This window comes from Deinococcus puniceus (genome assembly GCF_001644565.1).
Lineage (GTDB): Bacteria > Deinococcota > Deinococci > Deinococcales > Deinococcaceae > Deinococcus > Deinococcus puniceus.
This window is the reverse complement of record NZ_CP011387.1, coordinates 230,918-461,603: the sequence shown is the minus strand read 5'-3', so window position 1 is coordinate 461,603 and position 230,686 is coordinate 230,918. Positions and strand designations below refer to the sequence as shown.

207 protein-coding genes, 6 tRNA genes, 3 pseudogenes and 1 riboswitch (2 of these 217 cut by a window edge) are annotated in these 230,686 nt (G+C 61.3%); of the genes and pseudogenes, 100 read left to right on the top strand and 116 right to left on the bottom strand.

Annotated features, from left to right (window positions below; all coding sequences use genetic code 11):
- The 4 genes from SU48_RS02135 to SU48_RS02120 form a co-directional block, all read left to right on the top strand.
- Positions 1-3,417: the 3' portion of a lectin-like domain-containing protein gene (locus tag SU48_RS02135; protein ID WP_064013810.1), read on the top strand. It extends 1,368 nt beyond the left edge of the window; 3,417 of the gene's 4,785 nt are visible here — the last part of the coding sequence; its start codon lies off the left edge, out of view; it ends in the stop codon at positions 3,415-3,417.
- Positions 3,418-4,079: 662 nt separating this feature from the next.
- Positions 4,080-8,384 carry a DUF7933 domain-containing protein gene (locus tag SU48_RS02130; RefSeq protein ID WP_082869620.1) on the top strand — a complete coding sequence of 1,435 codons (4,305 nt, stop codon included), beginning with the start codon at positions 4,080-4,082 and terminating at the stop codon, positions 8,382-8,384.
- Between the two features lie 105 nt (positions 8,385-8,489).
- The gene (locus tag SU48_RS02125) at positions 8,490-9,410 is read left to right on the top strand and encodes a DMT family transporter (RefSeq protein ID WP_064013808.1); all 921 of its coding nucleotides are present in this window, start codon (positions 8,490-8,492) and stop codon (positions 9,408-9,410) included.
- Complete coding sequence (locus SU48_RS02120) at positions 9,410-10,324, top strand: class I SAM-dependent methyltransferase (RefSeq protein ID WP_064013807.1); 915 nt, start codon at positions 9,410-9,412, stop codon at positions 10,322-10,324. Before SU48_RS02125 ends, SU48_RS02120 begins: the two co-directional genes overlap by 1 nt.
- Here the strand turns inward: SU48_RS02120 and nrdR are convergent.
- The 5 genes from nrdR to dnaB all read right to left on the bottom strand — a co-directional run bounded on the left by nrdR (position 10,321) and on the right by dnaB (position 15,496).
- Entirely contained in the window at positions 10,321-10,785 is a 465-nt protein-coding gene (gene nrdR / locus SU48_RS02115) for a transcriptional regulator NrdR (RefSeq protein WP_064013806.1), read from the bottom strand. The two genes, SU48_RS02120 and nrdR, sit on opposite strands and share 4 nt — an antisense overlap.
- Before the next feature lie 148 nt (positions 10,786-10,933).
- Complete coding sequence (locus tag SU48_RS02110) at positions 10,934-11,647, bottom strand: SDR family NAD(P)-dependent oxidoreductase (RefSeq protein ID WP_064013805.1); 714 nt, start codon at positions 11,645-11,647, stop codon at positions 10,934-10,936.
- A gap of 209 nt (positions 11,648-11,856) precedes the next feature.
- Positions 11,857-12,078: a hypothetical protein gene (locus tag SU48_RS13870; protein ID WP_082869619.1), complete on the bottom strand. Its 222-nt coding sequence runs from the start codon at positions 12,076-12,078 to the stop codon at positions 11,857-11,859.
- Positions 12,079-12,182: 104 nt separating this feature from the next.
- Positions 12,183-12,899, bottom strand: a complete 717-nt coding sequence (locus tag SU48_RS02105) for an NUDIX domain-containing protein (protein ID WP_064013804.1) — start codon at positions 12,897-12,899, stop codon at positions 12,183-12,185.
- Entirely contained in the window at positions 12,899-15,496 is a 2,598-nt protein-coding gene (gene dnaB, locus SU48_RS02100) for a replicative DNA helicase (protein WP_064013803.1), read from the bottom strand. The genes SU48_RS02105 and dnaB overlap by 1 nt, the downstream gene beginning before the upstream one ends.
- Positions 15,497-15,920: 424 nt before the next feature.
- Between dnaB and SU48_RS02095 the strand changes: the two genes are divergently transcribed.
- The 6 genes from SU48_RS02095 to SU48_RS02075 all read left to right on the top strand — a co-directional run bounded on the left by SU48_RS02095 (position 15,921) and on the right by SU48_RS02075 (position 19,771).
- Positions 15,921-16,304, top strand: a complete 384-nt coding sequence (locus SU48_RS02095; protein WP_064013802.1) for a prepilin-type N-terminal cleavage/methylation domain-containing protein — start codon at positions 15,921-15,923, stop codon at positions 16,302-16,304.
- 148 nt (positions 16,305-16,452) lie between these two features.
- Positions 16,453-16,842 carry a prepilin-type N-terminal cleavage/methylation domain-containing protein gene (locus SU48_RS13865; protein ID WP_082869618.1) on the top strand — a complete coding sequence of 130 codons (390 nt, stop codon included), beginning with the start codon at positions 16,453-16,455 and terminating at the stop codon, positions 16,840-16,842.
- 44 nt (positions 16,843-16,886) lie between these two features.
- Positions 16,887-17,453 (top strand): DUF1802 family protein, encoded by a 567-nt coding sequence (locus SU48_RS02090; protein WP_064013801.1) that lies wholly within the window; start codon positions 16,887-16,889, stop codon positions 17,451-17,453.
- Between the two features lie 8 nt (positions 17,454-17,461).
- Positions 17,462-18,235: a class I SAM-dependent DNA methyltransferase gene (locus SU48_RS02085; protein ID WP_064013800.1), complete on the top strand. Its 774-nt coding sequence runs from the start codon at positions 17,462-17,464 to the stop codon at positions 18,233-18,235.
- Complete coding sequence (locus SU48_RS02080; protein ID WP_064013799.1) at positions 18,232-19,200, top strand: NAD(P)H-dependent glycerol-3-phosphate dehydrogenase; 969 nt, start codon at positions 18,232-18,234, stop codon at positions 19,198-19,200. The genes SU48_RS02085 and SU48_RS02080 overlap by 4 nt, the downstream gene beginning before the upstream one ends.
- Positions 19,190-19,771: an HD domain-containing protein gene (locus tag SU48_RS02075; protein ID WP_231881659.1), complete on the top strand. Its 582-nt coding sequence runs from the start codon at positions 19,190-19,192 to the stop codon at positions 19,769-19,771. The genes SU48_RS02080 and SU48_RS02075 overlap by 11 nt, the downstream gene beginning before the upstream one ends.
- Positions 19,772-19,823: 52 nt before the next feature.
- On the opposite strand, the gene SU48_RS02070 is transcribed toward SU48_RS02075, so the two are convergent.
- The 14 genes from SU48_RS02070 to SU48_RS02005 form a co-directional block, all read right to left on the bottom strand.
- On the bottom strand, positions 19,824-20,501 hold the full coding sequence (locus SU48_RS02070; RefSeq protein WP_064013797.1) for a V-type ATP synthase subunit D: 678 nt from the start codon (positions 20,499-20,501) through the stop codon (positions 19,824-19,826).
- A gap of 104 nt (positions 20,502-20,605) precedes the next feature.
- On the bottom strand, positions 20,606-22,015 hold the full coding sequence (locus SU48_RS02065; RefSeq protein WP_064013796.1) for a V-type ATP synthase subunit B: 1,410 nt from the start codon (positions 22,013-22,015) through the stop codon (positions 20,606-20,608).
- Complete coding sequence (locus tag SU48_RS02060; protein WP_064013795.1) at positions 22,012-23,760, bottom strand: V-type ATP synthase subunit A; 1,749 nt, start codon at positions 23,758-23,760, stop codon at positions 22,012-22,014. The genes SU48_RS02065 and SU48_RS02060 overlap by 4 nt, the downstream gene beginning before the upstream one ends.
- 124 nt (positions 23,761-23,884) lie before the next feature.
- Positions 23,885-24,238, bottom strand: a complete 354-nt coding sequence (locus SU48_RS02055; RefSeq protein ID WP_064013794.1) for a V-type ATP synthase subunit F — start codon at positions 24,236-24,238, stop codon at positions 23,885-23,887.
- Positions 24,235-25,212 (bottom strand): V0D/AC39 family V-type ATPase subunit, encoded by a 978-nt coding sequence (locus SU48_RS02050; RefSeq protein ID WP_064013793.1) that lies wholly within the window; start codon positions 25,210-25,212, stop codon positions 24,235-24,237. The genes SU48_RS02055 and SU48_RS02050 overlap by 4 nt, the downstream gene beginning before the upstream one ends.
- Before the next feature lie 12 nt (positions 25,213-25,224).
- Positions 25,225-25,782: a V-type ATP synthase subunit E gene (locus tag SU48_RS02045; RefSeq protein ID WP_064013792.1), complete on the bottom strand. Its 558-nt coding sequence runs from the start codon at positions 25,780-25,782 to the stop codon at positions 25,225-25,227.
- A 1-nt stretch (position 25,783) separates the two neighbouring features.
- A complete protein-coding gene (locus SU48_RS02040; protein WP_064013791.1) occupies positions 25,784-26,086 on the bottom strand; it encodes a V-type ATP synthase subunit K in 303 nt (100 codons plus the stop codon).
- A gap of 17 nt (positions 26,087-26,103) precedes the next feature.
- Complete coding sequence (locus tag SU48_RS02035; RefSeq protein ID WP_082869617.1) at positions 26,104-28,179, bottom strand: V-type ATP synthase subunit I; 2,076 nt, start codon at positions 28,177-28,179, stop codon at positions 26,104-26,106.
- Positions 28,176-28,493 carry a V-type ATPase subunit subunit G family protein gene (locus tag SU48_RS02030; RefSeq protein WP_064013790.1) on the bottom strand — a complete coding sequence of 106 codons (318 nt, stop codon included), beginning with the start codon at positions 28,491-28,493 and terminating at the stop codon, positions 28,176-28,178. The genes SU48_RS02035 and SU48_RS02030 overlap by 4 nt, the downstream gene beginning before the upstream one ends.
- A gap of 376 nt (positions 28,494-28,869) precedes the next feature.
- Entirely contained in the window at positions 28,870-30,177 is a 1,308-nt protein-coding gene (locus SU48_RS02025) for an ammonium transporter (protein WP_064013789.1), read from the bottom strand.
- Positions 30,178-30,209: 32 nt separating this feature from the next.
- Positions 30,210-30,584 (bottom strand): P-II family nitrogen regulator, encoded by a 375-nt coding sequence (locus tag SU48_RS02020; protein ID WP_064015787.1) that lies wholly within the window; start codon positions 30,582-30,584, stop codon positions 30,210-30,212.
- 302 nt (positions 30,585-30,886) lie between these two features.
- On the bottom strand, positions 30,887-31,444 hold the full coding sequence (locus SU48_RS02015) for a DUF4126 domain-containing protein (RefSeq protein WP_064013788.1): 558 nt from the start codon (positions 31,442-31,444) through the stop codon (positions 30,887-30,889).
- A gap of 105 nt (positions 31,445-31,549) precedes the next feature.
- Complete coding sequence (gene pth / locus SU48_RS02010; protein ID WP_064013787.1) at positions 31,550-32,230, bottom strand: aminoacyl-tRNA hydrolase; 681 nt, start codon at positions 32,228-32,230, stop codon at positions 31,550-31,552.
- A gap of 1 nt (position 32,231) precedes the next feature.
- A complete protein-coding gene (locus SU48_RS02005) occupies positions 32,232-32,642 on the bottom strand; it encodes a hypothetical protein (RefSeq protein WP_064013786.1) in 411 nt (136 codons plus the stop codon).
- Positions 32,643-32,971: 329 nt separating this feature from the next.
- On the opposite strand from SU48_RS02005, the gene SU48_RS13860 reads away from it, so the two are divergent.
- The gene (locus tag SU48_RS13860; protein ID WP_197474671.1) at positions 32,972-33,982 is read left to right on the top strand and encodes an RCC1 domain-containing protein; all 1,011 of its coding nucleotides are present in this window, start codon (positions 32,972-32,974) and stop codon (positions 33,980-33,982) included.
- Positions 33,983-33,995: 13 nt separating this feature from the next.
- Here the strand turns inward: SU48_RS13860 and SU48_RS02000 are convergent, their stop codons facing one another.
- Entirely contained in the window at positions 33,996-34,496 is a 501-nt protein-coding gene (locus tag SU48_RS02000; RefSeq protein ID WP_064013785.1) for a DUF427 domain-containing protein, read from the bottom strand.
- A gap of 90 nt (positions 34,497-34,586) precedes the next feature.
- Between SU48_RS02000 and SU48_RS01995 the strand changes: the two genes are divergently transcribed.
- Complete coding sequence (locus SU48_RS01995) at positions 34,587-35,705, top strand: alpha-hydroxy acid oxidase (RefSeq protein ID WP_064013784.1); 1,119 nt, start codon at positions 34,587-34,589, stop codon at positions 35,703-35,705.
- Here the strand turns inward: SU48_RS01995 and SU48_RS01990 are convergent.
- The 21 genes from SU48_RS01990 to SU48_RS01885 form a co-directional block, all read right to left on the bottom strand.
- A complete protein-coding gene (locus SU48_RS01990) occupies positions 35,702-36,736 on the bottom strand; it encodes a DNA topoisomerase IB (RefSeq protein WP_064013783.1) in 1,035 nt (344 codons plus the stop codon). The genes SU48_RS01995 and SU48_RS01990 overlap by 4 nt on opposite strands.
- A 2-nt stretch (positions 36,737-36,738) precedes the next feature.
- Positions 36,739-37,476 carry a uracil-DNA glycosylase gene (locus SU48_RS01985; protein ID WP_082869615.1) on the bottom strand — a complete coding sequence of 246 codons (738 nt, stop codon included), beginning with the start codon at positions 37,474-37,476 and terminating at the stop codon, positions 36,739-36,741.
- Positions 37,477-37,629: 153 nt separating this feature from the next.
- Positions 37,630-40,494 (bottom strand): SdrD B-like domain-containing protein, encoded by a 2,865-nt coding sequence (locus tag SU48_RS01980; protein WP_064013782.1) that lies wholly within the window; start codon positions 40,492-40,494, stop codon positions 37,630-37,632.
- Between the two features lie 73 nt (positions 40,495-40,567).
- Positions 40,568-45,454 carry a TonB-dependent receptor gene (locus tag SU48_RS01975; protein ID WP_197474670.1) on the bottom strand — a complete coding sequence of 1,629 codons (4,887 nt, stop codon included), beginning with the start codon at positions 45,452-45,454 and terminating at the stop codon, positions 40,568-40,570.
- Positions 45,455-48,343, bottom strand: coding sequence for a DUF11 domain-containing protein (locus SU48_RS01970; protein WP_231881658.1), 2,889 nt, complete (start codon positions 48,341-48,343; stop codon positions 45,455-45,457). It abuts the gene before it with no gap.
- Positions 48,344-48,529: 186 nt separating this feature from the next.
- Positions 48,530-50,557, bottom strand: a complete 2,028-nt coding sequence (locus SU48_RS01965; protein WP_064013781.1) for a DUF11 domain-containing protein — start codon at positions 50,555-50,557, stop codon at positions 48,530-48,532.
- Between the two features lie 121 nt (positions 50,558-50,678).
- The gene (locus tag SU48_RS01960; protein ID WP_064013780.1) at positions 50,679-51,182 is read right to left on the bottom strand and encodes a hypothetical protein; all 504 of its coding nucleotides are present in this window, start codon (positions 51,180-51,182) and stop codon (positions 50,679-50,681) included.
- A gap of 68 nt (positions 51,183-51,250) precedes the next feature.
- Positions 51,251-51,334: riboswitch (cyclic di-GMP riboswitch) on the bottom strand.
- Between the two features lie 183 nt (positions 51,335-51,517).
- A complete protein-coding gene (gene carA, locus SU48_RS01955) occupies positions 51,518-52,702 on the bottom strand; it encodes a glutamine-hydrolyzing carbamoyl-phosphate synthase small subunit (protein WP_064013779.1) in 1,185 nt (394 codons plus the stop codon).
- Between the two features lie 266 nt (positions 52,703-52,968).
- Positions 52,969-54,711, bottom strand: a complete 1,743-nt coding sequence (locus tag SU48_RS01950; RefSeq protein ID WP_064013778.1) for a hypothetical protein — start codon at positions 54,709-54,711, stop codon at positions 52,969-52,971.
- A gap of 75 nt (positions 54,712-54,786) precedes the next feature.
- Complete coding sequence (locus SU48_RS01945) at positions 54,787-55,437, bottom strand: DNA alkylation repair protein (RefSeq protein ID WP_064013777.1); 651 nt, start codon at positions 55,435-55,437, stop codon at positions 54,787-54,789.
- On the bottom strand, positions 55,434-55,961 hold the full coding sequence (locus SU48_RS01940) for an N-acetyltransferase (protein ID WP_064013776.1): 528 nt from the start codon (positions 55,959-55,961) through the stop codon (positions 55,434-55,436). Before SU48_RS01940 ends, SU48_RS01945 begins: the two co-directional genes overlap by 4 nt.
- 97 nt (positions 55,962-56,058) lie before the next feature.
- Complete coding sequence (locus tag SU48_RS01935) at positions 56,059-56,529, bottom strand: GNAT family N-acetyltransferase (protein ID WP_064013775.1); 471 nt, start codon at positions 56,527-56,529, stop codon at positions 56,059-56,061.
- Between the two features lie 153 nt (positions 56,530-56,682).
- Positions 56,683-57,795, bottom strand: a complete 1,113-nt coding sequence (locus SU48_RS14435; protein WP_331710197.1) for a GNAT family N-acetyltransferase — start codon at positions 57,793-57,795, stop codon at positions 56,683-56,685.
- Positions 57,795-59,192 carry an argininosuccinate lyase gene (gene argH, locus SU48_RS01920; protein WP_064013774.1) on the bottom strand — a complete coding sequence of 466 codons (1,398 nt, stop codon included), beginning with the start codon at positions 59,190-59,192 and terminating at the stop codon, positions 57,795-57,797. The genes SU48_RS14435 and argH overlap by 1 nt, the downstream gene beginning before the upstream one ends.
- 400 nt (positions 59,193-59,592) lie before the next feature.
- The gene (locus SU48_RS01915; protein ID WP_064013773.1) at positions 59,593-60,060 is read right to left on the bottom strand and encodes a GNAT family N-acetyltransferase; all 468 of its coding nucleotides are present in this window, start codon (positions 60,058-60,060) and stop codon (positions 59,593-59,595) included.
- On the bottom strand, positions 60,057-60,527 hold the full coding sequence (locus tag SU48_RS01910; RefSeq protein WP_064013772.1) for a GNAT family N-acetyltransferase: 471 nt from the start codon (positions 60,525-60,527) through the stop codon (positions 60,057-60,059). Before SU48_RS01910 ends, SU48_RS01915 begins: the two co-directional genes overlap by 4 nt.
- Positions 60,524-60,961, bottom strand: coding sequence for a DinB family protein (locus SU48_RS01905; protein ID WP_064013771.1), 438 nt, complete (start codon positions 60,959-60,961; stop codon positions 60,524-60,526). The genes SU48_RS01910 and SU48_RS01905 overlap by 4 nt, the downstream gene beginning before the upstream one ends.
- A 4-nt stretch (positions 60,962-60,965) precedes the next feature.
- Complete coding sequence (locus SU48_RS01900) at positions 60,966-62,210, bottom strand: argininosuccinate synthase (RefSeq protein ID WP_064013770.1); 1,245 nt, start codon at positions 62,208-62,210, stop codon at positions 60,966-60,968.
- 289 nt (positions 62,211-62,499) lie between these two features.
- A complete protein-coding gene (locus tag SU48_RS01895) occupies positions 62,500-63,036 on the bottom strand; it encodes a hypothetical protein (RefSeq protein WP_064013769.1) in 537 nt (178 codons plus the stop codon).
- Positions 63,037-63,182: 146 nt separating this feature from the next.
- Positions 63,183-63,653 (bottom strand): hypothetical protein, encoded by a 471-nt coding sequence (locus SU48_RS01890; protein ID WP_064013768.1) that lies wholly within the window; start codon positions 63,651-63,653, stop codon positions 63,183-63,185.
- 91 nt (positions 63,654-63,744) lie between these two features.
- On the bottom strand, positions 63,745-64,875 hold the full coding sequence (locus SU48_RS01885) for a pyridoxal phosphate-dependent aminotransferase (protein ID WP_064013767.1): 1,131 nt from the start codon (positions 64,873-64,875) through the stop codon (positions 63,745-63,747).
- A 246-nt stretch (positions 64,876-65,121) separates the two neighbouring features.
- On the opposite strand from SU48_RS01885, the gene SU48_RS01880 reads away from it, so the two are divergent.
- Positions 65,122-65,736 (top strand): LysE/ArgO family amino acid transporter, encoded by a 615-nt coding sequence (locus tag SU48_RS01880; protein WP_064013766.1) that lies wholly within the window; start codon positions 65,122-65,124, stop codon positions 65,734-65,736.
- A 56-nt stretch (positions 65,737-65,792) separates the two neighbouring features.
- Here SU48_RS01880 and SU48_RS01875 read toward each other — a convergent pair whose 3' ends face one another.
- Positions 65,793-66,902, bottom strand: a complete 1,110-nt coding sequence (locus tag SU48_RS01875; RefSeq protein WP_082869611.1) for a GGDEF domain-containing protein — start codon at positions 66,900-66,902, stop codon at positions 65,793-65,795.
- Between the two features lie 260 nt (positions 66,903-67,162).
- Between SU48_RS01875 and carB the strand changes: the two genes are divergently transcribed.
- Together carB and SU48_RS01865 are read left to right on the top strand one after the other, a co-directional pair.
- Positions 67,163-70,234 carry a carbamoyl-phosphate synthase large subunit gene (carB, locus tag SU48_RS01870; protein ID WP_064013764.1) on the top strand — a complete coding sequence of 1,024 codons (3,072 nt, stop codon included), beginning with the start codon at positions 67,163-67,165 and terminating at the stop codon, positions 70,232-70,234.
- An 82-nt stretch (positions 70,235-70,316) separates the two neighbouring features.
- Positions 70,317-70,718 (top strand): excalibur calcium-binding domain-containing protein, encoded by a 402-nt coding sequence (locus SU48_RS01865; protein ID WP_064013763.1) that lies wholly within the window; start codon positions 70,317-70,319, stop codon positions 70,716-70,718.
- A gap of 102 nt (positions 70,719-70,820) precedes the next feature.
- On the opposite strand, the gene msrB is transcribed toward SU48_RS01865, so the two are convergent.
- Positions 70,821-71,285 carry a peptide-methionine (R)-S-oxide reductase MsrB gene (gene msrB, locus SU48_RS01860; protein ID WP_064013762.1) on the bottom strand — a complete coding sequence of 155 codons (465 nt, stop codon included), beginning with the start codon at positions 71,283-71,285 and terminating at the stop codon, positions 70,821-70,823.
- Positions 71,286-71,366: 81 nt separating this feature from the next.
- Here msrB and SU48_RS01855 point away from each other — a divergent pair, with 81 nt between their 5' ends.
- Positions 71,367-72,155, top strand: a complete 789-nt coding sequence (locus SU48_RS01855; RefSeq protein WP_064013761.1) for a DsbA family oxidoreductase — start codon at positions 71,367-71,369, stop codon at positions 72,153-72,155.
- Between the two features lie 462 nt (positions 72,156-72,617).
- Here SU48_RS01855 and ftsH read toward each other — a convergent pair whose 3' ends face one another.
- Positions 72,618-74,468, bottom strand: coding sequence for an ATP-dependent zinc metalloprotease FtsH (ftsH, locus tag SU48_RS01850; RefSeq protein WP_082869609.1), 1,851 nt, complete (start codon positions 74,466-74,468; stop codon positions 72,618-72,620).
- Between the two features lie 279 nt (positions 74,469-74,747).
- Between ftsH and dnaK the strand changes: the two genes are divergently transcribed.
- The 4 genes from dnaK (at position 74,748) to SU48_RS01830 (ending at position 79,044) form a co-directional block, all read left to right on the top strand.
- A complete protein-coding gene (dnaK, locus tag SU48_RS01845) occupies positions 74,748-76,637 on the top strand; it encodes a molecular chaperone DnaK (RefSeq protein WP_064013760.1) in 1,890 nt (629 codons plus the stop codon).
- Positions 76,638-76,902: 265 nt separating this feature from the next.
- Positions 76,903-77,562 (top strand): nucleotide exchange factor GrpE, encoded by a 660-nt coding sequence (locus tag SU48_RS01840; protein WP_064013759.1) that lies wholly within the window; start codon positions 76,903-76,905, stop codon positions 77,560-77,562.
- Between the two features lie 7 nt (positions 77,563-77,569).
- A complete protein-coding gene (locus SU48_RS01835) occupies positions 77,570-77,818 on the top strand; it encodes a VF530 family protein (protein WP_064013758.1) in 249 nt (82 codons plus the stop codon).
- 284 nt (positions 77,819-78,102) lie between these two features.
- Positions 78,103-79,044 (top strand): DnaJ C-terminal domain-containing protein, encoded by a 942-nt coding sequence (locus tag SU48_RS01830; RefSeq protein WP_064013757.1) that lies wholly within the window; start codon positions 78,103-78,105, stop codon positions 79,042-79,044.
- Positions 79,045-79,056: 12 nt separating this feature from the next.
- Here the strand turns inward: SU48_RS01830 and SU48_RS01825 are convergent, their stop codons facing one another.
- Both SU48_RS01825 and SU48_RS01820 read right to left on the bottom strand, forming a co-directional pair.
- Positions 79,057-79,716, bottom strand: a complete 660-nt coding sequence (locus tag SU48_RS01825; protein ID WP_157451050.1) for an IS630 family transposase — start codon at positions 79,714-79,716, stop codon at positions 79,057-79,059.
- Positions 79,620-80,132, bottom strand: coding sequence for a winged helix-turn-helix domain-containing protein (locus SU48_RS01820; protein ID WP_064013755.1), 513 nt, complete (start codon positions 80,130-80,132; stop codon positions 79,620-79,622). Before SU48_RS01820 ends, SU48_RS01825 begins: the two co-directional genes overlap by 97 nt.
- Positions 80,133-80,223: 91 nt before the next feature.
- Here SU48_RS01820 and SU48_RS01815 point away from each other — a divergent pair, with 91 nt between their 5' ends.
- The gene (locus SU48_RS01815) at positions 80,224-80,859 is read left to right on the top strand and encodes a LysE family translocator (RefSeq protein ID WP_064013754.1); all 636 of its coding nucleotides are present in this window, start codon (positions 80,224-80,226) and stop codon (positions 80,857-80,859) included.
- A 59-nt stretch (positions 80,860-80,918) separates the two neighbouring features.
- Here SU48_RS01815 and SU48_RS01810 read toward each other — a convergent pair whose 3' ends face one another.
- The 4 genes from SU48_RS01810 to fba form a co-directional block, all read right to left on the bottom strand.
- Entirely contained in the window at positions 80,919-81,341 is a 423-nt protein-coding gene (locus tag SU48_RS01810; RefSeq protein ID WP_064013753.1) for a CBS domain-containing protein, read from the bottom strand.
- A gap of 336 nt (positions 81,342-81,677) precedes the next feature.
- Positions 81,678-84,203: a S8 family serine peptidase gene (locus SU48_RS01805; RefSeq protein ID WP_064013752.1), complete on the bottom strand. Its 2,526-nt coding sequence runs from the start codon at positions 84,201-84,203 to the stop codon at positions 81,678-81,680.
- Between the two features lie 125 nt (positions 84,204-84,328).
- Complete coding sequence (locus tag SU48_RS01800; RefSeq protein ID WP_231881657.1) at positions 84,329-85,048, bottom strand: hypothetical protein; 720 nt, start codon at positions 85,046-85,048, stop codon at positions 84,329-84,331.
- 139 nt (positions 85,049-85,187) lie between these two features.
- Positions 85,188-86,105, bottom strand: a complete 918-nt coding sequence (gene fba / locus SU48_RS01795) for a class II fructose-1,6-bisphosphate aldolase (RefSeq protein ID WP_064013750.1) — start codon at positions 86,103-86,105, stop codon at positions 85,188-85,190.
- Between the two features lie 340 nt (positions 86,106-86,445).
- Between fba and SU48_RS01790 the strand changes: the two genes are divergently transcribed.
- Entirely contained in the window at positions 86,446-87,693 is a 1,248-nt protein-coding gene (locus tag SU48_RS01790) for an aminotransferase-like domain-containing protein (RefSeq protein WP_064013749.1), read from the top strand.
- A gap of 77 nt (positions 87,694-87,770) precedes the next feature.
- Here SU48_RS01790 and SU48_RS01785 read toward each other — a convergent pair whose 3' ends face one another.
- The 3 genes from SU48_RS01785 to purE form a co-directional block, all read right to left on the bottom strand.
- Complete coding sequence (locus SU48_RS01785) at positions 87,771-88,934, bottom strand: VanW family protein (RefSeq protein WP_064013748.1); 1,164 nt, start codon at positions 88,932-88,934, stop codon at positions 87,771-87,773.
- A gap of 85 nt (positions 88,935-89,019) precedes the next feature.
- Positions 89,020-90,156, bottom strand: coding sequence for a 5-(carboxyamino)imidazole ribonucleotide synthase (gene purK / locus SU48_RS01780; protein ID WP_064013747.1), 1,137 nt, complete (start codon positions 90,154-90,156; stop codon positions 89,020-89,022).
- 76 nt (positions 90,157-90,232) lie between these two features.
- Positions 90,233-90,718: a 5-(carboxyamino)imidazole ribonucleotide mutase gene (gene purE, locus SU48_RS01775; protein WP_064015782.1), complete on the bottom strand. Its 486-nt coding sequence runs from the start codon at positions 90,716-90,718 to the stop codon at positions 90,233-90,235.
- Between the two features lie 113 nt (positions 90,719-90,831).
- On the opposite strand from purE, the gene SU48_RS01770 reads away from it, so the two are divergent.
- The 3 genes from SU48_RS01770 (at position 90,832) to SU48_RS01760 (ending at position 94,230) form a co-directional block, all read left to right on the top strand.
- Complete coding sequence (locus SU48_RS01770) at positions 90,832-92,043, top strand: glutamate ligase domain-containing protein (protein WP_064013746.1); 1,212 nt, start codon at positions 90,832-90,834, stop codon at positions 92,041-92,043.
- A gap of 226 nt (positions 92,044-92,269) precedes the next feature.
- Positions 92,270-92,992, top strand: coding sequence for an endonuclease III (nth, locus tag SU48_RS01765; RefSeq protein ID WP_064015781.1), 723 nt, complete (start codon positions 92,270-92,272; stop codon positions 92,990-92,992).
- Positions 92,989-94,230: an MFS transporter gene (locus SU48_RS01760; protein WP_064013745.1), complete on the top strand. Its 1,242-nt coding sequence runs from the start codon at positions 92,989-92,991 to the stop codon at positions 94,228-94,230. The genes nth and SU48_RS01760 overlap by 4 nt, the downstream gene beginning before the upstream one ends.
- Before the next feature lie 168 nt (positions 94,231-94,398).
- On the opposite strand, the gene SU48_RS01755 is transcribed toward SU48_RS01760, so the two are convergent.
- Positions 94,399-95,253, bottom strand: coding sequence for an isoprenyl transferase (locus tag SU48_RS01755; protein ID WP_064013744.1), 855 nt, complete (start codon positions 95,251-95,253; stop codon positions 94,399-94,401).
- Positions 95,254-95,440: 187 nt separating this feature from the next.
- Complete coding sequence (locus tag SU48_RS01750; protein ID WP_064013743.1) at positions 95,441-95,758, bottom strand: hypothetical protein; 318 nt, start codon at positions 95,756-95,758, stop codon at positions 95,441-95,443.
- Positions 95,759-96,008: 250 nt separating this feature from the next.
- On the opposite strand from SU48_RS01750, the gene SU48_RS01745 reads away from it, so the two are divergent.
- From SU48_RS01745 to tmpR, 4 genes are all read left to right on the top strand, one after another.
- Positions 96,009-96,914 (top strand): DMT family transporter, encoded by a 906-nt coding sequence (locus SU48_RS01745; RefSeq protein WP_064013742.1) that lies wholly within the window; start codon positions 96,009-96,011, stop codon positions 96,912-96,914.
- Positions 96,911-98,422, top strand: a complete 1,512-nt coding sequence (locus SU48_RS01740; RefSeq protein WP_231881656.1) for an ABC transporter permease subunit — start codon at positions 96,911-96,913, stop codon at positions 98,420-98,422. Before SU48_RS01745 ends, SU48_RS01740 begins: the two co-directional genes overlap by 4 nt.
- 103 nt (positions 98,423-98,525) lie before the next feature.
- Entirely contained in the window at positions 98,526-98,936 is a 411-nt protein-coding gene (locus tag SU48_RS01735; RefSeq protein WP_064013741.1) for an NUDIX domain-containing protein, read from the top strand.
- Positions 98,933-99,664 carry a bifunctional dihydropteridine reductase/dihydrofolate reductase TmpR gene (gene tmpR, locus SU48_RS01730; protein ID WP_064013740.1) on the top strand — a complete coding sequence of 244 codons (732 nt, stop codon included), beginning with the start codon at positions 98,933-98,935 and terminating at the stop codon, positions 99,662-99,664. The genes SU48_RS01735 and tmpR overlap by 4 nt, the downstream gene beginning before the upstream one ends.
- A 20-nt stretch (positions 99,665-99,684) precedes the next feature.
- On the opposite strand, the gene SU48_RS13855 is transcribed toward tmpR, so the two are convergent.
- Positions 99,685-99,876: a hypothetical protein gene (locus SU48_RS13855; RefSeq protein WP_082869606.1), complete on the bottom strand. Its 192-nt coding sequence runs from the start codon at positions 99,874-99,876 to the stop codon at positions 99,685-99,687.
- A 227-nt stretch (positions 99,877-100,103) separates the two neighbouring features.
- Between SU48_RS13855 and dnaE the strand changes: the two genes are divergently transcribed.
- Together dnaE and SU48_RS01720 are read left to right on the top strand one after the other, a co-directional pair.
- Positions 100,104-104,114, top strand: a complete 4,011-nt coding sequence (dnaE, locus tag SU48_RS01725; RefSeq protein WP_064013739.1) for a DNA polymerase III subunit alpha — start codon at positions 100,104-100,106, stop codon at positions 104,112-104,114.
- Positions 104,111-104,608, top strand: coding sequence for a hypothetical protein (locus SU48_RS01720; RefSeq protein ID WP_157451048.1), 498 nt, complete (start codon positions 104,111-104,113; stop codon positions 104,606-104,608). The genes dnaE and SU48_RS01720 overlap by 4 nt, the downstream gene beginning before the upstream one ends.
- 2 nt (positions 104,609-104,610) lie before the next feature.
- Here the strand turns inward: SU48_RS01720 and SU48_RS14050 are convergent, their stop codons facing one another.
- The 4 genes from SU48_RS14050 to SU48_RS01705 all read right to left on the bottom strand — a co-directional run bounded on the left by SU48_RS14050 (position 104,611) and on the right by SU48_RS01705 (position 107,212).
- A complete protein-coding gene (locus SU48_RS14050; RefSeq protein WP_157451047.1) occupies positions 104,611-104,772 on the bottom strand; it encodes a hypothetical protein in 162 nt (53 codons plus the stop codon).
- Positions 104,773-104,808: 36 nt separating this feature from the next.
- Positions 104,809-105,888, bottom strand: a complete 1,080-nt coding sequence (locus SU48_RS01715; protein WP_064013737.1) for a type IV pilus twitching motility protein PilT — start codon at positions 105,886-105,888, stop codon at positions 104,809-104,811.
- A 107-nt stretch (positions 105,889-105,995) separates the two neighbouring features.
- A complete protein-coding gene (locus tag SU48_RS01710; RefSeq protein ID WP_064013736.1) occupies positions 105,996-106,586 on the bottom strand; it encodes a DinB family protein in 591 nt (196 codons plus the stop codon).
- Positions 106,587-106,624: 38 nt separating this feature from the next.
- Positions 106,625-107,212 (bottom strand): 5-formyltetrahydrofolate cyclo-ligase, encoded by a 588-nt coding sequence (locus SU48_RS01705; protein WP_064013735.1) that lies wholly within the window; start codon positions 107,210-107,212, stop codon positions 106,625-106,627.
- A 71-nt stretch (positions 107,213-107,283) separates the two neighbouring features.
- Here SU48_RS01705 and SU48_RS01700 point away from each other — a divergent pair, with 71 nt between their 5' ends.
- Entirely contained in the window at positions 107,284-108,015 is a 732-nt protein-coding gene (locus SU48_RS01700) for an HD domain-containing protein (RefSeq protein WP_064013734.1), read from the top strand.
- Between the two features lie 224 nt (positions 108,016-108,239).
- Here SU48_RS01700 and SU48_RS01695 read toward each other — a convergent pair whose 3' ends face one another.
- Positions 108,240-109,094, bottom strand: coding sequence for a hypothetical protein (locus SU48_RS01695; protein WP_064013733.1), 855 nt, complete (start codon positions 109,092-109,094; stop codon positions 108,240-108,242).
- Positions 109,095-109,197: 103 nt separating this feature from the next.
- Between SU48_RS01695 and SU48_RS14045 the strand changes: the two genes are divergently transcribed.
- From SU48_RS14045 to SU48_RS01685, 5 genes are all read left to right on the top strand, one after another.
- Positions 109,198-109,401, top strand: a complete 204-nt coding sequence (locus tag SU48_RS14045; protein WP_157451046.1) for a hypothetical protein — start codon at positions 109,198-109,200, stop codon at positions 109,399-109,401.
- A gap of 117 nt (positions 109,402-109,518) precedes the next feature.
- The gene (locus SU48_RS01690) at positions 109,519-111,855 is read left to right on the top strand and encodes a DNA-primase RepB domain-containing protein (protein ID WP_064013732.1); all 2,337 of its coding nucleotides are present in this window, start codon (positions 109,519-109,521) and stop codon (positions 111,853-111,855) included.
- 669 nt (positions 111,856-112,524) lie between these two features.
- Positions 112,525-113,637: an AAA family ATPase gene (locus SU48_RS13850; RefSeq protein ID WP_197474669.1), complete on the top strand. Its 1,113-nt coding sequence runs from the start codon at positions 112,525-112,527 to the stop codon at positions 113,635-113,637.
- On the top strand, positions 113,634-114,590 hold the full coding sequence (locus SU48_RS13845; protein ID WP_082869603.1) for a DUF4435 domain-containing protein: 957 nt from the start codon (positions 113,634-113,636) through the stop codon (positions 114,588-114,590). The genes SU48_RS13850 and SU48_RS13845 overlap by 4 nt, the downstream gene beginning before the upstream one ends.
- A gap of 644 nt (positions 114,591-115,234) precedes the next feature.
- On the top strand, positions 115,235-115,993 hold the full coding sequence (locus SU48_RS01685) for a hypothetical protein (protein ID WP_064013731.1): 759 nt from the start codon (positions 115,235-115,237) through the stop codon (positions 115,991-115,993).
- On the opposite strand, the gene SU48_RS01680 is transcribed toward SU48_RS01685, so the two are convergent.
- Positions 115,971-116,738 carry a hypothetical protein gene (locus SU48_RS01680; RefSeq protein ID WP_157451045.1) on the bottom strand — a complete coding sequence of 256 codons (768 nt, stop codon included), beginning with the start codon at positions 116,736-116,738 and terminating at the stop codon, positions 115,971-115,973. The genes SU48_RS01685 and SU48_RS01680 overlap by 23 nt on opposite strands.
- A gap of 147 nt (positions 116,739-116,885) precedes the next feature.
- Here SU48_RS01680 and SU48_RS01675 point away from each other — a divergent pair, with 147 nt between their 5' ends.
- The 3 genes from SU48_RS01675 (at position 116,886) to SU48_RS13840 (ending at position 119,247) form a co-directional block, all read left to right on the top strand.
- Positions 116,886-117,245, top strand: coding sequence for a hypothetical protein (locus tag SU48_RS01675; RefSeq protein WP_064013729.1), 360 nt, complete (start codon positions 116,886-116,888; stop codon positions 117,243-117,245).
- Positions 117,246-117,337: 92 nt separating this feature from the next.
- Complete coding sequence (locus SU48_RS01670) at positions 117,338-118,525, top strand: site-specific integrase (RefSeq protein ID WP_082869602.1); 1,188 nt, start codon at positions 117,338-117,340, stop codon at positions 118,523-118,525.
- 419 nt (positions 118,526-118,944) lie between these two features.
- On the top strand, positions 118,945-119,247 hold the full coding sequence (locus SU48_RS13840) for an HNH endonuclease (RefSeq protein WP_082869601.1): 303 nt from the start codon (positions 118,945-118,947) through the stop codon (positions 119,245-119,247).
- A 99-nt stretch (positions 119,248-119,346) separates the two neighbouring features.
- On the opposite strand, the gene SU48_RS01665 is transcribed toward SU48_RS13840, so the two are convergent.
- The 5 genes from SU48_RS01665 to SU48_RS01645 all read right to left on the bottom strand — a co-directional run bounded on the left by SU48_RS01665 (position 119,347) and on the right by SU48_RS01645 (position 124,684).
- On the bottom strand, positions 119,347-119,892 hold the full coding sequence (locus SU48_RS01665; RefSeq protein WP_064013727.1) for a GAD-like domain-containing protein: 546 nt from the start codon (positions 119,890-119,892) through the stop codon (positions 119,347-119,349).
- A 164-nt stretch (positions 119,893-120,056) separates the two neighbouring features.
- Complete coding sequence (locus tag SU48_RS14255) at positions 120,057-120,509, bottom strand: hypothetical protein (RefSeq protein ID WP_197474668.1); 453 nt, start codon at positions 120,507-120,509, stop codon at positions 120,057-120,059.
- Between the two features lie 53 nt (positions 120,510-120,562).
- A complete protein-coding gene (locus SU48_RS01655; protein WP_064013725.1) occupies positions 120,563-121,021 on the bottom strand; it encodes a hypothetical protein in 459 nt (152 codons plus the stop codon).
- 2 nt (positions 121,022-121,023) lie between these two features.
- Positions 121,024-124,329 carry an eCIS core domain-containing protein gene (locus tag SU48_RS01650; protein WP_064013724.1) on the bottom strand — a complete coding sequence of 1,102 codons (3,306 nt, stop codon included), beginning with the start codon at positions 124,327-124,329 and terminating at the stop codon, positions 121,024-121,026.
- Positions 124,330-124,459: 130 nt separating this feature from the next.
- Positions 124,460-124,684 carry a hypothetical protein gene (locus tag SU48_RS01645; RefSeq protein ID WP_064013723.1) on the bottom strand — a complete coding sequence of 75 codons (225 nt, stop codon included), beginning with the start codon at positions 124,682-124,684 and terminating at the stop codon, positions 124,460-124,462.
- A 246-nt stretch (positions 124,685-124,930) separates the two neighbouring features.
- Here SU48_RS01645 and SU48_RS01640 point away from each other — a divergent pair, with 246 nt between their 5' ends.
- A complete protein-coding gene (locus tag SU48_RS01640) occupies positions 124,931-125,470 on the top strand; it encodes a hypothetical protein (protein ID WP_197474667.1) in 540 nt (179 codons plus the stop codon).
- A gap of 442 nt (positions 125,471-125,912) precedes the next feature.
- Here SU48_RS01640 and SU48_RS01635 read toward each other — a convergent pair whose 3' ends face one another.
- The 6 genes from SU48_RS01635 to SU48_RS14035 form a co-directional block, all read right to left on the bottom strand.
- Complete coding sequence (locus SU48_RS01635) at positions 125,913-126,683, bottom strand: hypothetical protein (RefSeq protein WP_064013721.1); 771 nt, start codon at positions 126,681-126,683, stop codon at positions 125,913-125,915.
- A gap of 30 nt (positions 126,684-126,713) precedes the next feature.
- Entirely contained in the window at positions 126,714-127,127 is a 414-nt protein-coding gene (locus tag SU48_RS01630) for a hypothetical protein (RefSeq protein ID WP_064013720.1), read from the bottom strand.
- Positions 127,128-127,136: 9 nt separating this feature from the next.
- Positions 127,137-128,699: a restriction endonuclease subunit S gene (locus tag SU48_RS13835; protein ID WP_157451043.1), complete on the bottom strand. Its 1,563-nt coding sequence runs from the start codon at positions 128,697-128,699 to the stop codon at positions 127,137-127,139.
- A gap of 164 nt (positions 128,700-128,863) precedes the next feature.
- Complete coding sequence (locus tag SU48_RS01620; RefSeq protein WP_064013718.1) at positions 128,864-130,339, bottom strand: class I SAM-dependent DNA methyltransferase; 1,476 nt, start codon at positions 130,337-130,339, stop codon at positions 128,864-128,866.
- Between the two features lie 41 nt (positions 130,340-130,380).
- Positions 130,381-131,136: a hypothetical protein gene (locus SU48_RS01615; protein WP_157451042.1), complete on the bottom strand. Its 756-nt coding sequence runs from the start codon at positions 131,134-131,136 to the stop codon at positions 130,381-130,383.
- A gap of 51 nt (positions 131,137-131,187) precedes the next feature.
- Positions 131,188-131,328, bottom strand: a complete 141-nt coding sequence (locus SU48_RS14035) for a hypothetical protein (RefSeq protein WP_157451041.1) — start codon at positions 131,326-131,328, stop codon at positions 131,188-131,190.
- A 102-nt stretch (positions 131,329-131,430) separates the two neighbouring features.
- On the opposite strand from SU48_RS14035, the gene SU48_RS14030 reads away from it, so the two are divergent.
- Entirely contained in the window at positions 131,431-132,774 is a 1,344-nt protein-coding gene (locus tag SU48_RS14030; protein WP_157451040.1) for a hypothetical protein, read from the top strand.
- A gap of 51 nt (positions 132,775-132,825) precedes the next feature.
- Here the strand turns inward: SU48_RS14030 and hsdR are convergent, their stop codons facing one another.
- A complete protein-coding gene (gene hsdR / locus SU48_RS01600; RefSeq protein ID WP_197474666.1) occupies positions 132,826-135,996 on the bottom strand; it encodes a type I restriction-modification system endonuclease in 3,171 nt (1,056 codons plus the stop codon).
- Between the two features lie 354 nt (positions 135,997-136,350).
- Here hsdR and SU48_RS01595 point away from each other — a divergent pair, with 354 nt between their 5' ends.
- Complete coding sequence (locus SU48_RS01595) at positions 136,351-137,037, top strand: hypothetical protein (RefSeq protein ID WP_064013714.1); 687 nt, start codon at positions 136,351-136,353, stop codon at positions 137,035-137,037.
- Positions 137,038-137,088: 51 nt separating this feature from the next.
- On the opposite strand, the gene SU48_RS01590 is transcribed toward SU48_RS01595, so the two are convergent.
- From SU48_RS01590 to SU48_RS13825, 4 genes and pseudogenes are all read right to left on the bottom strand, one after another.
- The gene (locus SU48_RS01590; RefSeq protein ID WP_331710206.1) at positions 137,089-137,475 is read right to left on the bottom strand and encodes a transposase family protein; all 387 of its coding nucleotides are present in this window, start codon (positions 137,473-137,475) and stop codon (positions 137,089-137,091) included.
- An 8-nt stretch (positions 137,476-137,483) separates the two neighbouring features.
- Positions 137,484-137,927: a transposase family protein gene (locus SU48_RS01585; RefSeq protein WP_231881655.1), complete on the bottom strand. Its 444-nt coding sequence runs from the start codon at positions 137,925-137,927 to the stop codon at positions 137,484-137,486.
- Between the two features lie 115 nt (positions 137,928-138,042).
- Positions 138,043-138,833 (bottom strand): annotated as a pseudogene (locus tag SU48_RS13830) (IS982 family transposase).
- A 57-nt stretch (positions 138,834-138,890) separates the two neighbouring features.
- Positions 138,891-139,100 (bottom strand): helix-turn-helix domain-containing protein, encoded by a 210-nt coding sequence (locus tag SU48_RS13825; RefSeq protein WP_197474665.1) that lies wholly within the window; start codon positions 139,098-139,100, stop codon positions 138,891-138,893.
- A gap of 513 nt (positions 139,101-139,613) precedes the next feature.
- On the opposite strand from SU48_RS13825, the gene SU48_RS01570 reads away from it, so the two are divergent.
- The 5 genes and pseudogenes from SU48_RS01570 to SU48_RS14020 all read left to right on the top strand — a co-directional run bounded on the left by SU48_RS01570 (position 139,614) and on the right by SU48_RS14020 (position 143,982).
- A complete protein-coding gene (locus tag SU48_RS01570; protein WP_064013710.1) occupies positions 139,614-140,252 on the top strand; it encodes a hypothetical protein in 639 nt (212 codons plus the stop codon).
- 115 nt (positions 140,253-140,367) lie between these two features.
- A pseudogene (locus SU48_RS14450) lies at positions 140,368-141,699 on the top strand (IS701 family transposase).
- Between the two features lie 81 nt (positions 141,700-141,780).
- Positions 141,781-142,746 carry a leucine-rich repeat domain-containing protein gene (locus SU48_RS01555; protein ID WP_082869597.1) on the top strand — a complete coding sequence of 322 codons (966 nt, stop codon included), beginning with the start codon at positions 141,781-141,783 and terminating at the stop codon, positions 142,744-142,746.
- Positions 142,747-142,961: 215 nt separating this feature from the next.
- On the top strand, positions 142,962-143,366 hold the full coding sequence (locus tag SU48_RS01550; protein WP_064013707.1) for an Imm1 family immunity protein: 405 nt from the start codon (positions 142,962-142,964) through the stop codon (positions 143,364-143,366).
- A 139-nt stretch (positions 143,367-143,505) separates the two neighbouring features.
- Positions 143,506-143,982 carry a hypothetical protein gene (locus SU48_RS14020; RefSeq protein ID WP_157451038.1) on the top strand — a complete coding sequence of 159 codons (477 nt, stop codon included), beginning with the start codon at positions 143,506-143,508 and terminating at the stop codon, positions 143,980-143,982.
- On the opposite strand, the pseudogene SU48_RS13820 reads toward SU48_RS14020, so the two are convergent.
- The 4 genes and pseudogenes from SU48_RS13820 to xseB all read right to left on the bottom strand — a co-directional run bounded on the left by SU48_RS13820 (position 143,979) and on the right by xseB (position 146,510).
- Positions 143,979-144,779, bottom strand: a pseudogene (locus SU48_RS13820) (IS5 family transposase). The gene SU48_RS14020 and the pseudogene SU48_RS13820 overlap by 4 nt on opposite strands.
- 415 nt (positions 144,780-145,194) lie before the next feature.
- Positions 145,195-145,270: transfer RNA gene (locus SU48_RS01540), tRNA-Lys, on the bottom strand.
- A 237-nt stretch (positions 145,271-145,507) separates the two neighbouring features.
- The gene (locus SU48_RS01535) at positions 145,508-146,170 is read right to left on the bottom strand and encodes a lysophospholipid acyltransferase family protein (protein WP_064015776.1); all 663 of its coding nucleotides are present in this window, start codon (positions 146,168-146,170) and stop codon (positions 145,508-145,510) included.
- An 82-nt stretch (positions 146,171-146,252) separates the two neighbouring features.
- Complete coding sequence (gene xseB / locus SU48_RS01530) at positions 146,253-146,510, bottom strand: exodeoxyribonuclease VII small subunit (RefSeq protein WP_064013706.1); 258 nt, start codon at positions 146,508-146,510, stop codon at positions 146,253-146,255.
- A 40-nt stretch (positions 146,511-146,550) separates the two neighbouring features.
- Between xseB and SU48_RS01525 the strand changes: the two genes are divergently transcribed.
- Entirely contained in the window at positions 146,551-147,240 is a 690-nt protein-coding gene (locus SU48_RS01525) for a flavin reductase family protein (RefSeq protein WP_064013705.1), read from the top strand.
- A 244-nt stretch (positions 147,241-147,484) separates the two neighbouring features.
- Complete coding sequence (locus tag SU48_RS01520; RefSeq protein ID WP_064013704.1) at positions 147,485-148,423, top strand: pseudouridine-5'-phosphate glycosidase; 939 nt, start codon at positions 147,485-147,487, stop codon at positions 148,421-148,423.
- Between the two features lie 44 nt (positions 148,424-148,467).
- Here SU48_RS01520 and SU48_RS01515 read toward each other — a convergent pair whose 3' ends face one another.
- From SU48_RS01515 to SU48_RS01505, 3 genes are all read right to left on the bottom strand, one after another.
- Positions 148,468-149,472: a hypothetical protein gene (locus tag SU48_RS01515; RefSeq protein ID WP_064013703.1), complete on the bottom strand. Its 1,005-nt coding sequence runs from the start codon at positions 149,470-149,472 to the stop codon at positions 148,468-148,470.
- A 40-nt stretch (positions 149,473-149,512) separates the two neighbouring features.
- On the bottom strand, positions 149,513-150,295 hold the full coding sequence (locus tag SU48_RS01510) for an AIM24 family protein (RefSeq protein WP_231881654.1): 783 nt from the start codon (positions 150,293-150,295) through the stop codon (positions 149,513-149,515).
- Positions 150,296-150,387: 92 nt separating this feature from the next.
- Positions 150,388-150,464: transfer RNA gene (locus SU48_RS01505), tRNA-Pro, on the bottom strand.
- A 132-nt stretch (positions 150,465-150,596) separates the two neighbouring features.
- Here SU48_RS01505 and SU48_RS01500 point away from each other — a divergent pair.
- Positions 150,597-151,847, top strand: coding sequence for an aminopeptidase (locus SU48_RS01500; RefSeq protein WP_197474664.1), 1,251 nt, complete (start codon positions 150,597-150,599; stop codon positions 151,845-151,847).
- 90 nt (positions 151,848-151,937) lie between these two features.
- Here the strand turns inward: SU48_RS01500 and SU48_RS01495 are convergent, their stop codons facing one another.
- The 3 genes from SU48_RS01495 to SU48_RS01485 form a co-directional block, all read right to left on the bottom strand.
- The gene (locus SU48_RS01495; RefSeq protein WP_064013702.1) at positions 151,938-152,834 is read right to left on the bottom strand and encodes an ROK family protein; all 897 of its coding nucleotides are present in this window, start codon (positions 152,832-152,834) and stop codon (positions 151,938-151,940) included.
- 115 nt (positions 152,835-152,949) lie between these two features.
- Positions 152,950-153,246 carry a hypothetical protein gene (locus SU48_RS01490; RefSeq protein WP_064013701.1) on the bottom strand — a complete coding sequence of 99 codons (297 nt, stop codon included), beginning with the start codon at positions 153,244-153,246 and terminating at the stop codon, positions 152,950-152,952.
- The gene (locus SU48_RS01485) at positions 153,243-153,749 is read right to left on the bottom strand and encodes an acyl-CoA thioesterase (RefSeq protein ID WP_082869596.1); all 507 of its coding nucleotides are present in this window, start codon (positions 153,747-153,749) and stop codon (positions 153,243-153,245) included. Before SU48_RS01485 ends, SU48_RS01490 begins: the two co-directional genes overlap by 4 nt.
- Before the next feature lie 215 nt (positions 153,750-153,964).
- On the opposite strand from SU48_RS01485, the gene SU48_RS14340 reads away from it, so the two are divergent.
- On the top strand, positions 153,965-154,552 hold the full coding sequence (locus SU48_RS14340; RefSeq protein WP_231881653.1) for a hypothetical protein: 588 nt from the start codon (positions 153,965-153,967) through the stop codon (positions 154,550-154,552).
- Positions 154,553-154,679: 127 nt separating this feature from the next.
- Positions 154,680-155,000 (top strand): divalent-cation tolerance protein CutA, encoded by a 321-nt coding sequence (gene cutA / locus SU48_RS01475; protein ID WP_064013700.1) that lies wholly within the window; start codon positions 154,680-154,682, stop codon positions 154,998-155,000.
- A gap of 88 nt (positions 155,001-155,088) precedes the next feature.
- On the opposite strand, the gene SU48_RS01470 is transcribed toward cutA, so the two are convergent.
- Together SU48_RS01470 and SU48_RS01465 are read right to left on the bottom strand one after the other, a co-directional pair.
- A tRNA-Trp gene (locus SU48_RS01470) sits at positions 155,089-155,164 on the bottom strand.
- Positions 155,165-155,281: 117 nt separating this feature from the next.
- Positions 155,282-155,503: a hypothetical protein gene (locus SU48_RS01465; protein ID WP_064013699.1), complete on the bottom strand. Its 222-nt coding sequence runs from the start codon at positions 155,501-155,503 to the stop codon at positions 155,282-155,284.
- A 149-nt stretch (positions 155,504-155,652) separates the two neighbouring features.
- Between SU48_RS01465 and SU48_RS01460 the strand changes: the two genes are divergently transcribed.
- From SU48_RS01460 to ygfZ, 3 genes are all read left to right on the top strand, one after another.
- A complete protein-coding gene (locus tag SU48_RS01460; RefSeq protein WP_082869595.1) occupies positions 155,653-156,228 on the top strand; it encodes a precorrin-2 dehydrogenase/sirohydrochlorin ferrochelatase family protein in 576 nt (191 codons plus the stop codon).
- On the top strand, positions 156,225-157,343 hold the full coding sequence (gene hemA / locus SU48_RS01455) for a glutamyl-tRNA reductase (RefSeq protein ID WP_064013697.1): 1,119 nt from the start codon (positions 156,225-156,227) through the stop codon (positions 157,341-157,343). Before SU48_RS01460 ends, hemA begins: the two co-directional genes overlap by 4 nt.
- Before the next feature lie 214 nt (positions 157,344-157,557).
- Positions 157,558-158,439, top strand: coding sequence for a CAF17-like 4Fe-4S cluster assembly/insertion protein YgfZ (gene ygfZ / locus SU48_RS01450; RefSeq protein WP_064013696.1), 882 nt, complete (start codon positions 157,558-157,560; stop codon positions 158,437-158,439).
- Positions 158,440-158,957: 518 nt separating this feature from the next.
- Here ygfZ and SU48_RS01445 read toward each other — a convergent pair.
- The 3 genes from SU48_RS01445 to SU48_RS01435 form a co-directional block, all read right to left on the bottom strand.
- Positions 158,958-159,977, bottom strand: coding sequence for an ABC transporter permease (locus tag SU48_RS01445; protein WP_064013695.1), 1,020 nt, complete (start codon positions 159,975-159,977; stop codon positions 158,958-158,960).
- A 49-nt stretch (positions 159,978-160,026) separates the two neighbouring features.
- Positions 160,027-161,049: an ABC transporter permease gene (locus SU48_RS01440; protein ID WP_064013694.1), complete on the bottom strand. Its 1,023-nt coding sequence runs from the start codon at positions 161,047-161,049 to the stop codon at positions 160,027-160,029.
- A 144-nt stretch (positions 161,050-161,193) separates the two neighbouring features.
- Positions 161,194-162,912, bottom strand: coding sequence for an ABC transporter substrate-binding protein (locus tag SU48_RS01435; RefSeq protein ID WP_064013693.1), 1,719 nt, complete (start codon positions 162,910-162,912; stop codon positions 161,194-161,196).
- 277 nt (positions 162,913-163,189) lie between these two features.
- Between SU48_RS01435 and SU48_RS01430 the strand changes: the two genes are divergently transcribed.
- The 4 genes from SU48_RS01430 (at position 163,190) to SU48_RS01415 (ending at position 168,235) form a co-directional block, all read left to right on the top strand.
- On the top strand, positions 163,190-164,209 hold the full coding sequence (locus SU48_RS01430) for a D-alanine--D-alanine ligase family protein (RefSeq protein ID WP_064013692.1): 1,020 nt from the start codon (positions 163,190-163,192) through the stop codon (positions 164,207-164,209).
- Positions 164,210-164,337: 128 nt separating this feature from the next.
- Entirely contained in the window at positions 164,338-165,330 is a 993-nt protein-coding gene (locus tag SU48_RS01425; protein ID WP_064013691.1) for an extracellular solute-binding protein, read from the top strand.
- 158 nt (positions 165,331-165,488) lie between these two features.
- Positions 165,489-167,156 carry an ABC transporter permease gene (locus SU48_RS01420; protein ID WP_064013690.1) on the top strand — a complete coding sequence of 556 codons (1,668 nt, stop codon included), beginning with the start codon at positions 165,489-165,491 and terminating at the stop codon, positions 167,154-167,156.
- Positions 167,153-168,235 (top strand): ABC transporter ATP-binding protein, encoded by a 1,083-nt coding sequence (locus SU48_RS01415; RefSeq protein WP_064013689.1) that lies wholly within the window; start codon positions 167,153-167,155, stop codon positions 168,233-168,235. The genes SU48_RS01420 and SU48_RS01415 overlap by 4 nt, the downstream gene beginning before the upstream one ends.
- Before the next feature lie 62 nt (positions 168,236-168,297).
- Here the strand turns inward: SU48_RS01415 and SU48_RS01410 are convergent, their stop codons facing one another.
- Both SU48_RS01410 and odhB read right to left on the bottom strand, forming a co-directional pair.
- Positions 168,298-170,106 carry a C1 family peptidase gene (locus SU48_RS01410; protein ID WP_064013688.1) on the bottom strand — a complete coding sequence of 603 codons (1,809 nt, stop codon included), beginning with the start codon at positions 170,104-170,106 and terminating at the stop codon, positions 168,298-168,300.
- Positions 170,107-170,348: 242 nt separating this feature from the next.
- A complete protein-coding gene (gene odhB / locus SU48_RS01405) occupies positions 170,349-171,626 on the bottom strand; it encodes a 2-oxoglutarate dehydrogenase complex dihydrolipoyllysine-residue succinyltransferase (protein ID WP_064013687.1) in 1,278 nt (425 codons plus the stop codon).
- A gap of 242 nt (positions 171,627-171,868) precedes the next feature.
- Here odhB and SU48_RS01400 point away from each other — a divergent pair, with 242 nt between their 5' ends.
- Positions 171,869-172,603 carry a DUF7873 family protein gene (locus SU48_RS01400; protein ID WP_064013686.1) on the top strand — a complete coding sequence of 245 codons (735 nt, stop codon included), beginning with the start codon at positions 171,869-171,871 and terminating at the stop codon, positions 172,601-172,603.
- 618 nt (positions 172,604-173,221) lie between these two features.
- Here SU48_RS01400 and SU48_RS01395 read toward each other — a convergent pair.
- On the bottom strand, positions 173,222-176,065 hold the full coding sequence (locus tag SU48_RS01395; protein ID WP_064013685.1) for a 2-oxoglutarate dehydrogenase E1 component: 2,844 nt from the start codon (positions 176,063-176,065) through the stop codon (positions 173,222-173,224).
- A gap of 653 nt (positions 176,066-176,718) precedes the next feature.
- Here SU48_RS01395 and SU48_RS01390 point away from each other — a divergent pair.
- The 4 genes from SU48_RS01390 to SU48_RS01375 all read left to right on the top strand — a co-directional run bounded on the left by SU48_RS01390 (position 176,719) and on the right by SU48_RS01375 (position 182,117).
- A complete protein-coding gene (locus SU48_RS01390; protein WP_157451035.1) occupies positions 176,719-179,373 on the top strand; it encodes a putative bifunctional diguanylate cyclase/phosphodiesterase in 2,655 nt (884 codons plus the stop codon).
- Between the two features lie 168 nt (positions 179,374-179,541).
- The gene (locus SU48_RS01385) at positions 179,542-179,874 is read left to right on the top strand and encodes a hypothetical protein (RefSeq protein ID WP_082869594.1); all 333 of its coding nucleotides are present in this window, start codon (positions 179,542-179,544) and stop codon (positions 179,872-179,874) included.
- Between the two features lie 157 nt (positions 179,875-180,031).
- Positions 180,032-180,700, top strand: coding sequence for a response regulator transcription factor (locus tag SU48_RS01380; protein WP_019009140.1), 669 nt, complete (start codon positions 180,032-180,034; stop codon positions 180,698-180,700).
- 508 nt (positions 180,701-181,208) lie between these two features.
- Positions 181,209-182,117 (top strand): P1 family peptidase, encoded by a 909-nt coding sequence (locus SU48_RS01375; RefSeq protein WP_064013683.1) that lies wholly within the window; start codon positions 181,209-181,211, stop codon positions 182,115-182,117.
- Positions 182,118-182,122: 5 nt separating this feature from the next.
- Here the strand turns inward: SU48_RS01375 and SU48_RS01370 are convergent, their stop codons facing one another.
- Both SU48_RS01370 and SU48_RS01365 read right to left on the bottom strand, forming a co-directional pair.
- Entirely contained in the window at positions 182,123-182,761 is a 639-nt protein-coding gene (locus SU48_RS01370; protein WP_064013682.1) for a hypothetical protein, read from the bottom strand.
- A 61-nt stretch (positions 182,762-182,822) separates the two neighbouring features.
- Positions 182,823-183,527 (bottom strand): IclR family transcriptional regulator, encoded by a 705-nt coding sequence (locus SU48_RS01365; protein ID WP_064013681.1) that lies wholly within the window; start codon positions 183,525-183,527, stop codon positions 182,823-182,825.
- Positions 183,528-183,658: 131 nt separating this feature from the next.
- Here SU48_RS01365 and SU48_RS01360 point away from each other — a divergent pair, with 131 nt between their 5' ends.
- Complete coding sequence (locus SU48_RS01360; RefSeq protein ID WP_064013680.1) at positions 183,659-184,075, top strand: c-type cytochrome; 417 nt, start codon at positions 183,659-183,661, stop codon at positions 184,073-184,075.
- A gap of 122 nt (positions 184,076-184,197) precedes the next feature.
- On the opposite strand, the gene SU48_RS01355 is transcribed toward SU48_RS01360, so the two are convergent.
- Positions 184,198-184,863, bottom strand: coding sequence for an amino acid ABC transporter permease (locus SU48_RS01355; RefSeq protein WP_064013679.1), 666 nt, complete (start codon positions 184,861-184,863; stop codon positions 184,198-184,200).
- A 175-nt stretch (positions 184,864-185,038) separates the two neighbouring features.
- Positions 185,039-185,803, bottom strand: a complete 765-nt coding sequence (locus SU48_RS01350) for a transporter substrate-binding domain-containing protein (protein WP_064013678.1) — start codon at positions 185,801-185,803, stop codon at positions 185,039-185,041.
- Positions 185,804-186,024: 221 nt separating this feature from the next.
- Between SU48_RS01350 and SU48_RS01345 the strand changes: the two genes are divergently transcribed.
- Positions 186,025-186,240 carry a hypothetical protein gene (locus tag SU48_RS01345; protein ID WP_064013677.1) on the top strand — a complete coding sequence of 72 codons (216 nt, stop codon included), beginning with the start codon at positions 186,025-186,027 and terminating at the stop codon, positions 186,238-186,240.
- Positions 186,241-186,250: 10 nt separating this feature from the next.
- Positions 186,251-187,012, top strand: coding sequence for an endonuclease III domain-containing protein (locus SU48_RS01340; protein WP_064013676.1), 762 nt, complete (start codon positions 186,251-186,253; stop codon positions 187,010-187,012).
- Positions 187,013-187,157: 145 nt separating this feature from the next.
- On the opposite strand, the gene SU48_RS01335 is transcribed toward SU48_RS01340, so the two are convergent.
- Positions 187,158-189,059, bottom strand: a complete 1,902-nt coding sequence (locus tag SU48_RS01335; protein WP_064013675.1) for an N-acetylmuramoyl-L-alanine amidase family protein — start codon at positions 189,057-189,059, stop codon at positions 187,158-187,160.
- A gap of 318 nt (positions 189,060-189,377) precedes the next feature.
- Here SU48_RS01335 and SU48_RS01330 point away from each other — a divergent pair, with 318 nt between their 5' ends.
- A complete protein-coding gene (locus SU48_RS01330; RefSeq protein ID WP_157451034.1) occupies positions 189,378-189,638 on the top strand; it encodes a hypothetical protein in 261 nt (86 codons plus the stop codon).
- A 101-nt stretch (positions 189,639-189,739) separates the two neighbouring features.
- On the opposite strand, the gene SU48_RS01325 is transcribed toward SU48_RS01330, so the two are convergent.
- A complete protein-coding gene (locus SU48_RS01325) occupies positions 189,740-191,071 on the bottom strand; it encodes an NPCBM/NEW2 domain-containing protein (protein WP_064013673.1) in 1,332 nt (443 codons plus the stop codon).
- A 283-nt stretch (positions 191,072-191,354) separates the two neighbouring features.
- Here SU48_RS01325 and surE point away from each other — a divergent pair, with 283 nt between their 5' ends.
- On the top strand, positions 191,355-192,149 hold the full coding sequence (surE, locus tag SU48_RS01320; RefSeq protein ID WP_064013672.1) for a 5'/3'-nucleotidase SurE: 795 nt from the start codon (positions 191,355-191,357) through the stop codon (positions 192,147-192,149).
- Positions 192,150-192,221: 72 nt separating this feature from the next.
- Here surE and SU48_RS01315 read toward each other — a convergent pair whose 3' ends face one another.
- Complete coding sequence (locus SU48_RS01315) at positions 192,222-192,767, bottom strand: DinB family protein (protein WP_064013671.1); 546 nt, start codon at positions 192,765-192,767, stop codon at positions 192,222-192,224.
- Between the two features lie 308 nt (positions 192,768-193,075).
- Here SU48_RS01315 and rpoZ point away from each other — a divergent pair, with 308 nt between their 5' ends.
- Together rpoZ and SU48_RS01305 are read left to right on the top strand one after the other, a co-directional pair.
- Complete coding sequence (rpoZ, locus tag SU48_RS01310) at positions 193,076-193,375, top strand: DNA-directed RNA polymerase subunit omega (protein ID WP_019009125.1); 300 nt, start codon at positions 193,076-193,078, stop codon at positions 193,373-193,375.
- Between the two features lie 208 nt (positions 193,376-193,583).
- Positions 193,584-194,852, top strand: a complete 1,269-nt coding sequence (locus SU48_RS01305) for a cation:proton antiporter (RefSeq protein ID WP_064013670.1) — start codon at positions 193,584-193,586, stop codon at positions 194,850-194,852.
- Between the two features lie 80 nt (positions 194,853-194,932).
- Here the strand turns inward: SU48_RS01305 and SU48_RS01300 are convergent, their stop codons facing one another.
- The 4 genes from SU48_RS01300 to SU48_RS14250 all read right to left on the bottom strand — a co-directional run bounded on the left by SU48_RS01300 (position 194,933) and on the right by SU48_RS14250 (position 197,523).
- Positions 194,933-195,550: an LURP-one-related/scramblase family protein gene (locus SU48_RS01300; RefSeq protein WP_064013669.1), complete on the bottom strand. Its 618-nt coding sequence runs from the start codon at positions 195,548-195,550 to the stop codon at positions 194,933-194,935.
- 25 nt (positions 195,551-195,575) lie between these two features.
- Positions 195,576-196,523 (bottom strand): methionyl-tRNA formyltransferase, encoded by a 948-nt coding sequence (fmt, locus tag SU48_RS01295; protein ID WP_064013668.1) that lies wholly within the window; start codon positions 196,521-196,523, stop codon positions 195,576-195,578.
- Entirely contained in the window at positions 196,520-197,170 is a 651-nt protein-coding gene (gene def, locus SU48_RS01290) for a peptide deformylase (protein WP_064013667.1), read from the bottom strand. Before def ends, fmt begins: the two co-directional genes overlap by 4 nt.
- 215 nt (positions 197,171-197,385) lie before the next feature.
- Positions 197,386-197,523, bottom strand: coding sequence for a hypothetical protein (locus SU48_RS14250; RefSeq protein ID WP_197474663.1), 138 nt, complete (start codon positions 197,521-197,523; stop codon positions 197,386-197,388).
- Between SU48_RS14250 and SU48_RS14445 the strand changes: the two genes are divergently transcribed.
- From SU48_RS14445 to prmC, 11 genes are all read left to right on the top strand, one after another.
- Positions 197,465-197,743 carry a pentapeptide repeat-containing protein gene (locus SU48_RS14445; protein ID WP_407919264.1) on the top strand — a complete coding sequence of 93 codons (279 nt, stop codon included), beginning with the start codon at positions 197,465-197,467 and terminating at the stop codon, positions 197,741-197,743. The genes SU48_RS14250 and SU48_RS14445 overlap by 59 nt on opposite strands.
- A gap of 822 nt (positions 197,744-198,565) precedes the next feature.
- Positions 198,566-199,714, top strand: coding sequence for an AfsR/SARP family transcriptional regulator (locus SU48_RS14245; RefSeq protein ID WP_197474661.1), 1,149 nt, complete (start codon positions 198,566-198,568; stop codon positions 199,712-199,714).
- Between the two features lie 36 nt (positions 199,715-199,750).
- Entirely contained in the window at positions 199,751-200,374 is a 624-nt protein-coding gene (locus SU48_RS01275) for an NUDIX domain-containing protein (RefSeq protein WP_064013664.1), read from the top strand.
- A complete protein-coding gene (locus tag SU48_RS01270) occupies positions 200,371-201,006 on the top strand; it encodes an IMPACT family protein (RefSeq protein ID WP_082869796.1) in 636 nt (211 codons plus the stop codon). The genes SU48_RS01275 and SU48_RS01270 overlap by 4 nt, the downstream gene beginning before the upstream one ends.
- Positions 201,007-201,161: 155 nt before the next feature.
- Positions 201,162-201,653, top strand: a complete 492-nt coding sequence (gene ispF, locus SU48_RS01265) for a 2-C-methyl-D-erythritol 2,4-cyclodiphosphate synthase (protein ID WP_064013663.1) — start codon at positions 201,162-201,164, stop codon at positions 201,651-201,653.
- The gene (locus SU48_RS01260; protein WP_064013662.1) at positions 201,650-202,126 is read left to right on the top strand and encodes a tRNA (cytidine(34)-2'-O)-methyltransferase; all 477 of its coding nucleotides are present in this window, start codon (positions 201,650-201,652) and stop codon (positions 202,124-202,126) included. The genes ispF and SU48_RS01260 overlap by 4 nt, the downstream gene beginning before the upstream one ends.
- Positions 202,127-202,322: 196 nt before the next feature.
- Positions 202,323-203,588 carry an aminopeptidase gene (locus SU48_RS01255; protein ID WP_064013661.1) on the top strand — a complete coding sequence of 422 codons (1,266 nt, stop codon included), beginning with the start codon at positions 202,323-202,325 and terminating at the stop codon, positions 203,586-203,588.
- 110 nt (positions 203,589-203,698) lie between these two features.
- On the top strand, positions 203,699-204,280 hold the full coding sequence (locus tag SU48_RS01250; protein ID WP_064013660.1) for a peptidylprolyl isomerase: 582 nt from the start codon (positions 203,699-203,701) through the stop codon (positions 204,278-204,280).
- A 303-nt stretch (positions 204,281-204,583) separates the two neighbouring features.
- Entirely contained in the window at positions 204,584-205,087 is a 504-nt protein-coding gene (locus SU48_RS01245) for a low molecular weight protein-tyrosine-phosphatase (protein ID WP_064013659.1), read from the top strand.
- A 42-nt stretch (positions 205,088-205,129) separates the two neighbouring features.
- On the top strand, positions 205,130-205,720 hold the full coding sequence (locus SU48_RS01240; protein WP_064013658.1) for a Jag family protein: 591 nt from the start codon (positions 205,130-205,132) through the stop codon (positions 205,718-205,720).
- An 18-nt stretch (positions 205,721-205,738) separates the two neighbouring features.
- On the top strand, positions 205,739-206,578 hold the full coding sequence (gene prmC / locus SU48_RS01235; protein ID WP_064015769.1) for a peptide chain release factor N(5)-glutamine methyltransferase: 840 nt from the start codon (positions 205,739-205,741) through the stop codon (positions 206,576-206,578).
- Positions 206,579-206,627: 49 nt separating this feature from the next.
- Here the strand turns inward: prmC and SU48_RS01230 are convergent, their stop codons facing one another.
- Positions 206,628-207,584, bottom strand: coding sequence for a DUF1152 domain-containing protein (locus tag SU48_RS01230; protein ID WP_231881652.1), 957 nt, complete (start codon positions 207,582-207,584; stop codon positions 206,628-206,630).
- Positions 207,585-207,983: 399 nt separating this feature from the next.
- Between SU48_RS01230 and purC the strand changes: the two genes are divergently transcribed.
- The 8 genes from purC (at position 207,984) to SU48_RS01190 (ending at position 214,876) form a co-directional block, all read left to right on the top strand.
- A complete protein-coding gene (gene purC, locus SU48_RS01225; RefSeq protein ID WP_064013656.1) occupies positions 207,984-208,727 on the top strand; it encodes a phosphoribosylaminoimidazolesuccinocarboxamide synthase in 744 nt (247 codons plus the stop codon).
- 152 nt (positions 208,728-208,879) lie between these two features.
- The gene (gene purS / locus SU48_RS01220) at positions 208,880-209,188 is read left to right on the top strand and encodes a phosphoribosylformylglycinamidine synthase subunit PurS (protein ID WP_064013655.1); all 309 of its coding nucleotides are present in this window, start codon (positions 208,880-208,882) and stop codon (positions 209,186-209,188) included.
- Positions 209,189-209,321: 133 nt separating this feature from the next.
- The gene (gene purQ, locus SU48_RS01215) at positions 209,322-209,990 is read left to right on the top strand and encodes a phosphoribosylformylglycinamidine synthase subunit PurQ (protein WP_064013654.1); all 669 of its coding nucleotides are present in this window, start codon (positions 209,322-209,324) and stop codon (positions 209,988-209,990) included.
- Entirely contained in the window at positions 209,987-210,463 is a 477-nt protein-coding gene (locus tag SU48_RS01210; RefSeq protein WP_064013653.1) for a DinB family protein, read from the top strand. Before purQ ends, SU48_RS01210 begins: the two co-directional genes overlap by 4 nt.
- Positions 210,460-212,691 carry a phosphoribosylformylglycinamidine synthase subunit PurL gene (purL, locus tag SU48_RS01205; protein WP_064013652.1) on the top strand — a complete coding sequence of 744 codons (2,232 nt, stop codon included), beginning with the start codon at positions 210,460-210,462 and terminating at the stop codon, positions 212,689-212,691. Before SU48_RS01210 ends, purL begins: the two co-directional genes overlap by 4 nt.
- On the top strand, positions 212,691-214,148 hold the full coding sequence (gene purF / locus SU48_RS01200) for an amidophosphoribosyltransferase (protein WP_197474694.1): 1,458 nt from the start codon (positions 212,691-212,693) through the stop codon (positions 214,146-214,148). Before purL ends, purF begins: the two co-directional genes overlap by 1 nt.
- 57 nt (positions 214,149-214,205) lie before the next feature.
- A complete protein-coding gene (locus tag SU48_RS01195; protein WP_064013651.1) occupies positions 214,206-214,478 on the top strand; it encodes a BrnT family toxin in 273 nt (90 codons plus the stop codon).
- A 2-nt stretch (positions 214,479-214,480) separates the two neighbouring features.
- Positions 214,481-214,876 carry a hypothetical protein gene (locus tag SU48_RS01190; protein ID WP_064013650.1) on the top strand — a complete coding sequence of 132 codons (396 nt, stop codon included), beginning with the start codon at positions 214,481-214,483 and terminating at the stop codon, positions 214,874-214,876.
- Positions 214,877-214,881: 5 nt separating this feature from the next.
- On the opposite strand, the gene SU48_RS01185 is transcribed toward SU48_RS01190, so the two are convergent.
- The 4 genes from SU48_RS01185 to SU48_RS01170 form a co-directional block, all read right to left on the bottom strand.
- Positions 214,882-215,832, bottom strand: coding sequence for a universal stress protein (locus SU48_RS01185; RefSeq protein WP_064013649.1), 951 nt, complete (start codon positions 215,830-215,832; stop codon positions 214,882-214,884).
- Positions 215,829-217,307, bottom strand: a complete 1,479-nt coding sequence (locus SU48_RS01180; protein ID WP_064013648.1) for an APC family permease — start codon at positions 217,305-217,307, stop codon at positions 215,829-215,831. The genes SU48_RS01185 and SU48_RS01180 overlap by 4 nt, the downstream gene beginning before the upstream one ends.
- A 419-nt stretch (positions 217,308-217,726) precedes the next feature.
- Positions 217,727-217,969, bottom strand: a complete 243-nt coding sequence (locus SU48_RS01175; protein ID WP_064013647.1) for a hypothetical protein — start codon at positions 217,967-217,969, stop codon at positions 217,727-217,729.
- Between the two features lie 45 nt (positions 217,970-218,014).
- A complete protein-coding gene (locus SU48_RS01170; protein ID WP_064015767.1) occupies positions 218,015-218,260 on the bottom strand; it encodes a hypothetical protein in 246 nt (81 codons plus the stop codon).
- 203 nt (positions 218,261-218,463) lie between these two features.
- Between SU48_RS01170 and SU48_RS01165 the strand changes: the two genes are divergently transcribed.
- From SU48_RS01165 to SU48_RS01140, 6 genes are all read left to right on the top strand, one after another.
- Entirely contained in the window at positions 218,464-219,375 is a 912-nt protein-coding gene (locus tag SU48_RS01165) for an alpha/beta fold hydrolase (RefSeq protein ID WP_064013646.1), read from the top strand.
- Between the two features lie 536 nt (positions 219,376-219,911).
- A complete protein-coding gene (locus tag SU48_RS01160) occupies positions 219,912-220,517 on the top strand; it encodes a hypothetical protein (protein ID WP_064013645.1) in 606 nt (201 codons plus the stop codon).
- Between the two features lie 81 nt (positions 220,518-220,598).
- The gene (locus SU48_RS01155) at positions 220,599-221,372 is read left to right on the top strand and encodes a metallophosphoesterase (RefSeq protein WP_064013644.1); all 774 of its coding nucleotides are present in this window, start codon (positions 220,599-220,601) and stop codon (positions 221,370-221,372) included.
- A gap of 134 nt (positions 221,373-221,506) precedes the next feature.
- Positions 221,507-221,582 (top strand) — tRNA-Asp (locus tag SU48_RS01150).
- A gap of 23 nt (positions 221,583-221,605) precedes the next feature.
- Positions 221,606-221,681: transfer RNA gene (locus SU48_RS01145), tRNA-Phe, on the top strand.
- 347 nt (positions 221,682-222,028) lie between these two features.
- Positions 222,029-222,103, top strand: a tRNA-Thr gene (locus SU48_RS01140).
- Positions 222,104-222,202: 99 nt separating this feature from the next.
- On the opposite strand, the gene SU48_RS01135 is transcribed toward SU48_RS01140, so the two are convergent.
- Entirely contained in the window at positions 222,203-223,444 is a 1,242-nt protein-coding gene (locus SU48_RS01135) for a cytochrome P450 (RefSeq protein ID WP_064013643.1), read from the bottom strand.
- Positions 223,445-223,485: 41 nt separating this feature from the next.
- Here SU48_RS01135 and SU48_RS01130 point away from each other — a divergent pair, with 41 nt between their 5' ends.
- Positions 223,486-224,040: a UbiX family flavin prenyltransferase gene (locus tag SU48_RS01130; RefSeq protein ID WP_064013642.1), complete on the top strand. Its 555-nt coding sequence runs from the start codon at positions 223,486-223,488 to the stop codon at positions 224,038-224,040.
- Positions 224,028-224,732: a 2-C-methyl-D-erythritol 4-phosphate cytidylyltransferase gene (gene ispD, locus SU48_RS01125; protein WP_064013641.1), complete on the top strand. Its 705-nt coding sequence runs from the start codon at positions 224,028-224,030 to the stop codon at positions 224,730-224,732. The genes SU48_RS01130 and ispD overlap by 13 nt, the downstream gene beginning before the upstream one ends.
- Positions 224,733-224,843: 111 nt before the next feature.
- Here ispD and SU48_RS01120 read toward each other — a convergent pair whose 3' ends face one another.
- From SU48_RS01120 to cobA, 3 genes are all read right to left on the bottom strand, one after another.
- Complete coding sequence (locus SU48_RS01120) at positions 224,844-226,004, bottom strand: tetratricopeptide repeat protein (protein WP_064013640.1); 1,161 nt, start codon at positions 226,002-226,004, stop codon at positions 224,844-224,846.
- Positions 226,005-226,508: 504 nt separating this feature from the next.
- Entirely contained in the window at positions 226,509-227,717 is a 1,209-nt protein-coding gene (locus tag SU48_RS01115) for an HD domain-containing phosphohydrolase (RefSeq protein ID WP_064013639.1), read from the bottom strand.
- Positions 227,718-227,919: 202 nt separating this feature from the next.
- Positions 227,920-229,443, bottom strand: coding sequence for a uroporphyrinogen-III C-methyltransferase (gene cobA / locus SU48_RS01110; RefSeq protein WP_064013638.1), 1,524 nt, complete (start codon positions 229,441-229,443; stop codon positions 227,920-227,922).
- Between the two features lie 745 nt (positions 229,444-230,188).
- Here cobA and SU48_RS01105 point away from each other — a divergent pair.
- Positions 230,189-230,686 carry the 5' portion of a transposase gene (locus SU48_RS01105; RefSeq protein WP_064013637.1) on the top strand. 528 nt of this gene lie beyond the right edge of the window, so the window shows 498 of its 1,026 coding nt (coding positions 1-498); its start codon is at positions 230,189-230,191; its stop codon lies beyond the right edge, outside the window.

Genomic DNA, 230,686 nt, shown 5'->3' with positions numbered 1-230,686 from the left:
GGGCCGGGTACAGCTACAGGCGCACTCTTCAAAGACCCCGCAGCGGCCAACCTGACCGTGACGGGCGTGACCTGCGGAAATGCCACAGGCGGCGCATTTTGCCCCCCAGCCAGTCCCTCAGCACTCACCACCTCCATTGCCAACATGCAGGGTGCGGGCGTTCCCATTCCCTCCCTGCCCGCAGGCGGCAGCGTCACCTTTACTGTGAATGCCACGGTAGCAACCAGTGCCATCGTTACCAGTGTGGCCAATACTGCGGCTGTAACGGCTCCTCTGAACTTTACAGACACGAATCCGGGTAACAACAGCGCCACCGACACCACTACCGTCGTTCAGCCCACCTGCATCGCTTCCGGCTTCTCTACGGTGGGCAATGCCACCGTGCAGCCCAGCGGCGTGATCGAACTGACACCCGATGCCAAGCAACAGAAAGGTGCGGCGTGGTCTAACACCCGTGCGGACTTGGATCAGGCGTTCGATTACACCGCCAAGGTGTACTTGGGGGTCAACGATACCGGGGCCGACGGCATAACGTTTACCCTGCAAAATCAGGGGCCAACCGCTATCGGTATTGCTGGCCGCAGCTTGGCTGCCGGGTTCGATACGAACGGCAACGGGGCCATCACGCCTTCACTGACTATCGAATTAGATACCTATCAGAATACCGACGGTTCCTCTCCTCGTATTTGGGCAGACCCCAGTGGCGACCATATGGCAGCGTACCTGAATGGGGACAGTACCCATAGGTCGAATACCGACAGATTAGTAACCGCAACTGTCGTTCCAAACCTCGAAGACGGCCAATACCACGACTTCCGCGTGACTTGGAACCCCACCACCAATACGTTGCAGTATTACCTTGACAGCACCCTGTACGGCACCATCAACCGTGACATTCGAAATGATGTGGGTAAGACGCCTTTCTGGGGCTATACCGCGTCTACAGGCGACGCAACCAATCAACAAGTCTTCTGTAACCAGAGCCTGCTTCCTGCGGCAGTGGCCGATCTTTCGATCACCAAAACCGACGGCCAATCGTCATACCTCCCCAATCAAGTACTGAACTACACCATCGTGATTGCCAATGCTGGGCCAGCCACCGCCACCAACGCCGTGTTTAGAGACCCCAGCGTGACCAACCTGACCGTTACAAGCGTGACTTGCGGAAGCGTGACTGGCAGCGGCGTTTGCCCTCCGGCGGGCACAGCAGCAGGCCAAATGTCAATCGCCAATATGCAGAGCGCAGGCGGCATCCTCATTCCCACCCTCCCCAAGAACAGCAGCGTCACCTTTACCGTGACCGCCACGGTATCGGCTGGGGCGACTGGCAATATTGCCAATATCGCCACGATTACCCTACCGACAGGCTTCACCGATCCAACCGCCAACAACAGTGCCACCGACACCGATACCCCCTCCACCGCCGATCTGAGTATCAACAACACAGGCCCCAGCAGCGTCGTCTTGGGCAGCCCAGCCGCGTACACCATCAAGGTCTGGAACCAAGGCCCTAGCGTGATCTCGGGCGCGACTATTGCCGACAGCGTGCCTGCCAACCTGACTACCGTGACGTGGACGTGCGCGGCTTCGGGTACCGCCACCTGCGGAACCGCCAGCGGCAGCGGCAACGCCATCAGTTTTGCCAGCGGCCTCTTGCCCGTGAATGCCAGCCCTACCCCGCCCACCAGCGGCGATTACCTGACCATTACGGTCACGGGCACGGCCAGCACCATCGGTAGCCCGACCAATACGGCCACCGTGACCGCACCCACCGGCAGCACTGACCCTGTTTCCGGCAACAACACCAGCAGCCAACAGACCTTTATTACACCGCTCCCCACCTGCGACACGCTGTACGGCATCAGCGCCTTGACGAATAGCATTCTTGTTGTCAATCCAGCTACAGGCGCTGCCACAGCCATTGGCTCTACATCCGCCCAGTCCACTGCCCTCGCCATTCAACCCGGCACCAACAAGCTGTACTACTTCACCATCTCTTCTCTTATAGAAACGCGGGTGTGGGACAGCGCCACCAACACCAGCACCTTGCTGCCCAATAGCTTCCTCACGACAGCACCGGGAGACCAAGTCTTGCGGGCCGCCTTTAGCCCCACCGGACGGCTGTTTGTTACGACTGACAACCCCGGAACCGGCACCATCACGCAGCTCATTGAAGTTGACCCGGCCACCGGTGCCCTGATCAGCAGAAATCCCATCTCGGCTCTCCCCGCGTCCACCGGCGACTTGGTGTTCGATGGCAACGGTACGCTGTTCATTACTGCAGAGAACCGCGTGTATACGATCAATCTCACCACCTACGTCGCCACCCTCGTCTCTACGACACCGAGCGGCACGAATTTCGTGGGCTTGGCATTCACGGCAGACGGCACGCTGTACGGCGCGACGGGCGGCCCGAGTTTCAGACTCTTTACCATCAACCCCAGCACGGGCGCAACCACGCTCAGAGGCTTGACCAACCAAAACCTAGGCGACCTCGGAAGCTGCGCGTTCCCGGTGTCGGCCCTCGCGTCCAGCAAAACCGTGACCAAAGTGGCGGGCAGCGTAGGTTCGACTGTCCTCCCCGGCGACACCTTGGAATACACCATCACGACCACCAACAGCGGCACGGTTCCCGCCGTCAATACCACCCTGCAAGACAGCATTCCTGCGGGCACCACCTACGTTGCAGGCAGCACCAAGCTCAATACCGTTGCCGTCACGGACGGCGCGGGCGGAGTCTTCCCCTACGCCACTGCCGCCGAAATTCGCGGCGTCGGCATGAATTCCGGCGTGATCGGCACGGATACGGCCAACGAAACCGCCACAGTGGTGTTCCGGGTCACGGTCACGGCGCTCAGCGGCAACGTCTCTAACCAAGGCACCGTCACGGCTACTGGCGTTCCACCCGTGCTGACCGACGACCCCACCAAACCCGGCACTACCGACCCCACCGTGACCCCCGTCGGAGTGGTTGCAGTCGTGCAGCCCGCCATCACCCTCGAAAAGTTTGTTCGCAACGTGACCGACGGAACAAGCTTCGTGAAGACCAACGTGACGGCCAAGCCCAAAGACATCATCGAATACTGCATCGCCTACATCAACGCAGGCGGCCTCGCAGCCAACTTTAGTCTCACCGACAACGTGCCCGCCGGAATGCAGCTTCTGCCCGACGCACTCGTGACCCTGCCTTATGTCGTCGGTTCCGGCATTCACTGGAGCACCACCAGCACTACCGTAACTGGCAATACCACCCCCACAGGCACCAACCTGACCAACGCCAGCGACCTCGATCAAGGCACCCTGACCGGAGTAGGCACAGGCACCCATAACGCTGGTCTCCTGACCCTCAACCTCGGTCTTACAGGTCTTGCGAACGGCGGCAGAGGTACGGTCTGCTTTCAGACCCAAGTTCCCTAAGCTAACGTCGGGCAGTAACCGCCCCCCCCGCCGCTCCCCCCCATCTGCACGGTGCAGTGGGGGGATTTTTTTGGTCTATCGGCCTCGAATTTCAAAATCAGTACCAAGAATATTTTATTCAAGTTATTAGAAAACAAAGACAGAGAGTATCTTACATCGCATTGTCATTTAGGGGAATATTCATCTACATTATTAATAATTTTTAATTATACTACGTCTCACTTATTAAAGAAGAGGTCGGTTATTTATATATGAGTGGCATATACACAGTGCGAAGATGCAATTCTTCACTCATTCATAGCCGCCTGTGACGCTTCGACAAGAAAAGGTTAGCTAAGCTCCGATTTGTGGTAGACCCCCAAACTTTAATCAACTCTAGCTGTCATCACCCTTAATAGAATTTTTGGTCTGCCGAGAAGACACCCTAGCTAAACAGTGATTCAACACACCGAGTGATCCTTCTTTATTAAATTACATTCATATTTGCTTGAAACGGTTAGTAAATTTCAGATAAACAGACTAAAGAGTCACGTGGACATCAAAGATTTGCCCTGATGTAGCACATTTAAAGCAGATGATCATTGGTAATAAATAGTCTAAACGGTCTTTCTACACAGCCAAGTAAGTTTTGTCATCTCGAGAAGCAAGGAGTATAAAATTACATGACCCTATCTAAGTCTCTAAAAAACATTCTCAAAACTTTTGCCATTGCTGCTGCCGTGTCAGGTACAGCAATGGCAGCTCCATCATATTGTACAGCGACGTATACAATTTCTAATTCTTCTACAAATCAGATCGGGTTTTTTAATGACCTAACGAATACACCCGTTGCGATTTTTCAAGCTGCATCAAATAACTCGAATGCGATAGCCCAAAATCCAAATAACGCATTTGTTTACTATATTGACCGAGTGAACAACAGTGTTCATAAGCTTGATATCAATACGGGAATTGATACTATCGCTAGCGGTGTGCTCAATCCCCCTCCCCTCAATATTATTGGTGGAACGACAGACGCGGCAGGAAACTATTATGTCTATAGCGCGGAAGGAACTTACGGCCAAGTGGATCTGACGACAGGAGCTATAGTCGGGGGAAGTTACAGATCATTTGTGCCGCCTAGCGGCTATGTTTTGGTCAACACGATATCTGGCAACGGGGACTTTGCTATCAATTCTCTTGGTCAGGCCTATGTCATTGCACAAACAACCACAGTTCCAAGCGGTCTTAACAACGGATCATTCCTGTGGAGGTTGAATCTATCAACTGGACAACTCTCTTCTCCAGTTGCAATTAGACAGAATGCAACGACCCAATGGACTGGGAGTGCAAACGGATTAGTCATTGATCCTCTCACTGGAACGTTCTTGATCAGTAGTGGAACTGGCCCGACAACCGGAGCGCCCGGAATTTATAAAATTGACCCTACTACTGGCATTACAACCTTAGAGGGGTCATCAACCGGTTTAACAGATTTAGGCGGTTGCCCTACGCTGCCTGACCGTCCTACACTCACTAAAAGCTTCTCGCCCACTTCTATCGTTGGCACATCAGGAACCACAACTCTGACAATCAATGTCAATAACAGCAATTTGGCACCCGTATATCTGCAAGCAGACTTGCTGGATACTTTACCGACCAACATGGTTGTAGCCGCCCCTAACGGCTTGGGTGGCACATGCAATATTTCTGGCAATACCATTACAGCCGCAGCAGGAAGTAGCAGCGTTAGATTGGCGGCAGGTGCCCGTATCCCAGCGGGTGGATGTACATTAAGAGTAGATGTGACTGCTACAGGTGTAGGGAATTATGTCAACACCATCGGAGCAGACAGCCTCAATACCACCACTGGAACAAATGCCACTGCAGCCACCGCCACTTTTAGAGTTTTGGCACAGCCCACCCTCACCCTGACCAAGACTATTGCCGTCCCCGGACGCAACGCCGCCACTGACCAATTCACGGTGCAGATTAAGAATGGAAACACCATAACAGCCAGCGCGACAACGACAGGAAGCAACTCGACAGCATCTACTTCTGCTACCACCCTTGCCGCGGGCACGACCTACACCCTGACCGAAATTATGGCGACAGGGCCTTCGACTCTGGCCGACTACAGCACTGCGATAACTTGCACCAACGCAAACACTGGCAGTGCCACCGTACTACCCAATCCAAGCAGTGTAGGCCAGAGCTTCAGCATCACGCCCAACGGAAACGACGTGATTACTTGCAACTTGACCAACACCTCCAAAATCGCCAACCTATCCATCACCAACTCGGATGGCGTGAGCAGCATTCTGACGGGCACTAAGACTACCTACACCGTCCGGGTGACCAACGGCGGGCCGAACAATGTCACCGGAGCCGTCCTTAAAGACGCTCCCGCCACTGGCCTGAGCAAAACGACAGTCGCCTGCTCCACGGCCACAAGTAATGTCTGCGCTACTGCACCTACTAGTGCTGCACTTGAAGACCCATTAGGTGTCAGCTTGCCTCTTCTAGCGAGCAGCGCGTTCTATGAGATTTTGGTCACCGCCGATGTGACGGCAACAAGCGGCACAGTGATCAACAGGGCCACAGTAGATGCACCCTCTGGGACAACCGACCCGGACTTGACCAACAACACTGCCGACGATACCGATACGGTCACGCTTCCTTACACGCCCACCACGCCAGCCATCTGCTCCGCTCTGGCCGGAAACACCGGCACGGGCAGCAATCTGGTCACCGATTTCAACAACGGAACTTTCGGCGTCAGTACCAGCGATCCCCTCGTCGCCAGCACCAATACCCGTTCGCCCGCCGCGTGGCCTTATCCAGCTGCCACTCTGGGCTACGGCTATACGCAGGTATCCACTGGTGGCCCCGGCGACGGCTCGCTCTCGCTGGTCAACCGCCTCGGTAGCCCACGAATCTACAGCACCTGGTCAGACTCTCTGACGCCCATCACGGTCACGGGAACCGGATCAGGAGTCGCCAGCAGCGACGCGGACACCGGACGCTTCCTGCTGATCAACGGGGCCACGCCCGGCGCGACCATCATTCAGACGACCATTGCTGGCCTGACTCCCTACACGAACTACCAACTTCTCGGTCTGTTCTCCAACGTGATCGACAACAATCAGACCGGTTTCGTGCTGCCCAACATCGACTTCTTCGTCAACGGCGCGTCATATTTCCGCACAGGCAATATTCCTCAAGACGTTCAAGCGACTTGGCGTCGGGCGGGCTTCGTCTTCAACAGCGGCAATTCCACGACAGCGACCTTCAAGGTGGTCAGCCGCGTACCCGCCGCCACAGGCAACGATCTGGCCTTCGACCAACTGAGCCTGAACCAGTGTCAGGGCACCTATGTCAATACGCTCAGCGGCTTCCTGTACGGCGACACCGACAACAGCCTCTCCTTCCAGAATCCAGCCGAGCCTCAGTTGCCCGCCGGAGTCACGGTGGACTTGCAGTACACGGATTCCAACGGCAACCCCGTGACCGTCGCCAAGACCATCACAGGTGTCGGCAGCGACACCGGCAAGTACGTCTTTACCAACGTGCCGCCCCCGCCCCCCGGTTTCAGCTATTTCGTGCATGTCGAAGACGGCTCATATAGCGGTGAGGTCAACACGGTTCCGGCAGGCTACAGCCTCCTGACCCCCAACAACGCCCCCGTGACGGGCACGCCCAATTACGTCAGCGGCACCAACATCGGCCCCGATTTCGGCTTCTCCTTCGCTGACCTCGGCATCACCAAAAGCAACGGCGCAACGGGCTTGCTGCCGAGCAGCACCACCACCTACACCATTCGCGTCACCAACAACGGCTCTACCAGTGTTACGGGCGCACTCCTCAGAGATGATGTTGCCACGGGTCTGACCAAATCTGCGGTGACCTGCACCGCTGCCGCTGGCAACGCCTGCACCGCCGCGCCCACCGCTGCGAATTTGGAAAACGGCGTGGGAGTGGCCCTTCCGCTGCTGGCCAGAGGAGCGTTCTACGAGATCGACGTGACCGCCAACGTGACAGCAGCCGTGGGCACCACCGTGACCAACACGGCCACGATCACTGCCCCCGCTGGAGTCACGGATACGGTGGCCGCCAACAACAGCGCCAGCGACAGCGATCTGGTGTCGGCCACCCTGACCACCACGCTGACCCTGACCAAAACGGGTGCCGCCGCCGCCAGACCGGATGCGAACGTGGTCTACACCCTGACCGTGACCAACACCGGAGCTGTGGCAGCCACGGGCGTTTCTCTGACCGACACCCTTCCGGCCAACACGACCCTCGTCTCGGCCACCGATGCCACCGGAGCCACGGTTACGCCCACGCCGACCGGCAGCAGCTACACTTGGGCGCTGGGCAGCATTCCGGCCACGGCAGGCAACAGCAAAACGGTGACCATTACGCTGAAAATGCCTTCCGCCGCCCTCATCAAAACCGCGCCGCAGCCCAGCGTGACGAACACGGCCACTGTGAGTGCCAGCAATGTCATGGGAACCACGGCCGCCAACGCCACCACGAATCTGGTCTTGGTCGAGCTGACCAAGAAGGTACGGAACCTGACCCTCTCGACCACCTCCGGCCCGTTCAGCAGCACCGGCACAGGCCTCCCTACTCACGTGCTGGAATACTGCATCGACTTTCAAAACTACGGCGGTGCGGCCCTGCCCAACTTTGTCCTCACCGATCCTGTTCCGGCCAACGTGAAGCCCCTGCTGTCGGGTGCATCGGCGGCTCCGACCTACGGCTACGACACCGACGCCAATACAGCTGGCTTTGCGGGCAGCGGCTACGGCGTCAAGCTGACCCGCGCAGGCATGACCAGCTACCTGACCAGTGCCAGCGGCAGCCTGACCGACGTGGCCGGAACCAGCAACGGAACGCCCAACAGCGGTGTGATGACGGTCAACCTCGGCACCCTAGCTGCCGGAGTAAGCGGCACGGCCTGCTTCAGAGGAGCCATCCGCTAAAGCGCCCCCCCTCCCCTGTTCCGGCTCCACCTGTCTGCCCAGCGCAGGCGGTGGAGCCGAAACTGTTGTTCTTGCGGGTGGGCATTGCGCGTACAATCCCCGGTGATGTCTTCTCACACGCGCGGTGTGCTCTTGCTGATTCTGGTCACGGCCCTGTGGGGCAGCACCTTCGCGGTGGTCAAAACCTTGGGCGAGGTGTTGGAACCCAGCGTGCTGATCGCGTGGCGTTTCCTGATTGCGACGGTGGCCTTAGCTCCAGCCTTGCTACTGTACCGTCCGGCGTTAGAGGTGGGCGCTGTTGCAAAAACCTCAGATTCCAGCCTGCTCAAAGACGGCTTCATTCTGGGGCTGTGGCTGATCGCCGGGTACGGCACGCAAACCATCGCGCTGCAAACCACCGGGGCGAACCGGGCGGCGTTTTTTACCGCCCTGAGCGTGATTTTGGTTCCGGTGTGGCTCACGTTTGCTCAGCGTCGCCCACTGCCGTTGACGCTGTGGGGGGCGTTGCCGCTGGCACTGCTGGGGCTGGGGCTGCTGTCTTGGGAAGGCGGCGCGTTGGTGGTGGGCGACGCTTGGGCGCTGGCCTGTGCCGTCACCTACGCCGGGTTCATCATCACGCTGGAGCGGCTGGCGCACCGGCACGCCGCCCTGCCGTTTACGGTGGCGCAACTGGTGTCGGTCACGGCGGTGGCGTGGCTGTGGGCCGCAGTTGCCGCGCCAAACACCCTCTGGCCCCCGCCTCAAGCTTGGGCACCGCTGCTGTATCTGGGCATCGCCGCCACTGCCCTCACCACACTGCTGCAAACCGTCGGCCAACGCCACGTCAGCGCCGCCGAAGCCAGCCTGATCTATGCGCTGGAACCCGTGACGGCCACTGCCTTCAGCTACGCCCTGATCGGGGAAAAAGTGGGCCTGCGCGGCGCACTGGGCGGGCTGTTGGTGGTGGTCGCCACGGTACTGAGCCAGCGTTCGGGCACCACTCCCCACCCAGAAACGCCGACGCCCACCGCGCAGGCTGATACTTGATGGAATTGGCCTTCAAGTCCGAGCCGATGAGCCTGATCTTGCCCGCCCTGCGCCGCGTGCTGGTGGATACAGGCCGCGTGACCTTCACTGTGCCTGACCCCGATCTGGGGCTGGGCCTCTACGCGGGCGAGGCCACGAGTGCAGGCATTCACCGCCCGCTGAGTGTGTGGACAGATTTGGCCGACTTGCTGGGCGCACACTTGCACACGCCCGAAATCTTGGGCGCGGGCCAGATTCGCCTGACCATTCAACGGTACGCGCCCACCCCTGCCCCCGATGCAGCGGGCTACGGCACAGACGGCGACTGGGCGCGGGTGAACAAGTTGGAAGACCCAGTGTTTCTGGCCACCTTCGTGGAAGCCCTGCGCCGTGTGAATCCACCCAGTGGTGGCCGCGTACTGGCACTGGGCGTCAACGCGGGCCGCGAACTGGACGCTTTGGCTTTGGCCTTTGCAGACCGAACCTTCGAGGTCTTGGGCGTAGATGTGGATGAAAGCGCCCTCACCGCTGCCCGCGCCCGGTCTCCCAACTTCAGCTTCCGCGTGCTGGACGTGAACACGCTGCCCCTGCCCGAACTGGGAACCTTCGACTTGGTGCTGGCCCTGAGTCTGTTGCAAAGCCCCGGTGTCGTACCACACGACTTGCTGGGGGCCATTCGCCGCCACCACTTGACCCACACCGGTGGCCTGATTCTGGGCTTTCCCAACGCCCGCTACTTGGGCGGTCACCTCAGCTACGGCGCACGCATGAAAAACTACGCCCGCCCTGACCTGAGCCTGCTGTGCGCCGACGTGACGCAGGCCCGCCGCCAACTGCAAAAGCACGGCTTCAAAGTGTTCGTGACGGGCAAATATGAAGTGCTGGTGACGGCGATTCCGGCGGGCATGGAGACGCCGACGGGGTTGGAGTTTTAGGCTGTCTCGTCGCCCTCTTCCTTATCCTTCAACCCCTGAATTTCCTCGATGAACCGTTCCAAGCTGTCGAACTCTCGGTACACGCTGGCAAAACGGATGTAGGCCACACCGTCCAGTGGGCGCAGAAACGTCATGGCCCGCCGCCCGATTTCGGTGCTGGGAATCTCTCCGAGTTGCACATCGTCTTCAAAGCCATAAGCGAAGGCCCGCAGCACATCGGGGTCTACCGGACGCTTCTCGGTGGCGAGGGTCAGGCCGCGCAGCAGCTTGTCAGGGTTGAACGCTTCGCGGGGGCCACTGCGTTTGACCACCATCAGCGGCTCCAATTGGGCACGTTCGTAGGTGGTAAAACGCCGCGCACAGCTCAGGCACTCGCGGCGACGGCGAATGCTGGCCCCCTCGTCGCTGGGCCGGGAATTCACGACTTTACTATCGGGCGCGGAGCAGTAGGGGCACTTCATCGGAATTCCGATTGAACAGTGATGAAAGAACTGGGCAATTCGAGCAAAGCGAGTAGGAAAAATACGGATTCCAGAATGAAGTTAGCCTCCGGCATTTTCCCGGAGGATAACGGAATGGCCGGAATCCATACCATAGAAACACCAGCCATCAGAAAGGCTGCGGTTCCGTGACGCGCAGTTTGGGAATGGGAGCGAGCGGCACGTCGATGATATTGCCGCGCAGGTGGGCGAGGGCGGGCGTAGCGAGCGCCATCACGCTTTCGGCCACCGGGCGGTCTAGGGCGTCTTCCCCGGAACTGGCCCGCCCCGGCAAGATCATGTTGATTCGCAAATCCTCGGTGTAAGCATTCTCCACGAGGCCGCGAATCGCGCCGCGCTGGGGATGGACTTGCAGGCCTGTGTCGTCTAGATGCGGCCCGATGATCGTCAGCCACGCTCCGGGCAGGCGGCGGCGCAAAATCTGGGCAATCGCCACGCTGCTCTTCACGTTGCAGTTGAACAAGTCCATCCATTCGCCCTCGGTCAGCATCGTAAAGTTGCTGTGGGCGCGCTTATCGGCCAGATGAACGATGCCGTGCAGCGAGCCGAAAATATCCAGAATGCGGTTCTGGGCACTGAGCCAATCCAGCGGTACGTCTACGTCGGCCTTGATGGGAATGGCCGTGCCACCCGCGTGTTCTAGCGTGCTGGCCGCCGATGCCAGCGTTTCGCTGTTGCCGCCGATGAGGACAATGCTGGCCCCCGCCTGCGCCAACGCCCCGCTGATGGCCCGCCCGTAGCCCTGATCCGCACTGGTGACCGCGATAACCTGACCAGCCAACGGGTGCGGCGGCTTGGCCTGCGAATCTGTGGGGCGCGTCATGAGGGACTTAGCATAGCCGATGTGGGGATTTGAGTGGGCTGGAAGGCGTTTTGAAGCTGGGTTAGAAGGTGAACCCCCCCGTTGCTATGCAACGCCCCCTTAGACTTGAAAAGCTCCGCAGGAGAGGGGAGGACTAAAGATTTTGCACTCCCCTCAAGGGGGGCTGGCTGCGAAGCAGACTGGGGGGTTACACGCAGCTTCAATCCGATTTAGCCCGCTTGCGGCAACGGCCTGAACGCCCGTGCAGGCGGATCGCTGGCGCGGTGGCCGACATTGCAGGCGTGGCACCAATACGCCTGATCGCCGTCCCGCAGGTCGTGCAGGGTCAGGGCCTGACCGCATTTAGGGCACACATGGGCATAGCCGCGCCCACTGGCAGGCAAGGATTCCACCCCCTCTCCGCCTAAACTCTTACGTAAAACCTGTTTCATATTCTGATAGTAACAGATTTAAAAGCAGCAAGTGGTGAGTGGATTGTGGTGAGTGGGAAGGGCAAAACCCTGCTCTCATCCGTGCTTTCCCACTCAGCGCATTCCTACAAATCTACTTCGTCCCCGTCGTCCGTCAGGTCAAATTGCGAACCGCTGGGCAGGCCCTCGCCCACGCGCCGCCGTTTGCGGAGCATGGCGGGTTCCTTGTCCAGATTAAACACGAAATGGCGGGGCCGCCGCTCGCGCAACCACGTTTCTAAGGCCAGCAAGCGGGGCCGGAAGCGGATGAATTCGCGCAGTTGCCGGATGGGAATAAAGCGGGCTTCCTGCACGTCGCGGTCTGGGTCACGCGGCTCTAGCTTGCCGCCCACCTCGCGGCCCGTGTAGAAAAACTGAAGGTGGTGGCCCCACGTCTGCGCCTGAAACTCCACGATGAAGGCCAAATCCCGCAGTTCCACGATCAATCCCGTTTCTTCAAAGGTTTCGCGGCGTGCACCTTCCTGAATCAGCTCGCCTGCCTCTAGGCCGCCCTTGGGCAAACTCCACCGCCCGCGCTCGCGCACCAGCAAAATCTCGTCTCCGCGCATGATGATGCAGCCCACACCGATCCGGGGTTCGGCCAGCGGGCGCTTTTGGCCGCGTTTGTTGGGCACGGCGGGAATGGGCGCGGCGGTGGCGTTCGACACCTGACCGGGCCGCAACTGCCCCGACTGCTGCAAATTGGCCGAACCGCTGCCGCCGTCGGGCGCTTTGGGGGTGCGCCTGCGTCTGCGCCGTCTGCCCGCGCCTTGGCCTGCTGTTTTCACTGCTTCTTCTGGCATTACACACCCTCCGGCGCAAGGTCATTAAACCGGACATGTGCGCTATGAAACTGCAACTTGACCGTTCCCACCGGCCCGTTGCGCTGCTTGCCAATAATAATTTCGGCAATCCCTTGTTGATCGGTTTCTTTGTTGTAATACTCGTCGCGGTAAATAAACATCACGATGTCAGCGTCCTGCTCAATGGCCCCCGATTCACGCAAATCAGACAACATCGGCCTATGATTGGGCCTCTGCTCTACGGCGCGGCTCAGCTGGCTGAGTACCATGATCGGCACTTCCAACTCACGCGCCAACCCCTTTAAGCCACGCGAAATCGTACTGATTTCCTGCTGTCTATTGTCACTGCCGCCACTGCTTTTGCCGCCCGACATCAGTTGCAGGTAATCGATGACGACCAGTCCCAGTTGCCCATGCTGTGCAGAAATCCGGCGCAACTTGCTTCTGAGGCCGTTCAGGGTCAAATCCGGTTCATCGTCGATGATCATCGGCGCTTCGGCAAGACGGCCTGCGGCGTGCGCCAACCGCTCAAAATCGCGCTCGTTCAGTTGCCCGCTGCGAATGCGGTTCATGTCTACCCGCGCTTCACTGCACAGCATTCGCAGGGCCAGTTGCACGGCGGGCATCTCTAGGCTGAACACGGCCACCGATTTCTCGCCGCGCAGGGCCACGTTTTGGGCGATGGAGAGCGCGAAGGCCGTGTTATGCAGACAGATATCGGCAGCTATAAAGTTGGCATCGCCGGGCACGGTCAGGTCGTACACCTGCTGCTCTCCGGCATCCTCGATGCTGATAATTTCATCCCAATAAAGCGCGTCACTGCCCAGCAAAGTCAGATGAGGATCGTCTAGCACAGCGGCGTAGCGGGCGGCTCGCACGACAGGCAAACCCCGGCGCGTATGTGGATTGAAGCCCTCGCCCACCCTTTCGCCTGCGGCCCGCGCCACCGCACTCAGGCTCAGGCCGCGCACCGCTGCTGCACGCCGCACCTGCGCCCAAGCCGCTTGCGGCAAGTGGCCCACGTTGGAGCGCGTGGCGGGAGACAGGGCGAACACCCGCCCAGCCTTCTCGCCCAGCCAACCAATCTGGGTCTGATAATCGGCCATGCCACGGGCTTCGGTCAATTCGACACGCCAAGACCGTCTGGTTTTTTGCCACAGCTTCGCCACCAACCCAAAGCGCACGAAAGCATGATGCACGTCCTGCGCGAGCGCCTCGGAAGCCACCGTGAATTCGATGCGCCCATATCCCGCCTTGCCAAGAGCATAAATCGTACCATCGCAACTGAGCAGCACGCGCAAAAACTCCGCGAGGCGAGCGCGATCCCATTGCCACACTGCCGCCGGAAAACGTTTGGCATCGGCCAGCTTGCCCCATACGCCCAAGTCCCTAAGCCAATCAGTCAGGGGATTTGCACGGTCTTTGCGCTCGCCCGCCGCCCAACTTCTGCTCAGGCGGTAGTCGATGCCGGTGCGGGCGTCGGCTTGCATGGTCAATTCGGGGAATTCGGTGGCAAGGCAAGCGCGGAAATCTTCCACCAGCACGGGGTCAGCGTTCGTCCAGCGGGGGCTACTTTGGGTCAGGCCACCTTCTGCCAACAGGTACGCCAGCAAGCGCACCCGCTCCATACTCCACGACGTATCGGTGCCGAAGGTGGGCACGGCGCGTGGCACGGCGATTTTGCTGCCGACGCTGAGATCATAAAGGGGCGTCCAGCCGTCGGCGGCCAAAAAGGGATGATGCGGCGTGGTTTCGACAACGCGGCCTGTGCGGGTGGTCACACGGCGTACCGCCTTAATCCCACTGTCTATCCATGCGCCTACCAACGATTGCCGCACCCGACCGTCTGGCGCAACGCTGAGAACGTGGGGCAATTGCCGCTGCACAAAGGCTTCAACAGTGATGCGTTCGCCTGTGCCGGGAACGTCGATCAGGGTAGACGCCGTGACGCATTTGCCCATGCTCGGCCTCGCCGCTAACACATTCAAACTGCCTTTCTGGAGTCCGCTGATCTGCTCGTCTAAATCGCGGAAGCCGCTGCTCACCCCGTCTGGAATGCCCTTATTGGCGTGCAGCAACGTGATGTATTCGAAGGTGTTATGCACCACCTCGCCCATCGCCTGAAACGCCTCGCCCTTTTTCTTTTGTTCGGCCACTTCGAAAATCATTTTTTCGGCACGGTCAAGCAGGTCTTCTAGGGGCAATTGCGCGTCGTAGGCGAGTTGCATCGCTTTGCCCGACGCACTGATCAGCATTCGCAGGGTGTGCTTTTCCTGCACGATCCGGGCGTAATGCTCGGCGTAGGCAGCGGTGGGCACCTGATCCGACAGACCAATTAAATAGGTCAGGCCGCCTACATCGTCCAGTGCGCCTTTACTCCGCAGATGCTCGGACAGCGTGACCAGATCAACGGGTTCGCCCTTTTCTTGCAGCGTCCGCATGGCCGCAAAAATCTTGCGGTGGCCTTCGCGGTAAAACATTTCGGGTGACACCGTATCGCCCAGTTGGGCCAAGGTATCGTTGTCGAGCAAAATGCTGCCCAGCACGCTAATTTCGGCGTCGTTGCTGTGCGGCGGGACACGTGGCGTGAGTTCCATGCAGTGGCCTCTCCTGTGGCAGCGGCCAACCGAACGCCGCCCCGACAATGCGGAAGCAGCGGCGTGGCGCGTGCCGGGTCAACAATTTATATAGGTCAAGCGGGGTGGGTGCAGGAAAAACCGCGCCCATTCAGCCGGAACGCTCCCCAATACGGGCAAGGCTCAGGCGGAACTGCCGTGCATCATACCACTGCTTCGGCCCGCTGCCCTGACGAGAGCCAGACACAGCCCCCTGTATCCGACCCCCGAGCTCGGCCACCTCACGCATAAAGATGACTTTCTTCACTTTCTGGTAAGAGAATTGTTAGAACGTAGCCCGTACTGTACGGACAAGCAAGAGCGGGAGACACCCGCAGGAGCTGACGCCATACCCGGCCAACCAGACCCATTTATCCCTTATCTGGACGGCCAACCAGGAGAACACATGAAGAACAACACCCAAGGCTTCACCCTGATCGAGCTGCTGATCGTCATCGCCATCATCGGTATTCTGGCCGCCGTGTTGATTCCCAACCTGTTGGCTGCCCGTAATCGCGCCAACGATACTGCCACCCAATCGTTCATCCGTAATGTGGTTACTGGTGTAGAAACCCAACGGGATAGCGTCACGGGTGCTTTGCCTGCAACTGCCCCCACCTGCATCGTCGCCACCGGCAAAACCGCCCTGCCTGCCTCCGTCAAGTCTTGCGCGATTATTCTCGGCACCACCAACAAAGACGCTTTCGTCGTAAACGCCAGCTCCATCAACAACACCGACTACACCTACGACAGCAAAGAAGTTAAGACCGGAACCAGCACCGCTCCCTGATCTAGTCGCCTTGCTGCAGAGAGAGCGCCGAACGACTATTCGGCGCTCTCTGCTTCCTTATCTGTAATCCAACCAGAATCTCCCCCCTTGAATTAAAACTAGGGAAGTCGATAGCTTGAAGCAAAACACTGGCATCAGGAGCTAGGCCATGAAGAAAACTACTCAAGCTTTCACTTTGATTGAACTACTCATAGTCATCTCCATCGTCGGTATTCTAGCAACCGTTTTGATCTCTAACCTATTGGCTGCACGCAACCGTGCTATTAGCACAGCAACGCAAGCTTACGTCCTAGATGTCGTAACGGGCGTAGAGACGCAACGGGACACCGTAACGGGTGCGCTCCCAATCATAGCACCGAGTTGCACTGCGGCCTCAGGTAATCCGGGCTTACCAGCATCCGTCAAAACGGGTACTTGCCAAGTCATTTTCGGAACAACCAATAAGGATTTTTTTGTGGTTAATGCGACCACGCGCAATGGCACAGACTATACTTATGATGGGACTGCTATGAAGTTTGGTACTAGTACTGCGCCGTAGTTGCCATCAAGATTGCCGAATCGCCTCTGCGCTACCCTTTCCCCATGCCCTCCCCTACCACAGCCCTCAAAGAATGGGATACCCAAGCCCAAGCCCTCAGCCTCGGCCAAACCGCCCTCCTGATCCGCAAAGGCGGCATCATGGAAACGCACGACGGCTTTGAAGTCGAACACCGTTCGTTCCTGCTGTATCCCACCTTCCTGCACCAAAACCCTGCCGAACTGCGCCCCGAATTTGCGCCCTTGTTGCGAGACGATCCGCAACCGGGCGCAATTCTGCTGCCAGCGTTGGCTGAAGTGGTGGGCGTGTGGAAGGTGGAGCAGGAAGCGCAGGCGCGGGCCTTGGCCGACTTGCAGGCGCTGACCGCCGACGCCATTTCGCGGCGGTTTGCCTACCGGGGCCGCCCTTGGGTTCATGCGCTGCTGCTGCGGGTGCGCCCGCTGAGTGCGCCGCTGGTGCTGCCCGAAACGCCGCAAATGCTGGGCTGCGTCAGTTGGGTGCCGCTGGGAGAAATAGTGGTAGACGCGGGGCGGCCCGTGCTGGATGTAGCCAAGCTGGAGAGCATACGGAATGAGATAGAGGCGCGGCTGGCAGAGACGCCCCCGCTATAGTAGCCCCTATGCAGCACTCCCCTTTTACCGCGTTGGCCGCCGTGTACGACGCGATTATGGCCGATGTGGAATATGACCAGTGGGCCGATTTCGTGCTGACGTATGCCCGTGACGGCGGCCTCAATGCCCCTGCCGGTTCAACTCTGACAGCCCTAGATTTGGCGTGCGGTACAGGCGGCTTTACCCGTGAGTTGCAGGCGGCGGGCCTGAGCGTGACCGGACTGGATGGCAGCGCCGAAATGTTGCGTGTAGCACGCCAACGCCTGCCCAGCATCCCCTTCGAGGTGGGCGACCTGCGAACCTTCGAACTGAGCCAGCACTTCGACCTGATCACCTGTGTCTTCGACAGCCTGAACAACTTGCTTGACCCCGCCGACTTGGGCGCGGCGTTCCGGCAGGCGCGGGGGCATTTGCGGACAGGTGGGTTGCTGGCCTGTGACCTGAACACCAAAATTGGTGTGCGGGAACTGTGGGAAGACAACGCCGTGGAGGGCTTGGCACATGCCGAAGATGGGCGCGAGGTGCATTACCACTGGTCTCATCATCATGACGTGGAGGCCGACGTGGGCGTGGTGCAGGCCTTTTGCCGGGTGCTGAATACTGACGGCACCACCGAGGAATTTGTAGAAACCCACCGCGAGCGCGGGTACGACCCTGCCGAGATAGAGGCATTGCTGGACGAGGCAGGTTTTGACCGCTGGGAAGTGGTGGAATACCCGGACTTCGCCCCGCCCACGCCCGAGACGCCGCGTGTCTGGGTGTTCGCTTGGGCAGGCGCATGAGCGGCTTAGTGGTACTGGGCGCGGGTGGGTGGGGCACGGCGTTGGCGGTGAATGCATCACGCACTGGGCAGCCCGCGACTCTGTGGGCCAGACGCCCCGATTTTGCTGCACGCTTGGCCGAAGTGCGCGAGAACCGGGAATATCTGCCGGGAATCTTGTTGCCCGAATCGGTGCGGCTGACCTCTGATCTAGCGGAAGCAGTAGCGGGCGCGGAGTGGGCGTTGGTGGTGGTGCCCAGCGTAGGCGTGCCCGATTTGCTGGCCGACTTGCCCCGCACGCTGGGCGTGGTGCTGTGTGCCAAAGGCCTAGCGCCCGACGGTGGACGCCTGACCGACTTGGCCCGCAGCCTCGGTTTTGCGCGGGTGGCCGTCCTGAGTGGCCCCAACCATGCCGAAGAGGTGGGCCGGGGCCTTCCTGCCGCCACCGTCGTTGCCAGTTCCGATGAAGCTCTGGCCCTCGCCGCGCAAACCGCCCTGATGACCCCCAGTCTGCGCGTGTACACCAGCACCGATGAAGTGGGCGTGGAGTTGGGCGGCGTGCTGAAAAACGTGATCGCCTTGGCTGCTGGCTTGGGCGACGGCCTGCAACTGGGAGACAACGCCAAAGCCACCCTGATCACACGCGGGCTGCGCGAAATGGGCCGTTATCTGCTGTCTCAGGGCGCTCAGGAAGAAACGGTGTATGGCCTGAGCGGGCTGGGCGATCTTGTGGCAACGGCAACCAGCCCACACAGCCGCAACCGCGCCGCCGGGGAAGCGATGGCACGTGGGCAGACTCCGGCGCAGGGAGGCAAAGTGGTAGAAGGCCTCCGCACGGCGGGACTGCTAGATGCTTGGGCCACCGCGCACGGCCACGACCTGCCGATTGTGCGGGCCGTCGCACGTGTCGCCAGCGGAGAATGGACGCCCGCTGTGGGCCTCCGCCACCTGATGGAGCGCGACGCTAAGGCTGAGCATGATGAATGACGCTGCTCCAATAGACGCCACTTTGTTGGCCCGCGCCGAAGCGTTTGCCCTCCCCCACTACGCCGAGGCCCACCGTGCCTACCACGACGCCGAGCATGTGCGGGCCGTGCTGCACGCGCTGGAGAGCAGACGAGTGCTGACGCCTGTACTGACTTTGGCGGTGTGGGGCCACGACCTGATTTACGATCCCCGCAAGCACGACAACGAGCAGCAGAGCGCCGGTGTGTTTGACGGCTGGCTGGCCGAACAGGGCGCACCCGCTGACCTGCGGGCCGAAATTCACGCCCTGATTCTGGCCACCCGGCACGCCGCACCCGCCGCCACCCGCGCCGAAGCCCTCCTCATCGACGCTGACCTGAGCATTTTGGGGGCCACTGCCGAAGCGTTTGCCGCCTACGACGCCGCCATTCGCCGCGAATATAGGCATGTGCCGGGGCTGCTGTACCGTATGGGCCGCAAGAAAATCTTGCGGGGATTTTTGGAGCGGGAGCAGATATTTACGACGCCGGAATTCGCAGGGCTGGAGGCGCAGGCGCGGGTAAATCTGGCGGGGGCGATAGCGAAACTTTAGCAGCCAACAAAAAACCGCCCCCCTACGGAGACGGCTTCTCTTGGTTCTGGATTCAGTCGGCGGCGGTGCCGTGACTGCCTGCCGCTGCGGAGGCGGCTTTTTCCAATTCTTTCTCGCGTTCCAGCTTCGCCTTGATCTTCTTTAGGCGGAAGCTTTCTTCACGTTCGCGCTGATCCAGAACGCCGCGAATAAAGCGGATGTCGTCCTGAATGCCGGGAATGACCACTTGCTCCAACGCGTTCACCCGGCGCGAGGTCTTTTTAATTTCCTCGCCGATGCGCCGCAGCTTGGTTTCGGTGGCGGCCACCTTCACGATAGCTTCCATCACGCCGCCAAAGTCGCCTGCCGCCTGAATGGTACGTGCGCCGACGTTGATCGGGCTGAAGTTCACGCCAGTCGGACGTGCGGGCACCTCGATCTTGGGCACTTTCACGCCGTAGATGCTCTGAATTTCCATCTGAACGGTGTATTCACCGCCTGTGGCCAAGCTCAGGCTTTCCACGGCTTCGGGACTATCCCACGCTTTGGCCCCGAACAGGCTGGTATACGCGCCTTTGCTCACGCCGCTCAGTTGCTCGCGGGCGGCGAGCGCGTCCTTCACCAGAGCAAAAAACTCTCCGATGAGGGCGTCACGCTTGCGCTTGAGCAGGTCTGCACCGCTGGAAGCCGTCTTCAAACTGGCTTTGCTGGCGAGCAGGGCGCTGCGGGTGGGGCTGATCTGTCCTGCCATATAGATTCACCTCCTTCGTCAGTGAGGTTGTCGGGAGTGGGCTGTGGGGTATAGCCGTAGGATAGACACTGCCTACAGCCCACAGCCTACGTCCCACAGCCGATTTAGATCCGGTTGCCCCGCCACATTTCGTCCACCTTGGTACCGTAGTACTTGTCGATGGTGTCGCGGCTCAGGCGCGTCAGCTGGCTCTGGGGAAGCTTGGACAAGATGCCCCACGCCACCGTCAGGCTGTCATCAATCGAACGGTCTTGGCCGCCCTGCCCGATGAAGTAGTTCTCGAAGTCGTCGGCGAAACGCAGGTACAGCTTGTCGGTGTCACTGAGGGCGTCTTCACCCGTGATGGCTACCAGTTTGCGGAGGTCGAGGCCGTTGGCGTAAGCCGCGAACAGCTGGTCGGACACGTTTTTGTGGTCGGCGCGGGTCTTGCCCTTACCAATGCCGTTGCCCTGCAAGCGGCTCAGGCTGGGCAGCGGGTTGATGGGCGGGAAGATGCCCTTGGTGTTCAGCGCCCGGTCAACCACGATCTGGCCTTCGGTGATGTAGCCGGTCAGGTCGGGGATGGGGTGCGTAATATCGTCGTCGGGCATGGACAAGATCGGAATCTGCGTGACCGATCCGGGCTTGCCCTGCACCACGCCTGCGCGTTCGTAAAGGGAGGCCAAGTCGGTGTACATGTAGCCGGGGAAGCCGCGTCGTCCGGGGATTTCCTCACGTGCGCCGCCGATCTCGCGGAGGGCTTCACAGTAGTTTGTCAAGTCGGTCAGGATGACCAACACGTGGTAGCCGTGCTCAAAGGCCAAGTACTCGGCGGTGGTGAGCGCCATGCGGGGCGTCAACAGGCGCTCTACGGCGGGATCGTCGGCGCGGTTCAGGAACAAGACCGAGCGGGCCAGTGCGCCCGTGCGCTCGAACTCCTGCGTGAAGAAGCTGACTTCGCGCTGGGTCAGACCCATGGCGGCGAACACCACGGCAAAGTCACCCTCGTGTCCGGGCACTTTGGCCTGACGGGCGATCTGGGCGGCCAGTTCGTTGTGCGGCAAGCCGCTGCCCGAGAAGATCGGGAGCTTCTGACCACGGATCAGCGAGGTGTTCACGTCGATGGTGCTGATGCCCGTCTGAATAAATTCTTCGGGCTTGGCACGGGCGGTGGGGTTCATGGGCTGGCCGTTGATGCTCACGCGCTTTTCGGCGACCACTTGCGGCAGACCGTCAATCGGGCGGCCCAAGCCGTCGAAGCGGCGGCCAATCATTTCCTTGCTCACGCCGAGGCGGGCCACGTCTTCAACGAGGCTCACGCTGGCGGTGGCGAGGTCAAGACCACGCGTTTCTTCGAACACCTGAATCACGGCGTTTTCATCGGACACGGAGATGACCTGTCCGCCGCGAATCTTGCCCTGACCGTCCTTGATTTCGACGATAGCGCCGTAAGCGAGGTCGGAAGCGGCGTTCACGAACAACAAGGGGCCGGAAATATAGGCCACATCGTTGTATTCCTTCTTGAGCAGGGTCATACCTTGACTCCCTTGAAGGTCGTGTCGAGTTCGGCCAGCACGTTGTCGCGGTAGGCGGCAAATTCACCTTCGGGCGTGTAACGTGCGCGGCCCAGTTTCTCGATCACGGGGCTTTGAATAATTTCGTCGATGGTGGCTCCGCCCTTCAGCGCGATGTCGGCCTGATCGTAGAACTTCAGGAACATCTGCATCAGACCGTAGTTTTTGGGCATGGAAGCGCTGGCGTCGACGGGGTCGAAGCCGTTTTGCTGCAGGAAATCCTGACGCAACATGCGGCCCGCTTCGATGATCAGGCGCTCGTTGTCCTGCAGGGCGTCGGGGCCCACGAGTTGCACCACTTCTTGCAGCGCGGCTTCTTGCTGAAGCAGGTTGCCGATGCGCTGGCGCAGTTCGGGGAAGTCGGGGCCGACGTTGGCGCGGTACCAGCCGTCCAGAATGGGCGTGAACAGGCTGTAAGAGCCGTTCCAGTTGATCGCCGGGAAGTGGCGGCGGCGGGCCAGACCAGCGTCCAAGCGCCAGAACGCGCCCGTGATACGCAGGGTGGCCTGAGTCACGGGTTCGGACATGTCGCCGCCTGCGGGAGACACTGCACCGATCACGCTGACCGCGCCGCTTTCGCCGCCGAGGGTGGTCACCGCTCCGGCACGCTCGTAGAACGCCGCGAGTTTTGCACCGAGGTAAGGCGGGTAGCCTTCTTCTGCGGGCATTTCTTCAAGGCGGCTGGAGATTTCGCGGAGGGCTTCGGCCCAGCGGCTGGTGCTGTCGGCCATCAGGGACACGCTGTAGCCCTGATCGCGGAAGTACTCGGCCAGCGTAATGCCCGTGTACACGGACGCTTCACGCGCTGCCACCGGCATGTTGGAGGTGTTGGCGATCAGGATGGTGCGGTGCATCAGGGGGCCGCCCGTCTTGGGGTCAACCAATTCAGGGAATTCCACGAGCACGTCGGTCATCTCGTTGCCGCGCTCGCCGCAACCCACGTACACCACGATGTCGGCGTTGCCGTACTTCGCCACGCTTTGCTGCGTTACGGTTTTGCCCGATCCGAACGGGCCGGGAATAGCCGCCGCGCCGCCCATCACCAGAGGGAACAGCACATCCAGAATGCGCATTCCGGTCAGGAAGGGCAGGCTGGGGTCGAGCTTCTTGGCGACGGGACGGGGCGCACGCACGGGCCAATAGTGGGCCATGCGGAGCTTGGTTCCGTCTTCGAGTTCGCCAATCGTATCGTCGATGGTGTACTCGCCTGCCGCCGCCACCCAGCGCAGCTTGCCGCTCTTGTCGGGGGGCGTCAGGATCTTGTGGGTAAAGCTGAATTCGGGCACGGTGCCCAGAATCGAAGACCCGCTGACCATATCGCCCACGCTGACGCTGGGGGTAAAGGCCCACGTTTTGGTGCGGTCAAGGCTGCTGACCTCGATGCCGCGAGCGATGAAGTCGCCCGAAGCCTCACGGATTTTATCCAGAGGACGCTGAATGCCGTCGTAGATGCCGTTGAGCATGCCCGGCCCCAGCTCCACGCTGAGGGGCAAGTTGGTGGTGACCACGGGTTCGCCCACAGTCAGGCCGCTGGTATCTTCATACACCTGCACGAAGGCCGTGTTGCCGTCCAACCGGATGATTTCTCCGACCAGACGCTCCGAGCCTACGCGCACGATGTCGTACATTTTCGCGCCGTACATGCCGTTGGCGATCACGGCGGGGCCAGCGATACTCTGCACGACGCCTGCTTTGTTCTGCGTCATTCGTTCTCCTTGAGAGGGTCTAAGGGTCTAGGGTCTAAGAGTCTAAGGAAAGAACCTTCCAACGTTTGTAGGCATTGGTGGGTCTTGCCCTTAGACCCTTAGACCTTTTGACCCTTAGACGGGTTTAAAGCTTGATATCAAAGCCGATGGTCTCGCGCACGAGTTTACCCATGTAGGCTTTGGCGTCCACGGTATCGGCACTGAAAGCGTCGGCAAGGCTGGGAATGGGGAGCAGAATAGGCAAGTCGCGGCCCCGCATGACGCGGGCGGTGGCGGTGGCCGGATCAGGAATCAGGCCGGTGTCCACCGCAATCAGGCCGTAACGGTTGCCGTTGATCAGGGCTTCGAGTTCGCGCAGGGCGCTGTCTGCGGTGACCTCGATCACTTCTGCACCTGCGAGGCGGTAGCCGGTGGCCGTTTCGTTGTCGGTTAGCACGGCCACGCGCTGCATGCCGCCTGCCAAAGTGGGGGCCGTCATGCTTGCACCTCTTTGCGAATCTGCTCGGCACTCAGGTTATAAAACTTCCCGCGTGCGATCAGGCGCAGCTTGGCGATCTCTATTTCCTTGCGGCGCAGAAAATCAAGGATGATCCCCACACCTTCGGGATCGCTGGCCGCCACATTGCGGGCCGAGTTGTCGAGCGCCGTGCGGGCCGCCACTTCGGCGTCTTCCAGCGTGGGCGCGTCCAGAATGCCCACGATGTCAGGCACGCCGCCTGCGTCCCCGCCTGCCAAGCGGGCGTAGCCGCCTGCGTCAAGGTGCCCGCCCGCCACGAACAGGTTGGGGTCGAGGGGTTGGCCTTTGCTGGCGCGGGCAATCAGCGCGTTGGTCACGTCGATTTCCCGGCTCAGGTAGCGGCGCAGGCTGGTGTTGCGGGCCACGTTTAGCGCGTGGCGGTAGTAGCCCTGATCCAGCGCCACTTCTAGGTCGAGCAGGCGGCTGCTGGCAGCGTAGGCACTGGCCCCGTCGCGCATCGACTTGGCCAGCGGATGCCCGCTGATGGCGATGGCGGTGGCGGCTGCGGCAAGGTCACTGCTCTGGGCCGCCGTTTGCAGGGCCGCCGTTTTAATGGTGCCGCCCGGAATCAGGCTGCTCAGAATGGCGTCGGCACCGCGCCCACCCACCACACCACGCGCGATGGTCTTGAGATTCACCAGATCCCACTTCATCAGCAGGGCCTGAATCTCGCGTTTGGCGTCGCCATCGGCAAAGTTCAGCACCTTCTGGGTGGTGGCAAACAGGTTCTCGGACAGGGCGCGGTCAAGCTCAGGCAGGCCCGCACCCTCGGTGGTGGTTTCGCGCATGTTGGCGGCCAGTTCGGTTTCGGTCAGCACGCGCAGGAATTCCTGATAGCTGCCCGACGAGAGCGCCGAGTCGAGCGAGCGCCCGTCGAGCAGTTTGGTTCGCATGATACGAACCCGCGTGTTGATGTAGGAATAGTCGTCGGGCATGGCCAGCGTCCTTTACTCGGCCAGCAGACGGCTGATCTGCGGCGCGAGTTCACCCTTCACGCGCTCCAAGCGGCCCGCGAGGGTGTTGGTGATGCCGCTCTTGCCGCCGTTAGACAGCACGCGCACGCCGCCGACGATTCCAGCGTTTTCACGCACGGGCAGGTCAGACACGAGTTCGCGGGCCACCAGCACGTCGGCGGGGTTCACTTCGACCGCGTCGGCATTGGGAATGGCTTCGCGAGCCTGCCAGATCAGGCGGGACAAGATCTCCCGGTACTCGGGAGCCGCGATCACTTCTTGCAAGTGCCCTTCTACGAGGCTGTACACCTGCGTCAGGCTGGACTCGCCCGCTTTGAGGCGGGAGGCGCTGCGCTCCAACTCGGCGGCGCTGCGTGCCCGCACCAGCCCGGCTTGGCGCTGGTTTTGCAGGGCGCGGGTGCGGCTGTCCAGCAGCGATTCGGCACGGTCTTGGGCGTCTTTCAGGATGGCGGCGGCGCGGTCACGGGCTTCGGCGCGGATGCGCTCGATTTCCGATTGCGCCTCCTGTTCGAGAAGCTTGTCGAGCGCCATATCAGTTCAGGATGAACAGGGCGAGGAAGCCGAAGATCACGAGCGTTTCGGGGATCAGGAAGTAGAGCAGCAGGCTACCGGCCTTGCTGGGGTCTTCGGCCACTGCGCCGACCAAGCTGGAGCCGATGCGGGCCTGCGCGATGCCGGTGCCCACTGCGCCGAGGCCGAGGGCCAAGCCTGCGCCGATGGCACGCAACCCACGGTACAGGTCATCGTTGGCTGCTGCGCCCGCTTCTTGGGCCAGACCACTGGTGGCGAGGGCGAGAACGAGGGAAGCGAGGACGATCTTGTTGTACTTGGTCATAGTGGACACTCCTGAAATTATTTGACCTGCCCGGCGCTGGTGCGTGGGCTGAGGCGGCGAAGAGGATTGTACGCGGGGCTGGTTTCGGCGTTGAAGCCGGTGGGGTTGAGAAATTCGACCATATGCAGACGCAACGGCTGAATCACGTGGCCGATCAGGGTGAGGGCCAGCACGAAGAAGTGCAGCGCCGCGCCGAGAATGACCCCGATGATGATGCCGAGGAAGCCGATATTTTCGTACAGGCTCCAGCCCACGTCGGTACACAGTTTGGCGAGAATGGCACTGACCAGACCCACCGCGAAGATACGGGCGTAGCTGACGACTGCGCCGCCCTGCGAGAGCAGTTCGATGGGCAGCAGCGGGTAGTGCTTGATGACCCGGATCCAGCCGATCAGGAACAGGGCAAAGCCCACGTACATCAGCAGAATCAGGGGGTTGGCGAAGTTGGAGAACTCACCGAAGTTCTTGCCTGCCTGCGTTGCGAAGGCCATCAGAATCAGCGCGCCCACACCGCCGAACAGGGCGAGACCTTCCCAGACATGCACGGGGTCTTTGTGCTTGACACCCTGCTGAATGCGGATGCCCCAGCCCCACAGGACTTGCAGAATCCCGAACAGCAGCGAGAACACCAGCGCCACATTGGAAAAGTAGCTGGTTTCCAGACGGGGGAAGACAATCGGAATCAGGCCCTTGTAATAGCCCTCTGCCACCTTTTCAGGCTCGACAGGGAAGGTCAGGCCAGTCCAACCCCACAGGCGGTCAAGCAGACCGGGGTTGATGTAGAAGAAATGCATATGCTCCAGCAGGGTGCCGAAGAATTCGCCGGTGAGGACGCCCCACAAGATGGCCCAAGCCGCCATCACGTTGGTGACGAAGCCGAGGTCTTTGAGGGTCGCGGGCGGAATATACGCCCCGAAGAAGCTGAGATTCCAACCCTCGTTGCGCTTGGCCTTGCCCAGCAGCCACATTCCGAACAGCAGGAACAGCAGGCCGTAGCCGATATCGGCAATGATGATCCCGAAGAACAGCGGGAAAAACACGGCGATGACCCACGTGGGATCGAAGGTGCCGTATTTGGGCAGGCTCATCAGACCCATGACGAGGCTGAAGGGCCGCACATAGCTGTTGTTCTTCAGTTCGACCGGAATGGTGCGGTCATGGTGTTCGTCGGCCTCGTGGAGCTCGTAGCTGACGGCGTCACCGAATTTGCCCAGCGCGGCGGTCAGGGCAGGCACGCGGTCTGCGGGCACGTAGCCCTGCATGGCGAGGCTGTATTTACCCCGAGCCGATACCGCCCGCACGTCGTGAATGGCGACCCGGTCTTTGAGGGCGTCGCGCACGGCGTACAGCGCGGGGCCGTGCGTCTGCGCCAGCTTTTCGCGGGTGCCGTTCAGCGCCACTTGACGGTCAGCGCCGCCCTTCTGAATCCGCTCCATTTCTGCGGCGGCCTCAGAGAGGGGCATAGTGTCGAAGCGGCCCGGCAAGCGCAGTTCACCGAGGCGAACCTTGCCCAGCGCCGTGCGGGCGGCGTCGCGTTCCCCTCTCAGGGTTGCGATGACGCCGACGCGGTTCTGGCCCACAGGCTCGGTGGCCAGCAGGTAGCGGTCTTTCAGCGAACCTTGCAGCGCCGCGTCCAGTTCGGCCACGTTGTCGGTGGGCTGAAGCAGGAACGGCACGAGGCTCACGCGGCGGCTACGGTCTAGCCCGCCCACGATATGAGACAAGGCACGCACCGCCGGGCCGTAAGCCGCTTCGGCGTCCAGATCGGCCTGAAGCACCTGCCGTTCCTTGGCCAGCGCCCCCACCGGAACAGCGGCGGCCTCCACCACGTTTTCCCACTCGCCCTGCGCGGGCAGGGGAGCAGGAGCGGGGCGGTAAGCGCCGAGTTCGGCGATGGTGCTTTCTGCCCGTGCCAGCAGGCGTTCGTCTTCGCGGCGGGCCAAAGCGTCTTGGCCTGCCAGTGATCCCGTGTTCAGCGGGCCGCCCGTGATGGGCTTGAGGTGCAGCACCCCGGCGTCTTGCAGGGCCGTAATTACCGCTTCGCTGTCCCGCTTGCGAACGGCAATAATGACTTGCTGCATGGGGTTGATCACGGCAACACCGCCTTCAGAATGTGTTCGGCGGCCTGCTGAATCCGGGCGCTGGCCCGTTCACGCGACACCTGCGCGTCGCCCTCCGCCTGCGCGGTGGCGTCGGCACGAATAGCCTGCGTTTCTGTGGTGAGCTGCCCGTCATGTTCGGCCTGCATGGCCTGAGCGCGCGCCTCCGCGTCACGGAGAATACGGGCCGCTTCCTGCTCGGCAGCCTCGACCTCCCGCTTCGCTTCCTCGCGGGCCGCTTCGATCTGGGCGTCCAGCGCGGCCTCACGGCTGGCCAGTTCACTCAAGACTCGACTTGAAGCGTCCAAATCCCCTCCTCCTTTACCATCGCGGCTCAAGACACCCAAACAGACCACCCTAAAAACGGTGGCATGAAGAGGGTGCCAGAGCTGTGGTGGCCCGACCCTTAGAATGACGTCAGACTCAGCAAGCATCCTAACACACGCCTCCAATTGCACTGAGGGGGCATGCGTCCCGGCAGGGGCAACTTGATGAGACGACTGGCAAAAAGCACCGTCAGGTTGGCTACCGTTTCGGCCCTGAGTGCTGAAAAGAGCACAACTCTATCGGCACAGCAGCGCCCGCCACTGGGGATGCGGTCAGTGGCGGGCCAGACGTGGAGGTTCGGATTTGGGGGAAGAGAAGAGATCAGAGGGGAGTAGAGGGTCAGGCGTAGGAAAAGATTCAGTCGCCGCCGACGAACACGGGTGCGCCGAGGCCCGTTTCGCTTTCGCTGTAGCCCTGCTCGCTGTGGGCGCTGATGTCGATGCCCGTGATTTCCTGACTGGCAGGAATCCGCAGCGGCATGATCAGGCCGACCAGTTTCAGCAGGACGAAGGTGCCGAGGCCGGTAAAGACCACCGTGAACAGGACGGCCACGATCTGGGTGATCATCTGCTCACCGAAGGGTTTGCCCGCACCCGTTGTCCACGCCAAGGCTCCGGTCAAGAGTGCGCCTACGATTCCGGCCACCCCGTGACAGGCGAACACGTCTAGGGCGTCGTCGGCCTTGAGTTTGGCCTTCAGCTGCACGGCCCAGTAAGAAGCGGTGGCGGCCAACAGTCCGATCACAATGGCGGCCCAAGGGGTGACGAAGGCGCAGGCGGGCGTGATGGCGACCAGACCGACGACCAAACCGGTGGCGGCACCGACGGCGGTGGGCTTGCCGTTGCGGGCAGCTTCCCAAGCCAGCCAGCCCAGCATGGCGGCGGCAGGAGCGATCAGGGTAGTGATGAAAGCGAGTCCGGCGGTCTGGTTGGCGGCGAGGGCCGAGCCAGCGTTGAAGCCCATCCAGCCGAACCACAGCAGGCCCGCGCCCAACAGCACAAACGGTACGTTGTGGGGAATGTGGGCGGTGCGGCCATGCCCGATGCGGGGGCCGACCACGAACGCCGCGACCAACGCACTCACACCAGCGGCGATGTGAACCACAGTGCCGCCTGCAAAGTCCAGTGCGCCGTCTTTAAAGAGCCAGCCGTCGCTGCTCCAGACCATGTGGGCCAGGGGCGCGTAAATCAGCAGGCTCCAGAGGCCGCCGAACAGCAGGTACGCGCCGAAGCGCATGCGCTCCACGACTGCGCCGGAAATCAGGGCCAGCGCGATGATGGCGAACATGCCCTGAAAGGCAGCAAAGACGAAGGTGGGAATCGTGCCGCTGAGTTGGTCTTTCAAACCCTCTAGGCCGAAGTTGGCGAAGCTGCCGAAGAAGGCGTTCCCGCCGGGGCCGAAGGCGATGGTGTATCCGGCCAGTGTCCACAGGACAGCCACCAAGCCGATGGCGACGAAGCTCATCATCATGGTGTTCAGCACGCTCTGGGCGCGGGTCAAGCCGCCGTAAAAGAAGGCCAGTCCGGGCGTCATCAACAGGACGAGGGCCGAGGCGATCAGCAGCCACGCGGTGTCGCCCGTGTTCAGTTCGGGGGTGGCCGCTTGTGCCAAGGCCGCGCCGCCGAGCAGCAGCAGGGTGGGCAGGATTTTGTTCAGGTTCGTCATGTCTCTCCCTCCGGGGGCGTTCTTGGGGCCGCTCAGAAGCTCGGCGTCAGTTTCTTTTCGGTCACGGGCGTCAGGGCGGCGCTGTCTTCTTCGCCCGTGCGAATCCGCACCACCCGGTCAAGGTTCTGCACGAAAATCTTGCCGTCGCCCACTTCGCCTGTGCGTGCGCCCCGGCAAATGGCGTCTATGGCCGCCTGCACGAAGGGTTCAGACACCGCCATCCGGAATTCCACCTTGTCGCGGAACTCCACCATCACGCGGGTGCCCCGGTAATGCTCCACGACTTCTTGCTCGCCGCCGTGCCCGCTGACCCGGCTGAGGGTAATGCCGCTGATCCCCGCTTGAAATAGGGCTTCCTTGACCTGCTGCACCCGCTCGGGGCGCACAACCGCCGTGACTAGTTTCATGGCGTCTCCTTTGCACTGCTTAATTTGCAGGCCGTCAATGTTGGCTCGGTGCATCCCTGCATGGGTTCAGTGTGAGGAAGTCCGTGCAGGATGTCAACGAAAACCCGGACATCTGGCTAGATTTTGACGGTCATTTTGCACAAGTTGTCCAGAAATCAGGGTGTGCATGAAGATGACCTGCCAAACTGTCGCAGAAAAGCTAGACATTTTGCCGCCAAACGAGTAGAACACGGCGGGCAACAAAAAAGAGAGGCCGTGTGCTGGCCCCTCTCCCCTGCCGAATCTGGCGGTGAAATGCTGGTCTACAGCAATCGGCGGCCCCGCACCCGCGCCCACAGGCGGTAGGCCACCACCAGTACGCCTGCCAAACCCAGCACCGCCAGAATGGGGGCAAAAATTGCCAGCACGCTGATGGTCAGGCTGGCCCCGTCCTCGGCGGTGCTGATGACTGGGTTGCCCAAACCGCCTGTGGTTGCCGTTGCCACCGGACGAATGACCGTGCGCGTGGCTTGTACGCCGCCTGCCACGATCAGGCCCAATGCGAGGCTGAGGGCCGGGGGCACATCGGCCACACCCGCCTGAGACGCAAACAGGATGGCCCCCGCCACTGCATTGACCACGCCGCCGAACAGGTGGAGCAGATGGTCTACACCGGGAATCTTGTCGCCCACAAAGTCCAGCAGGCCGATCACGCCCACGCCTACCAACACCCATACGTTGCCCAACAAATCAAAGGGCTGCGACAGTTCCAGCACGCCAAAACGCGAGAGCAGGCCCACCACCAGCAGCGGAATATAAGCGTTCAGGCCCGCCGCCCCGGAGAGGCCCAGCGAGGAAAGCAGTCCAGTGAGGAGTTCCATACGGCTCCTTATACGCGGTGAGCGGGGGAAGTGTTGCGGGGCAGGGTTGCGGTGAGGGCAGTCTAAGGGTCTAGGGTCTAAGGGCAGGGCAAGGGCGGCCTCTGATCACCGCACTTCATCTGCCCCGGCTTGCACCGTCTCCACTTTGACTGGCTCAACCTTGACTGGCTCAACCTTGACGGTCTCCACTTTGAGCGGCTCCGGCTTAGGCCTCAGATCTGTGCCATTAAATTGCGCCTGACCTTCTTTCAGCCCGTGTTGCGCCCAGACTTCGGCGGCGTTGGCCCCCAGCCGGATCAGTTCGGCCAACGTCTCCGCTTCTTCGTCGCGCCAGCGGCTCAGCACCCAATCGCTCACGTCCCAGCCTGCCGGGGGCCGCGAAATGCCAATTTTCAGGCGTGGAAAGGCTTCGGTGCCGAGAACCCGAATCAGGTCACGGATTCCGTTTTGGCCGCCATGCCGCCCACTGGGGCGAAATTTCAGTAACCCAAACGGGCTGTCGAGGTCGTCCTGAACGGCCAGAAGTGCCTCCGGCTCCAACTTGTAAAAGGACACCAACGGCGCAACGGCTTTGCCCGACGCATTCATAAACGTCAGCGGGCGCACCAGCAGCACCTTGGTTCCGGGCGCGGCCCCCACGCGGATTTCGGCCAGTTCCGCGTCTTTTTCTTTGCGCCACGTGGCCCCCCAACGCCGTCCCAGTTCATCCAGCACCAGCCAGCCCACGTTGTGCCGGGTGCGGGCGTACTGCGTGCCGGGATTGCCGAGGCCGACAATCAGGCGCAACTCACGCCTCCAGAGAAGTTAAGATCTCGCGCCAACGTGCCTCTGTTTCGCGCACACGTAGGTCAGTTTTGGCCCGCCGGTACCCCGCCCGGAAATCGGCAAATTGGGTGTCGGTGTCGGCGAAGAGCAGCCCCAGCGCCTGCTTTGCATCAGCCACATTGCGCTCGGTCATGGGCGTGCCTTTGGCGTCCAGCACTTCATCCAGCGTGGCCATAAAGCCCGACAGCGGGCGCAACCACTGAAACGAGGGGTGGTTCATGACCAAGGAATACAGGGCGAATGGCCCCTGCACCGGCCCGTTCAGGAATTCGTATTCACCTTTGGCAAAGTCCAGCAGCGCCGAATGAAAATGCCGCAGCGCAGGCACCAGCGCCGTCAGTTTGGAGCGAATGCGTTCATCAGAAGCCGTCATGGAATCAGGGTATCAAGGGTAGGCGGGGAGGGGCGTTTAAGGAAAGGCACGCCGCGTAGTCGAAATATAGAAAGTTTGCTTACAGCCCAGTCATTTCTTTGGTATACAGGATGTCTATGCGTTGCCTTCTGTTGAGTCTGGCACTCTTGGGATCTGCTTGTGCCGAACCCTTGCGAATCACTCCTGCTACACAGCAAGTCTTACCCAACAGTCTTGTCATTCTGTCGGCCAATGAGGATGTCCTGTGGCAATCGAGTGGCGGCAATTTGGGGAGCCTACGCGGGACTCGTGTGGTGCTTGAGACCCCCGCAACCGGGGTAAGCATTACTGTGACTGCACAAGATCCGAAGGATGCGACTCGAAAGGCGTTCGCTACCGTGCAAATTCAGGCTGCCAGCACAGCAATTTCAACGCCTTGGCGAACCCATACTTTCGTTGCAGGCGACGGCTACAGCTTAGCTATTGCGGAAGATGGCCGCCTCTGGGCTTGGGGACGCAATGATAGGAAACAAGTGCCCGGAGCCAAAGCAATCGCTAACCCCGTCCCACTGCTTGTAGAAGGACTCACCAACGTATCTGCCGTAGCTACTGCGGCTGACGCTAATTTTAGTCTGATGGGCTTAGCTCTGACTGAAGATCGCAATCTCTGGGCTTGGGGGAAAGACCGAGGTACACCAGCAGTTTTAGAGAAAAATATCAAGTATGTGAGCTATGGCGCTTGCCTGCTTGTTTCTGCTGGCGACGGCACTTTTTCCTATACACGTGGTAACGGACGCTTAAGAAATCCGCTCAAAAACGTAACTTATGCAATCAGCGTCGGTAGCACAAACAGCACTGGATACATCGCAGCTATAGATAGCAATGGCAATGCTTTTATATCGAATGACTGTGATGGCACTCTAAAGAGTATCCCTGCTATCAGCGAGGTTGTGACGATTACCCCGCTCACCGACTCCAGCTTTTTGGCTCAATTACAAAACGGTACAGCCATGCGAATAGATCAAAAAGGCGCAACCGCTTTGGCTGGCTTTCAGGACATAAATAAAATGAGCAGCATCAACATGTTGGGTACTGGTGGGAGAGGCTACGTTGCAACAAAGAATGGAGAGGTTCGGGAATTTACTGTAGATAAAACAGGAACGCCTACAGTACCTCGAATAGTTAATGGATTGCAAAATATCATCGATATTAGTGTTTCCCGTACGCACGCTCTTTTTCTTGATAGAGATGGAAGGCTGTTTTCAATAGGAGACAACACTTACGGACAGTTGGGCAACGGCAGTAAGCAATCTACAGAAACACCCGTGTCAGTAATTGGTGTTAAGGTTGCTCGTCCTTGATTTAGCCAACACCCTACCAACCCATAGACCCCGGCCCGCCCTTAAACGGCCCCACCACATCCGCCGTAATCCAGCCGCCATAAAACCCGCCCGGCTGCGGCGTCACGCGCTCGCCGTCTAGGCGGCATTCGTCCATCTGGCCCGCATACACGGCCACAAATCCGGCAATGGCAGCAAAGGCAGGCGTGGGCCGCTCATAGCTCCAGCCTGCGCGGGCGGCTGTCTTTCCGCCTGCCGAGAGCGTCCAGTAGGCGGCCTCGCCCTTCCATTCGCAAAAGCTTGCGCCGTGGGCGGCCTCCAGCACACCGGGCAAAAAGGCGGCGCGGGGTAGGTAGTAACCGGGGGGATGACTGGTTTCCAGTACCCGGTAAGCGTCAGTGGTATCGGCAATAACAACGCCGCCCAGCACGACTTCTATCCGTTTGGCGGTGCGTTCCAAGCGGGGCGGGCGCGGGTAGGCCCACACGCTTTCTTGGCCTGCGCGGGGAGCAATAGGTTTGGGAGAACGCAACATGGCTCAGCTTGCGCCGGGGCGGGGCCGCTTGCCGTCAGGAAGGCTACGAAGTCCCTTGACTCTCAGTAAAAGGAAGCGGATGGTAAGGCCATGACCACGCTGCCGCTGGGTGCATCACAGACGCCGAAACCGACGCTGGAACAGACCGTGAATCTGGCCGAAATAGAGGCGCTGGGCCGCGCCGCACTGGATCAGAACGCGCACGAATACTACGCCAGCGGCGCAAACGACGAGGTGACGCTGCGGGACAACCGCGAAGGCTTTCGCCGCCTGAAACTGCGGCCCCGCATGCTGGTGGACGTGTCGAACGTGGACACCCGCACCACGCTGCTGGGCCTGCCCGTGCAGACGCCGATTGCCATCGCCCCCAGCGCTTTTCACGGGCTGGCGCACGCTGACGCCGAACTGGGCACGGCACGCGGCGCGGCCAGCATGGGCACGGTCATGACGCTCAGCACCTTTTCCAATACGCCGATTGAGGCAGTGGCAAAGCAGGCCAGCACAGGGTTCTGGTTTCAGCTCTACCTCTATCGCCAGCGCGAAATCAGTGCGGAAGTGGTGCAGCGGGCCGAGGCTGCGGGAGCGCGGGCGTTGGTGCTGACCGTAGACGCGCCGTTTTTGGGCCGCCGCGAACCCAACGAGCGCAACCGCTTTGCCCTTCCGCCCCATCTGGGCGTGCCCAACGCCGGAACACGGCAGGAATTGGCCGGAATAGAAACCGACATGGGATCGCAACTCGTCAACTATTTTCAGGGCTTGGTGGATAAGACCGTGACTTGGAACGACTTGGCGTGGCTGCGCGGCGTGACCTCATTGCCCATCGTGCTGAAGGGCATCCTGACCGCCGAAGACGCGGAATTGGCCGCTCAGCACGGCTGCCATGTGTGGGTCAGCAATCACGGTGGGCGGCAACTGGACACCGCCGTCAGTGCCATAGACGCCCTCCCCGAAGTGGTGGACGCGGTGGCAGGCCGCAGCGAGGTCTACCTAGACGGCGGCGTGACTCGCGGCACCGATGTGCTGAAAGCGTTGGCTCTGGGCGCACAGGGCGTCTTTTTGGGCCGCTCCGCCTTGTGGGGCCTTGCGGCGGGTGGGGAAGCAGGCGTCACCCGCACCCTCCACCTACTGAACGAAGAATTGCGGCTGGCCATGGCCCTGTGCGGCAAGGTGAGCGTGGGGGAACTAGGCCGGGATCTGATTCGGAATTAATCCGCCTTCTTCCGCCGCCCACGCAGCGCTTTTTCGCTTTCCAGCAACCGCTTCAGCGCCGCTTCACTGCGGGTCAGGCCTTCGAGTTCCGGGGGCAATTTGGCGGCCCGGGGTTCGTAGTCGTCCAGCACCTTACCCTCTAGGTATCGGTCAAAAATAACTGGGCAAATATAGCTGCCCCGCGTCACGGCGGGCGTGTTGCCCAAGTCGGCGGCCACATATTTCACGCATTCCACGAGGGTTTTGCGGGCGGCGCGTTCGCTTTCCGGTACGCCTGCTTCGGCCAAAAATTCGGCGGCCAGCAGGGTTCCCCCCCACGTTCGGAAGTCCTTGGCGGTAAACGGCCCGATGACTTCCCGCAGGTAGGAATTGAGGGCGGGAGCGCGAATGCGGCTGCGGGTGTCGTCCTGCACGGCCTGAAACAGCCACGGCCCCGGCAATTCCAGCAGGCGCTCTATGTTGGCGGCCAGCGTGCGGTCTTGGGTGGCCTTATGCTGCGTGACCCCGTGTTTGCCGCGAAAATGAAAGGTGACGGTGCTGCCCTGCACCCCCACATGATTTTGCCGCAGCGTACTCAGACCGTAGGTTTTGTGGTCACGGGCATAGGCGTCACTGCCCACCCGGAAACGGGCCACATGCAGCACGCGGCTCATCAGGGCCATGACCTTGCGCGGCGGCAACCCGCTGAGGCGCAGGTCGGTGGTGGTCACGGCCCGCAAGGTGGGCAAGGCTCCGGCAAAGCGCGTCAGCCGTTGCCACTTTTTCAGCGCCCCGATCTGCACAAAATCGGGATGGTAGCGGTATTGCAGCCGTCCAGCGGCGTCTCGGCCAAAGGCTTGCAATTCGGCGTCCGGGTCGGGCGACACATACACATCGGTATAAGCGGGCGGCACGGCCAACGCAGCGATGCGGGCCAAGCCGTCGGGGTCGGTGTAAGGCTCGCCATCAGGGAAGGCGTAAGCAAAGGCTTTGGGGTCATGGCCCCCGCGCCGCAAGTATTCGTCTTGAAGGAGTTCGGTGCGTCCGGGCACGTTCAGCCTTCGGCCTGCATGGGCAACTGCCACTCAATGGGCGTCAGGCCAGCTTCCTGTAGCGCCGCATTCGTCTGCGAAAACGGCTTGCTGCCCATAAATTTGGTGACGCTGAGGGGGCTGGGGTGGGCACTTTCAATGATGGTGTGCTGCGGCCCGGTAATCAGTTTGGCCTTTTTGCGGGCATACGCGCCCCACAGCACGAATACCACCCGCTCCGGCTTGGCGTTCACGGCCTTAATCACCGCGTCGGTGAACTTCTCCCATCCTTGCCCCGCGTGGCTGTTGGCTTCCCCGGCCCGGACGGTCAGAACGGCGTTCAGCAGCAGCACGCCCTGCGCGGCCCAAGGCGTCAGCGAGCCGTGTTTGGGAATCTGAAAGCCCACGTCGTCGCGCAGTTCCTTGTAAATGTTGGCGAGGCTGGGCGGCGGGCGCACACCGGGCCGCACGCTGAAGCTCAGGCCGTGCGCCTGCCCCGCGCCGTGATACGGGTCTTGGCCCAGTACCAGCACCTTTACACCCGCGTAAGGCGTGAGCTTTAGTGCCGTAAACATGTCTTCTGGGGGCGGGTACACGGTGACAGTTTCTCGCTGCTGTGCCAAGAATGTCATCAGGTTTTGAAAGTAAGCCTGGCTGGTTTCGCCTTTCAAAACTTCGGCCCAATCACCGGGCAGGGGTACGGCAGGGGCACTAGCGGCAGCAGGAACAGCATCGTCAAACAGACTGGGTTGGTCGCTCATGGCAGGCAAACTCCTTGTGGCGGCAGTGTCCTGCCTGCCCCTGCCCGGAAATGTGGGTTCGCGTCCAGCGCGGCGCAGGGTCAAGAAAGCTTAAAGCCCGGCAGCAAACGGGCCGCCCCAGTGCAGAGGGCGGCCCGCGATAAGAGGGGAAGCTTAGCCGATGGTGGCGCGGAAGCAGACGGTGTAAGCCTTGCCCGGAGCCAGCACAAAGTTGCTTGGGTTCACCGTGACCCGTCCGGCAGCCAAGACACCCAAATCGGCGTCGGCGGCGGCAGTCAGGAAAGCCTCGGCTAGGGGGGCCGGGTAGGTGACACGGATGTCTCTGCCTGCGCCGTAGGCACCAAGCTTGAAGGCGGTGTTTGCGGGCACGTTGTCGCCGAAGCCGAGTTTGCCGAGGCCGATATTACCCGTATTGGTCGTGGTGATGCAGTATTCCAACACTTCGCCGGGCTTGCCGGTGCCGGTGATTCCCACAGGCCCGTTGGCAGTGATGTTCTGCGCGGTCTTGGTGACGGTGGCTTTAGGATTGGGCGCAAAGCAGCCGTAAATCGATTTGACGCTGAAGGAGTAGTCGTCGCTGGCTTCGGTGCCGGGGCTGGTGGATTTGAAGATCACTTTTGCATCGGTGATGCTGGTCACGCTGGCGGGCAACTGCACCCAGATGTTTGTCGTGCTGGTGCGGTTCAGTTGCAGGGCAGTCGTGGCAGTGCCGCCCACCAACGTCGCTCCATTTTGGGCCGTGACGCTGGCCCGGCCACTGTAGCCCGCCTCGGTGAGGAAGGTGGCGTACACGGTGCCGTTGATCACGAGTTGTAGGGTGCTGGGCAGGCTGGCAGCGTTGTTCAGCGCAACGCCGTTGTTGAAGAAATAGCTGCCGTCTACGATGAAGCTGCCCGTAGTAGGAACGGTGTACGCCGCTGCATTGGCGATCAAGGTGGCGGGTGTTTCGCTGGTCACGTTATCGAGGAACACGTAGGCTTCCAGAGGAGAGGCCAGCAGATTGACCGGAGTACCCACCGGGCAAGTAGCGACAGGAGGCAAGGGGCGGGGGCTGACGGTGGTGGTGTCTACGGCACAGGGGTAAGACGTCTTATTACACAGTTCGGCTTTAGGGCGGGGATCCGGGTCGTTACTTTTACCCACGCTAGCGCGGTTGAACACGGTGGCTGTGGCATTGGGCGTTACGTTGACGGGCAAGGTCAGGTTCACGACACCGTTCACGGCAATAGACACGCTGCTGGTACACAGCACCCGCTGGGCCTCGAAGGGATTCAGACCAACGCCCTTGCCTTGCTCGGCTTCACCTTGGTACGTACACGTCCAGCCCGGTGCAGGAGAAAACCCGCTGGGAAAGGCCGCGCCAATGCCCACAGGCAGGAGATCTTCTACCGTAATCAGTGCGCCGCCTGTACTGGCCGTGCCTTTATTGGTCACCGTGAGGGTGTAGGTCGCGCCGGGCTGCAAGACCGTCCAAGGGCCGTTGCTGGTCTTGGTGAGTGTGAGGTCGGGAATCAGGTGGGCGCAGATGTATACCGTATCGCTGTTGTTGGCGGGATTGGTGTCTATAACCGTGACTGGCGGGGTGATGGTCACTGTGTTGTAGAGCTGGCTCACAATCACATTGACTACCGCGAAGTAGCGCACGACCACTTTGCCGCCCGATGGAAATTTGGGCAAGGTCAGGTTGGGCGCGCCTGTACCACTGGCGGCGGGGCACTGCGCGCCGCCACTGGCCGTACACGTCCAAGTCAAGTAGCTCAGTTGGCCTGCCTGACGTGGGGCATCTACCAGCTTCGCTCCATCGGCAGCGTTCGGGCCGTTGTTGAACGCCTCGTAGTAATAGGCCACCGTGTCGCCCCGGTAGTACTGGCTGATAGCGGGATCCCGGCTGGGAAAGTCGGGGTGATTGAGATCAACGTACTTGTACACCGCGAGGTCGGTCTGGGTGTTGGGGGGCTTATAGCCGTAATTGCCACCCGGTACGGTGCTGTTGGCCACCACATTGACGCCCGTTGTGGAGGTTGGGGTGGTCGCGATCAGGCCCTGAAGCGGTGCCGAGCTTGCCACCACGTCAGTTCTGTAAGCGTTGTTGAGAACGGGCAGGTTGGAAAAGGTGTACCTGCCGTTGCTGTCCGTGACCACCGTCGACGTGGAGCCGTTGCGGTCTGTTTCCTTCATGGTCACGCCTGCGATACCCGGTTCGCCATTGTCCTGCACGCCGTTTGCGTTGCTATCTTGGTACACCGTACCCGTCATGGAACCTGAAGGCAGCACACACTCCTGCAAGTACACGTCATCGACGTAAAAGTCGTTTCCTTCATCGGCGGTCGAAATGTTTTTGTAGAACACCGTACTACTGGTGGTGTTACCGGAGTTGAAAATGACGGAGCCGCGTTCCCAATCTTCGCCTCGCAGCAGATCGGTGGTTGTGCCTGTGGCCAAACCATCGACGGTAATAGCAAGCTGCGCACTCCCGCCCGGCCCACCGTAGATAGAGTTGGCGGCGTGGGGAGAACGGCCCCACAACCCGACTTCGTAGGTGGTGTTGGGCTTCAGCGTTACGGGCTGCCGCAAAAAGGTCGCCTGCGAGACTGCTCCGTTGACGGCCAGATAGGCGTCATCGGCGCTGCCCGTGGTATGGCCGGGATAGGCCTGCCAAGGGCCATAGGAATTTAATCTGGCCCCACTGCCGAAGGTGGAAGTCACTGTATATTTCTGATTGAGCACCAGAACGCCGGGTCTGCCAAAAGAGTCGAATTGCGTGGTGCTGCTGAACTGATAAGGCGCTCCAGGCCGATTCGCAGGCTCTAGATCACGGTAGAAAGCCCCCAAGGTTCCGAAGGTTCCCCGACTTTCATTGGTCACGAGGTTGGTTATTTCCAGAGTGCCGCCGTTGGCCTGACACATTGATTGGGCAGAGGCCACGCCGCCCACCAGAGGCGCGAGAAGTGCGAGGCGCAGGGCCAGGCGCGGGGATAATGTTGGCCTATACACAGCAGGCAACCAATTCAGTTTCATGTCTCGTTTCTCCAGAAGCTCCGTAGTAGGGATTGATTCTCGGCAGGGCCGCGCAACAAGCGAGTGGTCATCTTCAAGGCTCCTTGACCACAGGCTGCGTGGGTGCGTAAGCGTCAGGCAGGGCGGGTTGGCCGCCAACTGGGGCTGCATTGCCCACAGCCACGCCGTTGGGTTGTCCATCATCGAGCATCAGGTCAAGGCGGAGATACGCGCCCTGACGGGTGTAGATGTTGGTGCCGATGCCCTGAAAGCCCAGCGGGTTGTAGCCCAACGTGACCCAAGTTCCCGGCAGGGCGCGGTAGCTGCCTTCTACACCCACGCTGAGGGCGCTGTAGCTGGTGGCAGGCTGCACGAGGGCGCGGGCGGCGAGGCCCAGACCCAAACGGTCTGTGACGTAATACGTGCCGCTGGCCGACGCCTGATAGGTGAGGCTGCCGGGCGTATCGAGCAGCGAACGGGCCGCCAGACCACCGCGCACGGCGTATTTGGGCACATGGTACTCAAGGTTGGCTTCGGCGATCACTTCGGGTTTGCCGCCCGACAGCACGCCGTCTTTGTAGCGCAGGTAGGCGAGGCCTTGCCACTGGCTGGCCCGTAGCGCCCCCGACACGGCAAACGCGGTGCCACTTTCGGCAGCGGTCTCGGCAAAGACGCGGGTGCCGTCGGCGCTGACCGTCCATTCGTCGTTCAGGCTGTAGGTGGCTCCGCCCTTCAGGACAGCGCGGAATCCGTCGCCGGTGTTGCTCAGGTCGCCGCCGAGCGTGGCGCTCAGACGATCTTCCTTGAAGCGCAGGCTGGCCCCGGCATTCCAGCCGTCTTCGTCGCCCGCCAAGTCCATCACGTAGCTGCCGTTCAGCCCCAGCGACAGCTTGTCGGAGAGGGGGAAAGCGGTGTCTGCGCCGAAGCGGGCGCGGTTGCCTGCGCCGTCGGCGGTAGGCAGGTCGTAGTTCACGGCCAGATTGGTCATACCCAATTTGGCTTTCAGGCCCACCGAGGCGCGGTGGCCGACGCCCCACGTGTACACGTCCTGAGCTTCTGCCGTCACATTTTCCAGCACAGGCACGCTGGCCTTCAGGGTAGTAATCGTCGGCAGGTCGCCGCTGAGGCCCTGTGCATGATCGAGAGTCACGCTGGTGCCGTTGCGTGCATACCCCACGCTGCCAACCACGCCGAAGCCCTGCTGATCGCCGATGCCTGCCCGGATGCCCGCACCCAGCGTAAACGGGGCGAAGGTGTACAGGCCGCGCAGGTCGGCAGTGCCGCCAGTGGCATCGTCGGTGGGATCGCCATTGGTGTCGGCGTCGCGGTGGTAGGTGCCGCGTGCGTTCACGCCAAAGTTGTCGGTGAGTTTGTAGGTGGCGTCGGCGGCCACAGCCAAGCCGGGTTTGACGCTGTTCAGGCCGGTGTAGCCGTCTCCCTGAAGACGGACGCTGCCGCTGGCGCTGAAGCGGTCGGTTTGGGCGCTGGCGGTGCCGTTCAGGAGCAGGCCCGATCCGGCGTAAGCGGCCAACACGTCGGCGCGGCTGGTGCCGTCGTCGTACTGGGCACGCGCTCCCACCGAGGTCACGCTGTCCATCTGAACCACGGCGGCCCCGACTTTCAGGTGCTCGCCCAAACGTGCTCCGGCTTGCACACCCCACGCCAACTGGCGCTCGCCGAGAGGATCGTTCAGGCGGTAAGACACGCGCACACGCACTTCGTTGCCGCGCTCATCGACGAGGTTCATTGGGCGCTGGAACGACAGCACGCCTGCCACCGGATCAACGGTGTAATCGGTCATGCGCCGCAGGGTCTGAATCTGCTCGGCTCCGGTCAGGCGGTCAAGGGTGATGAGTTCCACCGTTTCGCTGTCGGGTTGCAGGTCGCTGCTGCCGAGGCTCAGGATGCGGGTGCCGTTGGCCGCGAATGTTTTGGTGACCAGATCGGCGGGGAGCAGGGCCGCGAAGCCCGACACCTGCGGATTGCTGCGGGTAAAGCCGCTGAGAGCGGTGGGCGTGACGCCGACATTGAACACATCGACGGGCACAGCGGATTGGCGGTACTGCACATTGAAGGCTGGGTGCTCGTAGCGGGCCGCGATGGGGTCGATGCCCTGCAACGGAATCTGCTCGCTGGAGGAATCGCCGTAGTTGGGATAACGCTCCAGCGGATTGGCGCTGGTGGGCAACTTCACGCCGAGGTCACGGGTGAAGGTCGCGCCCTGCCCGGTCACCGCGCCGCTGGCGGTCACGTACAACTTGCCGTCGCCAATGGGGGTCTCCAAGTAGCCGTGAGCGCGGGCTTCGCTGGCAATGGTGCCGCCGAGGTCGCCGCCCTGCTGCAACATCGCGCCTATGCTGACCATACCGATGCCGACGCGGGTCTTGCTGGGCACCGCTTCAAACGAGCGGCTGATGACTTTTTCTCCGAGCAGCAGGCGCACCGTGAAGCTGGTGGGGGCGCTGAGGGGTTCGAGTTCCAGCACGCCCACGCCGTCGGTCAGTTTGACCTGATAGGAGCCGACACGCGGCTGGCTGTCGCCCTGCGTCACTTCGAGGTCGACCTGCACGGTCACGTTGGAGCTGGCGGTGGTGATTCCGGCGGCATCGGTGAGGCGGATGCCCACACGTAGAGGCGTAGTGCCGTCGGCCACGAGTTGCTGGGGCGTAAACTGCGCCACCACCGGGCTGCCCGACAGGAACACCTTGACGCTCTGGCCGCCGTAGGTAATGGTGTTTTCGCCGGTGCGCAGCGGAATGCCGAAGTATTCCTGACGCTGGCTGGTGCCCGAAGCGTCCACGACAGTTTTGCCGAGGGTGGCCGCCTCCACAGGGACGCCGTTGACGCTGGGCAGGGCCTTGTCGGTCACGTCGCCCTGCACGGCAATCGTAATCCGGTCACGGTCACGGAAGACTGCGCCTTCAAGGGGCAACTTCACCGCGCCGTCGTTTTCCTTCACAGCTGCCGCACTCTGGGCAATGGAAGTCAGGGTATTCAGGTCATCGAGTTGGCCGTCTCCGACCAACACTTCGAGGCGGTCTTTGGCGTACTTGCCGATCAGGGTGGGGCTGGCGAGGGCAGGCAGGTTGCCCTCATGCGTGACGCGGTAGGTCAGCACGCCGCTGGCCGCACCGGGGGTCGTCCAGTAGAACTTGCCGCTGGGGCCGGTCTGCGGATCGGCAATGGTTTTGCCGCTCAGGGTGCTGGTGCCGGGCACATACACCGAGTCGGCGGGCGGCTGGTGCGCCACGACAATCTGGGTGGCCGCTTTGGGTGCGTCAAAGGGAATCCGCACGGTGCTTTCGCGGGCCACCGACACCACAGGCGTAGGAGCCACCACCACCGGGGGCGGTGTCTGGACACCCAGCACGCCGCCGACAGTTTGGCTGCTGGCGCAGTTGCTGGTCAGGGTGGCATTCAATTGGCCTTCGGCTCCGGCGTCGCCACGCACGCGGGCGCGGTAGGTCAGGGTCTGCTCTTCGCCGGGTTTCAGCGTGCCGCTAAAGACCACCGGATCGAGGGCTTCCAGCGTTTCGCCGGGAGCGTCGGTAAGGGTGTAGGGCGCGTCCACGCCGCTGGTGTTCTTCACCGTCAGGCTGACCGTGACCACTTCTCCGGCCAAAGTGGGAGCCAACGCCGCACGCCGAAGCTCGATTTGCGTGGCGGTGGGCAGCACCTTGACGCCGAGGGCCTGCGTTTTGTTCCACGGCAACAGGGTCGCGGTAAAGTCTCCACTGCCTGCCGCGTCGGCTTTGGCCTCGAAGGTGAGAACGCCGGGGTTGGCGGCATCTACACGGGCGGTGGCGGTGGTTTCTCCGGCGGCGGTAAAGCCTGCGGGCAACTTCACGCGCAACTGGGCGGGCAGGGTCTGGCGCTCGAATTCGGTGGTGGCGCGGGCCGTGAAGGTCACCACGTCGCCCACACAGACTTCGGGTTTGTCGGCGGTAAAGGACAGCGCCACGTCGGGCTTGACCTGCACCTTCACCTGAGCCGTTTCTTTCTTGACCACCGTGACGGTTTCTTTGTCGACGGTGACGACTGCGCCCTTGATCGGCGCTACCGTAACGGGGTAGTCCTTGGCGGGCACGGTCAGCGGGCCAACCGAGCCGTTCACGTTGTAGCTCTGGTCGCCTACCGTCACGGTGGCCTGCGTGGGCAACACTTCGTCGGGCAAGATCAGTTCGGCCAGCACTTCCAGGCGTCCGGTGGTATCGGCCACCACGACTTTGATCGGGCCGGTGCTGAGTTCGAAGCCCACCGAGTTGGAATACTGGAAGGTGTTGGCGGGCTGGCGCAGGTACAGGGTGTAGTTGCCCTTTTCGGCAGGCACCTTGATGTCGTCCCACTCCAGCTGGCCGCTGACCTTCTGGGGGTAGACGTTGCCCGCCGCGTCGCGCAGTTCGGCTTCCAGCTCGCCCGCACCGTCGCCGTCGTACATGCGGATGCCCAGTTCGCCGCCGGGGTTGACCACGTTCAGCGCAGGCACCCAGTCGTTCGAGCGGATGGTGACGTTCAGGTGCTTGGCTTCGATGGCCGCGCTGATGGAGTTCAGCCGGAAGGCGAAGGTATTTTTGCCGTTGCCCTCGGTACGAACCCGCAGCGTGTAATCTCCGGCGGGCAGATCGGCATTCAGGAACGTCTGCCAGTCCTGTGCGCCCACGCCGAAGTTCTGCTCTTTGACGACTGCGCCGCTGGCATCGATCAGGGTAAAGGTGCTGGCCACCGGGGCTTTGGGCCGCTCAGTCGAGTAGTTTTCATCGCCGAAGTAATCGTCGCTGCGGTAGTCCTGCGGGTCGAACTGTGCGCCGTACACGTCGAGCTGAACGCGGGAGCCGAGGCCCACCACCAGTTTCAGGTCTTGGTCGCCCACCGTCCACATCAGCTTGTTGCCGACGCTGGTCAGGGGAAGAGAAGTTGCGATTTCTTGTGCGACGGCTGTACTCAGCAGCGCCGCCGTCAGGGTTGTCAGAGCGCGTTTCACTCAGTACCTCCAGCTGGCCGTCGGGTCGGTGACGGCACCTTTGGAATCGCCAGCCCAGCGGAAGCGGTACGTGACCGCACGTTCTCCACTGGGAAGCGTGTCGAAATTCAGGACGTTCTGGCCGTCAAGCAGCGCAGCGTCGGCGGGCAATGGATCGGTGAGGCTAAAGGCGGGGAGGTTTGCGCTGGCCGACAAGATCAGCTGGACGCGGTACACCCCCGCTTCTTCGGTGGTAAAGACTTGCTTGCGAACCATGAAGCTGTTCTGGGCTTCGGGCAGGCCACCTTTCACGCGCAGGGTGGTGTCGCGGATCACGGCGATGTCGCCGCCGTCGGGGGCCAGGGGGAAGTCGATGCTGGTCAGGTTTCGCACGTACACCAGGCGGCTGCCGGAAAGGCCTGCATCTTGCGGAATGCTGAGGTTCTGGGGGATGACGCTGTTGGGGTCGAGGCGCACAGCCACCGTCCCTTCCATGACGTTGCCGAAGCGGTAACGGCCTTCGACATCCGTCAGGGCGATGCGTCCGTTGGCCAAGATCACGCGGGCGTTGGGGTGAGGCACGTCCGAGCCTTTGTTGTAGATGCCGTCGCGGTTGCGGTCAAGGAAGACGTAGCCCACGATGTCGGCGGTGTTGCGTCCGAAGATGCTTTCGGGGGTAATTTTGGTCACGGTGCTGCTGGGAGGGGTGGGTGCGGTAGGAACGCCGCCGGGTGAGATGGCAGTGGCGACCGCGCTGTTGCGAATTTCGGTGCCTGCTTCGGGGGTCACGAGGGCGCGGAACCGGACTTCGGCCACTTGTCCCGCAGCGAGGCCAGGAATCTGCCAGGTGTAGGTGCGGCCGGACACAGTGGGCGTGATGGCCGCGCCGTCCAGCGTGCTGCTGCCTTCCACGTACACCAGACCGGTGGGCAGGTTGTCCACCACTTCGATCAGGGTCAGGTTGGCAGCGGCGCTCTTGTTGGTCACGGTAAAGGTGTAGGTGATTTCTTGACCGAACGACACCAGCGCGGGCGTGCTGCTCTTGACGAGCGTCAGGTTGGCCGGGTCGAACACGGGGTTCGTGATGGGGTTGGAGGGCACGGGCGCAGGAATCTCGCTGCTGGCGACGGTGAACACGTTCACGACGCTGGAGCCGTCGGGGCTGGTGGCAGGCACACGGGTCTTGAGGTTCAGGGTGAGGGTCTGGCCCGCCGCCACACTGGGGAAGCGCCACACGGCTTCGGTGCTTTCCAGCACGCCGCCGTTATCGGCACTCACGAATTCCAGCGTGTCGGTGCGGGTCAGCTTGCCTGCGGCGTCCAGCACCTGAATCACGTTCAGGTTGTCGCGCACGACCACGTTGGTCAGGGCAAAGCTCTGGGCGTTGGTGAAGGTCAGGGTGTAGCTCAGGTCTTGGCCCGGCTTCACCAGTTTCATGTCGCCCACGTCCACCGATTTCACGGGCTTCAGGGCATTGTCGACCAGCGTCAGAATGCTGTCGATGGTGAGGTTGTCGGCGGCTCCCATGCTGCTCTTGGCGGTCAGTTCGAGGCGCAAGGCTTCGGCACCGGCACCCGCTTTGCTGGGCGTCACGCACACCCGGAAATCTTGGGTGGCTTGCGGCGCGAGGGCCGGAATCTGGAACGGCTCGGCAATCGGTGCGCCGCCCACTTGAGTAAAGCGGAACGTGGCTTCCCCGATCAGCAGGCGGCCCGTGATGGTCAGCGTGTCGGCACGGTCACCGAGGTTTTGCACGGTCTGAACGAAGCAGACTTCCTGACCCAACACGGCCACGTCTTTCACTTGGCGGTCATTGGCGCTCCCTTCGCCGCCCGTGAGCGCACGCGGGTTGCCCACTGGCCCCAGCGCAATTTCGGGGTTGTACTTCACGGTCACGTCGGCAGGGGCTTCTACGGTCTGGTCGCCGCTGATGAGCGTGGCGATGTTGCGGCGCGTGCCCACTTCGGTCAGGGGCGCACGCAGGCGGAAGGTCAGCACGGCGCTGGCGTTGGGCGCGAGGCTGGAGATCCGGCCCCGCAAACCCGCCACAGGCATGGACTCGGCAGCCTGCCACGCGGTGCCGTCGGGCGTGTATTCCACTTTGCCGAGGGCCGCACCTTGCGCGTCGAGGAGGCGGGCGCTGCCACCGATAAAGGTGAAGTCCTTCATGGCGGTGGTGTTGATCATGTCGGTGATCAGCACTTCGCGGGAAGCGCCTGCACCCGTGTTGCGGGCCGTGACGGTCACGGTGGTTTCTTGGCCGGGGTTCAGGCTGGGGGGCGAGAAGGATTTGGTGACGGTCAGGGTGGGCGGCTCGCCAACGGTCACGCGGGCCACATTGTTGTCGTCGCGCTCGCCTGCCGTCCCCGTGATGTTGGTGGCGCAAGAGCCGATCAGGTTCAGGAAGGCGTTGCCACGTGCGGCGGAGGTCGTGGTGACCTGCACCAGCACGTCGGCGGTCTGGTCGGCGGCCAGCGTGATCTGCGTGGCGGCGGGTTCGTTGGCGTCGATGATGCCGTTGCCGTTCGCGTCGATGTGCAGGCTCAGGTCGCCGGGCGTGAACTGCGAGGCGGCGTCGGTGACCACTTGCAGCCCCAGCGTGTTGCTGGTGTTGCCCGTGTTGGCAATCACGTAGCGCAGCACCGCGCCCTCTCCGGGCAGCAGGCTGTAGCTTTGGCCGGGCGCGGCGAGCGTGCCGTTGGGCAGCACACTGACCGAGCAGACGGGCAGCACGGTGGTTTCGACTGGAAGAGACGGAATCACCAGCGGGGGCTGGCCAGGGTTGGGCGAGAATTCAAGGAACGCTTGGTTCTGAATCACGGTTCCGGCGGGTGTGCCTGCAGCAAACGCAGAACTGGAGAGGGCCAGCGCCAAGGCTGCCAGCGTATTGAACACAAGGGGTTTTCGCACAGTGCCTCCCGGAAATGGACTGAATGGTCTGATCTTCCGAAGTATTGAGAAGTGTTAAGAAGTGTTGAGAAAAGGAAGTCTCGTGTTGTCGGGAACTATTTGGATTCAAAGACAAATCATGCCAGCGACGGCAAGTTGACGGGCAGAGCGCACCCCACCAAGCAGGCGGGGTGCGCTGAAACAGGCTTAGTTCACCTTGACGGTAAAGGTGGCCGTGATGCTCTTGCCCGAAGGCAGGATGTCGGCGGTGGAGATGGTGCCGTCGTTGTTGCTGTCGAGGCCCGCGTACACGGTAGGGCCAGCGGCAGGAGCAGTGGCGCTCCAGTTGGTGCCGTTGCTGCTGTACAAGATGGTGCCCGCAGCGTCGCTAACGGCGCTCCAGCTACCGAACGTGGTGTTGGTCGGCACGGTGTCTTTCACGAACGCCTTGGTGATGTTGGCGTTGCTGGTGTTCTTGCCGACGATGGTGTAGGTCAGCACTTCGCCGGGCTTGGCAGCGGCCAAGTCAACGCTCTTGACAGGCGCAGCCACAGGCGTCGGGTTGATAGTGACGGTGTCGTTGATGTCCGGCACAGTGACCTTGGTGATGGGCGAAGTGGCCGTCTGGTTCAGCACGATGGTCTGGGCGGCAGCGTCACAAGGAATAGCCAACGCAGCAATCAGCTTGACTTCTGCACCGGGGGCAATGAGGCCCGTGTCGGGGATGCCGTCGGCGTTGGTGTCGGTCAGCAAGGTATCGCCGCCGTCCATTTTGCCGTCGCCGTTCACGTCACGGTAGTAGGCCACTGGAGCAGTCACGGTTGCGCCGCTGGTCAGCTTGATCGGAGCCGTGCCCGTGATGTTGTACAGGTCGGGCATGTTGCCGAGGTTGGCGACTTCCATAGCGAAGTAGCTGGTGACCGTGGTGATGCACTGGGGGGTGCCGGGCATGACGGGGGTGCCGCCGGGGGTGAGGGTTGGAGGAGTGCCGACCTGAACAGGCGTAGGGTCGCCGCCGGGGGTGCCGGGGGTAGGATCACCGAACGAAACCTTAGGCAACAGCACGATGTCTTTGGTGGTGTCGCTCTTGGTGGTGTCGTTGCTGCTGGTGGTGGTCACGACAATCGTAGGCTTGTCGGTGGGCGTCGTGGGCTGGGTGCCAGCGGGGAAGGTCACTTCGACCAGAATGTCGACGGTTTGGCCGGGTTGCTGCTCACCATCTACAATTGGGCCGGGTTGCAGGGTGCCAACGTCGGGCTTGCCGTCGCCGTCGGTATCGGGCAACACGGGGCCTTTGCTGCCGTCAGGGTTCTTGACGTACACGACCACGACTGCGCCGGGGAAGTTCTGCGCCACGGTGGTGATTTCGAACACGTCGGGGCGGTTGCCGTTGTTCTGCACCGTGTTGGTGAAGGTGACGACGGTGGTGGTGACGGTGACGGGGGCTTCCTGCGTATCGGTGGCCGTAGGCACGATGGTTACAGGCACAGGATCGGTAGAGGGGTAAGAAGGCGTGACAGGTGCGCCGTCGCCGTTAGGATCGTTCTTCGGCCCGATGAGGCCCGCGTCGGTGCGCTTGATCGTAACCGTGTTGTAGTTATCGTTGTCGATAGGCTGTACGAAGCCAGCAGCGGGTTCGAGGCCAGCGCCCGTGTTTGGGTTACGCGTACCGAAGGGATCGGCACCGATCTTGTCGCCCTCTACAGTAACTGTAGGCACGGTGTAAACCTGGAAGAACTGCTTGTTCTGATCAATATCTACGGCTGTAATGCTGGTGATGGTGCCCGCTGCAATTTCAGCAGGGCTGAGAATGCCGTCTTTGTTGCTGTCGAGGTAGTAGCGCACGTCAGTCGGCTTGGCCGCACCGTTCAGGCTGTCGGTCAGGGTGGTCAGGCCGTAGCTTTCGTTGGGCACGTTGCCGGTGTTGGTCAACGTGTAATGGAATACGGCGGTATCGCCGGGACGCAACGTTTGCTTCAGCAGATTGTTCTCAGTGACGAAGGTAGGGCCAGCCGTGCCGTCATCGTTGGGCGTGATGGTGAAGCTAGGCACGGGCAAGACTTTGGTTTCAACGGGGTTAGAAGGAATGGGAGGGTTCGGGGTGGTGGAGCCTTCAGGCGTGAACACGATTTCAGCGGTGTTGACGATGACGGTGCCAGCGGGGATGCCAACGGCGGAAGCGGTGCCCAAAGCGAGGGCTGCCAATACGGAAACGAACGACCAAGACTTCTTCATGTGTTCTCCTGTGTACTGCTCGGACTCAATGACTTGTTTGTGTACAACTGAGCCAATGTGCAAATGAATTGACGCTTAAAAACTTGCTTGACAACTGGGACGAAACGGTTGAACTCGGAACTTACTTGACTTTCACGCGGAAGCTGAGCTTCAACGATTCGTCCTTCTTGAGGGTGGCGACTGTCCAGCGCACGTTGGTATACGTGTTGGTGGGGGCCGCGACTTGCTTGGTCACGCTTTTGCCGTTTTCGGTCACGGTGACCGTGCGGGTGGGCGTGGCGGCGTAGGTTTTGCCGTTGTCGATGGAGTACAACAGCTTCCAACGCTCGTTGGTGGGCGTGGCCTGCCCACTGAACTCGGTTCCTTTGGGCACAGGAATGCCCACGTACACGGTGTTCAGCGCTTTGCCGCTAATGTTGGTCACGGTCACTTCTTCACGCAGGATGTCGTTGGGCAACACTGTTTTGGGGCCAAGCACCACTTGCTCGGTGGTGGTGCCGTCTACGGTGCTGGTCTTGATGAGATCCTGTGCAAGGACGAACTTGATGACTTTGTTGACGGTGCCGCTGCTGGCTGGGGTCTGTGCGGCTGCCAGAGCAGTAAGGCAGAGCAGTACGGTGGGCATAAGAACGAGAGTGCGTTTCAAGGTGGAATCCTCCTAGGAGCAAAAAAGACCGACAGGTGTGGAATCATCCACAGTTCTGTCGGTCGCGCCACTCGCTCCACACCTGACAGGCGCCCGTATAGGCCAGGTGATTCATCGCTCCGGAACAGCCAGTTGTATGTCGGAAACTTCACAAACCGCGTCGAACGATAGCTGTTTGTTTCTGACACTCCTGTCACAACCTCGACAGGAAGTTAGGATGGGTGAGTTTTTCTTGAGTCACGCATGAGGTTCGCCCAAACATGAAAAACTTCACTTCCTAGCTGCTAGCATCATCCCGGTCAGGAAAGGTGTTGTCAAACCCCCAAACGGCCTGTAGACGCCTTGGCGACGGGTGTACCCCCACTTCCGTCGAACAGATCTATTTCCTCTATAAACCGGTTGAACAGGTACCGACTATCGTGTGGGCCGGGGCTGGCTTCCGGGTGGTATTGCACCGAAAACACCGGATAACGCGTGTGTGCCATGCCTTCCAGCGTGCCGTCGTTCAGGTTGATGTGGGTCGCCACAAACGCGCCGTTGGGAATAGATTCGAGGTCGACGGCGTACCCGTGATTCTGCGAGGTGATTTCTACAGTATTGGTCAGAAGATTTTTGACCGGCTGATTGCCGCCCCGGTGACCGAACTTCATCTTGAAGGTTTTGCCGCCCGCCGCGAGGCCCAGAATCTGGTGGCCGAGGCAAATGCCGAAAGTCGGCAGGAGGCCCATGAGTTCCCACGCGGCTTTGTGGGCGTATTCCAGCGGGGCGGGATCGCCGGGGCCGTTGCTGAGGAACAGGCCGTGTGGCTGCAAGGCCATAATTTGCGCCGGGGTGGTGTGCGCCGGAACCACGATAGGTTCGATGCCCACTTCGGCCAACCGCTCGATGATGGTGTGCTTGATGCCGAAATCCATAAGAACCACGCGCTTGCCGCTGCGGAGGGTGGGGAAGGCGTAGGGCAGCGCGGTGGTGACCTCGCGGGTCATGTCGAAGCCGTCGATGTCCTGATGGCCCTGTGCGCGGCGCACATACACCTGCTCTTCGGCGGGCGTAAATTCGCCGTAAGAGTCTTCGGGGTGCGTGTAGGAGCGGTGGGCGATGACGCCCTTGACCACGCCACCCGAACGGAGCCGCCGCACCAGCGCCCGCGTATCGATGCCCTGAATGGACACGACGCCGTACTGCTGCATAAACGCCTCTAGGGACTGCTGGGCGCGGTGATTGCTGTAGGTGCCCGAAAACTCGCGGGAAATAAAGCCGCGTACATACGGCTTATTGGATTCCATGTCGTAAATCGCCACGCCGTAATTGCCCACGTGCGGGTAGGTGATGGTCACGATTTGCCCGTTGTAGCTGGGGTCGGTCATGATTTCCTGATACCCGGTCATCGAGGTATTGAACACCACTTCGCCCACCGTTTCGCCCCGGTGTCCGTAGGCGTAGCCCCGGTAGACCGTGCCGTCTTCGAGGGCCAGAATTGCCCGTTCCTTTTTCAACATGCTGATTAAACTCATGCTTGGCCTCCTCCATTCGCGCCTCTCTGGACGCAGTTCATGGCGCGTGGTGCATCATAGCTGGCCTCAGCCGGGGCAAAGCAGGCCATATAGACACTCACGCGCCGGGGATGTTGTATTCATACATTCAAGAAAAAAGGCTGCCTGACCACAACGCAGTCTGGACAGCCTTTTTCGTTACCACGCCCATTGCCGGGGCGTATTTTAATGCATCAACCGTGAATAGGAAAGGTGGGGCCAATCCGTTCGGTCTACCAAGTGAACTTCACGTTGGACTTGCTGACGATCAGGTTGCCGCTGACGCTGCTCTGAGCAGTCAGGCCGTCATAGCGGTTGATCAGATCGGTCAGGACGGTGCCCACAGGCTCGAAGATTCCGGCCATAGAGTCCTGCATCTCTTCCAAATCCGCTCTCTCTTCCTCGGTCATGCCCTCGGTGTCGGCGTCGGCCATGCCTGCATCGGCAAGGGCATTCGCAAAGACGCCCATCATCTGCTCTTCGGTCACGTCGGCGGGGTTGCGGGCGTACTGCCAGCCTGCCGCCCCCTGAGTCTTGAGGGCAGCGGCCACGAAATCGGCGTCGGCGGCCAGCAGCGGGGCATCCTCGGCCATCGCGGCGTCTAGGGCGGCTTGACTGTAAGCCGTGATCAGGTAACCATCCCGGAAGTTGTAGACCATCTGCACTTTGCCTAACAATTCGGTCAGTTCGCCCACGCCGCCCAGTGCCGAGGCCAGCGCGCCTGCCTGTGCCCCGGCGGGAAAATCATCCATGCCGCCCAGGCCCGCCAGATCGCCCATATCCGTGTTCTTGACCAGATCCCCGAGGCTCTGGGCCAAGCCCGCAATCGCGGTATTCACGGCCTGTGCATATTCGGGCATATGGGCTTCGGCGGCAGACAAATCCGTGACGCGCTGATAGGTCACGCTGTAATCCAGGGCACTCAGGGGGTTGGCGGCGTCGAAGCCTGCGGCCTGTGCGCCGTCCAGCGCAACCTGAGCACACTCGTTGCCCAAATACCGCGCCGAACGCTCCAAGTGGCTGGCGAGTTGGCTGTCGGTCAGGAAGCCCACCGGGTCTATCAGATCGATGCGGGTGAGCCAGCGGGCGGCATAGGCGTTGCTCTCGGGGGCGCAGGCACGGGCCGCCACGGTTTCGGCGTTGGCAGGAATGATGTTCTGCACGGCAAAATTGGTGGTACTGGTCAGCATACGGGTCAGTGGTTTGTCTTTGCCCTCCAGATTGACCGCGTGCGCCGCTTGTCCGGTCAGGCCCGCGTCTGTGGTGGTGAACCCAGCCGAATACTGGCCCAAAGTGTCTACAGCGTCCACGATGGGCGACAGCAGGCGCGGCAGGAAGAAGCGGGCGAATTGGCTGCGGGCGACTTTGGCGGCGGCGGAAAAGTTGACGAAAAACGACAGCTCCTGCTCGCCTTTCGCAGCGGTGGGCGCGGTGTAGGCGGCAGAATTCAGCAGGCGGGGGGCCGTGTTGCCACTCAGGCGGCCCAGATAATTCATCAACAGGGTTTTGTTGCTGGACATGTACACCAATCCCTGAGACTGCCCCACGAACATCCGGCCCTGACGCGAGAAGGAGTACAGACCAACGTTCGCGCCGGGTTTGTCGGGCAGCATCTGGCCCAGCATCTCGTCGGACAGCTCATCGGTGCGCGAGGCCGCCAGCACGTGCAGATCGAAGGGCTTGCCGGGTGCGCCCACAGTAAACACGCCCAGTGCGCCTTCTTTGCCCAGCGAACCTTTCAGAATCTGCTGAAATCCAGTGAGGGTCTGGGTCAGGTCAGCCACATCGTCAGAACCTTCGCCCACGCTCTCGGCCACTTGCCCCACAAGCCCGAACAGGCGGTCTATGGCTCCGCCCGCGTTCTTGCTTTCCAGCGTCAGCAGCGCCCCAGCGGGCATATTCTGGGCAAGCGTGGCGGCCTGCGCCCCTGAAGCAAGAGTGGCAAGCAGCAACGTCAGCGAAAGCGTTTTCTTCATGCCTCCATCTTAGCGGGCAGTCAGGTGGGGCGGACGGGCAAATTGGCCTAGCGCCTCCCACAGATGAACATTTGGTTAGAGCAGATGCTTCAAGGCTTCCCGCCGCGCCAGTCCAGTTAGGCCCAATGTTTCCACGGCGGCCCGAACCCACGCCGGATCGGTTTTGGCGTACTCGCGCAAGGCCCAGCCGATAGCCTTCTGAATAAAGAATTCGCGCTCGTGCTGCACGGCTCGGATAGTGTCTAGCAACAAGTCGGTGTCGGTGTTTGTTTTGGCCTTCAGTTGCGCCAATACCGCCGCCCGCCTTGTCCACAGATGGGGGCTGACCCGCCACACTTCCACCCGCTCGCGCCTCTGTGCTGCATCTGCAAAAGCCTGAGCGAGCAACGGCGACAACGAATCCAGCACGTCCCAGTGATCGGCGGCAGGCAACAGGCCTTCCAGAAAGGGCAGATCGGCGGGGCGGGGGCGACTGGCGGCCAACACGTCCAGCGCCGTATACCGTTCTTCCCGGAACTCGCCTGCCCACAAATCCAGCGCGGCGGCAAAGCGCACAGCCCGGTCAGGCTCCAGCTTCAGCGCCGCCCGCACCACCTCGCGCCGCGCCGGAGTCTGCACGCCCAGAAACGGCTGGATGCCTTTCATATAGGCGAACATGGCCGGAGCAAGGGCAGGATTGGCCCGGTTATGCAACCCCTGCCGAATCCTGCCCGCCAGATCGGTCAAGTCAATTCTCTGTACATCGCAATTTCATTGCAATTCTCGAAGAAGGCGCAGCGTTGGCATTCGCTCCAGACTTTGGGGTGCAGGTTGGTCTTGTCTATTCGCACAAAGCCGCACTTTTCAAAGAATCCCTGCTGATAAGTCCACGCGAACAGAGCAGGCAAGGCGATCTCCCGCGCTTCCCGTTCACAGGCTTCCACCAGTTTTTTGCCCAGCCCACGCCCCTGCATGGCCGGATGAATGGCCAGACCGCGCACTTCTGCCAAGTCGGGGGCCAGCATGTGCAGGCCGCACACTCCCGCCAAGCCACCGGGGTGGCCCGCGTGTGGTTCGGCCAAATACAGGTGAAAATCTCGGATGGTTTGGGCCAGCAGCGCCCGCGAACGCACCAGCATCAGCCCCCGCGCCGCCCAATAGCCGATCAGTTCGTGAATGGCGTCTATGTCGCTGAGGCGGGCCTTGCGGGTGCTGAGGGGAGAATCGGGATGCAGATCGGGGACGGCGATGGAGTCCAGAGACAGGGTCATGGGTGGCCCCCAAGACTAGAGCTAGATCGTGGATTGTGGATCGTGGGAAAAGATTTGGTGTTGACTCCAATCCACGATCCACCCTCCACGTTCCCCCTTACGCTTTGCTTGCGCCCGTATCCAGTGCCCGCATCCATGTGGTTCCGCCGGGGCGCTCGCTCTTGGCTTTGTAGGCCTGAATTTGCGGCGCGTTGGGCAAATCGCCCATCACGACGGCCAATGGCACTTGCGTAAACCCGAAAGTGCCCCAGTCGCCGCCCTTGCTGAACATATAAATAGCCCGGTCTCCGCGTCCCTGCGCGTATTCCACAGCACTCATGACCAAGCGCCTGCCCAGCCCGCCGCCCCGCGCCGCAGGCAGAATGGCCGCCCCACGCAGCAGCGAGGCCGTGTCGCCGTGTTCCAGCCCGATGGCCCCCACTGGCTGCCCGCCGCGCTCCGCAACCCAGTAGGTGGTTCCTTCGGCCAGCGCCGCTTCGGTGCTCAGGCCCGCTTCTTCCATCACGCGCACGATAGTTTCTTTGTCTTGGGCATTGGCAAGGCGAATTTGAACAGATGAGTCGGTCATGGTGAGTGCCTCCAGAGGTCGGAATGAACGGTGCGTCGAGGAAGCCTGAGGGGGCGTCCGGGTCGCTTGGGTTTTGCGTGGCGACAGCATAGCGCACCGCGCCCGTGTGGGAACGCTCCCATGTGCGTACAGGACTCACATCTCCCATCTGCTTCACTGCCCCGCGCTCTCCTGCTGCACGCTCTCTTGCTGCACCAATTCTAACTTCCACGCCTGTTCCTCATGAAGCCAGCCCCGGCTCAGGCCACTTTGCACCTGCGGCGCGTTGCTGAGGGCCGCCGACAACTCATCGCCACTGGTGGGCACGAAGCCGAAGCGCTGCCAATAGTCGCCCGCCTCCTGACTGAACAGGTACACGGTATGGTCGCCGCGCAAACTGGCCTGCGTGAGTGCGCTGCGAACGAGGGCGCGGCCCAAGCCCTGAGACCGCGAGTCGGGCAGCACGGCAGTGGAGCGAATGAGGGACACGCCCTGCCCATGCTCCAGGCCGATGCAGCCGCCGGGAACGCCGTTCAGGTCGGCAATCCAGTAAGTGCTGCCTTCTAAAGTCACCGTAATATCTGCGCGGTGTTGGCTCAAATCAGCCGCCAGAATCAAATCACGCACAACTTCAAGGTCGTCCAGATTTGTCGCCTGACGAAGTTTGATGTGCTGCTGGGTCAGAGGAAGCACGGCGGGAATAGTGGTCAGTTCAGTGGCAGTCATAGGCACTCCTTCGGGGGCAGATTCAGAGATGGGCGCGAGGTTGGCAGAGGCGGATGCATTGGCTAAACCTTGTCGTCGCTCCTGCTCCTCTGCTTGGCTTGCCACCTGCCGAAAAAACCAGCGCAGGCCCACGCCCGCCGCCGCGTCGGTATTCCAGCGGGGAATGACGTGCAGGTGTACGTGTTGGATGTGCTGGCCGCCCGCCGGGTTCACATTCCAGCCGACTGTGTAGCCGTCGGGTTGTACGGTGGCGTCAAGGTGCGCTTTCACTTCGGCAAGAAGTTCGTGTGTAGCAGTGGCTTCAGCGAGTGTCAGGTCAAACACGGTGGCACAGGGGCGCTTGGTCACGATGATGCCCGAATAAAACAGGCCCTCGGCGTATTGAGGTTGCAGTTGGCTGTACACGCAGAGTTCGTTTTGGAGGGTGAATCCATCACCAGACAGGCGGCCATCTGCGTCAGGCACAAGCGGATTCTGAGCCGGGTTCGCCAAATGCTGCGCCCATTCCTGCTGCCGCTTGCCCAGCAAGGTGCCGTCTAGTCTGACCGTCACATCCATCATCAGCCCTCTAATTTCTTCTGAGCGTCGGCTATGGCTTCTCGCACCCGCTCTGGGGCAGTGCCGCCGTAGCTGGCGCGGTTTTTGACGCTCTCTTCTACGGTCAGGTTCTGGGCGACTTCAGCATTCAGCAGCGGGTGGGCGGCCTTCAGTTCGGCGTCGGTGAGTTCCCAGAGTTGGCGGCTAGAGCGGGAAGCAATGCCTACCAGTCCGCCCACCACTTCATGCGCCTCGCGGAAGGGGACGCCTTGCCGGGCCAGATAGTCGGCCACGTCGGTTGCCGTGCTGTAGCCCCGTGCCGCTGCCGCTTTAGTTCTTTCGGCGTGCCACACGGTCTTAGGCATCATGTCGGCATACAGCCGCAGCACGATGCTGAGGGTGTCGTAACTGTCGAACACGCCCTCTTTGTCTTCCTGCAAATCCTTGTTGTAGGCCAGCGGCGTGCCTTTCACCACCGTCAGCAGGCCCATCAGGTTGCCGAACACGCGCCCCGCCTTGCCGCGTGCCAACTCGGACACATCCGGGTTTTTCTTCTGGGGCATGATGCTGGAGCCTGTGGTGTGCGAATCGGGCAGCGTAATAAAGCCGAATTCAAAGGTGGAATACAAGATCAGTTCTTCCGACAGGCGCGACAAATGGGCGCTGAGAATGGCGCAGGCGCTCAGGAATTCCAGCGCAAAATCACGGCTGCCCACACCGTCTAGAGAGTTGGCGGTGGGGCGGGCAAAACCGAGGGCGGCGGCGGTAGCGTGTCGGTCTATCGGCCAAGGCGTGCCTGCCAATGCCGAACTGCCCAGTGGCGATTCGTCCATGCGCTCGGTAGCGTCGCGGAAGCGGCCTTCATCGCGCTCCAGCATGGCGACGTAGGCCATGAACCAGTGCGCCAGCAAAATCGGTTGGGCCACCTGCAAATGCGTGTAGCCCGGCAAAATGACCCCAGCTTGCAGGTGCTTGTCGGCCTCGGCCAGCATCACGGCCCGGAGTGCCCGCGTTTTGTCGGCCAGATCGTGCGCCGCTTCCTTGGTAAACAGCCGGAAATCCACTGCCACCTGATCGTTGCGGCTGCGGGCCGTGTGCAGCTTGCCCGCCACGGGGCCAACCCGGTCACGCAGCGCGGCTTCCACGTTCATATGCACGTCTTCGCGGTCTAGTCGCCATTCAAAATTTCCAGCGCGAATGTCGGCCAGCACGTCATTCAGGCCGTCCGTAATCTGCGCGACTTCTGGAGCGTCCAGAATGCCCACCTGCCCGAGCATCGCCACATGCGCCAGCGAACCGCGAATATCCTGCTCGGCCAGCCGCTGATCGAAGCCGACAGAGGCGTTGAAGAGTTCCACGAGGCCATCGGTAGCTTCGGCAAAACGGCCACCCCAGAGCTTTTTATCTTTTGTATTGGTCATAAATTTACCTAGAAATCGGGTGAAATGAGGCTTAGGAGATAAAACAGAACGATAACTGCCGGAACACTTAGAATCAAAGCAATATTCCCTATGGTATTTACTCCACCGCTGTAAGCTTCGAGGCTCCTGTTGCATATTTCGGCTGCTTTTTCGGAACCTATTTTCCGAACATCAGCAACAGACACGACAGCCCTGTCACAATTAGGGAATTTGACATAAGCAGTGTTCGGCGTGCCATCATTCAGTTCAGCCAATGGAACACGCTCTACGACGAGCATCTGCATTCCTATTTTCACATCTGTCTTGTAACTCTCTCCCGATGGGCCTGTCAGAGTGGGGGCACAAGCAGAGAGAGAAGAAATTAAGAGGACGCCACATAAAGAGCCCGCTCTCTTATGTTTCACAATTGCTCCTTCACCAGTACCACCGGTTTAGGACTCTGCGGGCTGGCATGTGCATACACCGCCGCCGAATCCTGCACATACCCCAGCCGTTCGTAAAAAGGGATAACTTCTAAATTGAATTGCGAGACGGCCAACAGCACTCGCCTAAAACCCTGCTCGGCGGCCAAGTCTTCCACCGCCCGCACCAGCGCCGCGCCGATGCCCTGAGCGCGTGCGTTCGGCAATGTGGCGAGTTTATTCAGCGTCAGGGTGTGCGAACCATCGGGGCGAAAGCCGACGCAGCCCACTGCTTCCGCGCCTGCCCAAGCCAAGAATCCGCCCGCGCCAACGCCGAACAGCGAGTGTTCCAAGTCGGCAACGGTGGTGCGGCTCCAGCTAGAACGGGCATCCATGCCAGCCGCCATCATCACGGTATGAAACTTGGGCAAGTCGGCGCGGGTAACGGGGCGCAGGGCAGAGGTCATGGCAAGACCAATTCCATTTCGGAGTTTGAACGGAAGCCCAGCCGTTCATAGATCGGGCGTCCGGCTTCGCTGGCGTGCAGGGAGACGATATGCACGCCGCGCAGGGCGCACTCCGCCAGCATTTCTTCTATTAAAAACTGGGCCAATCCGTTGCCCCGGTGCGGCGGCTGAACATACACGTTCATCAGGTAGGCCCGCGTCTGCTCGATGGTGGCGGCACTGGGCGGCCAGTCTCGCCACAGCAGACCCGCGCTTGCCACCACCACGCCCTCAGTCTCCAGCAAAAACCCGTCGTACAAGCCCACTTGCAGCATCCGCCGATGCCAGCCCAGCGCGGCAGTATGCACCTGCTGAAGCTGAACGGGGTCTTTGCCCATATCTACGAACATGGCGTCGCGTTGGGCCTGAATAGTCTCAGCGTCGGCAGGCGTGGCCCGGCGCAACAGGTATCCGGCGGGCAAACTCATGCGCCCGTGCGCTCCCAAATTTGGTTCAGATGATGCACCTGATGGGCCACATAATCCTCGCCCAGAAAGCCCAGCGTGACGGACTCTCCCCCGCCCACACGCAAAGTATGGGCCAGTGCAGGCGGCGGCAAATGCGCGATGACGTGCGCCAACTGGAGTTGATAGGCCGCCCAGAGCGTGACCAGATCGACCCAAGTTCGCGCCCCATACGCGCCCGCTGCCACCCAATCGTTTTGCGCGTAACCGGGCAACTCTAGGCCGCTCTGTACGCTAGCCCGCACGAACCGGGCATGGTTGTTCACGCCGCTGTCGATCAGGTGGCCCAAGACTTCTTTGGCGCTCCACACGTCGGGCAAGGCTTTGGCGCTGGCCTGCGCGTCGGTGAGGGATTGCAGGCGGGGCAGGGTGTGGGCTACCAGATCAGTCAGCGTCATGGGTTCAGTCCTTTTTGGCGGCCTTTGCCTCAACCCGTGCCTGCACGCGCATTCTCAGAGCATTTAGCTTGATGAAAGCTCCGGCGTCATGTTGGTTGTAGTCGCCCCCCGCTTCAAAGCTCACGAGGTCTTTGTCGTAGAGGCTCTTGGGGGCTTTGCGGCCCACCACGATGCAGTTGCCCTTATACAGCTTGATGCGGGCGGTTCCGGTGACGCTTTGGGCCACGTGATCCATATACACCTGAAGGGCCTCGCGTTCGGGCGCGAACCAGAAGCCGTTGTAGACCAGTTCGGCGTATTTGGGGGCCAAAGCGTCGCGCTGGTGCAGCACTTCGCGGTCAAGCGTCAGGCTTTCCACGGCGCGGCGGGCGTGATACAGCAGCGTGCCGCCGGGGGTTTCATACACGCCGCGAGACTTCATGCCCACAAAGCGGTTTTCCACGAGGTCAAGGCGGCCAATGCCGTGCCTGCCGCCGATGTCGTTGGCTTTGGTCAGCAGGGCGGCGGGGCTGAGTTGCTCGCCGTTGATCGCCACCGGATCGCCGTTCAAGAACTCCACTTCCACATATTCCGCCTCGTCGGGCGCGGCTTCGGGGGCCACCGTCAGCTTGAACATATGGGCGGGTGGCTCAGTCCAAGGGTCTTCCAAAATGCCGCCCTCAAAAGAGATATGCAGCATGTTGGCGTCGGTACTCCACGGGTCTTTTTTGGTGGTGGGCACGGGAATGCCGTGTTCGTGGGCAAAGGCTTCGAGGTCAGCGCGGCCCTGAAATTCCCAATCTCGCCAAGGAGCCACCGTTACTATGTCCGGTTGCAGGGCGTAGGCCGTCATTTCAAAGCGCACCTGATCGTTGCCCTTGCCCGTCGCACCGTGAGACACCGCCACTGCGCCTTCCTTCTGGGCAATTTCCACCATTTTCTTGGCAATCAGCGGGCGGGCAATAGACGTGCCCAGCAGGTAATAGCCTTCGTACAGGGCGCTGCTGCGGAACATGGCGAACACGTAATCGCGCACAAATTCCTCGCGCAAATCCAGCGCGTAGGCGGCCACCGCGCCTGTGTTCAGCGCCTTCACGCGGGCTTCTTCCACCTCGTCGCCCTGCCCCAAATCGGCGGTAAAGCACACCACATCGTAATTGCGCTCAGTTTGCAGCCACTTCAGGATGATGGATGTATCGAGGCCGCCCGAATAGGCGAGCACAATTTTTTGCTTTGGCGCAGCTTGTGTGGGGGCAGGGTTTTGGGTCATGGCTTATTGTCTCCGGTTTAGGGCAGGGTGGGGGCGAAGTTGGTTGGCTGAGTTGACTGATTGGGCAGCACACAAAGCCCCCGGCGTCAGGCGTCCGGCCACTCCTAGGTTCAGGAAGGCCGGGGCTTCAGCGTCGGGGGGAGGGGAAGGTCATAACGTATGCTTATGCGCTTTTAACGCATAGGTATGCAGAGGGTAGCAGGCATGGGGGAAGGGGTCAAGCCGAACGATAGAGCGAAACTGAAAAAGACCGCACAGGGCGGCCTCTTTGGGGACAGATAAAGTGGGCTTAGAAGCGGTAGTTGATGCCGAAGCGCACGCCTGCACCAAAAGCACTATTAGAGACCGAGGCACTCTCGGAACCGACGCTAGCAAGGCCAAAAGCGAATGTGGGGCCAACGTTGACCTCGGCGCTGAGGCCGAATTCAGGGGTCAGGAAGTAGCGCGTGCCAACCACGCCTGCGGGCGTCAGGCCAAAAATCGTAATGCGGGCACCCTCACTAGACGCCGTAGCCACTTCTAGGCCAAGGCTAGCGCCGTAATACACGTTGTAGTTGGCGTCGCCCACACCGTCGAAGTTCCGCAGGTAAGCCACGTCGCCGCCCAAGCCGAACACGCCGCTGCCGAACACATCAGGGTCAAGGTCGATGCCAGCCCGCACGACAGACTCGCTGTCGATGTCGTAGGCGTACTCCACACCGAAGGTAAAGTTGCCCGAAGCGTTCTCTACAAACACGCGGTTGTAGTTGGTACGCAGGCCGAGGCTATCGGCGGCAGCAGTAGAGACGGTGGCCAGGGCCAGCAGAGCAAAAAGAGTCTTTTTCACAAATCGAGCTTAACAAAGTTCATGAAGAAGGTGAGGCAAACTTGCCCAGGTCGGATCGGGGGTCGTATAGACAGGATAGATGAACACACCTGCAACACAGAAAACCGCCCCACGCAAAGCAGGGCGGCTGAGTCGAAAGGGAGAGCTTAGGGCAGTTGGTAGTTCAGGCCAATGCGTGCGCCGAAGCCGAAGCCGATGCCCGTCTGGCCGCCGCCGATGCTGACGCGGGGGCCTGCCGAGCCTTCCACGAAGACCGACAGGGGATCGGAAACTTGAAACTTGAGGCCGAGAATGCCGTTGGGATAAACCGAGATTTCGTTGTTGCTGCCCAAGGACACATATGCACCGAGACCGAGGCCGTAGTAGGGGCTGAGGCCGCCCAAATCCTGACCGATGATGTCGTTGAGGTAGGCCACGTCGCCGCCGACAGCCAAGGAGCCGCCCCGGAACAGGCTCACAGCGTCGAGGTTGAGGCCGTAACGGACAGCCGAGGCCGCGTCGAGGTCGTTCTGGAGATGAACCGTCAGGCCTGTGCCGATAGAGCCACCGACATACGTGGCAGCCGAAGCAGAGGAGGCGGCAGCAAGTAGTGCAAGTCCGATCAGAGCCTTCTTCATACCGGCAAGTGTAATGGCGCTTGCCATGCCGTGAAACTCAGGAGCCTTTACGAAGCCTGTACCTTCTGGCGGCGATGCCGGGGCAAACAACTCAGGCAGGGGTCTGCACCGCGTACCTGCTGAGGCTGTCCAGCGCCCGCTCTATTTCGGGCTGGGATTTGCAGAAGGCGAGGCGCAACAGACCGTCTGGCGCGGCATGTTGGGCATAAAAAGCCGCGCCGGGAATGACAGCCACGCCCGCTTGCCTCACCAACGTATCGGCTGTCCAGTGGGGATGGCGGGCGGTCAGAAAATACGTGCCGCTCGGCACAAATACGGTGGCCCCCAGTTGCCGCAGGCCCGACGCCAGCAGGCTCATGCGCTGGCCGTAGCCTGCCCGCAGGCCCTCATAAAATCCCGATTCGCGGGCAAGGGGCAAGGCCGCCGCCACCGCCACCTGAAACGGCGTGGGCGCACAAAAAGACCCGTTCTGTCGAATGGCCGCCAGCATCGGCGCAAGCCCCGGCGGGCAGGCGATCCAGCCCACGCGCCAGCCGGTGGCCTCCAGCCGTTTTCCCGCGCTGCCCACCGTAAACGTGCGCTCGGGGGCCAAGGTGCGAAACGACGTGGGCTTGTCTCCGAAATACAACTCGTCGTAGACCTCATCGCTGATGATCCAGAGATCATGGGCGCGGGCGAGGGCCACCAGTTCGGCGCATTCGGCGGGCGTGAAGACCGTGCCAGTAGGATTAAACGGGCTATTGAGCAAGATTGCCCGCGTCTGGGGCGTCACCGCAGCTTGCAGGGCGTCCATGTCCAGCGTCCAGCCAGAAACGTCGTCTAGGCGCATGGGCACGGTTACAGGTCTGGCCCCCGACAACCGCGCTTGCGGCAGATACACATCGAACACCGGCTCCAGCATCAGCACTTCATCGCCGGGGCCATACAGGGACAGGGCCAGCACATTCAGCGCCTCCGTCGCGCCCGAAGTCACTACCACGTCTGCGCCGTCTACACCCAAATCTGTGCCGATGGCGTCGCGCAAGATGGGCAGGCCTGCCGGGGGCGCGTACTGATCCCAGCGGCCCAGTGCGCCCCGCGCCGCGTCCAGCAGGAAGGCCGGGGGCGCGTCGGACGGAAAGCCCTGCCCCAAGTTCACCGCGCCGTGTTGCAGGGCGAGGCGGCTCATCTGGGAAAAAATACTTTCCGAAGAAGCGCGGGCGCGGGGCAGGAGTTCGGGCATAGGTGCAGTCTGGGCGTAAGCGGAGCGGCGGCGGGCGGGGTGGTTCAGACAAGGGGGGGTGTTTAAGCTGAGATTTTGGGTGAACCCCCCCGTTGCTGGCGCAACGCCCCCCCTTAAAGGGGAGGACTAAACATCTTTTGCGCTCCCCTCTAAGGGGGGCTGGCTGCGAAGTAGACTGGGGGGTCTGCACGCAGCGTCTCTATAACTCAGCGAGAAGCAATCTAACCAGTCAGGTATCTTAGGCCTGTGCCTCCCTTCCTGCGCGGTTTGACCCTCGGTTTCTCGCTGATCGTGGCGATTGGGCCGCAAAATGCCTTTGTGCTGCGGCAGGGGCTGACGCGGCAACATGCGCTGTTGGCCGCGTTCGTGTGTGCGCTAGCCGACTCGCTGCTAATTACCTTGGGCGTGCTGGGCATCGGCGCATTTTTGGCCCGCAGTCCGACGCTGACGCTCATCGGCACGCTGGCTGGCGCGGCGTTTTTGCTGTGGTACGGCTGGCGCTCCTTCAGGTCGGCGCGGCATCCTGTGGCCCTCGACACGGCAGGGCAGACGCAGCAATCGCCCCGCGCCGTGTTGGCAACCGCCCTCGCGTTCACGTTCCTCAATCCGCACGTGTTTCTTGACACTCTTGTGCTGATCGGCGGGGCGAGCGCGGGCCTGAGCAGCAGCGGACGCCTCGGCTTTTTGGGCGGTACCCTGCTGGCGTCTTGGGTTTGGTTTTTTGGCTTGGCATTGGCAGGCCGCCAACTGGCCCCCGTCATGAAAAACCCGCGTGCATGGCAAGTGCTGGACTTGATTATCGGCGTGATGATGTGGACTATCGCAGCGGGGCTGGTGTGGGGGGCGGTGCAGGGGAAGTAGGTCAGATGCGCCCACCAACCAAGTCACTCTGACCGATTCCTTCTCTCCCATTCGTGTTATTCGGAGTCTTCAGGGGCCACAGCAACCCGGTTGCGGCCCCCGAATTTGGCCTGATACATCAACCCGTCCACCCGTTTCAAGGTCTGCGCGACGGGCTCTTCCGGCCACCGCGCCGCAACCCCGACACTGACGGTGATCGGCAGGCCATTGGGACACAGCCGCTGAAGGCCCGCCCGCAGGTCTTCGGCCCACACCACGACGCCTTCAGCAGGCGGCTGACGCAGCAGCAGCAGAAATTCTTCGCCCCCCCAGCGCCCCACCTGAAGATGCTGGTGGCCGGACGCGTGGGCGCTCGTCAGGCTCGCCAGATACTCCCCCACCCCTTGCAGCACCGCGTCACCCTGCTCATGCCCGTAGGTATCGTTGATGGATTTGAAGTGGTCTATATCCAGCAGGGTCATGACCGCTACCTCCTGCTCAAGCTGCGCCATCAGACCCCGGCGGTTCAGAATGCCCGTGAGTGGGTCTGTTTCGGCCAACTTGTGGATAGATTGGGCAGCTTGTTCGGCCAACACCACCGCCCGCTGATACTCGCCCACCAACATCAGGGGAATCAGAGTAATCAGGGTGGTCAGGTCGGTCACCAGCCGGGCAGAATGCAGATCAGTCCACTCAGAGCGCGACAGCAGCAGCCACGTCAGCACGGCATGAACCGAAAAAGGCACGGCCAACAGGGGCAAAAGCGCCCGCTGCGGCACCATCAGGCTGAGAATCACCGCCCCCAGCAAAAAGACCGGCCCATACGTGATCACGAACTCACGGCTGGGCAACACGTCAAGCATCAGGAACAGAGAGTCCCACAAGATCGTGTAGGCGAAAATACCCGTCGCCATCAGCAGTTCGATGACCCGGAGCCAGCGTGTCCAGCGCAGACAGAGCAGGGCGATCAGCGCCACCAAGAAGCCGAAGGCATTGATGAACAGCTGAATCTCGGAGACGCGCGGATCTGATTGCGGCAACAGGGCCGTGATGACCAACATCAGCAGCGACATCAGGAGACATACGCGGTAGATGCGCTGCTTGGCCCGGTGAAGCTGCGGGGTATCGTCCCAGCGCCGCCCAAAAGGTGACCATCTTGCGAGCCAGACGAACACATTTTTGGGCATTCTCTTTCACCCACCCTCGGTGTTGGCCGCAGCTGGCCGCGCCAATGCCTGTGCTGAACTGCTCTCCCCTGAACTGCCCCGCACTGAAGGCCGCCGAACCGAAGGCCACTGGCTTTGGCCCAAGCTCCCCAACTTCCAACTTCACGATACTGCGTCTTACCTGACTGGCCTGTATATTAAATCTCAGTTCTTACGCTGCATAACCTTGCACGCCGCTCCCACCTCAGGCGGCCCCAACCGTGCCATACTCTTTCTCTGGAATGCCTAAGCGAACTGACCTCCAGACGATTCTTATTCTCGGTAGCGGCCCTATTCAGATCGGGCAGGCCGCCGAGTTCGACTATTCGGGAACGCAGGCGCTGAAGGCCCTGAAAAATGAGGGTTACCGCGTGGTGCTGGTGAACTCGAATCCGGCCACCATCATGACCGACCCCGATTTGGCCGACGCGACCTACCTAGAGCCGCTGACACCCGAATTCGTGGAGCACGTGATTGCCAAAGAGAAGCCGGACGCCCTGCTGCCCACGCTCGGCGGCCAAACCGCCCTGAATCTCGCCATGGAACTGCACGAGCGCGGCACGCTTGCCAAATACGGCGTAGAACTGATCGGCGCGGGCGTGGAGGCCATCAAGAAGGGCGAAGACCGCGAACTGTTTCAGGCCGCCATGAAGAAAATCGGCATTGAGACGGCACGCGGCCAGATGGTTCACAGCATGGAAGAAGCTGTGGAGTACCAGAAGGAAATCGGCCTGCCCATCGTGATTCGGCCTAGCTTTACGCTGGGCGGCACCGGTGGCGGCATCGCACATACCTACGAGCAATTCTTGGCGATCACGGAAGGCGGCCTGCGCGACAGCCCCGTGACCTCCGTGTTGCTGGAAGAAAGCATTCTGGGCTGGAAGGAATACGAGCTGGAAGTGATGCGCGATACCGCAGACACGGTGATCATCATCACGAGCATCGAAAACTTCGACCCGATGGGCGTGCATACCGGAGACTCCATCACGGTGGCCCCGGCGCAGACCCTCAGCGACGTGGAATACCAGCGCCTGCGCGATCAGTCGTTGGCGATTATTCGGGAAATTGGCGTGGCGACGGGCGGCAGCAACATTCAGTTTGCCGTAGACCCCACCAATGGCCGCGTGATCGTGATCGAAATGAACCCCCGTGTGAGCCGCAGCAGTGCGCTGGCGAGTAAAGCCACCGGATTCCCGATTGCCAAAATTGCCGCGCTGCTGGCGGTGGGGTATCACCTCGACGAACTGACCAACGACATCACCCGCGTCACGCCTGCGTCGTTTGAACCCAGCATCGATTACGTGGTCACCAAGATTCCGCGCTTTGCCTTCGAAAAGTTCCCCGGCACATCCGACGCGCTGGGCACGCAGATGCGGAGCGTGGGCGAAGTCATGGCGATTGGGCGCACCTTTAAGGAGAGCCTGCAAAAAGCCATGCGCTCGGTGGAATCCGACGTGCGCGGCGCGTTCGCGGCCATGACCGACGAGGAACTACGCGGCCTGCTGTACGGCAATCCCCGCCGTCTGGAAGCGGTGATCGAACTCTTCAGACGTGGCGAAACGCTGGAGCAACTGTTCGACGCCACCAAAATAGACCCCTGGTTCCTGTCCCAGTTGGCCGAAATCGTGGCCGCCGAACGTGAAATCGCGGCGTTGGGGCCGATGGCCGAATGGAAATACGAGCTGTGGCGCGAGATCAAACGGCTGGGCTTTTCCGATGCCCGCTTGGGCGAACTGGTGGGCCTGACCGAGCTGGACGTGCGCCGGATTCGCAAGGACGCCAAAGCGACGCCCGTGTACAAAACAGTGGACACCTGCGCCGCCGAATTCGAGGCCCACACGCCGTATCACTACTCCACCTACGAATGGGAAGACGAGGTGACGCACACCGACAAGCCCAAAGTGGTGATTTTAGGCAGCGGGCCGAACCGGATCGGGCAGGGCGTGGAATTCGACTACGCCACCGTGCATGCGGTCTGGGCCTTACAGGACGCGGGCTACGAAACGATCATGATCAATTCCAACCCGGAAACGGTCAGCACCGACTACGACACCGCAGACCGCCTGTATTTCGAGCCACTAACCTTTGAAGACGTGATGAACATCGTGGAGCACGAGAAACCGGTGGGCGTGATCGTGCAACTGGGCGGGCAGACACCGCTGAAACTGGCGGCACGGTTGGCGGCAGCGGGTGCGCCGATCATCGGCACGTCACCCGAAACCATTCACGAGGCCGAAGACCGCGCCAGCTTCAATTCGCTGTGCGAGCGCCTCGGCATCCGGCAACCGCTGGGCAAAGTGGCCGCCACCCCCGCCGAGGCCCGCGCCCTGGCCGCCGAACTGGGCTTCCCGCTGATGGCTCGCCCCAGCTACGTGCTGGGGGGCCGCGCCATGCGCACGGTTCGCAGCATGGAAGAACTGGTCACCTATCTGGACGAGGTGTACGCGGCGGTAGAAGGCCAGCCGAGCATCTTGCTGGATCAGTTTTTGGAAGGGGCGCTGGAACTGGATGTAGACACGCTCTGCGACGGCCAGATTGCGGTGGTGGCCGGGATCATGGAACACGTGGAAGCCGCCGGAATCCACAGCGGCGACAGCGCCTGCGTGCTGCCCCCGGTGAGCCTGAGCGCGGAACTGCTGGCAGAGGTGAAGGCGACGACGGAGCGGCTGGCATTGGCGCTAGGCGTGCGCGGCCTGATGAACGTGCAGTACGCGATTAAAGACGGCCTGCCCTACATTCTGGAAGCCAACCCCCGTGCCAGCCGCACCGTGCCGTTCGTGTCCAAGGCCATCAATCACGCGCTGGCAAAGAGTGCTGCCCGGATCGCGGTAGGACACACGCTGGAGCAGATCGGCTTTACCGAGACCCCAACGCCCTCCATGTACAGCGTCAAGGAAGTTCACCTGCCGTTCCTGAAATTTGCGGGCGTGCAGCCCATTCTGGGGCCAGAAATGAAAAGCACGGGCGAGAGCATGGGCATAGATGCAGACCCGTATCTGGCGTTTTACCGGGCGCAACTGGGGGCCAAGAATTACCTGCCCTTGTCTGGTACGGCCTTGCTGCTGGGCACGGGACTGGACGGGGTAGCCGCCACGCTGGAAGGCGCGGGCCTGAACGTAATTCGGGAGCGCGACGGTGAGACGTTGCCTGACCTGCTGATCGACGTGACCGAATCCAAATTGCTGCGGCTGGCGCTGGAACGCGGGGTGCCCATCGTATCTACGCGGGAAGGTGCGGAGTGGACGGCTAAGGCGATTGCGGCAGCGGTAGGTGCAGAGTTGGGGGTTAAGAGCTTGCAGGAGTGGGTGAGCTAAGCACAACCTCAGCCGCCTTTCTTCAGATTCCCCCAATCCCGTTCGTCAGCCCCTCTTCACCTTCATGTGACATCTTGTTCTCATGAGAACCTATGTCCGAATGATCGCGTTGGCGGCAGCTTTGATGGGGATGTCGGAGGCGGCGACGGCGCTGACCACCGCCACTTCCAACCTGCGGCGCACGCCTACCACCACAGGCGCAGTACTGGCAACCGTGCCCAAAAACACGCTGGTGCTGGTGGCCTGCTCCGGGTCTTCCCAGTGGTGCCGCACCACCTACAAAGGCACGGCAGGCTACGTGGCCCGCTCGCTGCTGAAACCCGTGACTGGCAGCGCCCGCCTGACCGGAGACGGCACCGTGTATTACCGCACCTGTACGCAAATGCGGGCGGCAGGCGTGGCCCCGGTCAAACTGGGCGAGCCTGCCTACCGCACCGCGTTAGACCGCAACCAGAACAGCATCGCCTGCGAACGCGGGGAGTAAACCGTAAGTGGTGAGTGGGAAGTGGGAAAAGCCAAACACCGCGTCAGCCGTAGAAACTGCAATGGAAGAAGGCCGCCCACATCATCGGGGCGGCCTTCTTCCCTATTTATTAGAGAACAGACCCGCGAATTCTCCGTAGCCTTGCGCTTCCAGCTCTGCGACAGACACAAAGCGCAGGGCCGCCGAATTGATGCAGTAGCGCAGGCCGCCTGCTTCCTGTGGGCCGTCGGGGAACACGTGGCCGAGGTGGGAATCAGCTTGCGTAGAGCGAACTTCGGTGCGGGCATAGCCGATCTTGTAGTCGGTGTTTTCGGTCAGGGCTTTGCCGGGAATGGGCCGCGTAAAAGAAGGCCACCCGCACCCCGCGTCGTACTTGTCGAGGCTGCTGAACAGGGCTTCGCCCGACACCACATCCACGTAAATGCCCGCGCCGTCGTGATCCCAATACTCGCCTGTGTAGGCCCGCTCGGTGCCTTCGTGCTGGGTCACGCGGTACTGCTCCGGCGTAAGGCTTTGGCGCAGTTCGGCGTCTGTCGGCTTCTGAAAGTCAGGCTTTAAAGAGGTCATAAATCAGTGTACGGGGCGGGCCGAATCCGCTTCGTAAGCCTGCTCTCTGCCGGGGCTATGCGGACGTGCCAGACTGAACGTATGACTGCCCTTCCTGCTGGCCCCCAACCCCTGCGCGTGGATATTTGGTCTGATATTGCCTGCCCTTGGTGCTACGTGGGCAAACGGCGCTTCGAGACGGCGCTGGAAGGGTTCGCGGGCCGGGACGCCGTGGAAGTGGTGTGGCATGCCTTCGAGCTAGATCCTTCTGCCCCAGTAGAAGAGACCCGGAAGATGCGCGACATTCTGGGCAGCAAATACGGACAGGGCTCGGCGGGCGCTCAGGCCATGCTGGACAACATGACCCAAACGGCGGCGGCGGAAGGCTTGGAGTATCACTTCGAGCGGCTGGTGCCCACCAACACCTTCGATGCCCACCGCGTCATTCATTTGGCTGCCCACGAGGGCAAGCAGGACGCCATGAAAGAACGCCTGCTGGCCGCGTATTTTACGGAAGGGCAGCATGTGGGCAGCCGCGATACGCTGGCAACATTGGCCGCAGAAGTGGGGCTGGACGGGACGGCGGTGCGGGCTGCACTGGACACCGACGCCGGGGCCGCCGAGGTGCGGCAGGATCAGGCACAGGCGCGGGCTTACGGCATCAGCGGCGTGCCCTTCTTTGTGCTGGGCGGCAAATACGGCGTCAGTGGCGCACAGCCCGCCGAAGTGTTGCGCGGCGCACTGGAGCAACTCTGGGCCGAGCTGAATCCCGCGCCCCTGACCATGCTCAGTCCGGTGGCCGGGGCAGAAGCGGCGGAAGGCTGCGAGGACGGGTCTTGCGCGGTGCCGGAAAAAGCTGTACCAGAGCGGGGCGCGGGGCAGGAAGCGTAAGTGATGGGAAATCAGTAGTGCAAGAGGCTTTGACTTTAAATGCTCATTGGCCCGTTCTTCTCATTAAAAATCTGAGGAACTCGAAGGCATCCCGGAATCTACCTTCCCCACCTAAAATGGGAATGAATTTCTCTTCCGAATTTCCACAAACGACTTTTATACCGTGGGTGTCGCTTTTGATTCCACTGTCGCTGTGCAGTGATAGAGAAGTTATTTCACCAAACTCAACCATTTTAATTTCGCCGCAGTTAAATATTTTAATATAAGTCTTGAATATGGATATGCAAGACCCATCTTTATTAGTATATACCCCAACACAACCCTCTTCACAGTCGCTCAAAGAAACTTTAGTGTCGAAACAAGATGAATAGTTTTTAAGCCTCCCCAGAATCTTTCTTGCCAATAACTCCGTCGTGTTAACGGTACTGCTTGATCTTGTTTTTACAATCACTCAATCTCCCTTTACGCTGGGCCGGGGGTCAACTCCCCACTCGGCGCGGGGCCGTCGCCACCACTCACAGGGGGCGCTTCCAGTTCCGGCAACAATCCGCCTGCCAACACGGTTCGTACATCGTCTCCGCTGAGGCTTTCGCGCACCATCAGTTCGTCGGTCAGGCGGTGCAGCACGTGGGCATGCTCGGTCAGCAGGGCGTGGGCGCGGGCATACTGAGAATTCAAAATCAGGGCCGTCTCTAGGTCAATGGTCTGGGCCGTATGATCGCTGTAGTTGCTGGGCTGAGGGCCGAAGCCGAGATAATTGGAGCTGTCCTGCGCGAGCGCCAGTTGCCCTGCGCCCGACATGCCCCATTCGGTCACCATGCGGCGGGCGATGGAGGTGGCCTTCTGGAAGTCGTTGGCGGCTCCGGTGGTCACGTGTCCGGTGGCGACATCCTCGGCGGCGTGTCCGGCCAGCGCCACACAAATTAGGTCAAGGAGGGCGGCGCGGGTGTGGTGCATCCGGTCTTCGGGCGTGTACAGGGCAGAACCCAGCGAACGCCCACGCGGAACGATGGTCAGCTTGTGGGCTTTGTCGGCATGTGGCAACAACTGGGCGGCGAGGGCATGTCCGACTTCGTGGTAGGCCGTCACCTTGCGGTCTGCTTCTCTGACCACGAGGCTGCGGCGTTCCGGCCCCATCAGCACCCGGTCACGCGCCTCATCCACATCCCGCCCGGTAATCCGCGTCCGCCCTTCCCGCGCCGCCAAGAGGGCCGCTTCGTTGAGCAGATTCTCTAAGTCTGCTCCGACCATTCCCGCTGTTCTACGGGCGACCAGAGCCAAATCCACACTGGCATCCAGCGGCTTCTTGCGGGCATGAATCCGCAGCACCATTTCCCGGCCCCGCACATCCGGTGCGTCGACCACCACTTGACGGTCAAAGCGTCCGGGCCGCAAGAGAGCCGCATCCAAGACATCGGGTCTGTTCGTGGCGGCCAAGATAATCACTTCTTGTCCACTGCCGAAGCCGTCCATTTCCACGAGCAATTGATTGAGGGTCTGTTCGCGTTCGTCGTTGCCACCCTGAAGACTCACGCCACGTTTGCGCCCAACAGCATCTATTTCGTCGATGAAGACGATGCAGGGCGCACTTTTTCTGGCTTGCTCGAACAGGTCACGGACACGGGCGGCCCCGACGCCGACGAACATTTCCACGAAGTCGGAACCACTGATGGAGTAGTAGGGCACTTTGGCTTCTCCAGCCACAGCTTTCGCCAACAGAGTCTTGCCGCTCCCGGGAGGGCCGACCAAGAGGACGCCGTGTGGAATACGTGCGCCGAGTTGGTGGTAGCGCTCGGGGTGACGGAGGAATTCCACGACTTCTTGCAGGTCTTGCTTGGCTTCGTCGCATCCGGCCACGTCGGCAAAGGTCTGTTTGATCTGGCCCTCCGCGATCACCGCCGCCTTCGATTTCCCAAATTGACTCGCCGCATCGGTGCCGCCGCCCTGCCGCCCACGCAGCAGCAGCACGATCAGGCCGCCGATCAGGGCCAACGTCAGCAGCGCACTGATGACCGTGAGGGCGCTGATGCGGGACGCCTGCGCGTAGGTGACATTGACGCCTGACGCCTGCAACGCCGTGAGGGTAATCAGCGGATCAGCCGCTACCGTGCGGGTTCGGTACTCACGCCCATCGTCCAGCACGCCCGAAATGGCCGCCGTATTGTTCTGGAAGGACACCACCGCCGTCTGCACCGTGCCGTTGTTCAGGGCATCGGTAAATTCAGTCAGCGGCAATTCGCTGCCCCGGCTGCGCGGCGTGACTACGCTGATGAGGAGCAGCAACGCGACCACGCTGGCCGCCAGCCCCCACATCCAATTCGGACGTTTCACGGCTGCGGCCCCTGAGAGCTTGGGCTGCACATCTGCTGGCTGACCACAGGCGACATGCATCAGTCTATGCCGACCCGGCAGGATGAATATGGAAGAAAAGGGGGAAAGTTCGGGCCGCGCCTCGGCCTTCATACCGCCTTGAAGTTGAGCGCACCACACTCAACTCTATTGACTGTTCTCAACTGTGCCACTATGATGATCCAAGTTTAGAACTGCTGTTCTCGTAGCGGCAGAATCTTATCCACTCAAGGAGTCAAATACATGCCAAAAGCAGTCGGAATCGATTTGGGAACCACCAACAGCGTTATTTCGGTGATGGAAGGCGGACGCCCCGAAGTGATCGTGAACGCCGAGGGCGCACGCACTACCCCCAGCGTCGTGGCCTTCAAGGGCGACGAGCGCCTCGTGGGGCAGATCGCCCGCCGTCAGGCCGCGCTGAACCCGCAGGCCACTATTTTTGAAATCAAGCGCTTTATTGGCCGCCGCTGGGACGAAGTATCTCAGGAAGCGGGCCGCAGCCCCTTTAAGGTGAAGGAAGGCGCGGGCGGCAGCGTGCGGGTGGACGTGAACGGTAAGGAATACGCCCCCGAACAGGTCAGCGCGGAAGTGCTGCGCAAGCTGGTGGCCGACGCCAGCGCCAAACTGGGCGAGAAAATCGTGGACGTGGTCATCACCGTGCCCGCCTACTTCGACAACAGTCAGCGTGAAGCCACCAAGCAGGCGGGTGAAATTGCAGGCCTGAACGTGCTGCGCGTCATCAACGAGCCTACGGCTGCTGCACTTGCCTACGGTCTGGAGCGCAAGGGCAACGAAACCGTGCTGGTCTTCGACCTCGGCGGCGGTACCTTCGACGTGACGATTCTGGAACTGGGCGACGGCGTGTTCGAAGTGAAATCGACTTCAGGCGACACCCACCTTGGCGGCGCGGACTTCGATCAGCGCATCGTGGACTGGCTCGCCACCGAGTTTCAGAAGGAAAACAGCTTCGACCTCCGCAAAGACCCGCAGGCGTTGCAGCGCCTGATCGAAGCCTCCGAAAAGGCCAAGATCGAACTGTCCAGTGGCTCCGAGACCACCGTGTCCCTGCCCTTCATCACCTTCGATCCTGAAACGCGCACGCCTCAGCACCTGGAGCGCACGCTGACCCGCGCCAAGTTCGAGGAGTTGACCGCCGATCTGCTGCGCCGCGTGCGTCATCCGGTAGAGCAGGCATTGGCCGACGCCAAGATGAGCGCCAGCGACATCAACGAAGTGATTCTGGTGGGCGGCTCTACCCGGATTCCTGCCGTGAAGCGCATCGTGAAGGACATCACTGGCAAGGAACCCAACGAATCGGTGAACCCCGACGAAGCCGTGGCACTCGGCGCTGCCGTGCAGGCGGGCATCATCATGGGCGACAGTAGCCTAGGCGATATCGTGCTGGTGGACGTGACCCCGCTGACGCTGGGCGTAGAAGTGAAGGGCGGCATGATTGCCCCGATGATTACGCGCAATACCACCGTACCCGCCAAGAAGACTGAGATTTACACGACGGCGGCCAACAACCAGCCTGGCGTGGAAATCAACGTGCTGCAAGGCGAGCGCCCGATGGCGAGCGACAACAAGAGCCTTGGCCGCTTTAACCTTGAGGGCATTCCCCCGATGGCCGCCGGACGCCCGCAGATCGAAGTGACCTTCGACATCGACGCCAACGGCATTCTGCACGTGACGGCCAAAGAGAAGACCAGCGGCAAGGAAGCCAGCATCCGCATCGACAACACCACGACCCTCGACAAGAACGACGTGGAGAAGATGGTGAAGGAAGCCGAGCAGAACGCTGCCGCCGACAAGATTCGCAAAGAGAAAGTGGAGAAGCGCAACAACCTCGACTCCTTGCGCGTGCAGGCCCTCAGCCAAATCGAGGAGAGCGCCGGAGCCGACCAGAGCGCCAAAGACACGCTGAAAACCGCCGCTGACGAAGCCGAAGAAGCCGTTCGCAGCGACGACGACACCAAGATTGCCGACGCCCAGAAGAAGCTGGAAGAAGAACTCCGCACCTTTATGACGGCGGCTCAGCAGGCCGCGCCCGCAGCAGATGGCGGCGGCGTGGACTTGGGCAAAGACAAGAAAGACGACGACGTGATCGACGCCGATTTCAAACCGGCTGACTGAAATTCTCGGAGTCAAGCCTGAGCTTGACCGAGCGGACTGGCACAGCGCGCAGCGAGCGAGTACCGAAGAGAATGCGCCGCAGTGAGAATGGAGAGTTTTCGGTGATGTTCCGAAAAATCGTAATGTCAACTGCGGCGCATTCAAGCGTCCCACTCCAGAAGTAGAAGATCAGAGGGGAGAGGACGGCCTACGCGCCACCCTCTCCCCTATTGACTGCCGCCGCACCCTACACTGACGCCTAATGTTCCGCAGACGAGGTAAACCCATGACCCAGAACGACGACACCAACAATGCCCCGAAAGAAGCGCCGACCAAAGAAGCCAAGACCATAGATATGGACGGGCTGGATATTCCGGAAAGCGACACCGACAACATGGAAGAAGACGTTGAGTTGATGGACGCTGACTTGATGGATGAGGACGGCGGCTTTCCCGGCATGGATGAAAATATGTTCGGGCAAGTGCAGGAAATGATGGCGAAGCTGCAACAGGCCGATGAATTGGAGAAGGAAAACGCCGACTTGAAAGGCCGATTGGCCCGCCTTGCCGCCGACTTCGAGAGCCAGCGCCGCCGCTTGCAGGGCGAAGTGGACGCCGCGCAGGGTCAGGGCATTGCCAAGGCCGCCGAAAGCCTGATGCCCGTGTACGACGACCTTGACCGCGCCGTGAGCATGGGCGTGGGCGACCCCACCAAGCTGATTCCGGGGATGCAGGCGGTACAGGCGACCATGTTGCGCGTGTTTGGTGGGCTGGGCCTAGAAGTGACCGGGCGCGAGGGCGAGACCTTCGATCCCCAGTGGCACGAGGCGTTGCAAGTGGTTCCCGGCAACGCCGACGACATCATCGTGCAGGTCTATCAACTCGGCTTCCGCATGGGAGACCGCCTCGTGCGACCCGCCCGCGTGGTAGTCAGCAAGCAGGGCTGAAGCCGCCATGACTGCCCCTGATTCCATGCCTTCCGACCCCATGCACGGCGTCACGCTGGCGCAGATTCTGGAGCGGCTGGTGGACGCTTACGGCTGGGAAGGCATGGCAGACCGCGTGCCCGTGCGCTGCTTCGAACTGAATCCCAGTATGCAGAGCAGTCTGAAATTCCTACGCCGCACGCCTTGGGCACGGGCCAAAGTGGAAGCCCTGTATCTGGAATTGGTGCTGGGCGGGGCCGGGTTTACGGGGCGATAGCGCAACCGATGCGCTCACTTCCCCCCCTCCCAGCCTCCCCCGCAAGGGGGAGGAGTGAAAACAAAGTTTTCTTTGCAGCCTGTAACATCGTGCCTACAGATGTTGTTCAGCTGGCTCCATATGGAAAGGACATCGTTTCCTTGGGCTTTTACTCCCTCTCCCCTTGCGGGGGAGGGTTGGGGAGGGGGAAATGAGCGTAGCGATTGCCCTTTTACACACGGCCTACAGAAAGAACTGCCCCCCAACACCTCAGACGCCCCTCACTTCAAAAGGAGACGCCCCACATGGCCTACAAAGACTATTACGACGTGCTGGGCGTGTCCCGCAGTTCATCTGACGCCGACATAAAAACCGCTTACCGCAAACTCGCCAAGCAGTTTCACCCCGACAAAAACGCGGGCGACGCGGCTTCCGGCGAGAAATTTAAGGAAATTGGCGAGGCGTATGCCGTCCTGAGCGATCCCGAAAAACGCAAGGTGTACGACCAGTTTGGGCACACCGGACAGGTTCCCCCCGGTTACGGAGGCGGCGGCGGCGGCTTTCAGGGCGGCGATTTTGCGGGCTTCGATGCCAGCCAGTTCAGCGACTTTTTTCAGGGCTTGTTTGGCGGCGCGGGTGGGCGGCGGCCCGGTGGCGGCGGGGCATCCGGCATGGGCGGGGCAGGCTTTCCCGGTGGCGCTCAGGTGAATCTGGAAGACCTGCTGGGCGGCGTAGGCGGCACGCAAGGCAGACGATTTGTTCAGAATGTGGAAGGCGAATTGCAGGTCACGCTGGCCGAGGCCTTTTCCGGCTCCGACGAAGTGATCAATGTGGACGGCAAACGCCTGAGCCTGCGCGTTCCCCCCGGTACCCGCGACGGCGCTCGGCTGCGGCTGGCGGGGCAAGGGCCGGGCGGCGGCGATATTCTGTTGACCATCCGGGTGCTGGAAGATGGCCGCTTTGATCTGGACGGCGACGACCTGACCACCAGTGCCGAAGTGCCCGCCCCGGTAGCCGCCTTGGGCGGAGATATTACAGTGCAGACGCTGAACGGCAAAGGCAAACTGAGCGTGCCACCGGGCAGCAGCGGTGGCCAACGCATGCGCCTACGCGGGCAGGGCTGGCCCAAAAAAGAGGGCGGGCGTGGTGACCTGTACGTGCGCCTGAATATCACGCTGCCCAAAACGCTGACGGATGAGGAAAAGGAGCTGTACCGAAAGTTGCGGGAGTTGCGGAAAGAGGGCTAATACGAATTCCGATTAATTCTGACACAAAGGCCACCAGTGGAAGAGGGTGTGTTGGGTGATGAGGTCAGGTTGGGTTTCGAGCCACGCACACTGCTCTCCGAGCACAGTTTCCAAAGCGGCGAGGTTTTGCGGACAGGTGTTGGCGATGGTGGCATCGGTGAGGTGCCAGACGCGTTCGACAGGTTGGAGTTCTGGCGAGTACGGTGGTAGGCGCACAATCTCGATGCCTGGGGGATGTCCCTGCAGGGCAGGGACATGGAAGCCACCGTTGTCTTCCACCACCACGACATGATGATCTTGGCCCGCCCCCACACTCTGAGCAAAGGCGGCCATGACCAGCCCATAGGCCTGCTGATTGAGCGTTGGCATGATCCAGAAGCGACTTTCGCCGGTCTCTGGGTTGACAAAGGCGTACACATAGAGCCATTCGTAACGGGGGTGCACCGGGCAAATGAACGGCTGCCCGGTGGGTGCCCACGCGGTGCGAAGGATGGGCTGGAGGCCCAAACGATGTTCGTCCATCGCCCACAGCGAGACCCGAGGATGGAGACGCTCCGCACGGCGGAGCGCCTCCCCTAGCTCTTTGTTGTAAACGCTTCTTTCGCTGCCGGATCGCCTTTGACATGCTGTGGGCGGGGTTTTTGTGGGGAAAACCCTGCGGCACGCATAAATTCATAGGTGCGACCCAAATACACCTCTTTGCCAAACTGCTCTTTGATCCACTCTTGAACCCGCTTGCCTTCCCACACCACGCCCTGCTCGAAATCGGCGTGCAGCTGAGCCGCAAGTGCTTGTTGCTCTTCGGCAGTCAAGACGCGTGGCGCACCCCGGTTGTCCCGCCGTCCATCTGACAAGCCCTTCAGACCCAAGCGGTGGTATCGGTCAATCACGTAGCGAGCCGAGCGCACTCCATATTGGGTGATGTCCATGACATCACCTTCACTTCGACCTTCCGCCAGCAGCGCGAAGAATTGCGCCCGTCGTCGCTCCACCGCACAAGTACTCACGCGGTAAATCGCCCAGAATTCGTCAGCCTGATGCTGAAACTTCACCGGAGAATAGAACTTGTTGATCTCCCAGTCTGGCATCTTTATTCGGAGTCCGTATAACCCCCCGCTCAAGGGGAGGAAGTAGAATGGCCGCTTGACTCTTGGCCCCGCACCTGCGTAACTGAACGGCATGCCTGACCTGTCCTCGCTGGCCCTGTTTGCCGTCGCCGCGCTCGCGTTGCTGATCATTCCCGGCCCCGCCGTGCTGTACATCGTGGCGCGTTCGGCACATCAGGGGCGGCGGGCGGGGTTCCTGTCGGTGCTGGGCGTGCAAACAGGCGGGCTGGTGCATGTGCTGGCGGCCACCGTTGGGCTTTCGGCCATTGTGTTGTCGTCGGCGGTGCTGTTCAGCGCCCTCAAATATTTGGGGGCCGCGTACCTGATCTACATCGGCATCCGCACGCTGCTGGCGCGAGATGAAGTCAGCGACACCGACTTGCCCCTGCCCAAAATTCAATCTATGAGTCAGCTGTTCTGGCAAGGCGCACTCATCAACGCGCTGAATCCCAAGACAGCGTTGTTTTTTCTGGCCTTCCTGCCGCAGTTTGTTCAGCCGGAGCGCGGCCCGGTGGCCCTGCAAACGCTGACCTTCGGCCTGCTGTTCATCTGTTTGGCGGTGTGCAGCGACGGCTTGTATGCCCTGTTGGGCGGCAGCCTCGGCTCGCGCCTGCGTGGGAATCCGGTGTTCGCACGGCGGCAGAAGTACGTGACGGGCGGCATTTACATTGCACTGGGCGTAGGCACGGCAACGGCAGGGCACAAGTAGCGGCAGGGCAAAACGGGCCATTTCTCTACAGCGGAGAAGTGGCCCGTGTGGTGTCTGGTTCAGCCGGTGGGCTGGCTAATGCCCTGAAGGGCCTGCTCGTCGGCGCGGCCTGTGGCGTTGGTAGCCAGGTCAGCCAGAGCCACGATGCCCACCACTTTGCCGTCTTCAGTGATCGGCAGGCGGCGCAACTGGCGGTTCGACATCTCCTGTGCGGCGTCCTGCACGCTGCTGCTGGCGTCCATCGTAAACACGTTGTCGCTGGCGTAGTCGGTAATGGCGCTGCCCAGATCGTGCCCATACGCCACCGCCCGAATCACGATGTCGCGGTCTGTCACGATTCCGGCTAGGCGTTCGCCGTCCATGATCAGCACGTTGCCGATGTCCTGTTCTCGCATCAGGGTCGCCACTTCCTTCAGGGTCGCTCCGCCGTCAACGGTGGTCAGGTCACGGGTCATGATGTCCCTCAGTGTCAGTTGCGTCATGTCTGTACCGTACTCGCCGCACAGTTGGCGGGCATGGGAATGAGGTAAAGGCAATCTAGGTCAGGCTAGAGCGGGGGCAAAGGCAAGACTCAGCGCAGCATCGAAACGGATTAAGGGTGAGCTTGCCGGAATGCGCACCGAAAAAGCAGAAGCCAACGCTGGGGCTGGCCTCTGCTTACTGATTTGGAGAATCTAGGGTGTTGCTGCCCTATACGAATTCCGTCCAATTCTCGGACACCCAGAACACCACAGGGTGTCCGTCCATCTCCCAGAATTCGTATCTCTTCCCACTCGCTTTGCTCGGATTGAATCCCAAAAACCGGGACTCAATCGGAATTACTTCATCAGCCAGTCAAAGCTGGTTTTGATCAGGACACTCCGGCTGCTGGGCGTCAGGCCTTCCAGACCGAAGCCCATGTTCACGGTGCGGTAAGCGCCCGCGTTGTTGGCGACGATGGCTCCGGCGTTCTCGTTGGCATTCTGCGCGGTCACGCGGGGACGCTGCGTGGGCTGTTGGCCGCCCAGCACCTGATTCAGGATGCCGCCGATGATGTTGGCTGCCAGTTTCTCCACGAGGCCGCGTGGGTCTTGCACCTTCTGGGTAGCGCGGTTGCGGTTCGGGTCGACGCGGATGCTCTGGGCCGTGATGGTTCCGGCGGTGGCCCCAGCGGTGCCCCACCCTGCCACCGTGCTGCTGCCGTTCAGATCCGCAATCACGTCGGGGTAAAACTGGTTGGCGGCGCTGCCCTGCGCGTTCAGGGTAAAGGCGGTGCTGCCGAAGGCTCCGGTGGTCACGAACTTGGCGGTGCCGCTGCTGTCGGCCACAAAGCGGGTTTTCAGGGTGGCGCGGTAAAACTCGCTGGCCCCGATGTCGTAGCCGATGTCCTGCCCGGTCAGCAGCAACCTGCCGCCGCCCGCGAGGTACTGGCGCAGGGTGTTCTGGTCGGCGGCGGTCAGGGTGTTCTGGTACTGCTCACCCGTGGCCCACACCACTACGTCGTAGGTCTTCATTTCGCTCAGGGGAATGGCTCCCAGCGTCTGCGTATTCCAAAGGAAGGCCGAAGCCGCGTTGGCTTTGATCGCGTCGCGCAGGGCCGCCGTCACGTCCGTGCCCTGACCCATGTCGTCATCGACGAGCAACACGGTAGGCTTCTTGCCGCCGCCGCTGGGTGCGGGCGCAGGGGCCGGAGCCGGGGCAGGCGCGGGGGCAGGTGCAGCGCCGGGACGGTCTTTGATGAAGCAGCCCTTCCGCACACCCACCAAGGGGTCAGTGCCCCACTCGGCTACCGTGCAGTTGAAGCCGTCGGTGGCGACGCCCGTGATGTATTTGCCGTTGTTGCCGAACGCCGCGTCTTTTTGGCCGCTGAAGTTGCACTTGGAACCCTCGATGGCGCAAAGGGTGAACCCAGCAGGCCCGGTGGGATTGGCTGCGGGTGGGGTGGGTGTCGGGGCCGGGGCCGGTGGAGGAGTAGGCGTCGGAGTTGGAGTAGGGGCCGGGGCGGGCGGAGGCGTTGGGGTGGGGGTAGGTGCAGGAGCCGGAGCGCCCGTAGTGACGCCCAGTTTGCCCAGTGCGCCGGGTACGCTGATCACGCCGTAGCCCACGTTGTTGTTTTTGCTTCCCGCGTTGCTGGCACTGGTGTACAGGGCGTTTTTAATCGCGTCCACGCCTGTGCCGGGTTTGGCGCTCAGCATCACGGCCACCGCGCCCGCTGCAATCGGGCTGGCCTGAGAAGACCCGCTGAGTGCGCCGTACTGCCCGTTGGGGAAGGCGCTGGTAATGGCGACGCCGGGGGCGGCAATGTCGGGCTTCACGAAGACGCCGTTGATCGCGCCCTGCCACGCCACCGGGCCACGGCTGCTGAAAGACGCGACTTGACCGTTCTGGTCTACGGCACCCACACCCACCACGTCGGGGAGGTTGCCGGGGCTGCCCGTGCTGCCGCTGGCGGGGCCAAAGTTACCGATGGCGAACACCGGAACCACGCCCGCCTTGATCATGTTCTGCACGGGCACGATGAATTCATCGAAGGTGCCGGGGATGCCGAGGCTCATGTTCACCACGTCGGCCCCATCGTCGGTATCGGCGTTGTTGTCTGGGTCGAGGACGTACTGCATGCCCGCGATCACCTGTGCAAACGTACCCTCGTTGTTGGGCAGCACCAGCGCACTGATGATTTTGGCGCTAGGGGCCACGCCCACCGTGTCTCCCACCAGCAGGCCCGCCGTGTGCGTGCCGTGGTTGGAAGAATCGCGGGCCTGCGTACCGATGCGGTCACCCTCGGCGTTAAATTCGGCAAACGACAAAATCTTGCCGTTCAGTTGCGGATGAGAGGCATCCACGCCGCTGTCGAGGTGGCCGATGCGGATACCCTGACCCTTGAATCCGGCGGCCCACGCCTGCGGCGCACCGATGCTCTGGAGGTGCCAAGGAGTTCCGGCGGGAGCAGAAGCCGCACTGAGGGCCACCGCTTTGGGAATCTGCACCTTAAAGTTCTCGAACACGTCCGAGACGAAGGGCAGCAGGGCCAACTGACGCGCCTGCACTGGGGTCATGGGCAGGTACACGCTCTGGTCAAGCCACAACTGGGTGGCCCGGCCCGACGAGATAGCCTGATTCAGAAACCCAGCAGCGGGGCCGAGTTGGGCGATTTTGGCTCCCAACTGGCCGCGCAGGTTCTTGAACAGAGCGCGTCCGCGTGCGTCGTTAACGACCTTAAAGCGCACGATGACGCCCACTTGCGTTTGGTCGCCTTTTTTGGCCCGCGCCAGCAACGTCGGAGAGAGGCCCGCCGCCTCTGCCGTAGAAACGCCGCCCAAAGCGAGGGCCGCGCCGAGCATCATCATTCGGGTCAACTTATTCATACTCGCAGCCTAGCGGCCCAGACGTGACGCCCCCTGAAGCAGTCATGAGGAACCCTTGAGGTGAGGTCAGGGATTCATCAGGCAGAGAGGAGTGGGGAACTCAGCACATCGACCCCACGCCCCATTCAGCGCGTATAGCCCAGAATCAATTCGCCCTCGTCGATCCGGCCACGCAGCATGCTCAGGCGGTTATAACTCAGGATGATCTGCCCACTGCTCAGCATCAGCAGGGTCAACTCACCATTGATGCCGTTCTGGGTCACGGGGTCGTTGGCCCGCACGCGCCACTGGTAGCCCAGCTTCACGTCCAGCGTCCGCTCTGGATTAGCACTGGGCGTAACCGCACTGGGCCGGGCACTGAAGCCTTCCGGCACACGCAATTCGCCCGTTTTCAGGTCGATGGTCACGCCCTTCAGCACGCCGTTCATGCCTGCTGTATCTCCAAAGGTCAGGCGGCCATTGTCGCGGATAACGGGCAACTTCAGGGTCTTGCCGCTGGGCGCGAGGGACTGCTCGAACACCAGATACCGCTTGAACTCCGCTTGGGTAATGCCCAGCCGGGCGTCATAGACAGGCGCTTTGCCCTGCGACACGGTCACGATCACGGTTCGCAGGGCATCCGGGCTGCCGCCCACGTTGGTCACGCGGCGCTGGAGTTCAAACAAGGACAGGCTCGAACGGCGCTCCAGAATCTGGGTCGTCTGTCCGGCCTGCGGCAAAAGGGTAGCGAGTTTGGCCTGCCAACCCGTGGGCAGCGGCGTCGACCCCTGTGTGGTAGCGGCGTGGGCAACCACGGCCACCAGACTGGTCAGGAGGAAAGGAAGGAGGGGGCGGGCGGCCTTCATGCCAATCGGCAGAATAAGCCGCGTGGGTGAGAATTCTCCCGTGACCGCCTGACGCACCCCTCAGACTCGTTGGGGGTGTCTTGGTGGGGGGAACAGGGGCCAGACCCACAGGCCGACCCCAGTTCTCTTGCTGGTGCGCTTACGCCTTGCCGACGCTGCCCAGCACGCGCATTTTGTGTTCGATGACCTGACTCATGACCTCGCGGGCGGGGCCGAAGATTTTGCGGGGATCGAATTCCTTGGCGTTGGCGGCCAAGGCTTCGCGAATGCCCACCGTGCTGGCGAGGCGCAAATCGGTATCCACGTTTACTTTGGCGATGCCGTGCTGGGTGGCCTTCTGAAGGTCTTCGTCGGCAATGCCCGCCGCTTCACCGATCTCGCCGCCCGCTGCCCGGAACCGCGCGATAATATCGGCTGGCACGCCGCTGCTGCCGTGTGCCACCAAGGGGATTCCCGTCATGGAGGCAATCTTCTCGATGCGGGCGTGATCGATGTAGGGACGGCCTTTGCCCTTAAATGCGCCGTGGCTGGTGCCGATGGCGATGGCGAGGTAATCGGTGCCGGTCTGCTCGATAAACTGCACGGCCTCTTCGGGATCGGTCAGGAAGGCGTCTTTTTCGTCTACCACGATATGTTCCTCGATGCCGCCCAAGCGCCCGAGTTCCGACTCCACGCTGATGCCCATCGCGTGCGCGGCTTCCACGACGCGGCGGGTTTCGCGCACGTTGCCCTCGAAGGAATGGTGAGAAGCGTCGATCATGATGGACGTAAAGCCCATGCGAATGGCGTTGAGGGCCGACTCGTAGGAGGAACCGTGATCGAGGTGCAGGGCGACAGGTACGGAAGCGCGGGTCGCCAAGTCCCTCACGATGTTGGCGAGGTCTTGGCCGCCGTACTTGATGGCCCCCTCGCTCATCTGCACCATCACGGGCGAGCGCAGTTTTTCGGCGGTATGAATGATCGCCTGCGTGATTTCCATGTTGTTGGTGTTGAAGGATGCCACGCCGTACTTGCCTGCGCGGGCGGGAACGAGAATGTCTGAACCGGTAACGAGCATGGTGATGCCTCCTGAGGGTGGCCGGGGTGGGCCTGAATGAACTTGAGCGGAAACGTCATCTGGGGATGGGCTTGGTTTGGGCGGCCAGAAGGAACACCCCGGCCCAACTGTACACACCAACCCCGAATGTACTCACCAACACTGTACGGCTAGCACTGTAACCGCCCCAAGCTGGCCTGTGTGCGACTTGACCAGTCCACTTGTAGATTTGGACTGCGTTCAAGGCGGCATAGGGCAAAAGCTGCAGCGTCCACCCTGCTCAGACAGCCGCGCCCCTGCCTGCCACTGCGCCCGGACTCCACACAGACGGCCAGCCTGCCGGGGCGTTACGATAGGGGGCATGACCGCGACTGTGCCTGCACCGAACGTTGCACCCCCACTGGATTTCACCGCCCTGCTGAGTGACCGTGCCCGCAAGATGACGGCCAGCGCGATCCGCGAGATTCTGAAAATTACGCAGGAACCCGATGTGATCAGCTTTGCGGGTGGCCTGCCTGCCCCCGAACTGTTTCCGCTGGACGACGTGCGGGCCGCGATGGACGCCGTGATGACCCGTTACGGCGCGGCAGCCCTGCAATACAGCACCACCGAAGGCCACCTGCCCCTGCGCCAGTTTTTGGCCGAGCGTGCAGGCATCACGCCGGGGCATGTGCAGATCATGACGGGCAGCCAGCAGGGACTGGATCTGCTGGGCAAAATCCTGATCTCCGAGGGTGACATCGTGCTGGTGGAAAGCCCGACGTACTTGGGAGCGCTGCAATCCTTCCAGCCGTATGGCCCGCAGTACCTAGAGATGCCCACCGACGAGGAAGGCATAGACGTAGACGCACTGGAAGAGCTGCTGAAGGGGCTGAAGGCGGGCGGCAAGCGGGCCAAACTCTTGTACGCCATTCCCAACTTTCAGAACCCCACCGGGCGCACGCTGAGCAAAGAGCGCCGGGAACGATTGGTGAACCTGACCGCCGAACACGGCCTGTTGGTCATCGAGGATGATCCCTACGGCCAGTTGCGCTTTTCGGGCGAAGCCGCGCCCAGCCTGTACCAGATCGCGCTTGACCGGGTGGGCGGCAATCCGGATCACAGCCACATCATCTACAGCGGCAGCTTCAGCAAAACGCTGGTGCCGGGACTGCGCGACGCGTGGGTGCAGGCCGCCAAGCCCCTCATCGAAAAGCTGGTGCAGGCCAAGCAGGGCGCAGACCTTCACACGCCCACGCTGAACCAGATGATCGTGACCGAACTGCTGCCCACCGTGCTGCCCCGCCAGATTGAACTGATCCGGAAGGCTTACGGCGAACGCGCACAGGACATGATCCGGCACATCAAGGCTCAGTTTCCGGCGGGCGTACACCACACGGTTCCGCAGGGCGGCATGTTCCTGTGGGTCACGCTGCCGGAAGGCGTAGACACCCTGCCCATGCTGGCCCGCGCTGTAGAACGCAAAGTGGCCTTCGTGCCCGGAGCGTCCTTCTTTGCGCTGGGCGGCGGCCACAACACCATGCGCCTCAGCTACAGCAACGCCACACCCCAGCAGATAGAGCGCGGGGTGAAGGCGCTGGCGGAGACGATTTCAGAAACTGTGAAGTGAGTTCCTGAACGTAGAGGGTGGATCGTGGAAAGGGCATACAGGCTTTCATCCACGATCCACCCTCTGTTCGATTCTGCTTACAGTCTGCCGTCTTTAGGATTCACGCCGTACACCGCGCCCCACGGGTTGTACACGCTTTTTAGGGTGTCCTTGCTCATCACTGCGCCGCTGGGAGATTTGATGGTGCGGGTGATCAGGCTGGTCATGCCCTGCATCGGCGTATCCAGTACGCGGCGGCCTCCCATAGCCACGCTGGGATCGGGCGTGTAGCTGGGATTGGCGGGCGCTTTGAAGTTGCTGATCACGGGCTTGCTGACACTCACCGTGCGCCCGGTGTTGGCCCCGAACACATCGAAGCGCAGGGTTTGGGCCTTGGTGTCCCACGCGGCCTGAATGAACAGGTGCTTGCCCGTGTCGTTCTTCATTCGCAGGTTTTTGCTGGGCGCGTATACGGTGGCCTCGTAACCCACAGGATCGTAATAGGAGACGCGGTGGCTGTGTTCGTGGCGCTCGGTAATGGGCAAGCCCGCCTGATAGAGCGCCCGGAAAATAGTGGTGCTGACTTGGCAGATGCCACCGCCGTCCTCTTTGGTGAGGGTGCCGCCGCTGATGACGAAGCCCTTCACGAATCCGGTGCTGGCGTCGATCTGGCCGATTTCCTCATTGAAATTGAACTCGTGATCCGGCGCAATAAAGAAATTGTCGAGTTTGCTGGCTCCCACCAACACGTTCTTGACGCGGAAATCGGGGCTTCCCTTATAGCTGCTGTTGCCGCTCGCGACATGCCACAGCACGCCGCGCCCCGCCAGCACTTTTACGCTGCGTTCGGGCACCACGGCCTTAAACACCACTTCGGCGCTGTCTTTGCCCGCCATGATCGCCTTCAGCAAGTTGGACTTGGTGGCGTCCTTGTCGGCAATCCAGCCAGTCTGCTGCGTCGCTACCCAAGAGCCGCCCACATTCCTAAAGCTGGCGGGACGAGGGGCACGGGCATTGATCTGGTCAAACATCTTGTCCAGCACGGGGCTGAGGGTAGTGCTGACCTTGCTGTTTTTCTTGCTGGCCGCTACACCAGCGGCGGGCAGCTTCCAAGACTTCACGATTTCAGCGGTCTTCACTTCGCCCTTCTGAATTTTTTGCTCTGTGGCACGCAAAATCAGTTTAAAAGGAGCGTCGGTGGCGGCCTGCGCGGAAGTCGCACCACACAGGCCAAGAGTAAGAAGGAAGCTCAAGCGTGTCATATCCCTGATGCTGAGGCTGAGAGGCTGACGCGGCGTGAGGCCCGCTTGGGACGGCGTTTAATTGTCGGGGGGCGGGGAGAATATGTTAAGGAATCAACCGCTCCAACTCCGCCAACCGCGCTGCCAACGCCTCCGCATCCGCCGCCACCAAGTTCACATGCCCCAGCTTGCGCCTCGCCCGCCACGTCTTGTGGTACAGATGCAGATGCGTACCCGGCAAGGCGTCTATGCCGTCCCAGTCGGGGTGCAGCGGTTGGCCCTCCACATAGTCCGTCCCCACGATATTCACCATTGCTGTGGGGTGCAGGGGCCGCCAGTCGGCAAGGGGCAGGCCCAGCACGGCCCGCACCTGCGCCTCGAATTGGCTGAGGCCGCCGCCGTCTTGGGTGAGGTGGCCGCTGTTATGGACACGGGGGGCGACTTCATTGACCAACAGCTGTGTTGACCCAACTTGGCCCCCATCCAGCACGAAGAATTCCAGCGTCATCAGGCCTTCTAGCGCCCAGCTTTCGGCGCAGGCGCGGGCCAACTCGCGGGCTCGGGGTTCTAGCGTTTCAGCATCGGTGGCCGGAAAAACGCTGGTGCGGAGGATGCCTTCTCGGTGGACATTTTCGATCAGGGGGCCGAACGCGACGGCTCCGGCAGCAGTGCGGGCTACGCTGAGGCTGACTTCCCGCACAAAGGGAACGAGGCCTTCCAGCACGCAGGCCGCGCCGCCCATCCCCGCCCACGCCTCGCTCAATTCCGCGTCACTGTTCACCCGCGCTTGACCTTTGCCGTCGTAGCCCAATTCCGACGTTTTGAGGATGCCGCGCCCGCCCACTGTCGCCAACGCGCCCTGCAAGTCGGCGTCGGATTCGATGACGACGAACGGGGCGGCGTGTACTCCTGCCGCCCGCAACGCCTCTTTTTCGCGGGCGCGGTGCTTGGTGCGCTCCAGCAACGCCGTGCCCGGACGCACCGGAACCCGTCCGGCAAGGGCTTCTAGTGCCTGCGTGGGTACGTTTTCAAATTCCAGTGTCACGGCGCTGCATTCGGCCAACCGTGCCAGACCTTCGGCGTCGGTATAGGCGGCGTGCAGATGTTCGGCGCACAGGCGGGCGGGGGCGTTCGGGTCGGGTTCCAGCACCACCACGCGCACGCCCAGCGGTAGGGCGGCGAGGGCCAGCATTTGGGCCAGTTGGCCGCCGCCGAGGATGCCCAGAGTCAGGCCCTCTCTCATACGGATTCCGTCCAATTCCCACTCACTCTGTTCGGATTTCGAGATTGATAAGTCAACCGTTCCATCGGAGTTTTTTTCACGCTTCCCCCGCCTGTGGGTGGCCTTCAAACCAAGGGTCATCCAGCACCGCCCGCGTTTGGGCGTCCCGGTAGGCTTGCAGGCGATCCCGCACGCCCGAATCGGTTCCGGCCAACATCGCGGCGGCGAACAGGGCGGCGTTTTTGGCTCCCGCCACGCCAATCGCAAAAGTCGCCACAGGAATTCCGGCGGGCATCTGCACGATGCTCAGCAGGCTGTCCTGGCCACTGAGAGCACGCGACTGTACGGGCACGCCCAGCACCGGCACCCGCGTAAACGCCGCCAACATGCCGGGCAGGTGTGCCGCGCCGCCCGCCCCCGCGATGATGCAGGTCAGGTTCAGGCGCTCGGCCCGCGCCGCGTAGGTGGGCAGCAATCCGGGGGTGCGGTGGGCACTCAGCACACGCACCTCGTAGCCCACGCCCAACGCCGCCAGCGTGTCCAGTGCGCCCTGCATGGTCTCGAAGTCGCTGCGGCTGCCCATGACCACGCCCACCTGTGGCCCGGTCTGCGCCCCTTCCCGTTGCTCTGTGCCCTCTGTCCCGGTTGCCGTGTCCATATCAGGGGGCATCCTAACCCGCTACAGTCGGGGGCGTGATGGACGCCGTACCCGCCTCTGCCCATGCCCAGTCAGACCAGCCCGACTACGACTGGTTCTATGCCCGCACCCGCAATGGGCGCACGCGGGGGCCAGAGGTGGCGCGGGCGTTGCTGGACGCCCAAAGCTCGCCCGACGCCGCGTTTGCCTCTATTCGCGTGGTGGGCACCAACGGCAAGGGCAGCACCTGCGCCATGCTGGAAGCCGGACTGATCTCGGCAGGAGTCCAAACCGGGCGCTTTACCAGCCCACATCTGATCCACTTTGAAGAACGAATCCGCGTGAACGGGCGAGAAGTGGCCCCGGCGCGGGTGGCAACCTTCATCCGGCAAGCGCGGCAAGAAGGCTGGAACGGTGCGTTTTTTGATCTGTCGCTGCTGCTGGCCTGCACCGTCTTTGCCCAATCGGGAGTGCGCGTGGCCGTGATGGAAGCGGGCGTGGGCGGCGTGAGTGACGCGACGCAGGCGCTCCAGAACGTGGCGGCGGTGGCGCTGACCAATGTGGCGCTCGATCATGTGGGGGTGCTGGGGGCAACGGTGGCCCAAATTGCCCGCGACAAGGCGCTGGCCGCCCGCCCCGGCGTACCGCTGCTGACCACCGCCACCGGAGAAGCCTTAGAAGTCATCCGCGCCGTGTGTCACGAACAAGATGCGCCGCTGTATACGCCCGCCACGCATCCGGCCCTGTTTGCCTTGCCACACGCTCCAGCCCTGTTGGGCGCACACCAACACAGCAACGCGGCCCTCGCTTTGGCGACGCTCCGCCTGCTGGGGTATGAAGCCGGGGCAGAAGCCGCCCTTGCCGCCCCTCATCCGGCCCGCTTGGAGGAGTTCGTGCTGAACGGCAAAACGGTGCTGATAGACGGCGCACACAACCCGCATGCCACGCAGGCCCTCGCCGCCGCCGTGCCTCAGGCCGACGTGCTGCTGTTCGGCAATCTGGCCCGCAAAGACACCGCCGCCACGCTTGCGCCGCTGCTGGCGGTGACTCCGCTGCGCGTCTTTACGGCCCCCGGTGACCTTGCCACGTCGCCGGGGGAATTGGCCGAGCAGTACGGCGGCGAAGGCATAACCGACTCTGCTCAGGCGTTGGCCCGCGCCTTGGCCCTCACCCCGGCGGGCGGCACGTTGTTGGTGGCTGGCAGCCTGTATCTGGCCGGAAGCGTGCGCGAGTGGCTGGTTGCTGGCCCCACAGAACCGAGTGACGGCTAGCCACAGCGTCTAAACTTCCTCTCCTTGCCCACAGTCAAGAGATTGCTCTCAGCACGCTGCGCCTGCTCTCTACAACCGACGTTCCAAACGCGGTACGCCCCCGCCCCAGCACCTTCGACCCTTGACCTGTAGACCCTTAGACCGCCCCCACACCAACGATGAACATTCCCCGTCTGACTTGCGCGGACAGGCCCCGGTACGCGGGTGTAGGTTGAAGGCCGTGACTGTGCCGCCCTTTCCCCCTCCCAAGACGGCCCGCCCCTCCGTTCCTCAAGCCAAAGCGGCGGCGCGGCTGCCTGCCGGGGCCAAAGCCCGCGCTCCACAGGTATTGGCGACACTGCAAGCAACCTATCCCGACGCCCGCACCGAACTGAATTTTTCTAGCCCGTTTGAACTGTTGGTGGCCACGGTGCTCAGCGCACAGGCCACCGATGTCAGCGTGAATGCCGCCACGCCCGCCCTGTTTGCCCGCTACCCCGACGCGCAGGCCATGAGCTTGGCCGAACCCGCCGATTTGGAACCGCTGATTCGCACCATCGGGCTGTACCGGGGCAAGGCGCGAAACTTGGCGGCGCTGGCCCGCTTGCTGCTGGAGCGGCACGGCGGCGAGGTGCCCAACGACTTTGAGGCGGTGGTGGCGCTGCCGGGAGCGGGGCGCAAAACGGCCAATGTCGTCCTCAGCAATGCCTACGGTTACCCCGCCATTGCTGTGGATACCCATGTGGGGCGGCTGGCGCGGCGGCTGGGCCTGAGTGTGCAGACCAACCCCGACAAGGTAGAAGCCGATTTGGGGCGGCTGTTTCCGCGTGACCGCTGGGTGTTTTTGCACCACGCGCTGATTTTGCATGGGCGGCGGGTGTGTACGGCCCGCAAACCCGATTGCCCCGCCTGCCCCATGCGCGACTTCTGCCCCAAAATCGGTGTGATGCAGCCGGAAACCCAGCTATGAACGTCCGATTTTCCAATCAGGTCTGGTTGTTCTTGGCCGCCAGCTTCAGCTTCGGCATTTCTCAGGCGTTCGCGGCGCTGTTTCTCAACTTCTACTTGCGGGAACTGGGGCTGGGGGCCGAGTGGCAAGGCGTCCTGAATGCGTTGCCCGCGCTGACGCTGGCGCTACTGGCACTTCCGGCGGCGGGGCTGGCACGCCGAATTGGCAACGTGCGGGCCATCGCGCTGGGCAGCGTACTGGGACTGGTGGGTGCAGTGGTGCTGGCCTCGGCGTCCGGCCCCCTGATGGCGATGCTGGGCGCAGTGGTGCAGGGGGCGGGCACGGCGGCCCTGATCGTGGCTGGATCGCCCTTTATGGCCGCGCATTCCACACCCCAGAGCCGCGTCACGCTGTTCAGTGTGCAAAGCGCCCTGATGACCGGAGCGGGGTTTTTGGGCAACCTGCTGGGCGGGCGTGTGCCGGAACTGTACGCCGCCAGCACCGGGGGTGAGCCGGACGGATTGGGCGCACTGCGGACGGCGCTGCTGGTGGCCGCAGGATTACAGGCATTGGGCCTGATTCCTGTACTCAGTCTGCGTCCGGGTCAGCCCGCGCCCGCTTCCGGGGGCCGCACCCTCGCCGTAGAAGACCGCCGCACCATGACCCGGCTGGTCACGCCCAACGTGTTGGTCGGGCTGGGCGCGGGGGCCACCATTCCCTTCCTGAACGTGTTTATCGAGGGCAAATTCAATATCAGCTATGCCAGCCTCGGCACGCTGTTCGCGTGGGCCAGCCTTGCCACCGCCGCCACCGCCCTGATTCAGCCGTGGGTGGTACGACACTTGGGGCCGCTGCGGGCCGTGTTGGTGGTACAAATCAGCAGTTTGCCTTTTCTGGCCCTGCTGGGATTCGCGCCTGAACTGTGGATCGTCACGGCGGCCCTGTTTACACGCGGCGCACTCATGAACGCCACTGGCCCGGTCTATTCGGCCCATGCCATGACCGTGCTGAGCGCAAGAGACCGCCCGCTCTATTCCGCTGTGAACGTGATCGGGTGGAACATGGGCTGGGCTATCAGCAGCATTCTGGCGGGCGTGGTGCGCGGGGCGCTGCCGTTTGGCACGGCCTTCAACGTGCTGTTTGGCTGGACACTGACCATGTACGCGGGCAGTGTGCTGGCAATTTATCTGGGGTTGTACCGTCCGGCACGGCGGGCAGGCACGCTGGAGCAGAAGGCGGCGGGGGGCGTGGGGGACTGAGGGAGAGGGAGGGCAATCGCTGCCGCTCACTCACCCCCGCTGCTGGCGCAGCTCTGCGAGCCCCAGCCTCCCCCCTCTCCTGCGGAGCTGTACCAGCCAAGGGTGAGGGAGCGACACAAAGCTTTTTGCCCTCCCTTAGACCCTAGACCTTTAGACCCTTAGACAGCCTTACCGCCCGAACCGCCGCTCCCGCCCCTGAAAATCGCGCAACGCACGCAAAAAATCCACCCGCCTGAATCCCGGCCAGTACACGTCGCAGAAATAATATTCGCTGTACACGCTTTGCCAGAGCATAAAGCCCGACAGCCGGATTTCGCCGCTGGTACGGATAATAAAGTCAGGGTCGGGCGTGTCGGCGGTGTACAGGTGGGCGCTGATGTGATCGGGTTCCAGCGTGGCGGCGGCCTCAGCAAGCGTCATTCCGGCTTCGGCCTGTGCTTGCAGATGCAGCTTCACGGCGTCCACGATTTCTTCCCGGCCCCCGTAGCCCACCGCGATATTCAGGCGCATGCCGTCGTAGCCAGCGGTTTTTTCTTCCAGTTCTTTCAGGGCGTCCAGCACCTGCGCCGGAAACGCCTGATGCTGCCCGATGGCCCGCACGCGCACGCGGTTGGCATGAATGCGCGGGTCGGTGGCGAGGTTGCGGGCCTCGCGCTCCAGCAGACTCAGAATATGGGCCAGTTCCACGGCGTCGCGCCCGGCGTTGTCGGTACTGAGAACCCAAATGGTAGCGGCGGGAATGCCCAATTCTAGGCACCACTGCAACACTTCGTGGGCTTTGTCGGCCCCAAAGGAATGCCCCACTTCGCGCTGAACTCCGGCGGCGCGGGCGAATCGGCGGTTGCCGTCTAAGATCAGGCCGAGATGACGCGGCAGCTTGCCATGCGCTTTTACTTCGCGTGCCAGACGCTGTTCGTAGCCCCACAGCAAAGCCCCACGCGCCGCGCTCCGGCCCTTTTGGGCAGTCGTCAGGGCCAGCGTGAGGGCGCTGTTTTTCGGTTTGCCGTCCGTATCGTTGCTCATGCGCGGGCCACAGCAGGAGCCATGCTAGACAGAACGGAGTCGGCCAAATTGGACGGACGGGAAAGGAACAGCGGCGTGCGGGAACCAGACATCGCTCCGCAGTTTACCGCCGCCGCTCGCCTGCAACCGTCCGCCAAAAGGGGGGCAAATGAAGGCCGAGTTTAGGCCTTGGCCTCAGCCGCCAGTTTCAGCCGTCCGAGTTGCGGTCTACGCCGCTGGCTCCCATCTGGTCGGCGTCGCTGCCTTCTCCGGTGGGGTTCAGCATGCCGCTGTTGTCCATCTGCTTGGCGGGGTCGCTCTGGCCCGCGATTCCGGTGGGCAGGCCCTGCTGTTGGTGCTGGTCTACAACTTCCTCGGTGGCCGCCGCATCTGCCGCCGTGCCCGCACCGCCCTGCATATTGGGGTCAAGGTTGGTATTGGCCCCGTGCGTGCTGGTCGCGTTTCCGGTGTGATTCTCCATCGTTTCGGGAGTGCTGCTGGTGCTGCTCGGTTTGCCTTCGCCCATGCGTGGTGCCTCCTAGAGTTGTGCTTGAGTTGGTCAGGCGATTCTGGCGGGTGTGGGGGCAAGGCGGATGGGGGCGGGGTTGATGTGGTGCTTATGTGGGGGAGGCGTAGTGAGCAACGAGGGTTGCCCTTTCTTAGACCCTAGACCTTTAGACCCTTAAACTCCGCTCCCGGAGACTCTACCCGCCCCCGTCCCCCCAACTGGAACGCCCGCCGCCCCCCCATTTGCGCCCATGCTTTAGGCTGACGCCGTGAGCGTCCTCCCCCCTGCCCGCCCCGCTGTCGCCCTAGATTCGTTGTCGCTGGCCGCCATTCTGGTCACCATCGTGTTTTGGGCGTCGTCGTTCGCGGGCATTCGGGCGGGGCTGGAGGCCTTCTCGCCGGGGCATCTCACGCTGTACCGGTTTTTGGTGGCAAGTGCGGCGCTGGGCACTTTCGCGCTGGTCACGCGCATTCCGCTGCCGCCCCTGTCCGATCTGGGCCGCATCGCCTTGCTCAGTTTTTCGGGCATCACGCTGTATCACATTTGCCTGAATTACGGAGAAGTCAGCGTGCCCGCCGGAACCGCCAGCCTGATTATCGCGGCGGGGCCAGTGATTACGGCGCTGCTCGCTACGCGCTTTGGCAACGAGCGGCTGAATCTGGTGGGCTGGATCGGCACGCTGATCAGCTTTTCGGGCGTGGCCCTGATCGTGCTGGGCAAGGGCGAAAGCGTGAACTTTACGCAGGGCGCACTGCTGATCTTGGCCGCCGCGCTGTTTACCAGCCTGTATTTCGTGTTCCAAAAACCCCTGCTGGCCCGCATGAAACCGCTGCACTTCACGGTCTGGTCGCTGATGCTGGGCACCCTTCCCATGCTGATCTTCTTGCCCGGCTTCGGCTCCGAGTTGGCCCGCGCACCGCTGGCCGCGCACCTCGCCGTCATCTATATCGGGCTGTTTCCGGCGGCGCTGGCATACATCACGTGGTCATTCGCCCTATCGCGGGTGGGGGCCAATACCACCGCGTCATTCCTGTATGTCAGCCCGGTGCTGGCCATCCTGATCGGCTGGCTGTGGCTGAATGAAGTGCCGGGCGTCATCAGTCTGGTGGGCGGCGCGATTTCTATTGCGGGCGTGATCTTGGTGAATACGCTGGGCAAGCCGAGGAAAGTGTGAGCATCCCCGAACCCGTCTCTATCGAAGCCGCCCCCATTCAACTGGAGGACGTAACCGTGCGCCTCGGCAGCGAAACCGTGCTGTCGGGCGTGACCTTGGATGTGCGGCGCGGCGAATTCTTGGCGATCATCGGCCCCAGCGGTGGCGGTAAAAGTACCCTGCTGCGCGTCATCGCGGGCCTGCTCAAGCCGCAATCCGGGCGGGTAGAGGTGTCGTCGGCCCCCGCGCTGGTGTTTCAGGATTACCGCCTGCTGCCTTGGCGCTCAGCGCTGCGGAATGTGCAACTGCCGCACGATCTGGGCGTGGGTGATCTGGGCAAGGAAGGCGGCCTCAGCGCCCGCGAAGCCCTGCATCTGGTGGGTATGGACGCCTACGCCGACTATTTTCCGGCGCAGTTGTCGGGCGGCATGCGGGCGCGGGTGGCGCTGGCACGGGCGTTGGCCCAAAGCGGCGATGTGCTGCTGCTGGACGAACCGTTTGCAGCTCTAGACGCATTGGTGCGCGAACGCTTCAACGCCGAGTTGCGCCATTTGCACGAAAAAACGGGCCGCACCACCGTGCTGGTCACGCATTCCATCCGCGAGGCTGCCACACTCGCTGACCGGGTGGCCGTGCTGAGAGACGGGCGCATCGTGGATATTCTGGACACCCGCACCAAAGCCGTGCCGCCCGCCCCCACCGTCACCGAGGGCCGCCTGCGCGACTTGCTGGGCACTGGAGACAGCACCCGCCTCCGCGCCGAGCGCCCGCCGCAGAGGCCCCGGTTTCCGTGGGCACCCGCCGCCGCGCTGTTGGTGGGTTTGGTGCTGTGGGAACTGGCTGCCCGCGCTATCGGGGTGCCGCTGCTGCTGCCCGCGCCCGCGCAAGTCTGGGCCGAGTTCCTCAAAACGCCCGCCGAATTTGCCGAAGCGGCGTGGGGCACGGCCCGGATCGCTCTTCTGGGCGCACTCTTGGGCAGCTTGGCAGGCATTCTGATCGGCTATCCACTGGGCAAACGGCCCGGTTTGGAGCGCCTGCTCAGTCCGTATGTCATCGCCTCGCAAAGTACGCCGATTGTGGTCATCGCCCCGCTGCTGATCACTTGGTTCGGCTTTACCCTCATTCCCGCCATCTTGGTCAGCGCCCTCAGTGCCCTGTATCCCATCATGATTGCCACCATCGTTGGGGTGCGCGAAGTTGACCGCACCTATCAGGAACTGTTTCTGAGCCTGCGGGCCAACTTCTGGCAACGCCTGACCCGGCTGGAACTCCCCGGAGCCTTGCCCGTCATGCTGGGCGGCCTGCGGTTGTCGCTGAGTCTCGCCCTCATCGGCGCGGTGGTCTGGGAATTTGTGAGCAACCAGAAACCGGGACTGGGCTTTTTGGTCAATCAGGCGCGGGCCTATTACCAAACGCCCCGGCAGTTTGCCGCCATTGCCCTACTGATTTTGCTGGGTGTGGCGCTGTACATAGGCGTCACGGCCCTAGAGCGCCGGGTCATGCAGCGGCGGGGCAGAAGTGTCAGGTAGAAAGCATTCCGGCTTGGTTAAACGCCGTTCTTAGACTGCTCCACCCCCCCAGATAGCCACATTCCCGACAGACCGCCGCACCGATGCGGATACCCTAAGCAGCATGGACAGGCCGCTGGTATGCGTGGGTGTGTTGGTGTGGGGGCCAGATGGCCGGGTGTTGCTGGTGAGAACGACCAAATGGCGCGGCTCTTGGGGCGTGCCGGGGGGCAAAGTGGAGTGGGGCGAAACGCTGGAAACGGCCACCAAGCGCGAGTTTGTGGAAGAAACGGGTCTGGTCTTGCGCGACGTTCGCTACGCACAAACGCAGGAAGCCGTGTTGCCTACGGAGTTTCACAAGCCCTCGCACATGCTGCTGATCGACTTTTTTGCGCGGGCCGACACGTTTGAGATTGCGCCTAACGAAGAAATAGAGGCGTGGGCATGGGTGGAACTGGGCGAGGCCCACACCTACCCGCTGAATTCGTTTACGCGCACGTTGGTTGATCTGGCGCTGGCTCAGGGTGAGGCATGAGCGAAGTTCGTTCCATAGGCACGGCGCTGGTTACGGGTGCGGCACGCGGCATTGGGCGGGCGCTGGCTTTGGCGCTGGCCGCCGAGGGCTTTAACGTGGCCGTGCATTACCGGGGCAGCCAAGCCGATGCACAGGAAACGGCGCGGCTGTGCCAACTGGAAGGCGTGCAGGCCGTCATTCTTCAGGCCGACTTGACCCAGCCCCAACAGGCGCGGGAGCTGGTGCAGCGGGCGCACAACGCGCTGCCTGGTTCGCCGCTGGCCGTACTGGTCAACAACGTGGGCAACTACGTGCATAAGCCCTTGCTGGACACCTCCGATGCGGAATGGGCCGACATGTTGGGCAGCAACCTGAACGCCACGTTTGCCACCTGTCAGGCCGCCGCGCCGCTTCTGCGTGAATCGGGGTATGGCCGGATCGTCAATCTGGGCTATGCCGGGGCCAGCAACATGGTGGCCCGGCCCGGCATCGTGCCCTACGTGATCGCCAAAGCGGGCGTGCTGCACCTCTCGCGAGCCTTGGCAGTGGTGTTGGCAGGCAGCGGCGTTAGCGTCAATGTGGTGTCGCCGGGGGTGATCGAAACCAGCATCAGCCAACCCCTGCGCGAGATTCCGGCGGGGCGTCCGGGCACGGTGGCCGAACTGGTAGACGCCGCGCTGTACTTCGTGCGGGCCAGCGACTACGTGACCGGGCAAGAGTTGGAAGTAGCGGGGGGCTGGAATCTGTAGAGGCGGGAAAGGTGCAAATTTCAGCGCCCCTTCTCCGCCTTCCAAGTGCCACCGTATCTATATTCCGGATTGTCTTCTTCGGCTTTTCGGCGGCAGGGAGGGCACAGGAACACCCAGCCTTCTTCCTCTTTCCGAATCACTCGGTACATCACGGGCGACGGTTGACCGCACTGGGCACAGGGTTTTTCTCGCACGCGGTGGGTGGCGGGCATGGCTTCAGCATAAGCAGGCCGGGGCTGGGGCGGGATGTGAACCGAATTCATCCGACTCCCGAAAATTCGGAACAGCGCCGAATGTTCGTCCATCTCCTGAACCTGGTCTTATGTGCTGTTCGCGTTGGTCAGGTTCGGCTTCGCCTCACCGCAATTGAACTGGCCTGAGCGTTCGTCAAGTTCCCACGCCACTGAAACCGCGCCCGCCTTGCGCCTAGACTCGCCGCATGACCGCGCCCGATCTGGCCCCCCCGTTTCACATTCATCTGCCGGACGGCTCCTGCTGCACCCCCGACGCTCCCAAGATTCCCCGCTTCGCGCACCTGCACCAGCACACGCAATACAGCCTGCTGGACGGGGCCGCCAAGCTGAAAGACCTGCTGAAGTGGGTCAAGGAAATCACGCCCAACGACCCCGCCTGTGCCATGACCGATCACGGCAACATGCACGGCGCGGTGCATTTTTACAACTACGCGGTGGGCATGGGCGTGAAGCCGATTCTGGGCTACGAAGCCTACGTCGTCCCCGGCTTCGGCACGCGCCGTGACAAAAAACCCGGTGTCAGCGGCGAAAAGGGAATCTTTCACCTGACGCTGCTGGCCCGCACCTTCGAGGGCTATCAGAACCTCTGCCGCCTCAGCTCTCGCGGCTACACCGAGGGGTATTACTACAAGCCCCGCATCGACCACGAACTGTTGCAGGAGCACTCCAAGGGCGTCATCGCCTTTTCCGGCTGCCTAGGTTCCGAGGTACAGCAACTGCTGATGCACGGGCGCGAGGCCGAGGCGCGGGAACGGATGCTGTGGTACCGCGACCTATTTGGCGAAAACTATTACATCGAGATTCAGAACCACGGTATAGACCATCAGGCCCGCATCAACCCGATTCTGAAGGCGTGGGCGCAGGAACTCGGCATCGGCATGGTCGCCACCAATGACGGCCATTACGTGAAAAAAGAGGACGCCTCGGCCCACGATACGCTGCTGGCAATTCAGACCAAAGCCATGCTGGCCGATGAGAACCGCTTCCGCTTCCAGTGCGACGACTTTTACGTCAAGACTCTGGACGAAATGCAAGTGGCCCTTCCGGTGGCCGAGTGGGGCGAGGAACCCTTCGACAACACCGCCCGGATTGCCGCCCTATGCGACGTGCAACTTCCGGTGGGCAACAAGCGCGTGTACCAGATGCCCGCGCTGCCCATTCCGCAGGGCCGCACCATGTCCGAGGAACTGCGAGTGCAGACCTACCGGGGCACCGTCAAGCGCTACCCGGCGCACGCCACCGAAAGTCTGCTTAGAGACTACGCCGTGCGGTCTTTGGCCGAACTGGGTACGGATGATGCCGCCCGTGTTCTGGCCCGTGTGGACGGCTGCGACGCCACCACCTGTGACTTAGAGACCCTGCTGACGCTGATCGCCTTCTTGGGCAGCGAGTGGGAGGCACGCGGTAAGGCGGCAGGCGAGAAATACACGCCGTACCCGGCATTGGTGAAGATGGAGGCGGAAGCCGAAGCAGGCACGCTGCCCCCTTACGCGCACGAGGATTGCCGCAAGGCCCAAAAACGCGACTCCGACACCTCTATTGAACTCGACCCCACCGCCGACGACTCCGAAACCACCCGCGCCCACCACCTGCACGCGCTGACCATCCTGCGCCGCGCCGAGTACGAACTGAGCGTCATCAACAACATGGGGTTCCCCGATTACCTCCTGATCGTGGCCGATTACATCAACTGGGCCAAAGATCAGGACATCAGCGTGGGGCCGGGGCGCGGTTCGGGCGCAGGCTCGCTGGTGTGCTACGCCATGCGGATCACCAACCTCGATCCCCTCGAATTCGACTTGCTGTTCGAACGGTTCCTGAATCCTGACCGAATCTCGATGCCCGACCTCGATATCGACTTCAACGATGCCCGCCGCGCCGAGGTCATTCAGTACGTGCAGGACAAGTACGGCGAGGACAAGGTGGCGCTGATTTCCACCTTTGGGACGATGGCGAGTAAGGCCTGCCTGAAAGACGTGGCCCGCGTGATGGGGCTGGAATACGCCAAAGTCGATAAAGTGAGTAAGCTGATTCCGATCAAATTCGGCAAAAGCTACAGCCTAGAGCAGGCCCGCGAATCGGTGCCCGACATTCAGCAACTGCTGGCCGACGACGCGCAACTGCTGGAAGCCTACGAGTTCGCGCAAAAGCTGGAAGGCCTGACCCGTCACGCTTCAGTTCACGCGGCGGGTGTGGTCATCGGGCGCGACAAACTGACCGACCTCGTGCCCGTCATGCGCGACACGTCGGGCGTGGGCATGGTCTGTCAGTACGACATGAAGGCCGTGGAAGACATCGGCCTGATCAAAATGGATTTTCTGGGCCTGCGAACCCTGTCCTTTTTGGATGAAGCCAAGCGCATCATGCGGGAATCCCAGAAGATCGAAATCGACTTCGACGCGATCCCCTTTGACGATGAAAAGACCTTTGAGTTGCTGAGCCGGGGCGACACCAAAGGGGTATTCCAATTGGAAGGCGCGGGGATTGCCGACGCTTCCCGCCGCCTGAAGCCCCGGCGTTTGGCCGACATTATCGCCCTGAGCGCTCTTTACCGCCCCGGCCCGATGGAAAACATTCCGACCTATGTGCGCCGTCATCACGGTCTAGAGCAAGTGGACTACGTGCGCGACGGTTTTCCCAACAGCGCCCAGTGGCTTGAAAAGATTCTGTCGGAAACTTACGGCATCCCGGTGTATCAAGAACAAATTATGCAGATCGCCTCGGAAGTCGCTGGATTCAGCTTGGGCGGGGCCGACTTGCTGCGCCGGGCGATGGGCAAGAAAGACACGGCAGAAATGGCGAGGCAGCGGCAGATTTTTGTAGACGGCGCAGAGATTAATAAAGTACCAAAGGAAGAAGGCAATAAACTCTTCGACTTGCTGGATGCGTTCGCGAACTACGGCTTCAACAAGTCCCATTCGGCGGCTTACGGCGTCATCTCCTATCAAACCGCGTGGTTGAAAGCCAACTACCCCGTAGAGTTTATGGCGGCCCTGCTCACGGTAGAGCGGCGCGATTCCGACAAGGTAGCCGAGTACGTCTCTGACGCCCGCAAGATGGATGTGAAGGTGTTGCCACCAGACATCAATAGGTCTAACGCCGATTTTGCGGTGGCGGGCGAGGAAATTTACTTCGGCATGTACGCCATCAAGGGCCTAGGCGAAGCGGCGGTGTTGAGGATTCTGGAGGAGCGCGAGCGGGCCGGAACGTTCAAGTCTCTGGCCGATTTCTGCTCACGCCTCGGCAACAAGGTCTGCAACCGCAAGGCGCTGGAAAGCCTGATCAAATCGGGGGCCTTCGACCTGTTTGGCGAGCGGCGGCAACTGATGGAGAGCCTTGAAGACGCGATGGAAGATGCGGCTGGCACGGCAGAAATCAACGCCCGCGCCCAAAGCGGTATGAGCATGATGTTCGGCACCGAAGAAGTGAAAAAAGAGCGGCCCCTCAGAACCGGAGTAGACGCATACACCGACCTTCAGCGCCTGTCCATCGAGAAAGAAGCGTTAGGCCTGTACATTTCCGGCCACCCGCTGGAGCAGCATGAGGGTCTGCGCGAGGCCGCCAGTTGCCGCATCAGCGATCTCGATACTTGGTTTACCACCCAAAATGTGGCCCCCGGCAAGCGCATTAAAGCGGTGTTGGCAGGCATGATCGAAAGCGTGGTGAAAAAGCCTACCAAATCGGGCGGCATGATGGCCCGCTTCATCTTGGCCGACGAGTCCGGGCAGACCGAACTGGTGGCCTTTTCCCGCGCCTATGACCGCATTCAGGACAAACTGGTGAACGATATGCCCGCGCTGGTGATCGTGGAACTGGAGTCGGAAGACGGCGGCCTGCGGGCCATTGCCGAAGAAGTGGTGAGCGTGGAGCAACTGGGCGAGGTGCCCAAAGTCATGTACGTGACCATAGACCTAGAAACGGCCAGCCCCGACGCGGTGGGTGAGTTTCAGAGCGTACTGGACGAACACGCGGGCAATATGCCGACTTACTTGCGCCTGGAGACGCCCGAACAGTTCGTGGTCTATCAGTTAGATCACGCGATGGGCAGCCCACAGGCCATTAAGGTGCTGAATCAGACTTTCCCTTGGGCCGATGCGTACTTGGCCTACGATCAGCAAACCATCTTGGGACGGTTCGCGCCCAAGCCGCCCGCGTGGATGAACAAGCAAGGTGGCGGGCGGGGCATGCAGGCTTGAGGGCCGTCAATCAGCAGGTGGCCGATGAAGCCTTAACGTGGGGCTGGATGCACTGGGTAGGCTTGGCGTCATGGCCGGAAATTATCGCTTGGGCCGATGGCTGGATCATGCAGCTTGAGCAGTGGCCGAATGAACTCACCGAAATCAGCCTGTATGCCCGCGCCCGCGACGCTGATATGTCTCAGGCGCTCCGTGATCTATCGCGGGCTGGACGGCCAGAGGAGGCGGCAAAGTTGTTGGTGGGGCGGATGTTGGCGCGGCTTGATGCGGGTGACAACCCTCATGAGTTGATTTATCGGCTCTGTCAATTGAGCCAGACTAAGTTTGAACGGCCCTATGTTTTTCTGCCCGACAATCTTAGTGATGCCATTTACGCTCTAGAACTTCACAGCGAGAGTATTGACCCTGAATACGGCTGGCTCAAACGAGATGCTGCAACAGATACGCTCTGGCTCAGGCAAGAAGCATACAGGATTCTGTCAGGGCTGATTTAGCTCTAATCCACGTCTGAGTCTATATTTTCAGCTCTTTCAATGGTTCTTTCCGCATCTGGCAGTTCATCCCAACTGTTGAAATCCTGCTCTTGTTGGGGTGGCTGCCCGCGTTCAATCGGGCCTTCTATCAAAATCAGGGCAGAGTAGATTGAGTCACTGGTCATGCGGCAGCGTAACAGCTTAGATACTCCGGCTCTCCATCAAGCGAACTGACGCGTCATCAGCAGCAATTTCAACTCGTGTGGACTCGTCGCCGTGTGCATGGCGTCTTCTTCGCTCATCAGGCCGCTGGAGACCAGTTCGGCCAAATGTTGATCGAAGGTGTGCATTCCGCGCATGCCGCCTTCTAAGAGCGCCTGCTTAATTTCTTCGGTGCGGTTGGGGTCTTTGATGCACTCGCGCACGGTGGGCGTGCCCAGCATGATTTCCATGCCCAGCACGCGTCCGCCGCCCAGCTTGGGCAACAGACGTTGGCTGACCACACCCACAATCGTCTCCGACAGACCCAACCGGATCTGCTCGCGCTCGTGCGGGGCAAAAAAGTCGATGATGCGGTTCACGGTTCGCACGGCGTCTTGGGTGTGCAACGTGGAAAACACCAAATGCCCGGTCTGGGCCGCACTCAGCGCCGCTTCGACCGTCTCTTTGTCTCGCATCTCTCCGATCAGGATCACGTCGGGGTCTTGGCGCATGCTGGCCCGCAGTCCGGCGGCAAAGCTGAGGGTGTCGCTGCCCAGTTCGCGCTGAGAAATCAGGCCCAATTTATCGCTGTGCATGATCTCGATGGGGTCTTCCAGCGTCACGATGTTCACGGGCTGGGTGGCGTTGATGTAGTCAATGATGCTGGCCAGCGTGGTGGTTTTGCCGCTCCCAGTCGGCCCCGTGACCAGCACCAAGCCGCGCTCGTGACCTGCCAAGCCCTCAAAGGTGGCGGCGGGCAGGCCCAATTCGGCAAAGCTGGGAATGGGTTTGTTCTCGATCACGCGCATGATCAGGCCCACCGAGCCGCGCTGGTGGTAGGCATTGACGCGGAAGCGGGCCACGCCGGGCACACCGTAAGCAAAATCGGCGTCGCGGCGGGTCTGAAAGTCTTCCCACATGCCGGGACGCGGCATCATTTCGGTGGCGAATCCCTCCACGTGTTCGGGCGTCAGGCGGCTTTCACCAAAACGCCGGATTTCGCCGTTGATGCGGCCAGCAGGCGCACTTCCGGCCCGCAAGTGAATATCGCTGGCTCCCTCACGAACCATCACGGCCAGCAGTTCCTTCAGCACACTCATGCCCTGCACACTAGCGGCGGGCGTCTTACAGCTTTCCCCCAGTCGGGGGGGTGAGGGGAGAGAGTTGACTCCCCCTCTCTCCCCCCGCATTCGCTCTTGGCTCTGTCTTAGCTGGCGCGGCCCGCTTTCAGTTTTCGGCTTTCTATATCGGCGTGCTGGGTCAGGTATTGCAGCCAACCTTTGGCCGTCAGGGGGCCAAAATCGTTGTGCTCTATTTTCAGGTCGTCGTCGGGGGCCGCCGCATGGAGTTCGCGGGCCAATTCCACGCTGCGGGCGCGGGTCTGAGACAACAGGTCTTGCAGTTCGCTGAGGCTGGCCTCACTGGGCGGGCGGTAGGGGCCGTAGTCGTCGCGCTCGTAGGGACGCTGGCCCAGCGCCACACGCAGGCGGTTCTGGCCCCAGCGTTCTATGCCGATGATGTGCGCCAACACATCCCGGTTGCCTGCCATATCGGCGGCGCGGCTTGCCCGTCCAGTCAGCATCATGCCGCCGCGCTCCAGCCCTTGCCCCAGCGCGGCATAACTGGCGTTGCGAGCGGGCCGTTCTATCAGTTGGGCGGCCACCAAGCCCTTCACCTGCTGCCCCACGCCCTCGCCGTCTTTGCTGCGGCTGCGGGCAATCAGCGCGGCCACACCCACAGCGGCCACCGTGACCACGACAGGAACGATGGGAAGGGCAGGAGTGGGTTTGGAAGTCATGCCTGTCAGTGTAGACGGTGAATGCCAAGGGCGGAAGATTACGCGCTGTTTAGAACGCCAATCTCTATGACCCCACCCGGCGTACCGATGAGCGACACACCCGAATCGGCGGGGCAGGGCAACTGCTCACGCAGCATCAGCCCGTGCGCCAGCGTAAACTCTGGCAAGTCCAGATGCAGCCCGCGTGCGCCCCAGCCGAAGCCTTTGCCCACTCTGCCGCCCCTGCGGTCTGCGGCCACACACGCCAGCACCGCCGCCTGTGCGCCATCCGGCCTGAGTTTCGGCTCGCCGTGCGCCGCCATTTTAGACAGGTTCGCACCTGCTGGATCGGTCAGTTTCCAGTACCAGCCGTCTTTTTTCAGGTTCGGCACGTACACCGTGAGGCCCGATTGAAGCGCCAGCTTTCGCAGCGGCATCAGCACCCGGTCTGGCCCCACGATCAGCGTGTGCAGCGGCGCAACCGCCGGGTGCTTCAGCAGGTGCTTGGCAGCCTCCCGCGCCCCGGTAAAGTGGGGATGGTGGCCGTGCGGCGGCAGCGGATAGCCACACAGCCGCGCCCGCTCCAGTGCGTCCCAAACGGCGGTGCGGTGTGCGCCTGCGGTAGCGCCGGGTAGGGAATCGGTCATCGGTATAGGGAGCATAGCGGGCCGGGGCAAATCTGCACCCTGTCCCCAGCAAGATTGCGTAGGGTAAAGCCGTGACTTTTCCTCTGACAGAAAACTTTACCGAGGCCCTGCAACTGGCGCATAAATGGCATCTGGGCCAGTACCGCAAAGGCACACAGACGCCGTACCTGTCGCATTTGCTGGGTGTGGCGTCGGTGGCGCTGGAATTTGGCGCGACGGAAGCCGAAGCCATAGCCGCGCTGTTACACGACGCGCTGGAAGATGGGCCGGAGAATCTGACGGCGGATAAGAATGAGCGGGAGCAGGTTCGCGGGGAGTTGGAAGCCCAAATTCAGGCCAAATTTGGTGACGAAGTGGCGGCGTTAGTGCGCGGAGCCACTGAAGAAACGCCGCTGGTGGACGGAGGAAAAGCACCTTGGCCTAAGCGCAAGCTGACCTATCTGGGCAAGTTGAATCGTGAGGGAGCCAGTTCGCTGCTGGTCAGTGCCTCCGACAAATTACACAACGCCCGCAGCATCCTGACCGACGTGCTGACCGAAGGCACGACGCCGGAAGCGCGGGAAGCCTATTTTGGCCGTTTCAGTCAGGGCCGCGAAGGAACCTTGCAGTATTACCGCCTGCTGGCCGATGCCTACAAGCAGGCTCCGGGGGCGGCGGGGCGGCCCCGTCTACAAGCCCTGTTTGCCGAACTGGAGCGCACCGTGTCGGCCCTAGAAGTGGCGTGCGGTGTCACGCCCGATGAGGTTCGGCGGTATGTACCGCTGCGTTCTGCCCATCCTGACGAAGCTCTAGGGCTCATCTGACCAGAAAGAGGCCCCCATCAACGCTATGACGGGGGCTTAGTGGTGGATCGTGTAGGAATCGAACCTACAACCCGCTGATTAAGAGCTGCCCTGAACCAAAACGTCCCCAGACGGCTTGATGCGTTAACAGCCTCGTGCACGCGTTTTCTTCCGGGCCTATCCTTAGCTCAAACGCCAGTTTCCGGTGCCAGACGGCCCGATTCGTGGCACTGATGTGGCAGTGTTTAAGCTTGCTGACGGCGACGCTCACGGCTGGCCCGCTGCTTGCAAGCCCCGCTACAGTACATACGGTCTTTGTGCAACGCATGGGTGTAAATTTTTGCGCAGTGCTCACAGCGTTTAATTTTGCCCTGCCCAGTCACCGACTGAATAAAGAGTGTCCAAATAGCAGACTCTAAGTCTTGAGGTACGATCGACCACCCCAATTGACCTGATTCTTCGTTGAGTTCAGCTTTGATGTGAACGTTGATCGTATGTTCCCGGTCAATCAAATGATAGGTGAGTGTTTGTGCTTCCTGAATACTAAACTCTCTCAGCGCGGTGATTTGAAGAGTGTTGAAGATGTATTCGCGGATTGCCCCATCGGCATACTCCGCCAAAAAATTCTTCAACTCGAGAGAAGTGATCTGATGGTTGGCGTATTCGTGGAGCTTAACCGCGATGGATAGGGTTGTCATAGACAAGCGCCAACTCGAAGCTGAATCAATGACGTACTTGTCATTGATGTAAGGATTTGGAAACTGGGAAGATCGCACTACGGGATTGAGGCCATGGGTAGTCAGCATTCCGTATGTCTGGCACAGCTTCACGATGGTTTCATCCGACGCATTGGGTTGAGCGAACGCATCAAACAACTGAGGGGCATCGAGCGGGCGGGTGGCAATCCATTGACCCGCCCTTGAGGCGCAGATGTAACGTTCGTTGCGCCACGGCCAGTCTCCGTACCTCCTTAATTCCTGAGCATGAGCCTCAAGTACGGCGCGTGTATCTGGATGGTCGTTGTCGAGCAGCGCAGCAGGACGAAACCAGTGGAATCTAAGGAGCCGCAGTTCAGCCCAGGAATCTGATGGCTTGGTCATGTCACCCAAATGTTACCCTTTTCAGGATGATTCTGCTCAGAGCGAATTGATACGGTGGCGTCCGAGGAGAAACGGTTTGAGCCGTACTCGCTCAGGAGGTTCCGTGACAAAGCTACTGCTGACTGTTCCAGAGGCCATCGTCTATCAACGCGAAAAGTATGGGCACGTCTGTTTTGGGCGCGACGCACTCTACGCCATCGCTCGGTCAGGCAAAGTAAAAATTGTGAAATACCGTAATCGAAAGTTGCTCTTCCCTACGGCCACCATTGATCTGTTGATGAAAGGCGAAACTCGGGGTCTCAACTAACATGCGTCGCCCTGGGCAAGAGGGCGACGCATGGCGAACGGACTTCAACGTACCATGTACCGCTGGCCGCTTCCAACCTGACGCTTCTCCTTCTAACCCCAAGCGAACGGTGGTTGGATGAGCGAACTGCCCGCCGAAATGCAGCAGTTTCTGGCCTATTTTTCTGGCCCGCACACTTTCCAGACCATCGATGATCGCAACACCAAGGACGGTCGTGTGCCCAAACGCCGTTGGATGAGCGGCATCCACCATGACACCAGCCGTTTGCTGGCTCTGAATGAGCAGGGTGCGGGCGTTTTTCTGATGATCAATCAGGGTGACGGTCTAGGACGAAAAAACGAGAATGTGACCCATATCCGGGCTTTTTTCGCTGATTTTGATGGTCAACCCCTGCCCGAAAGCTGGCCACTAGAACCCAGTCTGATCGTGGCGACGAGTCCTGGCAAATTCCACGTGTACTGGATCCTTCCCCAACCGATCCCAGTGTTGCCATCTGCACAGTGGAATGGCTTGCAGAAAAGTCTTGCTCTGCGCGTGGGAAGTTGCCCAGATGACTGTCAGGGGCTTAACCGAACGATGCGGGTTCCTGGTTCATGGCACCGGAAGAATGAACCGTTCCTCTGCCAGATGACCGAACAAACCGACAACAGGTATGAGTTGTCGCAGATCATTGCCGCTTTCGGAAATCCGTCAGTGAAACTCAAGGAGCTCAAACCGGGTCGCGTAGCGCCAAAAGACCTCGTGGGTCAGCTTGCTGCCGCTGAGCCCGGCCAACGAAACACGACGCTCAACCGGGTGGCATTTGAGGCCGGGCGCTTGATTCGGTCAGGCCATCTCCGACGGGAAGACATAGAGCCGGAATTGCGCCGCGCCGCCTTAAAAATCAAGCTGCCCGCTGACGAAGTCGATGACACACTCCGCCGTGGGATTGAAGACGGATTCAATGCTTCAGTCACCGAGAAGGCAAGCCACCATGGCAATGTGCCTCTGTCCGTGCGCTTAATGGAGCGGATCCAAGCTGACGGTGGCGAGTGGTGGTGCGATGATCATGGGCAACCCTACGTGTCGTTTTCCCATGATGGCCGTCTAGAACACCACCCGCTGCCTTCCCAGAGCGCTCGGGAATACGTTAGCCTCTTGGCCTACGAAGCGGAGCAGAGCGTAATCAGTTCGCAGGGGAGCAATGAAATCCTTGGCTTGTTAGGTGCGCTTGCCCGCCGGGACGGGGTAATCCATCCAGTGGGCCTGCGGGCGCGGCATTTTTTGGGACGCTCTTACCTTGATCTCGGACGGCCTGACTGGCAAGTCGTTGAACTGGGAGCAGGCAGGCCGCGCCTGATGCCTGCAGGTGAGTGCCCGGTGCGTTTTGTGCGTCCACTAGGTATGGGCATGTTACCGGTACCCACCTGGGGAGGAAGTCTCGCAGATCTCAGACAATTTCTCACTGTCGACGATGATGGATTTCTCCTCATCATAGGATGGCTTTTGGCAGGGTTGTCAGGGATGAGCCCCTATCCAGTTCTGGCAATTGGGGGGGCACATGGGCAGGGCAAAAGCACCGTGTCGAGCGTGTTGAAGCGCCTCGTGGATCCGGGGCGGGCCACCCGGCGAAGCGCGCCCCGGTCGGCGCAGGATTTATTCGTTGCCGCCGTCAATGCGTATGTCCTTGATTATGAAAACCTTTCCGCTGTTCCGCATTGGATGAGCGACGCCCTGTGTGTGCTTTCAACGGGTGGGACGATGACCTCCCGGGAGCTATACACCGACCGGGGCGAGTCTGTTTTGGAAGCCATTCGCCCCGTGATCATCAATGGCATTCCCGACCTCGTAGAACGTGCCGATCTGATGGATCGTGCGCTCGTGGTCACACTCGGGGGCCTAGCTCCATCTGCCAGACGCTCGGAAGCAGAGTTCTGGCATCGATTCACTGAGGTTCAGCCTGCATTGCTGGGCGCACTGTGCACGGTGCTGGACAGTGCGCTGCAACGCCTGCCTACCGTGAGCCTGCCTGACCCCCCTCGAATGGCGGATTTCGCCCGTCTGATGGTGGCGGCAGAGCCCAATTTGCCCTGGCCAGCGGGAACATTTTTAGCCACCTACTCCGCCATGCGGAGCAAGAGTTCCTATCAGCTGCTGGAGGACGATCTGCTGGCAGCTGCCCTGATGCACCTCATGAACCAAGGAGAGTGGAAAGGGCCAGTCCAAGCGTTGCTGCTTGAATTGACCGAGCAGGCCTATCCAGACGGGCACACACCACGCGATTGGCCTCGGTCAGCCCGGGGCCTAGGTGAACTGCTCCGCCGATTGGCCCCAGCACTCTATGAGGCAGGGTATGTGGTTGAAGCGCTCCCCAGAACAGCATCAGGTGTACCTTACCGCCTCTACCAGAAATCTGGTTCAGATATACACAACGTACACAAAGATCAAAAATCTGCGTCTGGAACGACAAATTGACAACTCTGACACATGAGGGCAATGTACATTGTCTCAGCCTGTCGAACAAGCAGTTTTATGTTCAACAGGCAACGGACGCCCACTATTGGTAGTCCGTTGCCTGAGCCTGATGAACGAGCCAAAGGCCGTGTCCATCGCTGAGGTCGATCAAACCACGCCGCGAAAAACAACGTGTTTCTGGGATCCCCAAGACAACTCAACGGACTACCACTATTGACCTCGGCTGAAATTCACGACGAAAGGTAGCTGCGAAGAAGTTGTTTTGGGTGCCGGATATACCGAACGCGCTGCCACCCGATCCGGAGGCGTGCCTTCAACTCCTTCACGGGAGGATGACAAGACTTTGATTTTTCGGCTGGCAGATTCCACCCTCAAAATTCGTGCGGGCATGGAGAAATATCCAAATTTGTTGAACGCACTCGAAACTATTCGGCATACACTACAGTTGGTTCATCACAAGCAAAGCGTCACAAAAAAACACATGTCTCGAAATAGTCTTGAGCCCGGATATCACCCCCCCTAATGGGGGAATCATTCCAGGAGGATGATAGGCAATAAGTATAAATTATCGATAGTGGTCTGCATGCATAGCTCGTCATCCAAACAGATCTGTGAAACAAATTGTTTTACATGAATTCGGGGAAAAGTGAAATGGCTAAAATACGTAATATGACTATAAGCAATCTCCTTGGCAGGAGCGGAACAACAAGGATAAAATTTGAGGCAGGAACGAATATAATTTATGGTAGAAATGGTAAGGGGAAGACGACTATTCTAGATTTAGTTGCAAGTTCATTTAGCAATGACACACAGCATATCAAAGAGGTAGAGTTCTCAGAGTGCAGAGTAAGGATTGACGCACCAGAATACAGAACTGAATTAACAAAGAGTATATCACGAAAGGTCATTTACTCTTCTGCTGCTGAGGATATAGATTTTTACAGTCAGTTTCCTGAGATGGATTTCGATTACTTAGGTGAACATGATGACTTGGTTGATGAAAACCTGTTCATCTGGAAAAATCTCGACTCAAGTTCAAGTAGTCTTCCACTTGATGTCACTTATTTGAGAATAGACAGATTGCATAAGTTTGAAAAAACTATATCCGGAGACGAATCCGAAACATTCGGCAAAAACATTAAAAACTTATGGACTATCTACAATAATAGATTGCTTTCGCAGATTCAAGAGAAGCAAGAGGGTTTTATAGTCGATCTCATTGTGGGTGATGGGCCTCCTTCATATATGAGTGAACATCAGAGACGACATGGTTATCTGCAACTGATGCGGTTTGTGTCGGATCGGCCAAAGTTTAAATTAAGGGATTTCGAAATTTCGTATGAAGAATTCTCAAGGAGATACGCTGACGAACCCGGATTTAAACGTATTGTGGACGAAATATCTGGTTTGCAAGAATTTTCCGATAATATTAACCAGCCCAGAAACGCATTACAGAATATCTTGAGTGACCTACTCTCTGAGGAAATATCGGTTAGATATTTCCGCAACAACATACACTTCTACAGTCAGAGCAACAAGAGAATATATTTAGATAGACTCTCATCTGGAGAGAAACACGTCCTGTTTATCTTGATAAACATCGCAAATGCAGGAAATGGTTTAGTTATTATTGATGAGCCTGAACTCTCTATGCATGTTTCATGGCAAAATAAACTGCTTGATGCGATGACCTCAATCAATCCTGAAGCTCAAATTGTAATGGCGACCCACTCTCCAGAGATTGTTTCGTCAAACAAAAATACAAATTTTATAAAAATATGACTCAACCAAACACTGATCCAGATTTCCCCATGAGAACATCGGCTTCATTCCTTGCTACTGCTACCATGCAAGGAGCAGGAATTTTGATCATTGTTGAAGGTAAGGACAATGACCCCTATGTCTATAGTAAACTCATCCAAGCGGGCAGAACCTCAGCGCAAGTACAGTTTGCGATTATCAGAATAGAAAATGTAGATCAATCCTCTATAGGCCTCTCTAAAGGAACATCTGGAAAGCATGCTATCATTAATCTTTTCAAAGAGCTTCAAAGACGAGGCGAGCTTTCGGGTCGCATTGCTGTGGACAAGTACTGTTGTCTCTTTATGCTTGATAAAGATTTAGATGATTCTAAAGCTGCGAAAATTTCTAACCCGCATGTTGTATACACCCCTAATTACGATATAGAAAGTTCTCTATTCGAGAACACTAACATAGTCGAGTTGATTGCTGCATCGGCCTCCGCGGATCATTTAACAGTCAAAAGTAAAATAAAATATTCAGGCTCACGGGAGGTCGCTGCTATTTGGAGAGATTGGGCAGCTTTGTGCTATGCGAATGACGTATTGGGAATAGGTAGCAATATTGGCTTCAAGCCTTCCAAGATAAACGTACCTTTCCATGATAAAACAGATCCAATAGCTCTGAAAAATTATAGGGATTCACTTGTATCAGATGCATATTTAAAAGGTATACCAGAAACTCAAGTCGATTCGTTTATACAGCAAGGCTTAGATATTTTTGATAGTGGAAGCTTCCCTATAAGCTTCAAAGGGAAGTGGTTCTATCATATAATCTCATCTGCAGTAAGATCTCACTTAGCGCCATACGGATTTGATACGGGTGGTATAGATCAGAAGATGAAGTCTTCACTTAGATCCTTGGCGAATTACGATCTTATTTTATGGAATGAATTAAGAGTAGCGATATTCGAGGCAGAGTCCAGATTGATTTAGTGAAGTCAGCTAATTCTACTATTAATTTCACAGGTGATTTTACGCTCAATAACCCAAATGTACAAAAGGGCTTGACAAATTGGGGACAGAATTAGCTTAATTTTACTTATTAATTTCGGCTGCAATAAGGGACGATAAACTTTGTGGGTGACCGACCATTGGCGACCCGCGCACCTCACGCGAACTCAACTTGAAGAACGTTAACTGCAGTTCCTCCAGCTAGTCGAGGCCCAGCAACACAGTTCCAAGGAGTTTGCTGAGTTTCTGGGGGTCTTGATGAGTACGCTCCGCACTTGCAGACAACGCCTGCGACAGCAGGGGTCAGACGCCCTGCAGGCCACCGTCACCACAGGGAGAGCGCCGGCGCTCTCCCCGAGCAACGGGAAACCCTGAAGCGACTCCTCAACGAGGGGGCGCAGGTTCACTGGAGCGAACCCAAAGTACCGGGCCAGCAGGCAAGTCATTTCTAGGCGCAATGATACTGGCTCGCTCCTAGGATGGGGCTCAGTTGTTCTTCTGTCCGGGGCAGGCAACGAAACGAACTCAAAAATCTGTTGTAAGGGAACTGTATTACAGTTTTCCAGAACCAGCGTGAACCATTGATTTCGCTTGTCATCTCTAGGGAAGTCACTTACGGTAGAGCCATGAGCGATCCGCACCGCATTGCCAAGCTGGTTCTGATCGACGTGGCCCGGAACGGTGCTGTGACCACCCGCAGCATGATCGCCCGGCACGGGCCTAAACCCAATTGGCGAATCCTTCTCGAAGATGGCTACGTCACGGAACTGCAGACCATTTACGGGGCGGTGCTCACCCTTGGCCCCCTAGGCCGAACAGGCTTGGCCGAGACCCCCCCACCTTTCCCTGTCCCTTACGTGGCCGCCCCGGGTACCGCTGCCGACCGCGCATACCTGATGGACGCTATTGCAGTGCTGGAGCGTGATAACTACAGCGTTATCCGGCACCTCTACAAGAAGGCGGGCAAGGTGGGCACAGCAGCATGCAAGGGACGGGATACCACGGATCAAATCACCTCTACGGTCATGCGCGTGCCACCCGATCGCCTGCGCTATTTGGAGTGGAAGTACCACCGCTTTATCGATACGTCTCCCCGGAGCGGTGGCTACATTCCCGAGCGTCCCGGTTATCCCCGGCTGTACGCCACAATTAGCGGGGGCGGCATTCGCTTGCCGCGGCTGCGCAAACTTATGGCCCTGCACCGCGATCACCAGAGGATTCGGTGGCGCAGCCCGTTGATCGTAGCCGTGCCCGAAGAAGGTGACATGCGGGCCTACTTGCGGCAACTCGAAGCCCGGGAAACGGCATTGATCGAGCGCGCGAGCCTGCGCCCGGTGGACGAGCCCGTGACCCTCGTCCATCTCATCGTGTTGCCGTTGCCGTAAAGACTTGGCTGAGGCCTACCGCCTTGTGGCAGCGGGGCCGCCCCTCATACGGCTCGCGCACCGACCAGAAGTTGACGTAGCGGGTCTCGGCCTGCACCACCCGTGGCAGCTTGCCCTGGGCCTGCAAGAGGTTGATCTCCCGCAGCACCGACCCCGTTCGGGCGTGAATACTGGTCGCCCAGTACAGCCGCGTGAAGCCGGCTTCCGCCGCCGCCGTGACCTTCTCCCGGATCCGCCGCCGAGAGTAACCCGCATCAAATTCCACCGCCCAGTCCGACCGGCGGGAGGCGTCCAGCGACTGCACGATCTCGGCGTCCGGCCACTGCTGCGCCAGTCCCAACCCCCCCGCGCCTCGGGCCGTGAGATGCCGCCAGACCTCCCCCTCGGCCAGGGTCAGGCGTGCCCGCGCTTCGCCCAAGCCTGCGAGGTGCATCAGTTCTCTGGGAGCTTGTTGCAGCTGCTCCGGCTTCAACGCCACGAAGGTCAGGTCATGTCCGCTCTCGGCGTCGGTGACCCTGACCCGGCAGGTGCGCGTTACTCGGGGCAACGCCAGCGCGTCGGCTTCTTTCAGCCAGCCCCGGCGGGTGAGTTGCGCGGTCGTCAACACCCCGTCTATGGCCAAGGCTGCCCGCAGTTGTGCCCGCCGCGCGGCCCAATGCCCGGCAGTCATGGGCCGCCGTCCACAGGCCGAGAAGCCGATTTGCTGCAAAAGTCTGTTTGATGCATTTGGGCACGATAAAGGCAAGCGGGGGTGTGTCGCTGTGAAGATATCTTTTGTTTAGGGTTTTGTTGAGTGGGAAGAAGATAGCCAAACGAATGAACACGTGTGAAAACGGATGAAATATCATTGGCTTTACACCATAGTAATTATCAATGTCTTTAATCTGTTGACATGCTTGCCTCTGAGTTGGCTCTGGAAGTCGAGATTGATCCCAGTGTGATGTCCAAGCGAATTGGCACGTACTTTCTGGAAACGGGCCGACGGAAAGAGCGCCACCTGAGTGCACTGTCTGTCGCGCAGCTTCGGCAAGCGCACGAATTGCTCGACGGCGGGCAGGCCCGGTCATTTCGGACAGCGGTGCAGATGGTAATCGGAACCTACGCGGATCCCGTGCCGCCGGAGTCCACCAAACAGCTGCTCCAGCGCTTGGATGAACTTCAGACCACCCATCAAGAACTGATGGAGAAAGTGCAGCGGATCCTGGAGTACTTCGAGCAAGCTGTGCGGGCTGAGTCCAGACCCAACGGCTGACCTTTCCAACGCTTAGAACTGGGCTGGCGCGTGTTCTCACGGAAGGACACATCACTGACAGCCCGCTGCACTTTCCAACCCAGGAGACCAGAATGACCAGACGTGGACGCGGCGAAGGGACGATCAGCATGCGCAAGAAAGGCCAGCCGTCCAAAGGTTGGAAAGGGGCCGTCACCGTGGGTGTCAAGCCCAGTGGCGCTCTGGATCGCCGGTGGGTCAGCGGCAAAACCCGGCAAGAAGTGTTACAGAAAAAACAGGCGCTGGAAGCCCAAGTCAGCACTGGTTTAGTCACTCCTTCGGAAGGCATGACCCTGCAAGACTGGCTGATGCGCTGGGCCGAGATGCGGGACTTGCAGGGGGTCAAACCCAACACGCTGCGCAGTTACCGCGACACGGCCCGGCTGTCGATCAATCCCTACCTCGGCAAAAAACGCCTTGACCGTCTGCAACCCGCCGACGTGCAGGGGTTGTTGTTGGCCCTCAAACGGGATCAAAAGTCGGTGGCGGGATTGCGCTACACCCTGCGGGTGCTGAAAATGGCGCTCCGCAGCGCCGTGGAATTGCAGCTGATACCCCGCAGTGTGGCCGAAGCGGTGCGCGCGCCCAAAAGAGAGGAGCAGGAGATGCGGGTGTGGACGCCGGTACAGGCCAGGCAGTTTATGACAGTGGCCAACCCGCACCGTCTTGGGGCGCTGTTCCACCTGGCCCTGACCACGGGAATGCGGCGCGGTGAACTGCTGGGCCTCCAGTGGGCCGACATCGACTGGGAGGCCAGCCGCATTACGGTGCGTCACAGCCTGATTGAGGTGCGGCGCGAGTCCGAGGGCCGCATCTACCGGGGCAAACCCACGGTCAGCCGGGTGATGACCGAACTGAGCACCCCCAAAACCAAAAAATCGCGCCGCACCATCCGGCTGTCGCCGGGCACCGTGGAGCGGCTGCGTGAACACCAAAATCATCAGCGTGCGGAAGCTGCTCACTCCGGTTTGAACTGGAAACCCCAAGGCGCGGTATTTGCCAGCGAGGCGGGCACATATATTGATCCACGCAATCTGTACCGTGATTTCCGTACCCTGATCACGCAAGCCGAAGTGCCCACCATCCGGCTGCATGACCTGCGCCATACGGCGGCCTCTTTGATGATCCTGCGCGGCGTTCCGCCGAAGACCGTCAGTGAGCGCCTCGGCCATGCCGACGTGGGCTTTACGCTGCAGGTCTACACCCACCTCTATGACGAACAAAAGGACGAGGCAGTGTTTGAGCTGGAGGACGTGTTGTGAACTTGACGTGCCCCTGGGCTGGTGGATCCACAGGGGGCGCAGCGTGCCTGAATTGTCTATGACGCTGGCACGGTAGAGGGCCGGATGAGGAAGCGCGTAACGCCTCGCCCGAACTCACTCCGGGCATCTATGGAAATTGGGCTGAGCTGTCCTGCAAAGGCGAAATGCGGCGTGCTGGTTTATTTGCAATGACTGCTGTTTCTCAGCAGCACTGTCCCTAACACGATGCGGTTGGCTGGAAAGAGCAGTGCTCTGGCCGAGACGAATTGCATCTTCTCGATGGCGGGCAGCATGGGAGAGCGTATGTGGGTGAAGAATAAGGAATCTGCGGTCATTCGGCAGCACTTGTTCACTGTCTCTGACCCAAGCGTGCACCTGGGTAACGTTTTTTCATTCGCACCCTCTACCCGGTAGCGCAGATGGGACGGCACTACCGGAAGTGTAAAGATCCAGTGACCGGACGCCGCAAGCGCAGTCACCGAGTGATCGCCGCGCGGCTATTAGGGCGGCCCCTACTTTCCACCGAAGTGGTGCATCACCGGGACGGCAACAAGAACAACAACGCGCCGGAGAATCTCCTGGTGTTAAGTTCTGCGGCGGCCCACTCGTCGCTTGAGGCCCGTTTAAAGCGGAGGCGACGTGGGCAGCCCACTCTCTTTCCTGATCTGCTGGAGGATGAGGGCGGAGAACGGGTGGGGACGCTCTTTGAACGGTTGGGGTAAAGCTCATCCATATTTTGAGTCATTGATCAAAGCCTGCCTGCCTTAGCAGGAGACCGTTGGTGTGCTGTTGCTGTCCCTGCCCTGTTTCAAGCGGGTGTGCTATGCCTGACTGAGCAGGGTCAGATAAGCTTGGAAGTCGCCTGTGTACACCTCTGAAGTGACTTCGTCTCCGCCAAAAGGCAGAGCAGGCGTCAGGCAAAAACAACTGGAGCGGTCAATTCTCTGACCCGCGGCCCACAACTCTTGGTGGCGTTCATAGAACGGATCGTCATTGATGTAGTCCGGCTCGCTCACCGACATCACGGCGGAGTGCAACGACACGGCCATCGGCTGAAGTTCCTTATAGGACGGCGAAAAGCTGTAGCCCTCACCTTCAGGATCCAAGAAGTGGAGATCACCGAACGAGGTTCGGGCGAAGGGAATTAAACGCTGATCTAAGTCAAACAAAGTTGTAATCCAAGCATGTTCTGTAGGATCGAGGAGCCACACAAACCCGTCGGCCCGCGCACCAAAGCCGAACCGTTGCCAAAACAACTGCAGGAATGCAGGGTACCCGTCGAGCTGGCCGGCCTCTGGAGCTACGGGGTCTGTGACGTCGCCAAAGTGGTCGTGAAAATACGCCAGTACTTCCTCGTCGTGGGTCATAAATACAATCTCACATTCATCTTGATTTGAGAGGGGTCAAGTTGAGGCTAGGCGGCACAACATTCATTGACAGCTGTGTCAATGCTGCCCATGCGGCTTGGTCAACTTCCGCTGATGGAACCATTTCTGCCTTCCAACAGCCACGGTATCCTGCACTCTCGCCCCTACGGGTACAACCGCTTCAGGCTGGCTTCTTCTAAGGGGAAGTAGTTGTCACAGATGTTGACGATGATGGGGAGGCCACTCCCTGCCAAGGTTTCGAGCGTGGCCCGGATACCTTGGTCGGGGAACAGTTCTAGGGAATACAGGAGGGTGTTGAGGGTGTCGGCTCGCAAACGATCAAATGGGAGAGCCACCATCTGATTGTCCTCATGGCTGTGGAGCGTCACGTTCAAAAGATCCAGTTCACCTTCACCGCCGCAGCTATAGCGCACGAGGGCGGAACATCTAGGCTGCTTCTGACTGAACTCTGCCTGGTAGGGCACCGCCCACCCTTGCTCGAACAGAGCAGTAAATGTTCCTGTGGGCTGCCAGTGACGGCTCAACATCTCCCGCTGAAACAGCATCAAATCCGCGTGCTGATCCGGCGATAACTCCGCCCGTTGTCTATTCGCCACTCTGCCAACTCACGCACGGGCGTTCTTCTGCTGGCCACACGTAACCCTGTGGGTCAGGCCACTTCACTGTTAAATTTGTGGAACACGTCAAGTGCGTTGGTTGCGTTCAATTCAATCTTCTCCGACCCTGTAAAAAAGAAGACCTCGCCTGGATAGGCTGCGGCGAGCTGTTGGGAGAGTTGCGCTGCACCAGCGACCGTCATCTGATCGGCGGCGACCAACAAGGTCTGAATCACCTCCACAGCTGTTTCGAAGCTATCCACATAAATGACGTATTCGGCGCGCCCCTCGTGGAACTGAGCGGCTGCAAAACTCACGTAGGCGTCTTCAACACTGTAATTGAGTTCCATGATGCAGGTTGGAACGCGTTTTCTTCCGGTCACCTCCGCATTGAGCCAGAGGTCGTGTTCAAATGCCTCAACGTTGTTGAGCTGCCATCCTGCATCGACCAGCAGCTCCACTACACTCGCCCGCTGCTCCAGCTGTTCTCGACTCATACTTGACTGATCCATGTTTACCTCAGGTTGAGTCCAGAGAGGGCCTCAAGTTCCTTAATAATATTGCGCAGCTTGGACTGAATCGACTTAACAACCGCTGGGTCAAGCGGCCCCATTTCCGCCTCCAATTGAGCAATGGCCTGTTCTGGCGACCACGTTTCAACGCGGATGCCGTGTTCCAGCATGCGGCGAATCCCATCCTTGGAGAGAGCTTTGCCGCCTTTGACCTTCGGTGAATAGAGACCAAGCATTTGAACACGCAATCTGATGCTGCTGCTCTCAGCAAAGGCAATAAGTGTAGAAGCGCAGTTGTGCAGTTTCTTCTGAAGATCAGCGTCACAGCCTGGATCACCGCAGGGACTGCTGGACAACTGAACGATGACGTCGGAGGTCTGACCCTTAAACCGCTTGAGAACCCGCTCTGCGTTCTGAACAAAGTTTTCTTCGGCATGTTTGGGCAGCTCACCCTTTTTGCCGGGTGTATTGGTCGTCTGAATTTCGATGCCATTGATAGACGCCCGCAGGGCCACCCCACGCCGAAGGGTCATCAGTTCTAGATCGTCCGCGTTAAACATGATCTTGGTATCAGTCAGCCCCACGTTTTCGTAAGGAGAAGCACTGGCCTGAATCTGATATCGACCTCGGCGCAGGGCCTGAGTGCGCAGAGATTTGAGGCCTTGGGGCTTAAACCGCTCCATCGCCTGTTTGAGAACCGTCTTGATGTCATTGGCTGTTCCCTGTTGAGGCAATCGTCCAGAGAGGTAGGTGCGTACATTTGCTTTAACAGCACGACTGGCGGGGGTATCTCGGGTGTGATCGGCAGGAGGAGTACCCGTCTGAGTTTTCCCTGTCACTTGAGCAACAGCAGTTTTCAATCGTCCTATCACTTTATCGAGTACCCCATCCAACTTGCCCCGCACTTTGTTGATGACGGCCTTGATCTTGGCCCCCAAGTTGCCAAGGCCCAGCACTTTGCCCAAGAAGCCCAGCGCCACTGGAATGCTGCGGGCCAACGTGCTTTCCACCCCGCTAATGGCTGCCCCAATGTTTCCTGCGGCGATGGCACTCACGCTGGCGATGGCACTGGTCACCACACCCATGATCTGCTGGCCCTGTTGTACGAGGAACTGCACACTGCGGAAGGCTCCGATGAGGGCATTCACGAAGCCGCCGCCGGGGATCAGCATTGTGGCGACTTTGGTGATGCCCGCCGTGACCACGCTTTTGGTCACTTCGGTTTTCAGATTGCTCGTGACTTCGCTGCTGATAGCCCCCTGATTGGCTTTCATTTCGGAAGCTTTGTGCATGCCACCCTTGAGGGTTCTCAGCGTGTCCAGCGTGCCTTCCGCTTGGCGGACTTGTTTTTCGCCGTTTGCTCCGAGGCTTTTGACCAAGCGGCCCCGCATGGCTTGGTAGGTCAAGCCCATCACACTGAGTGATGTCAGGAATACGCCTTGCAGATCCAACTTAGCGGGGAACGCAATGCCACTGGCCCCGGTGAGCCATTGCCCCAATCCGTTCTGCAGGTGTTTGGGGGCATTCTGGGCAAAGCGGCTGAAGCCTCCTTTCAGAGCGCCGAGCAAATGACTGGCAAACTTGGCTGGATTCTTCAGGACTTGCAGGATGAGACCACCGCTGCTTCGCAACTTGGCAATGACCTGTTGCCCCACTGGGCCTAAGCCTGCCGTCAGAGCGGTCAAGCCGATCTCGGCAATTTTATGAGCACTGCCGACGATCAGGGCTTTGAGGCCACTGATCCGGCGGGTGATGGCGCTCTTGGCGGCTCCCAGATCCGCTTTGCCCATGGCCTTGCCGACTTCACCCAGTGCGCCACCCAAGTCGAGTTTGCCGAGCTCCGCTTTGAACCAAGCCCACGCTTTGGGAATGGCCCCGGTTTCCTTCAGGGCTTTGAGGACGTCTTTGAGTGGCCCTGGTACCCAGCCTGCTAAGGCATCCAGAATGGCGTTGGGATTGGCCGCCATCGTTTTGCCGGTGACCAGATCCCTGCCGAAAGCCATCGTCAGTTCCCGATAGCCGGGAATCCTGGTGAGGGCGGAGGCTAAGCCTGATTTGGCTTGATCAGCCACCCAGGTCAGGGGATTGCCCAGACGCTGAAGGGACGTAGGCTGGAGATCGGTCAAGGGTTTGAGCGAGAGGGCGTGCGCGGCTCCTGTTTGCACGCGCTTCAAAGCCGCTGAGTGGGTGTAGACCCCCGGCGCATGGGGATTGGGGGCCTGTTTTACGGGGAGGGTGGCCAATTTCTGCCCCATCTGCCGGGCTTCGCTTTCCAAGCCTGCGTCAGGATCAACACCTGCTCCGACGTTGCCCTTGCTCTGCTGCACTGTGTGGGTAACTTCATGTCCTAGAAGTTCCAGGCCACTTTGGGAATTGGGATTGAAGTGGCCGCTGCGAAAATAGATATCTGTGCCGGTGGTGAAGGCTAAGGCGTTGACTTTCTTTGTGAGTTTGTCCGCTTCGGCATCGTCATGGATGCGGACGCGCGAAAGATCATGGTTCAGCCCCTGTTCGAGGTGACGCTGAATCGCAGCAGGCAATGGGTTTCCGGCTCCACGTCGGGCTTGAATCCGTTGCAGAACGGGTTGGAGGCCTTCGGCTTCCAGTTCTGTTTTCTTCCGCTGTAGGGTCTGCTGAGTCAGGGCCGCCTGATCCTGAGCGTCTTGGAGAGCTTGACGTTGCAGAGCTTCATCCACTGCTCGTTGCAGAGCAGGCCGTTCGCCTGCAGGAATCAACGCCATGACTGCACGGGCCACCTGTCCACTGGCAGGATGACGTTGCAACGCTACTAAATGCTCAGCGTAGTGGGCTTGGCGCACCGCTGGAGGCTGACGGTCTTGACGGTAGCCCTGCTGCAAGACCTGCGCCACCTGCCGTTGCAGGGCCGTAAACTGCCCCGCTTGATGGACGTCCATCAAGCGGCCTTCGGCTTGCTCGGCTTGGAAACGCATCACGGTCACCCACTCGGCAGGCGATTGTGGTTTCAAGGGCGGAGAGGCAGGAGTCTGCTGGCGTTGCAAGGCGGCAGACAAGGCCCCGATGGGCAGGGGAGGCAGGGTGTCCAACTGCCGCTGGATCGCGCGCTGCTCCGTGGCGAGTCGCTGCACTTCAGCCTGTTCGGACTGGCTGGCTTGGAAGACCGGCTGTGCTGCACGGCGTTGAGCGGTCATCGGCCGGAAGGTATGGGCCGTCAACGCCCGCTGAACGATCTCCGTGGGCTTCGGCAGCGACTCAACCAGAGCCGGGACAGACCACTGAGGCAAGACTGCTGGCGACGTTGCCTCCTTGCGCTTGACCGACTCGTACATAGGGTCAGTTTAAGCCGAGATGGAACTGCATGTGCAGGCATAAGCCGCTCCCCCTCCTCATCATTACACCACCGTTGTCGTCTGATGCTGTGCTGGAAGGCCCGCTCGCACTCCCTAAGTCGCCGCAGCGTTAGGGGGTGTGGTCTGAATCCTGCTGTTCCTGAACGGTCAATTCGAGCTGAAGGGCCTGAAAAATGGCGATCCACAGGGGCGACACCGAGCCGCCGTTCTTGCCGCCGTTTAGGGCCCGCGTAATCTCCTGCGGCGTGCGCTCTACTGCCCGTGCCAAATCCGCCCGGCTCATGCCGCGCTCCTGAAGGTAGGCATTTACGGCTGCCCTCACCTCGTCGGTCATGGTCTCAAGTTACCACATGCTGACCATAGACAGATTCTGCTTGCATGCTATGGAGAGATCCTGCTAACTTTTGGGCAGCAGCAGGCGCGGCTCTCCCGTCAAGAATCGCCGCGCCTCTGACTTCCCAACTTCAGTGAGGAAGCGTATGAACGATAGCATTCCCCAGTTCTGCCCCCCGCCGGTGAGTCCCTGTTCGTTCCCTAGGCACACCTGATGGCCTCTTCCCAAGCCTTCTCCGGCGCGCCTGTGTCCCGTGCTCGCCAGCGTTTTTTGGGTCTGACCAACTACCATCCCCGCACCGATGCCCAGGCACAGCTTCCCTCGGCGCTGCATCTCACGCCTGAAGTCCAGCGCCAACTGCTGGCCTACTTCTATTCGCCGGGGGCGATCCGCAGTGGGCCGCTGTTTGGTCGCCGTCAGAACGGCATCCGGGTGATCACCGCCGCGGGCCGGGGCGTACCGCCGGGCCTGATCCCGGAAGGCTCGTCCGAACTGTTTGCGCTGGATGCTGGGTATGTGCTGGGGTGGAGCGACGCCCTGACCGAAGGGCAAAGCGAGATCGATTGGATCGGCCACTGGCTGATCGCGGCGAACAACGCGGTGGGCACCTATGAGGAGCATTTGGACTGGCTGCATCAGGCCCAGAGCGCGGTGGTGCTGGATGACGAGACGTTTCTGCTAACGCTGGGCAATGAGGAAGAACAGCTGGTCTTTGCGGGCTGGGCAGTGCATGCTCGGCGTCCGACGACGTTGCCTGTCACTCGTCTGCGGGGCACTGGAAGCTGAGTGGAATCGTTAGGGGGAACGCTTCTCTGCCCCTCCGGCATCTCCTCACGTTGAACGTCACTTCCCGTCCCTGACTTGATCCTCTCGGCGTTCGCCTGTCACACTTTCAGCACGCCTAGGCAGGAGCCGAGCGCCCTGTGAGCCGAAGCGGAGCACGCCCCCCAGTCTTGGGGGGATTTTTGTGCCGGGTGTAATTCAGTTCGGATCATCCGAGAGCCGTCTTGCAGAGCCGCGTGCCAACCAGGGAAGGTCTCAGGAAGGGCTATGGCGCTGAGCGCCGACGGCAGGCGCTATTTGGATGATCACAAGCACAGGCCAGAACAGTGCTCTTCATGCTCTCTATCAGCGAAGATTCTGAACCTGATCGGCTTGAAGAAAATTCGCCCTATACCTTCTAGAGCTGGCATTTGTGGCCTCTCTAGGACAGCTGAACTACATCATGCTACCTACCTGCCTTCCCTCTCAGCAGCGTGCTTTCGTAGCGCCACAAGGCGTTGTCCAGCCGCGCTGGGCTGGTCTGCATCTCTTTTGCCACATGGGTCACGGTGTCTTGGATCAGGGCGAGGTCACCGGGATGGCCTGCACGGGGTTGCCAGCCTCCGACACGTCCCAGCAGGCGCAGCAGCAGCGTATCGGGCTTCACGTAGTCTTCTACACCTAGCGACATCAGCAGGTACGGCCCCAACGCCGCACCCATCCCCCGGATTTTGTGTGACCTATCCTTGATCATTTCGCCTAGCACCATTTCTTCGAGTGCGCTGTGAGTGGCCGGAGTCTCTGTCGCTGGGTCTGCGGGCTTCCCCTGCGGTAAGGCGGCCAGCAACGCCGCTTTGGTGTTGTAGCCGCGAGAGATGAAGCGTTGGCAGACGTTGTAGGCCACCTGCACTTTGGTCTGGCCCGAAAGTTGCTGGCTGTTGCCCATCACGTCGCGGGCATATGTTGCAAAGCGGTGCGGCTCTGGGAAGCGGTCTACATCCTGCACAAACGCGGTGAAGGTCAGGCCCGGTTGATCCTCTAGCCCACTGTTCACGGCAAAGCGTTTTAGTGCGGGCAACACGGTGGTTTCGTAGACAGCCTGCGAGCTGAAGACACAATCCAGCACCGCATATACGCCACTGTGCCAATGAAAAAACTGGGGATCAGGCTTGATGTCGTGCTCTGCGATGAAGGCCCGCAGGCTGCCTTGCAGGGCTACAGGATCAGGACGGGTCATGGGCCACTGTACCGGCTCTGGTTCCCGTCCCTACGCTCCCTCTGGGTTGGCTTTAGCGGCAATGAGCGCGGCGATGCGTTCCCACGGCACGACGGCGCGGAAGGCTCCACACTGGGCCGCATCCTTCTTGCCTGCACCACGAATGGCCTCGACACCCCGTTCCAGCGTTTCCGGGTCTTCGCCCAACGCTTCGGCCAACCAGAGCAGGCCCGGCGCACACTGAAAACGGGTGTAGAAATGCCGGGCATCCTTACCGGGATTTTTGCGGTTGTATGCGCCTTCCCCGCCGTACTCTCCCAGCCAACCTATCAGGTGCCTTTTTTGCGACGAATACACGCCGCTTCCCTTTAAATGAATGCCCTCGCCCCGGCCTTCAAAAGCGTCGGTGATGGGTTGAGGGGCAGGCAGCCGGGCCACGATCATTTGCAGTTCGCGTGCGTTCATTGTTCCTCCCTAGTCTTCAAACAAGCTGACTTGCCGCGTGCCCTCCGCCCGCGCTTGCCCCAGTTCTTGCAGCTTCCGCACCGCTTCATCGTAGCTGGCCGCTGTTGGGGTGGGTGCTGCCGTTGCCTGCGCTCCGGGTGGCCGTCCACGCCGTTTGCCTTCCGCGCCTAACTCGCCCCCACCCGCCGCGACTTTGGCTTTGGCAGGCGTTTTGCTTTTGCCCTTGGGGGTGGTCGCCGCCCGCTGTGCCCGGATGCGTTCCAGCAGTACCAACGCGGGTTCATCGTTGGGGTCTTGAGCCACCAGTTCGCCCCGAAACGCTTTGGCCAGCAGCGCAGGAGTCAGGCGGTTGAAGGAAGAAAGCGCCGAAGCGTAACGGGCCTCTAAGCGGTCTGCGAAGGCAAAGAGCGATTCCACGCGGCGGACGATTTCGAGCTGTTCGGGGAGGGGGGGAAGGAGAATTGGAGAACTTCTAAGAACCCCTAAAGAAACAAACTTTTGGGTTCCCCCCCGTGCCTCAGCTATGAGAAAATTTTGATACTGAGGCGACTTCAGGTATATCTCTAAATAACGAGAGTTGTGAATTCCTTTTTTGAAAAGTCCAACATTCTTTATGCTAAATACATTATCCGTATCTATAATGCATACGTTTCCTATCGTCCCAATCATAGAAATTAGTATGTCTTCCTTATCAGCTGCTGAACGTTTTGAAATTTCCAAGTGATCGTTTTCAGATATGTACTTCACGTCACCAAAATCTAATCCCCAACTACGAATATTTTTTGATGTAATTAAAGGTATGCCTAATTCGACGTACTTCGGCGTGTCATGGGTACCATCACGTACAGAGGAAAACGCTTGTTGGGCTGATGTCTCTTCCCACTCCGCATCCCCACCCCCTCGCCACTCCCTCGTCAACTCCCCACTGACTGCCGCACTCAGCACCGCTTGCCTGAACCGCTTGATCAGCCTCGGCACCCGCTCCAGCCGCTCCCGGCCTGCGTCTACGCGAGAGAGCAGGGTCTCGAGCTTGTCCGCAATTCGGAGTTGTTCGGGGAGAGGGGGAAGGGGGAAAGGGGTTTCTGCCAACGCTTTTAAGTAGATGCCCTTCTGTGCTGTACCCCTGGCATTAGCCTCAAAAAATGTTTGCGTGATGGGGGAGTCAAGAACGTAAGCAAGATACTTAGCCACCACATTCTGCGGCTTAAGTACTGCGACGCTTCGTTGTAGCGTGAAACGCCCTAAGCCCTCTGGAACAACAGCGGTACGCCCGATTGCGCCGACGATGGTGAGCAGGACATCTCCGATATTGATATTGGTTCTTCGGTTCTCTAGCTCAAAGTCCTTCTCTGAAATTAATCTGTATTCCTCGAAATTGATTCGGCTGTTCTGAATGTTACGGGCACTCAACATGGGCAAACCCTCTGACTGACCTTTGGGCGGATTGTGCGAGCCGTCAACCAATCGAAAGCAGACCTCACCTAATGTCGTCTTCGCCCACCCTTCCGGCAAGCCTTCCCCATGCACAGTCTCAATATCCAAATCCAGTTCCATCTGCAGTTCAATCGTCACGGTCAAGGCCTTCCTTTGCTGAGGTCAGTTCACTCACACGGGCACATCGGCGGAGATGTCATTGAGGCTCAGGCGGCGGCCCAAACAGGGCACGTCCACGCTGCCATTGCTGGCCAACTCTGCCAGCGGTAAACCTCTCATCAGTGTCGAGAGAAGTGCGGCGCTCAACTCAGCACCCCGGCTTCTTCCAGCACAGTGGGATCTTCGCCCAGTTCCAGCAAGATGGCCCGCAGTTCTTCCATCGCGCCCGCCAGCTCGGTTAGGGCTTCTTCAGCCAGTTGCGCGGGTTCGGGCAAGTCGCCCTGCTCGGCGCTGTCGTCCTTCAGCCACGAGATATCGAGGCTGTCACCGCGCTCCGTAATCTGCTGGCGGGTGTACTTGCGAAAGCGGCCACCCTCGTCCGTATCCACACGTGCGGCGAGGGCATCCGGGCCACCGTAGGGATCAGTGCCGAACGCGGCCTCGAAGTCGGCAAAGTAATCGCGGGTGAACGGCGTGCGCTTGCCGAACTGGGGCATGTTGGCCCGCATGTCGTACACCCAGACCTCTTTGGTGCTGCCCTTTTCGGTTTGCCCTTTCGTCAAAAACAGCACGTTGGTTTTCACGCCCTGCGCGTAAAAAATCCCAGTGGGCAGGCGCAGGATGGTATGCAGGTTGCACTTGTCCATCAGGTCGGCGCGAATCTGTTTGCCGATGCCGCTCTCGAACAGCACGTTGTCGGGCAAGATCACGGCGGCGCGGCCATGCGTTTTCAGGGCGCGGTAGATGTGTTGCAAGAAGGCAAACTGCTTGTTGCTGGTCTGAAAGGTCAGGTCGTTACGGATGGGCGTGCCGCCGCCTTTCTTGGTGCCGAAGGGCGGGTTGCTGAGGATCAGGCTGGCTTTGCCCATCTTCTTGTGGTCGTCGCTCAGGGCGTCCCCCAGCCGAATGCCGCTGCGTTCGGGGTCGTTGGCCAGCCCATGCAGCATCAGGTTCATCAGCGCGAGGCGGTGCGTGTCGGGCACCAGTTCCATGCCGTGAAAGGCATTTTCAAAGAACTGGCGCTGCTTGACTTCGGGCCAGCCGTACACGTCCTCATGCTCGGTGATGTAATGGTGCGCGGCGATCAGGAAGCCGCCCGTGCCCGCTGCCGGGTCTTGGATGGTGTCTTCGCTGGTGGGCTGCATCACGGCCACGATGGCATCGATCAGGGGCCGGGGCGTGAAGTACTGGCCCGCGCCGCTCTTTTTCTCACCTGCGTTTTTGGCAAGCAGCCCTTCGTACAGGTCGCCCAAACCCTCTTCTTTGGCGCTGTACCAGTCCAGTGAGTCGATGTCGGTCACCAACTTGGACAGCGTGGCAGGCTTGCGAATAAAGGAGCTGGCGTCGGTGTAGATCATCCGCACCAGTGGGGCCGAGTGCTTGCCCAAATCCAGTAGCGTCTGACGGTAATGGTCGAGGCGTTCGGGGGCACTCTTGGCCTTCAGGTCTTGCCAGCGGCGGCCTTCGGGCAATTGGTGTTCCTGCCCGGTTTCCTTGGCCATCTTCAAGAACAGCAGATACGTGAGTTCGGTAACGTACTGGTGGTAGGTCACGCCGTCGTCACGCAGGTCGTTGCACAGGTTCCAGAGCTTCTGGACAATATCGTGGGTGCGGGTCATGGATAGAGCTGATTGTGCCTCAAATCCAGCGCGGCGGGCCATTACTTCAGCGGCGCGGGTGTCCAACCCGTCGGCGCAGCCTTCACAGTGATGGGCCGAATGCTGCCGACTTTGGTTGCTACACGCTGCTGTTCACAGCTGCCACTGATGGTCTGTGCCGTGTACTTGGGCGTCGGAGCGGGCGTCACGCGAATGACCAGACTTTGCCACGTTCCGCCCGATTCCACAGCCCCGCAATTGTCCTCATAAACTTGCTGTTTTGTGTTGTAGTTGAACGTAGCCATATAGCGGCGCTGAGGTTTCAACTCAGCGACCTCCACGTAGCCTGAGGTGTATCCCTGCCCAGTGAAGCCGCCCTCAAAGGCCAGTTCGGTAAACCCATTTTGGTTAATGTCCTTTACTGCGTAAAGGTTGTGCGAAAGGGCCGTGAACACGTAGTGGGCGACTATTTCATTTTTTTGCAGAATCACCAGACCTTGCTTCCAGCCCGGACGGAAATAGCAGTAGGTGTAGAGGTAGGCGGTCTGCTGCACGCCCTTAGCGGTAAAGGCACCGGGCGCGACTCCATTGATGGCAAAATCCTTGCCGTCGCAATACTCCGAAGGCCGAAAATCTTCTTCGTCCCACGAACCCAGCTGCGCCGCTTGCTCGGCCAAATACTCAATACGCCCCCGCTCGGATTCGGTGATACGAGGCTCAGGCGCAGGCAGGCGATTGTCGAACAGCACGCGGGATTGGCCGGAGGCGAGGCCGGCACCTGCCAGCAGCAGCGTCATTGCACAGGCGTTTAGAGTCATGGCCTGATGCTATGCAATCCCTGACCTCGTGCCGTGCAGATTTGCCCAGCCTTACGCCCGCACCCAGACCCCTTCCTGCAATTGGGTCAGGATCAAGGGCAGCTCACCGCTAAACACAGTCTTGCTCAGGCGCTCAAAGCCGCCCATCTGCTGCTTGAGGGGATCATTCAGGCTGTCCACAGCGCGCGTCATTGACGAGAGCAACCTGCGGAGGTGGAGCGGTCACGGTACGGTCACTGCCCGTTCCTAGAGTGGCATCAGGACAGGACGACACACTTGTTCTAGGAGGGAACTATGAAGCTTTTCAGCACATTGGCAATGTTGACTCTGGTTCTGGTCACCAACTCAGCCCAAGCCCAAATGATCCCAGCGGCGCTCGGTGCGAGTCCGGTAAGTGACGCTGTCGAGCAGATCAGGGAGGGGTTTGAGTCCACCATCAATACCGGAGCTGCTCGTCTCAACGGCACTATTATTTTCGGTCAAGGCGCAGCAACTGCCTTGATCAACCAACTTGATCTCGTCGCTGACGCCCGCCAAGGCAAATTGGTGCGAGATCTGACACTGGCGGAGCGCAATCTCTTCGCCGACGCTTATAGTCTGATGAAAACGGGTCAAGCGTGGACAAGCAATACCGTTACACAACTCAATACACTGGTCAGGAATGCCAGCAATATTGTCACTCTGCTGCCAGGTGGCAAGCAAATCCCTCTGCTTCAAGAAACGACTCCGGCGTTCGTTGCCCGCACAGGAGAAGGAACAGAATCGTTTGATTTGACATTCAAAGGGGTCAATATTGGGTTATCAACGCCATTCATGACTCTCGCGGATCAAGAGTGTCGGCCCAAAGTGGTTACGAATAACGAAGTTACTTTTGATTGCCCTCTTCAAGGCAAGGTAGCGCAACCAACTGTCTTGGCAGGCGAAGTCTCTTTTTTTCGCACCAAAACGCTTTGGGACAAAGTCCAAGGGTTTTTTTTCAAGTCTCCACCAAAACTGCAAAATTACATTACCAATATTACCGTCCTGCCGGCGGCTTTGGGAACAGTGGAAGCTGTGATGGTCGTTCCTAAAACCCGTGTCGAGAGGCAAACGCTCAGTGACTCTCGATCAGATGAGAATTCACATTGTGCAGGCGAACGCCGAACAGATTTTCTGTTTGTGGTTCCTAATGGCTGGCAGCTTGATCCAGAGTCAGCACCACAAGTGACGCCGGATGTACGGCAAAGCTCGACCTACACAGGCCTAACCAGTCGCACTGATACTCAGTTCACGCTCAGTGGGAATGTTAAAAACAGCGGGCAATGCGTCAAGGTTTCTGTGCCGTTTGCCGGTTCAAAAACGATAATTTTTGACGCCAGAGGGAAGGTCAGCGTCTCGGTGCAGTACAACGTTATTAAAAACGTAGTTGAGCAGGCTGAAGTGGCGCTGCCCAGCCAGCCTTTGCAGTGGGGCAAGGACGTCACGATCAAGTTTCCCGCCGACAGCCAACAAATGCGGGTTACAGTTACGCAGCTGAATGTGGTAACCAAAACAACGGATCGAAGCGAAACGATTGGATGGGTAGAGGTATTGATGGACAATGCCAGCCGCACAGCTATCTTGCGCCCGCTGACCCCAGAAAAAGCACTCCGTCAATAATTGACTTCGGAACCCTGTACACACTACATCTAGGGCGCGGCGACCTCAGGTTCATGTGAGGTGACGCGCCCAGACCCCTTCCTGCAACTGGGTCAGGATCAAAGGCAACTCGCCGCCGAATATTGTTTTGCTGAGGCGCTCAAACCCGCCCATCTGCTGCTTGACTGGATGACTGGGATCATCCAGCTGCGCGGAATCTAACAGGCCATCAGCCTTCAGTTGTGCGGCCAAGCGGGTGAGCCACTGCTTTTGCGGCGGTGTCCACGGGCGCGATCCGAGCAGGCGGGACAGGGCCGCGTCCACACGAGCGCCAAAAGGTTGTGGGGCTTCGCCTTCAGCGGCGGCACGGATAAAGCCGATGATGCTGGCTGCCGCGTCCACCTGCCGCACACTGGCATAAGCGCGTTGCAGTGCCACTTCGCTGAACCCCTCATTGTCCAGTTGACGTCTCAACGCTAGCAAGCTGTCGCGGGTCAGTCCACTGGGCTTAGTCAGCACCGTCAGGAGCGCGGGAATCTGATCTCGGTGCTGTTGTACATAGGTCTGAAAAGCGCTTAGGTAGTCTTCGGCCCGCACGCCGCCGGGATAAGCCTGCACCACTGACACCACCGTATCGTCATGATCACTGATGAAGATAGGTTGACCGCTCCCGGTACGGCCTGTATCCAGCACGCCCATCACGGCGGCGTGTCCTGCGACGAAAGCGGGCAAAGCATCAGGCGATAGGGTTCGCAGGTGGGTCAGGTAGGCTTCCGGCGTGAACCCCGTCTCGCCTTCAAAGGTGTCACGGGCCGCCTGAGTCAAGCGGGTTTTGATGCGCTGAAGCTTGCCGACCAGTTCATCGCGCAGGAGGGCGCGGGCGGCAGTGGTAGGCGCAGCATGCATGTCCTGTGCCAGTCCCGCAAAGGTGCGCTTCGGTTGCTGGACGACTGCTTGCATGGTGGAAAACGGCGCAGCGGCTTCATACGCCTTGACCGCGTCATAAATGCGGAAGGTGGTCTTGCCGATGTCGTCCGCGCGGCGGGTGGCCCGGCCCAACATCTGCTCAAACAGGATTCGGCTGCCCACCCGCCGCAAAAACACGAGGTTGCTGATGCGGGGCACGTCAATGCCTGTGGTGAGCAGGTCTACCGTCACGGCCACGCTGGGCAAGGTTTCGTTGCGGTAGTGCCGAATCAGGTCGTTGGGGCGGTCACTGGCCCCCGTGATCTTGACCACCGCGCTGTCGTCCAGTTCGCCGTACACCGCTCGGAACGCCTCTTTCAGCAGCCGCACCACATCGTCGGCGTGGCGGTCATTGGCGCAGAAGATCAGGGTTTTTTCAGGGCCGTGCGGGTTCAGTTGCGCGGCCAGCTCCGCACAGACGGCCCGGTTGAAGCCTTCGGCAATCACGCGGCGGTTGAAGGCATCGAGGTCAAGGCCGATGTCGTCGGGCGCCTGGTAGAGGCTCACCGCGTCGTCACCGGGGGTGTAGGTCTGAATCTGTTCCCCCTGCTTCCAGTGAATGCCGCTTTGCCCCAGTTCCGTTTGAATCACGATGGGCGGTTCATGGTCAATCAGTACGCCGTCCAGCACCGCATCCCGGTAGGTGTAGGCGTAGATGGGTGTGCCGAAAATCTGGGTGGTGTGCAGCGCAGGAGTAGCGGTCAGCGCCACTTTTACGGCGTCAAAATGCTCCAGCACCTGCCGATATTTGGAGACGTAATCCGCTTCGTTGCGCCAGCCCAATTCCACGTCGCTGAGTTCTTTGTCCAGCGTGTAGCCCCGGTGCGCCTCGTCCACCACGATCAGGTCGTATTGACCGACAGGCGGGCCGTCGCCCGCACCGCCCAGCACGCGTCGCACCATGCCCTGCACGGTGGTGACATGGACATGGGTGGTTTCATCTGCCGGGCCGTCGTCAATGGCAGTCAGGTTAAAGGTATCGGCAAAGGTGCGAGTGCCTTCCAGCCGCGTGATCTTGAAATCGTCTCCGGCCTGCTTGCCCAGCGTCTCCCGGTCAACCAGAAACAAGACTCGCCGGAAGCGGCCCGCTTTGAGCAGGCGGTAGATCAGCGCCACGGCCGTTTTGGTTTTGCCCGTCCCTGTCGCCATCGCTAGAAGCAATTCACGCCGCCCCTCGCCAATGGCTCCTTCCACTGCCTTGATCGCCTCTTTCTGGTAGGGACGCAAGCCCACCTCATATTCCAGCGGCTCGGTTTTGAGACGTTCATCGGCAGCAGCGGTGTCTTGCTCGAGCATCGCCAGCAAGTCCTGGGGGCGGTGCCACGCGGGGAGAGGATGGCTGGGATTCACCGCCCGCCGCGCATCCCGGAACCAAATGCCGCTCTCGGTTTTGAGCTGTGCGAGATAGGGCCGCCCATTGGTGGCGTATAAGAACGGCACCCGGTAGGCGCTGTCTCCCATTCCCCACGGGCCATGCGGCAGGGTCAGGCCTGCCAAGTCCAAGCTGAAGCCCCGACTGTAGCGGGCCGCCTGCTCCAGACTGCCCATGACGGCCTTCTTGATCCGCTTGGCTTCTACGACACCCACGGGGGTCAGCCCCACAAAGAGGGCGTAGTCAGCAGGGCCACTGCTGGAAGGCCACTCGGCAATAGCGATGTTCCGGCCCTTGGTCGGGCGCGTGCCTTTCGAGTAACGGAAATGAACTGTATCAACGTCCCACCCAGCAGCCCGCAGTTGCGCGTCAATCAGTTGCCGGGTCTGGGCTTCGTCTAAATCAAGGTGTTTGGCGGCTCGGCTTGCGGCAGCCACAATCGGGGCAGCGTCACGGGGAGCCTGTGCCTGCTGTTCGGCGAGACGGCGTTCAGCAGCTTCGCGGGCCTGTTCTGCTTCTGCTAGGAGCGCCCGCAATTCGCCCGCCTCATCTTTCCGTTGCGGCTCCACAAACTCGTGCCGCACGTATTCCGCATCCTGAAAGGTTCGCAGCAACCACACGCCGACAATCCAGGCAAACTTCAGCAGGTTGGCGGCCTGTTCGCGCTCACCCGTGAATTCATGGTTGGCCTCGTTGCCGCTGCGCCGCAGTTCGGTCAGCAGTTGCCAGACTTCCTGCGGCAAGATGCCTTCGCGCCGCAGCCGTGACAAGCGGGCTTGCTGGGTTTCGTCTTCGGTAAGGAGCTGCCCGGAGCGGGCCGCCACCACCCGCGAGACCAGTTCGCCGTACTGCCTCAACTTGAGCAGGGCGGTGTTGGGGTCGTCGGGCGTGTAACGTTCGGCCAAGGCTCCCAGCTGGGCCAGGAGCGGCTCAAGGGCATGCAGGTCAGTGAAGTTGGACTCAGGCGGCAGTTGAGCAGAGTAAGTAGACAAAGCGGCTCCCCAGACCCTTTCAGCAGATGGCGCATCTTGTGGCGACCGCTTTCGGGGGCTTCAACGTACAGGATCCGGTAGGGGAAGAGAGGCGAAGTTGCCTGAAGGGTCAAGCAGTACAGCATCTCTCCCGCTCAGCGTTTGATGGACTCACCGCGAATAGGGGTTGACTAATCCCTCCAACGTTGCTAATAGGCTTTGGATAGGGTCTGACCTCCCATGAGCCTGGGCCACCACTTGCATACGTGTCTGACGGTAGAGTGCCCTATGTTGAGACCTGAGGTATGGACGCTGATGGCGCCATTTCTGTTCGCGCTTATCTTCGGGTTCTCGTCCAACGAAGGCCAAACTGGAGTTAGATCATCGGCTGTCGCGGTGCCACAACCGCAGGACACGGAGATCGCCGGCATCATGACAGGAGGCGAGTTCACCCAGACACAGCAGGGAAAACCCGTGGCCAGCATCAATAAGACGCCTGTCACCGCGACGTACACGATCAAACCTGGAATGACGATCACCGGGATAGACGGTGTGCAGGTTGTTTCCCCTGAACAATGGGAAACAGCAGACCAACAGTCCGCAGAACTTAAGATCAGCAGGATCGATCCTCAAACGTTGGACGTTCCTCTGCCTGACCGCTACAACAACCTAGTCACGCCTATCTATAGAGTTGAGGCGGTGGGCAACTACGTAGCGACAGATAGCGAGAGTTTTCGGATTCGAATTCCCATTCCAACTTTGAATCCTGACTATGTCATGCCCATACGAACCACGGTGGCGATCTTGGAGAGTGAATCAGAGGAAGTGGAGGAATCTTGGGTAAGTGAATTTTGGTCGGCGGCTGTAGGAGCGAGTGTGGGTGATTCTTATGTTGAATTTGAAGCATCCATGATTGAAAATAATCTCTTCAGTGTTGTTGAGTTAATCGAGCCTTACCAGCGGACGAAACGCTAGCGACCACCGCTCGATGTGCCGACTCAGCATTGACTAGACCTCTTGCGAAAGTCAGGCGGGACGTGCGCGGGTCAGGTTGCAGAGCGCAGCGATCAGCTGAACTCGAAGGGCAAACCGACGCCGCCGATGGCGATAGATGCCCTTCAGGACACGAAAGATTTTCATCCGGCGAATGACATGCTCAATGCCCTGCCGGGTATAGGCGAGCACGCGGTTTTCTTGGCGCTGATCCGCGGATAGGGGCGACGCACGCGTCGCCTTATGGGTGGTGATGGCCTGCCCGTGGCTCCGCCAGAGTCCCTGGTACCCGGCATCCCCGATCAGGGCGGTATCGTTGGGCAGTCGCACGCCCGACTGACGGAACAGTTTCAGGTCATGAACGGCCCCCGCGCTCGTGGCGGTGCCCAGAATGCGCTGAGTCACGGTGCAGATCAGCAGCTGAAATTTCAGGGTATGGCGTTTTTTCTTGCCGCTGTACCAGCGGCGCTGTTTTTTTTGGGCCGTTCACACGGCACTTCAGAAGCATCGACGGCGACGATGCTGTAGACGAGCTGCGCTTCCTGAAATACGCGTTTTCTGGGCATCTGGAACCGCGCACTGCCAATCAAGGCCGCTTCCACGCGTTCCACCGTGCGGTGCACGGTGGTTTCATGCACGCCCCAGTCGTCACCCAGGTGTGCGAAGGTACGGTACTCACGCCAGAATTCCAGCGTCATCAGGAGTTGTTCAGCCACGCTGAGCGCGGCTGGGCGGCCAGATTTCTTTTTCCGTTCTTCCCGTTGTGCAAGCACCGTTTCCATCTCGGCAAAGGTTTCCGGGTAAACCCCGGTGCGTCGACGAAACTGCTTGCGATTCATCTTCAGCGTGCGTGTCAGACGGTCTCGCTCCACGCTGCCAGTTTAGACCACCACTTTCGCAAGAGGTCTACTAGAGTCCATACAGCAAATAGGCGACTTATAGGGCCTTTTAGGTTGGTAGACTTGACCGAGAACAGGGCTGAAGAAGTCAACGATCAGCTCTACAGAGAGTGAACTTCACGTTGTACGCGAGGATGTTCAGCGCGACTTTTAAGCGCAGACTGAGGTACGTCTTGACCTGTCCCCAGCGCAGTCCCGCGCCCACGAGCACTGAGAAAGCGGATTCGATGCACTTCCTCGCAGCTCCATATTCTTCTTTCCAGCGCGGATCTACCTGTTTCGCATTCACCTTGGGGGGGTCAGACACGTCCCCGACTGATACCCCTTGTCGCCGATCTGTTTTGGTTCGCCATACGCGGGCCAATCTCGATTCATGTCGCAGAGCACACTGAAATCGTGCTCATTTGCAGGACGGATGTCGTACTTCACAATCTATCCATTCAGCGCGCTCCAAGCGTGAAGTTTGAAGCCGTACATGGGGCCAGCGGTACTAAAGCCATGCCGAGTACCACGAAACTTGCACCGTGGCGCTCGTTTGAACGTTGAAACGGGAAGGGGCTCCGAATCGACAGCGACGAAGTCCAGGCACTGAACTTTGGTGGCGAGGTGCTCAACCACCCCTGTCAATCTGGCGAGCCGAATCCGGGCTTGAGGTTCGGATGGGAACTGCGGAAAGTGGTTGAGCTTGAGGAGCTTCCACCAGCGGCTGAAGTACGGCACCTTGTGCAGTTTTTGAAGGAGAGCCACCGCCAGAAGTTCTGCGTCCGAAATTTTCTCATGTGGATGCAGCAATTTGGCTGGGACATGAGGCGCGAACCAAGCGGTGAGTTGCGTGACAGCGACTGGAAGCGGCAAGGAAGTGAGATCTGGACGGCCCATGACCAATCCTTCCTAGCGCATTTCTTGCTCTCTCTGTCAACCCCTATTTGCGGTGACTCACAAGGTGGGTTCGCCTTCGACGACATCCAAGAGTTCGCCTACCGTCATGTCGAGGGCCTCCGCGACCCGCAGCAACGTGGAGAGCTTGAGATCGCTTTTCCCGCGCTCGATGTTGCTCATATGGCTGCGATATACGTCGATGGCCTCTGCAAACTCATCTTGACTGAACAGTGGCGTTCGTAGATCACGAATTCGTTGTCCAAGCACCAGGCGGAACTTTAGTTCCTTGGCCGTAGGAACATGTTGTTTACGGACTTTTTCCCGGAGAGGTGGCATCACCCAAGCCTGAACAGGGAGCAACCTTAAAGCGACGCTCTTAAAAAGGTTGTGCTATAAAAAGTTGCTCTACAGACCAATTCACGCACGGAGGTTTGCGATGCTGTCACATAAGATTATTGAGGTTCCTCTTCCAGTTCGGTACGAGGCAACGTACCAAGCCGAGCGTGACGTGTTCCTGAGGATGGCAGACAGGGCCCTGCATCACACGGAAACTGGGACACCATTGCGCTGGCAGGTTGATGGATCAACCAGTGACCGATTGTTCCTGCGGATGTACAGTGACCCCTCAGCCCTGGAGATGGGGTGGTTGGATCAAGAACTGGCGTTGGACGTAGGGACAGTGACAGTGACGGTGGCCATAAATACCCGCTCAGAGGGCACGTTGCGGTTCTTCCGCCGATTTACGGCCCAACTGGACGTCCTGCTGCTCAGGCAAGACGCATGAAATTGAACCCGCTTGCCGTTGCGGCAGCGTTGACCGTCACCGGCTGTCAACAGGGCGTGGATTCGGACGCACTGGACGTCTCAGCGCGCTACTTTCTTGAGAACGGCGGCTTGACGGTCGTGAGTACGTCGGCTCGACCCTTGGGCCGTCCCTGCTTGGACAGCTTGGATATGAAGTTGACCCTTCCAGACCCGATGTTCGGCACGTCGCCAGACCTCGTTGATTTTGTGGAACGGCACCGACTGGCCAAAGTCACGCGAATGGTTCGGCCTTCTGGGCGTGAAGGCGTGTCGTTGACTCCAATCCCCCCTTACGAAAGCAACTGGATTGGCTCTGGCGACGTCAAAAATTTCTGCTTTGGCAAACCCACCTTGGTCAAAGCCGAAGTGGTGGCCGATGCCAAACCCATCACCGCAGGGGTTACCGAACCGTACATCATCGCCGGGACGGAGGCACGGTCAACTCGGTTGACGTTCAGGCTGGAGGACGTGCCGGGGGGAAACTTCACCCAGGATTTGGCAACGCGGCCAAGCTTGCTGAACCGGGACGCCTTGCGGCCAGAGAACTACGGCAAGGAAATAACGCTCACCGCGGCTCTCCCAACGAAAGTCGAGAATTATAAGAACGGGCCGTAACTCCAAGCAAGGACGGTCTTGCTCTGCGGTCATAACGGCAGAGTGGCACTCGCACTACTTAAACATGGATTTTGGCCGTGCAGACGGGGTTCATGCGTGTCTGTCAGGCTGATGCATGACTGCTCCTCAGGAACATTCGCTGTCCCTCCGGCGCTTCCTGCGTCCCTTTCAGCGCGTCTTGGGACACGCGCAGCGTCGCAAGTGGTGTCCACTGTATCTGCGCGGCTTGATGTCCCCACTCGAACGCAAGAGCCTACAACCGCTGGCGGAATACGTTGCTCCCGGTCAGTACGCACAACTCCACCATTTCGTGACCGTGAGTCCTTGGAAGAAGGAACAGCTGCAAGCCGCTTTAGCCCGTCAGGCTCAACGGTTGGTCGGGGGGCCGGATGCAGTGTTGATCGTGGATGACACCGCGTTCCCGAAGCAAGGCGACTGCAGTGTCGGGGTCGCCAGACAGTATTGCGGCGTGCTTGGGAAGGTCGCTAACTGCCAGGTGCTGGTGTCACTGACCCTGGCCAAGAACGATATCCCTGTCCCTCTGGCTCTGCGTCTGTTCCTCCCGAAGGAGTGGACCGCTGACCCAGAACGTTGTGCAGCAGCCGGTGTTCCTGCGGAACACCGCGACTTCCTGACGAAAAAGGACTTGGCTGTAGCGGAAATCGACCGGGTTCGGCGTCAAGGCGTAAAGTTCAAAGTGGTTGTCGCAGATGCTGGGTACGGAAATAGTGCCGAGTTCCGTGGAGCGCTGTCGGCTCGGGGATTGACCTGGGCGGTTGGTGTCCCCAGCACACAAAAGGTGTACTCCACCAACATCCAATTGCTGACAGACAGGCGGTCCAAGACGGGGCGGCTCTTGGTGCCTATTCCCGACGAGCAACGCAAAAGCGTTGCTCAGATCTTGCATGCTCTGCCACCCTACAAGTGGGTGTCACGCACCTAGCGCCTGGGGACAAAAGGTCCTCTTCGTGCCCGTTTTGCCGTGATGCGTGTCAGGGTCGCAGATGGAGGGGAACTTCACGATGGGTCGCACCTTCCCGGAGAAGAAGTCTGGGTCGTCGGAGAACGGCGCTCCAGTGGAGAACGCAAGTATTACCTCACGAACCACCCGGCCAAGACGACCAAAATCGAGATCATCCGGGACATTAAGGCGAGATGGTCTTGCGAACAATTGCATCAACAACTCAAAGAAGAATTGGGGCTCGATCACTTCGAAGGCCGCTCTTGGCGAGGTCTGCACCATCACGCCCTGCTCTGCATGATGGCCATGACGTATCTTCAGGCCTTGCGTTTGAACGGCGAGCCGACTGACCCCTTAACCTTGCCCGCTGTTCGACGACGAGTAGGCCAAGTGTTCTCCGGAACGTTCACTCCATGTTCTATTCGTTCTCCACCGCAAGCGTCCACGGATCAGCAACCTCTCAACGTTGTCCAAAAGCCAAAGTGAGAATCTAAGTCGTGCTGGTCGCCATACGAGTCCATCCACAACTTCGGTTCTGCGTTAGCCTGTTGACCGGTACAGTAACGCATGACGACCAACCTTCCCAGTAGTTACACGGCGAGTGCGTTGCTCCACCAGCACACGCTCCATGAGCGAGGCGATGAACTGCTCTTAGCTCTGGCGACTCATGCAGGCTTCGTCACCGATCACATTAATCTGAATAGCTCGAACCTCAGCACGCTGCCAGACACGCTGCGTCGCTGTGTTGACGCCCATGTCTTCAGCGTCTACGACAACCAGTTGCGTGACGTTCCTGAGTGGCTGTGGACCTTCACCCACCTCCATACCCTGAACCTCTCGGCCAACGCCTTCGAGCATCTTCCAGATGCGCTCGGAAAACTGACTGCGCTCGGCATGCTCGACCTCGGCCACAATCAACTGACGCACATCCCTGACATTTTTGAGACTGTTCCTGACTTGGAATTCTTGTACCTCAGCAACAACCGCCTCACACAGCTTCCAGCCTCCATGCGAGTCTTGAAAAAGCTTCACTACCTCAACGTCACGGATAATGCTTTCTCCTCATTGCCGGACTGGATCGGTCAGTTGCACGGGCTGCAAGAGCTTCGCGCTTACAACAACCGGCTCACGACCCTGCCCGAAAGTATTGCCTCACTGACTGATCTTCGTGAGCTGCATGTGATGCAGAACCAACTCCACCACCTGCCTTCTACGCTCGGGCACTGCTCGCAATTAGAAAAGTTGATGGTGCAAGGCAATCACTTAACTCAGCTTCCCGAGACCCTAGGAGGATTGGGTCAGCTCACAGAGCTTGACCTGCGCTTCAATGCCTTGACAGAGCTCCCGGAGTCGGTAGCGCACCTGACGTCGTTGCGCTTCCTCGACTTACGGGCGAATGCGTTATCGACGCTGCCGGAAGGACTCGCACACCTGCCCATGTTGGAGAAGCTTGACGTCCGTTGGAATCGGTTGACGGAACTGCCGAAAGCTTTCAATACGCTCCGGGAACGCGGTTGTCTCGTGTATACCTAATCCAGTCATGGTGCCAGTTGCTGGAGAGACCTTTGGTTGATGCTGGCGGCTTTAGACCGTCCATACTGTCAGAATCCGTGTTTAAGTAGTGCTAGGACGTGTCGGCCAAGATTATGGTGGCGGGAGCACGTGCCAAAAGCCCTCGAAAGTGCCCTGCGTTTTGCCCAACCTGTGCGCCAGCAGGCCAACAGCTCGCGAGAAGCTATGCTGATGTGGTGTTGACACGTCCTGTTGGCGTCTCTTGGGAAGATCACCACCAAGTCGCACACACCTGTTCCGAACTGAACAGGCTGCTCGACACCGCCACTCGTGAAGCAGAATTATTTGAAATCCCTGTTGCTGTGGAACTCGTGGTGGAAGCATCTTCGACTGTTTTCATGCTAACGGTGGGCGGGGAGCGCAGCATGTTGACCTACGCCGTTGGGGTGCAACCGCACTTTACGAACCATTACCTGCTGAACGGCAATGCTCTTGAGCCGCTGTTTGCCTTCCTGTATCACGGTAGCTATTCGGAAGTGGACGATCACCGCACGGTGCCGATGGCCGCGGCACGCCAAGCCGCCCTGTGGTACGCAGTTCAAGGCGAGCTTCCTCCTAAGCTCCCTTGGCACATTGTTTGACAGTCACGCACGGCTGCCAGTTGTGCATGGGCGGAAGCGAGGACGACGAAGCCGACCCCACGGAGGGCAAACTAGGGCTCGTAGACGAAGGGGCGTAGCGAGAGGGAGCACATTTTTTAAAGCGATAAGCTAAGCCAGAATGTCGAATGACCTGAACCCAGTCATGACGCTTGAAAATCTTCGCATCCACCTCCTAGCTACACGCGATCAGGGCCGCACAAAAATGGCTGAAGAGGATGTGCGGGCACCTTCATGGGCGGCAGGCGACGTTGTCGCACGACTTCTGGCCAAACGACTGGAGACAGAAGGGGTAATCCGGGCTCAAGTGTGGCGGGAAGCCATGTTCAGTCCTGGCGGAGATAATGTTCGCACCCTGTGGTTTCTCTTGATATGGCGAAGTGGGGAAAGCCTTGAAGTGTGTCTGCCAGATCATCCTCAGATGGAAATCATGGTAGGACCTCCCGAAGATGCCAAGTCACCCAGCGGGCTTAACCTCTGTATTGCATTGGAAGGTTCAGAGAACCAAGCTTGGGGCAGCCTGCGCTTGTGGGGGGCAGAACTTCTCCCTGATCCTTTTCAGGAAGATCAGAACTGGCGCGTCGCTTCATCTTGTTAGAGCCAAAGCAGAATGGCCGCCAACCACAGCCAGCTCAGATAGCTTGTGGCTCGTTTGTCGTGACGCGTGGCAATTCGCCGAAAGCTTTTGAGACGGTTCACCAGTCGTTCTCCCCTGTTGCGTTCCTTGTAGATCATGGCATCGAAACAGAGATCAGGCCCTTGGTCTTTGCGGCTGGGAATCGTAATTCCAATGCCACGGCCGTGCAAATACTTTCAAATGGTGGGGTAGCTGTACCTTTTGTCACCCACCAGCCGATCAGGACGAATCTGGGGACGCCCGCGCCCGGCACGGACAACAGCGCCGGTCTCCAACAGCGTTGCTAAGAACGTCGACTCGTGCCGTTCTCTACCACTCAGCAGGAAAGCCATGGGCTTTCCGTGTCCTTCCGCACGGAGATGGATCTTGGTACTGAAGCCACCTCGTGATCATCCCAATGCTTCCTCTTCTTGTCCACCACTTGCTCCCGCAGCATATTGATGTACTCGGATGACCGTGCCATCGCCAAAGTGCATCGACCAGTCGAGCTGACCTTTTAGATCAGCTTCTCGTTGCAATGCTGCACAGATCTGCTGCCAAAGGCCTTTGGCGGTCCAGCGACGGAATCGGCTGGCAATGGTCGTCCACTTGCCGAACCGCTCTGGGACGTCGCGCCACGGCGCATCTGTTCTGAGCACCCAGAGGATGCCACTGACGATGGGACGGTGCTCCACAGAGGGACGTCCCAGACCGAGCAGGGGTGGCAGGAGGGGTGCCAATCGTTCCCACTGTTCATTTGTGATTTCTTCGCGCCACAGCACGAAAAGATACTCTCACTCCCTTAAAGTTCAACCCTTAGCCTTCGGGCCCTAATGCTTTCAGTTCGCTAGGGGTCAGTCTGAAATGCGGCCACCAGGAGAGTGCGCTTAAAACCTTCCCTGATTACCTATTGAGGGAGCGCGATTTCATTCAGACAAGGTTCATTTCAACTGGATTCATCTGGTCTCTGAGGTTGAACAGATGTACATTGCTGGATAGAGCGGCACACGGGGAAAATGCGCCCTGGACGTTGAATACGATTATTGTGTACATGGTGTATGTGTCCGCAGAGATTGTGCAGTGCTTCTGTGGCACAACACAGCCAATCTTTCCCATGATGTGGCACTGGTGTGGCACATCGATGTATTCACTCGACTGGATAAGCAAAAAACCCGCACTAGGCGGGCTTATCGGTGGTGGATCGTGTAGGAATCGAACCTACAACCCGCTGATTAAGAGTCAGCTGCTCTGCCAATTGAGCTAACGATCCAAAAGAGAACTGTCTGGGCACAGACAGGGCGAAAGGGAGTATAAGGACTCCCCTCTGCCCTGTCAAGACGGCGTACCCAGCGTCGACTCTCCTTGGGCAGGGTGCGCTCCAGCACGGCGGCGCTGAGGCCGGGGCCCCCGGACAGGTTGCCTTGATCAGCAGGGCCGACGATGCAGGAGTCGAGCGGAAGCCGGAGAACAGGCTCGTGGAATAGGCACAGCGCCCCTCCACCGCTCTCTAAACCTTCTCCCCCACCGGCTGAGCCAACTCTGCCAGCCTTTCGCCCACTTCTACAGTGAGCGCTTTGATGCCCCCGCGCGGTGGCAACGGCGGGCCAAAACGCACGATCCAACGCCGCCCGACCCGGCTGATCCCGACGGGCAGAATCGGGGCGCGGCCTTTGGCGGCAATCAGGGCCACGCCGCCATGCAGCTCTCCGCCGCCGCGTGTGCCTTCGGGGAAAATACCCACTGTTCCGCCCGCCGCCAGAATGCGCAGGCTGGTTCGCACGGCTTTCACGTCGCTGATATTTCGGTCTACCGGATAGCTGCCGCCTGCCGTGATCAGTGGCCCGGTAATGGGGCCGAACAGTTCTTTTTTCGCCATGAACTGCATATAGCGCCCCGGCGGCAGGGCGCGTGCGATCAGGAATGGGTCGAGGCCAGAGCGGTGATTGGCCGCCACCACCAGCGGCGTTCCCGGCGGCGGCACATGCTCGCGCCCATGCACTTCTAGGCGCATACCGCTGAGCAGCACGGGCAGGTAAGTGATGTCCACGACAAAGCGGTACACGCGCGGATTGACCACCGGGGCCAATTCCGATTCTTTGGGCTTGGGGGCCGGGGAGGCAGGAGTGGGCGCAGCATGGGCGCGGTCAGCACCCAAGTTCTCAGCGCCCATCGGGGAGGGGGGGGCGGCGTCACTCATACGGGCAGCATACCCGCGCCGGGCGGTTTCGTCTTCCCCACTTTCCAGCCCGCTTTCAATACGGGTCATCCGTGGCGTCGTCCGCGTCGTCCTGCTCCGCATCTGCTCCGGCAACCTCCGCGCCCCAGCTTCCAGCCAGCACCGCCCGCACCGCCTCTATGCGCTCATGGCAAGCGGCGTAGGCGGCTTTGGCTTCCTCCAACAGCGGCAACACGCGGTCTAAGTCGGCCTCGCCCGATTCCAGTTCGGCGGCAATCCGCGACAATTTCGCGTAGGCGTCGCGGTAGGCCAGCGGGGAAGAAACGTCAGGCATAGGCCAGATTCTAGCGCCGCAGCAGGTTAGGCTGAAATCTATGTCACAAAGCTCCACGCCCCCAGACTTCGCAGACCCAAACTTCACGCCCAAAGACTTTACACACTTCGACCTGACTGCCTTGCCCGCCGCCGCCTGCTACAAGCTGGTCACGGGCGTCGTGGTGCCGCGCCCGATTGCGTGGGTCAGCACGTTGGGCGAGGGCGGGCATGTGAATCTCGCGCCGTATTCCTTTTTTGGCCTGATGGGGTCAGACCCGCCTGTGGTGGCCTTCGCCCCCGGTGACCGCGCAGACGGCGTGCCCAAAGACACGGCGCTGAACATCGGCTCTGGCGGCGAATTTACGGTGAATCTGGTGTCGGCGGAGTTGGCCGCCACCATGAACGCCACCGCCACCGACTTTCCGCACGGCGTTGGCGAGGCCCAGACGCTGAATGTGGCCCTCGCAGACGGCGTGAAAGTGCGCGTGCCAAGGGTGGCCGCCAGTCCCGCCGCGCTGGAATGCCGCGAAGTGCAGACCATTTTGATTGGCCGCACCCGAATTATTCTGGGCGTGGTACTGGGTGTGAGCCTCCGCAGCGACGCCGTGCAGGACGCCGAACGCCACTATGTAAACACCAATGCCCTAGACCTTATAGGGCGCATGGGCGGGCGCGGCAGCTACGCCCTGACGCGGGAAACGTTCGTGCTAGACCGGGTGAGTTACGCTGAGTGGGAGAAACGGCAGTAAGAACGTGGTGGGTGGATCGTGGGAAAAGCGCGGGTGGGCGTAAGCGGCACAGTTTTTGGCTTCAAGCTTTGGCAACAAAGCTAGAGATTCATTTCACATCTCCACGATCCACGATCCACGATCCACGATCCACGATCCACGATCCACGATCCACGATCCACGATCCACGATCCACGATCCACGATCCACGATCCACGATCCACGATCCACGATCCACGATCCACGATCCCTCTACACTTCCTCCATGAACATCGCCCCCACCCGAACCACCCACCCCCTGCTCGATCTTCTCCCCGAAGTGGCCGAAGCCTTGGCCGCCGGAAAAGCTGTGGTGGCGCTGGAAAGTACCATCATCAGTCACGGGATGCCGTACCCGCGCAACGTGGAAATGGCACGCGGCGTGGAAGACCTGATCCGGGCGGAGGGAGCCGTGCCCGCCACCATTGCCGTACTGGGGGGCCGCCTGAAAGTGGGCCTGACGCCGGATGAACTGGAACTGCTGGCGACAGATAAAAACGTGCAGAAAATCAGCACCCGTGACCTGCCCGTGACGGTGGCGTTGGGCGGGCATGGGGCCACCACCGTCGCGTCTACCATGCGAATCGCGGCGCTGGCGGGCATCCGGGTGTTTGCGACGGGCGGCACAGGCGGCGTTCACCGGGGCGGCACGCAAACGCTGGACGTGAGCGCCGATCTGATGGAACTGGCCCGCACCGACGTGTGCGTGGTCAGCGCGGGTGTGAAGAGCATTCTGGATATCGGCCTGACGCTGGAATATCTAGAAACGCAGGGCGTCCCGGCCATCACGCTGGGCAGCGAAGAATTCCCGGCGTTCTATTCGCGCTCCAGCGGGTTCCGCTCGCCCCTGTCAGTGAAGACGGAGGAGGAAGCCGCCCGCGTGCTGCACGCCAAATGGAGTTTAGGCATAGGCGGGGGCGTGCTGCTGGCAAATCCGGTTCCCGCAGACGCCGAGATTCCTGCCGCCGACATCACCCCGCACATAGAGCAGGCATTGGCCGACATGGACGCGCTGGGGCTGACGGGCAAAGACACCACACCGTATCTGCTGGGCCGCATCGTGGAAATTACCGGGGGTCGCAGTCTGGACACGAATATTGCGCTGGTACGCCACAACGCGGCAGTAGCGGCGCGGGTGGCGCGGGCTTATGCGGCGCTGGGCTGAGGCGGAACGCAACAGCGTCTGACACAGAACCAGACTTGCAAAGCTCAGCGCACAGAGGTCAAGGTCAGCACACTGCTTCCGCCGAGTTGCAGCGAAAAATTGGCTTCTCCAGCGTCCTGCCCTTCTGGAGCGGTCAATTTGCCCTTTACCTCGGCGGCGTAGCTTTCGGTGCGGGTGGCACTCACGGGCAGGCCGTCCCGTGTCACGCGCAGTTCTCCGGTCAGGGTGTAGCTGCTGAGGGTGGTGGTCAGGTTGGCACTCTGCCCGGTCACGATTTGCTGGCCCTGCACGATCCGGGCGGCGCGGCTGAAGACCAGTAGCCCGCCCTGCACGCCCTCGAAGCGGAGTTGCTGCTCCACGCTGATGGCCTGCGTTTCGCGGTTGCCGGTGCCCAAACCTGCCAGCGGATTATTGGGCTTCAGCGTTTTGGTGCGCGTGAACACTGTGCCGGGTGTCAGGGGTTTGCCCAGAATCCCGAACGCCGCCGGATCGAAATTGGCGATCAGATCGGCGTGCAGGGCGGCCAGCAACGTATTCAGATTGCCCAGAATACCCGCCAACGGGTCGGCGTTTTCGGGCGATTCGTCGGGCTGAAAGGCCAGAGTGGCGCTCGCTCCCAGCGTCCTCACCGAACGCAGCGTGAGCGGCTCTTGCCCCTCATCGGTCAGAATGGACGTGTACAGCAGCTTGCCGGGCGTGCCCGCAGCGGGCAGCACCTTCACGAATTGCTTGAACGGCTGCACGGTCTCACCCGAACGCGATTTCAGCGCGGCCAAAAACTGCGCCTGTGCATCCTGGGCCTCGGCTTCCGGCACGCCCGTCAGCACAAAATCGCCGCCTGTGAACGTGACCCGCGTGACCTCATTGCCCCGGTATTCGCGCACCGTGCCGACTGGGGCGGTGAGGGTGAGAGACGTTGGCGCGGGAGTAGTCGGGGCAGAACTGGAAACGGGCGGTATGGCGGGAACGCTGCTCTGGGCCAAGGCTGCGACAAATGGGGCCGGGACAAGCAGGAGGGCCACGGACAGAGGCAACAGGAAACGGCGCATGGGCCAAGCCTAGCGCCTGCCTGTTGGGACTGGGTGCTGTTTAGGCCAAGCTGCCTGCGCTGATGTGCGTCGGCGTCAGGAACACTTGCCCCGGCCCCTGCAACGTGTACACGAAGCCTTCTCCGCTTCGGGCGGCGTTACGGAGGCCCTTCACGAGTGCGCCCAACTGCGGGTTCATGGTGCCCGTGTACATCAGCATCATGTCGCCGTCGACGGTCACGGTTTCGCCCGCCTGCACGTCCAATACTTCCACTTCATGCACACTGACCGGGCACTCGATCACAAACAGGCCTTCGCCGTCCAGCCGGGGCTGCATCAGGCCGTTGCCGCTCACGGCTCCCTGCACCTTTTTGTGCGTGTGGGTGCTGAGCTTCAGAGATCCCTGCGCGGCGTAGTAGGCGCGGTCATCGATGAGCATGCTGTCTTGGCCTTCCATGGTGGCAAAAATAAAATGCTTATGCGTCGGCTCCGTCCAGACCTCGCCCGTGCCGCTGACCCGCGTGCCAAAGGCCGATTCGCCGCTGCCTGCACCGCGCACCGCCCGGCTGAGGAACCCGCCTTGCTGCTGCTGCACTACGCTAAAGCTCAGGCGGCCCTGTGCATAGGACAGGATGCCCGGTTCCAGCGTCACACTGTCGTTGTTCAGCGTGAATTTGACCTGCCGCTGCCCCGTGTCGGCATAGATTTCGCGGAAATGCGGTTCAGGACTCTGCACGAGTTGGTCGGTGACGCGGCAAATGGCGTACAGCTCGGCCTTCAGCCCCCCGTAACTCTCCTCACTGATCTTGACGCGGTAGCTCACGCCGCCAAGATAACGCAGCAAGAGAGTGTAGGGAAGCTGATATGCGGGAGCTGATGGAGAGCAGGGACGCCAAAACAAGCCCGCCCTGAAATCAATTCAGAGCGGGCTTCTGCTGGTCGAGGCGACAAGATTTGAACTTGCGACCCCTACCACCCCAAGGTAGTGCGCTACCAGGCTGCGCTACGCCTCGCTGCCAGCCACAGGAATATAGACGCTATCGGCGGTGCGGTCAAGTGTGGCCCGCCAATGGGGGTATCTGGGCGCTGGCGTTTGCTGCCCACCCGCCTACCTGCAACGCGCCCAGCACGCTATCTTGCACCCCATGACTCCTGCAAACAGCACCCTGACCTTTGAACAGAAGTTGCAGAACTATGCCCAGCTGGCCGTTCGTGTGGGCTTAGGCCTCCGCCCCGGCCAGCGCGTGTTGGTGCAGGCTCCGGTGGACACTGCGCCGCTGGCCCGCCTGTTGGTACGCGAGGCCTATGCGGCGGGCGCGAGCTTCGTCGACGTGCGCTGGGACGATGACGACGTGGTACTGGCCCGCTTCGAATTGGCCCCGGAAGGCACATTCGAGACCCTCAGCCAGTGGCGCGTGAATGCCGAAACGGAAGTGGCCGAGGCAGGCGGCGCGGTCATTGCGATTCGGGCAGCCAATCCGGGGTTGCTGGCGGGTGTGGACGCGGCCCGCGTGACGGCTCATGCACGGGCGTTGGCCGCCTACCGCAAGCCCTACACGGCGCAGGTCATGACCAACCGCCTGAACTGGAACCTGATCAGTGCCCCGGTGGCAGGCTGGGCACAGGTGATGTTCCCCGACGCGAGTGCCGAAGAAGCCATTGCTCAGCAGTGGGACGCCATTTTTGCGGCCACCCGTGCCGATCAGCCTGACCCGGTCTCTCTCTGGCAAACGCATCTGGCCGACCTGAAGCGCCGCCGCGACACCCTGACGGCCAAGCAGTACCACGCCCTGCATTTCAAGAGTGGCGAAACCGACCTCACGGTGGGCCTCGCAGACAGCCACATCTGGGGCGGCGGCTCGGCAGACACCCCCGGCGGCATCACCTTTACCGCGAACATTCCCACCGAAGAAGTCTGGACAGCGCCGCACCGCAACCGGGTAGACGGGGTGGTGGTCAGCACCAAACCGCTGTCTTACAACGGCGTGCTGGTCGACGGCATCCGCATTCGCTTCGAGGGCGGGCGCGTGGTAGAAGCCACCGCCACGCAGGGCCAAGACGCCCTGACCCAGATGATCGCCACCGACGAGGGCAGCCACCGCCTCGGAGAAGTCGCGCTGGTGCCGCATTCCAGCCCGATCAGCCGTTCGGGACTGTTTTTCTTCAACACCCTGTACGACGAGAACGCTGCCTCGCACATCGCCATCGGCACGGCCTACCGCTTCAACGTGGCGGGCGGCGTGGACATGAGCTTGGAGGAGTTCAACGCGGCAGGTGGCAACGACAGCCTCGTACACGTAGACTGGATGATCGGCAGCCCGGACATGGATGTGGACGGCCTGAGTGCGTCGGGCGAGCGGGAAGCCGTGATGAGAAACGGCGAATTCGTGATCTGAGCGCGGCCTTCAACAGTGGGATGAAGAGAGGGGGCCTGCAAACGAGTTTTCGTTACAGGCCCCCTCTCTTCTCACTCACCCCCCACAGCTTTACCCGTGACGCGCCGCCAACGCTGCCCCGATGACTCCGGCATCTGGCCCCAGTTGGGCGCGGCGAATGGTCACGGGGGCGAATCCGGCGGCGTACTCGTCGGCGGCCCGCTGCACGCCCTGAAAGAAATAGTCTCCGACGCTGGCGACGCCGCCGCCCACTACGAACACTTCCGGGTCTATGGTTTTTTGCAGATCGGCCAGCGCAATCCCGATGTGCCGCAGCGCCTGAGCAATGATGCGGCGGGCGGCGGGGTGGCCCTGCTCGGCCAGCGTAAAGGCCTCGGCGGTAGACACGTCGCGGTTCAGGGCGTAACTGGCGTCGCGGGCAATGGCGGTGCCGCTGGCGACGGCTTCCAGCGCCCCGTCCAGACCCGCGCCGCTGACCGGGCCGCCGGGCCGCGCCGTGATGTGCCCGATCTCGCCCGCGATGCCGTGCCGCCCGCGCCAGATGCGGCCATTCAGGACGATGCCTGCGCCGATGCCCGTGCTGACGGTCACGTAGATGCTGCTTTCGGTGCCCCGCGCCGCGCCCATGTGGGCTTCCGCGAGGGCGGCGGCTTTGGCGTCGTTTTCCAAGATAATGCGCTGGCCGAGGCGGTCTCGCAGGCCGTCTACCATCGGCACATCGGTAAAGCCGTAGATGTTGGGCGCGAACTTGACGCGGGTGCGGTCAGCGTTGAGCGGGCCGGGAATGCCTACGCCGACCAAGCGGGCGTCGGGATGCGCCGTCTGCAAGTCCTGTACTTGGGTGGCAATGGCGTCCAACACGGCTTCCCAGCCTGTTTCGGGGGTAGGCTGGACATGGCGGCTCAGGAGTTGATCGCCGCGCAGCACGCCCGTCGCAATTTTGGTGCCGCCGACATCTACGCCGATACTGACTTGTTCTGTGGTCATGGTGGTGCCTCCGGAAGACTGGGAATTGGGAAGGGGAAAAGCTGAGGAAGATCGGTCAGCACTCTCTATAAGTCAGCACTGTAACCCGGCTTTCCAACACGGATGAACGCCCCGTCTATGCCTGCCCGTCTTCCGTTGCGCCGTCGTCCTCGCCCGCGCCCAACAAATACAACGCCTCTTCCAGCATCACTTCGGGCACGTACAGGCCCACGTCACCCTGATACCCACCCGTTTCGATTTCGATGACCGGGCTGACCATCGCCCACTGAAACGGCGTGCGAATCACGCTGACCACGCCGCCGTCCGACAGGGTGCGCCGCCAGCCCTCAGCCAACAGGCGGGGCAGGGTGTCCAGCCGCACCCACACGTCGCCCTGATACAGCACGCGGTCTTCGTAGCTGGCAGCGGTCATGGCTGAATCTCCGGGGACTGAGTCTGTGCGGGGAAAGCCAGCAACTTGCCCAATTGTTCGCGCAGCACGGCGGGCAAGGGCGTAGGCTTCAGCGCCGCGTCTACGCGCACCTGTACCGTGCGGGCGTAGGTGCAGGGCACGCCGTCGGCGGTCACGCGGGACAGCAGCGTCCACGACGTATTCCCCAGCCGTTCCACCAGCGTTTCTACGAAGACCTCTTGCCCCAGCCGGATTTCGCGCTGGTAGTCCAGTTCCAGCCGGGCGATCACCGAGCGGTCTTCGTCGTCGGGCACGCCCAGATCACGCATCAGCAGAATGCGCGAGGTTTCCAAGTACTGCACGTACACAGCGTTGTTGAGGTGGCCCATCGTGTCTATGTCGCCGTAGCGCATCTGGATTCCGGCCCGGTGTGCCCGCGCCCACTCGGGAGCCGCGCCACTGGGCTGCAAAAAGGGATCACCGCGCCCGGTCTGGCTGTGCTGCATCGTCTGTTCCGCTGTCATGCCTCCCAGTCTGACAGGCGGCCCGCGTATTAGAGCAGTTCTCCGAATTACGCCACCGAAAAAAGAGACTTTCGGTGGCTCCATTCTGCGTCCTGCTGGGTAAAATTCACTCGCTTCGCTCGGTCATTATTATGACAAATGCTTTAGGGCTTGTACCCAGTGGGGCCAGCGCCGGAATGGGCAACTGAGCTGAGCAACGGGGATGAGCAAAAGGCATGAGCCGCACAAGCTCTGCCGCTGGTTCTCACCGCTGTCTCACGGCTGTTGCTTCCCGCTGTTTCTCACTGCTGGCACGCTATGCTGGCGGGCAAGATATGGACGCCGCACCGCCCCCTTCCCCACCCGCGCCTGCACCTCAACAGGCCGTGCCGGAACGAGTGGCCGCCTCCACGCTGCCCGGCGACGAAAGCACGCCACAGGAGCAGGACTCTGGTGCTGTTCCGCCGCCGCGCCGCCGCACACTGGCGTCCCGCTGGCGCACTTGGCGACGCCTGCCCATCACCCTGATGCTGACGAGTTTGCTGGCGGGCCTCGGTATTGTGCAGCTCAGCTTCCAGTTGGGCCTGATGACCTACCGCTCGATCACTTGGACGCAGGAGACCAGGGCCGCCCAGACCCGCGTGCAGGGGCTGGAACGGGACGTACAGGTGCTGCAAGACGCCGAACGTGCAGCCAATGATCCCGTCTATTTGGAGCAGTTGGCCCGCTGTCAGGGCTTCGTGGGGGCCAAGGAAACTGTGGTGGTTTCTCCTACCGCACCCAGCACGCCCAGCGAAAACTGCAACGCCCGCCGACTGCCCTAAGCCAGTCTGGTCTGCATTCAGGCTGGCCTGATTCAGTTGGCCCAGACGCCAATCGCGTGAGAAAAATCACAGGCCGGTGCATTTCCTCACTGCCTGACCCTGTGCTGGGGCGTATGCTGGCCCGCGTATGTCACTTGTCGTTCTGGTTACCGTTCCCCCCGAACGCGCACATGAACTGGCCCGCACTCTGGTTGACGAGCGCCTTGCTGGGTGCGTTAACGTGGTGGGCGGCCTTCATAGCGTGTACCGCTGGCAGGGCGACGTGGTTGAAGACCCCGAAGCCCTGCTGATGATCAAAACCACCGGGGAGAGGTACCCCGAACTTGAGGCCCGGATCAAGTCGCTGCATCCCTACGAAGTGCCGGAAATCATCGCGCTTCCCTTTGACCGTGCCCTGCCCGAATTTCAGTTGTGGCTGAGAGACGCGCTGGAGCCGACGCGGGGCTAAGCCGCGACAGGGAAGCAGTACAACAAACGGAAGTCCCCGCCCTCAGCGTTAGCTCTGGGCGGGGACTTCCGTTGAACAACTGCTGTGATGGCGGGCCCTGCAGGACTTGAACCTACGACCCTCGGTTTTGGAGACCGATGCTCTACCAACTGAGCTAAGAACCCATCCAGCGTGCCGTTGCTCCCACAGGGGCGCAAACAGGCCCACGCAGAGTACCAGAGAGAGGCCGGACGTGCAAGGGTAGAGGCGCGGAATCGGCTGGGCCGATTGGCTTACCGCCCTTACAGCACACCGCCGCCCAGCATCAGACGCAGCGCACCGAGCGCGGCCACCACAGCACTCAGGGTGACGGCTCCTCGGTCACGGCTCAGCGCACCGAAGATCAGGCCCAAGACGGCGGGCGGCAGCACGAACAGCCAGTTCAGCCAGCCGAAAAAGGGAAGCAGGCCCAGCAAGAGGCCCAAGGCGGCCAGAACGCCGAAGATCAAAGACAGAACTCTCATGCACTCCAGTACGCGGGAGTGGGGGGAAAGGTTGCTGGCGGGGTACGGCAGACGGTCTCCAAATGCTGTCCCCGTCGGCTATTTTACGGCGCAGGCTGACCGCTCGGTAGGGGACGCCTGACCCGGCCACAGGCGCTATTCTGCACAGCGTGAGTGTGCTGCTGCCTGTGTTCCTAGAGTTGCGTGGAGAATCTGCTTTGGTGGTGGGTGGCGGCGCGGTGGCCCTGCGCCGGGCGGCGACGTTGCTGGACGCGGGCCTGAGCGTGATGGTGGTTGCGCCCGAGTTGCACCCTAATTTTGCCCAAATGAGCGTGCAGACCGCGCAACGTGACTACCGTAGGGGCGACGTTGCAGGCCAGCGAATCGTAGTGGCCGCCACCGACAACCCTGTCGTGAACGACGCGGTTGCCGCCGACGCGCGGGCCGCAGGCGCACTGGTCAACCACGCGGGTCACGCGGGGCAGGGTTCGCTGAGGTTCGCGGCCACCACCACGCGGGCGGGCGTGCAGGTAGCGGTGTCTAGCGGGCGCGAATTGCCCATGCTGACGCAGGCCCTGACCGAACGAATCGCAGAAGTGCTGCCCACACAGGCACAGTTGGACGGCTGGACGGCGCGGCGGGAAGAAGCCGTGACGCTGGAGCCGGACGCCAAAGCGGCGGCCTTGGCCGAGTTGCGGGCCGATATTCGGGCTGGCGTGGGCCTGCACGGGCGGGGAGCCGCATGACGCTGGCCTGCCCCACCGCCCGCGCCTTCTTGGCCCAGCCACACGCGCCGCACCCCACGCCGCTGGATTTTGCCGTGGTAGGCCTGAACCACCAGACCGCGCCCATAGAAGTGCGTGAGCGGGCGGCGGTGCGGGCCTCGGAGGAAGAGGCCATTCTGAGCCACCTCTCGCTTCATGCCCGCGAAGTGATGTTGCTGGCGACCTGCAACCGCACTGAGGTGTATCTGGCAGGCGTGCTGGGCGACCCGGTGGCCGCCTTCGAGGGCGCTTGGGGACACGCGCTGGCTTCCCATTTGTACGTGTACCGCGGTGAAGAAGCGGTGGCCCACCTGTACCGGGTGGCGGCGGGGCTGGACAGCTTGGTGATCGGAGAAACGCAGATTCAGGGGCAGGTGAAACGGGCATGGCAGGCCGCCCACGCGCAGGGCCTCGCCGGAACGCTGATGAACAAAGTGGCGCAGGGCGCTTTGGCCGCAGGCAAGCGCGTTCGTACCGATACGGGCCTGTCTGACCGGGTGGTGAGCGTATCGAGCGCCGCAGTAGAACTGGCCGAAGCCACGCTGGGCGACCTGACCCACCGCACCGCCCTGATTTTGGGTGCAGGTGAAACCGCCGAACTGACCCTGACGCACCTGCGGGCCGCCGGAGTGAAAGACGTGATCGTAGTCAACCGCACCGCCGAACGCGCCCGCGCCTTGGCCGAGCGGGTGGGGGGCCGTGCCTGTGCCGCCGAATACCTGCACGAAGTTTTGCCCGAAGCCGATGTGGTCATCGCTTCCAGCGGTGCGCCCCATTACATCCTGCACGGCAGCGGCGTGCGCGAAGCGTTGCAAGACCGGGCGGGCCGCCCCATGCTCCTCATCGACATCAGCGTGCCGCGCATCTTGGCCCCCGATATTGCCGACGTGCCGGGCGCACACTTGAGCAACCTCGACGACCTGACAGAAGTGGTGAACCGCAACCTAGAAGGCCGCCGCGCCGCCCTGCCCCATGCCGACGCCCTGCTGCGCGAGGCCAGCGCCGACTTGTACCGCTGGCACCTGACGCGGGAAGCGCAACGGGAATTGGCGGGGCGGCAACGGGCGGGGCGGGAGTTGGCTGTGGCGAGTGACTGAGCAGGCGGGTCTAAGGGTCTAAAAGTCTAGGGTCTGAGGGCGTGCAGCGTTGGGTTTGCTCCCTCTCCCTTGACTGGGACAGCCCGAAGGGAGGGGGGAGGGTTGGGGACTCGCAGAGCTGCGCCAGCAGAGGGGGTGAATGAGCGAAGCAATTGCCCTTCCCACTGACCACTCGCCACTATCCAATTCCCCTTTTTGCCCTACCCTGACTCCCATGTGGACTAAGATTCCTTCTGGCGGGCTGCGGATTACTGGGGCAGACCGGGTCGATTTTGTGCAGGGCCAGATGACCGGTGACCTGCGCGGCGCACCCACGCCGGGGCTGGTGGCCTGCGCCTTTCTGAATGTGCGCGGCCAAATCGAAACCTTTGCGCGGGCCTACCGCCGCACCGACGATGTGTACTTGCATGTAGACGCAGGCGAGGCTGAAGCGTTGGCCGCCCGCTTAGGGCGCTACATCATCTTCGATCAGGTGGAGGTGAAGGACGTGTCGGACGACTTGCGCTGCGTGCATGTGTGGCCGGGGGCCAGTGTGGCGGGCTGGAACGCTGACGGCCCAGACGTGCAGACCTTTGAACTGGGCGGCGGCGTGGTGCTTGTGGGCCGCGTGAACCGCACAGGCGCGGCGGGTCTGGATTTGCACTACCTCACCCGGCACGAGTCGGCAGTACTGGCCGCGCTGGACGGCGAGGAAACCCCGCTGGCTGGATTGGACGTCGCCCGCATCGCCGCAGGCATTCCCGACATCGCCCGTGACGGCTTTGTGGGCACGCTGCCGCAAGAAGTGGGGCTGGATGTGGGCGGCCCGCTGCCTGCCATCAGCTACCGCAAAGGCTGCTATGTGGGCCAAGAAATTATGGCGAGGCTGGAAGCTCGCGGCAACACGCGCTACCACTTGGCAAGATTAGAAGGCGAAAGCTTGCCACGCGGCGCAGACATCCTGCACGGCGGCAAGGTGGTGGGGCAAACGGGCCTGAATGCAGGCGGCTTGAGCTTGGCGCGGCTGCGGAAGGAAGTGGGAGACGGCGCAGAAGTCGAAGTGGGCGGCCTACCCGCAACCGTTCACCCGCTCAGCCCTGTGCCGCACACGACCTGATGCTAAAGACTCTGGCCCAAGACCTCAGCAGCGGGCACGGGGCCGACTTGCTGCGGGCCGCCCGCCGCGCCTATGCCTTGGCGTTTGCGGTGTTGGCCGCGCCGGGGCTGCCGCTGGGGGCCGTGTATCTGTTGACTCGCCCCACACCCACCCCACCCGCCGGAATCGTGGGCCTCGTGGTGGTGGCGCTGGCACTGGCCTGTGCCGCCCTGTATCTGGCCCGCCGCGCCGCCCGCGATCCCCTGTTGCCCCCGCGCCGCACGGCCCTCAGCGCCGCCATGCAGGCCGGAACTGCGCCCGCCGTTCCGTTCCTGATCGGGTGTGCCACCTTTTCACAACCGGTAGTCACGGGGGGGCTGTGGGTGCTGGCCGCCGTGCTGTACGCACTGGCATGGCAACTGATCGCAGGGTGGATGGGATCGGCTGGAACTGGACAATCAGACTCTGGGCTCTCCACCGTACCAATAAAAACCCCCGCCGTCGCGATGACAAGCGGGGGGGTTCAGGCGAGGAACGACTCAGCGACTCTTGGGGTCGAGGGCGTCGCGCAGGCCGTCACCGAACAGATTGAAGGCGAGGCTGAAGGTAACGATGAAAGCGGCGGGATAGACCAGCACGTACCAGTATTCGGGCTTGAGCCAAGCACGGGCGGAATCGACGAGTTGGCCCCATTCCGAGAATCCGCGCTCGAAGCCGAGGCCGAGGAATGAGAGGCCCGCCACGCCGAGGGGCACAGTCGCCAGATCGAGAACCGCCAGTGTGAGAACGGCGGCCACGCTGTTGGGCACAATATGTTTGAGGATCAGGCGCAGGTCACGGGCACCCAGGCCACGCGCCGCGTCCACGTATTCCAGTTGGCGGGTTCGCAGCACTTCACCGCGAATAATGCGGGCGTATCCGGCCCAGCCTGCCACGCAGAACGCGAAGATCATGGGAACGGTGGGGTCATAATCTCCACCACCGCCCTGAAAACGGGCACGCATGATGGTCAGGATAACCACTGTCAGAATCAGGGGCGGCAGCGCGAACAGCACGTCGATGAACCGCTGAATCAGGTTGTCGACCCAACCGCCGTAATAGCCGCTGATGGCCCCGATGACGATGCCCAACGCCAGCGTGATCGCCACGATGATAAAGGCCATTTTGAGTGCCGTGCGAGTGCCCCAGATCAGGCCGTAGTAGATGTTGTAGCCGTTGACAGTGCCGAACGGGACGCCCGCAGTCGGCGGTTTGGGTTCCTGTTCGAAGCTCAGGCGCTCGGTGCGGTAGCAACTGTTGGGCGGGAACAGGATGGCCCGGAACGCGCCGCCCGGCGTGTAGACCTGATTGGAATTGGTCATGTTCAGGTCGCGCAGGCAGTTGCCCGTAGGCTTGGCGAGCAGCGGCGCAAAGAGGGCGATCAGACCAAAGATCAGCGTAATGATCAGGCCTGTGATCGCCAGCGGGTTGCGCCGAAGCTTGCGCATAGCCGGACTTGTCCAGAACATCTGAAACTGGCTGCGTTTGTTGGCGGCGACAGGAGCGGAAACGGTGGTCATGAGGCCTCCCAGATGGAGCGGGCAGGTGAAACGTAAACAGCACCAATCATCAGTCGAACCTCACGCGGGGATCGACGACGCCGTACAAAATATCGACGATGGTACTGACCACCACGACCACGACAGCCGACATCATGGCAAAGCCCAGCACGGCGGCCAAATCGGTTTGCAGCGCCGCTTGCACCACCCACTGACCCACGCCGGGATAGGCGAAGATGGTTTCGGTAATCAGGGAACCGCCCAAGAGGCCGATAATCAGGAATCCGGCCAGCGTGATGATGCTGAGCAGCGCGTTGCGGCGGGCGTGTTTCCCGTTCACTACGCGGTCAGAGAGGCCTTTGGCGCGGGCGGTTCGCACGTAGTCGCTGGTCAGGGCTTCCAGCATATTGTTCCGCATGACCTTCACGATCTGGGCCGACAGCACCGTGATCAGGGTCAGGGCGGGCAGGATCATATGCCGGATCACGTCCCACGCAATATCCCAGCGCCCATTAAGCATGGCGTCGATGGACAGCATGCCCGTGTAGCGCCGCAAGTCGCCTAGGGCGAACTGGTTCAGCACACTGACCTGCCCCGCGCCCGGCAGCACGTTGAAATAGGCATAGAATACCGCCAGCAACAGGATGCCCAGCACAAAGGTAGGCAGGCTGTACCCGAATACCACAAAGACCCGGATCACTTGATCCAGAAATTTATCTTTGTGCAGGGCCGCCAATGTCCCCAGCCAGATGCCGATCAGCATGATGGGAATGGCGGTCAGGATGGTCAGTTCTATGGTGGCGGGCAGGCGCTCCCGAATGGTGTCGATCACGTCGTCGCCACTGGCTCTGGAGTAGCCCAGATCGCCCTGCAAGGTGCTGCTGAGCCAGCGCCCGTACTGAACCGGAAAAGAATCGCGCAGACCACGTGACTCGATGATCTGCTCTATGCGGGCCGCCTGTTGCTCGGTGCGGATATAGGGTGCAGCCCGTTGTTCGGGCGTCAAGAGTTGGGTCAGGCCCACGATCATGATGGACAGCACCAGCATAACCACGGGAATCTGAAGCAGTCTCCGCACAATGAAATTGAACATAAGAAGCCTCGGCAGGAAAGGTAACGGAAAGGGCTAAAAGCTCGTCAACTGAGCGCAGAAACAGGAGCAGTTCCAAATGCGGAAGCGGGGGGGCAGCCGACTGAGGCCACCCCGCCCGCTTAAGCGGGACTTGCGATGTCAATCTTACTTCTTGCTCAGTTCCTTCCAGTACGTTCCCAGCGTGAACGAGATCATGGGGTTGTAGTTGGCCTTGCCCGCACCCACGATGGTGTCGCGGAAGAAGCTGTAGTTCACTCCGGCAGGAATCAGGATGTGAGACGCCTGCTCGTAGGCGCGGTTGGCGACCAAGGAGTACAGACGGTTGCGCTCGGCGGTGTTCGTGGTGGCGCGGGTCTGCTCCAGCCACTTGTCCACGGAAGCGTCCTTCCAGGAGCTGCGCTTGGCGTAGTAGCCGTTGGAGGAGTAGAAGGTGTACATGAAGTTGTCGGCGTCGGCGAAGTCGGGTGCCCAGCCGATGCTGATCAGCGGGTTCTTGCCTTCGTTGCCGGAAGCGACCATTTCGCTCCACTGCTTGGCAGACACGTTGACCTTGAATTTGGGGTTGATGGCTTCGACTTCACGCTTCAGGATCTCGGCGATGGTCTGGGCTGCGGCGCTGCCGTCACGGTAGAACGCGGTGAGGACAAAGCCGTTCTTCCAGACCTGACCGCCCCACGCCTTCTTGAAGTAGGCAGTGGCCTGCGCGCGGTTGTAGGTGTACTTCTTGACCTTGGCGTCGTAACCGGGGAAGGTGTCGGGCATCAGGGTGGTGCGCTGCTTGCCCGCGCCCTTCTGGAAGTCGGTGATGTACTGCTGATAGTTGAAGGCGTAGCTGAAGGCGCGGCGCACGTTCACGTCGCTGAAGAAGTTGGCGGGAATGCCCTTGCCGTCCAGCTTGCCGCTGCCCAGAGTGCCCTTGTCGGTGATGTTCTGGTTCATGAACAGGGCAGTCGCGGCCACGTTAGGCAGGTCGTCAACCCAAGTCACGCCGGGCTTGCCTTTCAGCTGGGCGGTGTCGGTGGCGCGTCCACCGCCTTCGATGATGTCGGCGTCGCCGCGCAGGAAGGCCTGCTGACGAGCAGCGATTTCATCGACGCGCTGGAAGATCACGTTCTTGAGGGCGGGCTTTTTGCCCCAGTAGCCGTCGAACGCGGTAGCGAGGAAGGCGTTGGCGTCTTCACGCACGAACTTGTACGCGCCTGTGCCGCTGGGAGCCTTGTCCAGTTTGGAGTTGGTCAGGTCTTTGCCGACCCAGGCTTTCCAGTCGGCTTCCTTGCCGCTCCACTCGCCCAATCCGATGGCGTACTTGCTGTCTACAACGGCAAATCCGGTGTAGGCCAAGCGGGCCAAGAAGGTGGGGTCGGTTTTGGGCAGCGTAAACACCAGTTGTCCGGCGCTGTTGCACTCCACGGCGCGGTCAATGCGGGCCCAAGTGATGGTCTTGTCGTCGTTGGCGTTCGCGCCCGTGCCCAGCAAGCTCTCGGCGATGATGTAGTTGGCGCTGCTGCCTTCGTTGGTGACCAGCATGCGCTCGAAGGAGTACTCGGCGTCGGTGCAGGTCATGGCGTTGCCGCTATGGAACTTCACGTTCTTACGGAGGTCGAAGGTATAGGTTTTGCCCGCGTTGCTGACCGTCCATTTGGTACCCAGCAGGCCTTCAAGCTGCGAAATGCTCGCGCCCTTGTAGGTCAGGAGGGTTTCGTAGAGGTTTTCGACGATCGCACCGGAGCCGGTGTCGTAGGTGGCAGCGGGGTCAAGGGTGGGGATGTCCGAAGACCACTGGTACACGAGCGTGTCTTTGGGTGCGGCGGCAAACGCGGTGCTGGCAACGAGCAGAGTGCTAAGGATTGCTAGTTTCTTCATTGGGCCTCCTGAAAGGCAGTGGGTTGGCACAGAAAACTCCCGTAGGAGCGGCAAAACTATCTGTTCCAAGCACCGGTGTGGGGGTAAGTCGTGCGGCATCATAGCGTAGGCCAAGTGGCGGATGTGTGAAGTCTTGCAGGATGTTTCATCTGAAGGAAAGGTAAATATTCGCGTGTCCGACAGCAATTTTTCTAATGTTCGGGGAGAGCGATGTGTGTAAGTTACTCCGCTGACTTCGGCCACTCATGCGCGGCTGCGGCGTGCCATACTGCTCCCCGTGAAAAAGCGCATTTTGCTGCTGGCAGGCGGCCAATCCGGGGAACACGAAGTCAGTTTGATGAGTGCAAAGAGCGTGCTGGCCGCGCTGCCCCGCGATCAATTCGACGTGACGCCTGTGGTGATCAGCAAGCAGGGGCGCTGGCTACCGCCCACCGACACGGCCCGCGCCCTCGAATCGGGGGTCAGCGCACATGGCGGCGATCTGGTGCTGCACCGGGCCGCCAGTGCCGAGGGCTACGACGCCGTATTCCCGCTGCTGCACGGCCCGATGGGCGAAGACGGCACCATTCAAGGCCTGCTGACCTTGGCTGGGATTCCGTTCGTGGGGAGCGGCGTGCTGGGGTCTGCGGTCAGCATGGACAAGGTGATGACCAAGCAGGTGCTGGCCTCGGCGGGGGTGCCGCAGGTGGCGTGGGCGCTGGCCCTGCGGCACGAATGGCGCAGCACACCTGACACGGTGCGGGTGCGGGCCTCCAATCTCGGCTTTCCCTTGTTCGTGAAGCCTGCCAACCTCGGCTCTAGCGTGGGCATCAGCAAAGTGAACAGCGCGGGCGAGCTGACGGCGGCGCTGGATCTGGCGTTTGGCCTAGACCGCCGCGTGATTCTGGAAGCCATGACCAGCTACAAGCCGCGTGAGGTGGAAGTGGGCATCTTGGGCAACGACACGCCCATCGCCAGCCCAGTCGGAGAGCTGCAATTCGACGCCGAGTTTTACGACTACGACACCAAATACACTGAGGGCCGCGCCACCATGCACATTCCCGCTCCGCTGCCGGACAGCGTGTCGCAGCGCGTGCGCGACATTGCCCTGACCGCCTTCCGGGCGCTGGACTGTGCGGGGCTGGCCCGCGTGGATTTCTTTTATGTGCAGGAAACGGGCGAACTCTTGCTGAATGAGGTGAACACCATGCCCGGCTTCACCACCACGTCCATGTATCCCAAACTGCTGGAGGCGGCGGGCATCAGCTACAGCGAGTTGGTAACGCGGCTGGTAGGGCTGGCGCTGGAAAAGCGGTAGTTGGATCGCGGAGTGTGGTCGTGGGCAGAGAGGCACGGCATGACGCTTCTGCCCTGTCTCCTCACCCCTGCCAGCTCTTCGGGACATTCATCCCTTATTAATCCGACTGTTTTACTTAGGATTAAGGCATGAAGCTTGCCCTGATCGCGACCACTGCCCTGATGCTTGCTGGAACCAGCTTGGCTCAAACCAGCCTGACCGTTTACTCGGGCCGCGCCAAAACCTTTGTCGATCCCATCGTGCAGCAGTTTGAAAAGCAGACGGGCATCAAGGTGAACGTGCGTTACGGCACCGACGCGCAACTGGTGGCCGCTATTCGGGAGGAGGGCGCACGCAGCCCCGCCGACGTGTTCTGGGGCAACTCTATGGGCGCGCTGGGCGAACTGGCCGCCGACGGCAAGTTTTCCAAGCTGGGCAATGCGCTGACCCGCAACGTCTCGGACGACTACCTGCCCGAGACACGCACGTGGGTGCCCACCACCGTCCGCTTCCGCACGCTGGCCTACAACACCGCCAAAATCAAGCCCGCCGACTTGCCCGACAGCGTGCTGGACTTGCCCAAGATGACCAGCCTGAAGGGCCGCATCGGTTGGACGGTCAGCTACCCCAGCTTTCAGGACTTTTTGGCGGCCATGATCTCCAAATACGGTGAGGCCACCACCAAAACGTGGCTTGAGGGCATGAAGGCGCTGCAACCGAAGGACTACAAGACCAGCAACGTGGGCATGCTCGAAGCCATGCGGGCCGGAGAAATCGACGTGGCGCTCACCAATCACTACTACATCCAGCGCGTGAACCGCCTGAGCTACCCCATCGAAACCTATTTCTTCAAGAACGGTGATATCGGCAACCTCGGCAACGCGACGGGCGCGGCGATCCTGAAGACCAGCAAGAACCAGAGCGCCGCCGTGCGCCTGCTACAAACGCTGGTGGGCAAAGACGCCCAGACCTTCTTCCTGAGCGTGAACTTCGAATACCCCGTGATCGGCAACATTTTGCAGCCCACCACCATGCTGCCCTACGCCGACATCGTGAAGCGCAGCCCCCGGATTGACCCCACCGTGCTGCCCAAGAACATCGAGAAGGCGCAAAAGCTGCTGCGCGACGCCGGACTGCTGTAAGCAAAGTAGGCTGCAACAACAGCAATCGTCTCACCACAACTTGAACCACAGGCGGCTTTGTCTTCTTTCGGGGGGCAGGGCCGCCCTCCCTCTTCCCCAGCCTAACGGGACATCCCGCCCGCATTCCTGACTAACCCGCTCTGATAGCTTAAATCCCTGTGACTTCCCGCCGCCCGCCCCTGCTGCTCCTGCTGCCCGCCGTATTCACGGTGTTGGGCGTGCTGTTGCCGCTGGGGTATCTGGTGCTGCGGGCGTTTGGGGCAGAGGCAGAGGAACTGCGGGAAATCGTGTTCCGCACGCGCAATCTGGAATTGGCGGGCAATACGCTGGGCCTCACAGCGGCGGTCTTGGCCTGTACCACCGCCATTGCCCTGCCGCTGGCCTTCCTCGCCACCCGCACCGATTTCCGGCCCCGGCGCTTGCTGATGCTGCTGGGCGTGTTGCCGCTGGCGATTCCGGGCTATGTGGGCGCGTATGCCCTGATCGCCGCCAGCGGATTCGGCGGCACGATTCAGACCCTGACTGGGATCAACTGGCCGGGGCCGAGCGGATTTGGGGGGGCGCTGGGCGTACTGACGCTATTCACCTTTCCGTACCTGTTTCTGAATCTGCACGCGGCGCTGCGGGCACAAGACCCGGCTCTGGAAGACGCGGCGCGGTTGCTGGGGCGCACCCCCCTCCAAACCTTCTGGGCCGTGACCGTGCCGCACCTGCGCCCGGCGTGGCTGTCGGGGGCACTCCTGACCGGGCTGCACGTGCTGGGCGACTTCAGCGTGGTCAGCCTGATGCGCTATCCCACCTTCAGCGCGGCCATCTATCAGCAGTACACCGCCGCCTATGACCGGGTGTATTCGGCGTGGCTGGCACTGCTGCTGCTGCTGCTGACCGCCTTTGTGCTGTGGCTGGAAGCTCGCCTGATGCGCGGCGTGTCCTTGTCGCGGGTGTCGCCGGGGGGGGCGCGGCAGCCCGGTACGGTGCGGCTGGGCTGGGCGGTTGTTCCGGCGTGGGCGTTTGCGCTGACACTGGCGGGCGCGGCGTTGGTGGTGCCGCTGGGCACGGTGCTGTTTTGGCTCACCCGCGACTTTAATCCCGCAGCTTTGGCGGACTTATGGGTGGCCGCCCAGACCGCGCTGGGAGCCGCAGCGGTGGCCGCCGTGACCACCACGCTGCTGGCCTTTCCGCTGGCCTACATCGGCAGCCGCTATGGGCAGCACAGCCGCTGGGCACGCCTGACCGAGCGGGCCGCGTATTTGGGGTATGCCACGCCGCCGCTGGCCTTTGCGCTGGCCCTCGTGTTCTTTTCGTTGCAGGTCACGCCCAGCCTGTACCAAACTCTTCCGCTCCTGGTTGCCGCCTACACGCTGCATTTTGTGGCCGAGGCGGTTGGGCCGATTCGCACCAGCCTGACCAAAGCCACCCCCCGGCTGGAAGAAGCGGCGCGGGTGCTGGGGCTGTCGCCGCTGCGGGCACTAACGCGGGTCACGCTGCCGCTGATTCGTCCGGGGCTATGGGTCAGCGCGGCGTTCGTATTCCTGAGTGTCCTCAAGGAATTGCCGCTGACCCTGCTGCTCTCGCCCACCGGGTTCGATACGCTCGCCCGCAATGTCTGGACGTACACCGAAGAAGCCCAGTACGCCGCCGCCGCTCCCTACGCGCTGGCGTTGGCGCTCAGTGGCGCACTGCTGACCTTGCTGATTTTGCGCCGCGAAACAGGAGAGGCACAGCCGCAAGGGAAGCAGGTCACCCCGCGCCGCCGATCTGGCTCTGCTGCTCTGAACGCGCCCCCCACTCCTGAAGCCAACCCCACGCAAGGAACCCCGCTATGACTGCCACTCTGGAACCCGTCCGGCCCATGCCCACCGCGCAGCACGGCCCCCTCACCCTCACCGATCTGACCAAACGCTACGCGCCGGGATTGCCCCCGGTGGTGGGCGGCCTGTCGCTGGAGGTGCGGGCCGGAGAACTGCTGACGCTGCTGGGGCCGAGCGGCTGCGGCAAAACCACCACCCTGCGCCTGATCGCCGGACTGGAGCAGCCCGACAGCGGCAGCATCGAGATTCTGGGCCGCTCGATGACCGCGCCGTTCGTGCCGCCCGAGCGCCGGGGCGTGGGCCTCGTGTTTCAGGATTACGCCCTGTTTCCGCACCTGAGCGTGTTGGGCAACGTACTGTTTGGGCTGCGCCACTTGCCACGCACCCAACGCCTGCCCCGCGCTCAGGAGACGCTGGCTTTGGTGGGCCTCACCGTGTTCGCCTCGCGGATGCCGCACCAACTCAGCGGCGGGCAGCAACAGCGGGTGGCATTGGCCCGTGCGCTGGCCCCGCGCCCCGCCCTGCTGCTGCTGGATGAGCCCTTTTCCAATCTGGACGCGCAACTGCGCCACTCTACCCGTCAAGAAGTCCGGGCTATCTTGCGCCAGAGCAATACCACCGCCATTCTGGTCACGCACGATCAGGAAGAGGCGCTGGCCTTCAGTGACCGCTTGGTGCTGATGCGCGGCGGCCACATCGAACAAATTGGCACGCCGCAGGAGGTGTACGCGGCCCCCCGCACCGCCTTTGTCGCCAACTTCTTGGGCCGCAGCAACCTCTTGTCGGGCACGGCGTCGGGGCAAACGGCCCGCACCGCGCTGGGCCTGCTCCCGCTGATGCAATCCGCCTCCGGCCCCGTGCTGCTGAGCGTGCGGGCCGAACATCTGGCCTTTTGCGACGCCGCAGAGGGCGTAGAAGTGCGGATTTTGTCCCGCGAATTCCGGGGCCGGGATGCCAGCTACACCGTGCAACTCGGCAGTCAAGAACTGCTGGTACACGAGGCGGGCGGCCTGCTGAGGCCTGAAAACAACCTCGCCCATGTGCGCGTCACGCACGCGGCGACGGTGGTGCGGGAACTGGGCGGGCAGGCATAAGCCAGCCGGAAACGCCTCCCACACGTTTCCGGCTGCCGAGCTAAAGCTTTACGGCGAGGTCACTAGAAGCTGTTCATATCCGAGGCCACCGCGTTGTTGGGCAGGTTGTACACGCCGTTGGTTTCTTGGTCTAGGAAGGAGTCGGGCAGGTAGGCATACCCGCCGTCGCCGAAGCCGCAGCCCCAAGAGTTTTTGATGATCCAGACGCCGGTGGGGAACGTCATGTTGCCGAGGTTGATGCCAGCAATACGGACATTGTTGATGGTCACGCTGCCCGTGTTCACGTAGCCCACCAAGTGAACGGCGTGGCCGCCCCGGTAATTCTGGCCCACGAGATTCATGTTGGGCGTGCCCGCCGCGCCGATGGAATCGAAGGCCGCGTCTACGCCGAAGCCGAGCACGAGTTGGTCTCCCCTGTCCAGCATCTTTTTCATCAGCATGCGGCGGTATTCACGGGTGGCCTGGGTGGAGTTGAAGGACAGCGTGCCCAAGGAGTGCCACACTTCGTTGCCTTTGGTGGGCCGGAAATTGAAGGCGGCGTTTTCCTGAATCTCCCATTCGGGCTTCCACGCACAGTTGTTGGTGCTGCCCTGACAGACCAGTTGCGCCTGCGCGGTGGTGTCGCTGCACGCCTGATCGGCGTAGTTGGTGCAGGAATTCTTGAACTGCGTAATGGGTTTCTCACCCCCCGGCAAGGTCTGGCGGCTGTAGCTGGGGTTGTACTTCCAGCGCACCTCGGTGGGAATCATGCGCTGGCGGTTCACGGCGTCGTCGTAGTCGCCCCAGCCCGCGCCGTCGCCCAGCACGCCGTCGTCGCCGCGCAGCCAGTAGTAGGCGTACTGCTCCGACAGATTAAAGCGGGTCTTGATGCGCCGCGCGATCTGGCTTTCCAGCGCACTCACGAAGCCGAAAGCCATGCAGGTGCCGCGCCGTCCCTGATTTTTGATGGTCGTGATGTTGCCGATGTTGCCGCCGCGCATCTGCCCGAACAGCGCGTTGGTGGGCGTAAAGCGGCACGCGCCGTCGCTGGGGTTCTTCACGAAACCGTCTCCGAGTTCGCCGCCCGGCTGAGAGGGTGGTTGGCTGGGCTGCACGATAGTTTGCAGTTTCAGCAAGTCGGTGATGTTGCTGGCGATCTTGATCTGGGCCGAAGACAAGTCGATGCGGTTGCTCGGTTGCACCTGAAGTTGCGTGTTCTGGGCCTGTGTCGCGGCAGTGATGCGGGTAGCGGCTCCGCTGGTGATCGCCACACGCGCCGTTGCAGGATTGGCGAGCACAACGGCAGTGCCGGGCGCGGCAGCTTGGCTCAGCGTCTGGTCGTCCAGCCCAAAGGAACGCAGAATCTCGGAGCGGTTCACGGCGGCTTTGGCTTCGGCGTCGGCCACACTGCGGGCCACCGTATCGCGGCCATACAGCAGCACTTCCTGTTGCTGGCCGCCGCGCAGGTTCACGATGGCGGGCACGGTCAATCCGGCGGGCAATTTCAGGGTCATGCGGGCAATATCGGAGCGCAAGTCGGCCACATTTGCCAACTGGTTGGTGAGCGCGAGGCTGCTGCGAATGTTGGCGTCGCGGGCCTGCAGACGGGCGGGCAGTTCGTCCAGATTCACGGGCAGGGCATTCGGAGCCTGAAGCGCCTTCTGGAACAGGGCCGGATCAAGTTGCAGCTTGAAGAGTTGCTGGTTCTGAATGGTGATGGGCTGAAGCTGCAAGCGGTTGAGCTGCACCGTGTTGAGTTGCGGCGTGAGTTGAATGGAATTAAGGTTGATGGTGTTGTTCTGGGCCAGAGCAGTGCAGGTGAGCGCCACAGTCAGGGCGGCCAGCGTGCGGGTAAGAGACGAAGAAACCGGACGGTTCTTGTTGCCTTTCATATAACCCCTCCATCTGACACCGTGACCCTTGACACTGTGACTCTTCAATAAAAGCACTGGCAAGGTTGTGGATGCGCGGTTCAGTGCAAGCATTACACACCGGGCCTCATGATCAACCCATGATCGGCAGGGGCACACCCATCAGGCGGGAATCAGTCTAGGGATGCCCTTGATCATCTGCCGTCCAGCACACCAAAAAACGCCCCAGCCGAAGCCGGAGCGCCTTCACTTCTATCCTACTTTTAGAGTTCCAGCAACATCCGGGCCGGATCTTCCAAGAGGTTCTTGATCATGACCAAAAACTGCACGGCTTCCTTGCCGTCGATGATGCGGTGGTCATAGCTGAGCGCGAGGTACATCATAGGCGCGATGACCACTTGACCGTTTTGGGCGATAGGCCGCTCGATGATGTTGTGCATGCCCAGAATGGCGCTCTGGGGCGAGTTGATGATGGGCGTACTCATCATGGAGCCGAAGGTGCCGCCGTTGGTGATACTGAACGTGCCGCCGCTCATGTCGTCCATCGTCAGCTTGCCGTTCTTGGCCTTCTGGGCAAAGCCCGCGATTTCCTTTTCGATTCCGGCGAGGCTCATGGTGTCTGTGTCGCGCAAGATTGGCACAACCAGACCGCGCTCGGAGGCCACCGCGATACCGATATCGTAAAAGCCGTGGTAGATGATGTCTTTGCCGTCCACGCTGGCATTGACCACCGGGAAGGCTTTCAGGGCTTCGGTGGCGGCCCGCACGAACAGGCTCATAAAGCCCAGTTTGGTGCCGTGCTTGGCGACAAACTGATCCTGATACTTTTTCCGCAAGTCCATCGCGGGCTGCATGTTCACTTCGTTGAAGGTGGTCAGAATCGCTGCCGTGTTCTGCACTTCCTTCAGGCGCTCGGAAATGCGCTGGCGGATGCGGGTCATGGGCACGCGCTGTTCGGTGCGGGGGCCGCTGGGAATGGTAGCGGCGGGGGCGGGCGTAGGCGCAGTTGCAGGAGCGCTGGCCGCAGCCGGAGCCGCAGTTACACTGCCAATCGCGCCCACAGCGTCCGCCTTGGTGATGTTCCCCTTGGGGCCAGTGGCGGGAATCTGGGCGGGGTTGAGGTTGTTTTCTACAACGACCTTCCGCACGGCGGGCGAGAGGTCTTCGCGGCGATCAGGCAGGCTGCTTTGGGGCGTACTGCTCTGGCCGTCAGGTTGGGTGGCCGTACCGCCTGCACTGGCCTCATTCGCCACCGGGCCAGCCGCCTGATCTGCGGCGGGGGCCGGGGCTGCCGCTGGTGCGCTGCCTGCCTCTCCTACCGTGCCCAGCACTTCCTCGCTGAGAACGGTATCGCCCTCATTTTTCAGCACGCTTTGCAGCACGCCGTCTTGCTGGGCGGTGACTTCCAGCACCACCTTGTCGGTTTCGATCTCCGCGATGACCTCGCCGCGCTTGAGGGCGTCGCCGGGTTTCTTGTGCCACGTCAGCAGCGTGCCTTCACTGACTGACTCACTAAAAACAGGAACCTTGATGTCTGCCATAATCTCACCCTTTATACCCCTCACGGGGCGTCACGGGGGCGGGAACGGCTAGGCACACAATGCACGCAAGGGCAAAAGCGTCGGCTGAGGGCAGAAATAGCGTCATTCTGACTGTTTGGACATCTGCGCCACTGGCTTAGGCCACTTTGCGCTGTGCGGCGGCTGGGGCGGCGGCCTAGATTGACCTTGCTGCCCCGGTCACCCTTGAGGCGGTCAGGAAAAGCCCATAAGGAGTCATCATCATGCCCAAATTGAACCAGATTATTGCCGTCGAAAAGAGCGTCAAGAGCCGCGCCTTTCAGGAATTGACCGAGGCCCACCACGCGCTGCAAAAGCCTGCGCTGCTATCGGGTATCTCGCGCACCTACCGCCCCAAAGATGAGGAAGGCGAGACGCTGCCGCCCGAATCGACCCGTGTGCAGGCCAAGGCCGAGGAAATTATCCGGCAGACAGCGCAGATTATGGGCAACCTGTTTGACGTGACCGCCACCAAAGACTGGGCCAACAACGAAGCCAAAGCCGACGTGGTGGTGGGCGAGCGCGTGTTGCTGCGGCAGGTGCCCGTGACCTACCTGCTGTTTCTGGAAAAGCAACTGACCGACCTGCACACCTTTATTCGCAAACTGCCCGTGCTGGACGCCAGCGAGAGCTGGACATTCGACCCCAGCACCGACACATATGCTACCGACCCCGTGCAGACGGTACGCACCAAAAAGATTCCGCGCAACCACGTCAAGGCCGAGGCCACCGACAAGCACCCCGCGCAGGTGGAGGTGTATTACGAGGATGTGACGGTGGGTTACTGGCGCACCCTGAAGTTTTCGGGCGCATTGCCCGCCGTGCGAGTGAACGACCTGCTGACCCGCGTGCAGAAGTTGCAGCAGGCCGTGAAATTTGCCCGCGAGGAAGCCAACGGCGTGGAAGTGACAGACCGCAAAGTGGGCGAGCAGGTGTTTGCGTACCTGCTGGAAAGCTGAGGCAAACGCTCCAGATTAGGTTAAACCCAACAAGGCAGGGCCGGAGGTCGCGTTTACTTCCGGCCCCGCCCTCTTCCCATTCCCCGCCTAAGTTGCCTAAGCCACCCGGCCCATTGCCCTGCCCGCCCCACACGCCTAATCTGTGGAGCGGAGTACCACACTGAGGCTCAGCTTCAGATTGAATGGGGTCAAGGTTCCAGTGCAGGTTCGATTCCTGCCCTCGCCACCACAGTTTTCTCGGAACGCATCTTCCGGAATACGGCGAGGTAGCCCAATGGGAGAGGCAGCCCTGCCCCAAGACACAAACTCAGATTCTCGCTCCAGACTGAGTATTCGCCGCTCAACGCCCAATCAAATGCTCTGGGTCAAACGATGCTGAAGCAGTGGTTCAAATCCATTCCGGCCCGCCAAATGGGCTGGTAGTCCAGTGGCAGGACGCAGCAATTTCAAGATGAACGCAGAGCTTAAACGTGTGGGTGTGTGCAATTGGGGGGCATCCTTGGGACGGAAGACCGGCTATGTCTTCCGTCCATTTTCTATGCCTGCTTGAGCAAAAGCCACCACACACCAACAAAAAAGGACGCCGAAGCGCCCTTTTTGGTTTCGGTGTATTGGGCCTCAGCCCTGCGCTTTGGCTTCCTGCGCCAGTTCTTTTTGCTCCTGCACCACTTCGCGGCTCACTTTTTCGCCCAAAGCGGCGGCGATCACGGCGGCCTGCTCCAGCGCGTGTACGCTGGCATATCCGGCGGCGGTGCTGGCGCTGCGGGCGCGGCTGGCGTGCAGCAGCACTTGGCCGGGGGCGAGGTTGGCCTCCAGGTCTTCCCAGATCATCAGCCACGCGCCCTGATTTTCGGGTTCTTCCTGCGCCCACACGACTTGTGCGCCGGGGTGCTTGGCCAGCTCGGCACTCAGAGCGGCGGCGGGGAAGGGGTACAACTGCTCTAGGCGAATCAGGGCCGTGCCCGCGTAACCTTCGACGTCGGCGTTTCGGGCCTCCACGAGTTCCCAGTGCAGTTTGCCGCTGCTGACGATCACGCGGCGGGCCTTCTGCACGGTGTCGTCGCCGATGACCTCATGGAACCGGCCACCCGTAAAGTCCTCAAGGGGATTCATGGCCTGCTTGTTCCGCAAAAGGCTCTTGGGCGTCATCACGATCAGGGGTTTGCGGTACGGGCGCAAGACCTGACGGCGCAGCAAATGGAACATCTGGGCGGCGCTGCTGGGCACCACCACCTGCATGTTCTTCTGGGCGCACAACTGCAAATAGCGCTCCAAGCGGGCGCTGCTGTGTTCCGGGCCTGCGCCCTCGTAGCCGTGCGGCAGCAGCAAGGTCAGCCCACTCAGGCGCTGCCACTTGCTCTCGCCCGCGCTGAGGAACTGGTCGATGACGGCCTGAGCGCCGTTGGCAAAGTCCCCGAACTGGCCTTCCCATGCCACCAGCGCTTTGGGTTCAGAGGTGCTGTAGCCGTACTCGAAGGCCATCACCGCTTCTTCGGAGAGGGTGGAATCGATGACTTCCACGCGGCCCTGATGCGGCCCGATGTGGGCCAGCCCCAGATAGTCGCCGTGCATGGGATCGGTGGCCTGCTGGTCGTGCAGCACGGCGTGGCGGTGAACAAACGTGCCGCGCCCCGAATCCTGACCCACCAGCCGAACGCCGTAGCCCTCGTCCAGCAGGGTGGCGTAGGCCAGCATTTCGCCCATGCCCCAGTCCAGCGGTTGCTCGCCCCGGCTCATGGCCTTGCGGCTGTTCAGGACACGCTGCACGGTGCGGTGAACCACGAAGCCTTCGGGCACTTCGTTGAGCGCCAGCCCCAACTCGGTCAGCTTGGCCTGCGGGACGGCGGTAGACACCTCGTCTTTCCAGTTGGTGTGCAGGTACTCGCTCCAGTCCACGGCCAACTTGCTCTGCTCCAAGTTCTCCATTTCTTCTACCACTTCGTTGCCTGCGTCCAGCAAATCACGGAAGTGGTTGACCAACGCGTCGCCTTCGCCCGCGCTCAGCACGCCCGCTTCTTCCAACTTTTTGGCGTACAGAGCGCGGGTGCCGGGGTGTGTATCAATTTCGCGGTACATGATCGGCTGGGTCATGCGCGGCTCGTCGCCCTCGTTGTGCCCGTTGCGCCGGAAGCAGATCAGGTCGATGAACACGTCTTTGCCGAAGGTTTGACGGTATTCCAGCGCCAGATCACCGCAGTAAGCCACCGCTTCGGGATCGTCGCCGTTCACGTGCAGCACGGGCGCGTTGGCAATCTTGGCTACGTCGGTGCAGTAGCGGCTGGAGCGGGTGTCGCGCGGGTCGGAGATGGTAAAGCCGACTTGGTTGTTGATGACGATGCGGACTGCGCCGCCAGTGCTGAAGCCGCGCAGACGCGACAGGTTCAGCGTTTCCATGACCACGCCTTGCCCGCTGACGGCAGCGTCGCCGTGAATGGTGATGGGCAGAACGGTCTTGCGCTCGGCATCGCCGCGCCGATCCTGACGGGCACGCACGCTGCCGTGCACCACGGGCGACACGATCTCCAGGTGCGACGGGTTGAAGGCCAGCGCGAGGTGCATCGGGCCGCCGGGAGTGCGCACATCGCTGGAATAGCCCATGTGGTACTTCACGTCGCCCGCCACGTCGGGGTTGTCGCTGATCTTCTTCTTGCCGTCGAATTCGTCGAACAGGGCGCTGGGTTTCTTGCCAAAAATGTTGACCAGCATATTCAGGCGGCCCCGGTGGGCCATGCCCAACACGGTTTCCTTCACGCCGTGCCTGCCCGCCTGCTGAATAATCCGGTCGACGAGGGGAATAAAGCTTTCGCCGCCTTCCAGCCCGAAGCGCTTCACGCCGGGGTAGCGGTTTTTGAGGTACAACTCCAGCCCTTCGGCGGCGTTCAGCTTGACCATCAGGCGGCGGCGTTCCTCGGCGCTGTAATTGCCGCGCCCACGTCCGGCCTCCACCCGCTCCTGAAACCAGGCCCGCTCGTTGGAGGGCAAGTAGTTGAATTCGAAGCCGATGGCCCCGCAATACGTTTCGTGCAGTTGGGTGATGACCTGCTTGAGGGGCGCATCGAACGCGCCGTCGCGCACGGTTTCGTTCAGGTCGGCAGCACTCAGGCCGTAGTATTCCGGGGTCAGTTCCGGCACTACGGGCAGGCCGCGCATCTTCAGGGGATTGGTGTGGGCGCTGATGTGGCCGTACACGCGGAAAGCGGTGATCAGTGCGCCCGCTGCCTGCGCCGCGCCGCTGACGCCCTGCGGCACAGGAACGACGGCCCCGCCCCGGCGTTGGGTGCCGAGTTCATAAAAAGCACGCTGCACGGGCGAATGGGCGGTCTCGGTGGCCCCGCCCCGCAACTGGTCAAAGTAAACGCGCCACTCGGCGTCCACACTCTGCGGGTCGGCCAAATACGCCTCGTACAGCCCTTCTATAAAGGCTGCGTTCCCGCCCGACATGATGGTCTGCGACAGTGTCATAACGCCCCCCAGCATACCCCCGGAGTCCGGGCAAGGGGCGGTGACCGACCTTCCATTGTGTCAGCTGACGTCTCATGGAGTTGTTCCTGGCCGCGTACCCGTTCGCAGCACACGGCTGGGGTGGGTCACTGGGAACGCGCTGTTCACGGCCCAACCTAGCTCGGCTGTAAGGCAGATGTAAGGGGCGGCGGGGTTGACTGCGGCGTGAGATGTGATAAGGGTGTCAGATATGATGGGACTGGCTGTGTCCAGACCTGCTGATCAGTTCAGACTCCTGAGGCGGCAAGTTCCTGAGAGCAACTGCGTACCCACAGCACACCTCTTCAGAGCAGGCCAAGGAGCAGCCCTTTTGGAAGCGTGCCGACAAGTCGCAACAGGTGAGAGCGGGCAAGGCGGCGGGCCGACAGCGGTAACGCCTGCCCCCGACTTCGCCCTGAGCGCCCGTGTGTGCCACGACTTGCCCGTGCTGACGCTGCATTTCTTGTGGTCTTTGGCAGGGGTGCTGCACGGCACAACACTGCACTTCCCACACCTTCGATACAAATCCTGCACCGGCCACCCACTCTCCCTGCTGCACCCTCGCTCCGCCGCCTGAACCCGATGTGGACGCCCACCTGCCCCCCACCCGCCGCTGAGAGGCGACACGTGCTGCTATGCCGCTAACTGCTCTCTTGACGGGCGGCTCTTCCTCTAGGCCCCTGCGGACGCGGGTACTGTGGGCGCTGTTGGGCTTAGGCTTCGCGGCGGTGCTGGGCGGGATCGGGCTGCTGACCATGTTGATCGTGTGGCCGCTAGACAACGAGGAACGCCGCGCGACCCGCCAGCAGGCTGAAACCGTGGCGGCCTGGCTGCAAGGCCAGCAAAGCCAACTGAACACCCGCACGCGCTCCTGGGCCAAGTTGACCGATCCGCTGGTGGTAGGCGCAGACCTGCTGAGCACCGGAGACGTGCAGGCCATTGCGCTCTTAAGCAGTGGGCGCGTGACCACCGCCATGATCGCCTCTGACGTGCCGCCCGCCGACTGGCAACCCGGCACGCTGGCCCCGCGCCAACGCTTTGCCGTTCGGGGCAACCGGGTGTGGCTGCTGGCCCGTGCCAAGCGGCTGGGCGACACAGAACTGCTGCTGATGCGGGCCATTGACGCTGGGGAGCTGTCTCCTGCACCCTTCGTCACACGGGTCAGTGCCGCCTCGGAACCGGCCAAGCTGTTGCCCGGACAGGCGGCAGTAAGTGTGCCTGACGACCTGAGCAGAGCTGACCTGAACACTGCTGATCTGAGCAGCGCCGCCCCGGCCAACTCCAACGTTGAGAGTGTCCGTACCTTCGCAACCGGGCCGGGAGGCCGCGCCCTAGAGGTCTGGGTGGCGCAGCCGCGCACGCTGCACGATCAGGGGGTCAGGGCCGTGCGTACTGCCAGCCTCACGGTGCTGGTGCTGGTTTTGGCCTGTATCGTCCTCGCGCTGCGCCTGCTGGATTCGCTGGTGTTTGCCCGGCTGGCCCGCCTGCGGCGCTTCGTGCAGCGCATAGAGACCGAACCGGACACGGCGGCCCGGCTGCATCTGGGACAGGGGGAAGACGAGCTGCATCTGGTGGCCCGCGCCCTGAATCTGACGCTAGACCGCGTGACAGGCGACCACGACATCATGCGGGCGCAGGGGGAGGCGCTGCGGCTGATTGCCGAAAACGGGAACGTAGACGACGTGCTGCGCGTGATTCAGGCCGCACTGGAGCGCAGATCGCCGGGGGCGCTGGCCGAGTTGCAGAGTTTTGGGCCGCCCACGCTGGCCGGCATGAACTACATGGATCCCACCATCTGGGCCGTGTCGGTGCGGGGCCGCGCCGGAGACCGCTACGGGCAACTGCGCCTGACCTATCCGGGCGTGCTGCCCGACGATATTGCCAGCGAAGCCGCGTGGATGGCCGAACTGTTGGGCGTAGCCGCCGAGCAGGAGCGCCTGCGTGGGCAACTGTCTTTTCATGCCTACAACGACGAATTGACTGGACTGCCCAACCGCCGGGGTCTGCTCAGAACCTTGGCCCGCACCGTGCCCGACGCGCTGGAACGCGGCACGCCCGTTGCGGTGCTGTATCTGGACTTAGACCGATTCAAGCGCCTGAACGACACGCTGGGCCATGCCGCCGGAGACGAACTGCTGCGGCAAGTGGCGGCCAGAATCGGGCGGGCGTGCGGCCCCAACGATCAGGCGGCGCGGTTGGGCGGAGACGAATTTGTGATCGTGTTGCCGCGTGCGGGCACCGAAGCCGAAGTCGCGCAGATCGCCCAGCGCCTCGTGACCACCTTGGAAACGCCTTTTGAAGTGTTCGGGCACGCCTTCCAGCCCACCGCCAGCATTGGGGTGGCGCTGGCCCCGCGCGACGGCCACGACCCCGAAGAACTGCTGCGGTTGGCGGATCTGGCGATGGTTCATGCCAAAGCGCGGGGGCCGGGGCGGGTGGCCTTTTTTACCCCCGACCTCGAAGACGCGCTGCTTGACCGGGTGCAAATCGAAAACGACCTGCGCGACACCCTGCGTACCGGCGACCTGACGCTGGCCTATCAGCCCCTGATCAGCCTGAACACTGGACGAATCGAGGGTCTGGAAGCCCTGCTGCGCTGGACTCACCCCGTGCGCGGGCCAGTGCCCCCCAGCATCTTTATTCCTATAGCCGAAGACGCCGGACTGATCGGCCTGCTGGGCGACTGGGTGCTGCGCGAAGCCACCACCCAACTGGCGGTGTGGCGCAGTCAGGGCATTCAAACCCATGTGGCCATCAACGTGAGCGCGGTGCAACTGCTGACGCCCGATTTCGTGGTGCAGGTCAAGGCCGCCCTCCAGGATAACGGCCTGCCGCCTGCCGCCCTCACCCTTGAAGTCACCGAATCGCTGCTGATGGACGGCACACCTGGTTCGGCGGCCCACACCCACCTGATGGAACTCAGCAATCACGGCGTAAGCGTCTGGGTCGATGATTTCGGCACGGGCTACAGCAGCCTCAGCTACCTGCACCGCCTGCCCATTCACGCCGTAAAAGTTGACCGCTCGTTTGTGATGGGTCTCCGCAGCGGCCCCGAAGCCGAGCGCATCATCGAAACGATCGTAACGCTGGCGCACCACCTCAATTTGAAGGTGGTGGCCGAGGGCGTGGAGCAAGGCTGGCAGGCCGAGGTGCTGAAACGGCTGGGCTGCGACCACGCACAGGGCTATTTTTATGCTCGCCCTGTCGCGGCTGAGCAGGTTCCGGCCTTGTTCGCTGCACCGCTGGGGCAGGTGGTGCAGCCCGCTCTGCCGCCCTCGCAGGCCAAATGATCAATGGCTCAGGCCCTGTTGACCGAAGAACAGCAGAGTGTGTTTGGGCAGAGATCGGCAGAGTTCGGCACCTGTCCGAATCTGGCCTACGCGCGGTTGTCCGGTTAGAACCAAAGCATAAAACCGCTTCCCATACGGCGGGGAGCCTTCCGGCTTAGGCTGTGCAGCATGACTTCCTCCTCCTCTGATACACCCGGCTCTGGCACACCCGGCGAGCGCCCGGAGCAGCAGCGGCTGGGCATTGCCTTCGCGCTGGCGGGCGTGGACGAACTGACCTTTACCCGGATTTTGCGCGACCTGATGCATGACCCGGCCTTTCGCCGCCCGCTGCAAGTACAGGCCGAAGAACCCCGCCCTCACAGCAGCGCCCGCCTGACGTTGGCGTTTTTGCCCGCAGACCGGGAACTGGCGATCACAGCCATGCAGCGCCTCAAAACCCTGCTGCTGCGCTACGCCGTGCAGGTAGACAGCATCGTGGTTCCCGGCGAGCAGGGGAACTGAACTCGCACGCTGTTAAGAGTCTATAAACCGCGTCCTGCCCCGATGGGTCTATCTGCGCCCCTACGATGGCGAGAACGTTAGCCAGCCGGAATGAACTTTATTCGGAACACCGGCTCCAATCTAGTCACGTACCACACCGGGGAGACACGCGAACCTCATGGATCAACGCATTTTGCTTATCGAAGACAACCCCGACATTACCCGCGTCGTTCAGTACGAACTGGAACAGGCGGGTTACCGTGTCCTGACCGCCCCAGACGGCGTGACCGGCCTCACTAGCGCCCGTGAGAATGCCCCCGATCTGGTCATTCTAGACCTCGGTCTGCCCGACTTCGACGGCGCAGAAATCGCCCGCCGCCTCCGGAAAACCAGTTCGGTTCCGATCATTATTCTGACCGCTATGGACGCTGTAGACCGCAAAGTGAACCTGCTGGAAGCGGGCGCGGACGACTACATGACCAAGCCGTTTCACCCCGAAGAACTCGTGGCCCGCGTGAAAGTGCAGTTGCGCCACCAGCAACACGGCGAAGTGATTCAGATCGGGGCGCTGGAAATCCACCCACAAAAGCGTCTGTGCCACTACAACGGCCACGAAGTCCGCCTCTCGCCCAAAGAGTTTGATCTGCTGACCTTTTTGGCGCGGCAGCCGGGGCGCGTCTATTCCCGCCAAGAAATCGAGCGCGAAGTCTGGAACGGCGAACTGCCCAGCAATTCCAACGTCGTAGACGTGCATATGGCGAACATGCGCGCCAAGCTGCGAGATTTGGACGGCTACGGCATCATTCGCACGGTGCGCGGGATCGGGTACGCCCTGAAAACGCCCTGAGCTGAAGTTCGAACTTTGTTGAAAAGGCCCCGTGTGGGGTTTTTTCGTTTTTGGTTGGTCGGCGGAGCTTTGGCTTAAAGCTTTTGGATTGAGGTGGTTTTTTGGGCTTGTCCTACGGTGGACTCCCCCAGCCCCCGCCCCCACAGGGGTCAGGGGAGCTTACGTTGCACTAGGCAGGATCAATCTTGTCGCGTTTTTAGTCGGTTGGCTCCCTCTTCTGAACCGGAATTGCCAGTTCATTCCCAGATGGAATTGGCCCGTCCGCTAACGCGGACGACGGCCTCACACGGAATTGGGCGGCGACGATGTTGGGCGGCGATATCGGGGTTTTTGCTCCCTCACCCTTGAGGGGGGAGGTCTGGGGACTCGCAGAGCTGCGAAGCAGAGGGGGTGAGTGAGCGCAGCACTTGCCCTTCCTTAGACCCTAGACCCTTAGACGCCCTTCGTCCCCACAGCGTCCCCGCCTTACATCTTCCCAGCCTGCACTTTTCCGACCTACACTTCCCCCATGACCCTGCCGCCCAACCAGACCCTCACTGCCATTCCCGGCTTCCGGGTGGGCCACTGGACAGACCCGGTGGGCCGCACGGGTTGCACCGTCATCCTGTGCCCCGATGGAGGTGCGGTGGCTTCGGCGTCGTTTCTGGGCCCCAGTCCGGGCACGCGGGAAGGGGTGCTGCTGGCCCCCGAAAAGAAGGTGGAGCGCATCCACGCGCTGCTGCTGACGGGTGGGAGTGCCTTTGGGTTGGCGGCGGCGGCGGGCGTGGTGCGGGTGCTAGAGGAGCGTGGCGTGGGCCACGAAACGCCTTGGGCGCGGGTTCCCATCGTGCCTGCCGCCGTGATTTACGACCTCGGCGTAGGCGATGCGCGGGCACGACCCGGCGACCGCGAAGGCGAACAAGCGGCGCGGGCGGCGTCCACCGATCCTGTCGTGCGTGGGCGTGTGGGCGCGGGTACAGGCGCGACGGCGGGTAAATACCGGGGGCCAGAGCAGGCAGCGGCGGGCGGCCTCGGCAGCGTGATGCTGGAACGCTACGGGGTGCAAGTGGCGGCGCTGGCCGTCGTCAACCCGATTGGAGACGTGCTGGACGAAAGGGGCGGCATCTTGGCTGGCCCCGGCACAGGCGTGGGCGCATCGGCCTTTGCCCCTGCCGACGTGACCAACACCACCCTGATTGCCGTTGCCACCGCACACACCCTGACCAAAAACGATGCCCGCAGACTGGCCGACGCGGCGCAGACGGCCCTCGCCCGCGTGATTCACCCCAGCCACACCTATTGGGACGGCGACGCGGCCTTTGTGCTGAGCGCCTGCACCCGCCCGCCTGCTGACCCGATGCTGCTGGGCGCACTGGTGCAAGAAGCCGTCTGCGCGGCAGTCCGTGACGCCGTAAGAATGGCGGCAGAAAAAGCCTGAGCCTCTTACCGCACGCCGTACAGCCAGCGCGTCTCCAAGCTCTCCGGCGCGTCCTCAATGAACGTTTCGGAGCCCACCCGGTCAAGCACCATATTCCAACCGGGGGCTACATTCAGGTTGTAGTACACGCTTTTGTCATCGCCCCATGCAGTGCAGGAAATATTCACGCGAATGGTGGTGTAGTCGGTGGAATACAACAGACGCAGTTCATCTTTGCCTGTGCTGCTCAGGTTGTAGATGTCACCCCGCTCATAGGGCAGTTTGGGGTTGGGGGGAGCCTTCATCACAGAAAGTTGGGGCAGCCAGTACAGCGCGGCGTCACGCCCCACGATGTCGAAGTCGGACGATTGATCGTCGCAGCCCACCACGTCGTACATGTCGCCCACGTTTTGGGTCAGGGTTCTCAGTTGAGCAGGAGAAGGCAGGGCAATCTGAAACGTGCCCCCAGCATCAATCTTGCCGCGTGTCAGTTCGCCCCTGAAGGTCGAAAAGGCGAGGCCGCGTGTGCCAAGCTTCCAGCCTGCGACTTTGCCACCAAGAGTCGTGACGCCGTTTTGCGTGGAGAGGGACAACGGCGGGGCGGCGGCAGCAACGCCAGAAAGCAGCACTGAAGCGAGGAAAAACGCGGCTCGAATGTTGGGCATAGGAAAGCCTCCGAGATCAGCGTAGGGCAGAGGCTCAAACCCAGTTCTTAATCCAGCAGCTCTACCCCAGCGCCTCGGCCTCATGCACGATCCCCAGCACGCGCTCCCGAATACTGCGCTCGCCCTGCAAGTAGCGTTCGGCGCTCATTTGCACGCCAATGGCGGCCACCACGCCTTCTGCATAGTGATACGGCACACCCAAGGTGCACTGGTTCGGAATCCATTCCTCTATGGAATAGGCGTATCCCCGGCGGCGCACGCGGGCCACTTCGGTTCGCCATTCGTCGGGCGTGGTGATGCTGCTGTCGGTGCAGGCACTAAACGTGCGCGGGGAAATATCGGCGTGGGCATACAAAATCTTGCCGCTGGCGGTGGCGGTAGCGGGCAGATAGATGTCCAGCGGCAGGTCTATATCGGCGTCGGGGTGGCGCTCACGGATGGCGCACACCACTTCTTCGCCCTCCAAGATGCACAGGAAGGCCACCGCCCGAACCTCTAGAGCCAAGCGGGTAATCAGGCTGCGGGCATCGGGGAACCAAGGCAGAGCGGCGGTCAGTTGGCCGCCCATTTCGGCCAGATGCCAAGACAGACGGTATTTTCCGGCGGGCGTGCGGCGCAGAAATCCCGCGTCGGTGAGGCCCGCAAGGTAGGCGTGGGCGGTAGCGCGGGGCAGCGTGAGGTGAAGCGCCAACGCCCGCACGCCCCACTCCGGTTGCTCGGCGCTGAACGCCCCCAAAATGCTCGCGGCCTTCTGCAATGACAGCACCCGTCCAGCCTACACAGACGCGGCGAAGATGTATACAACCGCCGAGCCTGTAAGCGGTTGCAACCCTGAGCGCACCTTCAGAATGTCTTGAACACGGTTTGCAACCGGGTACGGCGCTAGATTGACGCCTGATGTTCCGCCTGCCTAGCCTCCTCGCGCTCAGTTTGCCCGCCCTCGCTGTGCTGATAGGCGCAACCTTGCCCCAAGCCGAAGCGCAAGAGAAAACAGCGGCTATTCTCTCCCCCACTGCGGCCCAAACTGCTACCGCCCAAATAGAGCGCGGAGCCGTGCTGTACCGTCTCGCCTGCGCCATGTGTCACGGCGACGAATTGGAGGGCGGCAGTGCCGAAGCCTTGGCTGGAGAGGGGTTCCGGGCCACCTACCGGGCACTTCCGCCGCGTGCCCTCTCTCACCTGATTGACGGACTGCACGGCCATTTACCACCCGTCAGCAGGCAAGAAGCGCTGGACGTGACGGCGTTTGTTTTGGACTCTAACGGCCTGCCGCTGGGGAAGGAGTTGGTGGAAAACGGGCTGGATGAGCGGTAGAAAAAACCCCCAGTCTGCTTCGCAGCCAGCCCCCCTGAAAGGGGAGCGAAAAGGCTTTAGTCCCCACCTCTAAGGGGGGGCGTTGCGCTAGCAACGGGGGGGGTTCACCCGCAAACTCAGACCTAAGCCACGCCCCGCGACAGCCGCCGTTCCACGCCGCGCTGCACGCCTTCCAGCAGCAGGCTCATGAGCCAGTACAGCAGGGCCGCCATCAGGTAGGGGCCGAACGGCTCAAAGGTGCGGGCAATGACCAACTGGGCGCTGCGGAGCAGTTCCACCACCGTAATGACGCTGACCAGCGACGTATCCTTCACCAGTCCGATCAGGCTGTTGCCGAGGCTGGGCGCGGCCACCCGCATGGCCTGCGGCAGCACGATCAGGCGCATGGTCTGTGCCCCGTTCAGGCCCAAACTGGTGGCCGCCTCGCGCTGACCACGCGGCACGCTCTGAATCGCCCCGCGAATGGTTTCCGAGAGGTACGCTCCGGCATTCAGGGTGAGGGCCAGCACGCCGCCCACCACCGGATTCAGCGTGATACCAAAGCTGGGCAGGCCGTAATAGATGACGAAGATTTGCACCAGCAGCGGCGTTCCGCGAATAAACGACACGTAGATGCTCGTGATCCAGCGCAGTGCCGCAAAGCGGGACAGGCGGGCGAGCGCCACCGCGAAGCCCAGCGGCAGCCCCAGCACCATCGCGGCCAGCGCAAAGCCCAGCGTAATTCCGGCTCCCTGCACCAGCACAGGCAACGATTGCACGGCGCTGTTCAGGATCAAGGTTATGTCCATATCGTCACCGTCATAGGGTCAGTATCTCGCAGTCTGGGCCATTAGTCCGGGCCAGCGAAGCCGAGAAAAAAAGTTTGCCCGGTGAGTGGGCAAACTGTGGCGAAGTCTTTCCTAGTTTCTAAAGTTGGTCAGAGTGTGAATCTCTCGGCCAGTACGCCCTTCCCGCTCACCGCCTTCAGGGCTTGCTGACATCCTGACCGAACCACTGGCGGCTGATCTTGGCGTAGGTGCCGTTGGCCTTGATCTGCAATAGGGCGCGGTCAATGGCGGTTTTCAGGCTGGTGTTGTCTTTGCGGAAGGCGATTCCTACGGGTTCTGCCGCGCCGATCACGCCCGCACCCTTCACGGGTAGGCCGTCTTTCTTGATCAGGTAGCCCACCAACAGGCGGTCATTGAACGCGGCGTCGATGCGGCCCGAAATCAGGTCGCTAAGGTATTCGGGAGCGCCGGGGTACGTGACCACATTGATGCCGCCTGCGCCGCGCAATTGCTGCTCGAAGTTGCTGCCGAGGCCCACGCCCACGCGCTTGCCCTTCAGATCCGCCAAGTTTTTGAAGGCGGTGGTGGCATTCTTCCGCACGATGATCTGCGGGCTGCTGTAGGCATAAGCGTTGCTGAAGCCGATGGCTTTTTGGCGCTCGGCGGTAATGCCCACCTGATTCACGATCACGTCGTATTTGCGGGCTTGCAGTCCGGCCAGAATGCCGCTCCACTCGGTCAGTACAAACTCGGGCTTCAGGCCAAGGCGGGCGGCCACAGCTTTGGCAATGTCCACGTCGAAGCCCACCAGTTGGCCCTTTTCGTCCTTGAAGGTAAACGGCGCGTAAGTGCCTTCCATGCCGATTTTCAGCACGCCGGGGGTGAGAGTGGTGGGGCGCTGGGCAGCGGCGGTAGTGGCGAGGCTCAGGGCAAGGGCGGACAGGATCAGGGTGCGTTTCATTGGGATTCCTCCGAGAAGTGGTGAGATCAGGCGCGGCAACTGAACGGCCAGTTCACACACGCGGCCTCAGAGTCTAAACCTGTTGACCTATTTTGTAAACTACTTGATAATGGAAAGCTCAAGGCCCAGCTAGACACCTCTCCAGTTTTATGCAGTGGGGTCTAAACACGCCTTTACACGCCACTCGCCCAAAGCTGGGCCAGCCCGCGCAGGCTGAGGCCATGACCGACCAAGACCACCAGAATCCCGGCTATGACCCCGCCAACACCTCTCCTGCCGAGGGCCAGAGCAAAGAGATTTCGCCCGAAGAGAAAGGCAAAGCGCCGAACAGTGACCCAGCCGCCAACAAAGAACCCGCCGAGGGGGGCCGGAGCGAGGTGGAAGGCGGCGGCGCAGACACAGGCACAGAGCCGGGCCTGAACACCACCAAGGGCTAAGCGCCTCCGCATGACCGACGGCTCTCTGTTTCCTCAACAGTCTGCGCCTGCACCAGCCGAAGCCCTGAACGCCGCCCAACCTGCCCCAGCACGGGCCGAGTTGCTGGCATGGATGGCTGGCTTGTTGCGGGCCGAATACGGTGAGCGCCCCCTGATTCCCCGGCGTGTGCCCATGCATGAGCTGATCAGCACCATTTTGTCTCAGCGCACCACGCACGCCGATGAGGAAGCCGCGTATCAGGAATTGTGCTTGCTGGGCGACTGGGATGAGATTATTGCGGCCCCGGTGGACGCTGTGGCCCACGCCATTCGCCGCAGCAACTACCCGGAAAGCAAAGCGCCGCGTATTCAGGCCACCCTCAGCGCCATCAAAGCCGAGCGCGGCGGCTACGATCTGGACTTTTTGGCCGAGTTGCCTGTGGCCGACGCCCTGAAATGGCTGACCAACTTGCCGGGAGTGGGCGTGAAAACGGCGTCGTTGGTGCTGTTGTTCAACTTCGCGCGGCCTGTGTTTCCGGTCGATACCCACGTTCACCGCGTGACCACCCGCGTGGGCGCAATTCCGCGTATGGGCGAGCAGGCGGCCCACCGGGCGCTGTTGGCCCTGCTGCCCCCCGACGCGCCGCACCTGTACGAACTGCATGTGAACCTGCTGCGGCACGGGCAAAAAGTCTGTCACTGGACAGCGCCCAAGTGTCCGGTCTGCATTCTGCGGGACAAGTGCGACGCCCACGCGATTTACGGAAACCGGGTTCCTAGCTTTGGGAAGTAGGGGCGGAAAGGATGTTTAAGGGTCTAAGAAAGGCGTGTGGGCGGGGCGTTTTCAGGCTGCACTCAGCCACCGAAACACCACCGCCCCAGTACCTTAAACAGATCCTAAACCCTTAGACAATGCTCCACGAATGCCCAGCTGCGCCTTACTTCCCGCCACCGCCCACCGCATTGCCCGCCGTCACGCCCGAGGTCAGCGCCTCGCGGATACCCTGCGCGATGCCCACTGCCACGCGCTCTAGGTAGTTGGCGTCTTGCAGGTTCAGGCCGTCGACCGGGTGGCTGGCGTAGCCGATTTCGACGAGTGCGGCAGGAATCCGGCTGTTGCGGAGGACAGACAACGATTGGTTGGATTTCAGGCCGCGTGAGAAGGCCCCCGTGATGCTCACCATCTGGCGCTGCAACATGCTGGCAAGGGTGCTGGACATCGGGTGGTTGGGATTCCACCACGTTTCTACGCCGTAGCCGCGCAGGGCGGCGTTGGCCTCCATCGCGTTCACATGGATACTGACGAACAATTGCGTGCCGGGGCTGCCCATCTGCGCCCGCATCTGCAGATCGGTGTTCTTGACGCTGTTCAGAGCGCGGTCAGTGTCGCGGGTCAGCACCACGTCCACGCCCGCCGCCCGCAGCAGGTCGCGCACACGCAAGGCCACGCTCAGCGTCACTTCTTTTTCTATGACGCTGCCCACTGCGCCCGGATCGCGCCCGCCGTGCCCCGGATCAAGGACGACACGCGGCTGCACATAGTTGGCGCTCAGGGCCAGAATAGCGGTGCCCCGCGTGGCCAGAACAGGCGGCACACTGGCAATCAGGCGCTCAGCGGGGGCCAGCGGCGTCAGGTTGGCCAGCGCGGGCGAGAGGTCAAGGGCCAGCCGGGCGCGGTCACTGCCAGAGGTGGGCGGCAACAGCTGGGCACGCCACCCACTGCGGGCGGTGGTGGGGGTGGCCGTCACCAACGTGATCTCCACACCCTCGTTGGTGGGTTCGAAGCGCCACGTGCGGACTTCGGGGCTGACATTCTGGCCACTTTGCGGCATCACGCTCAGGCCCGTCAGGGCTATACGGAGGCCTAGCGCGGTGGGTTGAATGGTGTAGGTGCTGCCGGGCGGCAAATCCAGAACCACGCGGGTCAGGCCGGGATTCTTGCCAATTCGGGGGGCCGTGAGCAGTGCGCCGGGCTGCGCTTGCCCAGTCACGCGGCCTGTCAGGGCGCTGGGGCGGGCGGCGTTGGCATCGGGCAGCGCGGGGGCAGGCGCGAACTGCTTGCTGGGCTGCACCATGTCGCCGGGGGGCAATTGATCAGGGTTGACGGCAGACGTGGTGGGCGGCGCAATTGGGGCTGCCGCAGTGGGTGCAGCAGGGCTGGGAGTCTGGGCCGTGCGGCTGGGCGTGACCGCTGCTGCTGCGGTTGGGGCCACCACCGGAGCCGGTACCGCCGCTTTCAGGCCCAGCGGAGCATTCAGAACCGCGTTGGCTTCGGCAGTGGTGGCACTCGCGGGGGGTGCAGAGTTGCGCACCAAGGCCCGCAGAGACTCGCTGGCTCCACCCGTGATTACTGCGCCGAATTCGAGGATCAGCACGCGGCTTCCGGTGGCCAAGGTGGCTTCACTGGCCCGCCACCCATCGGTAAACGAGAGCGGAAACGGCGTGAATACGGTGGCCTGCCCCCCGCCTGCCCGGTATTCGCTGACGCTGCCGCCCAACGCTGCGGTCACGGCGGGCAGCACCCGCGCCCCCTGCACATCTATTCTCAGGCCCGTGAACGTGGGCATCAGGGTATACGTCACGCCGGGCGCGAGGTCAAACACCACGCGGGTCTGAGAACCGCTGTTGCTGGTGCGCGGATTACCGAAGGTGACGTTCTGCACCCCCGTCAGGTTCAGGCCGCTGCTGGGAGCCGATTGGGGCGCAGAGGTCACGCCGCGCAGAGTGGGGGAGGTTTGGGCCGGAGCCTGCCGCAAAAAGGGGTCAGCCGGGGAAACCCCTTGGGCCGCCGCTCCGCCGCACGCTAGGGCAAATGAGAGGAAGATGGCAGGCTTCTTCATGGATTCACCCACTTTAACGGCAGGGGCGTGAGAAACACTGTCATGGCGCTCATTAAGCCCGTCTGACCTGACTTCATGAAGTGGGTAGGGTCTGTTGGTGTGAACGATTCTACATGCTCTCTGACCGGAAGTCGAACTTTGCACAGCGGCTGTCCACTGCGGCCCGCCCTTCAGAAAAGGTGCATCCAGACTTGATTGTTTCGTAACCACGCGTAGCCAGTCAGGAGCCTGCGCGTATGCTTCAAGCCTTCAGTCCGAGTGGAACGCGCCGTTTGGATGGGCCAAATCGCGGATTCCTCCCCGTTCAAGGAGATGACCATGACTGACCGCAGCAGTGACCGCAACCAAGCCAACACCGATCAAGCCACTACCGACCAATCCAACACAGACACCGGCGATATGATGGCAGACGCCGGGAGCCTCAGCAGCGCCGAAGCCGAGCAGATGGGCGCGGGTGCAGGGCGGGGGGCCAAGAGTGAACCCGGCGCACAGGCCTCCGACGACTACATAGAGGAACACGTCCAGAGCGGCAGCGATCAGCCAGCGGGCAACTCCGAGATCTCGCGCTCCAGCGACTAAAGAGTCGTCCCCGAAGCAGCCCCGACATCAAACCGGGGCTGCTTTCGTGTCTCTGTGTTGCTGCTTGTGTCTGCTCCAGCGCCACTGTCACGCCGCATCGTTTAGGGCAGTTTGCCCAGCAGTGGCGTCGGCACCGGAATCCCCACCCACACGTCATCGGGAATCAGGCGCACCGGGACTGTACCGATCTGAATGGGATGACGGTGAACGAAGTTTTGCTCATAGAGCCGGAATTGCGCGTCGGTTTCGGTCAGTTCGTCCGAAAAAGCGTCGCGGAGGGCCGTGAACTTGACCTGAATCTGCCCGCCCTGCTTGGGGGTTTCTCCCCGGCCAACGACCTCGGCGGTCAGCCAGTCGGGGGTCTGCCCGATGTTTGGCCCCATCCACAATCTGGCTCCCGTGGTTTCGCCGCCCGGTACCACTGAAACTGGCACGCTGACCACCACCGGTTTCCCGACCCGCAACTCCAGCGGCAGGGCCGGAAACTGCACCGTGATCTGCTGTTCCAGCGGCACCAGACTCAGGGGCGTGCGGGCCACTTCTTCTCCGGCATACCACGCCACCAGCTCGGCGGGAAAAGAGTCGTCGGTGTACTGGCGGTTCATATACACGCGCAACTGGTCTGTCTGCTGGGCTGCTCCGGTCAGGCGAGCCGCAGCGGTTTTAAGCTGAAAATACGGCGCGGTGTCGTAGCTGGCCTGCATGGTGTAGGTCAGACTCCCCCGAAAAGATCGGCTGTGGTTGACGGTGGTCAGCGGCACAGTGCCGTGCGTGTCCTGATAGATGCTGACTTCTGCCGGGGCGCTGAGCGTGATGTCGGGGACGCACACGAGCGACGGACTGATCCAGTCGGCATGATCGAAGCTTTTGCCGTTGCCGCCATCGGTGACCACCAGACGCACCGACGATTGCCCGCGCAAGTCCACACTGACCTGTTGGGTGGCGCTGGCCCCGGTCATCAGGCCGCTGTCGAACAGCTTGCCCGTGTCGCCCCACACCTGAAACACGGCGCTGCCCCGGTCGCCCACAGCGTCGTCCAGCCCAACTTGAGCTTTAAACCGCACACATCTGGCCCGGTCTTGCCCGGCGAGGTTGTATTTCAGTTCACTGGGCGCGTGAACGCCGTAGCCCTTGGCATACCTGACGCCGTTCAGGGTCAGCGGTTGCCCGTCGCCGCCCACCTGCTGCCCATTGCTGCGGTCTGTCTCTATCGGCCCCCAGCCGTTGGTGGCCACCACTGCCCGCTCGTGGGCCAGCGAATTGAGTCCGTCGGGCATCAGGGCTTGCGGCTGGAGGCGGGAAGGGGAAGCCCAGTGGCCCTCATGCGGCAGAGCGTTCAATTCTGCGTCCAGACCTGAGTCGGGCGTTTGCCCGCAGGCGGCGAGAGCAAGGGTCAGCAAGATCAGCGGGGGCCGCCACCACCATCGGTTCATAGGGGTTCCTCCACAGGCATATAGGCCCACAGGCAAATACACCCACACAAGCACTCACTTTGGACAGAGAGTCAATCGTAGTTGACCCGCCGTGAGACGAACGTAAATTTACCGTCAGACACGTCGTTCATGAAGGTTGAGCCGATCTTTAGTTTGGGGTCTAAGTTGTGGCTTGGCAGGAGTGTGGGAAAGAGCACAGGTGCGCCGAGTCGGCCCCCGCCGAGGCCCTGCGAGTGCGATTTCTGTGACCGTGCCCCTTCACAGGGCGGCTAGACTGCCTGCCATGACTTCCGCACGCAAATCTATTCTGGTGGCCAACGACGACGGTATCTTCTCGCCCGGTATCAAGGCGCTGGCTCTGGCGATGGCCGAACTGGGCGACGTGACGGTGGTCGCGCCCGATGTGGAGCAGTCGGCGGTGGGGCACGGCATCACCATTCGCCGCCCGCTGCGCTTCAAGCACACGGCCTCGGCAGGCTTTGGCGATATTCCGGCCTACCGAGTCGACGGCACCCCCGCCGACTGCGTGGTGCTGGGCGTGCACCTGCGCGGGCGGCCCGATCTGGTGGTCAGCGGGATCAATCTCGGCCCCAATCTGGGCGACGACTTGACCCATTCCGGCACGGTGGCGGCGGCCATAGAAGCGATGGCGCTGGGCATCCCCTCTCTCGCTTTCAGTCAGCAGGCCACGGCGCAGGGCGAGTACGATTTTGGGGCCAGCGCCGCCTACGCCGCCCGACTGGCCCGCGAGGTGCTGTCACGCGGCCTGCCGCCCCGCACGCTGCTGAACGTGAACTTTCCGGCCCGAGACTTTGGCGGCGTGCGCGTGACGCGCGTGGGCGATCACCGCTGGGAAGACAGCATCGTGACCCGCACCGATCCCGAAGGCCGCGAGTATCACTGGGTGGCCGGAACAAGCCGCGCCGCCGACGCCGCCGACATCACCACCGATTACGGCGCGGTACACGCCGGGTGCATCAGCGTCACGCCAGTGCGCCTAGACCTGACCGCCCGCGACCTGATGGCCGAAGTGGAGGGGTATTTGCCTGCGCTGGGAGCAGAGGTGGTGGGGAGGTAGGGGGCGTTGGAGCCGCGTGTCAACCCCCCGCTGCTGGCGCAATGCCCCCCCTTAGAGGGGAGGACAACAGCATCAACCTCGCGCCAACGCTTCCAGTTGCTTGCGGTGCTGGCGCATGTGCAGGGCGGCCATCTTCAGCCATTCCAGCGCCGTGAGTTGGCCCATATACGGGTGGAAGTAGGTGCGGTCAGAGGTTTCGGAGGCGTGGGCGGCGGCGTGCAGCAGGGCGGCGCGGGTCTGGGCGTGCGCGGCGCTCAGGTCGGCCCAAGCTTGATCGGGGCCGGGTTCTAGGCCAGCCGGAGCTTTCCGTTTGCCGTCCACCATCACGCCGGGGGTCTGGTCGGTGGGGCGCAGCGGCTTGTCGGACAGCAGCAGGGCCGCGATTTTGGCCGTGCCCGCATTCACGCGGATGATGTGATCGCTTTCCTGCGCCGCCGTCCACTCCCGCCCCGGTAGCGTGGTGTTCCAGTGCGGCTGCACAGCTTCCACAACCCGTTCAAAGGCGTCCAGCTCGCGCTCTAGCCGAACCTGCACCTCGGTGGGCGTGGGGGCGAAAGCCCGCAGCAATTGGCGCTGCTCGGCCTGCTGGTCTTGAAGGCTGGCTGAATTGTCGGTCATGGCGACCAGTTTAGACCGAGTTCAAGCTGGAGGGAAGGGCGGCTGAGGGTCTGAGGAGGGTCAAGGGCGTGAGCTGCGTCACCGCTACAGCAAGCAAAGCACCAGCCTGAGCCGATGCTGCACCCTGTTCTTTGACCCTTCGACCCTTAGACCGCCTACCAAACCGCCAACACCACCCCGCCCCCCAAACGTGCCTTCGCAGATTGCCCTTCCCGGCTGCGGCAGGCTAGACTGACTGGCTGAATGTCTGGCTGCCGCACCCGTGCAGGTACAAGGGGGCGGCGCAGGTGACAAAAGGGGTGTGGAGTATGGCAGAAAAAGACATTGATAAATTGCTCTCGATGACCGACAGCAAGTACCGGTTGTCGGTGGTAACGGCAAAACGCGCCTTGCAACTGCGTTCGGGTGCGCCCAGCGTATTGCCCACCGAGCAGCGCGTGAAGACGCACAACCTCGTGACTCAGGCCATGCGCGAACTCGCCACCGGCAAGCTGATCGTGGGCACCGAGCTGATGGACGAAGCCCGTTTTCATCAGGATTACGTGCGGCAGCGGCAAGCCCAGCTTCAGGCCATGCTGAACGCGGAGCGGGAACGCGAGCGGGACTGAACCCCGCTGCCAAGCCAGAAAAGATAAACCCAGAAAAGACAAGAAGATGAACAGAGAGGGCCTGCCAGATGGATGTGGTGGGCCTGATTTTTTGCCGCTCTCAGGTCTGCGGCTCAGATGAGGGCGGCACTGGCAGGCAGCGCGTCCTCTACAGTAGCCCCTATGATTCAGGTGGCCTTATGAGCAGGACGGTGCGTGTGGCGGTTCTATGTTGACGGCATTCGCGGTGTTGCTGAGCGTCACGGCGGTGCTGGCCTACCTCAACGAACGCTTCTTCAAGTTCCCGACGACGGTGGGTGTCACTTTGGCGGGCGCACTCGCCAGCATCATTCTGATCGTCCTAGACAGCTTCGGCATCGGCGGGGCACGCAGTTGGGCGTCCGAACTCCTCGAGACGCTGAACTTTACAGAATTCGTGCTGAACGGCATTCTGAGCATTCTGCTGTTTGCCGGGGCACTGGGCCTTGACGCCCGCCAAATGCTGAAGCAGCGGAGCAGCATCCTGACCTTGGCGGTGGTGAGTACCATCATCAGCACCTTCCTGATCGGCTTCGCCGCCTACGGCATCTTCGGGGCGCTGGGCCTCGGCGTGCCGCTGCTGTGGGCGCTGCTGTTCGGTGCACTCATCAGCCCCACTGACCCGGTGGCCGTGCTGGATTTGCTGAAGCGGGCCAAAGTTCCTAAACGCATCGAAACCCTGATCGCCGGAGAAAGCCTGTTCAACGACGGTGTGGGCGTGGTTATTTTTCTGGTCATTGCGGGACTGGCCGGAATAGGCGATTCCCATACCGCCCCAACTGCACTGGGGGCACTGACCCTGTTCGTGAAAGAAGCGGGCGGCGGCGTGCTGCTGGGAGCGGCGCTGGGCGGCATCGGCTACGCCATGCTCAAAACCATCGAATCACACGCCGTGGAAGTGCTGCTGACGCTGGCCCTCGTGATCGGTGGCTACGTGCTGGCCGCGTCGCTGGGCATCAGCGGGCCGCTGGCGATGGTGGTGGCGGGCCTAATCATCTCCGCCTTCAAGCACGAGATTTTTACCGCCCACACGTTCGAGTATGTGGAAGGCTTTTGGGAAACGCTGGATCAGGTGCTGAACATCGTGCTGTTCGCCTTTATCGGGCTTGATGTACTGCTGACCGACGTGACGGGGGTGCAGGTGCTGGCCAGCCTGCTGCTGATCGTGGTTTCACTGGCGGCCCGCTGGATCAGCGTGATCATTCCGTTTCATTTTGTGCGGCGGCGCGATGGCTACGGCGCGTACACGGCGCGGCTGCTCACGTGGGGCGGCCTGCGCGGCGGCATCGCCATCAGCCTCGTGCTGGGCCTGCCCGACAGCCCGGATCGCTCGCTCTTGGTCACGGCCACGTATGCGGTGGTGCTGTTTACGATTGCCGTGCAGGGCCTGACGATCATGCCGGTGGTGCGCCGAGCGGTGGCGGGAACTGGGGAGAAGGATGTGGACACTGGGGTGTAGGCATTAGCAAAACAAGGCCAGCTATTCATAATGTTTGGCTGGCCTTCTGTTTGCCTTACACCCTATGTCCTACAACCCCTTTACCCCCGCTCGCGCTCGCGCAGTACCAGCTGCACCAGCCCCAGCGTCAGCAACTCTTCTTCTGGCGGCTGCACGGGACGCAGCGCCTCCACCACAAAGCGGCGCGAAAACAGGCTGCGGCGTTTGCGAACGCGCAGAGTGGGCTGCCCGCCCGCATCGGTGACGGTGTAGGTGGGATTGATCAGGTAATCGAAGCCCATAGCGATCAGGTCACCGATGAACGGAATGGCCCCGATGACGCCCTCGATGATGCCCATCCACGGCTGATCGTCGCGGATGGTGAAGGCTACATGGCCCGGCGCGTCCAGCAGTTCGTAACTGGCCGCCCACATGGTTCGCATGCCCTGAGCCTGAAGCGCCCCCACATCGCTGCCGTCTACGCGGCGAATCAGGCGCTTGGCCCGCCAGTCCAGCGCCCCGGCCATCAGCCCCTGCGCCCGCATGCCGTAGATCTGGCGGGTGCGGCCCTCGTCGGCAAATACCTTCACCTCGTCGCGGATACTGAAGGTCTTTTCCTTCACCACCGCCACGAGTTCCCCGCCCGCGCCCGTGACGCGCAGTTCGGTAAAGAGGCTGAACTTGAATTGCAGGGTGAGCGGATACTGCGCGGCGGGCAAGGAGGTCACGCTGTAGAGTACGGCCTCAGGGGTGCGTGGGTTCCCACAGCTCAAACCGGGCGTGCGCCTGCCACCACTGTGCCGCCGCTTGGGGTTTGCGGGCTTCGGGTTGAAGGGTTTGAATTCGCACCGCGCCCACGCCGCAGGCCACGATCAGGGCGTCACCGTCGGCCCGCAGAATCTGGCCTGCCTCTCCCCCGTTTTCGCCTTCCACGACGGTTAGGCCAGCCAGTTTCAGGCGGCTGCCGCCCACAAACGCGGTGGTTTGCGGCCACGCGGCCACGCCCCGGTGGCGGTTGACTACGGCCTGCGCCGACTCCTGCCAGCGCACGAAGCCGTCTTCTTTGACCAACAGGGGCGCGTGTGTAGCTTGACTGTCGTCTTGGGGAGTGGGAATCAGGGTGGGCAAGTCATGCAGCGCCGACACGATCAGGCGGGCGGCCTGCGTTGCCAGTGCATCGGCCAACTCCAGCGCCGTCCAGTCGGGCGCGATAGGCAGGGCTTCTTGCCGCAGCAGAGGCCCCGTGTCCATGCCCTCGTCGGTTTGCATGATGGTGGTTCCCGTGACCGTTTCGCCCCGGATCAACGCCCACTGGATTGGGGCCGCGCCCCGGTAGGCGGGCAGCAGACTGGTATGCGTGTTCAGAAACCCGTGCCTGGGCACGGCCAGCAGCGATCCCGGCAGGATTTTGCCGTAAGCGCAGGTCACGGCGACATCGGCCCCGCACTCACGCAGTTGGGCTTCAAAGGCGGCATTACCGCGCAGCTTGCGGGGTTGCGCCAGCGGCAGCCTCAGCACGGCGGCGTGGGCGGCCACCGGCGGCGGCGTCAGCTTCAGGCCGCGCCCCACCGGTTTGTCGGGCTGGGCCACCACCAGCACCACTTCAAACTCGGCACGAATGGCGTCCAGCACGGGCAGCGCAAAGGCGGGCGATCCGAAGAACGCCACGCGGGGGCGATCAGGACTGGTCAACCCAGCCGCTCCAGTTGCCTGCGCCGCTCGTGTTCCGCCAGATCGTTCAGGAAGGTTTTGGACTGGCGTTGCAGGCCTGTCAGTGCCTTGCGGTGGTCTTCCATGATCTCGGCGGGCAGATGGTCTAGGAACAACACGCCGTCCAGATGATCCATCTCGTGCTGGAAGACTCGCGCCAAGTAATCGTCGGCCTCAATGGTGCGCTCTTTGCCGTCCAGATCGGTGTAACGCACCTGTACAGCGCGGGCACGCGGCACGCCTTCCTCGTAGATGCCGGGAATGCTCAGGCACCCTTCCTGATAAGAACGGTCTTTTTTCTTGTCGATCACACTCATCACGGGGTTGATCATCACGAAGTCGCGCAGCACCTTTGACCGCAGATTGTCCTCGCCGCCCTCGTTTTCTTCCTCGTCGTCCTCGTATTCCACGGCCACGAACAGCCGCACCGACAGGCCCACTTGCGGCGCGGCCAGCCCCACGCCTCGCTGCTCAAACATGGTTTCCAGCATCTGATCGGCCACTTCTCGCAGCGACTGGGTATCAAAGCCCGGCACCGTCAGGCGCTCATCCGGCTTCAGCACACGGGCTTTGCGCCGCAGCACCGGATCGCCGTAAAGACGCATAGGATAGATACGGGGGTCAGTCATAGAAACACCGTCCATAGAAATACGTTCATCGGGGCACCTTCACAATGGCTAGTTTTACCAGACGCTAGGCCTACAGACGGTGTGTACTCTCCAAAGCTCCGGGCCGGAAGAGTGGGACGAGGCCCGGAGCCGCCCTGTCAGACGAACCAAAAGAAAAAAGCCACCGACTGGGTGACTTCTTCTTTTAAAGCGTTGTGTTCTATATTCATCCTCATTCAGATGACTCCGAAATCCGCCGCCGCTCCCCGCATCACGGGCAAGGTCACTTCGCGTGGCTTGTCGTTGCGTGGGGCAGTGTTCACCACGGGGGCGGGTTTGGGAGCGGGGGCGGGCGTTACTTTTTCGTGTGTCATCTCAGGCCGCCTTTCCGGTGGTCATCACGCCGTATTCGCGGGCGCCAGCCTTCATCACGCCGTATTCGCGAGCGCCAGCCTTCATCACGCCGTATTCGCGAGCGCCAGCCTTCATCACGCCGTATTCACGAGCGCCAGCCTTCATCACGCCGTATTCACGAGCGCCCAGCACCATTTGATCGGTGACGCCGTTGCTGGAAAAAGCTCCCATTTCTTGTAAGAGGTCTGTCAGAGTGTGTGTAGTATGGCTGAAGTTCATGACCAAAGAGTAATGAGGAGGCCGTGAGGTGACCCGATGAATGCCCCGAATCAAATAGAAACCGCTTTTGAGACGGGAAATTACCGGACTGTCATCACACTTGCTGCCGAGTTGCAGCAAATGAACGCTGCCTCTTGGCGAATGTTGGGATTGTCACATCTTCGCTTACGCGAATTCGAGTTGGCTGAGACACCGTTAACCCGAGCTTCAATCTTGGGTGATCCCGAGGCGATGGTTGAGTTGGGCAACCTCATGCGCTTAATGGGACGCTTCGAAGATGCTGCCCAACATTTTGCACACTTGGGGCCGATGCCCGCTGGAGAACTGAGCCTACGCCTTCAGCGGTGGTGGGGAACGACGGAATTTCAGATGGGGCAAGTGGAATCTGGCCTAGCACGATGTGAGAAGGCTTGGCATGGCTATATTTCGCTGGGCGACGATGAGTTGACCGGGCGAATAACCCAAACTCTGGCACAGATGTATAGCGTTCTGGGCAACGTCTCCCGCGCCCTCCAACTCAATAAGGAAGCCTTACGTGTCCTGAGTGTAGACCCAGTTCCTTATCCACGCCTCTCCACGCTGCAAAGCATTGCCGCAATTTATATTGAGGCACGCCTCTTCGATGACGCGGAGATTTATTTAAAAGAGGCGAGGCGAATCTTATCGAATTCAGAATATTATTCTGATCAATGGATGATTTTGCTTCTCACGAATGAGGCGGATGTCTATCGCTTGAAGGAAGATCGCCCTCGAACGTTGCGCGCCCTATTAGAATTACGCGAATTGTTGAATGGTACGAGTGAGTACGAATCGCGTGTTTGGGTGGCTTCTCGCTTGGCCGAGTTTCACAGCGAGCAGGGGCAGTTTGCACAGGCGCTGGAAGCCCTGCACGCGGGTGTGGACGCAGGTGAGGAATTGCCACCCGCCCTGCTGGTCACACGCGGCGTGGTGTTCCGGCGGCGTGGGCAGATAGAACTGGCCCTGCTGGATTTCGAGGCCGCCCTCCCCGGCGTGCGCGAATCGGGCGACTCGCATCTGCTGACGCGGGCGCTGCTGCACCTGTCGGATTCGTTGCGGCGGGCCGGAAGAGGGCCGGAATCGGTAGAGGTGCTGCGGGAGGGGCTCGAGCGGCTGCTGCAAGACAAGGACAAGGCGCGCTTCCGGCCTGATCTGGAAGAACTGAGTGAACTGACGCACAGCGCCATGCTGGAACCCCACGTGGCCCCGTTTATGGAAGCGGTCATTGAGAAAATTGCGGCCCTGACCGGAAGTGTGCCGCTGGATGAGGAGCGCCTGATTCATGCCCAAGTGGAAACGCTGGGACGAACACGTGTGGTACGCGACGGGCAGCCGGTAGCCCTGACCTTGCACGGCAGCGCCCTGATGCTGGTGTATCTGGCGCGGCATCCGGGGCGTACCCGCCAAGAAATCCAGCTGGATCTGTACCCCGACAAAGACCCGGTGGCCGGATCGAATTACATCCGCAGCGTGATTCGGGAACTGCGAGAGGCGCTGGGCAAGGGCGCTGTAGTGCACGCGGGGCCGCACAATATGCCGCGTTACTCGCTGGGGCCGGGCATCAGCCTGACCATAGACGTGCAGGAAGTGGAGCAGGCCCTAGAGCGCGCCGATATGGCCCGGATGCTGGCGCTGTACCGGGGGCCGTTTCTGAAAACCGTGACCGACAGCGAGTGGGCCGACGACTTGCGCGAGCAACTGCAACGGGCCGTGACGGGGGCCATTCGTACCCAGATGCGCCGGGCGCGGGAGGCAGGCGACCTGAAACGCGCCCTGCTGCTGGCAAACCAACTGCTGCGCGTAGACCCCTACGACCCCGAAGTGCTGGTGGAGCGGGTAGAAGTGGCACGCGGGGTGGCTTCCCCGCAAGAAATCGCCCGCTACGTGGTGGAAATGCAGCGGATGGGAACGTAAGCCGCGCTCGGCCCCGAAACCGCGTAGCCTAAGCCTATGACGGGCAACGGCAACGCAGAAAGCAGCAGCGACACGACCACGCACGCCAACTGGCCCACCTTGGTGCCCGACGAAGCGCAGCCTTGGCACACGCTGGAATCGCGGGAATTGGTGCCGGGGCCGCGCTCGGTGGTGCTTGACCGGGTGGATATGGGCGGCGGGCTGGAGGGCCAGTATCAGTACCGTCCACGCGGCCCACGCGCCATTTTTGTGCTGCCAATAACCGCCGAGGGTGAAGGCGTGCTGATTCGGCAATACCGTTATCCACTGCGGGCTACCGTGTGGGAAGTGGTGGCGGGCGGCGTGGAGCGCGGCGAGGAACTGCACGCGGCAGCCGTGCGCGAACTGCGCGAGGAGGTGGGCGGCGTGGCAGGCGAGTGGGTGGCCTTGCCGGGGTTCTATCCTCAACCCAGCATCAGCGGCGTCATTTTTTATCCGTTTCTGGCGCTGGGCGTGGCACTGGGCGACACGGCGCACGAGGAAACCGAAGTGATTGAGCGCGTGGTCATGCCTTTGCCCGACATTTACGCGCTGCTGGAGGCGGGCCAGATTCTAGACGGCCCCAGCAGCCTGACGCTGTGGCACTCGCGGCGGCTCCTCATGGAGCGCGGGCTGCTTTGAGTGTAGATTTACAACTTCCTGACCTGCCCCCGCCCTTCTCCACACTGGCCGCCGCACACCGCCACAGCGCCGTGATAGAGGGAAGCGAATTCTTGGCCTTTGCCGAACGCGCCGACACCGCGCCGGAAGCGTTGGCACAGTTGGCCGCGTTACGTACCCGCTACCCTGACGCCACGCACCACTGCTGGGCCTACCAGATCGGCCCGCTGTACCGCTTCAGCGACGACGGCGAACCGGGCGGCACGGCGGGCGCACCGATCTTGCGGGCTATTGGCGGGCAGGGCGTAGACCACGTGATGGTGGTGGTCGTGCGCTATTACGGCGGCACCAAACTGGGTACGGGCGGGCTGGTGCGGGCGTATGGCGGCACGGCGGCAGAGTGCCTGAGAACCGCCCCGCGTGTGCTGGTGCGTGGGCGCGTGACCCTGCGCGTGGGCGTGGGCTTTGGGCATCTCAGCGCCCTGTATCACCTGTTGGGCAGCGTGGATGCCGTGCGGGGCGAAGAAGAATTCACGGCGGCGGGCGTGCTGTTGCCCGTCAGCCTTTATCCCGAGGATGCGCCCGCCTTTGCACAGGCGATGAGGGACGCGACGAGCGGAGGGGCGACGGTGGCGGTGGTGGATTCTGCTTGAGGTGAACCCCCCCGTTGCTGGCGCAACGCCCCCCTTGAGGGGAGGACAACTGATCTTTTGCGCTCCCCTTTAAGGGGGGCTGGCTGCACAGCAGACTGGGGGGTTCACACGCAGCATCACTCCGGCTCTGATCCGGCACGCTCTACACTCCCCCCATGACCTCTTCCCCCACCCTCCCCTACCGCATCGGATTTGGCGAAGATGCCCACCGACTTTCCGGGGGCCGCCCACTGATTCTAGGCGGTGTGCCGATTCCCAACGCCGAAAAGGGCGCGGTGGCCCACAGCGATGGAGACGCCGTGCTGCACGCGCTGGCCGATGCTCTGCTGTCGGGCCTCGCACTGGGCGACATCGGGCAGTACTTCCCCGATACCGACGCGGCGCACAAGGGGCTAGATTCGGCGGTGATCGTGGCACGGGCGCTAGACTTGGTGCAGGAGCGCGGTTACGTACCCGCAAATGTGGCCCTCGTGGTCACACTGGATAAGCCCAAGCTCGGGCCGCTGCGGGCCGCCATCGCACAGAATGTGGCGCTGCTGCTCGGCCTGCCCGAATCCGAAGTCGGCGTGAGCTTCAAAACCTCGGAAGGATTAGCCCCGGATCATGTGCAGACGCGGGTCACGCTGCTGCTGGTGCGCTCTGCATGAGCATGGAACTTCCCGTCCCGCCACTCCTCCACGTCGTGCTGTTCGAGCCGGAGAAGGCCGGGAACGTGGGCAACGTGGCCCGCACCTGTTCGGTGTTGGGGGCAGAGCTGCATCTGATTCGGCCCTTCGGCTTCCACCTGCATGACCGCGAATTCCGGCGGGCCGTGATGGACTACATGGAAGGCGTGGCCCTCCACGAACACGCGAGCTGGACGGCGTTCGCGGCCACCTTGCCACCCGGTGCGCGGGTTTGGGCCTTTACGACGCACGGTACGCAACTGCACACGCGGGCAGGCTTTCAACGCGGCGATTATCTGCTGTTCGGCCCCGAATCGCGTGGCCTGCCCGTATGGCTACGCGACGCCCTGCCCCGGCTGAAACTCCCGCAACCCGGCGGGGGCCGCAGCCTGAATCTGGCAGTGGCAGCGGGCGTGGCGGCGTTCGAGGCGGGGCGGCAGATCGAGGGGTGGTGATTGGGGGGTGTGGGAAGGGCGTTCAGGGGGCTTGGTCTAAGGGTCTGAGTGTCTAAGAACGGCATAAATGCGCACTCGTCCCCACCTCTAAGGGGGGGGCGTTGCGAAGCAACGGGGGGGGTTCACCTTCCAACGCACCCGCCCCAGCAACGTTACAGACCACTCATCCTTTTGCTCCTCGGCATAAAGTACCCCTATGTCTTCTCCTGCCCCGTCTGTCCCCGACTTTGATGCCAAACTTGCCCGCTACGCCGACCTGCTGGTGCGCGTGGGCGTGGGCCTGACCGCTGGCGGCAAAGTGCGAATTGGTGCGCCTGTAGAGGCCGCCGCCTTTGCCCGCTTGGTGCAGCGGGCCGCCTACCGCGCCGGGGCGCTGGATGCCCGCGTGGTGTACACCGACGCACACACCGATTTGGCCCTCTACGAAGACGGCTCCGATGAAGCGGTGGCCTTCCTTCCCGCGTGGCAAGCGCAGGAGCGGGAAGCGATGGTGGCCGACGGGTACGCCTTTATCGGCATTTTGGGAGACGACCCCTCGTTGTTGGCAGGCGTGGACGGAGGTCGGGTGGCGCGGCGCAGCAAAGCTCTGGCACAAGCTTTTCAGAAGGTCAGCGAGGCGTCGGGCAACTTCGAGGTGAGCTGGACGGTGGCGGCCATTGCCACCCCAGCTTGGGCGGGGGCCGTGTTTCCCGACCTGCCCGAAGCCGAAGCGGTGGCCCGCCTCTGGGACGACATTTTCGCCGTGACCCGCGTGGACACGCCTGACCCGGTAGGCGCATGGCAAACGCACTTGGCAGGCTTGCAGGCCCGCACAGACCGCCTGAATCAACAGCGGTTTGCGGCTCTGCACTTTCAGGGCGAGTTGGGCACCGACCTGACTGTCGGACTGGCTGATGGACACTTCTGGCAGGGCGGCGCAGAACGGGCCAAAAATGGCGTACTGGGCGTGCCCAACTTTCCCACCGACGAGGTGTTTACCGCCCCGCACCGTGACCGCGTGGACGGCGTGGCCGTCGCCAGCAAACCCTTGAGCGTGCGCGGGCAACTCGTAGAGGGCATTCGGGTGAAGTTTGAGGGAGGCCGCGCCGTAGAAGTAAGTGCCACACGCGGCGAAGACACCCTGCGCCAACTGATCGGCACGGACGAGGGCGCGGCCCGCTTGGGTGAAGTGGCGTTGGTGCCCGCGAGTGCGCCGGTGGCCCGCACCGGAACCTTGTTTCTGAATACGCTGTTTGATGAAAACGCCGCCAGCCACATTGCGCTGGGCCGCGCCTACCCCACCACCATTCGGCCTGACCTGATCGGGGCCACAGAATCCACAACCTCTTTTAGCGATTTGGGCGGCAACCACAGCCTGATTCACGTGGACTGGATGATCGGCAGCCCCGGCATGAACGTGGACGGCGTGCGGGGGGACGGCAGCCGTGAAGCCCTGATGCGGGACGGCGAATGGGTGATCTGAGGTCTGTTTTTCAGGGGCACAGGTAAGCCAGACGCCCTCAAATGTCAAACCCCGGCTTTCTTCATCCTCCTGAAAGCTGACTGTGTGACTAGGCCCGCTACAATGCCCGCATGAGCGACGCCTATACCGACCTGCCCCAAGGCTTTACCGTCACGCCCGAACTCAGCGCCGAGCGCCAGATCAAGTTCACCGCTGCCCCCGAACTCGGAGACGGCATCGAACCCGGCAAGGACTACCGCGCCGTGCTGGACACCAGCAAAGGCCGCCTGATCGTCGACCTGTTTGCCGACGACGCCCCCGTGACCGTCAACTCCTTCGCCTACTTGCTGCGTCATCACTACTACGACGGCATCAAGTTTCACCGCGTCATCGACGGCTTCATGGCGCAGGCGGGCGATCCCACTGGCACGGGCAGCGGCGGCCCCGGCTACGACTTTGAAGACGAATTTGGTAGCGACCACCGCCACGACGGAAAAGGCGTGCTGAGCATGGCCAACCGTGGCCCCGGCACCAACGGCAGCCAATTCTTCGTGACCTTTACCGCCACGCCCCACCTGAACGGCAAGCACACCGTCTTTGGCCGCATCGTGGAAGGGCTGGACGTGCTAGACCGTCTCACCCGCATTCAGCCCGGCTACCCCGGCACGCCCGACATCATCGAAAAGGCGTTTTTGATCGAGCGCAGCCAATAACACCGCTCGTGGTGAATCCGAACAGATAACAGCTTGATCGTGGAGGGTGGATCGTAGATCGTGGGAAACTGCGGCTGCGATCCACTTTTTCCGTTGGGGCCGCGTGTCAACCCCCCAGTCTGCTCTCCTGCGGAGCTGTATCAGTTCGCAGCCAGCCCCCCTTAAAGGGGAGCGCAAAACCTTGTGTCCCCACCTCTCCTGCGGACTCGCAGAGCTGCGGAGCAGAGCTTTTCAAGTCTAAGGGGGGCGTTGCGCCAGCAACGGGGGGTTCACCCACACCCCCAAATGCCCCACACTATCCCCATGCCCCCTTCCCCTCCCCTGCGCGTTCTGGCCCTGTGTCTCGGCAATATCTGCCGTTCTCCGGTGGCCGAGGCGCTCTTGCGGCGGGAATTGACGGCGGCTGGGGTAGACGCTGTGGTCGACAGCGCGGGCACAGGCGATTGGCATGTGGGCAGGCCCACCGACCCGCGCAGCATAGACGTGGCGCGGCGGCATGGGCTGAGGCTGACGGGCAAAGCGCGGCAACTGCTCCGGCGTGATTTTGTCGACTATGACGTCATTCTGGCGATGGATTCCCAAAACGCAGCGGAGGCCCGCGCCCTAGCCGGAACGCCCGGAGCCGCAAGCCGCGTGCGCCTGATGCGCGACTTTGACCCACTCGCCCCCGGCGCAGACGTGCCCGACCCGTATCTGGGCGGGAAGGCAGGCTTCGAAAGCATGTTCGAGATGCTGGAACGCAGCGCGGCAGAGTTTGCGAGGCAGGCCGCCCAGCCACAAAACACAGACCAAGCTGATCCAATCTGAATCTGAGAGGGAATCGTGAGAATTCCGCAGTAAACTGATCGTATGGACAACCGCACGAACCTCGACGACTATCTCGCGGGCTTGGGAATTAGCGAGGCCGACGAGGACGAGGTCACGCCGCCGCCGCCTGTCAGTGACGCCCCGGCAGACGCTTTGCCCGCCGAAGGCACGCCCAATGAAGACCCCAAAGAAGTGCTGGAACGCTTTCTGAACGCCCTGACCAGCCGGATGGACGACACCCTCAGCGTGTCGGTGCAGCAGGCCGAGGACGCGCTGGAAGCCGAGATTACAGGTGAAAACGCCGCCAAACTGGCAGGCCGCGACGGTCGATTGCTGGGAGCCATAGAGGTGATCGCCTATACGGTGCTGGCGAAACAGGCGGGCCGCAGCGATCTGCGCGTGCGAATCGATGTGGGCGGCTTCCGCAAACGGCAGGCCGACACCCTGACCAAATTGGCCGAACGCCTCGCCATTCAGGTCGCCAAAAGCGGCGAAGCGCACGAGCTTCAGCCGATGCCCGCCTCCGAGCGCCGCGTGATTCACATCGCCCTGAAGGAACACCCGGACGTGATGAGCGAATCGGTGGGCGAGGGCGCGTCCCGCCGCCTGATTATTCGGCCTCGGCACGGCTAGCACGCTCCAGCATTGTCTGTGGCGACGGTCAACACTTGGCAACTTCAGGCCTCCTCACGCTTTGCAGAAATTGGCCTGCCTTCCCCGAAAACCGATGCCCGCGAACTGCTGAAATTCGTGTTGGGCCTCAGCGATACGGCCCTGTTCTTATCGTCTGATCGGGAAGTGTCGGAAGATCAGGCCGCGCGACTCTTGGCCCTGATCGATGCCAGAGCCGCCCGCATTCCGCTGCAGCACCTGTTGGGCGAAGTGGAATGGGGCGGCGTGCGCCTGAAATCGGACGGGCGGGCGCTGATTCCTCGGCCCGAAACCGAATGGCTGCTGCAATTGGCGCTGGAAGCCTTGCGCGGCAGAGTCAATCCTCGCGTGCTGGACGTAGGCACAGGTACGGGCGCACTGGCACTGGGCCTGAAAGTTGCCCGCCCCGATGCCGCCGTGACCGCCACCGACATCAGCGCGGAGGCTTTGGCATTGGCACAGGAAAACGCCGCGCTGAACGGGCTGGACGTGCAGTTTATGCAGGCGGACTTGCTGCAAGGTTTAGCTGGCCCTTTCGATCTGATCGTCAGCAATCCGCCCTACTTGCCCGACGCCGACCAGCACAGCGCCGACCCCGAAGTGCGCTACGATCCTCACTTGGCCCTGTATGCCGGAGCCGATGGCCTGAGCGTGGCACGGCCCCTCTTGGTGCAGGCGCGGGCGGCACTTGTGGCAGGCGGCGTATTGCTGCTGGAACTTGACCCTCGCAACGCGCCCACGCTGGCCGCCGAAGCCAGAAGTCTGGGCGCGGTGGCCGAGGTCTTGCCTGATCTGGCAGGCCGTGAACGCTTCGTGCGGGCCAGTTGGCCGACCCGCTGACTCGCCCTATCCCGTAAGGCACATGCAGGAGCAATGGTGCCCGGAGAGCCTAGATGGGCAGCGTGTGGCGAGGCCGGAGATTCACCGAATCACGGTGTCTGCGAATTACTTTGTCTACGTCCGACAGGGTAAGTGTGTCCATCAAGGCTTGACGGTATTGCAGTCGGCGGGCCACCGGGACAAGTTCGTAGCACCAATACTGCGCCATTAACGGATTGATCCACAGTTCTGAACCGCGTGTGCGATCCGTGGCGTGGTAGTCACCGTATTGACCTTCTATGGCACTCAGGATGCTGCTGTTCACGATGCTGACATGACGCGGCATCTGCTGAAAAACAGCCTCGCACGCTGCCCGGTACAGTTGCACAGGCCTTTGCTCCGGCGTGAGGCTAAACGATCCCAGATAAGCCCCAGCGCGGGCCAACTCTGCCGTTGCTTCCAGCACATTCCAATGACTGACTCCGTGAAAATGGTCTATGCCGAATCCCAGTGACACCATGTATGTTTTCAATTCTGGCCTTTCTTCAGCCAACTGATAGACGGCACACAAGCTCACAGCGTCCTCATGGGGTGTGCCCAAATCCGCCTCGTCGCCGCGCATCAGGGCGTCTGTGCCGCCGTCGATCAGAATGATGGTGTCTATGCTCAGATGCTTGACCAGAGCGCGGTAGGCCGCCAACAGAGGTTGAACGCCTGTTTTACGTAGCGCGAAAACATGTGGCGTTTCGCCCTGCGCTTGCAGCCAGCAGGACAGGTAGTATTCCGGAAAATATTCGCTCTCTGAGACGCGAAACTCTGGCGTAACTTCTATCAGCGCTGGGGCCAGAGGATGCGGAGCCAGCGGCGAGAATGAGGAGAAGGACAGGTTACCTAGCGTGACCTCCATTCCCTCGGCCCGCAAGGCGAAATACAAGGGCAGGCCGCAAAACACGTCGAAGCCGCCTCCCATTCCAGCGATCAGGACGCGGCGGGAATCCTTGATGGCCGAAAAGAACGGGGGCTGCAAGCTGGTCAGCATAGGGGAAATCCTCTCACATTCTTGGGCCTGACCCACATCAGCTCTGTTGTCACCCCGTCTACCACCCCCGTCCAGCCCGCATGAACAACCCCGCCCCGGCCCCGGCTGAGGGTGTTAAGGTGGTGTACGGCAGTCGGCGTGCTTGGGCGCGTTCTCTGTACACCATTCGGCTGCTCTCCGAGTTGTCTGGAGCAGTTCTTCCAAATGCGTCCCGCGAGACGCCCCCGGCCCCGTGTGGGTTGGCTCGTCCGTCCGAGAGACGGTGATGGAGGTTTCAACTATGTTCAGCACCGCCACCTTCGAGCGTTGCCCCGGTCAGACTTGGGGAGACGCCCGTTCTACTTTGATGCCCCGGTGCTTAGCCGCCAAAGAAATAGGAGCGAATCTATGACCCAGCCCGCGCACTTTCAGCCCCACCCCGACCTTGGAGAACTGCGCTACGAGGGCAAGGCCAAGCGCGTGTACGCCACCGCCGATCCTGCCGTATACATCGTGGAATACAAGGACGACGCCACCGCCTTCAACGGGGTGAAGAAGGCCCAGATTGGCGGCAAGGGAGCCATCAACAACGCGATCACGGCGGCCATTTATCCGCAACTGGAGGCGGCGGGCATTCCCACCCACTTCATAGAGAAGCTGAGCGAGCGGGAGCAGCGGGTGAAGGCCGTAGAGATCGTGCCTGTGGAAGTGATCGTGCGGAACGTGGCGGCGGGCAGCTTTTCCAAGCGGCTGAACATAGAAGAAGGCACGCCCCTGCCCCGTCCGGTGGTGGAGTACTGCTACAAATCCGACGCGCTGGGCGACCCGCTCATCAATACCGATACCGCCGTCAGCCTCGGCTGGGCTACCGAAACCGAACTGGCCCGCATTCGTGAACTGGCCCTGCAAGTGCGCGATTTCCTGACGCCATTTTTCTTGGCACGCGGCATCAAACTGATCGACTTCAAGTTGGAATTTGGCAAGCTGGCCGACGGCTCAATCGTACTGGCCGACGAAATTAGCCCCGATACCTGCCGCTTCTGGGACGCCGAAACGAACGAGAAGATGGACAAAGACCGCTTCCGGCGCGATCTGGGCGGCGTGGAAGATGCCTATGCCGAAATGCTGAAGCGCGTGACACAAGGCGTCTGAGGGTCTAAGGGTCAAGGGTCTAAGGCGCTGGGCCGAAACCCCGTTGCCTTCGCCTCTTTTCTCTGACCAACACCCACCTACAACCTTCTTTTGCCGTTCTTAGACCCTCGACCCTTAGACTTCCCCGCCCCTTAAACACAGGAGGAGCCACCATGTCCCCCGAACCCACCAAGACCGACCAAGCCACAGTGTTTCAAGCCACCGTGTTTCAAGCCAAAGTGTTCGTGACCCTCAAGCCGTCCATCCTCGATCCACAGGGACGCACCGTCGAACGGGCCCTGTCTCATCTGGGGCAGCAGGCCAGCAGCGTGCGTGTGGGCAAACTGATTGAGCTGCAACTGGAAGGCGAGCGCGGCGAGGTGGAAGCCCGCCTGCAAGACATGGCCGTAAACGTGCTGAGCAATCCCGTGATGGAAGACGTGCGCTGGGAGCTGGAAGAAGCAGGCGTGGTGGCACAGTGATGGGCCGTGCGAACCCCCCCCGTTGCTGTGCAACGCCCCCCCTCAAACTTGAAAAGCTCCGCAGGAGAGGGGAGGACAGTGCTTTTGTTCGCCCCTTGAGGGGAGATGCCCGCAGGGCAGAGGGGTCTTCTCTGTGAACGTCGCCGTCATCCAATTCCCCGGCTCCAACTGCGACGGCGACGCCCTGCACGCGGCCCGCCTGACCCTCGATCCGGACGCCCAATTCGTGTGGCACACCGACGACGGCTTGCCCGCTGGCACCGACTTGGTGTTTTTGCCCGGAGGCTTCAGCTACGGCGATCACCTCCGCAGCGGTGCAGTGGCGGCCCGCAGCCCGATCATGAACGCGGTCAAGGCCCATGCCGAACGCGGCGGCTACGTGCTGGGCGTGTGCAACGGCTTTCAGGTGTTGACCGAAGCTGGCCTGTTGCCGGGGGCACTCAGCCGCAATACCGACCTGCATTTCCTGTGCCGCCCGGTGCATCTGCGCGTAGAAACCAGCGACACCGCCTTTACGGGCGCGTACACAGCAGGCCAGATCATTGAGATCCCGATTGCTCACGGCGAGGGCAACTATTACGCCGACCCTGAAACGGTGGCGCGGCTGGAAGGCGACGGGCGCGTGGTCTTCCGGTATGTGGACAACCCCAACGGAAGTCTGAACGACATCGCCGGGATTATCAGCGAACGGGGCAACGTGCTGGGCATGATGCCGCACCCCGAACGCGCCGTGGAAGCCCTGCTGGGCAGCGAAGACGGGCGCGGGCTGTTCGAGTCGCTGAAGGGAGTATTGGTCAAATGACGGGTCTACAAGCATTCTTATCCGAGCAGTACACCGCCGAGTTTCAGGCCTTCCGCACCGTGCTAGACGCTGTGCCCACCGAGGCTTTTGCTACCGCCACATTGGGCCACAGTCCCGCGTGGCACGCCCTCCACATTGCCGAGTGGGTGCGCCTGACGGTATTGCAAGACCGCACGCCGAACTATCACCATCTGGGCTGGGAAGACAAGCCCTGGGTGGGGCCGATGGGTACCGAAGCCGCACCAGTCAGCGAGACCGCAGACAAGGCCGCGATTCTGGCCCATCTGGACGACGTAGGCGCGAAAGCCGTGGCGTATTTGGCCGCTGCCAGCGACACCGAAATGCAGGGCATGACCTTTTCCCCCAGTGCCCCCACCGGAGAGCGCCCCCGCCTCGCCGCCCTCGGGATGCATGTGCGGCACATCGCGTATCACCGGGGGCAAGTGGCGCTGGGCAGGAAGGAGCAAGCATGACCGCAAGCGCTCCCTCCCTGCGTGACCGCGCCGCCACCTTCGGCCTCAGCGAAAGCGAATACGACCTGTTGGTAGATGGCATAGGCCGCGAGCCGAATGCTTTAGAGGCCGCTATCGTGGGCGCGATGTGGTCTGAACACTGCGGCTACAAGAACTCCCGGCCCCTGTTCAGCGCCTTCCCCACCACTGGGCCGCAGGTGTTGCAAGGCCCCGGCGAGAATGCGGGCGTAGTCGACATCGGCGACGGCTGGGGCGTGGCGTTCAAGATGGAATCTCATAACCACCCCAGCGCCGTAGAACCCGTGCAGGGCGCGGCAACGGGTGTAGGCGGCATCCTGCGCGACATCTTTGCGATGGGCGCTCGGCCCTTTGCGGTGCTGGACAGCCTGCGTTTTGGCGACCCCGACAGCCCCCGCACCCGCTTTCTGGTCAACGGCGTAGTCGACGGTATCGCGCACTACGGCAACGCGATTGGCGTGCCCACCGTGGGCGGCGAAGTCACCTTTCACCCCAGCTATCAGGAAAACCCGCTGGTGAACGTGATGGCCCTCGGCCTGCTGCGGCACGAAGATTTGGCAAAAGGCACCATGGGCGAAGTGGGCAACCGGATCGTGTACGTGGGCAGCAAAACTGGGCGCGACGGACTGGGCGGCGCGGTGTTCGCCTCTGCCGACCTGAGCGACGCCAGCCAAGCAGACCGTCCCGCCGTGCAGGTGGGCGACCCCTTCATGGAAAAACTGCTGCTGGAAGCCACGCTGGACGTGATCAACGCGGGCGTGGTAGCAGGCGTGCAGGATATGGGCGCGGCGGGCTTGGTGTCCAGCACGTGCGAGATGGCCTACCGCGCCGGACTGGGCATCACGATGGATTTAGACCGCGTGCCCACCCGCGAATCGGGCATGGTGCCGATGGAACTGTGCCTCTCGGAGTCTCAGGAGCGCATGATTCTGGTGCCTGTTCCGGGGCGAGAAGATGAGATGCACGCCCTGCTGGACAAGTGGGAACTGGACGTGATCGACATCGGGCAGGTGGAGGCCCATGACCGCTACCGCCTGACGTGGCGTGGCGAAGTGGTCTGTGATTTGCCCGTAGCTCTGCTGAACGAAGCCCCGAAATACACCCGCGAAGGCGTGGAATCTGAAGACATCAAGGCGGCCCGTGAGCGCGACCTGAGCGGCCTGCCCGTGCCCACCGACCTCGGAAGCGTGCTGCTGCAACTGCTGGCGCATCCGACCATTGCCAGCAAACGGCCCATCTACGAACGTTTCGACCATCAGGTGATGACCAATACGGTGGTGGTGCCCGGAGTCGCCGACGCCGCCGTGATGCGGGTAAAGGGGTCAGATAAGGGTGTGGCCGCCACCAGCGATTGCAACCCGCGTTTTGTGCAACTTGACCCCTATACCGGAGCCGCCGCCGCTGTGGCCGAAGCCGCCCGCAACCTCGCCTGCGTGGGCGCGACGCCGCTCGCCATCACCGACAACCTGAACTTTGGCAACCCGCACCGCCCCGAGGTGTATTACCAGCTTCAGCAGGCCGTGCAGGGCATCGCCGACGCCTGCCGCGCCCTGAATACTCCGGTCACGGGCGGCAACGTGAGCCTCTACAACCAGTACGTAGACCAAACCACAGGCCGCACGGTGGCAATTCACCCCACCCCCACGATTGGCATGGTGGGTGTGCTGCCTGATGTGAACGTGCGGGCCACGCTGAACCTCAAGGCGGCGGGGCAGACGTTGTACTTGTTAGGTGAGGTGGGCGATTCCATCGGAGCCAGCCAGTACCTTGAAACGGTGCATGGGCTGGAAGCGGGCCGCGTGCCTGCGTTAGACCTCGGTCTGGAGGCCCGCGTGATCGCCGGAACATTGGCCCTGATTCGCACCCACCTGACCGACACCGCGCACGACTGCGCCGAAGGTGGCCTAGCCGTCGCATTGGCCGAAATGGGCATGGCGAGTGACGTGGGGCTGCAAGTGACCCTGCCCGGAACCGCCCGCGCCGACGCCCGGCTGTACGGCGAAGCGCACAGCCGCGTCATCGTGGCCGTCACCGACGCGGACGCCACCGAGCGCACCCTGACGGAACTGAATGTGCCGTTTACCCGCCTCGGCCTCAGCGGCGGTGACAGCGTGACCATTTCGCTGCCCGACCAAGATTTACAGTTGAGCGTGAAGCTCTCGGAACTGAAAGCCGCCTACGACGCGCCCCTGCGGGAGATTTTGGGATGATGGTGGGTGATAACTGGACAGACAGCCCAGACATGGACGCCGATTTCGACCCCGCCCTCGACAAGCCCCGCGAGGAATGCGGCGTGTTCGGCATGTACTCGCCGCACGCGCTTGATCTGGCTTGGCTCACCTACCTCGGTATTTTTGCCCTCCAGCACCGGGGGCAGGAAGCGGCAGGCATGTGCGTCAGCGACGGCGACAAGTTCCACGTGGAAAAAGACCTCGGACTGGTCACGCAGGTCTTCGACGAGCGGCGGCTGGAGCGGGTGCGCCTGCCCAACGCCCGCGTCAGCATCGGGCATGTGCGCTACAGCACCACTGGCAGCAACCTGCGCTTCAATGCTCAGCCCCTCACGACCCGCACCAACAAGGGCATTTTGGGCCTCGCGCACAACGGCAACTTCGTGAATGCCCGTGAAGTTCGCAACCAGATGCTGATGGAAGGCGCACTCTTCGCCACCACCAACGACTCTGAGGTGATGCTGAACCTGATTGCCCGCGAGTCGCACATGGACTTGGTGGAAGCCACCGCCGGAGCTATGCAGCAACTGAAGGGCGGTTATGCCTGCGTACTGATGAGCCGCACGGCCCTGATCGGATTCCGCGACCCCAACGGCGTGCGGCCCCTCGTGATCGGGCAGCGCGACGACGGCGCATACGTGATCGCCTCTGAACCCTGCGCCCTGTACACGGTGGGCGCGAGACTCTTGCGTGACGTGCTGCCCGGAGAACTGGTCTGGGTGGACGAAAACGGCCTGCATAGCCTGATGGTGCATCCCGCCGCCCCGACGCCCTGCGCCTTCGAGTGGATTTATTTTGCGCGCAGCGACGGAGAACTGGACGGCGTGGACACCTACGCCAGCCGCATTCGCATGGGCATGCAACTGGCCCGCGAACATCCCGTAGAGGCCGATGTGGTGGTGCCTGTGCCCGATTCCGGCATCGGCGCGGCCATCGGATACGCCCGTGAAAGTGGCCTGCCCTTCGACTACGGCCTGTCTAAGAATCCCTACGCGGGCCGCACCTTTATTGCGCCCACGCAGGAAGCCCGTGACCTGAAAGTGCGGATGAAGCTCTCGCCCACCAGTGCGGTGCGCGGCAAACGGGTGATTTTGGTAGATGACTCCATCGTGCGCGGCACCACGTCCAGCCTGATCGTGAACCTGCTGCGCGACGCCGGGGCCACCGAAGTGCATTTCCGGGTGTCCAGCCCGCCCATCAAGCACCCGTGTTTTTACGGGATCGACACCGCCGCCCGCAAAGAACTGGTGGCGAGCACGCACAGCTTGGAGCAAATCCGCCAACTGATCGGGGCCGATACGCTGGCCTTCATTAGCGAACGCGGGCTGGCAGAAGCCGTCAGTGGCCCCGGCCTGTGCTTGGCGTGCTTCAACGGCGAGTATCCGGCAGGCACGCCGCTGCTAAACGATGTAGATAAGTTGGCTTTGGAGGTGTAACCTCAACACTCTACCGAAATCAACTTATCTACAATCGTATATACTCAATCCCAGCCAATGAACTTTGACTGGGATTTCTCCAACTTGGAACACATTGCCCGGCACAAAGTCGAGCCGGAAGAGGCGGAGGAAGTCTTGGCCGATCCTGCGGTGCTGAGTGTCGCCGCCCACCGAGGGCCGCGAGGCCAGCCACGTTTTGGCTCACTGGGAGCTACGGAAATAGGGCGCGTGCTGGTCATCTTTTCAGAACTTCGGGGCCATAAAATTCGGGTAGTGACGGCGCGGCCTGCCACTGCCGAAGAACTCAGCTGCTATGAGAATGAGGAGTGAAGATGACCGACACCGCCAAAATATCACCGCCAGAAGCAGCTTCGCCGGAACTCCTGCCCGTCAATTCTCGGAGCGAAATTCCCGACTTTGCCACAGAAGAGGAATTCGCTGCGTTTTGGCAGACCCACAGCCTCGGCCCTGACCTGATTGAAGAAGGCAAGCACGATTCAGAAGTTCAGGCTTTCGCTGCCCGCCTGCGCGGAAGTGCGGAGCGCCCAACGCCGCGCCAACCCCGTCAGCCCAAAGCCACTTTTATGACGAGCCTGCGCTTAGATGCAGACGTGGAAGCCCGCCTCAGACACGTAGCGGCGCTGAAGCAAGTGCCTTACCAAACGCTCTTGAAGCGGTTTGTGGATGAGCGGTTGTATGAAGAGGAAAAGCGGTTAGGAGTGGTTTAGAGCGTTCACCCCACTTTCGGCAACACCAGCACGGGCACAGGCGAGGCGCGAATAATTTTGCTGGCATTCGAGCCGAGGAAGACGCGGGCCAAAATTCCCATCCGGCTTGATCCCAGCGCCAAGACTTCACCGGGGTGCCAGTCCACCTGCCCCAATGCCTCTTCCCAAGATTCGCCGTCTGCGAGGGCCACGCTGATAGGCGGCGAGTGTCCGGCCAACTGCTCCTGCAACCGCTCCAGCGCAGATTTCGTGCGCTCCCGCCAAGCATCCACGATCATGTTTTCAGCTTTGTAGCCCGCCAGCGAGGGGTACATTTGGCGGTCTCGCACGGCAAACGCCACTACCCGCAGCGGCACACCCAAACGCCCCGCAAGCCGGAGCGCCTCCAGCACGGTGCTGTTCGAGACTTCGGTTCCGGCGTAGGCGCAACTGAGCCGGGTAACCACCTGACCGGGCTGGGGTTCAAATCCTTGCGGGGCCAGCGCTACCGGCAAGCTCGACAGGTGCAGCAGTTCGCCCGAAACGCTGCCAAGGCTCAGGCGTCCGCCGTTGCTGCGGGCTGAGCCGACCACCAATACATCGGCCCCGGCCTGTGCCGCCGCTTCACTCAGGCCTGCGGTGGTGGACTTGGCCGCGTGTTTGAGATATTGCACTTGCACCTGCGGCACATCTTGCAGCAGGTTCCGAGCACTCGCCAGCGTTTCTTGGGCGTGTTCATCCAAATACCGGGCGTATTCCTGATCCACGGCACTCAGAGACGGATGATTCCAGACTTCGGGGACGACAGTGCAGACGATCAGTTGTCCGGCCTTGGTCTGATGCGCCTCGGTCTGGCCCATCAGCAGGCGGCCCAGCGCCAAAGCTTCCCGGCCCGCCTGATCTTGGGTGTAGCCCACCAGCACCGTTGTTGCGGGCAGCGGAGTTGGGGGCACTGGAGTGATGGGCAGCAGGGTCATGGGCGCTTTTTCCCTTGGGCCAAGCGCGAATGCCGGATGCCGTAGGCAAAGTAGCCCGTCAACGCCACCGCCATCCAGATGAAAAAGACGCGGTACGTTTCGGTGGGCAGGTCTTTGACGATGAACAGGCACACGGCCACGCTCAGGCCGGGAATGACCCACGGGCCAAAGGGCAATTTGAAGCCGCGCTCCAGATTGGGGGCCTTGTAACGCATCACGATCACGCCCACCGAGACCAGCGAAAAGGCCACCAGTGTGCCCATGCTGACCATGTCCCACAAGTAGCCCGAATCGACGAATCCCCCGATCAGGCCCACGATGACGCACACGAACACCGTATTGACCACCGGGGCCAACGTGCGGGGACTTACGGACTGGAACGCTTTGGGAATCAGGCCGTCGCGGCCAATGGCAAACAAGATGCGGGTTTGGCCGTAAATGGTGACCAACGTGACGCTGAAGACTGAAATCACTGCGCCAGCCGACAGCAGCACAGCGGGCCACTTGGCCTGCATCACGTTCTGCAAAATCACGGCCAAGCCTGCTTCCTGATCCTTGAAGGCGGCGGCGGGCTGTGCGCCCATCGCAGCTACGCAAATCAGGATGTACGCCGTCACCACGATCAGCAGGGCCAGCATAATGCCCAGCGGCACGTTGCGCTTGGGGTTTTTGACCTCTGCGCCCGCCGTCGCCACCGTGTCTAGGCCGATAAACGAGAAGAAGATGGTGCCTGCTGCAGCCACGATTCCGATTTTGTTTCCTGCATCGTCCGTACCGCTGAGGCCGAATGGATTGAAGGGCACGAAGTTGCTGGGGTTGAAGGCCGTGAACGCCACCACCGCGAAGAACAGCAAAATGCCGACCTTGATGAGCACCATGACGGCGTTGATGGCCGCCGATTCGCGCGCGCCGCGCAAGAGCAAAAAGCAGCACATAGCCACCAAAATGATCGGCGGCAAGTTGATGTGCCCAGCGTGAATCTCCATGCCTGCCTCGCCGCGCACGATCATGGGCGAGCGCAAAGCTTCGGGGATACTCCAGCCTACCGAGTTGGTGAGGAAGTTGTTGAGGTACTCCGACCAACCGATAGACGTAGCACTGGCCGCAAGCGCATATTCCAGCAGCAAGCACGCCCCTACGATGTAGGCCACCAGCTCGCCCATAGAAACATAGGTGTAGGAATAAGCAGACCCAGACGCCGGAATACTAGACGCAAGCTCGGCGTAGCACAGCGCGGTCAGGGCCGCCGCCACCCCCGCCAATACGAACGACCACACCACGGCGGGGCCAGCTTTGGGTACGGCTTCGGCCATCGCAAAAAAGATTCCGGTGCCGATGGTGGCCCCGACCCCCAGCATCACCAGTGCAAAAAGATTCAGGGAGCGGCCCAGTTCGCCGCTCCCACCGTGTGCGCCTTCCGCCTCCGCATCTGCGGTCTTGGTGCGCGTCAACTGCTGCCATAAACTTTGGGTCATCTCGTTATTCCTCCCATGCACGGCCGCGATCCCTTCTGATCGTTGGCCGCAGAGTTGGCCGCTAAACCAGCAGGCCGCGTCTCCACCCTGCCCTCAGAACGAACCTGTGGAACTTGAACGGTGCAACCCGGAAAGACACCCATCCCGAATTGCCTGACCAAAGGAAACCTCTGCAAAGCTGAATGGGTTGAGACAATGCCACGTCGCTCGACCCTTCCGATGGGCTCCCCTTTCCACTCATCGATTGTGAATAAATCGATATTCAAGTGTACATAGATTACATTTGAAGCTGCACGGCCTATGTAGACAGGCCGTTCAACTCAGCACGACACCACCCCCCACACCTCATCGGGCTGTGGAGGGTGCATGAGACTGCACGACCTGAGGTTTGACGACCAGCTTAGGAACTTATTGAATGGCTACTTGTTCCGCCGGCCACGCAGAGCCAGCACGCCGCCCGCACCCGCCAACAACCCGCCGATGGCCGCCAAGCCCACCGTGAGCATCACGCTGAGTCCGGGATTGGCGGTGGTGTTGTTCCGCAGTGCGGAGGCCACCGCGTGCAGTTGATTGATGGAAATCACGTTGGCAAACAGCAGCACCAGTGCGCCCACGATCAGCAGGACGCCCAGCACACCCATCAGACGGGGAAGGAGATTCATAGGGGCATGATAGGCCGCTGCGGGCTACGGCGGCAGGGAAGCCCTTTACTGGCCCTTGTCGTCGCCCGGAGTGGTGCCGAAGCTGGTGCCCGTGCTGGCCGCACTGTCCGATTGGCCGGGTTGCTGGGGCACGGCTCCATCGGCGTCGCGGGTGCGTGTGGGGCCGCCCGTGACGGTGGGCGTGTCAGTCATGCCGCTCTCCGACTCGTCCGTGTACCCGGCCCGCTCGCTCATGCCGTTTCCAGCGTCGTTGGGCAGGCCGCCCAGAGTGCCGTCATCGCTTTTGGTCATACCTCCAGTCATAGCGCCCGCCTCTGGCCTGTGCGTGACGGCAGGCTAAAGGTTCGCTGGGAATCGGCGCAGGGGGAGGCAGGCCTTGAGCTCTGGGCCTTGAGCCATGAACTTCAACCTCTGTTCTTAGGCCCTTAGACCCTCGACCCTGAGACGCTGTGACTCGCCCGGCCAAGCCCCCGCCCCTGCCCTAGAATGCCCGCATGACGTGGTCTGACGATGCCTTTGAAGAGCGCCTGAACGGTGCAGATTTGTATTTTGAGGTGACCGGGCCAGAAGATGCCGACGCTCCAGCCATCATCTATTTGCACGGCGGCCCCGGCTACAACAGTTATTCCTTTCGGGCGCTGTTTGGAGAACGGCTGGAACACCGCCGCGTGATTTATCTGGATCAGCGCGGCTCGGGCCGCAGCGGGCCACTGGAAGACACCGAGCAGGGCGACACCGCACTCGATTTGGATACGTTGGTGGCCGATGTGGAAGCCCTGCGCGATCATCTGGATTTGGGCAAGGTTATCCCGCTGGGGCACGGGTTTGGGGCACTCGTGGCGCTGGAGTATGCGCGGCGGCATCCTCAAACGACGGCGCGGGTGGTGGTGGTCAATCCGTGGGTACATTTTCCCGAATTGGCCCTGACCCTGCTGGCCGAGGCGAGCGCCCGCCGCAAAGTGGCCCTTCAAGACCCCGCCGCCGACCTGCGGGCCAACACCCCGGAAGGCGAATATCCGGCGGTAGGCAACGCCCGCGTAGAAGCCGCCTTCGAACTGCTGAACGGGCGCGACCTGCTGAATGCCATGCAGTTTAAAGACGCGCCCAGCCGCATGCACCTCGAATTTGCCGATGCCGGGGGCCAGTTGGCAGGCGGCGGCGAGGTGCAGGAAGCCTTGGTGTATCAGGGCATGTGGGAGTTTGAGTACACGCCCTTTTTGCAGGAAGTTCGCCGCCCCATCTCCGTGATCGCGGGCGCACATGACCGCACGAGCTACCCGGAGCAAGTCGGCTGGCTGGCCGACCTCGCCGACGCAGATGTAACCGTGCTGGACGCCGGACATTACCCGTGGATAGATGACGAAGAAGCCTTTGCCGAGGCGTTGGAGGAGGCATTGACGCGCTAGGTGGGTAAACGTTGGCGAGATCGTAGAAAGTAGATCGTAGAACGTGGGAAAAGCGGGGCGCTGGAGCAAGTACGGCGCTCCGGTTGTTTTGTATGGCAGACCCAAAATCTTATCGCCCGTTGAGTGTGAGGCCGTCGTCCACGCAGTGGGCGGGCCAATTCCATCCTCAAGACGACTGGCAATTCAGCTTCAGACGAACGAGTTAGCCGAGTGTGGACGCGACAAGATCAATCCTGCCGAGCGCAGCGACAAACTCCCCTGCACCCTTCGGGGGCGGGGGCTGGGGGTGGGGGAAAGCGTGGGAGCAGCCAAACAGAATTCCTTTTCTGTGTGGACAGGTGCGTTGCTGAACCACCCTCTCGACTCCGCAGCGGCGAGGCGTCCGTTCTGCGAGACAAGCTCTACAAGTCCCACGAGCGGCGAGGGCAAAGGCTCACGCTCTCTCCAGCGTCGGTTGGCAGCCGCCCACAACCCATCTCCATCTTTCCCAAACCTGTGGCTGCACACCCGCACCCCAGCCGCTAGACTCAGGGCCTATGGCCGACCTAGACCGTGTACGTGAGGCGCTGCGTGCCAGCATGACCGCTTGGGCAACGTTGGAAGTCCGGGGCGATCAGGCCCGCGTGACGCCCGCCCCCGACCCCGATGCCTTGGCCGCGCTGCTCGACCGGGTCGACCCGGCGTGGGGCATCGGCTGGGGCTGCGACTCTATGACGCCGCCTGTGGTGCGCGCCCGCCTGACCGTACTAGGCGTGCAGCGTGAAGGGCTGGCGCAGGCGCACTCGCTGGCCGATGCCAAGCTGGCTGCCTTGGCCGATGCGGGCCGCCTGTTCGGGGTGGGCAGCAGCACAGAAGGCCAGTGGGTGGAATACGACGCCGAGGACGGGGCCAATACCTCTGATCTGGACGCGGACGCCGAGGACGGGGCCGTGAGCATGACGGGGGCCGTCCCTCTGCCGCCCGAACCGCCCCGCGACCCCCAGATGGACAAAGCGCGGCGGCACATCGAAGACCTGATGGAGCAACTGAAAGCGGCGGGCAAGGGCGGCGCGGCGGCGCGGGTGGTGCTGCGCGGCTACGGCGAAACGGTGGACGAGAGCCGGGCCATCTACAAGGAACTTCAGGGGATTCTGAAGGGCTAACGCCGGATTTGCCCGGCAGCGTGGCCCGGACGTGCGCCAGAATACGCAGCGGCAACAGCCAGCAGACAGGAGGCGAGACGCGTGCAGAAGTTTATTGCCATAGGAGACGTTCACGCCGACTGGGACGGCCTGTGGGGGGCACTCCGGGCAGCGAGTTGTGTGGATATGGAAGGACTGCCGACGCCGCCCGTGCGGATGGGCCTCTATCAGGTCATCCTGATAGGCGACCTTGTGCATCCCAAAAATCTGCGTGAATATGCCCGCCTCACTGGGCTGCTGGATTTTGATCCTCGCAACCACGACCATCTGTTTCTGGCCGCACGGGAACAGGTCAAGCAGTTGGAGCGCCTGAAAACCTATCAGGAGGCCGCGCCACACGCGGTGCATATCATTCTGGGCAACCATGACGACGCTGTGCTGAATACCTCGTATGTGCTGGGCACGACAGGCGGCATGGTGCATGTGGAATTCGACCCGGCACACGGGGGCATCCATCTACCGCACCACCTCAGCACGTGGATACAGGGCTTCCCGCGTGAGGTACGCATCGCTGGGGTGCAGTTCGCGCACGTCAGTCCTATGCCCGCCCATACCTACTACGACGACCTCTTTTATGCCGACCACTCCACCAAACGCTGGTTCCGCGAGTCGCCGGAATACGTGAAGATGGCGGGCTTGGCTTTCGGCGTATACGGTCACACACAGCTGGAAAAAGGCATTTATATCCACGCAGAGGGAGGCAAACGCCCCGACTTTGCCATGATCGACGCCCTGCAAAGCCGCGAATACCTAGAACTGATGCTGGACACGAACGCCCGCACGCCGGTTCAGAGTGTCCGGGCCGTGCCGTTTTAGGCCCACACCACCCTGATTTGGGGTCGGCAATCGACAGTCCGGTTGACAAGGCGCAGGAGCGCGGCTATCCTTAACCCCGCTGCTTTTCAGTGTCTTCTTACGGAGAGTCTGAGGCGGCATACAATTTAAGGATTGGTCCGGTAGTGTAGCGGTTAGCATATCTGCCTGTCACGCAGAAGGTCGCGGGTTCAAATCCCGTCCGGACCGCCACCCCTTTCCCTTTTGGGAATTTCGGCAAAGTAGCTCAGCTGGTAGAGCAAACGACTGAAAATCGTTGGGTCGCCGGTTCAAATCCGGCCTTTGCCACCAACAGCTTTCAGCCCCGTCCTAGACGGGGTTTTTTCGTTTTATACCGAGTCTCTGAGGGAGATGAGATGGGCCGAGTCGTGTGCTCTAGATTGGTGTGCTCTGAGCAAACCCACACATAGTTCAGTGGAGCGTCACAGAGTAAGGAGGATTGCTGCTTTTTGGGAAAATCTTTCCCGTACATCAACTGGGATGAGAGCGTTAAGGCCCAGCGCTGAATCTGGCCGCTGCACTGGAAAGCTGCACTGCAGAATGGGTCGGCGAACGGCGGCCAATAAAACGGGCCAGCAAAAAACCGTGTTGACACCGCATGAAAACATCCATATACTTTTTGAGCCTGCAAACAACGGGCCAGTGTAGCTCAGTGGTAGAGCAACTGATTCGTAATCAGTAGGTCGTCCGTTCGACCCGGATCACTGGCTCCAAAGAAACGCCCCGCCTAGCGCGGGGTTTTTGCTTTATCGTCTGGCGCAGTCGCCGTTCACAGCCCTATATACGGTTGCGAGACTGGAGCAGCCCACCCCCTACAAGACCACCCGCAACCGCTCCAGCCCTTGCAGCGCAAAGTTAGGACGGTGGGAAATGGCCTGCTGCGGCACCACAAATTGAGGAAAACGGGTCATCAGGCGGGTCAGGAAGGTGGTGGATTCCAGCCGCGCCAGCGTTGCGCCGAGGCAATAATGCGGGCCGCCCGCGAAGGCCAGGTGCGTGCGGGCATTGGCCCGACTCAGGTCTAGCGCGTGTGGCTCGGCATATAGGCGGGGGTCTCGGTTGCCACTGGCGTAGCTGAGGCTCAGATGCGTTCCGGCAGGCAGGGTCACGTCGCCCAGCGTGAGGGGCGCGGAGGTGAAGCGGCCACTACCCCGCACAGGCGACAGGAAGCGCAACAGTTCCTCGGTGGCGTTGGCGGCGCGGCCCACAGGATCGGCGGCCAACCACGCCCGCTGCTCCGGATATTCGGCCAAGGCGTGAAAGCTTCCGGCGATCAGGTTGCTGGTGGTTTCGTGGCCTGCCACCAAGAGCAGCACGGCGTTTGCCAGCAGTTCGGCGCTGCTCAGGCGGCCCCCGCCTTCCCCCTCGGTTTCGGCGGCGGCCAGCGCACTCAGCAGGCCCGGTTGTGGCTCGGCCCGCAGGTCGTCGGCCAGCGTCCGGAAATACTCGCGCATCTGCTGAGCATCGGCTTCAATTTGTGCCCAGCGTTCGGGGGGCAGATTCACGCCGCCCAGCAAGTCCGCCACGCTTTCTGACCACGCCCGGAAGCGTTCGGCGTCTGTTCCGGTGAGGCCCAGCATCCTCACGATGACCGTGACAGGCAAGGGGTAAGCGACGGCCTGCACGATGTCTATTCCCTCTGGATCAGTGCTGGCGGCAGCCTCGGTCAGTAGATCGTCGGTGAGGGCGGCAATAAACTCTCGGCTTTCCTCCAGCACACGCGGGGTAAAGGCCCGCTGGGCCAGCGAACGCAGGCGCGTATGACTACCGCCGTCATGGAACAGCATCATGGGACTCATGACCGCGTAACTGGCGGTGTGGCTGAAGCCCTCGCCGCCTTCAAACTTGATGGTGCGAACGTCGGGATGACGCAGCGCCGCCGTGATTTCGGCGTGTCCGGTCAGGACGGCCAGCCCGTGTGTGGGCGATAAAAGCACCGGATTGACGGCCCGCATTCGTTCTAAAAACAGGGGGTCTTGCAAGTGTGCGCCCTGCCAATACGCGCCGATCAGTTGCTCTGCACCGTTTTCTGCACTGTCAGGAGTTGCAGTCATGCCTACAGGCTACCCCCGCGCCCGCCTGCTAGCCTGACCGCATGCGCTTGGTGGTAGGAGTCAGTGGTGGCAGCGGCATTCCGTATGCGGTGGGCGTGTTGCGTGCCCTGCATGAACTGGGCGTAGAAACCCATCTGGTGGTGTCCAGCGGCGCAAAACGGGTCATGAGTGCCGAAGGCGGGCCGCAGTTGCCTGACCTGACGGCGCTGGCGACCCACGTGCATGAAGACCGCGATCTGGCGGCCAGCGTCGCCAGTGGCAGCTACCGCACCGATGGAATGCTGATCGTGCCGTGCAGCGCGGGCACTCTTGCCAAAGTCGCGCACGGTTTTGCCGACAATCTGGTGTCGCGGGCCGCCCACGTGACCCTCAAGGAGCGCCGCCCGCTGGTGATGGTGGTGCGAGAAGACCCCTTGCCACGCCCTATGCTGCAAAACCTCTTGGCCGTTCACGACGCCGGAGCCACCGTGATGACTGCCAGCCCCGGTTTCTATCACGCGCCGGAAAGTGTAGAGGAGTTGCTGCACTTTGTAACGGCCCGTGTGCTGGATCAGTTCCGGCTGGATGTGCCGGGATTCAAGCGGTGGAAGGAGTGACTGGGCAAGAAGTAGCCGAACAAAACTCCAAGCCCAAAATAGCTGCCCTGATTCCGGCGGCGGGGTCTGGAACACGGCTGGGACGGGGGCCAAAGGCTTTTGTAGAAGTGGGCGGTCTGAGTTTGCTGGCCCGCAGCGTGGTCTGCCTCAGCCCGTACGTGGATGAAGTGCTGGTGGCCCTGCCCGCTGGAATGCAGCTTCCAAACGGTATGCAGGCGAGGGCCATAGCGGGCGGCGACACCCGCCAAGCCAGCGTATTGGCCCTACTACAGGCCACCGACGCCGATGTGGTACTGATCCACGATGCCGCCCGCCCCTTCTTGCCCACCCGCGTGATCCGTGAAGTGGCCGATGCCGCGTGGGCCGTGGGAGCCGCCACCGCCGCGCTGCCTGTAGCCGATACCTTGGTGCAGGCCAAGGAGAACACCGATTGGGGAACCTTAACCCCCCGCGAAGGTCTCTGGGCCGTGCAAACGCCGCAAGGCTTTCGCCGCACCGCGCTGCTGGCCGCCCACGAATCGGCGCAACAAGAGGGGCACGCCGCCACCGACGACGCCGGACTCATTGCCCGTTTGGGGCAACGTGTGGCCTTGATTCCCGGTGACGCCCGCCTGTTTAAAGTGACGACACCGGGAGATTTGGCACTGGCGGAAGCGGTGGCGGCGGTGTGGGACGGCGAGGCGCGAACGTAGATGGTAAATCGTGGAACTTAGAAAAAGCGCAGATGGGCGTGAGCGTTAGAGATTTTGACTCTAGACTTTGGAAACGATCCTAAAGATTAATTTCACATCTTCACGATCCACTTACTTGCCTTGTTGTGCCAGCCGCAAAAAGTACGCGCTGCTCTTGTCGTTGGGGTCAAGCTGCACCGCCTGTGCATAGGCCTGCGCCGCGCCGCCAAAGTTGCGGGTTTCGTAGCGGGTACGGCCTAACCATGCCCATGCTTTGGCATACTTGGGGCTGAGGGTGGTAGCTTCCAAAAAGCCCGTCTCAGCCGCCGTTTTATCGCCTGCCGTGTAGCGGGTATATGCAGCGCGGAAGGCCTGCACTGCCCGCAGGCCCACACTCGCGCCTTCCTGCGCCACCGAGAGGTTGTAGCGGTCTGCGGCAGTGGCGGTGGGGAGGGCCGCCGCGCCCGTGTAGGCCGCCAACGCCGCCGGTGCGTCTCCCAGCTCAAGGGCCAGTTTGCCCGCCTCGCGCCACGCTTCGGCAAAATTGGGGGCGTCAGCGGCGGCCTGCTGGAATCCGGCCAAGGCTTGGGCTTTGCGGCCCGCATCCAGCTCGCCATAAGCACGGCTAAAAGCGCGGGTGGCGGCGGGGCCGTAGCGTCCGGCACTCTGCGCCAGCGCCCGGAAGTAGCTCAGCGTTTTGTCGGCGGGTTGCAGCACCAAGGCCCGGTCATAGAGGGTCTGGGCCTGTGCATAATTCCCCGCTTCCAGCGCCGTGCGTGCGGCCCAGGTGGTACAGGGCACGCTGGCCGGGTCTAGTTTCAGGCAATTGGCGAAAAATGCCGCCGCCTGACTGGGCTGATTGCGCGTGTAGGCCGAGTAGCCGAGGTTGTACTGCACGCTGGCCGCGCTGGCCGTTTCTGCCGCTGCTGCCCCGTTTGGTACGGCGCGGAAGTACGCTTCCCAACCCAGTTCGGCCTGCCGCCAGAAGCCCACTTCGGTATAGATTTGGGCACGCAGACGCAGGTAATCCGGATTGCTGGGCGCGGCTGCGACGGCGCGTTCTGCGGCAGCGGCGGCCCGTTTCCAGAGGTCTTGGTCGATGCTGGCGCTGCCCTTCGGATAAGTGGCGCGTGCTTTGGCCGCCAAATCGCCCGCTTCGGCTGCTGCCTGTGCCGCCGTCTGGGGCGTGGTGGCTGTCGTTACGGTGGGCGTCGCAGTAGGAGTGGCGGTTTGGGCTTGCGTGCCGCCGAGCAGCAGGGCTGTCAGGATCAGGGTGGTTCGGGTAAGGGTCATGGGGTCTCCGGCGTAACCTTGACGGGATGAGGATGGAAGTCGGGCCAGCACTGTTTTGGTCAGCATAGGCAGCGCAGATGAGGCCGCCTCTGCTTCAGCTTCAGGCGGTCTTGGGGGTTTGGTGGGTTTGCGGTCAGAAAGGGGTTAAGGTTTGGGTCAATGGGTGTGTCCTACGTGGCACTCCCCCACCCCCCAGCCCCCGCCCCCACAGGGGTCAGGGGAGCTAAGCGCTCCGCTCGGGAGGATTGATCTTGTCGCGTTTTAAGTCGGCTAGATCGTTCTTTTGAAGCGGAATTGCCAGTTTATTCCAAGATGGAATTGGCCCGCGCGTTTCACGCACGACGGCCTCACACGGAGTTGGGCGGGAACGTGGTGAGGTGGCGGTGACTGGTTTTAACTCCCTCTCCCCTTGCGGGGGAGGGTTGGGGAGGGGGGAAGTGAGCGTTAGCGATTGCCCTTCCTTAAACCCTCAGACCCTAGACCCTTAGATCTTCTCCAATCAGCTCAAGCGCCGTCCAGTAAACCCAAAAATGCCCGCAGCACTTCCGGGTCAAAATGCGTGCCAGCCCCGTCTTCCAACATGGCTTTGGCCTGAATCAGAGAAAAAGCGGGGCGGTAGGGACGGTCATGGGTCAGGGCGTCGTACACGTCTACTACGGCAAAGATTCGGGCCAGCAGTGGAATTTGCGTGCCGTGCAAACGGTCTGGGTAGCCGCCGCCGTCCCAGCGTTCGTGGTGAGAGCGCACAATTGCCAGCGCTCCGGCGGGCAGAGTGGGCAGGCGGCGGGCCAGCGCTTCGCCCAACACGGTGTGGGTACAAATCAGGGCGCGTTCTTCGGGCGACAGGGGGCCGGGTTTCAGCAGCACGCCGTCGGGCACGCTCAGTTTGCCCAAGTCGTGCAGATACGCACCCTGACGCAGGGCGTCCTGATCGTCGGCGCTCAGGTTCAGGGCCGCCCCAAGGCGTTCAGCCAGCGCCACCGTGCGCTCCGTGTGGCCCTGCGTCTCAAAGTCGCGGGCTTCCAACGCCATGCCCAGCGCCAGCATCGCGCCCTCGCGGGATTCGGCGGCGCGGCGTTCCTCGTGCGCACGCTCTAGGGCCAGCGTTCCGGCATTGGCAAAAGCAGCCAGCAGTACGCGGTCTTGGGCCGTAAAACCCGGCGAGATTCGGCCCAGCGTCAGCACGCCCAGCACTTGGCGGTCTTGGGTCAACAGCGGCGCGAACATCACGTCCTGATCGGGGGCGTTACCCACCCGCACGGCGTGAGCGGGCAAATCGTGGGCGGGAAGATGAAGGACAGCTCGGCCCAAGCACGCCGTTCTTCCTCCTGCCGCTGTGGTTTCCACTGCCAACCGCTCGGCCTGTTCTATGGCCTGCCACGACAGCCCCTCGCCGCGCCGCAGCACCCAGCCCAACGCCTTCGCCCCCGGATCGGTAAATTGCTCTCTGGACACCGTAGAAATGGTCAGCGTATCGGCCTGAGGATCGAAGCGCAGAAAGTAGGCGTAGCGGGCAGCCATCAGTTCCACCACGCCCAGCGTCAGGGCTTCTTCCACTTGCGTCGGCGTGCGGGCCACCAGCAGCGCGGCATTCAGCTCCAGCAGCGCACTCAGGGCGGCATGTTCGGCAGCAGAGTCGGCGGCGGCGGCAGAAGGCGGCAGTTCATACGACTCTTCAGGGGCCACAGACCGCCCTGAAGCATTGAAGGTCATTGGACGCTGCTCCTGACGTTCAGACAGAAGGCTTGTGACCCCAAATGCCTACAACTGAAACCAGGCAAAACAGGCCGCTGCATAGGCACGAGCTTGGCAGAAATGTTACAGATGCCATGCGAAAAATTTGGTGTACAGCACGGATTACCCCCCAATTGACAAGTTTTTGTCCGGGGATGATGGCCGACCCATGAGGAGGCGCTCAGAGTTCAGTCAGGATGGCCCGCGCTGCGGCGTCAGCCAAGGCTTCCAGTGTGGCCGCGTGCGCCACCGTGACGTGCATGAATCCGGCAGCGCGGGCAGCGTCGGCGGTTTGCGGCCCCATCGCTGCCACCCTAAAGCCCGTACCTGCCACCTCTGCCAAAAACCGCGCCGCACTGCCCGACGCCAACGTGACCACATCGGCCCGCAGCAGGGCTTGCTGCGCTCTGGGCGTCAGCGGGGCGGGTTCGGTACGGTACAGCTCGGCCCGCGTATAGGTCAGACCACGTGCTTCTAGGGCATGCTGCAAGTCGGCTTCGGCCAGTTGCGAGGTCAGGTGCAGGGCGGTGTCTCCCGCTTTGGTGAGAAGCTCTGCGCCCAAGTGCCGCGCTCCCGGCGTACTCGGCACGAAATCGGCCCGAATGCCCCGCACCGCCAACGCCCGCGCCGTGCTGGGGCCGACTGCCGCCACGCGCACGCCTGCCAAGTGCCGCCCGTCCAGCCCCAACTGCTCTAGGTGCTCGAACAGGGCCGACACCGCCTGATTGCTGGTGAGCAGCAGCCACGACACGCCCGACAGATCGCGCAATTGGGCATGCAGGCCCGCAGCATCGGCGGTGTCGGCAAAGCGGATCAGGGGCACTTCCAGCACGCTGGCCCCGCGTGCCCGCAATACGCCGCTGAGGGCGCTGGCCCCTTCCCGCGTGCGCGTGACCACCACTTGCCGCCCGGCCAGTGGACGCTCTGAATGTTCAGTTTCGACGGGCGGCGTGAACCAGTTCAGACTGTCGCGCAGGCGCACCACTTCGCCCACTACCGTCACGGCGGGCGCTTCCAGTCCGGCAGCCTTCACTTCGGCGGCAATGGTCGCCAGCGTGCCCACCGCCACCCGCTGCCGGGACGTGGTGCCCCACTGCACGGTGGCGGCGGGCGTTTCGGGGGGTCTGCCTGCGGCGATCAGGTCGCCAGCAATCTGATCCAGATTCCGCACGCCCATCAGCAGCACCAGCGTATCTGCACCCGATAAGGTCGCGTAGTGCGCCCCACCTTCCTGCGTATTACCCGTCAGCACGGCAAAACTGCGGGCCACCTCGCGGTGAGTGACCGGAATGCCCGCGTAGGCCGGGGCCGCGATAGAGCTGCTGATGCCCGGCACGATCTCGAAGGGCACGCCCGCCCGCGCACAAGCTTCGGCTTCCTCGCCGCCGCGCCCGAACACGAACACGTCTCCGCCCTTCAGCCGCGCCACCCGTTGCCCGCCGTTGGCGAGTGCCTGCTCCACAATCAGCGCATTGATCTGCTCCTGACTGATGTACTCCGAAAAGCCCTTTTTGCCCACGTAGATGGTGTGGGCGTGCGGCGCGTAGTTCAGCAATTCCGGGTTGGCGAGGTAGTCGAACAGCACCACGTCGGCTTCCTGAAGCGCCGTCATGCCCCGAATGGTCAGCAGCCCCGGATCGCCCGGCCCGGCCCCGATCAGGGACACGAAGGCGCGGGCAGAGGCAACGGGAGCGGAAGCAGTCATATCGCTACAGGCTAAAGGAGCAGGGGCGGGACAAATGCGGGAGAGTTACGCTCCGGCCTAACTCCAGATTTTGGCCACTTTAATAACAGCGCAAATGCCCTTGCAAAGAAAGGCGGTTATTTTGCAGGCAAGCTATCTACACACGTTACTATCCCTTACTTTTGCTAAACGCTCGCCAAAGGGTTAAACCCGCCACAATAATGCTGGATGCGATTAAGCCAGCGTAGTGGTCAAAAACATTGCCAATTATTGCAAATATCGCCAAACCTAATAGAAACAATCCAGTGCCTATAGCAATCTTTTTTAACATCAGCTATCTCCCCAAATTTTACGGTTTTACATTATAATCATTTATGATGCATCGCTTAAGATAGATTACAAGAACAGCTTACCCTGAGATTTTAATCAGAGTAAGCTCCATAAATTGCTTATACTTTAATAGTGGTACTCAGCTGTGGCAACATTTGTAATGAACCCACTAGGCCCGTTGGATGCCACTGGATTGGACACTGCGGTTGATGTTTGCCCCGTGGGTTTCGGGCTGTGGTTTTGAGGACTGTCACCTTGGAACGTCGCTCGCATCAGAATTGCACCCAACTGACATCTTACGAGTTTTCAAAACGATGTCTGGAACGCACTTTTGGCCCCATAGTGGGGTGTGAACCCAAAAGAACCGCGCTCCAGACGCCTGTATTCTGACATCCTCACGTGCTTTTCAAGGTCGCAACATCGAGCCTCGTTTGAGGTGTTCCTCGATCTATTGCTGGATGGTTCTGGCCGGCCTTTGCCAGAACGGGCCACCGTGAAATCACCGGCAGCGATCAGCCGGTTTCTGAATCACGCCGCGTGGAACACCCGGCAGTTCTGCCGGGTCATGCGCCAGCATGCCCTGCAACTGTTACAGCATGAATGGCGACTTCGGCCTCATCAGCGACCTCGCCTCGACCTGCTGGTCGATTTGACCAGCTTGGAGAAAAGTGGCAAGTTCGCTGACCTTGACGACTGGATGCACACCTTCAACAGTGTTCATGGCGTCCATCTGGTGGTGCTGTATCTGTGTTGTGGTCAACTCCGGTTGCCTTGGGCCGTTCAGGTGTGGCGGGGCAAAGGAACGCCCTCACCTGCACAACTGGCCCTGAAGTTGCTCCGTACCGTTCCCCCTGCGCTGCTGTCAGGCAAGCGGCGTCCCCGTCTGCATGCAGATGGGGGGTTTGAGAGCATCGAATTCATTCAAGGTGTGCTC

Excerpts from the sequence above, each read along its gene's own strand:
- SU48_RS02130 (WP_082869620.1), top strand. The coding sequence starts at position 4,080 with ATGACCCTATCTAAGTCTCTAAAAAACATTCTCAAAACTTTTGCCATT.
- SU48_RS02125 (WP_064013808.1), top strand. The coding sequence starts at position 8,490 with ATGTCTTCTCACACGCGCGGTGTGCTCTTGCTGATTCTGGTCACGGCC.
- SU48_RS02120 (WP_064013807.1), top strand. The coding sequence starts at position 9,410 with ATGGAATTGGCCTTCAAGTCCGAGCCGATGAGCCTGATCTTGCCCGCC.
- nrdR (WP_064013806.1), bottom strand. The coding sequence starts at position 10,785 with ATGAAGTGCCCCTACTGCTCCGCGCCCGATAGTAAAGTCGTGAATTCC.
- SU48_RS02110 (WP_064013805.1), bottom strand. The coding sequence starts at position 11,647 with ATGACGCGCCCCACAGATTCGCAGGCCAAGCCGCCGCACCCGTTGGCT.
- SU48_RS13870 (WP_082869619.1), bottom strand. The coding sequence starts at position 12,078 with ATGAAACAGGTTTTACGTAAGAGTTTAGGCGGAGAGGGGGTGGAATCC.
- SU48_RS02105 (WP_064013804.1), bottom strand. The coding sequence starts at position 12,899 with ATGCCAGAAGAAGCAGTGAAAACAGCAGGCCAAGGCGCGGGCAGACGG.
- dnaB (WP_064013803.1), bottom strand. The coding sequence starts at position 15,496 with ATGGAACTCACGCCACGTGTCCCGCCGCACAGCAACGACGCCGAAATT.
- SU48_RS02095 (WP_064013802.1), top strand. The coding sequence starts at position 15,921 with ATGAAGAACAACACCCAAGGCTTCACCCTGATCGAGCTGCTGATCGTC.
- SU48_RS13865 (WP_082869618.1), top strand. The coding sequence starts at position 16,453 with ATGAAGAAAACTACTCAAGCTTTCACTTTGATTGAACTACTCATAGTC.
- SU48_RS02090 (WP_064013801.1), top strand. The coding sequence starts at position 16,887 with ATGCCCTCCCCTACCACAGCCCTCAAAGAATGGGATACCCAAGCCCAA.
- SU48_RS02085 (WP_064013800.1), top strand. The coding sequence starts at position 17,462 with ATGCAGCACTCCCCTTTTACCGCGTTGGCCGCCGTGTACGACGCGATT.
- SU48_RS02080 (WP_064013799.1), top strand. The coding sequence starts at position 18,232 with ATGAGCGGCTTAGTGGTACTGGGCGCGGGTGGGTGGGGCACGGCGTTG.
- SU48_RS02075 (WP_231881659.1), top strand. The coding sequence starts at position 19,190 with ATGATGAATGACGCTGCTCCAATAGACGCCACTTTGTTGGCCCGCGCC.
- SU48_RS02070 (WP_064013797.1), bottom strand. The coding sequence starts at position 20,501 with ATGGCAGGACAGATCAGCCCCACCCGCAGCGCCCTGCTCGCCAGCAAA.
- SU48_RS02065 (WP_064013796.1), bottom strand. The coding sequence starts at position 22,015 with ATGACCCTGCTCAAGAAGGAATACAACGATGTGGCCTATATTTCCGGC.
- SU48_RS02060 (WP_064013795.1), bottom strand. The coding sequence starts at position 23,760 with ATGACGCAGAACAAAGCAGGCGTCGTGCAGAGTATCGCTGGCCCCGCC.
- SU48_RS02055 (WP_064013794.1), bottom strand. The coding sequence starts at position 24,238 with ATGACGGCCCCCACTTTGGCAGGCGGCATGCAGCGCGTGGCCGTGCTA.
- SU48_RS02050 (WP_064013793.1), bottom strand. The coding sequence starts at position 25,212 with ATGCCCGACGACTATTCCTACATCAACACGCGGGTTCGTATCATGCGA.
- SU48_RS02045 (WP_064013792.1), bottom strand. The coding sequence starts at position 25,782 with ATGGCGCTCGACAAGCTTCTCGAACAGGAGGCGCAATCGGAAATCGAG.
- SU48_RS02040 (WP_064013791.1), bottom strand. The coding sequence starts at position 26,086 with ATGACCAAGTACAACAAGATCGTCCTCGCTTCCCTCGTTCTCGCCCTC.
- SU48_RS02025 (WP_064013789.1), bottom strand. The coding sequence starts at position 30,177 with ATGACGAACCTGAACAAAATCCTGCCCACCCTGCTGCTGCTCGGCGGC.
- SU48_RS02020 (WP_064015787.1), bottom strand. The coding sequence starts at position 30,584 with ATGAAACTAGTCACGGCGGTTGTGCGCCCCGAGCGGGTGCAGCAGGTC.
- SU48_RS02015 (WP_064013788.1), bottom strand. The coding sequence starts at position 31,444 with ATGGAACTCCTCACTGGACTGCTTTCCTCGCTGGGCCTCTCCGGGGCG.
- SU48_RS02005 (WP_064013786.1), bottom strand. The coding sequence starts at position 32,642 with ATGACGGCTTCTGATGAACGCATTCGCTCCAAACTGACGGCGCTGGTG.
- SU48_RS02000 (WP_064013785.1), bottom strand. The coding sequence starts at position 34,496 with ATGTTGCGTTCTCCCAAACCTATTGCTCCCCGCGCAGGCCAAGAAAGC.
- SU48_RS01995 (WP_064013784.1), top strand. The coding sequence starts at position 34,587 with ATGACCACGCTGCCGCTGGGTGCATCACAGACGCCGAAACCGACGCTG.
- SU48_RS01985 (WP_082869615.1), bottom strand. The coding sequence starts at position 37,476 with ATGAGCGACCAACCCAGTCTGTTTGACGATGCTGTTCCTGCTGCCGCT.
- SU48_RS01980 (WP_064013782.1), bottom strand. The coding sequence starts at position 40,494 with ATGAAACTGAATTGGTTGCCTGCTGTGTATAGGCCAACATTATCCCCG.
- SU48_RS01965 (WP_064013781.1), bottom strand. The coding sequence starts at position 50,557 with ATGAAGAAGTCTTGGTCGTTCGTTTCCGTATTGGCAGCCCTCGCTTTG.
- SU48_RS01960 (WP_064013780.1), bottom strand. The coding sequence starts at position 51,182 with ATGCCCACCGTACTGCTCTGCCTTACTGCTCTGGCAGCCGCACAGACC.
- carA (WP_064013779.1), bottom strand. The coding sequence starts at position 52,702 with ATGTTGAAAAAGGAACGGGCAATTCTGGCCCTCGAAGACGGCACGGTC.
- SU48_RS01950 (WP_064013778.1), bottom strand. The coding sequence starts at position 54,711 with ATGAAGAAAACGCTTTCGCTGACGTTGCTGCTTGCCACTCTTGCTTCA.
- SU48_RS01940 (WP_064013776.1), bottom strand. The coding sequence starts at position 55,961 with ATGACCCTGTCTCTGGACTCCATCGCCGTCCCCGATCTGCATCCCGAT.
- SU48_RS01935 (WP_064013775.1), bottom strand. The coding sequence starts at position 56,529 with ATGACCGACTCATCTGTTCAAATTCGCCTTGCCAATGCCCAAGACAAA.
- SU48_RS14435 (WP_331710197.1), bottom strand. The coding sequence starts at position 57,795 with ATGATGGATGTGACGGTCAGACTAGACGGCACCTTGCTGGGCAAGCGG.
- argH (WP_064013774.1), bottom strand. The coding sequence starts at position 59,192 with ATGACCAATACAAAAGATAAAAAGCTCTGGGGTGGCCGTTTTGCCGAA.
- SU48_RS01915 (WP_064013773.1), bottom strand. The coding sequence starts at position 60,060 with ATGACCTCTGCCCTGCGCCCCGTTACCCGCGCCGACTTGCCCAAGTTT.
- SU48_RS01910 (WP_064013772.1), bottom strand. The coding sequence starts at position 60,527 with ATGAGTTTGCCCGCCGGATACCTGTTGCGCCGGGCCACGCCTGCCGAC.
- SU48_RS01905 (WP_064013771.1), bottom strand. The coding sequence starts at position 60,961 with ATGACGCTGACTGATCTGGTAGCCCACACCCTGCCCCGCCTGCAATCC.
- SU48_RS01900 (WP_064013770.1), bottom strand. The coding sequence starts at position 62,210 with ATGACCCAAAACCCTGCCCCCACACAAGCTGCGCCAAAGCAAAAAATT.
- SU48_RS01890 (WP_064013768.1), bottom strand. The coding sequence starts at position 63,653 with ATGAAGAAGGCTCTGATCGGACTTGCACTACTTGCTGCCGCCTCCTCT.
- SU48_RS01885 (WP_064013767.1), bottom strand. The coding sequence starts at position 64,875 with ATGCCCGAACTCCTGCCCCGCGCCCGCGCTTCTTCGGAAAGTATTTTT.
- SU48_RS01875 (WP_082869611.1), bottom strand. The coding sequence starts at position 66,902 with ATGCCCAAAAATGTGTTCGTCTGGCTCGCAAGATGGTCACCTTTTGGG.
- carB (WP_064013764.1), top strand. The coding sequence starts at position 67,163 with ATGCCTAAGCGAACTGACCTCCAGACGATTCTTATTCTCGGTAGCGGC.
- SU48_RS01865 (WP_064013763.1), top strand. The coding sequence starts at position 70,317 with ATGAGAACCTATGTCCGAATGATCGCGTTGGCGGCAGCTTTGATGGGG.
- msrB (WP_064013762.1), bottom strand. The coding sequence starts at position 71,285 with ATGACCTCTTTAAAGCCTGACTTTCAGAAGCCGACAGACGCCGAACTG.
- SU48_RS01855 (WP_064013761.1), top strand. The coding sequence starts at position 71,367 with ATGACTGCCCTTCCTGCTGGCCCCCAACCCCTGCGCGTGGATATTTGG.
- ftsH (WP_082869609.1), bottom strand. The coding sequence starts at position 74,468 with ATGTGGGGGCTGGCGGCCAGCGTGGTCGCGTTGCTGCTCCTCATCAGC.
- dnaK (WP_064013760.1), top strand. The coding sequence starts at position 74,748 with ATGCCAAAAGCAGTCGGAATCGATTTGGGAACCACCAACAGCGTTATT.
- SU48_RS01840 (WP_064013759.1), top strand. The coding sequence starts at position 76,903 with ATGACCCAGAACGACGACACCAACAATGCCCCGAAAGAAGCGCCGACC.
- SU48_RS01835 (WP_064013758.1), top strand. The coding sequence starts at position 77,570 with ATGACTGCCCCTGATTCCATGCCTTCCGACCCCATGCACGGCGTCACG.
- SU48_RS01830 (WP_064013757.1), top strand. The coding sequence starts at position 78,103 with ATGGCCTACAAAGACTATTACGACGTGCTGGGCGTGTCCCGCAGTTCA.
- SU48_RS01820 (WP_064013755.1), bottom strand. The coding sequence starts at position 80,132 with ATGCCAGACTGGGAGATCAACAAGTTCTATTCTCCGGTGAAGTTTCAG.
- SU48_RS01815 (WP_064013754.1), top strand. The coding sequence starts at position 80,224 with ATGCCTGACCTGTCCTCGCTGGCCCTGTTTGCCGTCGCCGCGCTCGCG.
- SU48_RS01810 (WP_064013753.1), bottom strand. The coding sequence starts at position 81,341 with ATGACGCAACTGACACTGAGGGACATCATGACCCGTGACCTGACCACC.
- SU48_RS01805 (WP_064013752.1), bottom strand. The coding sequence starts at position 84,203 with ATGAATAAGTTGACCCGAATGATGATGCTCGGCGCGGCCCTCGCTTTG.
- SU48_RS01800 (WP_231881657.1), bottom strand. The coding sequence starts at position 85,048 with ATGAAGGCCGCCCGCCCCCTCCTTCCTTTCCTCCTGACCAGTCTGGTG.
- fba (WP_064013750.1), bottom strand. The coding sequence starts at position 86,105 with ATGCTCGTTACCGGTTCAGACATTCTCGTTCCCGCCCGCGCAGGCAAG.
- SU48_RS01790 (WP_064013749.1), top strand. The coding sequence starts at position 86,446 with ATGACCGCGACTGTGCCTGCACCGAACGTTGCACCCCCACTGGATTTC.
- SU48_RS01785 (WP_064013748.1), bottom strand. The coding sequence starts at position 88,934 with ATGACACGCTTGAGCTTCCTTCTTACTCTTGGCCTGTGTGGTGCGACT.
- purK (WP_064013747.1), bottom strand. The coding sequence starts at position 90,156 with ATGAGAGAGGGCCTGACTCTGGGCATCCTCGGCGGCGGCCAACTGGCC.
- purE (WP_064015782.1), bottom strand. The coding sequence starts at position 90,718 with ATGGGCAGCCGCAGCGACTTCGAGACCATGCAGGGCGCACTGGACACG.
- SU48_RS01770 (WP_064013746.1), top strand. The coding sequence starts at position 90,832 with ATGGACGCCGTACCCGCCTCTGCCCATGCCCAGTCAGACCAGCCCGAC.
- SU48_RS01760 (WP_064013745.1), top strand. The coding sequence starts at position 92,989 with ATGAACGTCCGATTTTCCAATCAGGTCTGGTTGTTCTTGGCCGCCAGC.
- SU48_RS01755 (WP_064013744.1), bottom strand. The coding sequence starts at position 95,253 with ATGAGCAACGATACGGACGGCAAACCGAAAAACAGCGCCCTCACGCTG.
- SU48_RS01750 (WP_064013743.1), bottom strand. The coding sequence starts at position 95,758 with ATGGGCGAAGGCAAACCGAGCAGCACCAGCAGCACTCCCGAAACGATG.
- SU48_RS01735 (WP_064013741.1), top strand. The coding sequence starts at position 98,526 with ATGGACAGGCCGCTGGTATGCGTGGGTGTGTTGGTGTGGGGGCCAGAT.
- tmpR (WP_064013740.1), top strand. The coding sequence starts at position 98,933 with ATGAGCGAAGTTCGTTCCATAGGCACGGCGCTGGTTACGGGTGCGGCA.
- SU48_RS13855 (WP_082869606.1), bottom strand. The coding sequence starts at position 99,876 with ATGCCCGCCACCCACCGCGTGCGAGAAAAACCCTGTGCCCAGTGCGGT.
- dnaE (WP_064013739.1), top strand. The coding sequence starts at position 100,104 with ATGACCGCGCCCGATCTGGCCCCCCCGTTTCACATTCATCTGCCGGAC.
- SU48_RS14050 (WP_157451047.1), bottom strand. The coding sequence starts at position 104,772 with ATGACCAGTGACTCAATCTACTCTGCCCTGATTTTGATAGAAGGCCCG.
- SU48_RS01715 (WP_064013737.1), bottom strand. The coding sequence starts at position 105,888 with ATGAGTGTGCTGAAGGAACTGCTGGCCGTGATGGTTCGTGAGGGAGCC.
- SU48_RS01710 (WP_064013736.1), bottom strand. The coding sequence starts at position 106,586 with ATGACTTCCAAACCCACTCCTGCCCTTCCCATCGTTCCTGTCGTGGTC.
- SU48_RS01705 (WP_064013735.1), bottom strand. The coding sequence starts at position 107,212 with ATGACCGATTCCCTACCCGGCGCTACCGCAGGCGCACACCGCACCGCC.
- SU48_RS01695 (WP_064013733.1), bottom strand. The coding sequence starts at position 109,094 with ATGACCAAGCCATCAGATTCCTGGGCTGAACTGCGGCTCCTTAGATTC.
- SU48_RS01690 (WP_064013732.1), top strand. The coding sequence starts at position 109,519 with ATGAGCGAACTGCCCGCCGAAATGCAGCAGTTTCTGGCCTATTTTTCT.
- SU48_RS13850 (WP_197474669.1), top strand. The coding sequence starts at position 112,525 with ATGACTATAAGCAATCTCCTTGGCAGGAGCGGAACAACAAGGATAAAA.
- SU48_RS13845 (WP_082869603.1), top strand. The coding sequence starts at position 113,634 with ATGACTCAACCAAACACTGATCCAGATTTCCCCATGAGAACATCGGCT.
- SU48_RS01685 (WP_064013731.1), top strand. The coding sequence starts at position 115,235 with ATGAGCGATCCGCACCGCATTGCCAAGCTGGTTCTGATCGACGTGGCC.
- SU48_RS01675 (WP_064013729.1), top strand. The coding sequence starts at position 116,886 with ATGCTTGCCTCTGAGTTGGCTCTGGAAGTCGAGATTGATCCCAGTGTG.
- SU48_RS01670 (WP_082869602.1), top strand. The coding sequence starts at position 117,338 with ATGACCAGACGTGGACGCGGCGAAGGGACGATCAGCATGCGCAAGAAA.
- SU48_RS13840 (WP_082869601.1), top strand. The coding sequence starts at position 118,945 with ATGGGACGGCACTACCGGAAGTGTAAAGATCCAGTGACCGGACGCCGC.
- SU48_RS01665 (WP_064013727.1), bottom strand. The coding sequence starts at position 119,892 with ATGACCCACGACGAGGAAGTACTGGCGTATTTTCACGACCACTTTGGC.
- SU48_RS01655 (WP_064013725.1), bottom strand. The coding sequence starts at position 121,021 with ATGGATCAGTCAAGTATGAGTCGAGAACAGCTGGAGCAGCGGGCGAGT.
- SU48_RS01650 (WP_064013724.1), bottom strand. The coding sequence starts at position 124,329 with ATGTACGAGTCGGTCAAGCGCAAGGAGGCAACGTCGCCAGCAGTCTTG.
- SU48_RS01645 (WP_064013723.1), bottom strand. The coding sequence starts at position 124,684 with ATGACCGACGAGGTGAGGGCAGCCGTAAATGCCTACCTTCAGGAGCGC.
- SU48_RS01635 (WP_064013721.1), bottom strand. The coding sequence starts at position 126,683 with ATGACCCGTCCTGATCCTGTAGCCCTGCAAGGCAGCCTGCGGGCCTTC.
- SU48_RS01630 (WP_064013720.1), bottom strand. The coding sequence starts at position 127,127 with ATGAACGCACGCGAACTGCAAATGATCGTGGCCCGGCTGCCTGCCCCT.
- SU48_RS01620 (WP_064013718.1), bottom strand. The coding sequence starts at position 130,339 with ATGACCCGCACCCACGATATTGTCCAGAAGCTCTGGAACCTGTGCAAC.
- SU48_RS01615 (WP_157451042.1), bottom strand. The coding sequence starts at position 131,136 with ATGACTCTAAACGCCTGTGCAATGACGCTGCTGCTGGCAGGTGCCGGC.
- SU48_RS14035 (WP_157451041.1), bottom strand. The coding sequence starts at position 131,328 with ATGACGCGCGCTGTGGACAGCCTGAATGATCCCCTCAAGCAGCAGATG.
- SU48_RS14030 (WP_157451040.1), top strand. The coding sequence starts at position 131,431 with ATGAAGCTTTTCAGCACATTGGCAATGTTGACTCTGGTTCTGGTCACC.
- SU48_RS01595 (WP_064013714.1), top strand. The coding sequence starts at position 136,351 with ATGTTGAGACCTGAGGTATGGACGCTGATGGCGCCATTTCTGTTCGCG.
- SU48_RS01570 (WP_064013710.1), top strand. The coding sequence starts at position 139,614 with ATGAAATTGAACCCGCTTGCCGTTGCGGCAGCGTTGACCGTCACCGGC.
- SU48_RS01555 (WP_082869597.1), top strand. The coding sequence starts at position 141,781 with ATGACGACCAACCTTCCCAGTAGTTACACGGCGAGTGCGTTGCTCCAC.
- SU48_RS14020 (WP_157451038.1), top strand. The coding sequence starts at position 143,506 with ATGTCGAATGACCTGAACCCAGTCATGACGCTTGAAAATCTTCGCATC.
- SU48_RS01535 (WP_064015776.1), bottom strand. The coding sequence starts at position 146,170 with ATGGGCGCTGAGAACTTGGGTGCTGACCGCGCCCATGCTGCGCCCACT.
- xseB (WP_064013706.1), bottom strand. The coding sequence starts at position 146,510 with ATGCCTGACGTTTCTTCCCCGCTGGCCTACCGCGACGCCTACGCGAAA.
- SU48_RS01525 (WP_064013705.1), top strand. The coding sequence starts at position 146,551 with ATGTCACAAAGCTCCACGCCCCCAGACTTCGCAGACCCAAACTTCACG.
- SU48_RS01520 (WP_064013704.1), top strand. The coding sequence starts at position 147,485 with ATGAACATCGCCCCCACCCGAACCACCCACCCCCTGCTCGATCTTCTC.
- SU48_RS01515 (WP_064013703.1), bottom strand. The coding sequence starts at position 149,472 with ATGCGCCGTTTCCTGTTGCCTCTGTCCGTGGCCCTCCTGCTTGTCCCG.
- SU48_RS01500 (WP_197474664.1), top strand. The coding sequence starts at position 150,597 with ATGACTCCTGCAAACAGCACCCTGACCTTTGAACAGAAGTTGCAGAAC.
- SU48_RS01495 (WP_064013702.1), bottom strand. The coding sequence starts at position 152,834 with ATGACCACAGAACAAGTCAGTATCGGCGTAGATGTCGGCGGCACCAAA.
- SU48_RS01490 (WP_064013701.1), bottom strand. The coding sequence starts at position 153,246 with ATGACCGCTGCCAGCTACGAAGACCGCGTGCTGTATCAGGGCGACGTG.
- SU48_RS01485 (WP_082869596.1), bottom strand. The coding sequence starts at position 153,749 with ATGACAGCGGAACAGACGATGCAGCACAGCCAGACCGGGCGCGGTGAT.
- SU48_RS14340 (WP_231881653.1), top strand. The coding sequence starts at position 153,965 with ATGAGCCGCACAAGCTCTGCCGCTGGTTCTCACCGCTGTCTCACGGCT.
- cutA (WP_064013700.1), top strand. The coding sequence starts at position 154,680 with ATGTCACTTGTCGTTCTGGTTACCGTTCCCCCCGAACGCGCACATGAA.
- SU48_RS01465 (WP_064013699.1), bottom strand. The coding sequence starts at position 155,503 with ATGAGAGTTCTGTCTTTGATCTTCGGCGTTCTGGCCGCCTTGGGCCTC.
- hemA (WP_064013697.1), top strand. The coding sequence starts at position 156,225 with ATGACGCTGGCCTGCCCCACCGCCCGCGCCTTCTTGGCCCAGCCACAC.
- ygfZ (WP_064013696.1), top strand. The coding sequence starts at position 157,558 with ATGTGGACTAAGATTCCTTCTGGCGGGCTGCGGATTACTGGGGCAGAC.
- SU48_RS01445 (WP_064013695.1), bottom strand. The coding sequence starts at position 159,977 with ATGACCACCGTTTCCGCTCCTGTCGCCGCCAACAAACGCAGCCAGTTT.
- SU48_RS01440 (WP_064013694.1), bottom strand. The coding sequence starts at position 161,049 with ATGTTCAATTTCATTGTGCGGAGACTGCTTCAGATTCCCGTGGTTATG.
- SU48_RS01435 (WP_064013693.1), bottom strand. The coding sequence starts at position 162,912 with ATGAAGAAACTAGCAATCCTTAGCACTCTGCTCGTTGCCAGCACCGCG.
- SU48_RS01425 (WP_064013691.1), top strand. The coding sequence starts at position 164,338 with ATGAAGCTTGCCCTGATCGCGACCACTGCCCTGATGCTTGCTGGAACC.
- SU48_RS01415 (WP_064013689.1), top strand. The coding sequence starts at position 167,153 with ATGACTGCCACTCTGGAACCCGTCCGGCCCATGCCCACCGCGCAGCAC.
- SU48_RS01410 (WP_064013688.1), bottom strand. The coding sequence starts at position 170,106 with ATGAAAGGCAACAAGAACCGTCCGGTTTCTTCGTCTCTTACCCGCACG.
- odhB (WP_064013687.1), bottom strand. The coding sequence starts at position 171,626 with ATGGCAGACATCAAGGTTCCTGTTTTTAGTGAGTCAGTCAGTGAAGGC.
- SU48_RS01400 (WP_064013686.1), top strand. The coding sequence starts at position 171,869 with ATGCCCAAATTGAACCAGATTATTGCCGTCGAAAAGAGCGTCAAGAGC.
- SU48_RS01395 (WP_064013685.1), bottom strand. The coding sequence starts at position 176,065 with ATGACACTGTCGCAGACCATCATGTCGGGCGGGAACGCAGCCTTTATA.
- SU48_RS01390 (WP_157451035.1), top strand. The coding sequence starts at position 176,719 with ATGCCGCTAACTGCTCTCTTGACGGGCGGCTCTTCCTCTAGGCCCCTG.
- SU48_RS01385 (WP_082869594.1), top strand. The coding sequence starts at position 179,542 with ATGACTTCCTCCTCCTCTGATACACCCGGCTCTGGCACACCCGGCGAG.
- SU48_RS01380 (WP_019009140.1), top strand. The coding sequence starts at position 180,032 with ATGGATCAACGCATTTTGCTTATCGAAGACAACCCCGACATTACCCGC.
- SU48_RS01375 (WP_064013683.1), top strand. The coding sequence starts at position 181,209 with ATGACCCTGCCGCCCAACCAGACCCTCACTGCCATTCCCGGCTTCCGG.
- SU48_RS01370 (WP_064013682.1), bottom strand. The coding sequence starts at position 182,761 with ATGCCCAACATTCGAGCCGCGTTTTTCCTCGCTTCAGTGCTGCTTTCT.
- SU48_RS01360 (WP_064013680.1), top strand. The coding sequence starts at position 183,659 with ATGTTCCGCCTGCCTAGCCTCCTCGCGCTCAGTTTGCCCGCCCTCGCT.
- SU48_RS01355 (WP_064013679.1), bottom strand. The coding sequence starts at position 184,863 with ATGGACATAACCTTGATCCTGAACAGCGCCGTGCAATCGTTGCCTGTG.
- SU48_RS01350 (WP_064013678.1), bottom strand. The coding sequence starts at position 185,803 with ATGAAACGCACCCTGATCCTGTCCGCCCTTGCCCTGAGCCTCGCCACT.
- SU48_RS01345 (WP_064013677.1), top strand. The coding sequence starts at position 186,025 with ATGACCGACCAAGACCACCAGAATCCCGGCTATGACCCCGCCAACACC.
- SU48_RS01340 (WP_064013676.1), top strand. The coding sequence starts at position 186,251 with ATGACCGACGGCTCTCTGTTTCCTCAACAGTCTGCGCCTGCACCAGCC.
- SU48_RS01335 (WP_064013675.1), bottom strand. The coding sequence starts at position 189,059 with ATGAAGAAGCCTGCCATCTTCCTCTCATTTGCCCTAGCGTGCGGCGGA.
- SU48_RS01330 (WP_157451034.1), top strand. The coding sequence starts at position 189,378 with ATGACTGACCGCAGCAGTGACCGCAACCAAGCCAACACCGATCAAGCC.
- SU48_RS01325 (WP_064013673.1), bottom strand. The coding sequence starts at position 191,071 with ATGAACCGATGGTGGTGGCGGCCCCCGCTGATCTTGCTGACCCTTGCT.
- surE (WP_064013672.1), top strand. The coding sequence starts at position 191,355 with ATGACTTCCGCACGCAAATCTATTCTGGTGGCCAACGACGACGGTATC.
- SU48_RS01315 (WP_064013671.1), bottom strand. The coding sequence starts at position 192,767 with ATGACCGACAATTCAGCCAGCCTTCAAGACCAGCAGGCCGAGCAGCGC.
- rpoZ (WP_019009125.1), top strand. The coding sequence starts at position 193,076 with ATGGCAGAAAAAGACATTGATAAATTGCTCTCGATGACCGACAGCAAG.
- SU48_RS01305 (WP_064013670.1), top strand. The coding sequence starts at position 193,584 with ATGTTGACGGCATTCGCGGTGTTGCTGAGCGTCACGGCGGTGCTGGCC.
- def (WP_064013667.1), bottom strand. The coding sequence starts at position 197,170 with ATGACTGACCCCCGTATCTATCCTATGCGTCTTTACGGCGATCCGGTG.
- SU48_RS14250 (WP_197474663.1), bottom strand. The coding sequence starts at position 197,523 with ATGACACACGAAAAAGTAACGCCCGCCCCCGCTCCCAAACCCGCCCCC.
- SU48_RS01275 (WP_064013664.1), top strand. The coding sequence starts at position 199,751 with ATGACGGGCAACGGCAACGCAGAAAGCAGCAGCGACACGACCACGCAC.
- ispF (WP_064013663.1), top strand. The coding sequence starts at position 201,162 with ATGACCTCTTCCCCCACCCTCCCCTACCGCATCGGATTTGGCGAAGAT.
- SU48_RS01260 (WP_064013662.1), top strand. The coding sequence starts at position 201,650 with ATGAGCATGGAACTTCCCGTCCCGCCACTCCTCCACGTCGTGCTGTTC.
- SU48_RS01255 (WP_064013661.1), top strand. The coding sequence starts at position 202,323 with ATGTCTTCTCCTGCCCCGTCTGTCCCCGACTTTGATGCCAAACTTGCC.
- SU48_RS01250 (WP_064013660.1), top strand. The coding sequence starts at position 203,699 with ATGAGCGACGCCTATACCGACCTGCCCCAAGGCTTTACCGTCACGCCC.
- SU48_RS01245 (WP_064013659.1), top strand. The coding sequence starts at position 204,584 with ATGCCCCCTTCCCCTCCCCTGCGCGTTCTGGCCCTGTGTCTCGGCAAT.
- SU48_RS01240 (WP_064013658.1), top strand. The coding sequence starts at position 205,130 with ATGGACAACCGCACGAACCTCGACGACTATCTCGCGGGCTTGGGAATT.
- purC (WP_064013656.1), top strand. The coding sequence starts at position 207,984 with ATGACCCAGCCCGCGCACTTTCAGCCCCACCCCGACCTTGGAGAACTG.
- purS (WP_064013655.1), top strand. The coding sequence starts at position 208,880 with ATGTCCCCCGAACCCACCAAGACCGACCAAGCCACAGTGTTTCAAGCC.
- SU48_RS01210 (WP_064013653.1), top strand. The coding sequence starts at position 209,987 with ATGACGGGTCTACAAGCATTCTTATCCGAGCAGTACACCGCCGAGTTT.
- purL (WP_064013652.1), top strand. The coding sequence starts at position 210,460 with ATGACCGCAAGCGCTCCCTCCCTGCGTGACCGCGCCGCCACCTTCGGC.
- purF (WP_197474694.1), top strand. The coding sequence starts at position 212,691 with ATGGTGGGTGATAACTGGACAGACAGCCCAGACATGGACGCCGATTTC.
- SU48_RS01195 (WP_064013651.1), top strand. The coding sequence starts at position 214,206 with ATGAACTTTGACTGGGATTTCTCCAACTTGGAACACATTGCCCGGCAC.
- SU48_RS01190 (WP_064013650.1), top strand. The coding sequence starts at position 214,481 with ATGACCGACACCGCCAAAATATCACCGCCAGAAGCAGCTTCGCCGGAA.
- SU48_RS01185 (WP_064013649.1), bottom strand. The coding sequence starts at position 215,832 with ATGACCCTGCTGCCCATCACTCCAGTGCCCCCAACTCCGCTGCCCGCA.
- SU48_RS01180 (WP_064013648.1), bottom strand. The coding sequence starts at position 217,307 with ATGACCCAAAGTTTATGGCAGCAGTTGACGCGCACCAAGACCGCAGAT.
- SU48_RS01175 (WP_064013647.1), bottom strand. The coding sequence starts at position 217,969 with ATGAATCTCCTTCCCCGTCTGATGGGTGTGCTGGGCGTCCTGCTGATC.
- SU48_RS01170 (WP_064015767.1), bottom strand. The coding sequence starts at position 218,260 with ATGACCAAAAGCGATGACGGCACTCTGGGCGGCCTGCCCAACGACGCT.
- SU48_RS01165 (WP_064013646.1), top strand. The coding sequence starts at position 218,464 with ATGACGTGGTCTGACGATGCCTTTGAAGAGCGCCTGAACGGTGCAGAT.
- SU48_RS01160 (WP_064013645.1), top strand. The coding sequence starts at position 219,912 with ATGGCCGACCTAGACCGTGTACGTGAGGCGCTGCGTGCCAGCATGACC.
- SU48_RS01135 (WP_064013643.1), bottom strand. The coding sequence starts at position 223,444 with ATGACTGCAACTCCTGACAGTGCAGAAAACGGTGCAGAGCAACTGATC.
- SU48_RS01130 (WP_064013642.1), top strand. The coding sequence starts at position 223,486 with ATGCGCTTGGTGGTAGGAGTCAGTGGTGGCAGCGGCATTCCGTATGCG.
- SU48_RS01120 (WP_064013640.1), bottom strand. The coding sequence starts at position 226,004 with ATGACCCTTACCCGAACCACCCTGATCCTGACAGCCCTGCTGCTCGGC.
- SU48_RS01115 (WP_064013639.1), bottom strand. The coding sequence starts at position 227,717 with ATGACCTTCAATGCTTCAGGGCGGTCTGTGGCCCCTGAAGAGTCGTAT.
- cobA (WP_064013638.1), bottom strand. The coding sequence starts at position 229,443 with ATGACTGCTTCCGCTCCCGTTGCCTCTGCCCGCGCCTTCGTGTCCCTG.